Origin of the sequence: Nocardioides sp. QY071 (assembly GCF_029961765.1) — a bacterium.
Lineage (GTDB): Bacteria > Actinomycetota > Actinomycetes > Propionibacteriales > Nocardioidaceae > Nocardioides.
On record NZ_CP124681.1, the window covers coordinates 4,700,521 to 4,929,469 of the forward strand.

A 228,949-nucleotide genomic window follows, 5' to 3' on the forward strand; every position below is an offset into this window, starting at 1 on the left:
CGATGCCGGCGACCTGGGCCCTCAGGGCGAGCACCTCCATGCCGGCGAAGAACGCCGCGCCTGCCACCACGAGGTGCGGCCGCCAGCCGCCGAGGAACGCCAGCGCGATCACCAGCCAGCCGCGGCCGGCGACCATGCCCTCGGTGTAGAGGCCGGTGTAGACCATCGGCAGGTACGCGCCGGCCATGCCGACGAGGCCGGAGCCGACGACGGTGGACCAGGTCCGGGCCCAGGTGACGTTGATGCCGAGGCTGTCGGCGGCCTTCGGGTTCTCGCCGATCGAGCGGAACGCGAGACCGCTGCGGGTGCGGTACATGAACCAGTAGATCGCCGCCGAGATGAGGAAGGCGGCATAGACGACCAGGTCGTGGTCGAACAGCACCTCCCCCACGAACGGGATGTCCGAGAGCAGTGGGATCGGCTTGTCCTGCAGGGTCGGGATCAGCGGCGGCTCGAGGGTGACGCCGATGACCTCGCGGTAGAGGAGACCGGCGGCGCCCAGTGCGGCGAAGTAGAGCGCGAGGCCGACGACGAACTGGTCGAGCCGCAGCTGCGTGGTCATGTAGGCCAGCACCAGGCCGAAGACGCCGGCGATCGCGAACGCCGCCGCCATGCCGACGGTGTTGCTGCCGACCTTGAAGCTGACCAGGAAGCCGACCGCCGCGCCGAGGACCATGAGGCCCTCCTGCGAGACGTTGAAGACGCCTGCCCGGCCGCTGAGGACGGTGCCCTGCGCCGCGAGCAGGAAGGGCACCATCGCCGGGATCATCAGCGTCAGGAACTCGGTGATCTCACCCATGTCAGTGCCTCCTGAGCTTCGCGCGGGCGATGTCGGACAGGAGCAGGAAGAGCAGGATCAGCGCCTCGATGATGAGCACCATCTCGACGGGCACCTGCGCGGTGCGCTGCATCGAGCCCGCGCCGACCTCGAGCACCGCGATGCCGAAGGCGATGAACGGCAGCGCGAGCATGCTGCCGCGCGCCATCAGGCCGACGATGATGCCGAGGATCAGGAAGTTCGACTGCATCCCCTCCAGCATCTTGCCGTGCACGCCGGCCACCTCGATCGCGCCGGCCAGGCCGGCGACGGCGCCACCGACCACGAGGCCCGCACCCGCGAGCCGCGAGGTCCGGATGCCGTGCACCTGGGCGGCCCGCAGGTTGGCGCCGACCGCGCGCATCTCGAAGCCGGTCGACGTACGCCGCATGAACACGGCGATCACGACGACGAGGACCACGGTCAGCAGGACACCCGCGTGCATGGGCGGCGCCTGGCCGATGCCGGGCAGCAGGGCGCCGTCACCTACCGGGGTGGTGGCCGGGTGCCCGGCACCGCGGTCGGGCCAGACATGGCTGGCGACGTAGTCGATCAGCTGGAACGAGATGAAGTTCAGCACGACGGTGCTGAGGATCTCGTTGACCTGGAACTTCGTCATCAAGAAGGCGGCGATCCCGGCCCAGACCGCGCCGGAGAGCGCACCCGCGACCAGGACGCACGGCAGCAGCACGACCATCGGGAGGTCGGACCACAGGATGCCGAGGGCCACGCCGCCGGTCGCGCCGACCAGGAGCTGGCCCTCGGCACCGATGTTGAACTTGCCGGTGGCCAGCGGGATCGCGAAGGCGTAGGCGCACAGCAGGACCGGCACCCACTTGTGCAGGGTCTCGATGGTGCCGAACCGCGTGTTGAAGCTGGTGGTGAGCACCGACTCGAACGCGGCGAACGGGTCTCGGCCGATGGCGGCGATGACCAGGCCGCCGACGACGAAGGCGAGGACCACGGAGACGACGTACGGCACCACCAGCCAGAGCGCCTCGGCGAGCCGGGACGGCCGCCTCGAGGCGCCGTCCGGCGGGGCGGACGGTGGGGCGGTGAGGGTGTCAGACACGGGCTTCTCCCAGTCCAGTCATGCTGCGGCCGACCTCGTAGGCGTCGACCGACCCGTGCTGCCACTCCCCCGCGCGCGACCCCTGGTAGAGCGCGATCACCCGGTCGGACAGGGCGATCACCTCGTCGAGGTCCTCCGAGAAGAGGAGGACGGCGCAGCCGGCCGCGGTGGCCTTCCGCACCTGCTGGTACACGAATCGCGTCGAGCCGATGTCGAGGCCGCGGGTCGGGTTGTGCAGGATCAGCATCCGAGGCTGCCGGGCGAAGGCCCGGGCCAGGATGACCCGCTGGATGTTGCCGCCGGACAGGTCGCCGACCAGCGTGCCCGGGCCGTTGGCGCGCACCGAGAACTCGGCGATGGCATCCACGGCCCGCTGCTTCGCGGCACCCCAGTCGATCAGCCCGCGCTTGCGGACCTGGGCGCTGCGCTGCGAGCCGAGCACCAGGTTCTCCGTGATGCTCGCGGTCGGCAGGATGCCGTCGCGGTGCCGGTCCTCCGGCACGTAGGCGACGCCGTGGCCCAGCCATGCCGCGGTCGGCAGCCCGACCATGGCGCGGCCGGTGACCTCGACGCTGCCCGAGCGCACCGGGCGTACGCCGGCCAACGCCTCGGCGAGCTCGACCTGGCCGTTCCCGGCGACACCGGCGATGCCGACGATCTCGCCCTCACGCAGCTCCAGCTCGAAGCCGCGGACCAGCTCGTGGCCCTGGTCGTTGGCGACGACAAGGTCGCGGACGGCGACCGCGGTCGTCGTACCGACGGCGGACAGGTCCACCTCGACCTGGGTCGCATCGACCGCCCCGAGCGCCGCGTCGACCGCGGCGCCGGAGTCGGTCGTGCTGCCGACCATCTTCTCGGCAAGGTGCTCGGCGTCGGTGTCCGCGCGCTCGATCGTCTCGACCCGGCGGCCGTCACGCATCACCGTCATCCGGTCGCAGACGCTGAGCGTCTCGCGGATCTTGTGGGTGATGAGCACGACGCTCATGCCGTCGTCGACCATCGCCCGCATCGAGCCGAACAGGTCGTCGACCTCCTGCGGGGTGAGGTTGGTCGTCGGCTCGTCGAGGATGAGCAGCTTCGCCCCGCGGTAGAGCGCCTTGAGGATCTCCACCCGCTGGCGTACGCCGACCGGCAGGTCCTCGACGACGGCATCGGGGTCGACGGTGAGCCCGAACCGGTCGCTGAGCTCGCGGATCCGCGCCTTCGCGTCGGACAGGTCGAGCCGCAACGGGCCGGGGACGTCGGTGCCGAGCACGATGTTCTCGGTGACGGTGTAGTTGTCGACCTGGAGGAACGTCTGGTGGACCATGCCGACCCCGGCGGCGATGGCGTCCTTCGGCGAGCCGATGCTGACCGGCCGGCCGTCGAGGAGCACCTCGCCGGCGTTGGGCCGGTAGAGCCCGTAGAGGACGTTCATCAGAGTGGTCTTGCCGGCGCCGTTGCCGCCGAGCAGGCCGTGGACCTCGTTGCGCCCGACCACCAGGTCGACGGCGTCGAGCGCCGTCACCGGGCCGAAGGTCTTGACGATCCCCCGCATCTCCAGACGCGGGTCCTCCATGGTCACTTCACCTCGGACTGGTCGAGCGCGACCTCGATCGAGCCGTCGGAGATGCCGGCGACGGCCTTCTCGACCTCGGCCTTCACCTCGGCGGGCACGTTGTCGCCCACGTCGACGCTGGCGCCCTGGCCGAACCCGATGACGTAGTGGCCCTTGGTGGTGCCCTTGTCGATGTCGGCGAGGATCTCGGTCAACGGGTGCACGAAGTCGTAGAGGACGGTGGCGGCGTAGTGCTCGGGACCGTTCTGCGACTTGTCGGTGTACTTGACGGTCACCCAGGCCGAGCCGGGGTCGGTGTCGTTGACGGCCTTGAACGCCCCGACCACACCGAGGTTGAGCGAGGTGACGACGACGTCCGCGCCGCCGGAGATGAGCTGGCTGGTGAGCTGCTGCGCCTTGACCGTGTCGTTGAAGTCGCCGCTCCACACGGGGGTCAGCTCCACGTCCTTGCCGCTGTCGCCGATCGCCTGCTCGACGGCGTGGACCTCGGAGTAGGAGAACGGCAGGCTGAGACCGCCGAGGTAGCCGACCTTGCCGGACTTGGTGAGGTTCGTCGCGAGCACGCCGAGCGGGTAGAAGACGGTGTGGAAGTTGCGGTCGATGACCCAGACGTTCTCCGGCTGGCCCTCGGGCTCACCGTCGAACTCGCCGATGAAGCGGACGTCCGGGTTCTGCTTCGCGATCTTCGAGGTGGCCTCGTAGAACTGCGAGCCGTGCGTCCAGATCACGTTGAAGCCGTCGGCGACGTACTCCTGCAGGACGCGCTCGATGTCGGGCACCGCGACGCTCTCGGAGTACGACACCTCGGCGCCGTCCTTCTCGGCCGCCTTGAGCGCCTCGAGGCCGAGGGCGTTGTAGTCGGCGTCCGTGGTCGGGCCGGAGAAGATCGCGGCGATCCTCACCTTTCCGTCGCCGGAGCCGCCGCCGTCGCCGCCTCCACAGCCGGCCGCGACCAGCAGGACGGCCGTCAGGGCCGCCAGAAGTCGAATGAGTCCGCGCATGGTGCCACCTCTTCAGAGTCCCGGTGCCCGACCGTCCTGGGGCCCGCCCCGAGGCGGATGTGTCGGGCGCCACTTTCGGGAGATCTTGGTGGCGGGTGGTAAGGGACAGCACCGGCGAGAGTTGCCCTACGGGCGGCCGGCTCTTGGTAAAGACCTGACCGGGTCGACGGGGATCGCGACGCCCTAGGGTCGGGGAGGTTGGGGCCATACCGCCAGCACGGGCCGACCACGACTCGACCCGTGCCGGCGGCAGCTCGGCTGCGGATCAGCTCATCCGCAGGTAGGCGTCGGCGACCCGTGGGTCGTCTGCGAGGTCGGCGGCCGCACCCGAGAGGGTGATCCGGCCGGTCTCCATGACGTACGCCGTGGTGGCGTACTCCAAGGCCAGAAGGGCGCTCTGCTCCGCCAACAGGATCGCCGTGCCGGCCCGGTTGAGCTGGGCGAACACCTCGAAGAGCTCCTCCACGACCATCGGAGCGAGACCGAGGGAGATCTCGTCGGCGACGAGCAGCTCGGGCTCGCTGATCAGCGCCCGAGCCAGTGCGAGCATCTGCTGCTCTCCCCCGGAGAGCGTGCCGGCGAGCTGGTTTCGACGTTCACGGAGCCGCTCGAACGTGGCGTACTGGAGGTCCAGCGAGTCGGCCTGCGCACGCCCCGAGGGGCGCCAGGCAGTCACCAGGTTCTCCTCGACGGTGAGCGCCGGGAACACCCGGCGCCCCTCCGGCACGTAGGCCACCCGGTGCCGGACCCGCGCGTGCACCGGCAGGGCGCCGAGGTCGACGTCGCGCAGCCGCAGACTGCCGCCGGTGAGCGGCAGCAACCCCATCACCGCCTGCATCAACGTCGACTTCCCGGCTCCGTTGGAGCCGAGCACGACCACGAACTCCCCCGTCTCCACTCCGAGACTGACGCCGTGCAGGACGGTGCTCCGCCCATATCCGGCACTCACGTCCTCGATGGTCAGCAGGCTCATCGTTCGCCCTCGGTTCCTGTCGAATGCTTGGTGACGCCCCCGGCCCGGGAACGCTTGGTTCCGAGGTAGGCGTCGATGACGGCCTGATTCCGCCGGATCGCATCCGGGTCGCCCACTGCCAGCAACCGGCCGCGGTTGAGAACGACGGCCCGGTCCGAGAGCGACAGGGCGAGCCCGACGTAGTGCTCGACCAGGAGCACGGCCACCCCCCTGTCTCGGATCTTCCCGAGAAGCTCGGCCAGCGGAGTGAGCCCGTCCGAGCCGACTCCGGCGGCCGGCTCGTCGAGGAGCACCAGCCGAGGATCGTCACCCAGCGCCCGGGCGATCTCCATCCGGCGCAGGTCGCCGGGGCTGATCTCCCCCGCCTGGCGGTGTGCGACCGTCGTGAGACCGGCGAGCTCGAGGAGCTCGTCGACCCGGTCCTGCAGCGCCCGGTCCCGGCCCCGCGGCCGCAGGCTGCTCAGCACGCCGCGCAGCCGGTGACCGCCAGCACCGAGCAGCACATTGTCCCGCACTGTCAGCGAGCCGACCGGCCGCGCGACCTGGAAGCTGCGACCCACCCCACGGGCGTGGACCAGGTCCGGGCGGAAGCGGCGCACCGGCTCCCCGTCGAAGAGCACGTCCCCCGACGTCGGCTTCTGCACCCCGGAGATCACGTTGAAGAGAGTCGACTTCCCGGCACCGTTGGGACCGATCACCGAGACGAACTCCCCCGGCCGGACCGAGAAGGACACGTCGTCCAGCGCCTGGAGCCCGCCGAAGCGAACGCCGATCCCCCGGACCTCGGCCAGCGGTACGGCTTGGCTGCCCGCAGTCATCGGGCCACCTCCTTCGTGGTCGACAACGCAGGACGGGCACGACCGAGGACCCGAGCCGCAGCCCTGGCCAGCCAGCTGGCGTCTCCGACGAGTCCCTGCGGCTGGAACCGCAGGACCAGGACGAGGAAGACGCCGTAGATGAGGTTGCGGTAGTCCGACGCGAACCTGAAGAGCTCAGGGATCAGCGTGAGGAGCACCGCGCCGACGATGGCTCCTCGGATCGTGCCCATGCCGCCGATGATGAGCATGGACAGCAGCAGCACCGACTGGCTGAAGCCGAACGTCTCGGGAGTGATGCTGCTGATGAAGAATGCGTACACGGCACCCACCACCCCCGCCAGCAGTGAGCTGAGAGCAAAGGCGGACGCCTTGAACAGGGCGACCGGTGCCCCGAGCGAGGCCGCCACGAGCTCGTCCTCGCGGATCGCCATCAACATCCCGCCGTACCAGCTGTCACGCACCACCTTCGCGACGACCACGACCAGGCCGAGCAGGGCCAGTGAGAGCACCAGGAAGTGGTCGTTGGTGAACGCGGTGCCGCCGATCATGGGCAGCGGCAGGCCGTAGATGCCGGTCGCACCACCGAAGAAGTCGACGCTCTTAAACAGCGCGACGACCACGAAGTTCAAGCCGACGGTCGTGATCGCGAAGAAGTCCTCGCGCAACCGCAGGCTGATCGCCCCCAGGACGGCGCCGGCCAGACCCGAGACCAACGCGGCCACGGGCAACACCGACCAGAAGGACATGCCGTGCTCGACGGAGAGGACGGCGGCGAAGTACGCGCCCAGCCCGAAGAACGCGCTCTGTGCGAGGTTCGGCTGGCCGGCGTACCCGGCGGTCAGGTTGAGGCTCACCACCACGCTCGCCATCAAGATCGCGGTCACGGCCACGACGATCGCGTAGGTCATGCCTTCACCACCCGGGAGGGGATCAGGCCCTGCGGCCGGATCAGGAGCATCGCGATGAGGGCGACGAACGCGATGGCGTCGCGCGGGAGCGCGAAGCCGAACGACGCGACTACCCAGGACTCGACCAGGCCGATCAGGAGTGCGGCGACGATCGTGCCGAGCGGGCTGCCGAGACCGCCGAGGATGATGATCGCCAGCATCTTGTAGGCAGGGATGTCACCCAGCGTGGGGTACACCGCGTCGTACTTCACCGAGAGCAGGGCACCCGCGAGGGCCGACAGGAGATAGCCGATCGCGAAGACGGCAGCGATCACCCGCGGGCTGTTGACGCCGACCGCCCCGGCCACCTTCCTGTCCTGCGCGACGGCCTGCCACAGCACGCCGCTGCGCGTCCGGGTCAGCACGTACCACGTCGCGCCGATGACTCCGAACGTCACTGCGAGGACCAGGAGGTCGATGCCCTCGAGGCGCACGCCGCCGAGCTCGGCGTCGGGCAGAGGGAGGTCGACGTGGGCGCTGCGCTGGGACGGCCCGAACACGAGGCGGAACAGCTCGGTCGCCACGATGTAGAGACCGATGCCCGTCACGAGGGTGACGATCGGTCCGCGATCCAGGATCGGCAGGTAGATCCAGCGTTGGATCACCCATCCGAGCGCGGCGCCGGCGGCGAGCCCGGCAAGGACGCCCAGGAGCGGGCTGCCGGCGCGCTCGGCGAGGACGAGGACGAGGTAGCCGCCGAGAGTGAGGGACGCGGCGTTCGCGATGTCGAGCACGCGCAGCAACCCGTAGACCAGGCACGGCCCCAGCGCGACCAGGGCGTACAGGGACCCGATGACGAGTCCGTCGACTGTGGTTTCCATCAGCAGCTCACGGAGTGATGACGGCCGTGTCGGTGACCTCGCCGACCGAGACCAGCGTGGCGCCGTCGAACTGAAGGATCTGGACGGGCTTGACCACCTGGCGTCCGTCGGTGAACTTCGCCAGCGTTCCGGTCGCTCCCTGGTGGTCAGACGTGCCGAGCAGGCCCTTCTGGATGTCGCCCGCACTGGTCCCCGTCGCGTCGGCGGCGTCGAGGATCAACTTCACGGCGTCGTACGACGAGGCGGCCACCATGTCCGCCGGGAAGTCGTTCTCCTTCGCGAAGTCCTCCAGGAAGGACCTGGTCGCGGGAGCCTCGGCGTCGCGGTTGAGGTTCGTGGTGATCTTGGCGCCGTCCGCGAGGTCACCGATCGACTCGAGGAAGCCCGCCGAGTCGATGCCCTCGGTGCTCAGCACAGGGAGACCCACGCCTGACTTCCGCAGGGCGCGGAAGAACTGGGTGCCCTCGGCGACGTACTGGACGAGGTAGATGCCGTCCGCGCCCGCGCCGACGGCGCGACGGATGATCGTGTCGAAGTCCTTCTCGCCGAACTCGTTCTTGTCCACGGAGACGACGTCCACCCCGCTCTCCTTCGCCTGGTCGCTGAAGCCGTCGACGAGCGCGTTGCCGAAGTCGTTGTCGATCGCGATGATCGCGGGCTTCCTCACTCCGTCCTCGGCGAACTGGACGGCTCCAGCGCGGCCCTGGACCTCGCCGTCGTAGTCCTGCTGGAAGATGAAGTCACCGGTCTCCGGGATGCCCGGGTTCACGGCGTACGCGGAGACGAGGGGAATCCTGTTGCGCTGGAAGATGGTCGCTCCGGCGAGGGTCTGGGGACTGTACGAGCCGCTGACGGCCGCGACGACCCGGTCCTGGGAAACGAGCTTGGTCGCGATCACGGCGCCCTGCTTGGGATCGCTCGCGTCGTCGTAGGTGACCAGCTCGACCTTCTTGCCATCGACGCCACCGTCCGCGTTCGCCTGGGCGACAGCCAGCCTCGCACCCGCCAGGGCGCTGCGTCCGTCCGCCGACCCGAACCCGGACTCGGGGGCGAAGAAGCCGATCTTGAGGGTGTCGCTGCTGGACTCACCTCCTGAGCAGGCGGTCGTCGCGGCCAGCAGGCCGACGAGCGTGCCGGCCATCAGAGAGCGGATTCGCATGCGTACTCCTTGTTGTTCGAGGTCGCTGACGACCAGGGGTGGAGGGGCGTCTCGGGCGACGCCCCGGACGATCGAGGCTCACCGCCGCGACCGCCGTTCTCATTCAGTGGGGATCACCTGGGGCGACCCCACGCAGCGCAACTGCCTGGCGGACCGTCCGGCACAATGCGGCCATGCCCGTGGTGCTGCGCGACCTGCTCGACGAGCCGAGCCTCAAGGTCAGGGCGGTGGTGCTGCCCGAGGGCGCCGCCGAGCAGCCGATCAGCTGGGGCTCGACCACGGAGCTCCCTGACCCAGTGCCCTTCCTGCGCGGCCAGGAGCTGGTGATGACCACGGCGCTGCTCGACCGCACCATGGACGAGTGGCGTGACCTGGCCACCCGCCTGGCGGCAGTACCGGTCGCCGCCGTCTGCCTGGGGATCGGGTTGGTCCACGATCAGCCGCCTGCTGAGCTGCTCACAGCGGCGCGAGACGCCGGGCTGACCCTGCTGGTCTCGCCCGTGGAGGTGCCGTTCATCGCGATCAGCCACTGGCTCGCCGACCAGATCTACGCGGAGACCTACGCCGCCGTGCAGACCAACCTCCAGGTGCAGGACCGCCTGGTGCGGGAGCTGCTCTCGCGTCGAGGCGTCGATGGCATGCTGAGCGAGCTGCGTCGACAGCTCGGCCTGGACGCCGTCGTGCTGGCCGAGCCCGGCGGTCACGTCCTCCACCGCTCGCCCCGCAACTCGCGCTGGAAGCCCTCCTCCTCGGCCGCCGCCGGGACGCGGGGATCCGCATCCGCCGAAGTGGTCGTCGACGACATCCCCGTCGCGGTGCTGCACACGGAGCCGACTCCGGCCTACGAGGGCGTGCTGCCCTTCGCGGCCACCGTGCTGGGCCTCGAGCTCGCCAGGGAGCAGGCCTTTCTCACGGGTCGTCGCGAGCTGCTCGGCCAGGTCCTCGAGGACGTCCTGCACGGCCTGGTCTCCGACCACGCCGCCCGCAACCGGCTGCGCCGGCTGAACGTCCAGGCGGACGCTCTCCAGACGATGGTCGTGGCGGTGCTGGACGAGACTCCCGAACGTCTGCGTCGGGTGCCGTGGGAGCTGAGGTCGGTCCTCGCCCGCGAGGGCGATCCCCTCCCCACGGCCCTGCTGGATGATGCGGTCGCGGTCGTCGTGCCCGAGGGGGTCGACGCCGGTCAGGTCGCCGAGGGACTGCATGCCCAGCTGCGCGAGGCACGACACCGTCCGGCGGTGGGCCTGGGATCGGCCCGCCGTGGAGTGGCCGGTCTGCGCCTCGGCTACTACGAGGCCCGCCAAGCCGCTGTGCCCGACGGCGTCGGCAGGTCCGCTCCGCTGTCGCTCACCGGCCTGCTCCTCGGAAACCTCGACCTGCCGCTCGCCGAGCTCGGCCACGAGGTCCTCGGACCGCTCCTCGAGCGCGAGGACCCGGGCGACAACCACCTGCTCCTCACGCTGCGCAGCTTCCTCGACCACGACTGCGTGCCCAGCGCGACCGCCGCGGCGATGGTCATCCACCGCAACACGCTGCGCTACCGGCTGGAGCAGATCGAGCAACTCCTCGGCCGCGATCTCGACCGGCTGACCGATCGCATGGAGCTCGCCCTCGCACTCGCCGCCCTCGACGCCGCCGGGGACCGCGGCAGGACCGAGGGTCCGCCGGCCTGAGTGGGTGATCATGCGAGGAGGTGGCGGGCCATGACCACCCGCTGGATCTGGTTGGTGCCCTCGTAGATCTGGGTGATCTTGGCGTCGCGCATCATCCGCTCCACCGGGAAGTCGCGGGTGTACCCGTAGCCACCGAGCAGCTGGACGGCGTCCGTGGTCACGGCCATGGCGGTGTCCGACGCGAGGCACTTGGCCGCCGCGCCGAAGAAGGTGAGGTCGTCACTTCCCGCCTCGCTGCGGGCCGCGGCGGCGTACACCATCTGGCGTGCCGCCTCCACGCGCATCCCCATGTCGGCGACCATGAACTGGATCCCCTGGAATTCGGCGATGGCCTGCCCGAACTGCCGACGCTCCTTCACGTAGGTGACAGCAGCATCCAACGCCCCCTGGGCGATGCCCACCGCCTCGGCACCGATCGAGACCCGGGTGTGGTCGAGGGTCCCGAGCGCCACCCGCATCCCGCGGCCACGCTCGCCGATCAGCCGGTCCAGCGGGATCCGGCAGTCCTCGAAATAGACCTCCCGCGTCACCGATCCCTTGAGGCCCATCTTCCGCTCGGGTTCGCCGTAGGAGATGCCGCCGTCGTCGGCATGCACCAGGAAGGCGGACAGCGACCGCGATGCATGCCCCGGATCGGTGACCGCGAAGACCACGATGTAGCGGGCGATCCCGGCCGACGTGATCCAGGTCTTGACGCCGTTGAGCACCCAGGAGTCACCCTCCAGCCGGGCCGATGTCCGCATCGCGGCGACATCGCTGCCCGCCTCGCGCTCGCTGATCGCGTAGGCCATCAGTGCCTCGCCCGAGGCGACCTCGGGCAGGTAGCGCCGGCGCTGCTCCTCACTGCCGTACTTCAGCAGCGGGACCACCCCCAGCTTGTTGGAGGTGATGATCGCGCAACTGGAGGCGCAGGCCCGGGCGACCTCCTCGACCGTGATGGCCGACGCGATCGCGTCGACACCGTCTCCTCCGTACTGCTCGGGGATCCCGGGGGCATGCAGACCGGCCGCGACCAGGACGTCGTAGCTCTCCTTGGGGAAGACCGCTTCCTCGTCGACCGCGGCGGCGCGGGGGGCCAGCTTCTCGGTGCTGACGCGGCGGGCGGCGGCGCGGAGCTCGTGGTGGACGTCATCGAGGAGGTACATGGGTTCGCTTTCGACGGGGATCGTTGCGGCACTATTCAGGCCGAGGTGACCCGGCTCACGCAATGTGCAAACGCCCTATGGCGGCGACGATGATTAGGCACTTGCACGTGGTCCTCCGAGACACGGCGTCCCTACGGTTGCCGCGCTCGGGACGGTCGCAGGGATCGGCCCGAAGCCCCTGATCGACCGAGGAGGACGACGATGCCGCTGCTGACCGACGTGAAGGTGCTCGACCTGAGCCGGGTGCTGGCCGGCCCCTACTGCACCGCGATGTTGGGAGATCTGGGTGCCGACATCGTCAAGGTCGAGGCGCATCAGGGCGACGACGCCCGCCACCTCGGCCCGTTCCGCGACGGCGAGAGCGTCTACTTCGCCCAGCTCAACCACGGAAAGCGCAGCATCGCGCTGGACCTCAAGGACCCCGACGACCATGCCACCCTGCTGGACCTGGTTCGTGCCGCCGACGTCCTGGTCGAGAACTTCCGGCCGGGCGTGACCGCCCGCCTCGGCATCGACCACGCCAGCTTGAACGCGATCAACCCACGGCTCGTCTACGCCAGCATCTCCGGGTTCGGGCAGGATGGCCCGCTCGCCCATGCCCCGGCGTACGACCTGGTGGTCCAGGCCATGTCGGGCCTGATGGCAGGCACCGGAACGGTCGAGGGCGGGCCGACGCGGGTGGGCGAGTCCGTCGGCGACGTCATCGCCGGCCTGTACGCCGCCTGGGGCGTCACCGCCGCGCTCTTCGAGCGAGAGCGGACCGGCATCGGCCGCCACGTCGACATCGCGATGTTCGACTCTCTGGTCTCCCTCCAGGTCACCGCGATGAGCATCTTGACGGCGACCGGGGCGCTGCCGGGGCGGGTGGGCAACCGGCACCCGGTCTCCGCGCCCTTCGACACCTACCCGACCAACGACGGGCTCGTCGCGATCGCGGTGGCCAACGACAGCGTGTTCGCTCGGTTCTGTGCGCTCGTCGGACATCCCGAGGCCGCGAACGACCCCCGCTTCGGGGACGACTCCTCACGTACCGCGCACCGCGTCGACATCGAGGCCCTCGCGACGTGCTGGTCGACAGCACGTACGACGGCCGAGGCGGTAGCGGCCGCCGAGGAGGTCGGTGTGCCGGCAGCGCCGATCTGGGACCTGGCCCAGGCCCTCGCCAGCGAGCAGGCCACCCATCGTGGCCTGGTGGAGCATTTCGACCACCCGATCCTCGGACGCACTCCGTTCCTGACCCAGCCACTGCGCTTCCCCGGCTCCGTCCCGCGGGTTCCCGGAGCCCGTACCAGCCCGGCCCTGGGAGGCGATCGCGACACGGTCCTCATGGACTGGCTCAGCCGGGCTCCCGTGCAGGCCGGGCAGCCTCAGGCCTGACGCGCCTCTGCCAGCACCGCGTCCCGGTCCTCCCGGAGCACGAATCCGGCGGCGATGGCAGCCTCCGTCGCGCTCTCGTACGCCGACAGGTACGCCTCGTGTGTCGCCCACAGCCGCGCGCCGGCTCCCGCGGGCAGCGGGAGGGTGCGGCCGAACAGGCCACAGATGACCGACGCATCGGGACCGGCGTCGCCGGAGACGACATCGGCGGGTGCGTCGACGACGGGCGTGCGGATGCCGCCGCGGACGATGCCGAGGTCGTCGCGGACGAAGGCGCCGCCGACGATCTCCAGCGGCGGCGCGGAGGGGGCGGCAGGGCCGCCGCGAGCCCAGGCCTCGAGGTGGCGGAGCGCGGCGCGGGCGACGTACGCGTGCTGGCCGCGGTTGACCGGGTCGGGGCGGCCGAGGAAGGCCTCGAACTCGCCGATCTGGAACAGGTCGGCGTGGGCGGCGCCGGCGACCTCCCACACGCGCAGCAGGGGCCCGTCGGGCTGGCGGGCCGGCAGGTAGTTGATCCGGCCGAGCAGGTCGCCCTCGGCCTCGAGCACGAGGACCGGTACGTCGAGGTCGTCGCGGACCGGCGTCGGCTCGCCGGCGGCACGCGCGGCGAGGAGGTCGATGCCGCGGCCGGGCTCGCCGAGCGGGGCGGCGACGTCGCCGCGGCTGTGGACCAGGAAGCCGTCGAAGAAGCGCTCGGTCGGGTGGACGTGGTTGAGATAGGTCGTCAGCGCGTACGCCGACTGCGACTGACCGATCGCGAGAACCCGCTCCGCCCCGGTCAGCTCGGCCGCGGCCCGGGCGACGTCGGTGAAGATGCCGTAGGCGTAGGCGTCCCCGGGGTGGTGCAGGTCGCCGTACCGGACCGGGTCGACGGCCTTGAGACCCTGCAGTGCCGCGCCCTCGACCGTGACGGTCGCGGCGCCGTTCTCGACGCCGTTGCGCTGGGCGGAGACGCCGGCCCAGGCATGACCCTGACGGACCAGCTCCTCGGCGAGGTAGGTCCAGTCGGGGGCGGCGTCGGCGCCGCTGCTCACGTTGAGCCACTCGACGACGAGGGTCCCGCTGGCCGGCGCCGTCACCGGACGCCGTACGACGACCCGGGTCGTGTACGGCGCCTCTCCGTGTGCGGCGTCGACCGCCCGGGCGGTGCCGCTGGCGGCGTACTCCTCCTCGGACCAGCCCAGGGCAGCGAGGTCGGGGCCGGGGCGGGCGGCGCTCAGCGCGATGCCGTTGCCGCCGGTCAACGGGGTCAGGGTGGGGGCGGGCACGGACGCATCATGCCGCGTAGGGTGCGCCCGTGCTGCTGTCCTTCGAGATCGCCGCCCGCCACCGCCCGATCACCCTGGTGGCGGCCGAGGGCCTCCCCCTCCGCGCCCCCTTCGGCGCAGTCGAGGCGGCGGTGTCCGGGGACGGCGCGGCCGGGCTGGCGCTGGAGGGGGCCGACGGGACGCGGCTGGCGGTGCGCCTTGAGGACGGCCGGGCCTCGCTGCTGGTCCGGATCGGCGGCGCCGAGCACGCGCTGCGCAGCCGGCGGTTCGGTCGCGTCTCCTCACCCCCCACCCGGCTGGGCCTGACCCTGACCGGCAGCCACCTCGCGGTGCTGACCCACGAGGACGGCGCCTGGGTCGCGCGTGGGCGCATCGACCTGCGCGAGATCGGCGGCCCCGACACCCGCGACCCGGACTGGCTGGCCGGGCTCACCCACGACGCCACGGGGGCGGGCGAGGTGCGCGCCGGGAGCTTCGGGCAGCTCGGGCTGCGCGACATCCGGGTGGTGTCGCACGCCGACGGGTCGCCGTACCGGATCGGCTCGGAGGTGCTGCTGACCGCCACCAGCGCCGGGCCGGGATTCTTCGACACCGCGCACACCTCGGTCTGGTCGCTGTCCCGGTCCGGTGGGATCAGCTGGCGCAGCGACCTGTTCTTCGAGCGTCCCGACCGACCGGGGGTGTACGGCGACCACGCCACCCACCTGGTCCGCGACGGCGATCGCTGGCTGGTCGCCACCAGCACCTGGTCGGACTTCCCGGCGCGCAAGGCGGACCGGGTCCCGGGCGCGCTCGGTGTCACCCTGGCCGAGTCGGCCGAGGACCTCACCCGCGGGCAGCACGTGCTGCCCACCCGGCGCCTGGACCTGCCCACCGACGGCCCCACGGTCGGGACCTGGGACCCGCACCTGGCGCGGACCCCGGACGGCGGGTGGCTGGTCGGCTTCGTCAGCGCGCGCAGGTTCTTCGACTTCCACCCGCTGCTCGCCGCCGGCCCGTCGCTCGACCACCTCGCCCTGCGGGGCGCGGCGACCGACCGCCGGGCGACCGAGGGCACTACCCTGCTCCGCGTCGGCGAGGACTGGAGGGTCCTGGCCAGCGACGGAAGGGACAACCGCCGGGCGGTCCGTGGCCGCTACCCGGTCTTCGACACGACGATGACCGAGATCGGCGCCCTGAGCGCGCCGTACCCCACCAACATCCCGTGGCCGAGCGTCCTGCCGCCCGACCCGGACGTGCCGGGCGACGAGTGGCGGCTGGTGACGTTCGACGGGCGCCGCTCAGGTGGCCGGCTCGCCGGCTACGGCACCCACGGAGACGTGGTGGTCATGCGACAGGCCGCGCCGGCGTGACCCGATCCGCGTCAACCCACGTCGTCGGTCATCGCGGGAAGCGATGGCGACGGAGCGCAGGGAGCGAGGAACGAGCGACCGGAGCGGAGGAGCCGAGTCTTTCCGCGAGCCGACCGTGTTGCCGCCACGCGGACGTGACGACCACGGACCTCGACTGCGGCGCGGCAGCGCGGCGCGAGGAACGAGCGACGCGCTCGCGCCATTCAGCTCAGTCGCGGCGGTCGGCGTAGTCCGACCACTTGTCGAGCACCTCGGGCTCCACCTCGTCGGCGCTGGACGATGCGGGCTCTCCATGGAGCTCCGCCGCCAGCGCCGAGAGGTCAGTCTCGTGAGTGCGGTACTTCAGGTCGCGAGCGACCTTGGTCTGCTTGGCTTTCGCACGGCCGCGGCCCATAGGGTCCAGCCCCCTCGCACACTTGGCCGGTAGCCCTCCGGGCCCCGGACTGCTGAATACGTAGTCTCGTGGGTCCAACGGTACATGGCCGGTGGGTGTTCCCGCACGCTGGGAGCCTCATCCGCACGCGTGGCGCGCGCGGATGAGGCGCAGGTCACCAAGCGGGGTGCTGACCGACCAGCGTCACGCTGCCGTCGCCGGCCACGACCTCGCCCGCGACCCAGGCCTGGACGCCGTGCTCCCCGAGCGTGGCGATCGCCGCGTCGACCTCTGCGGCCGGGGTGAGGGAGACCATGCCGACGCCGCAGTTGAGGGTCGCTTCGAGGCTTGCCTGGTCGACACCGCCCGCCGTGCGGACGACGTCGAAGATCGGCTGCGGGGTCCAGCTCGCGCGGTCGAGCGTGGCGCTGAGGTGAGCGGGCATGACGCGGGCCAGGTTGTTGGCCAGTCCGCCACCGGTGATGTGGGCCATCGCGTGCGTGCCGGTCGCGTCGGCGAGCGCGAGGCAGGCCTTCGCGTAGATCTTCGTCGGCACGAGAAGCTCCTCGCCGAGCGTCGAGCCGAGCTCGTCGACCTGACGGTCGAGCTCCCAGCCGAGCTCGGTGAAGAAGACGTGCCGGGCCAGGGAGTAGCCGTTGGAGTGGAGTCCGGAGGCCTTCATCGCGATGACGACGTCGCCCTCCGCGACCTTCTCGGCGCCGAGCAGGCGGTGCGCGTCGACGACACCGGTGGTGGCGCCGGCGACGTCGTACTCGTCGGGGGCGAGCAGGCCGGGGTGCTCGGCGGTCTCACCGCCGACGAGCGCGCAGCCCGCCTCGGTGCACGCCTCGGCGATGCCCTTGACGATCGCGGCGATCCGCTCGGGCACGACCTTGCCGGTGGCGATGTAGTCGGTCATGAACAACGGCTCGGCACCGCAGACCACGAGGTCGTCGACGACCATGCCGACGAGGTCGAAGCCGATCGTGTCGTGCTTGTCCATCTTCCGCGCGATGTCGACCTTGGTACCGACGCCGTCGGTGGAGGTCGCGAGCAGCGGACGCTCGTACTTCTTCAGTGCCGAGGCGTCGAAGAGGCCGGCGAAGCCGCCCAGGCCACCCAGCACCTCGGGACGGCGGGACTTCGCGACCCACTCCTTCATCAGGTCGACGGCGCGGTCCGCGGCCTCGATGTCGACACCGGCACGGGCGTAGGCCCCGGTTGCATTGTCAGCCACGGTTCTCCTCGATCACGGATTGTTGAAAACAGGGAGGGCCTCGCCGTGGGTGCTCGGCGTGAGCGTGGCCTCGAGGAGGTGCTTGCCGAGCAGGCTCTCGTCGGGGAGCTCGATCGGGTAGTCGCCGGTGAAGCAGGCGGTGCACAGGGTGCTCTGCGGCTGGCCGGTCGCCTGGACCATGCCCTCGAGCGAGATGTAGCCGAGGCTGTCGGCGCCGACGCTGGCCGCGATCTCGTCGACGTCGAGGCCGTTGGCGATCAGCTCGGCACGGGTCGCGAAGTCGATGCCGTAGAAGCACGGCCACTTCACCGGCGGGGAGGAGATCCGGACGTGGACCTCGAGCGCGCCGGCCTCGCGGAGCATCCGGACCTGGGCGCGTTGGGTGTTTCCGCGCACGATCGAGTCGTCGACCACGACGATCCGCTTGCCGCGGATCATGTGCTCGAGCGCGTTGAGCTTGAGCCGGATGCCGAGCTGGCGCAGGGTCTGCGAGGGCTGGATGAAGGTGCGGCCGACGTAGGCGTTCTTGACGAAGCCCTGGCCGAACGGGATGCCGCTCTCCAGCGCGTAGCCGGACGCGGCAGGGGTGCCGGACTCGGGGACCGGGATGACCAGGTCGGCCTCGACCGGGAACTCGCGCGCGAGCTGGCGGCCCATCTCGACCCGCGCCTCGTGCACGCTGCGGTTGGCGATGGTGGCGTCGGGACGGGCGAGGTAGACGTACTCGAACACGCAGCCCTTGCGGCGCGGCTCGGCGAACTTGTGGGAGCGCAGACCGTCCTCGTCGATGACGATCAGCTCGCCCGGCTCGACCTCCCGCACGACGCTCGCGCCGGTGGTCGCCAGGGCGGCGTCCTCGCTCGCGACGACCCAACCCCGCTCGAGGCGGCCCAGCACGAGCGGCCGGATGCCCTCGGGGTCGCGGGCGGCGTACAGCGTGTTCTCGTTCATGAACACGAACGAGAACGCGCCCTCGACCTGCGGCAGCAGCTCCAGCGCGCGAGCCTCCAGCGACTGGTCGGGGTGGTGCGCGAGGAGCGCGGTCACCAGGCTCGTGTCGTTGGTGGACGACTCGAGGTTGTGGGCGTGGATGTCGAGCTCGCCGTCCTCGCTCGGCAGCGCCTGGACCATCTCCGCGAGGTGCGCGGTGTTGATCAGGTTGCCGTTGTGGCCGAGCGCGATCGAGCCGTCCTCGGTGGGCCGGAAGGTCGGCTGCGCGTTCTGCCACGTGCTCGCGCCCGTGGTCGAGTAGCGACAGTGACCGACCGCGAGGTGGCCCGCGAACGACTCGAGGGTGTTCTCGTCGAAGACCTGGGAGACGAGGCCCATGTCCTTGTAGACGAGGATCTGCCGACCGTTGCTGACCGAGATGCCCGCGGACTCCTGCCCGCGGTGCTGCAGCGAGTAGAGGCCGAAGTACGTCAGCTTCGCGACGTCCTCACCCGGGGCCCATACACCGAAGACTCCGCACACGTTGCGCAAGCCTACCGGCCGGGGCGCGGATCGCTCAGTTCGCGACGATGCTCCGAGACGTGCGCTGCACCACCGCCGTCGCGACCTGTGCCGCCTGCCCCCGGATCTCGGGGATCGCGGTCGACTCCCACAGCGTGCCCTTGCGCGGCGGGCCGACCACGAACAGCCCGTCGACGACCCGGCCGTCGGCCCCGAGGACGGCTCCGTCGACGGTGGCGTCGATGCCGAGCGCGAGGGGATCGGGGGTCACGGTGCCGCGGGCGACGAGGGCGCGCAGGAGCGGGTCGGAGCTGTGGCGTACGTCGGGCAGCGGGCCGGTGCAGTTGACGACCGCGTCGACGTCGACCGGTGCGTGGCCGGGTGCGGTGGTGACCCGGCAGCGCTCGCCGAGGTCCTCCACGGCGTGCAGGCTGCCGGCGTGGACGGCCAGCCGGTCGTCGTACCGGTAGGACTGGAGGCGCAGCGCGACCTCGGGCGCCATCCGGTGCCGGCGCACCTCCCAGTCCCGGGCGTGGACGTCGAGGAAGCGGCGGCGCTCGGCTACCGGAAGGCGGCGCCACAGCTCTTGGGTGAGCGGACGCAGGCCGTCGACGACCGCACGCCAGCCGACCCCGCGCTCGGCGGCGGCGCGGCACTCGTCGGCGAGCGCCGCGGCGATGCCGTCGGCGGTGACGGCGTCGTCGGGGACCTTGGTGACCCAGGCGGTGTGGGCCTGGCCGACGTGCGGCTTGGGCAGCAGCCCGTTGCGGCTGACGAGCGTGACGTGGCGCGCCGGGCCGTCCTCGAGCAGTGTGATGGTCGTGTCGATGCCGGTCAGCCCGGTGCCGACGACGACCACGCGGGCGTCGGCGGGGAGGGCGCGCAGCCGCGCCAGCTCCCAGGGGTTGGCGACATGCCAGGGCGCATCGGGCAGAGCCGCCCCGCCCGCGGTGGCGAGCGGACGGGGCGGCTGGTTCCCGTGGCACAGCACGACGGCGTCGGCGTGCGCGGCGGACCGCTCGGTGACGACCTCGAAGCCGGCGCCGGTGGGGACGACGTCGAGGACCCGGCCGGCGCGGATCCGGAGCCGGTCGTCGGCGACGTCGGCCAGCCGGTCCTGGAGGTAGATCGCGTAGTCGGCGCGCGGCAGGAAGCCCTGCGGGTCGCTGCTGCGACCGGTACGCAGCGCCCAGTCGAGCAGGTCCGAGGGCGCGTCGGGGAAGGCACTCATGTGCCGGGCGCGGACGTTGAGCAGGTGGCGCCGGTCGTTGGTGCCGTAGGCGACGCCCCGGCCGACGATGCCGCTGGCCTCGTGGATGACGACCTCGAGGCCCGGGTCGTCGGATCGCACCAGCAGGTTGATGGCGGTGAGGACCCCGCTCGCGCCACCGCCGATCACCGCCACCCGGGTCCGCGTGCGGGGGGACGTCGGGGTGGCCGTCGGGATGCTCGTCGCCGTCATGCGAGTGAGTCTAGCGAATCACTGCACTTAAGCCAGTTCGAGTTGCCCCGCCCTCACCGTTGAGTTGCCGCATCCTCACCGTTGAGTTGCCGCATCCTCACCGTTGAGTTGCCGCATCCTCACCGTTGAGTTGCCGATTCCTGCGCCGGCGGCCGATCGAAGTGGCAACTCGGACGTGAGGATGCGGCAACTCAACGGTGAGTCAGGGGCAACTCGACGCGAGGTCAGGCGCCGAGGTTGCGCAGCAGCAGCGCCTCGGCGAGCAGCACCTTCTCGAACTCGGCGAGGTGCAGTCCCTCGTTGGGGCCGTGGGCGCGGGTGTCGGGGTCCTCGACGCCGGTCACCAGCACGGAGGCCTGCGGGAAGGACTCGAGGAACTCCGCGATGAACGGGATCGAGCCGCCGACGCCCATGTCGACCGGGGCGGTGCCGTCCCAGGCCTCGGTGAACGCGGCCCGCGCGGCGTCGTACGCCGGACCGGTGACCTCGAGCGCGATCGGCTCGCCGGTGTCGACGACGTCGATGGTGAGCTGCGCGCCCCACGGGACGTGCTTCTCGAGGTGGGCGCGCAGGCAGGCGAGGGCGTTCTCGGAGGTCTCGCCGGGCGCCGTGCGCAGCGCGAGGCGGGCGCGGGCCGACGGGATGAGGGTGTTGGACGAGCCGTCGACCTTGGGGGCGTCGAGGCCGATGACCGACAGCGCGGGCTTGGTCCACAGCCGCTCGACGGCCGGGCCGGAGCCGATCCACTCGACGCCCTCGGCGACCCCGGACTCGGCGAGGAGCCGCTCCTCGGGGTACTCGACGTCAGCGGCGGGCCCGGAGTGCAGGCCCGCGACAGCGACGTTGCCGGCGTCGTCGTGGAGGCTCGCGATCAGCCGCGACAGGGTGATCAGGGCATCGGGGACCAGGCCGCCCCACATGCCCTGGTGGACGGCGTGGCTGAGGGTACGGACCTCGACGTTGACGCGGACCAGGCCGCGCAGGCTGGTGGTGAGCGCCGGGACGCCGATGTCCCAGTTGCCGGAGTCGGCGATCACGATGACGTCGGAGCGCAGCTCCTCGACGTACTTCTGCAGCAGCTGCGGGAGGGTCGCGCTGGCGACCTCCTCCTCGCCCTCGATGAACAGCCGGACGGTGACCGGCAGGTCGTCGCCGAGCATCCGCAGCGCGGCGACGTGGGTGAGGATGCCGGCCTTGTCGTCGGCGGCGCCGCGGCCGTAGAGCCGGCCGTCGCGCTCGGTAGGCTCCCACGGCGGGGAGTCCCACTCGGCGTGGTCGTTCTCGGGCTGCACGTCGTGGTGGGCGTAGAGGAGCACCGTGGGCGCACCCTCGGGCCCCTTCTTCTCCCCGATGATGGCGGGCGGGGCGCCGTCGAAGGCGCGCACGATCCGCACGTCGACGCCCTCCGCGGCGAACAGGTCAGCAGTGGCCTGGGCGCTCACCTCGACCTGGTCGAGGCGGGCGGGGTCGGCGCTGACGGACTGGATGCGGACGAGGGCCTCGAGGTCCGATCGGACACCCGGGAGGATCTCGGCGAGGCGCGTACGCAGGTCGGTGGTGGAGACGGGTCCGGTCATGCCCGCCAATCTATGGGGCAGCATCGAGGCATGGCACCTTCTCGGACCCTCACGGCCATGACCACCGCGGCGACCCTCGTCCTCGCCCTCGCCGCGTGCGGCGGCGGCGACAACGGCGACGACAGCGACGACGAGCGCGGCAACGGCGGTACGCCGGCCGAGCCCGTGCAGTTCCGCCGCGTCCTCGAGCAGACGACCGACGCCTGCCCCGGCCCGGCGGTGCAGCCGGGCCCGGCGGTGCAGCCGGACCCGGCGGCGGAGGCGATCGCCTGCGACGACGAGGGCACCGCCCACCGGCTGGCGGCGGCCGAGATCGTCGGCGGCGTCGAGGACGCCGAGGCTGCGATGAGCCCCGACGGCGGCGGCTGGACGGTTGCCGTCGAGCTCGACGACGAGGCGACAACGACCTTCGAGGCCATCACCCGCGAGCTGGTCGGGACCCAGCAGCAGGTGGCGATCGTGACCGGCGGGCGGATCGTCACCGCGCCCGTCATCCAGTCCGCGATCACCGACGGCAAGGTGCAGATCGCCGGCGACCTGACCCGCGACGAGGCGGACTCGCTGGCCGACGCCCTGGAGGGCTGAGACCTACCCCAGCGGCAGGTAGGGCGTCAGGTCGGTCCGCTCCCCGCTGGCCTGCACCCGCACACTCTCGACGGCGTCGGTCCACGCGAGCCGGCCCGTCGCGAGCGCGATCCAGGTGGCGGCGTCGGTCTCGATGACGGCGGGCGGGGTGCCGCGGGTGTGCCGCACGCCCTCGATCACCTGCACGGCGGCGTACGGCGGCACCCGGACCTCGACCGAGCGGCCCGGGGCGAGGGTCTCGAGCAGGGCGAGGAAGTGCTTGGTGAGCAGCCGCAGGTCGGCGCGCTGCGCCGTACCCGCATCGAGGCGGGCCAGGGCCGCGGCGACCTCGGCGGCAGGGGCGGGCTTGAGCCGGGCGGGCATGTCAGAGGTCCTCGGGGTAGGGCTGGATGAGCTGGAGCACCGAGTAGGTCTCGCGCCCCTCGCCGGGACCGTGCTCGCGGCCGGCCTCGCGCCGGCGCTCGACGACCTCGATGAGCTCGTCCATCAGCTCGCGGGCCTCGTCGGGACTGAGCAGGAGCGACCACTCCGAGACGCTACGGCCCGGCTGCTCGGCGTCGTCGGCGACGGCGAAGGCGCGCTCGACGAGGTGCTGGCCGTGGGCGACGGCGTTGCGCCGGAAGACGGCGTACGCCGCACGGCCACCCGGCTGGGCGAGCATGTCGGCGGTGCGGAACCGGATCCCGTCGGGGTCGACCAGCCGCCAGACCCGGTCGCGGCGGTCGCGCGCGGCGTCGGGGTCATCCTCGACCAGGCCGTACTTCGCCAGCTGGCGCAGGTGGAAGCTGGCCTGGTTGGCCGGGATGTCGAGGACCCGGGCGATGTCGGCGGCGCGCATCGAGCCCGCCGCGGAGAGCTCGTGGAGCACCCGGTTGCGGGTGGGGTGCGCGATCGCGCGGAGGATCCGCGGGTCGTCGTACATCACCATGGCACCACCCTACCGACATCCGCAGGACTCATTGCGCAATATGTATTGCGCAACATATGGTGCGGGAATGTCGTCCTACCGCTCGCTGGCGCGCAACCACGACTTCACCGCGCTCTGGATCGCGGCGACCGTCTCCGAGCTCGGCACCCGCATCACGACCTTCGCGCTGCCTCTGGTGGCCTATGCGCTCAGCGGGTCGGCACTGTGGGCCGCGGCGGCCGAGGCGGCGTACCTGCTCGGCATGGTGGTGATGCTGCTGCCCGCGGGCGTGCTCGCCGACCGGTACCACCGGCTGCGCCTGATGCGCCTCTCCCTCGGCGCCGGCGTCGTCCTGCACGCCTCACTGGTCGCCGCGGGCGTGGCCGGCCGGCTCGCCCTCCCCCACCTGCTCGCCGTCGCCGTCGCCAGCGGCCTGGTCGCGGGGCTGTTCCTCCCGGCCGAGAACTCCGCGATCCGCCGGGTCGTCAACCGCGTGGAGCTGCCCACCGCGCTCAGCCAGCAACAGGCGCGCCAGCACATCGCGAGCCTGCTCGGCGGTCCCCTCGGCGGCGCGCTGTACGGCGTCGCGCGGTGGGCGCCGTTCGCCGCGGACGCCGTCACCTACGCGCTGAGCTGGGTGCTGCTCGGCCGGGTCCGCACCGACCTCTCCCCCGAGCCGCGGACCGCCGCCCCGGGCGTCCCCGGCCGCCCGCTGCGGGACCTCGGCGAGGGCCTGCGGTTCCTGTGGGGCCACCGGTTCCTGCGGATCGTGCTGTGCTGGTCGCCGGCGGCCAACCTGGTGGTCAACGCGCTCTTCTTCGTCGCACTGCTGCGCCTGGTCGAGGCCGGCTTCCCGGCCTGGCAGATCGGGCTGGCGGAGACCGCGATCGGCACCTTCGGCATCCTCGGCGCGCTCGCCGCGCCGGTCCTCATCGAGCGGTGCGCGACCGGCGCACTCGTGGTGGTCGTGGCGTGGAGCTTCGTGCCGCTCGCCGTACCCCTCGCGCTGTGGAACCACCCGTGGTCGCTCGCCCTCGCCTCCTCGGCCGGCATGCTCCTCAACCCGGCCGGCAACGCGGCCCTCGGCTCGTACCGCCTCGCGATCACGCCGCCCGACCTGGTCGGGCGGATGCAGGCGTCGATGCAGGCGGTGTCGATGCTGACCATCCCGCTCGCCCCCGCGCTGGCCGGCGCGCTGCTCACCCTGCTCGGCGGCCGGGACGCCGTGCTCGCCCTCGGCGCGCTGACCGCTGCCGTCGCGCTCGTGCCCACCTTGTCGCGGTCGGTCCGTGCGGTGCCGCGGCCCTCGCGGTGGACACCGCTCACCCCTCCGGATCGGAGTCCCGCACACGCCGCGTGACCGCGACCACCACAATGGGGCCCATGCTCCTTCGTCGCAGCTCCACGGGCCTGCTCGGTCTGCTCCTGCTCGCGCCCGTCCTCGCTGCGTGCGGGGGCGACAGCGGGATCGAGGTCGGCGACGTGGTGGCCGCTGCGGACGACGCCCAGTTCTCCGGACAGGGCGTCGAGTCCGTCGTGGCCCTGCCGGTGGGGCGCCTCGAGGTGACCGCGGGCAGGCCGGTCACGGAGATCTCGGCAGCAGACACCCGCCAGGTCGCGAAGGTCGTGGCCCCGGAGGGCAGTGCGTTCGTGCCGATCACCTGGCAGTACGACGCCGCCACCTTCGGCGCACTGTCCGGCTACCTCACGACCGATGCGAGCCCGGTGATCGACCTGGTGGCCGACGGGGCGTCGTACCGGATCCCGGCCCCGGAGCTCACGGGCGAGGGCTCCAGCTCGTTCTACGTGCTGGTGTCCGGCACCGGCGCCGACCCGAAGCTCGACGTCGACTTCGACGGCGTCACCCAGAAGGTCGACCTGGCCAGCGGCGAGGTCGAGGAGGGCCGAGCGGCCCCGCTCTACGACATCACCAAGCCCCGCGCGAAGCGCTTCCCGTGCTCACCGGAGGTCGAGTTCGGGCGGACGACGCCGCGCGCGCCGGAGTTCACCTGCACCGTGACCCGCCCGGTCGACCTTCCGTACGCCGGCGACGCCTGGGCGGCGGAGGGCCACAGCTGGCGGGTGGTGACCGTGCGGACCACGCTCGGCCGCTGGACCGAGGTCGCCGACGACCTCAAGTCAGGTGCGGTCTACTACGCCGACAACGTCGAGAGCAGCTACCGGCTCGGCGACGTCGAGGCCGCTCACGTGATCCGGAACTCGACCAACACCGCCTGCCCGGACCTGACCAACAGCGGCGCCTGCACCACCGAGTTCAAGGTCGTCTTCGACGTCGAGGGCAAGCCTTCGCGGGCGCTGGCGATCGAGCAGGACTTCGACCTGCGCCTGGCCACCGTCTTCGGCGGCAGCGAGGCGACGGACACCCTGGACCTGAAGGTCAACGCCACGGCGCGCCTGAAGTAGGCGCGCCCGGTCGATTCGGCTCAGCCCAGCGCGGTGGGCAGCGTCGCGCTCCACGCGTCGCGCAGCTCGCCGAGCGCCACCTCGAACTGCCCCTCGACCGCGAGCACGTCGCCACCGGTGGTGCCGAGCTCGGTCAGGGGGACGTCGTGGCGCGCGCACAGCGCACGCAGCTCGTCGAGGTCGCCGGCGGCGACGGTGACGACCGCGCGGGCGGCCGACTCGGCGTACAGGCCGACGAAGGCGTCGCCCTCGAGCTCGACCCGCGCGCCGATCCCGCTGACCATCGCCGCCTCGGCGAGGGCCTGGGCCAGGCCGCCGTCAGAGAGGTCGTGGGCGCTGGTCGCGATGCCGACGAGGTCCTTGAGCAGGCGGGCGAGGTTGCGCTCAGCACGCAGGTCGACCTGCGGCGGCAGGCCGCCGAGGTGGCCGTGGGCGACGTTGGCCCACTCCGAGCCGGACAGCTCCTCGCGGGTGGTGCCGAGCAGCACGATCCGCTCGTCGGCGGCCTGGAAGGACGAGGGGGTACGACGACGCACGTCCTCGATCACGCCGAGCACGGCGACGACGGGGGTCGGCAGGATCGCGGTCTCGCCGGTCTGGTTGTAGAGGCTGACATTGCCGCCGGTGACCGGGATGCCGAGCTCGAGGCAGGCGTCCTTCAGGCCTCGGCAGGCCTCGGCGAACTGCCACATCACGGCCGGGTCCTCGGGCGAGCCGAAGTTGAGGCAGTCGGAGACCGCCAGCGGCAGCGCGCCGCCGGTGGCGACGTTGCGGTAGGCCTCGGCGAGCGCGAGCTGGGCGCCGGCGTACGGGTCGAGCTTGGCGAAGCGGCCGTTGCAGTCGGTGGAGATCGACACCCCGAGGTGGGTCTCCTCGTCGACGCGGACCATGCCGGAGTCGGCCGGCTGCGCGAGGACGGTGTTGCCCTGGACGTAGCGGTCGTACTGGTCGGTGATCCACGACTTGTCGCACAGGTTGGGGCTGGCGACCAGCTGGAGCAGGGTGGCGCGCAGCTCGTCGCCGGTGGTGGGCCGGGCGAGCTTCTCGGCACCGTCGGCCTGCAGCGCGTCCTGCCACTCCGGGCGGGCGAACGGGCGCTCGTAGACGGGGCCGTCGTGCGCGACGGTCCGCGGGGGCACGTCGACCACGGTCTCGCCGTGCCAGTCGATGACCAGGCGGCCGGTCTCGGTGACCTCGCCGATGACCGAGGCCTCGACGTCCCACTTGGTGGTGATCGCCAGGAAGGCGGCGATGTCGCCGGGCTCGACGACCGCCATCATCCGCTCCTGGCTCTCGCTCATGAGGATCTCCTCGGGCGAGAGGGTCGAGTCGCGCAGCGGCACCTTGTCGAGGTGGACGTGCATGCCGCCGTCGCCGGCGGACGCCAGCTCGGAGGTCGCGCAGGACAGGCCCGCGCCGCCGAGGTCCTGGATGCCGGCGACGACGCCGGCCCGGAACAGCTCCAGCGTGCACTCGATGAGCAGCTTCTCCATGAACGGGTCGCCGACCTGGACGCTCGGGCGCTTGGCCGGGCCGTCGGCGTCGAAGGTCTCGGAGGCGAGCACCGAGACACCGCCGATGCCGTCGCCACCGGTGCGGGCGCCGTACAGGACGACGAGGTTGCCCTCTCCGGACGCCTTGGCGAGGTGGAGGTCCTCGTGGCGCAGCACCCCGATGCATCCCGCGTTGACGAGCGGGTTGCCGAGGTAGGTCTCGTCGAAGACGGCCTCGCCGCCGATGTTGGGCAGGCCCAGGCAGTTGCCGTAGCCGCCGACGCCCGCGACGATCCCGGGCAGCACGCGGTGGGTGTCGTCGGCGTCGAGCGGGCCGAAGCGCAGCGGGTCCACGACCGCGACCGGACGCGCACCCATCGCGATGATGTCGCGGACGATGCCGCCGACACCGGTCGCGGCACCCTGGTAGGGCTCGACGTACGACGGGTGGTTGTGGCTCTCGACCTTGAAGCTGACCGCGTAGCCCTGGCCGATGTCGATGACGCCGGCGTTCTCGCCGATGCCCGCGAGCATCGGGCCGATCGGGGTCTCCTGCGGGATCTCGCCGAACTGCTTGAGGTGCACCTTGGAGGACTTGTAGGAGCAGTGCTCGCTCCACATGACCGAGTACATCGCCAGCTCCGCGCCGGTGGGGCGACGGCCCAGGATCTCGCGGATCCGCTCGTACTCGTCGGCCTTCAGGCCGAGCTCGGACCAGGGCTGCTCCCGGTCGGGGTCACCGGCCGCCACGGCCACGGTGTCGAGTGCGGAACGTACGGGTGCGGAAGCGGTGTCGGCCACGGCCCCAAGGGTATCCGTGACCGGGCCGATCACCTGCTTCGGCTCAGCCCCGACCCATCGGTGGGTGGCGTCGCGAGCGTCATCGCAGGGGTGCGATCGCAAGGCGCAGGTGCGAAGTAGTGCTCGTCCGCCCATCGAGCACCTGCAACGCAGCGAGCGCGCCGCTGCGGTGGCGCGCAGCAGCCAGCCACCGATGGGTCGGGGCTCAGCCCCGTGGGACGGCGGCGACCTCGTCACCGGGCCGCAGGTCGAGGCTGTCGAACACCCGCCGGGCGGCCTCCCGGGTGTCGGCATAGATGGTCACGGAGTACGGCGCGCCTTCGTCGGCGTACCAGACCGCGAGCTTGGTCTCCCAGGTCTCGCCCTCGGCCTTGGTCAGCTCGACCCACGCCGCGTTCACGTCGTCGCGCAGGTCGGTGACGGGAGTGAGGGTCTGCCGGCGGTAGTTGGCGTCCATCGCGTCCCAGTCGGTCCACTGCGTGTAGTGCACCGACGAGGTCGCGTCGTGGCACCAGCGCGCGCGGACCCGGATCGGCTTCGGCTCGGCGACGACCTTGCAGACGGCGGCGCTCGGGAAGGCGGTGACGAGCGCATCGGGGACCGCACCGGCACGAGCGACGACCTCGTCGCCCGAGGGCAGGTCGATGGCGTCGAGCACGTCGAGCACCTCCTGCTCGCTGTCCGCGCAGACGGTGATCGAGTACGGCGCCGTGCGGTCGGCGTACCAGACGGCGAGCTTGCGCCGGCAGTGGTCGCGGTCGACCTCGGCCAGCTCCACCCAGGCTGCCTTCACGTCGGGACGGTAGGAGTGGTCCCGCTCGATCCGGTCCCGGTAGTTGGCGTCCATGGCGTCCCAGGTGCGCCACTGGGCGTAGTACACCGACGACGTGTCGTCGAGGCACCACCGCGCCTGCACCCGGGCCGACTTGGGATCGGGCACCACCCCGCAGTCGGCCGCCCGGGGGAAGACGGCGAGCAGCGGGTCGTCCTCCGGCTCGGCGCCATCGGTCGACGGGTCGCTCGCGCGCGCCGGCGGGGCCGGGTCCGAGCCGTCGAGGGCCCAGACGATCGCGCCCGCGACCAGGGCGAGCGTCGCGACGAGGCCGATCAGGCCGGCGAGGAGCGGGGTACGCCGCGACCGGCGCCCGGCCGGGAGCGGCGGCGGGGGCGGGGCGATCAGGGTGTGCTCGACGGGACCGAGCGGGATCGCGTCGAGCGCGGCGACCAGCTCGGCCGTCGTACCGAACCGGTCGGCGGGGTCCTTGGCCAGCGCGACGGTGAGCACCTCGTTGAGCGCCCGCGCCTCCCTCGAGGTGGCCGGCAGCTGCGGGATCGGGCCCTGGAGGTGACCGAGCAGGACCTGCCCGGTCATCCCCTCGTACGGCGCCCGCGCGGTCAGTGCCGCCCAGAGCAGGCAGCCGAGCGCGTAGATGTCGGAGGCGACGCTGGCGTCCGAGCCCTGGTGCCGCTCGGGTGCCATGTAGCCGGGCGTCCCCACCGCACCGGTGGTGGCGAGCTGCTCGAGGTCGGCGACCGCGGCGATGCCGAAGTCGCAGAGCACCGGCCGGATCCGCCCGTCGGGGAGCCGGGCGACGAGCACGTTGGACGGCTTGATGTCGCGGTGCAGGATCCCGACGTCGTGAGCCGCGCCGAGCCCGACGGCCAGGTCGCGGACCAGCGCGACGGCGTCGGCGGCCGGCAGCGCACCCCGCCCGCGCAGCAGTTGGTTGAGGTCGCCGCCGGCCACCAGCTCGGTCGCGATGAAGAGGGCGCCCTCCTCCTCGCCCGCGTCGAAGACGCGGACGACGTACGGCGAGTCCAGCCGTGCGAGGGCCTTCGCCTCACGCAGGAACCGCGCCCGGTATCCGGCGTCGTCGACGAGGTGCGGGGCGAGCACCTTGAGCGCGACGGGCCGGTCCAGGTCGCGATGGACGGCGGCCAGCACGACGCCCATGCCGCCTCGTCCGAGGTGCCCGGTCACGTCGTACCGACCGAACGAATCACCCGGTTGCAGCGGCACTCCGCCACCGTAGACGAACTACAACTCTGTAGTTCATCCGAAGCCCTGTTACTCGTGTGAATCTTGTGGTTATCGTGACTCGGCCTTTACCTGCCGACCCCTCTTCCCCTGGAGTCCGAGATGCCTTCCCGGCCCGTTCGTCCGTCCCACCGCCGCTTCCACCTCCCCCTGCTGGGCACCGGTGCCGGCGTCCTGCTGGTCCTGCTCGCGCTGGTGCTCTCCCCGCTGAGCGGCACGCCCACGGCGAGCAGCACCGACGCGCCGGTGGACCTGGCGGCGAAGTCCACGAACCCGCCGACGCCGGGCAACTTCACCGGCCTGGGCTTCGACCAGTGCGAGACCCAGTCGCAGGCCAAGATGGACACCTGGCTGGCGCACTCGCCGTTCCGGGCCGTCGGCGTCTACATCTCCGGGGCCTCGCGGTTCTGCCGCGAGCAGAAGAAGCTGACCCCGACCTGGGTGTCGACCCAGCTGGCCAAGGGCTGGCAGATCCTGGCGATCACGCTCGGCCCGCAGTCGAGCTGCGTCGGCCGGTTCCCGCGCTACGGCGCCACGATCGACCCGACGATCATCAACGACACGACGAACGGGTACGCCGCCGCGCGCGCCCAGGGCTCCGCGGAGGCCGACAGCGCCGTGGCCGCGGCGACCGCGCTGGGCATCGTGCCGGGCAGCACGCTCTGGTACGACCTCGAGGGCTGGAGCCTGAGCAAGGCCAACGCGGGGTGCACCGAGCCGGCGCTGGCGTTCCTCAGCGCCTGGACCACGCGGGTGCGGCAGCTCGGCTACCTCTCGGGCGTCTACTCCAGCGCCGGATCCGGTATCAAGATCCTCGACCAGGCCCGCATCCAGGGCCGCGCGGACGTCGTCCTGCCCGACCGGATCTGGATCGCGCGCTGGGACGGCGTCGCGAACACCTCGACCAGCTACATCGCCGAGGACGGCTGGCGTCCCGGCGGCCGGGTGAAGCAGTACCAGGGCGGCCACAACGAGACCTGGGGCGGCGTGACGATCAACATCGACCGCAACTGGCTCGAGCTCGGCGCCACGACGGTGCCCGGCTACGGCTGCGGCGGCATCAAGGTGAGCCTGAAGACCTACAAGAAGGTCGCGCCGCGCAAGGCCAAGCCGCGCCAGGTCCGCGCCCTGAAGTGCCTGCTGCAGCAGAAGGGCCACTACCCGGGCAAGATGTCGAAGAAGTACAACAAGTTGTTGCGCGCCGGCATCCACGCCTGGCAGGGACAGGCCGGGCAGAAGGTCAAGGACAGCTGGACCAAGAAGAACTGGGCGTCGCTGCTCGGGAGCTGAGCCGCGCCGCTTGTAACTAAGTGTTACGTACCCGACCACCCGGGCGTTGTGGCTGCTACCCGGGCGCTGTTGCACCGGAATTCGGCGCGTAACACTTAGTTACAAGCCGATCAGCCGCCGAAGCCGACCTGCGGGTCGAGCCCGGTCCGCATCCGCCAGCCCAGGAGCGCGATCCCGAGGCCGGTGCGGTGGTCGGGCTCGTCGAGAGAGACGCCGAGCAGCCGCTCGATCCGGGACAGCCGGTCGTAGAGCGACTGCCGGCGGATCCCCAGCAGGTCTGCGGTCCGGGCCTTGGAGAGCGAGCAGGCGAGGTAGGCGTCGAGCGTGCGCAGCAGCTCGCTTCGGTGCTCCCGGTCGTGGTCGACGAGCGGCCCGATCTGCTCGCGGACGAACGCCCGCATCACCGCCGGGTCGACGGCCGAGGTGACCAGCCGGTGGGCGGCCACGTCGCGCTCCATCACGACGCCGTCACGCCGGCCGTAGCGCCGCGCGGTGCGCAGCACCTGCCGGGCGCGACCGACGGCCGCGGCGAGGTCGCCGGCGTCGGCGACCGGCGTCGTCGCGGCGACCAGCACCCGGCCCGGGAGCCGGTCGGCCAGCCGCTCCCGCGCGGCCTCCAGCTCGTCGCGGACCTGGGCCGGCACCGGCCGCCGGCCGCCGCGGTGCACGACCACGACATGCCCGCCGCTGATGCCGACCAGCACCGCCGGGTCGCCCCGCTCCTCCTCGTGGAACACCGCCTCGGTGGCGGCCACCGCGTCCGTCAGCGGTACGGCGGCATCCACCTCGACCGCCGCCACGACCAGGTGGCGTCCCTCCTGCGGCGGCCAGCCGAGCGCGGTCAGCCGGTGCAGCACGTCGGCTCGGGAGACCACCACGCCGGCGACCAGGTCGGAGACCAGCGACTGCGCGGGCCCGGGCCGGTGCCCGGCCCCGCTCCCCCGCCCCACCTCGAGCGCCACGGCGTGCGCCGCGACCTCGGCCAGCCGCAGCCGGTCCTGGCTCTCCTCGCCGAGCAGGCGCAGCGCGCCGAGCGGGCCGGACGGCCCGCGGACCGGGGTCGAGACGCCGGCCTCGTCCGACACCGACGCGATCCGGCTCCGCTCGACGGTCTGGCCGTCGGGGTCGCGCAGCTCGACGCCGCAGCCCGCGAGCCGGGACACCTCGTCGAGCAGGGCACGCAGCCCGCGGCCCTCGATCACCACCTGGGTCAGCGCCCGCCAACCGGCGTCCCCGGCGTCCCCGCCCGAGGCGACCCGGCGTCGCACGAGCAGCTCGTGGAAGTCCTCGACCATCCGCTCGAACGGCACCATCGTCGGGAACGCCAGCAGCGCCAGGTCGCGCCGGCGCGCGGCGGCCAGGATCGGCTCGGGCACCGTGAAGAAGGTCCGGCCCAGCTCCAGCGCGAGGGCCGCGACGCCCGCGTCGGCCAGCTGGTCGACGTACGACGCCAGGTGGTCGGCCGTGCGCCCGTGCAATCCCAGACCGGTGGTCAGCAGCACCTCGCCGCCCGCGAGCAGCGCCCCCATCTCGAAGACCTCCGAGGAGTGCACCCAGCGGACCTGGACCCGCTCGGCGTCGCCGACGAGCACCTCGGTGTTGGCAGCCCGGAACGACGGCAGGGCCAGCACCTCGGCGAGAGTTGCCCCCATCAGGACGTTCCGTCCGCAGAATCGACACTCACACCAGACAGTATGTCCCTTGTCGGCCTCCGGCGCGCGTGGTGATGTGAGCCCCGACACACCGTCCCCACCCCGACGCGGAGGCACCCATGAGCACCGACGACGACCGCAGGTTCCTCGACCTGGCGATCGAGCAGGCCCGGATCGGCTGGGAGGAGGGCGGCATCCCGATCGGCGCCGCGCTCGTCCACGAGGGCGAGGTGCTCGCCGTCGGCCGCAACCGCCGGGTCCAGCTCGGCTCCGCGATCCGGCACGGCGAGACCGACTGCATCGAGAACGCCGGCCGGCTGCCCGCCAAGATCTACCGGGCGAGCACCCTCTACACCACGCTGTCCCCCTGCTTCATGTGCGCGGGCACCTCGGTGCTCTACGACATCCCGCGGATCGTGGTCGGCGAGAACCACAGCTTCCAGGCCTCCGAGGAGTGGCTGCGCTCGCGCGGCGTCGTGGTCGACGTGCTCGACGACCCGACCTGCCTGGAGCTGATGGCCACGATGATGCGGGAGAAGCCCGACCTGTGGGCCGAGGACATCGGGGAGGAGGCATGACGCTGTCCGACAACACGGTCCAGCCCGCCGCCGGGAGCGCGCAGGCCGTCGTCGACCCCGACTACCCGGTCACCCCGGTCCCCGCCCACGCCCGCAAGTCGTTCCTCTCGCTGGCGGTGGTGCTGCTCGGGTTCACCGTCTTCACCCCGACCATGCTGGCCGGCGCGCAACTCGGCTCGGCGTTCGCTCTCGGCGAGCTGGTCCGGGTGATCCTGCTCGGCTCGCTGGTCCTCGGCACCTACGTCGCGCTGCTCGGCTGGATCGGCGCCAACACCGGCCTGACCACCGTCGTGATGGCCCGCTACGTGCTCGGTCACCGCGGCAGCAAGCTCGGCTCGATCCTGCTCGGTGGCACGCAGATCGGCTGGTACGGCGTCGTCATCGGCACCATCGGCGACCTCACCGCGCAGGCGTTCTCCTGGGAGTCCGACCTCGCCAAGGCCGCGGTGATGATCGTGACCAGCGTGCTCATGTGCCTGACCGCCTGCTACGGCTACCGCGGCATGTACTGGGTCTCGGCCATCTCCACCCCACTCATCCTGATCCTCGCCTTCTGGGTGCTCTTCCGCTCCCTCGACGAGGTCGGCGGCTGGTCCGGGCTGGCCGACGTCCAGCCCAACGGCTCGATGACCATGGCCGTCGCGATCACCACCGTGGTCGGCACCTTCGTCTCGGCGGGCACCCAGGCACCCAACTGGACCCGGTTCGCCCGCAGCGGCAGCCAGGCGCTGGTCGCCTGCGTGATCGGCTTCCTGATCGGCAACGGCCTGATGATCTTCTTCGGGGCGACCGGCGCGATGACCTTCGGCCAGGGCGACTTCGTGCTCGTGCTCTACGACCTCGGCCTGGTCACCTGGGGCCTGGTGCTGCTGTTCGGCAACCTGTGGAAGTCGAACGCGGACACGGCGTACGCCTTCGGGGTCGCGGGAGCCGAGCTGTTCGAGAAGCCCAAGAAGACGCCGTTCGTGATCGGCGGCTCGGTGATCGGCACCGTGCTCGCGCTGGCCGGCGTGCAGAACCACCTGGTCGACTACCTGGTCCTGCTCGGCGTCTTCATCCCGCCGCTCGGCGGCGTGGTGATCGGCGACTACCTCGCCCGCTGGCGCCGCGGCGGGATGCCCGAGGGCGAGCGCCTGCCCGCCCTCAATGTCCCCAACCTCGCGGTCTACGCGCTCGCCAGCAGCATCGCGTGGATCGCCAAGGAGACCGAGTTCGGCGTGCCACCTGTCATCGGCGTCGTGCTGGCCGCGTGCGGCTCGTACGCCGTCGGGCGCGCCGGGCTCAACCGCCGGCTCAGCTGAGTCGGCACCGCACCCCATACGAATTGGTCGCGAAACTCCTGAATCCGCAGCCAGAACGTATGGGGTGCGGAACACAGCCGCCCGAGGACGGGTCAGGCGAAGGCGGTCTCGACGAGCGAGGTGAAGAAGCCGAGCCCGTCGAGGCCGCTGCCGGTGAGCTCCTCGACCGCGTGCTCGGGGTGCGGCATCAGGCCCACGACGTTGCCGCGCGCGTTGGTGACGCCGGCGATGTCGTCGAGGGAGCCGTTGGGGTTGACCTCGAGGTAGCGCGCCACGACCTGGCCCTCGCCCTCGATCCGGGCGAGGGTCTCGGCGTCGGCGACGAAGCCGCCCTCGCCGTTCTTGAGCACGATCCGGATCTCCTGGCCCTGCTCGTAGGCCGAGGTCCAGGCGGTGCGGTTGTTCTCGATGCGGAGCAGCTGGTCGCGGCACACGAACTTGCGGTGGTCGTTGCGGATCAGCGCGCCGGGCAGCAGGTGGGACTCGCAGAGGATCTGGAAGCCGTTGCAGATGCCGAGCACCGGCATGCCGGCGGCGGCCGCCTCGACGACCTTGCCCATCGCCGGGGCGAACCGGGAGATGGCGCCGCAGCGCAGGTAGTCGCCGTACGAGAAGCCACCCGGGAGGATGACCGCGTCGACGCCCTTGAGGTCAGCGTCCCCGTGCCAGAGGGCAACGGCCTCGTTGCCGCCGATCCGGACCGCGCGCTGCGCGTCGACGTCGTCGAGGGAGCCCGGGAAGGTGACGACGCCGATCCTCACTGCTCGACGCTCACGGTGTAGTTCTCGATGACCGGGTTCGAGAGCAGCGTCTCCGCCATCTTCTCGACCTCGGCGAGCACGGCGTCGGTGACGTCGCCCTCGAGCTCGATCTCGAACCGCTTGCCCTGGCGGACGTCGGTGACGCCGGTGAAGCCCAGCCGGGGCAGTGCGCCCTGGACGGCCTTCCCCTGGGGGTCGAGGATCTCGGGCTTCGGCATGACAGCAACGACGACTCGGGCCACGGCCCGCAGTCTAGTGCCGCCGGGCGCTGGGACCGATTCGCGGTCGCCGTCGCGGACACGGCCGGCCGGCCGCCCGATCAGCCGCGGCGCCACACGCTCGGCGCGACGCCGTGCTTGCGCTTGAAGGCGCGGCTGAAGGCCTCCTCCGACTCGTAGCCGACCCGTCGGGCGATCACGGCGACGCCGAGGTGGGTGGTGGCCAGCAGGTCCTGGGCGACGTGCATCCGCCAGGTCGTCAGATAGCGGATCGGGGGCATCCCGAGGACGCTGCGGAAGCGGTGGTCGAGCAGAGACGCGGAGACCCGGCAGGCGCTGGCGAGCTCGCGGACCGTCCAGTGCTCCTCCGGGGCCCGGTGGATCGCCGCCACCGCCGGGGCGACCACCGGGTCGCGCAGCGCCCGCACGAAGCCTCGGTCGGCGGCCGGCGCGCTCGCGAGGTGCAACCGGAGCACCTCGAGCAGGAGCAGCCGGACCAGCTCGCGGGGCGTCTCGGCGTGGCCCGGGTCGACCAGGCCGGTGCGCTGGAGCGCGTAGTCGACGCTGGCCCGGACCCACTGGGCGGCAGCCCCCTCGAGGCGTACGACGAGCACAGGAGGCAGCGCCCGCAGCGCCGGGTCGAACAGCGGGTCCTCGCAGGTGATGTAGCCGCACACGATGTGCGTGAGCTCGCCGCCCTCGCCGTGCTCGATGAACGGCATCCGGGTCCACGGCGGCTGCGGCACCAGGCCGCCGACCTCGACCACGACCGCGTCCCGGGTGCCGCCCATCCGGTGGCGGTCGCCGTACGGCAGCACGATGACGTCGCCGGCCTCGGCCCAGTGCCGCTCGTCGCCGACCTCGATCCAGCAGCGCCCGGCGTCGACCAGGTGGAAGGGGACGATCCGGCGCGCCTCGGGGGCCAGGAGGGCGCCCAGGTCGGCGTTGGGGACCGACCGGAACGCCCAGGCCTCGGTGTAGTGCGCGCGCAGGAAGATCGCGCCGCCGACCTGCAGGCCGTCCAGGGCGGTCCCGAGTGCGTCCGTGGGTTCTTGGTCAGGTAGTTCGGGGGCACGGTCATGGTCCACGGGCGACCGAGCCACGAGCCTGATTGTGGCAGACATCCACCGAGCGAAGGAACGAGACGATGGCACTCTTCATGGACGTGCACGACACCCTGCCCGACGGCGCCACCGCGGCCGATGTCGCGGGTGCCCACGCCGAGGACCTGCGGGTGCAGGCCCAGTACGGCGTGGAGTACAAGAGCTACTGGGTCGACGAGACGGCCGGCAAGGTCTTCTGCCTCGTCGAGGCCCCCGACGCGGAGACCGCCGCCCGGGTGCACCGCGAGGCCCACGGCCTGCTCGCCGACCACATCTACGAGGTCACCGAGGGCAGGTGAGCCTGGAATCACCAGGCCGAGCCGCGCGCCGGGCAGACTGGGGCCATGAGCAACCCCACTCCCGGCGCGTTCTCGCGCTCCCTGCTGGCGCTCGAGTTCCCCCAGTCGCTGGCCGTGTACGACGACTACGCGACCGCGCAGCGCACCGTCGACTTCCTCTCCGACGAGGGATTCCCCGTGCAGAACTGCATGATCGTCGGCACCGACCTCAAGCAGGTCGAGCGGATCACCGGCCGGCTCACCAGCGGCCGCGTGGCCGCCGGCGGTGCGATGAGCGGACTGTGGTTCGGGCTGTTCGTCGGCGTCCTGTTCAGCTTCTTCGGCACGGGCGACACGTGGGCGATCATCTTGTCCACGACGCTGATGGGCATCGCGTTCGGCGTCATCTTCGCCCTGGCCGGGTACGCCGTGACCCGCGGCCAGCGTGACTTCTCCTCGGTCAGCTCCGTGGTCGCCACCCGCTACGAGGTGCTGGTCGAGCACAAGGTGGCCGCGCAGGCCCGCGAGCTGCTCGCCAAGCTGCCGGGGGCGCTGCCGAACCCGTTCGCCTGAGCCGCGGGTTCGGCCCGCGGCCGCCGGGGTAGGAGGCGTCCCATGCTCCGGGCCCCTCGTCGTACCGCCGCGTCCGTCGCCGCCGTCCTGCTGGCCCTGACGGCGGCCGCCTGCGACACGGCCGACGAGCCGGCCGGCAGGTCCGGCGGTAGTGCCGGTCCCCGGCCCGCCGAGCTCAGCGTCGACTGGACCCGACCCGTCAGCGCGCTCAACGCCCGCGTGACGCCGACGGCCGACGGGTACGTCGTGGCCGGCTCCGGGGTGACCGCACTCGGCAAGGACGGATCGGTCCGCTGGACTCAGGACGTGGACGCCAAGTGCGCGGCGAGTGAGCCTAACGCGGCCGGCGACGTCGCCGTCACCCACGGCAGGAAGTGCCAGACGGTGTCCCTCGTCGACGGGGTCACCGGCGAGCTGCGCTGGACGGTCCGGATCCCGCTGGTGTCGAAGCGGTACGACAGCGGCGGGATGGCGCTGGGGCTCGGGGAGCGGGCGCTCACCCTGGTCCAGTTCTGCGGCCAGGTCACGCGGCTCGCGGTCGCGGACGGGAGCCGGCTCGGCGTCATCGCGCCGCACGACCGCAAGTGCGCGAACGAGGCGGATTCCGACGGCCGCACGCTCGCGGTCTGGCACGACCCGGTCGACGCGAGCACGCCCGACGACCACGGCACCGGCTGGATCCCGCAGACCGACGGCGAGGGCGCCTTCGCCCTCTACGACGTCGACTCCGGCAAGCAGCTGTGGCACCGGGCGGCCGGGCGCCGTGGCGGGGACCTGCGGCCGGGTGCGGTGGTCAGCTCCGACCCCCTCGTCCTCGCCCTCACCGAGCGCGGCCACACCACGCTGCGGCGGTTCACCCGGGACGACCCCACCCCCGGTGTGGCGATCGGCCGGCAGCTCGACGCGTACGCGGGCAGTGCGTTCACCGCGCTCGGCGTGGCCGGCGACGTGCTCGTCGGCAGTACGACGTCCCCCGGCGACGTCCGGTCCGGAGCGCGGCTGTACGCCTTCGACCTGGCGACCGGCGAGCAGCTGTGGAGCAGGCAGGTCCAGGAGCCGGGCACGAACCTGCTCGTCCGGACCGTGGCCGGCGTGGACGCCGACGGCGTCGTGGTCGCCACGTCCGACGCGCAGCGCCGGTCCGGCGACGACGAGGGCCGGACCTGGCTGCACCGCTGGGACCTGCGCACCGGTGAGGACAGCGGCGTGATGGGCGTCGTCCCGCAGCCGTCGTCCGCCCTCGCCCTCGACGGCGACGCCGTGCTGCTCGGCACCGCCGACGAGATCCGCCGGGTCACCCTGCCGGACGCCGATCCCGAGGTGACCGCGCCCCAGGCCGAGCCGGCCTGGCAGGACGGCGATGTCCGCGATGTCGCAGACTGCCTCGCGGTCAGCGACCGGTCCCTCCACCTGCTCGCGCTCGACGCGAGCCGCGACCTCCCGGCCCCGATCGACTGCCACTGGTCGGAGACCGCCGAGCCGTCGTACTCCAGCCGGGACCTGTGGGTCGACGTGACCGTCGCCCGGCCCACGCCCGCCGCCGGAGACCAGGAGGCGCGGACCGCGACCGAGGCCGCCGAGGAGGTCGTCCGGCAGCTGGTCGCCGAGGCGCCGGGGCGCACCGGCAACCGGGTCGAGCTCGAGCTCGCCCCGGCCCGGCCGGTCGACGGCCTGGGCGACGAGGCATGGGCCGTCTCGGCCGCCGACCTCAGCGGGTCGATCGGCGCCGACACGGCCGGCTACCTCGTGGTGCGGGTGCGCAACGTGGTGGTCGTGGCGCAGTACGCCGGCGGCTTCGACGTCGGCTACCGACACGCCGCACCGCCGCCCTTGGGACAGGTGGAGGACGGGCTGCTGCTGGTCGCGCGAGAAGCGCTGGCGTCGTACGGGCTCGACCTCGGCGCCGACCCGGCCCGGCCGGCGGACGGCGACCGTGCCGCCGCACCGGACGTGTGCGCACTGCTCGACCGCGACGCGCGGGGTGCGGGACTCCTCGAGAAGACCGTCATCACGCGCAGCGGCGTGAACCCGCGGGTCTCCTCCTGCGCCTGGACCGAGGCCGGCGACGAGGCCGACGACCTCACCGCGCACGCGTACGCCGTCGACGGCTCGCGCTTCTCCGGCGCCGACGCCACGGCGACCGCCGCGGCGATCCACGCCGCGAGCGTGTACGACGCCCGTCGGGTGAAGGGCCTCGGCGACCGTGCGGACCTGCTGGCCAGCGACGCGACCGTGGCCGAGGACGGCTACGCCAACAGCCGGCGCGAGCTGTGGCTGCGCAAGGGCAACCTGCTCGTCAACATCGACTACAGCCGCTGGGGGGCGGGGCTGGGCCGGAGCACCGAGGACACGGTGCTCCGGCTCGCCCGTAAGGTGCTGCGGGCTGGCTAGGGCGGGGCTAGGGCGGGGCTAGGACAGCTCGCGCTTGAGGATCTTGCCGGTGGCGGTCATCGGCAGGCTCTCGACGACCTCGACGATGCGCGGGTACTTGTAGGCCGCCATCTGCTCCTTGCCCCAGGCCACGATCTCCTCAGGCGTGGCGCTGGCGCCCGGCTTGAGGATGACGAACGCCTTGATCTCCTCGCCGTGGCTCTCGTGCGGGACACCGATCACGGCGGCCAGGGAGACGGCCGGGTGGGTGAGGAGGACCTCCTCGATCTCGCGCGGGTACACGTTGAAGCCGCCGCGGATGATCATGTCCTTGGAACGGTCGACGATGTAGTACCAGCCGTCGGCGTCCTTGCGGCCGAGGTCGCCGGAGCGGAACCAGCCGTCCTCGCTGATCGCCTCGGCGGTGGCATCGGGCCGCTTGTAGTAGCCCTTCATGATGTTGTGGCCCTTGATGGCGATCTCCCCAACAGCAGAGGTGCCGTCGGGGTCCTTGCCTGCATCGATTTCGTCCCAGGACTCCGGCTCCAGCAGCTTCATCTCGACGCCGGGGATCGGCGTACCGATGGAGCCGACCCGGACCGGCGAGCCGAGCCGCGAGAAGCTCGCGACGGGCGAGGTCTCGGAGAGGCCGTAGCCCTCGAGGATGACCACGCCGAAGCGCTCCTCGAACTGGTGGTGCACCTCGACCGGGAGGGCCGCGCCACCGGCGACCGCGACCCGCAGGTTCTCGGCGAGGGCCTTGACGTCGACGGTCTCGTCGAGGGCGTTGAGCAGGCCCCAGTACATCGTCGGGACGCCGGCGAAGAAGGAGACCTTCTCCTTGAGCATCAGCGCGATCGCCGGCGCCGCCTCGAAGCGCGGCAGCATCACGACCGTGCCGCCGAAGGCGAAGGCGCCGTTCTGGATGACGGTCTGGCCGAACGAGTGGAACAGTGGCAGCACGCACAAGAAGGTGTCGGGGTTGGCCGGGTCGGCGCCGAACAGGTCCTTGCCTGCGAGCGCGTTGTCGCGCATGTTGCGGTGCCGCAGCTCGGCGCCCTTGGGCTGGCCGGTGGTGCCGGAGGTGTAGAGGATCACGGCGGTGTCGTCGTCGGAGACGTCGACAGTGTCGAACGTCGGCGGCTGGCCGGCGAGGGCCTGGCCGAAGGTCTCGGTGCCCTCGATCGGCGAGGGGGCCGTCGGGTCGGCGGTGATGACGAAGAAGTGCTCGCAGCCGTCGGCGGCCTGGAAGCCGGCGTACCCCTCCTCGCCGATGGCCAGGTCGGGGGTGCCCTGGAAGGCGAAGTAGGCCTTCGCGTCGGAGTCGCCCAGGTGGTAGGCGACCTCGCGGCCCTTGAGCAGCACGTTGAGCGGTACGACGCTCGCGCCGGCCTTGAGGATGCCGTAGTAGATGATCGTGAAGTAGGGCAGGTTCGGGCAGCTCAACGCCACCTTGTCGCCCGGCTTGATGCCCCGCGAGACGAGGAGGTTGGCGACCTGGTTGGCGGCGCCGTTGACCTGGGGGTACGACAGCCGGGTGTCCCCGAAGACGATGGCCGTGCGGTCGGGATAGGACTGGGCGCTGTTCTCGAGGAACTCGGCGAGGTTCGTCATGCGGCACAACCTACTTGCCGGTCGTGACGGCGGTCACTGGTCGCGGGACCAATCCGTCCGGAACGGGCTTGTGCCCGGGACCAACCTGCCCGGGCGGGCGGGTCGGGTCAGAACCTCTCGCCGGTCAGCCGCTCGTAGGCCTCGATGTAGCGGCTGCGGGTGCGCTCGACGACCTCGGCGGGCAGCGGCGGCGGCGCCTCGCCGGACGCCTTGTCCCAGCCGCTCTCGGGCGAGAGGGCCCAGTTGCGCACGATCTGCTTGTCGTACGACGCCTGCGCGCGGCCGGGCTGCCAGTCGTCGGCCGGCCAGTACCGCGACGAGTCGGGGGTGAGCACCTCGTCGGCGAGCACGATGGTGCCCTCGCCGCCCGGCGCGACGCCGAACTCGAACTTGGTGTCGGCGAGGATGATGCCCTGCTCGCGGGCGATCTCCTCGGCGCGGCCGTAGACCCGCAGGGTCAGCTCGCGCAGCGCCTCGGCCGCCTCGGCGCCGACGGTGGCGGCCACGGCGTCGTACGAGACGTTCTCGTCGTGGTCGCCGAGCTCGGCCTTCGTGGCCGGGGTGAAGATCGGCTCGGGCAGGCGGCTGCCGTCCTCGAGGCCGGCGGGCAGGGCGATGCCGCAGACCTCGCCGGTGGCGCGGTAGTCGAGCAGGCCGGAGCCGGTGAGGTAGCCGCGCGCGACGCACTCGACGGGGAACATGTCGAGCCGCTCGCAGATCACCGCCCGGCCGCGGACGGCGTCGGGGACGTCGGTCGAGACGACGTGGTTGGGGACCAGCGGGGCGAGCTGGTCGAACCACCACGACGACATCCGGGTGAGGATCTCGCCCTTGTCGGGGATCGTCGTCTCCAGCACGAAGTCGAAGATCGAGAGCCGGTCGCTGGCGACCATCAGCAGCTTGCCGGCGTACGGGCCCTCGGTGAGCTCGTAGAGGTCGCGGACCTTCCCGGAGTGCAGGTGGCGGGTGCCGGGGAGCGCCGGCGCGGGCGGGATGTTCGCGAGCGTCACGCGCCACAGACTACGGCGCCGGGACCCCGTCGATCGCGGGGCCACCCGCACTCCCGCCGCCCGGGCACCCGATCCCGTCGAAGCGGCCGTCGAGCAGCTCCTGGTCGCGCGCCGTCGGGGCACCGGCGACCACGATGTCGGCGTACTGCCAGATCGCGTCGGACCAGCCGCCCTCGTCGGCGATGTCCTCGAGGGCGGGCCAGTCGTGCGCGGTGGCCAGCGCCTGCTGCGCCTGCTCGACGGCCGCGGCCCGGTGACCCGAGCGGGCACTCTCGAACCAGTCGATCCACGCGCAGGTGACCGCCGCGGTGACGTCGGCGACGACCTCGTAGTGGGTCAGACCGGTGCTGAGGATGTCGGCCCGGCTCAACGTCGAGGGCAGCGGGATGCCGGTCAGCGCCTCGTCGATCGCGGCGGCCCGCTCGTCGTCGAGGATCGCCTCGTCGGGCAGGTGCTGCTGGAGCTGGTCGTGCCCGACCAGCTCGAGCTGCGCGAGGACCGCGCGGAAGGCGGTCTCGTCCATGCCGGAGCCACGGACCTCGAGCGAGAACCTGCCCTCGACGGGGCGGATGACGGTGTGGTCGCGCTTGCCGTAGGCCCACATCAACGAGCGCTTGCCGAGCAGGTCGACGTCGACCGGGGTGCCGATGTCGTTGCGGTCGACGACATAGGCGTCGTAGAGCTTCGCGGGGCGCCACATGATCTCGAGGGTGCTGTCGTCCGTGGCGTGCTCGTAGTCGAGCTCGCCCCCGCTCTTCGGGTCGTCGGTGACATAGGTGACCGACCAGCCGGGGGCGGTGAGGACGGCGAGCTCGCCGGGACCGGCGCCCGGCCCGTCGGCGAGGGGTACCGGCCCAGTGGCCTGCGGATCGCGCTGCAGGCCCAGCCATGCGACGCCACCGACCACGGCCAGGACGGCAGCCGCGGCGGCGAGGACGGGCAGGACACGGCGATGGCGGCGTACGGGTGCGGGCTCGGTGGTCTCGACAGGGGCGAGGGACATGATCTCCTCCAGCAGCTCGGCACGACCCTCGCGGATGGGCAGGCCGGCGACGCCGGCGTCGGTGATCGGGCGGTTCATCGCGGGCCCTCCTTCCGGATCGTGGTGGCGGGTTCTGCAGGGAGATGTCCGGGGGCCGGCGGATCGTTGCCGAGCAGCTCCCGAAGACGTGAGCGGGCCCGCGACAGCCGGGGCCGTACGACGCTCGCCGGGACGCCGAGCACGTCGGCGATCTCGCGCGGCTCGAGGCCCTCCCACAGGTGCAGCTGGAGGACCTCCTCGTCGCGGGCGCTGAGCCGCCTCATCGCGGCGGTGACGTCGGCGCGGTGGACCACCTCGTCGGCGAGGTCGGCCACGGCATGGGCGAGCTGGCGGCGCAGCCGGTCGCCGAGCGCGGCCCGGCGGCCCTCACCGCGGCGGTGGTTGGCGAGGGTGCGGCGGGCGACGCCGTACAGCCAGGGGCGGGCGGCGTCGCCCCGTGGCACGTGGCCCAGCCGCCGCCATGCGACCAGGAAGGTGTCGGCCGTGACGTCGGCGGCGTCCTCCGGCCGGTCGGTGCGGCGCAGGGCGAAGCCGAGCACGGCGTCGAAGTGCGCGTCGTACAGGCGGCGGAAGTCGTCCTCTCCCATACTCCTCTCCTGTCCGGCAGCAGGACGATCGTTGCACCGCTGGAAACTCGGGGGTCCTGCTCCGCGCCGGAACCACGGATGGCAGAGTGTCGCCATGACGGAGTCCGCGCAGCCGCTCATCGACAGCTCGTCCTTCGCCCCCGGCCAGGTGATCTGGGAGGACGAGGTCTGGATCCTCGCCCGCCACGACGCCGGTGCCCGGCTCGGCCTGACCCTGCACCACCGCGAGCCCGAGGCCTTCGGCCAGCTCTCCGACGACCACGCCTCGCAGCTCGGCCGGATCGGCAACCGCCTGATCCGGATCATCGAGCACCTGCCCGAGGCCGGGAAGGTCGGCCTGGCGCGTACGTCGGGCGACCACGTCCAGCTGGCCTTCGAGGCCGAGGGTGTGCCCGAGACCCGCCTGCACGACATCGCGGTGAAGCTCGCCAACTGGGGCGGCGACGCCCGCGCTTGAGCCTCGATCCGTGGATGGCTCGCCTACTGCGCGGCACCCATCCACGGATCAAGGCTGAGGCGCATCTCGAGCCAGGCTCACCAAAACCGTCACCGACCCGGCGTCCCGACACTAGGGTTCCTCCGAAAGGGGGAGACGCCGATGACGGGACCCGTCCTCCTCGCGCGTCCCCGGCTGCACGAGCGGCTGGACCAGGAGGACCCGCGGATCGTCGTCCTCTCGGCGCCCAGCGGGTCGGGGAAGACCAGCCTGGTGCGGTGCTGGGTCGCGACCCGCGACCCCGGCACTGTCGTCTGGGTCACCCTCGACACCGACCACGTACGCCGCGCCACCTTCTGGCAGCTGGTGCTGACCACCGCCGGCCGGCTGGGCGTGCTGCCGTCCGACGAGGCCGCCGGGCTGGTCGGGGACGTCGAGCGGACCGGTGACCTGGCCGAGCTCGTCGCCGGCGCGCTGACCGGGCGCGGTCCCCTCGTCCTGGTCGTCGACGCCCACGAGCGGCTGCGCGACGACACCGGTCCCGTCGACGCGGACCTGCAGCGCCTGGTCCGGCTGGTCCCCGAGCTCCGGGTGGTCGTCACGACCCGCACCGGCACCGGGCTCGGCAACCCCGGCCGCACCCTGCGCGGCGACGTGGAGCTGCTCGCCGCGAGCGACCTCGCGTTCACCGTCGAGGAGACCCGCGAGCTGCTCGCCGCCTTCGGCGAGCCCGGGCTCGCCGAGCAGGCCGGCGAGCTGCACGCCGCGACCGGAGGCTTCCCGCTGGCCGTACGCGCCGGCATGCTCTCGCTGGCGCGGACCGGCACGGACCCCGACACCCCGGACTGGCAGTCGCTGGTCGCGGAGGACCTGCGCGTCCAGCTCGGCGACGGAGCGGCGTACGAGCTGGTCCTGGCGACCTGCCTGCCGCCGTACTTCGACGCCGACCTCGCGGTCGAGCTGACCGGCTCGGGCGACGTCAAGGGCGTGCTGGCCGAGCTCGAGTGGAACGGATTCGGCCGCTGGATCCCGTTCGCGCCGGGTCGCCAGGTGTTCCAGTACGTCGAGTCGCTGCGCAATGCCATGCTCGCCGACGCCGCCCGCCGGCCCGCCGCCCAGCAGGCCCGCGCCGCGCGGGTCACCGCCACCTGGCTGCGCCGCCACGGCCTCTTCGAGGCGGCCTTCGAGGTCGCCGTCGCCGCCCGTCAGTACGACGTCGTCGGGCGGGTCTACGCGGACCTGGTCGTCAGCAACCCCGAGACGATCACCACCAGCCGCTTCGACCGGCAGCTCGCGACGGTGCCCCGGCGGGCGCTGACGCAGTACCCGGCGCTGGCGCTCGGCCGCGGCCTGGCCTGCCACCGCGACCCCGCGCTGCACGGCGCGGCCGCGGAGTACTTCCGGATCCCGGCCTCGTGGGTCGGTCCCCCGCCGCCCGACATGACTCCGGGCGAGGTGCTCATGGTGCACACCGCCAAGGTCGCCAGCCTGCGGGTGCTGGGTCGTTTCGACGACTCGGGACGTGCCGCGCAGCACGCGCTGGCCCACTTCGACACCATCCCCGACGGGGAGCAGCACCACGTCGCCGACCTCGGCGCCGCGACGCTGCGCCACCTCGCCTACTCCTTGTTCCAGGACGGTCAGGTCGACGCCGCGCGCAGCGCGGTGAACCGGGCGATCACGATGAGCACCCGACCCGAGTCGCTCAACCACACGGCGGTCTACGCGGTCGGCCTCGACGCGCTCGACGGTCGCTGTGCCGAGGCTCGTTCGGCCCAGCAGCACGTCGATCCCGCGGCCTGGCGCCCCGGGCAGACGCACACCTACGTCAACGCGCTGGGCCGGATCGGTCAGGCCTGCCTGCTCCTCGACGACTTCGAGCTGACCGCATCCGTCGCGGAGTACGACGACTGCCCGTTCGCCGTGGCCTCCGAGTTCTGGCCCTTCGTCACGTGGACGCTGATGCATGCCCGGCTCGGCCTGGGCCACGCCGCCACCGAGGCGCACAGGGTCGAGGCGGCCCTGGACCGCACCCCGGCGCCGCCGGGCTCCGCGGACAGCCTGGGCGCCGCCGCCGTCCGTGCTGCCCTGGCCGTGCTGTGGCTGGCCGGCGGCAACCGCACCAAGGCCGGCCCACTGCTCCGCACCCGCACGAGGTACGCCGGACAGCTGGCCCCCGCGCAGCTGCTGGCCCGGCTGCTGGCCGGCGAGGCGGCCGATGCGGTCGCCGTGCTCCCCCGCCTGGAGAGCCGGCCGGGCCACACGACCCGGTCCCGCGCCGCGCTGCTCACCCTGGGCGCGGCCGCCGCGATGCGCTGCGAGCGTCCCGACACGGCGGCGGCCCTGCTGGACCGGGTCCTCGCGATGGTCGGGCCGACCGCCGCCCGGGCCCACCTCATGTACCTCCCGGCGCCCGACCTCGCCGCGCTGCGCGGGCTGGCCCAGACGCAGGGCGACGTGGCGCTGAGCGGCTACCTCGGTGGAGCGGTCCCCGACTGCATCGCCGGCGGGACCGTCAGCATCTCGCTCACCCCGCAGGAGCGGCTCGTCGTCGCGGCCTTCGCGCACCACCCGACCCGCGCGGCCGTCGCGACCGCCCTGCACGTCTCGGAGAACACGGTGAAGACCCACCTGCAGCGGATCTACCGCAAGCTCGGGGTCAACTCCCGCGACGGGGTCATCGAGAAGGCGATCGAGCTGGACCTGCTAGGGCCCCGAACCTGAAGTCCGGTGCGTAAGTCCGCGCTCCAGGTGCGTGCAGCGCAAGGCGGGGTCGCGTGGTCAGACTGGGCGTCTTTCGAGCGATCCCAACGCAGCGATGTGCGTGCCTGGGGCGCGGAGTTATGTGGCGGACTTCAGGCTCGGGGCACTAGGGCGCGGCCGGTGATTCTCGGCGGATGCCCGGGCCGTCCAGTGCGTGCGATGGCAAGGCGCCGGTGCGCGGACGGACTGGGCGTCCTTCAAGCATCGGCAACGCCACCAGCGTGCGTGCTGGGCGGTCCGGGCGCCGCCATGGGATCACCGGGCGCGCCCTTCGGCTCGAGGTTGAGCGGGGCCGCCCGGGCCGTGACGCCCAGCACCACCGCGGCCACCAGGCCGGAGGCCGCGCAGATCGACCAGACCGCGTAGTAGCCGCCGAGGCTGCCCCCGTCGACCCGGATCGCCCCGGAGCCGGCGAGGCAGATCGCGAACACCGACGAGGCGATGCCGCCGCCGACGGTCTTCGCGGCGTTGGTGAGCCCGGTGGCCGAGCCGACCCGGCCCGGCGGGGCGACGGCGGCCGCGGCGGCGGGGATCGCGGCGACCAGGCCTCCGGTGCCGAGCCCGATCACGGCCATCACTCCCCAGGCCGCGCCGGGGCTGGCGTGGAAGGGCAGCCACGCGGCGTACCCGGCGGCGTACACGACACAGCCGAGCGCCATCGCGCCCCGGGCCCCGAGGCGTCGGCTCACCGGGCCGAGGGTCAGCGCGCCGATGGCCAGACAGGCCACGTAGAACGCGATCCGGACCGAGCCCTGGGCCGCGGTCAGGCCGAAGCCGTAGCCGTGCACGTCCGGGTCGCTGCGGAAGTACGTCGAGAGCGGGACCTGCGCGCCGAGCAGGGACATCCCCACCAGGAAGGCCGTGGCCTGGACGCTCCACTGCGCCGGCTCCCGGAGCAGCCGGACGTCGATCATCGGGTCGGGGTGGCGTGCCTCGTAGCGCCACCAGGGCACGAGCAGGACCACGCCGATCGCGACGAGGAGCCAGGCGGGGAGCGAGGTGGGGCCGTCGAGCCGGATCGCGACCAGGCCGCCGAGCACGGAGAGCATGGCGAGCGCCATCAGGCCCAGGCCGCCCCAGTCGAACCGGCCGCCCGGCAGCCCGGGGATCTCCTCGAGCAGCGCGAGCAGCGGCAGGCAGAGCGTGACGACGACCGCCGGCAGCACCAGCATCGTGGTCAGGGAGACCCGGTCGGCGAGCTGGCCGGCGAGCACGGCGGCGACGATGACCGAGAGCTCGAGGGTCGCGACCAGGATCGCCGCGGCCCGCCGGGTGAGCCGGCCCTGGTCGGGCCGGCCGGCCGTGCGCCGGTGCATGACGGCGACCTCGATGGGCAGCCAGACGACGTAGGTGCCCTGCAGGGTCCAGGCGACCAGCATCGCCGGGAAGCTGGGTGCGAACGCGATGCCCCAGGTCGCGAGCGCCGTCACGGCGGTCGCGACCAGCAGCACCCGGCGGTGACCGACCAGGTCGCCCAGCCGGGCCAGCGGCGGCACGACCAGCGCCGAGAACACCAGCTGGGCGGCCTCGAGCCAGTTGAGGTCCGCGTACCGGACGTCGAGGTCGTGGGCGATGTCCACCATCACCGGTCCGTAGTAGCCCTGGATCACGCCGCTGGCGACCTCGACGGCGGCCAGCAGCGCGATCACCGCGAGGAGCGGGTGACTCGACGGGCGACATCCGCGACGGAGCATTGTCACGCGGGCAATGGTGGGGGTTCGCTGGACCCGCCGGCGCACGGGGTCCGTACCGCGGACGACCGGGGGCCGGCAGGGCCGGCGTCGCGGGTGGGGCGACGACGCCGGTGAAACCGGTACGGCCCGGACGGACCACATCCCCCCAGGTCCGTCCGGGTCCCACCTCCTGAGTCCTCCTCCTGAGTCCCCCTCCTGAGTCCTCCTCCTGCGCCCTCCTCCTGCGCCGTCGGCCCGCCTGCGGGATGATGGGAACCGGCGTCGTCAGCCGTCGACTCGGGTCGAGGAGGAGCCATGACCGGTGGTGGTCCCGTGCTCCTCGCGCGCGCTCGCCTGCACACCCTCCTCGACGAGCCGGAGCCGCGGCTGAGCGTGCTCGCGGCGCCGAGCGGCTTCGGCAAGACCAGCCTGGCCCGGGCCTGGGTCGAGACCCTCACCGGCACCGACGTCGTGTGGGTGACCCTCGAGAACGAGCTCACGTCGCGCTCGGCGTTCTGGCAGACGGTGCTGGCCGGCGCCGGACGGGTCGGGGTGACGGGCCCTACGACGCCCGCCCCGGCCCTGCAGGCCGAGATCGAGTCCAGCGCCGACCCGGGCGCCGTGATCGCCCGCGGCCTGCGGGCCAGTGCCCGTCCCCTCCTCGTCGTCGACGCCTACGAGAAGGTCCGCTCCGCGGCTGCCCAGGTGGAGGCCGACCTGCTGCAGCTGCTCCGGCTGGTCCCGCAGCTGCGAGTGGTCGTCACGACCCGGACCTCCGGCGGCCTCGCCAGCCCCGCCCGCACCCTGCGCGGCGAGGTGCGGCTGCTGACCGAGGACGACCTCGCGTTCACCCTCGCCGAGACCCGCGACCTGCTCGCCGCGTTCGGCGCTCCCGGGTCCGACGACGGCGCCGCGCGGCTCCACGAGGCGACCCACGGCTACCCGCTCGCGCTGCGGGCGGCGATGCTCACGCGCGAGCCGGCCCGGCCGGTCGTCGGTCGCCGCGAGCCCGGCTGGCAGGCACTGGTCGCCGAGGACCTGCGCGGACAGCTCGAGGGCGGCGCGGCCTACGCCTTCGTGCTCGCGACCAGCGTGCCGCCGTACCTCGACGCCGACCTCGCCCTGGAGCTGTCCGACGCGGTGTCCGGCCCGGCGGAGGTCAAGGAGATGCTCGACGACCTCGAGTGGAACGGCTTCGGCCGCTGGATCCCCTTCGCGCCCGGCCACCAGGTGTTCCAGTACGTCGAGTCGCTGCGCGAGGCGATGCTCGCCGAGGCGCGGCAGCGGCCTCAGGCCGAGCAGGCGCGCGCCGCCGAGCGCAGCGCTACCTGGCTCTACCGCCACGGCAGCCACGAGGCCGCCCTCGAGATGGCGGTGGGTGCAGGGCTGTTCAGCATCGCCGCGCGGGTCTACGCCGCCGCCGTCGCGACGACCCAGGACGCCCATTCCGCCAGCCTCGTCGACCGGCACCTGGCCGCCGTACCGAGCCGGGCGCTCACCCAGTTCCCCGCCCTCGCCTTCGGCCGTGGGTTGGCCTGCTTCCGCGACCCGGCCCTGCGCGGCGCCGCCGCCGACTACTTCGCGATCTCGGCGCGCTGGGACGGTCCGCGCTTCCCCGACCCGACGCCGGGCGAGTACCTGCTGGGGTACGTCGCGAAGGTCGTCAGCCTCCGCCTCCTCGGCCGCATCGAGGAGTCCGGTCGGGCGGCCGCGGAGGCCCTCGCCTTCTTCCGCCGGGTGAGCGAGGAGGAGCCCGAGCGACTCGCCGTCCTCGGCCCGATGGCGCTGCGCCACCTCGCCTACTCCCAGTTCCTGGCCGGCGACCCCGAGGGCGCGCGGGACACCACCTCCCGTGCGGTGGCGATGGCGACGGCGCCGACGGTCCGCAACCACACGGCGGTGTACGCCGTCGGCCTGCCCGCGTTCGAGGGACGGGCCCATCAGGCTCGGGCCGCTCGCAGCCTGGTCGACGCCGAGGCGTGGCGGCCCGGCGAGGACCGGTCCTGGGCCAACGCCCTGGGCCGGATTGGCGAGGCGGTGCTGCTGCTCGACGCCTTCGACTTCGCGGGCGCCGCGGGCTCCTACGACGACTGCGCCTTCCGCGACACCACGGAGTTCTGGCCACTGATGACCTGGACGCTGCTGCACGCCCACGTCGGCCTCGGGTCGGCCGCGGCCGAGGCCCGGCGGGTGGAGGAGCAGCTGCGGCGGGCGCCGGTGCCGCCGGTGATGCGCGACAGCGTCGCCGCGGCCGCCGTCCGCGCCGCCCTGGCGACCGCCTGGCTCGCCGCCGGCAACCACACCCGGGCGACCGGCGTGCTCCATGCCCCGTCGCGGTACGCCGGCCAGCTGGCACCCGCCACCGCGCTCGCCAGCCTCTGCGCGGGCGACGCCGACGCTGTGCTGGCGGCGCTGCCCACCCTGGAGACCCGCCCCGGCCACACCACCCGGTCCCGTGCCGCGCTGCTCACCGTCGGCGCCGCCGCGGCCGCCCGCACCGGACAGGAGGAGGCCGCCGCGGCCCTGCTGCAGCGGGTGCTCGCCCAGGTCGGGGTCGACGGCGCCCGGCTGCACCTGGCCCACCTGCCCGCCGAGGACCTGGCCGGGCTGCGACGTACCGCCGACGAGCGGGGCACCGACGACGTGCGCGCCCATCTCGCCGGCTCCGTGCCCGCGTGCGTCGTCGCCGCGCCGACCGTCCTCGCCCTCACCCGGCAGGAGCGCACCGTGCTGGTCGCCCTCGCCCAGCACGCCACCCGCAGCGACCTGGCTGCCGCGCTGCACCTGTCGGAGAACACCGTGAAGACCCACCTGCAGCGGATCTACCGCAAGCTCGGCGCGCGCTCGCGCAAGGCGGTCATCGAGCGGGCGATCGAGCTCGACCTGCTGTAGCCACGCCGCAGATTGGGTGACATTCGGGGCGATGTGGACTCCGCGGCGTTGCCCGACGGTGGTGCGGGGGCGTTCGGTGGACTCGCCCGCAGTGCTCGGCCTGCGGCGTCCCCGATCGGAGTCCCCACCATGCCTTCTCGCCGCCGCCCGGCGATGGCCCTCGCCTTCGGCGCGGCCACCCTGCTCCTGCTGACCGGCATCGCCCCCGCGGTGGCCGACGACCCCGCGGTCCCCACGGACGGGCCGTCCGCGACGGCCGCCGAGGCCACTGCGGAGCCCACACCCGAGGCGACTCCCGAGACCACGCCCGACGCGGTTCCCACGCCCGAGGCGGCGCCGGAGCCGACGCCCGCGCCGGAGTCCGCGCCGACCCCCTCGCCGACGCCCGACCCGACGCCCGACCCGAAGCCCGCCGAGGGCCGGGCGGAGCCCGCAGCCCCCGCGGCGGTCGACCCGACGGGCATCTCCCTCACCCCGTCCCCGGCCGAGCTCGCAGCCGGCGACCAGGTCGGGTTCACCGTGTGGGCGGTCGACGACAGCGGGCAGCACCTGCACGACGTCAGCGCCGAGGCCGAGCTCGAGTTCGTCGGCGGTGCAGGGACCTGCACCGCGACGATCTGCACCACGACGACCGCCGGCTACTTCGTGATCAAGGCGACCTGGGGCGGCTTCACCAGCATCACCGGACTGCAGGTCTCGCCGGGCGAGCCGGCGGGGATCGCGCTGACCCCGGCGGCCACCACGATCGGGACCGGCCGGCTCACGACCCTGTCCGCGATGCTGTCCGACCGCCACGGCAACCCGATCTCGCCCGCCGACCTCGTCGACTTCAGCGCGGACACCGGGCTCACCTGCGACGACGACGCCAGCACCACGACGTGCACGTCGACGACGCCGGGCAACTACACCGTCACCGCCGCGCTGCGCAGCGACCCGACCCGGACCGCCTCCGCCACGATCACGGTCGAGGAGAGCACCGAGGTGCTGACCGCGCTCGACGTCGATGCCCCGGCCAGCATCGTCGCGGGCGAGACCCTGACGCTGGTCGCCCGCGCGCAGACCGCCGGGAGCACCGTCGTCGACGTCACCGACCGGGCCACCTTCACCGTCGTCCGGCTCACCGAGACCGGCGCGGCCGACGGGTCGGGCCGGGTGCCGTGCCCGGGCGGCTCGTGCATCCTGACCGCCGCGGGGAGGTACTCCGTCTTCGCCACCCTGGACGACCTGGTGATGAACGAGCCGGTGCGCGTCGAGGTGGTGCCCGCCGCCCCGGTCGGCCTCATCCTCAGCCCCGCCACGGCCGCCGTGACGGTCGGCGCCTCGCAAGCCTTCGAGGCGGCGACCGTCGACACCTTCGGCAACCACGGGCCCGCCGCCGGTGCGACGTACGACATCGACGCACCGGGGACCTGCACCGCGAACGCCTGCACCTCGGCCACGCCCGGCACCTACACCGTCACCGCCGCGCTCGACGGTTGGACCGCGACCGCGACCCTGCAGGTGCACGCCGACGCCCACCCGAGCGAGGGCATCGCCAGGATCGAGGTGGCCGCGACCGCGCCCAGCGTCGAGGCCGGCACACCGGCCACCTTCGTGGTCCACGCCTACGACGCCGAGGACCGGCCGATCGGCACGGTCACCGACGACGCGACCCTCGAGATCGCCGGAGCGGGCAGCTGGACGACGCCGGCCGGCGAGCGGACCCTGGCATGCAGCGCCGACACCTGCACCTCCACCGTCGCCGGCGAGCACACCGTCACCGCCCATCTCGGCGACCTCAGCGCCACCACCACGATGATCGTGGTCCCCGGGCCGCTGGCCCGGAGCGGCCTGGGCCCGAGCAACGCGGTCATCCGTGCCGGTGAGACGCAGGACTTCGTCGCCGGCATCATGGACCGGTACGGCAACATCGCCGAGGCGACCCCGACGCCGTACGCCATCGACCTGGAGGCCAGCGCCGGCGCCAGCTGCACCGGCCAGACCTGTGGCTCGACCAGGCCCGGCGTCTACGTGATCCGGGTGCGCGCGGTCGACGGCACCGACATCGAGGCCGGGCCGAGCTGGCTGTTCGTCGGGATCCTGACCGTGATCCCGGGCCTGCCCCACCACCTCGGGATCGAGCCGCCGAGCACGACCGTCCCGGTCGGTACGCCGGTCGACCTGACCGCGACCGTCTACGACGAGTACGACAACCCGATCGACGACGTCACGGCCGAGACCACCTTCGTCGCCCCGGCCGGTGCGACCTGCGCGGCCAACCGGTGCTCGAGCACCGTCGCGGCGTCGTACGACGTCACGGGAAGCCGCGACGGCCTCTCGGACGTGGCCAGCCTGCGGTTCACGCCCGGCCCGGTCGACCGGGTGGTGCTCTCCCCGAGGACCGCGACCGTGACCGCGGGCCAGACCCAGGCGTTCCGGGCCGCGGGCGTCGACGCCTACGACAACGAGGTCGGCGACGTCACCGACGCCACCACGTTCACGGTGACGGCGCCCGGCTCGTGCACGGCGAACCGGTGCGGCTCCGCGCAGGCCGGCGAGCTGACCGTGACCGGCTCTTACGTCGTGCCGACGCCGCGACGGTGCTCGTGCACCGGCCTGTTCGCCGTGCTCGCCGCACCCGGCGACACCGTCATCGCGACGGCGACGCTGAGCGTCACCGCCGCCCCGGGGAGCGGCCCGGGCACGGGTGACCCGGGTGCCGGCGTACCGCAGGCGGGTGGCGGTGCCGGCGGCGGGAACGGCGGTGGCGCTGACGGTGGTCAGGATGGTCAGGACGGCGGGCAGGGTGCCGGTGCCGGGGACGCCGGTGCCCTGCCCGCGACCGGGTCGGCGGTGGCCGGATGGCAGGGCGTGCTCGGCCTCCTGCTGCTCGCCGGCGGGTTGCTCTGCGCCCGCGGCGGACGCACCCGGCGCCGTGCGTAGGCTCGAGGCATGTCCGTCGTGAAGATCAACGCCATCCAGGTCCCGCCGAACGCCGGCCCCGAGCTGGAGAAGCGGTTCGCCGCCCGCGCCGGCGCGGTCGAGGGCTCCCCTGGCTTCCTGGGCTTCCAGCTGCTCCGGCCCACCGCCGGCGAGGACCGCTACTTCGTCGTCACCCACTGGGCCGACGAGGAGTCGTTCGCCGCGTGGCGCGACGGCGATGCCCGCGCCGCGCACGCGACGCCGGAGGGCGAGGCCCCGCGCAAGCCGGTCTCGACCGGCGCCAGCCTGCTGGAGTTCGAGGTCGTGCTGGACGTCAAGCCTGCCTGAGGCGGTCCGCCGCACGACGCAGGTCGGCCACCACGGCCGGCCGGGCGCCGGCGGTGAGCAGTCTCCCCAGGCCCAGGCCCCGCACGGCGAAGTCCGCGCTCACCGTGCAGCCCCCGTCACCGGTGGCGGTGAAGCGCAGCTCGAGCCGGGCCCGGAACGGGCCGAGCTCGCCCTCCTCGACCCAGCGGTACGGCGGCTCGGCGAGCGTCGTCCGCATGCGGGGGCGCACGCCCGGGACCACGGTGACGTCGGTCCACGCGGTGCCCTGTCGTCGTACGTCAGCGACGGCGCGCAGCGAGGATTGCCACTGCGGCCGGTTGCGCGGGTCCTCGAGGTAGGCGAAGGCCCGGTCCGCGGGGACCGGGAAGGCGACCTCCACCGAGGTCAGAGGATCGCGCCCGGGTGGTAGTCGGCGGCGCCGGGGTGCGCGGCGACGACGGCCGCGACCTGGCGACAGACCTCCTGGGTCTGCGCGACCGCGGCACCGGTGAACGTGATCGGCTCGGCGACCAGCGACTGCAGCTGCTCCTCGGTGAGGCCGAGGCGCTCGTCGGCGGCGAGCTTGGCGAAGACGTCGTTCTCGGCCTGGCCCTGGCGCATCGCGAGGGCGGTGCCGACCGCGGCCTCCTTGATCGCCTCGTGCGCGCTCTCGCGGCCGACGCCGTTGCGGACCGCGGCCATCAGCACCTTGGTGGTGGCGAGGTAGGGCAGGTAGCGGTCGAGCTCGCGCTGGATGACCGCCGGGAAGGCGCCGAACTCGTCGAGCACGGTGAGGAAGGTCTGGAACAGGCCGTCGACGGCGAAGAAGGCGTCGGGCAGCGCGACGCGTCGTACGACGGAGCACGAGACGTCGCCCTCGTTCCACTGGTCGCCGGCGAGCTCGCCGACCATGGACAGGTAGCCGCGGGTCACGACGGCGAGGCCATTGACCCGCTCGCAGGAGCGGGTGTTCATCTTGTGGGGCATCGCGGACGAGCCGACCTGGCCCTCCTTGAAGCCCTCGGTCACGATCTCGTTGCCGGCCATCAGGCGGATCGTGGTGGCGAGGTTGGATGGGGCCGCGGTCAGCTGGACCAGCGCGGAGAGCACGTCGAAGTCGAGGGAGCGCGGGTAGACCTGCCCGACACTGGTGAGCACCCGGTCGAACCCGAGGTGCTGCGCGACCCGCTTCTCGAGGTCGGCGAGCTTGTCGGCGTCGCCGCCGAGCAGGTCGAGCATGTCCTGCGCGGTGCCCATCGGACCCTTGATGCCACGCAGCGGGTAGCGGCCGAGGAGGTCCTCGATCCGCTCCACCGCGATCATCAGCTCGTCGGCGACGGTGGCGAACCGCTTGCCGAGGGTGGTGGCCTGCGCCGCGACGTTGTGGCTGCGACCGGCCATGACCGTGGCCTCGTGCTCGGCGGCGAGCCGGCCGAGGCGGGCCAGGGTGGCGACCGCACGCTCGACCAGCAGCTCGAGGGACTGCTTGACCTGCAGCTGCTCGACGTTCTCGGTCAGGTCGCGGCTGGTCATGCCCTTGTGGATGTGCTCGTGCCCGGCGAGGGCCGCGAACTCCTCGATCCGCGCCTTCACGTCGTGGCGGGTGACCCGCTCGCGGGCCGCGATGCTCGCCAGGTCGACCGCGTCCGCACCCTGGTCGGCGACCTTCTCGTAGGCCTCGACGACGCCGTCGGGTACGTCGATCCCCAGGTCCTTCTGCGCCTTGAGGACGGCGATCCACAGCTGCCGCTCGAGGACGATCTTGTGCTCGGGCGACCAGATGGCGGTCAGGTCGGCGGCGGCGTAGCGGGTGGCGAGGACGTTCGGGACGGTCACGGGTGGTGATTCTCCCACGGTTGGCCCGGCCCGCCGTACTCCACGAGCGTCAGCGGACGGGACGCACCAGGACCAGCTCGCCGTCCTCGTTGCTCCCGCGCACCCCGGTGAATCCGGCCTTGGCCGCCACCCGCAGGCTCGCGGCGTTGTCGGGCGCGATCGAGGCCCGCACCCGCACGCCCGCCGCGTCGGCGCGGGCGAGCAGCGCGCCGAGCGCCTCGGTCGCCAGTCCGTACCCACGCGCCTCGGCCACCAGCCCGTAGCCCACCTCGACCTCGGGCACCTCGTCGTCGGCCGGCTGGGGCGGACCGAAGAACCCGATCGAGCCGATCACCACGCCCTGCTTGAGCGACACGATCGACCGCGGACCCCACGGGTCGCCGTCGTGCCACAGGGTGGCGGCGCCGCGGTCGTCCTCGCGGGGGAACTCCGGGTGCCAGCCCGGCAGCCGCTCGCCGGAGCGGATCGCGGTCACGGTCGGCTCGTCCCACAGCACCAGCTGCAGGCGGTCGGTACGCACGCCGGCGGGCTGAACAGGCTCAGTCATCGAGGGCCACCGCCCGGCCGTCGTAGGCGGCCAGCTGCTGGGCCACCGCCGCGAGGTCGACCCGCCAGACATCCTCCGGCCCCGGCGGCAGGATGTCGTCCCAGTCGACGACGAACGAGCCCCTGACCGCCGGCAGGCCGGCGGTGCGCGCGAGCAGCCAGACATGCAGGTGCTCGGCCCCGTCGCCGACGCGCTGCACGTGGCAGCGGGCGATGTGCTCCAGGCCCTCCACGATGCGAGCGATCCGGGTCGCCAGGACGCCGAGCTCCCCCGCCATCGCATCGTCGAGGTCGGGCAGGTCCAGGTGCGCCCACGGCTCGAGCATCAGCACGAGCGGCAGCCCGCTGCGCTCGGGGAGATGCTTGAGCCGCCACCGATCATTGGTCCAGATGACGCCGTCGGAACCGGCGTCGCAGATCCGGCAGTCCACTCCGCCGGCGCCGGCGCGCTCGCCCTCGGCACCGGGTGGCGCAAGCGGCTTGGGGGCCAGCACCCCGTCGACCACCTCCCACGGGAAGACGTCCCACGCGGCGACGTCGGGGAGGGGGACCCGGCCGTGCTCGTCGGCAGCGGCCATCACGCGGGCATGGACCTGTTCGGCGGACTCAGCCATGGCGCCACTTTGCCAGCGCCGGACGCGGCGTGCAGCGGCGCCCCACAGGGGGCCTCAATCCCCCAGCATCCGCTGCCACCACACCACGTCGATCCACCGGTCGAACTTCCGGCCGACCTCGCGCAGCACCCCCTGCCGCTCGAACCCGCACGCCCGGTGCAGGCCCTCGCTGGCGTCGTTGGGCAGCGCGATGCAGGCCAGCGCGGTGCGTACGCCGCCCGCGCGCATCCGGGCGAGCAGGTCGTCGTACAGCAGGCGCCCGAGGCCCTGGCCCGCCGCCCCCGGCGCGACGTAGACGGTCACCTCGCGGGTGCGGTCGTAGGCGCCGCGCTCGCGGTAGGGGCCGGAGTAGGCGAAGCCGACCACCTCCCCGTCGACGTCCGCGACGAGGAAGTGGTCGCCCGGATGGGTGGACGCGAGCTTCCCCTCCCATACCGAGCGCGCGGGAGGCGTGGTGTCGAACGTGGCGTGGCCGGTGCGGACCTCGTGGCCGTAGATCGCCGCGACTGCGTCGAGGTCGGCGTCGCCGGCCCGCCGGACGGTGGTCACGAGTCCTCGGCCCGGCTGAGGGACGCGCCCTCGACGACACCGAGGGGCTCGGCCGCGATGTCGGTACGCCGCTGCATGCCCGGGAAGGAGACGAGGTCGGCGGCGGCGTAGGCGCGGGAGCGGGCGTCGGCGACGTCGTACCCGACCGCGCGCACCGCGAGCACCCGGCCGCCCGCGGTGACCAGGCGGTCGCCGTCCCCGTCGTCGACCAAGGCGGTCCCGGCGTGGATGACGTCGACGTCGGCGACCCCGTTGGCGCGACCGACGCCCGTGATGACGTCGCCCTTCGACGAGGACTCGGGGTAGCCGGCCGAGGCGAGCACGACGGTGACCGAGGCGCCGTCGCGGAACCGCGGGGCCTCCACGTCCGCCAGCCGCCCCTCGGCCGCGGCCAGGAGCAGCGAGCCGAGCGGCGACTCGAGCAGCGCGAGGACCGGCTGCACGTCCGGGTCGCCGAAGCGGCAGTTGAACTCGATGACCCGCGGGCCTGCGGCGGTGAGCGCGAGGCCGACGTACAGGCAGCCGACGAACGGCGCGCCGCGGCGGGCCATCTCGTCGAGGGTGGGCTGGACGACGGTGTCGACGACGGTTCCGGCCAGGTCGGCGGGCGCCCACGGCAGTGGGGAGTAGGAGCCCATGCCGCCCGTGTTGGGGCCGCGGCCGCCGTCGAAGATCCGCTTGAAGTCCTGCGCCGGCTGCAGCGGCCGGGTGGTGGTGCCGTCGCAGACCGCGAACAGCGACACCTCGGGCCCGTCGAGGAACTCCTCGACCACGACCCGGCCACAACCCGCCGCGTGGGCCAGCGCCTCGGCGCGGTCGAGGGTCACCACGACGCCCTTGCCGGCGGCGAGCGCGTCGTCCTTGACGACGTACGGCGCCCCGAACTCGTCGAGCGCCGCGGCGACCTCCTCGGGCGTGGTGCAGGTGCGCGACCCGGCGGTCGGCACGCCGGCGGCGGCCATCACCTCCTTGGAGAACGCCTTGGAGCCCTCGAGCTGAGCGGCGGCCCGCGACGGCCCGAAGACCGCGATCCCCGCCTCGCGTACGGCGTCCGCGACGCCCGCCACCAGCGGCGCCTCCGGCCCGACGACGACGAGGTCGGCGCCGAGCGAGCGGGCCAGGGCGGCGACGGCCGCACCGTCCATCGGGTCGACGTCGTGGAGCGTCGCGAAGGCGCCGATGCCGGGGTTGCCGGGGGCGGCGTGCACCTCGCCCACGCCGGGGTCGCGGGAGAGGGCGAGAGCCAGGGCGTGCTCGCGGCCGCCGGTGCCGATGACGAGGGTCTTCACGGACGCCGATCCTAGTGGGGGTCGGCGCCCGACCCGGCTCGGGCAGACTGTGCCCACAGACGGCTCGGGACGCGTGGAGGTTGGTCGGATGCAGGCACCGCAGGTCGGGGAGGTCCTCGGGCGCTACCGGATCGAGCGCGAGGTCGGCCGCGGCGGCATGGGCGTGGTCCTCGCCGCGACGGACACCCGCCTCGGCCGGACGGTCGCGCTCAAGGTGATCACCGGGCCCCACACCGCCGACCCGCAGTTCCGCCAGCGGTTCGAGGACGAGGCCGCGATGCTGGCCCGCATCGACTCGCCGTTCGTGGTCCGCCTGCTCGACCACGACAGCCAGGGGCCGAGCCCCTACCTCGTCACGCAGTACGTCGACGGGACCGACCTGGCCCGCCACGTCCGCAGTCTCGGGCCGCTGCCCGCGCGGGACGCGCTGGCGCTGTGCGCCCAGGTCGCGCGCGGGCTCGGCGCGGCGCACCGCGCCGGCATCGTGCACCGCGACCTCAAGCTCAGCAACATCCTGGTGCGCGACATCGGTACGCCGGAGCAGCACGCCTACGTCTGCGACTTCGGCATCGCGCGCGGGGACGGGCTCCCCCGCCGTACCGCCGCGGGGGTCGTCGTCGGGAGCTGGACGAATCTCGCCCCCGAGCGGACCGAGGGCACGCCCGCCACCCCGGCCAGCGACATCTACGCCCTCGGCTGCGTGCTGTGGACCTGCCTGACCGGCACGCCGCCGTACTCCGGCAGCGAGGGTGAGGTCGCGCTCGCCCACGCGCAGGCACCGGTGCCGCAGCTGCCCGGGGCCGACGCCTTCACGGCCCGCCTCAACGCCCTGCTGGCCCGGATGCTCGCCAAGCACCCGGCCGCCCGGCCCGCTGACGCGGGCGAGGTGCGCGACGAGCTCGAGCGGCTGGTCGCCGCGGCGCCGCTGTCGCCGTCGGCGGCCGCCCGGCCCACCATCGAGCGCCCCCTGCCCGCACCGCCCGCGCCGCCCGCCGCGCCGCCCCCTCCGCCCTCGCTCCCCCCGCTCCCCGACCCTCTCTTCCGGCGCCGGCGCCGTTGGCCCTGGGCGGTCGCGGCCCTCGCCGTCGTCGTCGTGGCCGCGGGCGCCACCGGCACCGGCCTGGCCCTCCGCGACGACGAGGACCCACCGGCCCGGGCCGCCGCCGACGGCGACGCCGTGACCGGCGATCTCGACGGCGACGGGTTCGGCGACCTCGCGGTCCTCGAGCTGTCTCCACCGGACACCAGTGACTTCGACCAGCCGCCCGGCCACCTCGAGCCGCACACCCGCTGGCGACTGCTGTCCGACGGCGGCAGCTTCGGCGAGCGGACCGAGGCGTCGGCCCCCGCGCCGACCTCGTGGCCCAACGGCGTCGGCACCCTCACCCATGCCGACGTCGACGGTGACGGGCGGGCGGACCAGGTCTGGACGACGATCGACGAGGACGACCAGGCCGTCGTCGACGTGATCCCGGCGGAGGGCGACCCGTGGCACGCCAGCTGGTCCGGAGAGGGCTGGTCCAACCAGGGGCGTCCGCTGGTGGTCGACCTGAGCCAGGACGGCCGGCCCGACCTGGTCTACCTCAACGAGTTCCACGAGGACGACGAGCTGGTGATCGACGTCGCGGTGGCGAAGGGCGACGGCTTCGCGGAGCCGAAGCCCTGGCTGAAGGCACCCGGCTACGCCTCCACCGAGCTCTACCTGCGCGCCGGCGACGTGGACGGCGAGGGCCACGACGACATCGTCATGCAGGTCACCCGCAGCGGCAGCGCCGCCATCCTCCTCCAGACCCTCACCTCGGACGGCAAGGCCCTGCGTCGCGAGGGCACCGAGCAGCGGCTCGACGTGACCGGCTACACCCGCGGGATCATGCTCATCACCGACATCGACGGCGACGACGCCGACGAGCTGGTGCTCGCGGGCCGGCACGGTCTCGCCGCCCGCAGGCTCACCGAAGGCGTGCTCGCCGAGTCCACCCCGCTGTGGACCACTACCCCCGACCAGTACCGCGACTGGCGGTTCCGGTCGCGGGACTACCAGAACACCTACTGGGTCTCGCGCCTGTGGCAGGCCGCGGACGTCGACGGCGACGGCGACAGCGACCTCGTCAACCTGTTCCCCCAGCCGGACGGGTTCGCGCTCGAGGTCTACCGCAGCGAGGGCGGCGCCCTGGCGGCACCGGTCACGTGGGGCACGATCCCGTGCGGCCCGGCCGGGTCCGACGGGGAGCGGTGCCTCGACAATCCGCAGACCATCGAGGTCGTGCACTGATGACCGGTACGCCGCACCCCGGCGCGACCCTCGGCCGCTACCGGATCGACCGCGAGCTCGGCCGCGGCGGCATGGGCATCGTCTTCGCCGCGACCGACCTGCGCCTGGGCCGCACCGTCGCGCTCAAGGTGATCACCGGGCCCTACGCCGCCGACGCGGCCTTCCTGCACCGCTTCCACGCCGAGGCGACCGTGCTCTCGTCGCTCGCCTCACCCCACGTCATCGACATCCACGACCACGACGAGATCGACGGCACCCCGTTCATCGTGACGCAGTACGTCGACGGGCCGGACCTCGCGCAGTGGCTGGCCGTGCGCGGCGCGCTGCCCGCCGACGAGGCGCTGCGGCTGTGCGCCCAGGTCGCGCGCGGCCTGAGCGACGCCCACCGCGCCGGGGTGATCCACCGCGACGTGAAGCCGGCCAACGTGCTGCTGCGCGACCCGGGCACGCCCGACGAGCACGTCTACCTGTGCGACTTCGGCATCGCCCGCGGCGACACCGGCGGGTACACCGCCACCGGTGCGATCACTGGCACCTGGGCCTATCTCGCGCCGGAGCGCACCCGCGGTGACGCGGCGACGGTCCGCACCGACCTGTACGCCCTCGGCTGCGTGCTGTGGGCATGCCTGACCGGCGCGCCGCCGTACAACGGGTCCGACGTGCAGATCGCGATCGCCCACACCCAGGCCCCGGTCCGCCAGCTCCCCGCGACCAGCCCGTTCGCCGTCGAGCTCAACGCGTTGCTCGCGCGGCTGATGGCCAAGGACCCGCAGGACCGGCCCGCCGACGCGGCCACCGCCCGCGCCGAGATCGAGCACCTCGCGGCCGGCGCGCCCTCCGCGGTGCTCGCGCCGCCTCCCCCACCTGCGACGGCCGCCCCGAGCGCGGGGCCCACGACGGCACCGACCCAGGCCCCGCCACCGCCTCCGCCGGCAGCCCCGACCCCGCCGGCACGGCGGCGACGCTGGCCGGTCGCGGTCGCCGCGGTCACCGCCCTGGCGGTGGCCGGCGGCGGCCTGGCGGCCTGGCGGGTGCTGCGCGACGAGGCCGACGCCGAGCCGGGCCCCGCTGCCAGGACGGCGACCGTGCAGGGCGACGTCGACGGCGACGGGTACGGCGACGTGGTCGTGCACGAGCCGAAGGGCGACGGCGCCAGCGGGGTGGTGTGGACCGTCCACTCCAACGGCGGCACCTTCCTGTCGCCCGAGTCGATGCCGGCCGAGCCGGGTGAGCCGCACCTGGCCGACATCGACGGCGACGGCACCGCGGAGCAGGCGTGGGTCTACCGCGCCGACGCCGAGGACGACATCCACCTGCGGACCGTCGGGAGCGACGGCCGGATCGACCAGGCGACGATCAGCCTCCCCGAGGAGATGGCCGGACTCACCGGCTCGAAGTACTTCGCGGACGTCGACGGCGACGGCGACGACGACCTGGTGGTCGACGGCAACACGGACGCGGGGCCGGTCATCGCGGTCGCGCTGTCCGACGACGGCTTCGGCGAGCTGACCCGCTGGCACGACGGCCTCGGCGCCGACTCCTCGGTGGCCGCGTTCGGGGACTTCGACGACGACGGCGACGACGACGCGGCGATGGTGCTGCTCACCGAGGGAGCGCCCGACGCCGAGCACCTCACCCGCAACCTGGTCCTGCTGCGTGCCGACGACGACCACTTCACCGACGGCCCGCCGGTCGCGCTGCCGCCGCTGACCTGGAACGACGCCGCCTGGCTCGCCGGCGACGTGGACGGGAAGGGCGCCGACGAGCTGGTCGCCGTGCAGGGCGTCGGAGGTCAGGCCGGCGTCGCGACGCTCGACGGCGACGCCTTCACGCAGCTACAGACCGCGTGGGCCGGCAACGTGAGCGCGGAGGACTGGAACAAGCGGATCGCCGAGGGGCCCGCCCTCCCGCCGCACCGCTACCTGCTCTCCGACGTCGACGGCGACGACGACGCGGACCTGGTGCGGTTCGAGGGCGACTACGGCGACCGGCTCGGGGTCCTGGTCAACGGCGACGGACGGTTCGCCGACCCGGTCGACTGGGTGGACCTGCCCTGCCGCTTCTGCGAGGAGCTCCCCCAGATGGTCGACTGACGTCCCGTGTCTCCCGTGGGGCACACTGGCCCGCGTCTGACCACTCGACTCGGGAGAGAGACCTCATGCGCGTGCCCAACGTCGGCGAGCAGCTCGGCCGCTACCAGCTCGACCGCGTGCTCGGCCGCGGCGGGATGGGCGTGGTGTTCGCGGCGACCGACCCGCGGCTGCAGCGCACCGTCGCGCTCAAGGTGATCACCGGCACCCTGGCCTCCTCCCACGAGTTCCGCCAGCGCTTCCAGGCCGAGGCCGCGGCCCTGGCCCGGCTCGACTCTCCCCACGTGATCGCGATCCACGACCACGACGAGGTCGACGGGACGCCGTACATCGTCACGCAGTACGTCGACGGACGCGACCTGTGGAGCTGGTTGCGTGAGCACGGCCCGATGCCGGCGCGGCAGGCGCTCGGGCTGTGTGCCCAGCTCGCCCGCGGCCTGGCCGACGCGCACCGGGTCGGGGTGGTGCACCGCGACGTGAAGCCGTCGAACGTGCTGATCCGCGATCCCGGCACCCCCGAGCAGCACGCCTACCTGTGCGACTTCGGCATCGCCCGTGCCGAGGGGATCGAGGGGCCCGCGCCGACGGCCGCGGGCTCGGTCGCCGGCACCTGGACCTACCTGTCCCCCGAGCGCGCGGAGGGCCTGCCCGCGACGCCGTCGAGCGACGTCTACGCCCTCGGCTGCGTGCTGTGGGCCTGCCTGACGGGGCACGAGCCCTACCAGGGCAGCGACGTGCAGGTCGCGCTCGCCCACCAGCAGGCACCGATCCCCCGCCTGGCCGGGGACTCCGCGTTCACCGCCGACCTCAACGCCGTGATCGGCAGGGCGCTGGCCAAGGACCCGGCCCAGCGCTACCCGGACGCCACGTCCTTCCGCGAGGACCTCGAGCGTCTCGCCGTCGTCGCCCCGCCCGACGCCCAGGAGGCTCCGCCGTCCCCGACCGACACCGGCGCCACCGGGACCACCGTGCGGCCCGCGGCGCCCGCCGTACGACGCCGGTCGCGGCGGCCGCTCGCCGTCGCCGTCGCCGGCGTCGTGGCCCTGGCGCTCGTCGCCGGCGGCGCCGCGTGGCTGGTCGGCCGCGACGACGCCCCGGCCGCGGAGGGCAAGGCGGACGAACCGGCTCCGGTGATCGCGGGCGACGTCACCGGCGACGGATACGGCGACGTGCTCATCCACCAGACCCGCTTCGAGTCGCTCAACCCGCTCTCGGTCTTCACCGTGGCCTCGACCGGGATGCGGTTCGGCTCGCCGCAGCGGGCCGGCGCGCAGGTCGGCTACCCGTTCTTCGCCGACGTCGACGGCGACCGGGCCCGCGACGTCGTCTGGCTCGACGAGGACGACGACCGGATGGCGATCACCGTCGTACCCGGCGACGGTGAGACGTGGTCGACCGAGCTCGACCTCGACCCCGCCTTCGACATCAAGCCCTACAGCGCGACGGCCGGCGACCTCGACGGCGACGGCCGCGACGACCTGGTCCTCTACGGCGACGAGACCGACGAGCGGGACGGGCTGTACGTCGCCCTGGCCCGGGACCGAGGGTTCGCCGCCCCCGAGCAGTGGTACTCCTCCGACCTCTCCAGCAGCCTTCCCCGGGTCGGCGACTTCGACGGGGACGGGAAGGTCGAGGTCATCTGCTTCGGCGAGAACCCCGCGGGCGACGACACGGTGCGCCTGCTGCGTCCCGAGGACGGCCGGTTCGTCATGGTCGCCGAGAAGGTCCTCGGCGGCGCCGGTGTCGCGCCGCTGCTGGCCGAGTGGCTCGTCGGCGACGTCGACGGCGACGGCACCGACGAGCTCGTGGCCCCCAACGCGACCGGCCGCGTCATCTTCGTCTACGAGATCGCCGACGACGCCTTCCAGCCCCGCACCCGCTGGCACGCGACCCCTGTCCCCCGGGAGCAGGCGCGCAAGAACGCATGGGACAGCGGCGTCGCCGGGAGCGCGCTCAGCGACGTCGACGGCGACGGCGACGACGACCTCGTCGAGCTGCGCTACACCGCCAACGACAACGGCCCCGACGACCCGCTCGTCCTGTGGGTGATGCTGTCCGACGGGGCGTCGTTCGGTGACGCCCAGGAGTGGGGTGGGCTGGACTGCTCGCCCGAGTGCGAGGACGGGTTCGACCTCGTCGACTGAGCCCGGGCGTGCCGGCGTGCCGGGCGTCAGGACCGCGGGATCTGCGGCTGGGTCGGCAGGTCGATGACGAACGCCGGGCGGCCGGACCCGTCGTCGAGGTAGCTCGCCTCGCCTCCGTGGAGGCGCGCGATCTCGCGCACGAGGTAGAGCCCGAGCCCGGTCCCGGCGGTCGGGCCGGCGTGGGCGAACCGCTCGAAGAGGCGGTCCACCAGCCGGGGCTGGACGCCGGAACCCGCGTCGCTGACGACGATCCTGATCCCGCGCTCCGCCCGCTCCCCCGACACGGCGACCGGCGGGCGCCCGTGGCGCAGGGCGTTCTCGAGCAGGTTGTCGAGTGCCTGCCCGAGCCGCAGGGGGTCCGCGACGAGCTCGACGTCCTGGTCGACCCGCACCTGGATGCGGGCGGCGGCGCCGTGGGCGGCGCGGACCCGGTCGGCCGACGTGGTCAGGACATGGCGCAGCGACATCGGCTCCGGGGACAGGGCCAGCGCCTCGGTCTGCACGTCCGAGGCCGTGCCGAGGTCCGAGATCAGCCGTTGCAGCCGCAGCGCGCTCGAGGCCATCGCCTCGAGCAGCTTGCGGCGCTCCTGCGGGTCGAGGTCGCCGTCGTCGCGCAGCATCCCGACCGCACCCTCGATCACGGCCGCGGGCGTGCGCAGCTCGTGGGCGGTCACCGTCAGCAGGTGGGCCTGCTGCTCGAGCGCCCGGCGTCGCTCCTCCTCGTGAGCCCGCTGCTCGCTCTGGTCACGGGTGACCTTGGCGAACCCGCGGTGCCGACCGGCGTCGTCGTACACCGCCGTGATGACGACGCGGGCCCAGAAGGTGCTCCCGTCGCGTCGGACCCGCCAGCCCTCCTCGGCATACACCCCGTCGCGCAGTGCCATCTCCAGGTTGTGCTCGGGATGGCGGGAGAGCCGGTCGCCCTCGGGATAGAAGACCCGGAAGTGCTGGCCGACGATCTCCTCTGCCGGGTAGCCCTTGATGTACGCCGCGCCGGCGTTCCAGCTCGCGACCCGGCCGTCGGGATCGAGCATGAAGATGGCGTAGTCCTTGACCGCGGTGACGAGCAGGCGGAAGTCCTCCTCGCTGCGCCGCAGCGCGAGCTCGGTCGTGACGTCCTGGACCTGCGCGAAGACGTAGAGCGCGTCGCCGCGGGAGTCGCGGACCGGAGTCAGCGTGAGCCGAGCGGTGCGGACGTGCTCGGTCCCGATGGGGTGGTCGAACGAGACGACCGACTCCCCGCTGTCGGTGACGCGGGCCAGGGCGTCGTCCAGCTGGTCGCCGTGCTCACGGGTCAGGACGCCGTAGTCGAGGCCGACCAGGTCCTGCGCGGGCCGGCCGACCATCTCGACGAGTGCGCGGTTGGCCCGGACGATGCTGCCGTTGAGGGTCATCGTCGCCATCCCGATGGTGGCCTGGTCGAAGACCTCCCGGTAGCGCTCGAGGTGCTCGTCGAGCACGCGCTGGGCCTGCGGCGCCGGGTCGTCGAGTCGCGCGAGGCGCAGCGGGCGGCCGCGGGGACCGGACGGGACCGGCGGCGCCAGCGGGTCGGCGACGTGGCTCCACAGGCGGTCCACGAGGACGTCGAGCGGCGCCGACTTCTCGACGAAGTCCGTGGCCCCCAGCTCTCGCGCGCGGTCGGCGAGCCCGGCGGCCCCGAACCCGGTGTACATGACGACCTTGCTCTCCGGCGAGACCGCCAGCACCAGCGGCAGGCACTCCAGGCCGTCGAGCACCGGCATCGAGGTGTCGAGCAGCACGAGGTCGGGCTGGTGCTCGTGCGCCAGCATCAGCGCCGCGCCGCCGTCACCGCCCTCGCCCACCACGTCGAACAGGCCCGACGCCCGGAGCCGCGCGCCCACGACGGCGCGCAACTCCGGTGAGTCGTCAACGATCAGCACCCTCGCCTGTTGCGCCACCCCACACCCTCACGTCCCCTGGGTCCCCACGTCCGACGTGAGGTGCCCCGGAAAGGGGATCCCATACCCCCCCCCCCCCCGGGGGGGAGAGATGTCAGCGCAGGGCGTGCCGGACGACCGCCTGCTCGCGCTCGGGACCGACGCCGACGACCGAGATCCTCGCCCCGGAGCGCTCCTCGACGAACTCGACGTACGCCTGCGCCGCCTTGGGCAGGTCCTCGAACGACCGGCACCCGGAGATGTCCTCGGTCCAGCCGGGGAGGTTCTCGTAGATCGGCACGGCGTGGTGGAAGTCGGTCTGGTTGACCGGCATCTCGTCGTGGCGCACCCCGTCGACGTCGTAGGCGACGCAGACAGGGAGCTCGGCCAGGCCGGTGAGGGTGTCGAGCTTGGTGAGCACGAAGTCGGTGACGCCGTTGACCCGCGCGGCGTAGCGGGTGATCACGGTGTCCATCCAGCCGCAACGGCGCGGGCGGCCGGTGGTGGTGCCGTACTCCCAACCGGCCTTGCGCAGGAACTCGCCGTTGTCGTCGTGCAGCTCGGTCGGGAAGGGGCCCTCGCCGACGCGCGTGGTGTAGGCCTTCGCGATGGCGATCACCTGGTCGATCCGGGTCGGCGGGATGCCGGTGCCGGTGCAGGCGCCGGCCGAGACCGCGCTGCTGGAGGTCACGAACGGGTAGGTGCCGTGGTCGACGTCGAGCAGGGTGGCCTGGCCGGCCTCCATCAGCACCACGTCGCCCCGGTCGAGCGCGTCGTTGAGCAGCAGCCCCGTGTCGCAGACGTACGGCGCCAGCCGCTCCGCGTGCGCCAACAGGCCCTCGACGGTCTGCTCGACCGAGGGGGCGCGGCGGTTGTAGATCTTGGTGAGGATCTGGCCCTTGAGCTCGAGGGCGCCCTCGACCTTCTGGGTGAGGATCTTCTCGTCGAACAGGTCCTGGACCCGGATGCCGATCCGGTTCATCTTGTCGGCGTACGTCGGGCCGATGCCGCGGCCCGTCGTACCGATCCGGCGGGAGCCGAGGAAGCGCTCGGTGACCTTGTCGATGGTCCGGTTGTAGTCGGCGATGACGTGCGCGTTGGCGCTGAGCTTGAGCTTGCTCGTGTCGACGCCGCGGCCCTCGAGGCCGTCGATCTCCTGGAACAGCACGTCGATGTCGACGACGACACCGTTGCCGATGACCGGCGTGCAGCCGGGCGTGAGGATGCCGCTGGGCAGCAGATGGAGGGCGTACTTCTCGTCACCGATGACGACCGTGTGGCCGGCGTTGTTGCCGCCGTTGAACTTCACGACGTAGTCGACCTGGCTGCCGAGGTGGTCGGTCGCCTTGCCCTTGCCCTCGTCGCCCCACTGGGCTCCGACGATCACGATTGCAGGCATCTTGGTTGCTCCTTCGCACGGACGGAGTCCCTCCGTCCCGGCGTACCGGGTCGGCTGCTCAACGCACCACTTGTTCTCTTGCTGGTGTCGGACAAGCGAGAAGCCCCGGCAAGGACCGGGGCTCTTGCGGCGTCACGTTACCAAAACGCGACCCAAGACCGGCTTTCGGCAGTGCCGGTCTAGTCCGGTCGCACCACGGCGCGCCGACGATCGGTCCGGATGTCCGGGTGGTGGTGCCGGGCCTGCGCGATCACCGGATCCGCACGCTCCTCCCCGCTTACCGTCGAACTCCGACCGTCCTCACCTGTCTCGGATGCCCCATGAACGTCGTCCACTGGATGCAGCCCCGCAGCCACCGCGCCGCCGCCCGTTCCGTCTCGACGCTGTGCGCGGTCGGCGCCGGCGTGGCGGTCCTCACCGCGCCCCTGCAGCACGAGGACCTCGGCCGGTCCGGGATCGCGGTCGCGGGCGGTCTGGTGGCGCTGGTGATCGCGTTCAGCATCCTGGCGCGCCGGTTCGACGAGCGGCACCGCCTCGGCTGGGCGTTCGGGCCGCTGCTCGCCGTCGGGGCCCTGGCCGCGATCGACCTGCTGACCCACGACAGCGGCGTCTCGGCACAGGCCTTCTTCCTCTTCCCGGCGCTGTACGGCGCCTCCCAGCTGCGCCCGCCCGGCGCAGCCCTGCTGACCGCGGCGTCCGTGAGTGGCGAGCTGGTCGTCGTCCTCACCCAGCTGCCGGCGCGCGCGGCCGTCGTGGACGCCGTCTACGTGAGCGCCGCCCTCGTCACCTCCGCGGTCCTGCTGGCCGTGGCCAGCGAGCGGCACGCCCGCACGGTCGCCCAGCTCGAGCGGATGGCGGCGGTCGACCCGCTCACCGGCCTGTCGACGCGACGGGTGCTCGAGAAGGCCGCGGCGTCCGCACTGTCCGGCGCGCACAGCGACGCCGGCACCGCACTCGTCCTCATCGACGTCGACCACTACAAGGCGATCAACGACGGGCACGGCCACCCCGCGGGAGACGAGGTGCTGGTGCAGCTCGCCGGCCTGCTGCTCGAGCACAGCCGCCCGACCGATGTCGTGTGCCGCCTCGGCGGCGACGAGATCGCCGTGCTGCTCCCGGGATGTGGCCTCGACGCGGCCCTCGCCCGCGCCGAGGAGATCCTGGCCGCCGTACGCGACCGGACGTTCGTCGTCGGCGACGGCACCCAGCTCGACGTCTCGGTCAGCCTCGGCTGCGCCCACATGCCCACCCACGGCGACGACCTGCGGTCCCTGTACTCCGCCGCCGACGCCGCGCTCTACGAGGCCAAGCAGTCCGGTCGCGGGCGGGTCGGCACGACTGACGCCCTCACCGAAGGGCGCATCCCCTATGCTCAACTAGAACGTGTTCTAGATCTAGGAGCAGCCATGGGCGCCAGCCGCGAGACCATCCTCGAGACCATCCAGAAGTACGTCGACCTCGTCGCGACCGGCTCCTCGGCCGACGTCGTGGCGCTGTACGCCGACGGCGCCACCCTCGAGGACCCGGTCGGCTCCGACGTACTGACCACCCGCGAGCAGATCGCCTCGTTCTACGGCACCCTCGACGGCCTCGAGCAGTCCGGCCGCCTGCTGTTCGCCCGCGTCGCCGGCAACGAGGCGGCCTTCTCCTTCGAGCTGGCCACCAAGGCCGGCGACCAGACGTTCACCCTCGCCCCGATCGACGTGATGACCTTCGACGACGACGGCCGGATCACCAGCATGCGGGCGTTCTGGTCCGGCGAGGACATGGCCGTCAGCTGACTGTTCCGGCCTCGCCGACCCGGCACAAAGTGGTCCGGATCTTCCGCTGACCCGGCGCAGAGTGGCGCCGGAAACGCGCCGACCCGGCAGAAAGTGCCTCATGAGCAAGACACTTTCTGCCGGGTCGGCGGGATTTCAGAGCAGTTCGAGCCGGGTCGGCGGGCGTTAGGAGCCAGTTCGAGCCGGGTCGGCGAGGCGGGCGGCGATCTCCGCGACGACGGCCCGGGCGAGGGTCTCGGGGGTGTCACCGTCGGCCTCGGGGACGACGCCGTGGACGTCGCCGTCCGCGAGCAGGTCGAGCGCGCCGACCTTCTGCTGGGCGGCCATCTCGGCGGCCCGCGACGGCTCGCCGTGGACGATGACGCTCGCGCCCTCGGGCGGGAGTGGCGAGAGCCAACCGCGCTCGGTCGCGAGCACCGTCTTCGCGGGCAGCAGCGCGAGCGCGCCTCCGCCGCAGCCCTGGCCGAGGATCACCGAGACGGTCGGCACGGTCATGGTCACCAGCCCGGCGATGCAGCGGGCGATCTCGCCCGCCATCGCGCCCTCCTCGGCGTGCTGCGACAGCTCGGCGCCGGGGGTGTCGATCACGGTGACCAGCGGCAGCCGCAGCTCCTCGGCGAGCTCCATCGCCCGCCGGGCCTCGCGCAGCGCACCCGGCCCCATCGGGGTCGCCGGTGTCTGGCGGGAGCGGTCCTGGCCGACCAGGACGCACGGCTGGCCGTCGAGGCGGGTCAGCGCGATGAGCACCGAGTCGTCACGCTCGCCCTCGTCGGTGCCCTTGAGCCGCAGCGTGCTGGCGGCGCCGTACCTGATCAGGTCCCGTACGCCGACCCGCCCCGGCGCCCGGGTCGCCTCGATGTCCTCCCAGACCGGGTGGTCCAGGGTGGTGCCGCGGGTGACCGGATCGCGCCGGTCGAGCTCGGGCGACGACGGCGGGTCGACGAGCACGCCGAGGGCGTGGTCGACGAGCGCCGGGATGCTCTCCACGGGGATGACCGCGTCGATGACACCGTGGGCGGCGAGGTTCTCGGCCAGCTGGACGCCCTCGGGGAACGGGCGGCCGTTGAGCGCTTCGTAGACCTTCGGGCCGAGGAAGCCGACCAGAGCGCCCGGCTCGGCGACCGTGACATGCCCGAGCGAGCCCCACGACGCGTAGACGCCGCCCGTGGTGGGGTGGCGCAGGTGGACGAGGTACGGCAGGCCGGCGGCGCGGTGCTCCATCAGCGCCCGCGAGATCTCGACCATCTGCACGAACGCCCGGGTGCCCTCCTGCATCCGGGTGCCGCCCGACGACGTGCTCGCCAGCACCGGCAGGCCCTCCGCCGTCGCCCGGCGTACGGCGGCCGCGATCCGGGTCGCCGCCGCGACGCCGATCGAGCCGGCCAGGAAGCGGAACTCGTTGACCACGAACGCCACCGGCCGCCCGCGCACCGTGCCGCGGCCGGTCAGCACCGACTCGTCCGTCCCGGCCTTCTCCGCGGCGGCGCGCAGCTCGGCCCGGTAGTCCTCGCCGTGCCCGCTGATGTCGACCGGCGTGTCCCACGACTCGTAGGAGCCCTCGTCCAGGACGAGGTCGATCAGCTCGCGGGCGGTCCAGCGTCGGGGCGTGCTCATGACGCGGATACAACCACGGCCGCGCCCGGGGTACGTCGGCAAGTTCTGCCAATGCCTAGGGTGGGCGCGTGGCCACGAGACTGCTGCTGATCACCAACGGCGAGGCCGGTACGGCGGACCGGGAGGCCGTCGACGCCGCGCTCGCGGTGCTCCGGGAGGGCGCCGAGGTCGAGGTGGCCGCCACCTCCTCCGAGGATGAGCTCGACGACGTGCTGGAGGACGCGGGCGACCGCAGGATCGTGGTTGCCGGCGGGGACGGCAGCATCCACGCGGTGGTGCAGGCGCTGCACTCCCGCGGCGACCTGGCCGGCAGGGAGCTCGCCCTGGTCCCGCTCGGGACCGGCAACGACTTCGCCCGCACGCTCGGCCTGCCGCTCGAGCCCGAGGAGGCGGCGCGGGTGGTGCTGGCGGGCACCCCGCGGCCCACGGACCTGGTCGTCGACGAGGACGGCCAGGTGACCGTCAACAGCGTGCACCTCGGCGCCGGCGCGGAGGCGGGCAAGCGGGGTGCGCGGTGGAAGGAGCGGCTGGGCCGGGTGGGCTACCCGATCGGGGCGCTGCAGACCGCGATCAACCCGCCGAGCCTGCGGGTCCGGGTGGAGGTCGACGGCGAGGTGGTCGTCGACGTCGACCAGCCGGTGCTCATGGTGGCCGTCGGCAACGGCGCCTCGGTCGGCGGCGGCACCGAGCTCACCCCCGACGCCGAGCCGCACGACGGCGAGGTCGACGTGCTGATCGCGACGCCGCGCGGTCCTCTCGCACGGCTGGGCTACCTGGTCCGGCTCCCGTTCGCACGGCACGAGGAGCACCGCGACGTCCGGATCCTGCGGGGCCGCACGGTGCGGGTCAGCGGGACCGCGTTCGAGTGCAACAGCGACGGCGAGATCGACGGGCCGGTGCGGTCGCGGACGTGGCGGGTGCAGCCGGCGGCGTACGCGATGGTGGTCCCCCACCTCTAGCGCAATAGGCTTGGGCGCCGTGGCACGTGGACAGAGCAACCAGCAGCAGGACCCCGCCGACTGGGTGACCCGGACCGCCGACCTGGCGCTGCGGCACGCCGAGCAGGTCAACGGCGGCACCCTGCCCGACCTGGTCACCTGCGCGTCCGGGATCAGCCCGTCCGGGCCGATCCACCTCGGCAACCTGCGCGAGTTCCTCACCGTCCACTTCGTGGCCGAGGAGATCCGGCGCCGCGGCATCAACGTGCGCCACCTGCACAGCTGGGACGACTACGACCGGTTCCGCAAGGTGCCGGCCGGCATCGACACCGCCTGGAACGAGCACATCGGCCGCCCGCTGTCCGCCGTCCCCGACCCGACGGGCGAGTTCGCCAACTGGGGCGAGCGCTACAAGGCGCCCCTGCGTGCCGCGCTCGTCGAGATGGGCTGCGACATGGTCGAGGTCGACCAGACCGCGATGTACCGCTCCGGCGCCTACCGGGAGCAGGTGCTCACCGCGATCCGCAAGCGCGACGAGATCGAGGCCGTGATGGCGCGCTTCCGCACCAAGAAGGTCGAGAGCGGCGACGCCCCGGACGCCGATGAGGACGAGGGCCACGGCGCCAGCGAGGACCTCGCCCGGTTCCCCTACAAGCCGTACTGCCGCGGTTGCGGACGCGACACGGTCACCCTGACGTCCTACGACGACGAGACGACCGACCTCGCCTACACCTGCGACGTGTGCGGCGACTCCTACGTCACCAACGTCGCCACGCAGGACGAGGGCAAGCTGGTCTGGAAGGTCGACTGGCCGATGCGCTGGACCTTCGAGGGCGTGCACTTCGAGCCCGGCGGCGTCGACCACGCCTCGCCCGGTTCGTCGTACACCGTCGGCAAGGAGATCGTGGGCCCCATCTTCGGCGGCACCGCCCCGTCGTTCGTCGGCTACTCGTTCGTCGGCGTCGCCGGCATGCCGAAGATGTCGTCGTCCAAGGGCGGCGTGCCCACCGCGGCCGAGGCGCTGCGGATCCTCGAGGCGCCGATCCTGCGCTGGCTCTACGCGCGCCGGCAGCCCAAGCAGGCGTTCAACGTCGACTTCGGGCAGGAGGTGCTGCGCCTGTACGACGAGTGGGACGCCCTGACGAAGAAGGCCGCGATCCCGGAGAAGCGGGACGCCGCCGTGCTCGCCTGGGAGCGGGCCTCCGCGACGTCGACGGCGGGCACGCTGCCGACCCCGGCGGTCGTCGTACCGTTCCGGATGCTGTCGTCGGTCGCCGACGTCACCGCCGGCTCGCGGGAGATCACCGCGCGCACCGTCGGCGCCTCGGAGGCGGACCTCGAGCCGCGGCTGGCGAAGGCCGCCACCTGGATCACCGAGTACGTCGACCCGGAGGAGCGCACGACGGTCCGCGAGGCCGCCGACACCGACCGGCTGGCGTCGCTGTCGGAGCAGGAGGAGGCGTGGCTCGGGCTCCTGGTCAAGCGGCTCGCGGCCGCCTTCGACGCCGCCGACCAGGTCGACGGGCTCACCACGGTGATCTACGGCGTGCCCAAGATCGCCCGCGGGCTGACGCTCGACGACGCCCCGACCGACGAGGTCAAGGCCGACCAGAAGGCGTTCTTCAAGCTGCTCTACCACCTGCTCGTCGACGCCGAGCGTGGTCCGCGGCTGCCCACGCTGTTCGCCGCCCTGGGGCACGACAAGGTGCGCTCGCTGCTCGTTCCCTGAGGATTTCTCCGAAATCCGCGTGATGAACGCCGCCGGACCCCGTCCGGACTGGTGAACGTCTCGGACAAGGAGCTCTCATGCGAACCACGCCCATGACCCAGAAGCACCGCGCGACGGAGCCGGTGCCGGCGGCCGACCGCCCCGCCGCGACCCGCGCCCACCGGGGCTCGCGCGCCACGGACCTGCCGATCGCGGCCGCGCTCGGCCTGATCCTGTTGGTCGTCGCGGCCTGGTTGGCCGTGCGGGGCTGACGTGAAGCTCTGGCTGCCGTCGCTCGGCGCGGCGCTGAACGCGCTGGTCATCGCCCCGGTCCGGCGGCTCGTGCGTCACTGACGAGCCGCCGGCTGGGCTCAGGTCGGCTCAGCCCAGCAGCTCGTCGTACGCCGTCGGGCTGGAGTCGCGCAGGAACGCGGAGCAGCGCTCCCACTCGTCGGTCTCACCGATCGCGCGGGCGGCGAGGGCGAGGAGCCCGAGCGCGCGCAGGAAGCCGCGGTTCGGCTCGTGCTCCCACGGCACCGGCCCGTTGCCCTTCCAGCCGTTGCGGCGCAGCAGGTCGAGCGAGCGGTGGTAGCCGACGCGGGAGTAGGCGTAGACCGTCACGTCGTCGGCCCCGCCGTCGCGGGCCTGCTCGGCCAGGGTCGCCCAGGCGAGGGGCGACGACGGCAGGCGGCGTACGACGTCCGCGGGGGCCTTGCCCTCCGCGAGGAGCGCCTCGGCGGGGTCGACGGGCAGGTGGGTGGGCGGGGGGCCGGCCATCAGGTCGGCGCCGGGCGTGATGCTCATGGGCCCCATTCTGGCGCGGGCGGGAAGCAGTGTCGGCGTCCGGGTGTTGACTTGTCTTCGTGACCCAGAGTGCATCCACCTCCCCCGCGGCGAGCGCGCCCCCGGCGGCCGAGAGCAACCCGTGGCCGGCCCTGTGGGCCCTGGTCATCGGGTTCTTCATGATCCTGGTCGACCTGACGATCGTCACGGTCGCGACGCCGACGATCATCGAAGACCTCGACGCATCGGTCAACGACGTCGTGTGGGTCACCAGCGCCTACATGCTGGCGTACGCCGTCCCGGTGCTGATCACGGGACGCCTCGGTGACCGCTTCGGTTCGAAGTACCTCTACCTCGCCGGCCTCACGGTGTTCACGCTCGCCTCCCTGTGGTGCGGCCTGACCACGACGGTCGAGGCGCTGATCCTGGCCCGCGTCGTGCAGGGCTTCGGCGCCTCGATGATGACGCCGCAGACGATGGCGATCATCACCCGCATCTTCCCGCCGGCCAAGCGGGGCAGCGCGATGGCGGTCTGGGGGGCCACTGCCGGCGTGGCGATGGTGGTCGGCCCGATCCTGGGTGGCGTGCTCACCGACGGCCTGGGCTGGGAGTGGATCTTCTTCGTCAACATCCCGGTCGGCCTGGTCGCCTTCGTCATGGCCTGGCGCCTGGTCCCCGCCCTGCCCACCCACGCTCACAAGTTCGACTGGCTCGGCGTCGCCCTGTCGGGCGCGGCCATGTTCCTGCTCTGCTTCGGCATCCAGGAGGGCCACCAGATGGACTGGGCCGGCTGGATCATCGCCATGATCGCCGGTGGCCTCGCCCTGTTCGTCGCGTTCGTGCTGTGGCAGCGGTTCAACCGTGCTGAGCCGCTGGTGCCGCTCAGCCTGTTCAAGGACCGCAACTTCTCGGTGTCCAACGTCGCGATCATGTGCATGGGCTCGATCGGCGCGTCGTTCGGCTTCCCGCTGATGCTCTACGCCCAGGCCGTCCGCGGCAACTCCCCCACCCAGGCGGCGCTGCTGATGCTGCCGATGGCCGTGATGTCGATCTTCCTGGCCCAGCCCGTTGGCAAGCTCACCGACCGGATGCACCCTCGCCAGGTCCTCGGCTTCGGCTTCGCGGTCAGCCTGGTCGGCTTCCTGCTGCTGATGTGGCGCCTGGAGCCGGGCATCTCCGTGTGGGAGATCGCCGTGCCCATGGGCGTCATCGGCATCGGGAACGCCTTCATCTGGGCCCCCACCGCCGCCACTGCCAACCGCAACCTTCCGATCCAGCTGGCCGGCGCGGGCGCGGGCGTCTACAACGCCACCCGCCAGGTCGGCTCGGTGCTCGGCGCGGCCGCGATCGCCGTCCTCATGGACAGCCGCCTCGCCCACTACCTCCCCGGCGCCGCCGCCCACGGCGACGCCGGCGCCGCCCGGATCCCCGACCCGCACGTGGCCGAGCTGTTCAGCAAGGCGATGCAGCAGTCGCTGTGGCTGCCCGCGGTGATGTACGCCGTCGGCCTGGTCGCGGTGATGTTCTACGAGAAGCCGCGGCACGAGGGGTTCGGGCACTGAGCTCGGATTTCAGGCGGCCGCCAGTTTCACCGGCCGGCCGGTGAAACTGGCGCTGGGACGAGGAAGCTTCCTCGTCCCAGCGCCAGTTTTGTCGTCCAGGCTCCCGTCAGGAGAGCACGAACCCGAACAGCGGGCTGTCCGGCGGCACCTTCTCGACCCGCAGCCGCGACTCCTCCATCCTGGCCAGCAGCCCGGGGAGGTCGGCGGGCGACTGCATCTCGATGCCGACCAGGGCGGGCCCGGTCTCGCGGTTGTTGCGCTTGGTGTACTCGAAGAGCGTGATGTCGTCGTCGGGCCCCAGCACGTCGTCGAGGAAGCGCCGCAGGGCACCCGGCTCCTGCGGGAACTCGATGAGGAAGTAGTGCTTGAGGCCCTCGTGGACCAGGGCCCGCTCGACGATGTCGGCGTAGCGGGAGACGTCGTTGTTGCCGCCGGAGACGACCACGACGACCCGGCTGCCGGGGGCGAGCGCCTCCAAGCCCTCCCGGCCGGGAAGGCGGAGCGCCGCGGGCGCCAACGCGCCGGCGGGCTCGGCGATGATGCCGTCGACCTGGTAGAGGTCGAGCATCTCGACGCAGATCAGGCCCTCGGGCACGGCGACCGCGGACAGGTCGACCGAGGCGCGGGCGGAGGCGACGGCGCGGTAGGTGAGGTCACCGACGCGGCGTACGGCGGCACCGTCGACGAACGGGTCGACGGAGCCGAGCTCGACCGGGCCACCGGCGGCCAGGGCCGCGGCGAGGGAGGCGGCACCGGCGGGCTCGGCGGCGAGGACGCGTACACCGGGCAGCCGCTCGGCGAGGACGGTGAGGGAGCCGGCGATCAGGCCGGCGCCGCCGACCGGGAGCACGAGCGCGTCGGGCTGCCAGCCGAGCGCGGCGGACTGGGCGAGGATCTCGGCGGCGACCGTGCCCTGGCCGGCGATGATCCCGGGGTGGTCGAAGGCGGGGACGACGCTCGCGCCCGAGGCGGCGGCGAAGTCGGCGGCGGCGACGGCCGCGTCGTCGTACTGGTCGCCGGCGATGACGACCTCGACCTGGTCACCGCCGAGGGCGGCGACCCGGTCGCGCTTCTGCCGTGGGGTGGTGCGGGGCAGGAAGATCGTGGCGTGCACGCCGGCCCGGGCGCAAGCGAACGCGACGCCCTGGGCGTGGTTGCCGGCGCTCGCGCAGGTCACGCCCCGGGCCCGCTCCTCCTCGGAGAGCCCGGCGAGCACGGTGTAGGCGCCGCGGGCCTTGTAGGAGCGGACCGGGGTGAGGTCCTCGCGCTTGAGCCAGACGTCGTACCCGGTCAGTGCGGAGAGCCGGTCGGCCCGCTGCAGCGGGGTCGGCGGGATGACCGCGTCGAGCAGGCCGGCCGCCCGGTCGACGTCCGCCGCGGTGGGGAGCCCGGGGTCTCGTGACGGTCGCTGCGCGACCTCCTCGACCACCGGTGCCTCAGCCGACGGACTTGCCGGCCGAGCGCAGGTTCTCGGTGGCCTCGACGATGCGGGCGGCCATGCCGGCCTCGGCGGCCTTGCCCCAGGCACGCGGGTCGTAGGCCTTCTTGTCGCCGACCTCGCCGTCGACCTTCAGGACACCGTCGTAGTTGCGGAACATGTGGTCCGCGGCGGGCCGGGTGAAGGCGTACTGCGTGTCGGTGTCGATGTTCATCTTCACCACGCCGTAGTCGACCGCGGCGGCGATCTCCGCAGGCGTGGAGCCGGAGCCGCCGTGGAAGACGAGGTCGAAGGGCCGGGCACCGTCGGCGAGGCCGAGCTCGGCGACGACCGCGGCCTGCGCGTCGCGCAGGATCTCGGGACGCAGCTTGACGTTGCCGGGCTTGTAGACGCCGTGCACGTTGCCGAAGGTCAGGGCCGTCAGGTAGCGGCCCTTCTCGCCGATCCCGAGCGCCCGCACGGTGGCGAGGGCGTCCTCGGGGGTGGTGTAGAGCTTCTCGTCGATCGCACCGACGACGCCGTCCTCCTCACCACCGACGACGCCGACCTCGATCTCGAGGATCACGTTGGCCGCGGCGGCCTTCGCGAGCAGCTCCTCGGCGATCTGCAGGTTCTCGTCGAGCGGTACGGCGGACCCGTCCCACATGTGCGACTGGAACAGCGGCGCCTCGCCCCGGGCGACGCGCTCGGCCGAGATGGCGAGCAGCGGCCGGACGAAGCCGTCGAGCTTGTCCTTGGGGCAGTGGTCGGTGTGCAGCGCGATGTTGACCGGGTAGTTCTTGGCGACCTCGGCGGCGTACGCGGCGAAGGCGACCGACCCGGTGACCATGTCCTTGACGGACGGGCCGGAGAGGTACTCCGCGCCGCCGGTCGAGACCTGCAGGATGCCGTCGGAGCCGGCGTCGGCGAAGCCCTTGAGCGCCGCGTTGAGGGTCTGCGACGACGTGACGTTGATGGCCGGGAAGGCGAACGAGCCGGCCTTCGCGGCGTCGAGCATCTCGGCGTACTTCTCAGGGGTGGCGATGGGCATGCGATTGGCTCCTGCGCAGGGTGCGGTGACGTCCACCTCAACCTACCGTGACAACCGATCGCTGTCGGCGTGCGTATCCCTGCTTGAGTGAACCCCCCACCCCTGGAGGACCGATGCAGGACATCACCGACCGGCTCGGCGCCGAGCTGCGCACGCCCCCGCCACCGACCTTCGACGTCGCGGCGACGGTGGGCGCCGGACGGCGCGCCGTACGACGCCGGCGAATCGCGCGCGGCTCGGCTGCGCTTGCGCTGGCCTTGGTGATCGGCGGTGCCGGAGTGGCGGTGACGTCGCGGTTCGGGGGCACGCAGGTGGACGGGTCGGTCCAGGTCGCGGCTGGCGTCTCCGCCGAGGGGCTGGCCTCGACCGCGGGGCTCAACGACGACTTCCCGGCCGGCTACGACCCACAGGACGAGCACGACCTCCTGGTCCGCAACGGTTGGGAGGTGGTCGACCGGATCGACGGCCCGGTCGACGGGATGTTCGCGGGAGGCAGCGAACCGATCGCCGACTCCGTGGCGCTCGCGCTCCGCAAGGGCGGCGACATCACGTTCGTCCTGCTCTTCCGCTACTCCGCCCGCGGGGACGATCCCCGGGACCAGAGCGGTGGCGGCAACACCGAGACATCGGCCGACTCCGGCTACCACAACCTGTCCAGCTGGGTCGCCTACCAGCTGGCCGGGTTCACCGAGGCCGCGCAGTGAGGCGCGCCGAGCGCGAGGCGGCGTACGTCGAGTTCGCCACCGCCCGCCGCGACCAGCTGCGCCGGATCGCCTACGGCATGTGCGGCGACTGGCACCGTGCCGACGACCTGGTGCAGACCGCGCTGGTGCGCCTGTACGTCGCCTGGCCGCGGGTCGCGCGCCACGGGACCGAGGACGCCTACGTCCGCAGGATCCTGCTCAACGCGGCGATCGACGAGTCGCGGCGCTCCGTACGCCGCGAGGTGCCGACCGACACGCTGCCGGACATCGCGGCCTCACCAGGCATCGGCGTGGAGGAGCGCGACTCGCTCGTCGCCGCGCTCCAGACTCTGCCCGCCCAGCAACGGGCGGCGGTCCTGCTGCGGCACTGGCTGGGGCTGCCGGTCGCCGAGGTCGCCGCCGAGCTCGGCATCTCCGAGGGGACGGTCAAGAGCCACACGTCGCGCGGTCTGCACGCCCTGCGGGGGCGGCTCGAGGAGACCGAGCCCGCCTAGCCCCGCCAGGCCTCGTCGCTGCCGAGGTCGGCGTGCTGGCGCACCCAGGAGTGCATCGCGATCGCGGCGGCGGCCGAGGCGTTGATCGACCGAGTGGAGCCGAACTGGGCGATCGAGAAGGTGCCGTCGCAGGCCTCGCGGGCGCCGTCGGAGAGCCCGGGCCCCTCCTGACCGAAGAGGAAGCAGACCCGTTCGGGGATCTGCATCGTCTCGAGATGGGCGGAGCCGGGGAGGTTGTCGATGCCGAGCAGAGGTACGCCGGTCTCGGCGAGGTGGGCGTGCAGGTCGGCGACGGTCGGGTGGTGGCGCACGTGCTGGTAGCGGTCGGTGACCATGGCGCCGCGGCGGTTCCAGCGTCGGTTGCCGACGATGTGCACCTCGGCGGCGAGGAAGGCGTTGGCGGAGCGGACGATGGTGCCGATGTTGAAGTCGTGCTGCCAGTTCTCGATGGCGACGTGGAAGCCGTGGCGGCGGGTGTCGAGGTCGGCGACGATCGCCTCGACGGACCAGTACCGGTAGCGGTCGACGACATTGCGCCGGTCGCCGTCGCGGAGCAGCCTCTCGTCGTACACCTCGCTCCCGGGGCCCTCCGGCCACGCGCCCGGCCAGGGCCCGACCCCGACCTCGGGCGGCCCGTGGGGCATGGGGTCGTACGGCGCGCGCTCCTCCTCGTCCCTGGGCTCGTCCACGGATCGCACCCTAACGACCACCCCGTTGGGCAACGGCCGGTAGCGTGTCATCGTGAACTCGCTGGTGGCGACCCCGTTCGTCGTACCCATGCTGCTCGGCATCAAGTGGCTCGACCCGGAGTGGCTGCAGCACGAGTACGGCACCACCTTCATCTGGATCGCGATCGCCATCGTCTTCGTCGAGTGCGGCCTGTTCTTCCCGTTCCTGCCCGGCGACACGCTGCTGTTCGCGCTCGGCCTGTTCATCGCAGGCAGCAACAAGACGGGGTACTCCGTCGTCGGGATCTCCAACGAGCCGGTCGAGCTCGTCATCGCCTGTGTCCTGCTCGTGATCGCCGCGTTCGCCGGCAACGTCGCGGGCTACGAGATCGGCCGCAAGCTCGGGCCGCCGCTCTACGAGCGCGACGGCCGGATCCTGAAGAAGAAGTACTTCGACAACACCAGCGCCTTCTTCGACAAGCACGGCAACAAGGCGCTCGTCATCGGCCGGTTCGTGCCGTTCGTGCGCACCTACATCACCGTCGTCGCGGGCGTCACCCAGATGGAGCGGCGCCGCTTCTTCACCTGGAGCGCGATCGGCGCCGTGCTGTGGGTCGTCTCGATCACCCTGCTCGGCTACTTCCTCGGCGCCGCGATCCCGGCGCTCGGAGAGAACATCGACTACGTCACCCTCGCCATCCTCGCCTTCTCCGCCGTCCCGGTCGCCTGGGAGTGGTGGCGCCACAAGCGCCCCGCGGCCAGGCAGCGCAGGGAGATCGCCGCGGGCAGCGCTCCAGAGAGTTCAGTCGCCGAGGAGCGATGAGTTCATCGTGAGGTGACAGTCTTCCCGGCATCGCGTCCACAACGAGTGGACCACAACCCCGGGGAGCAGCCATGGCGATCAACCTCAACCCCTACATCAACTGGCGCGGCCAGGCCCGCGAGGCGATGGAGTTCTACCAGTCGGTTCTCGGCGGCGAGCTCAGCGTGATGACCTTCGCCGACATGGGCGGTACCGCGGCGAGCGTCGCCGAGGCCGAGGGCGAGAGCGACTGGGTCATGCACGCGGCCCTGTCGGTCTCCCCGTCGGTCCTGCTGATGGGCGCCGACCACCCCAAGCACGTGCCCGGCGAGCCGCAGACCCAGCAGGTCAGCATCAGCGGCCCCGCCGAGGACGGCGACACCCTCCGTGCGTGGTGGGCCGGCCTCTCCGACGGCGCCACCATCCACCAGCCGCTCGAGCAGGCGCCCTGGGGCGACAGCTTCGGGATGCTGAAGGACAAGTACGGCGTCGACTGGCTGATCAACATCGCTGCGTGATTTGGCCGTCGCTTCGCTCCGGCATGTCGCGCCGCCTGCCAGCGCCGTTTCTTCCTCCCCCGCTCGCTCGTTCCTCGCTCGCTCCTCCGTCCAGAAACGGCGGGCGGCGCGACGAGACCCAGCCGAATGTCGTGCGCGACCGCACGACATTCGGTTGAGTGCTCTCCGTCGGGCGCGCCGCGTGGTCTGGACTGAGCGGAGCGAGCGAGGAACGAGCGAGCGCAGCGAGGGAAGACCACGCGCAAGAGCGCGCTCGACATGCCGGAGCGAAGCGACGGCCAAACCAACACCGTGAGTCGGCCCCGAGACGCATCAACCCCGAGCCCCCACGGTGTCGGCTCCATCAACCATGATGGCCCCACCATGCCCCGCTGGAACTTCCAGGCCGTCGAGAAGGCCGCGCCGGACGCCTCGTCGCTGACGGCCGCGCGCAAGCTCGCGGTGCCGGGCCCGTGGTCGGAGACCGGCAGCACGGACACCCTCGTGTGGGGCAGGTGCCAGGGCAGCGGGAGGACGCCGTACCAGGTGTCGATCGACCTGGCCGGCCCGGCGTACCGGTGCAGCTGCCCGAGCCGGAAGTTCCCCTGCAAGCACGCGCTGGCGCTGCTGCTCCTGTGGGTCCGCTCGGACGGTGCGGTGGCCGATGCTGCCGAGCCGGCGGGATTCGCGGGCGACTGGGCGGCGACCCGGGCCGAGCGGGCGGCCGGCGCCGCGGCTGCGGAGGCCAGGCGACCCGTCGACCCCGAGGCCCGGGCGAGGCGGATCGCGGAGCGGCGGGCGACGATGTCGGCGGCGCTGGAGGACTTCGCGCAGTGGCTGGCCGACCTGGCCCGCAGCGGTACGGCGACCACCCGGCGCCAGCCGTGGACCTGGTGGGACACGACGGCCGCGCGGCTGGTGGACGGCCAGGTGCCGGGGCTGGCCGAGCGGCTGCGCGACATGGCGGCGGCGGTGGGCAGTCGGGAGGACTGGGCCGAGCACCTGCTGACCGAGGCCGGCCGGTGGTGGCTGGCCGTGCAGGCGTGGCGCCGGTGGGACGACCTGGCGCCGGAGACGCAGGGCGACCTGCGCTCCTACCTCGGCTGGTCGTGGGCCGCCGACGACCTCGCCGACGCCGAGCCGGCGGCGGGCTGGCAGGTGCTCGGCGCGCACCGCGACGAGACCGGGCGACTCAAGGAGCAGCGCACCTGGCTGCGCTCGGTCGCGACCGGCGAGCTGGTGCTGGTGCTCGACTTCGCGGGCGGCCCGCAGCCGCTGCCGATGCCCCAGCTCGACGGCAGCGTCGTCGACGTCGCCCTCGTCCGCTACCCCGGCTCGGCGCCGACCCGCGCCCGCTTCGCCGCCCCGCCCGCACCCCTCTCGCTCGGCACCCCGCTGCCGAGCGGCGGATCGCTCGCCGACGCCCGCGCGGCGCTCAGCGACCTGTGGCAGCGCAACCCGTGGGCCGTCCGGGTGCCGGCGGTGGTGCGGGGCCGCCTCGTGCCGCCGTACGACGGAGCGCCGGCCACCTTCGTCGACGAGTCCGGTGACACGGTCGACGTGCTCGGCCCGGACCCGTGGGACGCGCTGGCCGCGACGGGCGGCGCGGTGACCGACGTGTTCGGGGAGCTCGAGGAGCGGGGCCTGCGCCCGCTGAGCCTGGTCGGAGTGGACCGGTGAGTGCCCCGGGCTGGTGGCAGCAGACCACGGTGGCCGCGCTGCTCGGCACCGAGCGCCGCGAGCCGCCGCCCCTCCCCCACGGCCTCGGCGTCGCCGCCCGCCCCGACAGCACGCCCGAGACCACGCTGCTCGACGCCGCCGCGCTCGGTGGCGCCCTGCTCCGTGCCCACCTCCCCGACCGACCTGCGGGCGACCTCCCCGAACCGGCCGCCCCCGACGCCACCCCGGTCGCGCCACCGGCCGCCGTCCAGCTGCTCGGCCTGCTCCTCGACCAGCCGCCGGTCGCCGCGCGGCTGCGCCCGCTCGCGCTGGAGCACTGGCTCGGCGTCGCCGCCGATCGCGGCGTCCGGGTCCCGGCCCGCACCCTGCCGCGGCTGCTCGCCCTGGCCACCCAGCAGTCCGACCTGCGCGCCGCCACCCGACCGGTCGTCGGTGAGCGCGGCCGCTGGCTCGCCGGGCTGCGCTCCGACTGGCGTTGGGTCCTCGAGCCGGAGCCCGCGGCCGCCGCACCCACTCCCGTGCCGGCCGACGACCTCGACCGGCTCGAGGCGGCGCTCGACCACCGCTCCGCCAAGGTACGGCGCGAGGCGCTCGCGCTGCTCGACGCGGCTCCGGACTCGGCGCGGGCCGCCCGGATGGCCGCGCGCCTGCGCCCCCTCCTGACGTCGACCGGCCGGCTGCGGCGCGGTCTCGAGGTCGCACTGCCGACCGAGCCCGACGCCGCGGGCGTGCGCGACGGGCTGACCACCACCCGCGGCGGCTCGCAGCGCGAGCGGTGGCTGGAGCTGATCAGCGCCGGGGCGCCGCTGTCGGTGTGGACCGACGCGACCGGCAAGGACGCCGCCCACACCTGGCCGCTGATCACCCAGCCCGCCGCGCGGGCCGGCGTGCTGCGGGCGGTCCGGGCCCGGGCCGACCTCACCTGGGCCAGTGCGGCCGTGGCCGACAGCCCCGACCTGCTGGCGTACCTGCCCACCGCCGAGCAGGACGCGGCCGCGCTCCACCTGCTGCGGGCCACGAAGGCCGCCGCCGGCGTCGCGTCGGTGGTCCGCCACGTCCCGCCGCCGTGGAGCCCCGGCCTCAGCGCCGCCGTCGTCGACGTCCTGCGCCACACCGCCCCGGCCGGCGGCTCGGCCTCCCTCGCGCTGCCGAGCCTCGCGGCCGGCCTGCACCCGTCGGTCCGGCCCGCGGTCTCCGCGTGGGCCCGCGCCGAGCACCGGTGGGGCTCGCTGCCCGCCGACCTCGACCAGTACCTCTCCTTCCTGCCCGCGATCACGGAGGCCTTCCGATGACCCTCACCGAACCCACCGGCACCGACCCGACCGGCGTGCTGCGCCAGCACGCCGAGGACGAGTACGCCCACGAGCTCGCCGCGCTGGCCGCAGCCGACGACCGGCCGCGGCCGCCGCAGTGGCGGCTCTCGCCGTGGGCGGTGACGACGTACCTCCTCGGCGGGCGGCTCGACGACGGCACCGAGATCAGCGCGAAATACGTCGGCGCGCGGCGCCTGATGGAGATCGCCGTCGCCTCCCTGGCGACCGACCGCGCGCTGCTGCTGCTCGGCGTGCCCGGCACCGCCAAGTCGTGGGTCAGCGAGCACCTCGCCGCCGCGATCAGCGGCAGCTCGACGCTGGTCGTGCAGGGCACCGCCGGCACCCCGGAGGAGTCCCTGCGGTTCGGCTGGAACTACGCACGCCTGCTCGCCGAGGGCCCCTCCCGCGAGGCGCTCGTGCCTAGCCCGGTGATGCGGGCGATGGAGGCCGGCGCGCTGGTCCGGGTCGAGGAGCTGACCCGGATCCCGGCCGACGTGCAGGACGCGCTGATCTCGATCCTGTCGGAGAAGACGCTGCCGGTCCCCGAGCTCGACGACGAGGTGCAGGCCCGGCGCGGGTTCAACGTGATCGCCACCGCCAACAACCGCGACAAGGGCGTTAACGAGCTCTCCTCCGCGCTCAAGCGCCGGTTCAACACCCTCGTGCTGCCACTGCCCGACAGCCTCGGCGAGGAGGTCGAGATCGTCCGCACCCGGGTGGCCTCGATCGGCCGCGGCCTGGAGCTGCCCGACGAGCTCGCGGCGACCCCGGAGATCGAGCGCGTGGTGACCATCTTCCGCGAGCTGCGCGGCGGGATGACGCTCAACCAGCGCACCACCGTGAAGTCCCCGTCGAGCACGCTGTCCACCGCCGAGGCGATCTCGGTGATGACCAATGGCGTCGCGCTCGCCGCCCACTTCGGCGACGGCGTGGTCCGCGCCGACGACCTGGCCGCCAGCATCACCGGCGCGGTGGTCAAGGACCCGGTGCAGGACTCGATCGTGTGGCAGGAGTACCTCGAGACCGTCGTCAAGGACCGCCCCGAGTGGGCCGACCTCTACCGCGCCTGTCGGGAGCTGACCTGACTCCCCGGGGCGACAGCAGGGTCGAGGTCCTCGGCGTGCGCCACCACGGCCCGGGCTCGGCGCGCTCGGTCGCCGGCGCGCTCGAGGAGCTCGCCGCGGACGCCGTCGTGATCGAGGGCCCGCCGGAGCTCGACGCCCTGGTCCCGTACGTCGGCGCCGGGCTCGTGCCGCCCGTGGCCGGCCTGGCCTACGCGAGCGCCGAGCCGTGGCGGGCCGCGTTCTACCCGATGGCGGCCTTCTCGCCGGAGTGGGTGGCGCTGACGTGGGCGGTCGAGCGCGGCGTACCCGTCCGGTTCGCCGACCTGCCCGCCGCGCACTCCCTCGCTCCGAGCGACGAGGACGAGGCGGCGGCGGAGGGACGCACCGACCCGATCGCCCTGCTCGCCACCGCCGCCGGGTACGACGACCCCGAGCGCTGGTGGGAGGACGCCGTCGAGCACCGCGCCGAGTCCTCGCTGGCCCGTTTCGCGCTGCTGCGCGAGGCGATGAGCGAGGCTCGCGCCGCCGGCCCGGTGGGCGAGGACAACCTGCGCCGCGAGGCGGCGATGCGCAGGGTGCTGCGCGCGACGGTCAAGGAGGGCCACCAGCGGATCGCGGTGGTGTGCGGCGCCTTCCACGCGCCGGTCCTGGAGCCCGCGACCTTCCCCTCCCAGGCCGCCGACAACAAACTGCTGGCCGGGTTGTCGAAGGTGAGGGTGACCGCGACCTGGGCGCCGTGGACCGCGGGCCGGCTGGCCTACGCGAGCGGGTACGGCGCCGGGGTCACCTCGCCCGGCTGGTACCAGCACCTGTTCGCCTGCTGGGCCGAGGACCGCCCCGGCGACGTCGTCCCGGGCTGGCTGACCCGCGTGGCGCGGGCGCTGCGCGACGACGGCCTCGACGCGGCCCCCGCGACGGTGGTCGAGGCGGTGCGGATGGCGGAGGCGCTGGCCGCCGTACGCGGTCGCCCGTCGGCCGGTCTCGACGAGCTGATGGACGCCAGCCAGACCGTGCTGTGCGGCGGCTCGGCAGTCCCGCTCGGGCTCGTGCAACGGCGACTGGTGATCGGCGAGGAGCTCGGGCAGGTGCCTGACGCAGTCCCCCTCGTGCCGCTCGCCGAGGACCTCGCCCGCACCCAGCGCCGGCTCCGGCTCAAGCCGTCGCCGACGCCCACGACGGTCACCCTCGACCTGCGCAAGGAGGCCCAGCTCGAGCGCTCCCGGCTGCTGCACCGGCTCGCCCTCCTCGGCATCCCGTGGGGCACCCCCGGCGAGGCCGGCCGCACCACCGGCACCTTCAAGGAGGCCTGGGACCTCGAGTGGCAGCCCGAGTTCGCCGTCTCGCTGGTCGAGGCCGGCCTGCTCGGCACCACCGTCCTCGGCGCCGCGGAGACCCGGGTCCGGGAGGCCGCTGCCGCCGCGACGGACCTGGCCACGCTCGGCCGGCTGGTCGAGTCCGCCCTCGTCGCGGACCTGCCGCGCGCCCTCGCCACCGTGGTCGACGCGCTCGCCGCCGCCACCGCCCACCAGCACGACACCCGCGCCCTGCTCGACGCGGTCGAGCCGCTGGCCCGCACCCAGCGCTACGGCGACGTCCGCCGCGCCGACCTGGGCCGGGTCCGCGAGGTGCTCGACACCGTCGTGGTCCGCGCGGCGGTCGAGCTGCGGGCAGCCTGCACCGGCCTGGACGACGACGCGGCCGACGCGCTGCGCGCCTCGATCGACAGCGCCCAGCGTGGGATCGCGCTGGTCGGCATCGGGGCGGCCCGGTGGCGCGAGGCGCTGGCCGGCGTGGCCGCCGACGACCGGGTCCACGGCTCGGTCGCGGGCCGGGTCAACCGGATCCTGCTCGACGGCGGGCACCTCGCGGCCGACCGCGCCGCCGAGCGGCTCAGCCGCCAGCTCTCCGTCGGCGCCTCCCCGGTACACGCGGCCGCCTGGCTCGACGGCTTCCTCGAGGGCGAGTCCGTGCTCCTGCTGCACGACCCGACCCTGCTCGCGATGGTGGACGAGTGGGTCGGCCGGGTCGACGAGTCCGTCTTCGACGACCTGCTGCCGCTGCTGCGTCGTACCTTCGCCCGCTTCCCGCCCGCCGAGCGCCGCCAGGTCGCCACCCGGGTCCACAACCTCGACCACGACCACACCGACTCCGTCCCCGACCTCGACCTGGTCGCCGGCCGCGACGCCGCCCGGCGGGTCGCGGCCCTCCTCGGCCTGGAGGTGGCCCGATGACCGAGACGCCAGAGTCCCGCGACCGGCTCACCCGGTGGCGCCTGGTCCTCGGCGGCGGCGAGGCCGACCCCGACGACGTCCATCTCTCGGCCGCGGACCTGGTCCGCGACCGCGCCCTGTCCCAGCTCTACGACGGCGCCGGCTCCGGCTCCGGTCGCCCGGGCGGTCCGCGTCGCGGCGGGCTCGGACGCTCGGCGCCCGGCGTGAACCGGTGGCTCGGCGACATCCGCACCTACTTCCCGTCCTCGGTGGTGCAGGTGATGCAGGCCGACGCGATGGACCGGCTCGGCCTCCACGAGCTGCTGCTCGAGCCCGAGACGATGGCCGCGGTGCAGCCCGACCTCAACCTGGTCACCACCCTGGTCGGCCTCAACCGGGTGATCCCCGAGCACAGCCGCACCACTGCCCGCGCGGTCGTGCGGGCGGTCACCGACCAGCTCGAGGAGCGGCTGCGCAGCAAGACCGTCCAGGCGGTCTCCGGGGCCGTGGACCGGGCCTCCCGCACCCGGCGTCCGCGACACCACGAGATCGACTGGCGCCGCACCATCGCCGCCAATCTCAAGCACTACCTGCCCGAGCACGGCACCGTCGTACCCGAGCGGCTCCACGGCCACGCCCGCCGCAACCGCCAGACCGAGCGCCACATCATCTTGTGCATCGACCAGTCCGGCTCGATGGCGGAGTCGGTCGTCCACTCCAGCGTCTTCGGCGCCGTCCTCGCCTCACTGCGCACCGTGTCGACGCGGCTGGTCGCCTTCGACACCGAGGTCGCCGACCTCACCGACGAGATCGACGACCCGGTCGACGTGCTCTTCGGCGTCCAGCTCGGCGGCGGCACCGACATCAACCGCGCCCTGGCCTACTGCCAGTCACTGATCGAGCGGCCCGAGGAGACCGTGCTGGTACTGATCAGCGACCTCTACGAGGGCGGCATCGCCGAGGAGATGCTGCGCCGCGCCAACGCGATCACGTCCTCGGGCGCGGTCATGGTCGCGCTGCTGGCGCTGAGCGACTCGGGAGCCCCGTCGTACGACGCCACGCATGCCGCCGCGCTGGCCGCGATCGGCGTGCCCGCCTTCGCGTGCACGCCCGACCAGTTCCCCGACCTGATGGCCGCGGCGATCGAGAAGCGGGACCTCGCGCAGTGGGCAGCGGCCAACGACATCGTGGTCGCGAGCGCGGTCCCCGACGACAACTAGCCGTCAGGCGTGGGCCGCGGCGCGAGCCTCGTCGAGCTCGGCCTTGGTCAGCACCGCACGGACCTCGAGCGCGACGTCGGCGAGGGGGTTCTCGCCGGCCGGGCTGCGGTCGATCGCGCACACGACCGTCTCGACGACCGCGCCACCCTCGCGCAGCGCGTTGGTCGCGTCGCGGACCGCACCGCCGGTGGTGATGACGTCCTCGATCAGCACGACCTTGCGGCCGTCGAACGACGGACCCTCGGCGAGCTTGGCGGTGCCGTACTCCTTGGCCTTCTTGCGCACGAAGACCACCGGGATGCCCATCAGCTGGCTGACCGCGGTGGCGATCGGGATGCCGCCCATCTCCAGCGCGCCGAGCAGGTCGATCTCCTCCGGCAGCAGCTGGGCGACCTCGCGCGCGACGCGGGCGAGCAGGATCGGGTCGGCCTCGAAGAGGTACTTGTCGAAGTACTCGTTGCTGACCTGGCCCGACCGGAGCACGAACTCGCCGGTGAGGCGGCAGGTGGCGTCGATGTCGGCGGCGAGGGCGGTGTCCGTGGTCGTCACGCTCGTAGGTTATCTAGGGAACCGCTGATCCATGGCGCCGTCGCGAGCGTCGCGAGGCGCGTGCGATGGCCAGGCGCAGGCGCGAAGGCATGCTGGGCGCACGTCGAGCGTCTGCAACGCAGCCAGCGTGCGTGCGTCGCGGCGCGTAGCAGGCGGGATGGATCAGCGGTTCCCTATCGTCGTCCCCATGTCTCCTGCTGCCCGACGCGTCGCCGGGATGGGTACGACCATCTTCGCCGAGATGTCCGCGCTCGCCGTCCGGACCGGCGCCGTCAACCTCGGCCAGGGATTCCCCGACACCGACGGCCCGCCGGTCATCCTCGACGCGGCCGTCGCGGCGCTGCGGGGCGGAGCGAACCAGTACGCGCCCGGCCCCGGCGTCCCCGCTCTGCGGCAGGCGATCGCGCGCCACCAGCAGCGCCGCTACGGCATCGAGCTCGACCCGGACCGCGAGGTCGTGGTGACCACCGGCTGCACCGAGGCGATCGCCGGCGCGCTGCTCGGGCTGGTCGACCCGGGCGACGAGGTGGTCGTGCTCGAGCCCTACTACGACTCCTACACGGCGATGATCGACTTCGCCGGCGGCGTACGACGGCCGGTCACCCTGCGCGCACCGGACTTCCGGCTCGACCCGGCCGAGCTCGAGGCGGCGGTCAGCGACCGGACCAAGCTGATCCTGCTCAACACCCCGCACAACCCGACCGGCCGGGTGCTCGACGCCGACGAGCTGGCCGCCGTGGCCCGGGTCGCGACCGCGCACGACGTGCTGGTGGTGACCGACGAGGTCTACGAGCACCTCACCTTCGACGGCCGCCCGCACGTGCCGATCTCGACCCTGCCCGGCATGGCCGAGCGCACGCTCACCCTGTCCAGCGCCGGGAAGTCCTGGTCGGTGACCGGGTGGAAGGTCGGCTGGGCGAGCGGCCCGGCCGAGCTGGTCGCGGCCCTGACCGCGGCCAAGCAGTGGCTGACCTTCACCTCCGGCGCGCCACTGCAGCCGGCCGTGGCGGCCGCCCTGGACGCGGGCGACGACTTCCCCGCCGGCCTCGCCCGCGACCTGCAGGCCCAGCGGGACCAGCTGGTCGCCGGGCTGCGGGCGGCGGGCCTGACGACGTACGTGCCCGAGGGCACCTACTTCGCCACCACCGACGTGAGCGGGCTCGGCTGGGCCAGTGGCGGGGACTTCTGCCGCGCCCTGCCCGAGCGGGCCGGCGTCGTGGCGATCCCCTCGGAGGTCTTCTACGACGACCCGGACGCGCCCGGGAGCGGCCGCCACCTGGTGCGGTGGGCGTTCTGCAAGAGGCCGGAGGTCATCGCCGAGGCGGTACGCCGGCTCGGCGCGGCCGACCTGAGCGCGTGAGGCTCAGCGCCCGACGTACCAGCGACTGACCTCGGGCCGCAGCAGGAGACTGGTCGTCCCGGCGAGCGCCGCGACCAGGATCACGAGCGGCCAGGCGCCGAGCGCGAGGAACAGCGCGAGCGCGGCGCCGGCGGCGGCGCCGATGGCGAGCACGATCCGCGCCCAGTTCTGGCCGACGAATGCGAGCGCGGCGAGCACGATCGCGCCCAGGGCGCAGGCGGTGACGCCCGCCATGAGCACGTAGATGCCGGCGACCAGGTCCTGCTCGGTGACCTGCGAGCTGTCCAGCCAGGACGGCTGGTCCTTCATCACCTCGGCGAACAGCTTCTCGCTGTTGGCCGACACGTAGGCGACCATGCCGGCCACGAGCAGCACGATCGCCACCGCGACCACACAGGTGATCGCGCACGCCGCCACCAGCGCCGGCGGGCGGGCGCCGACCACGGGGCCGGTGGCCGGCGGCGCGTCGCCGGTGACCGGGCCGGCCAGGGGTCCAGGCAGGTGGCCCGGCTGGCCGGGCTGGCTCGGCTGGCCCGGCTGGCCCGGCTGGTCGAACCGGGACGGCGGCGCGGGTCGCGTCGCGGACCGGATCGCGGCCAACCGGGCGGCCTGGCGCTCCTCGAGGCGTTGCATCCAGGGCCGGCCGGCGTACCAGTCCCGGGTGGGCTGCAGCCACAGCAGGGCGATGCCGGCGAGCACCATCGGCGCCAGGAAGCCCGCGGTGGCGAGGCCGCCGACGAACAGCAGCGGCGCCAGGGCGGTCAGCGCGAGCCGGGCACTCGCCGAGCGCTTGAAGACCTGGACGCCGAGGATGGCCGACGCCGTCGCCGCCCCGGCGCCGACCATGCACAGCACCCGGATGACCGTCGCCAGTCCGTCGGCGTCGAGCCCGAGGTCGGCCGTCATCGGCTCGGTGAGGACCTTCTGCAGCTCCTCCTGCACCGCGAGGGTGTGGAGGGTGGAGATCCGCTGCCACGCGGCGAGGACGACGAACACGGACCCGCCGATGATCAGCGCGCCCGCCAGCGTCGCCTGTCCCGGCCGGGGCTGCTGCTCGCTCATGGGCTCCATTCCACCAGACCACCCCACACGTCACATGGGATGGGCAGTTCATGCACCTGTCAGGCGTTGCAACCCCTGACAAGTGCATGAATCCCCGGCTGACCGGCTCTCCTGACTCATGTGTGGGTGGTGCGGCCGGGGAGTTGTGGGCGGTGTGTGCCTAGGCTGAGCATCGCGAGCGCGATGAGTGGTCGGGGCGTGTGGAACCCGAACGCGATGCGGGTCAGGAGTCGGATCTTGGTGTTCACCGACTCGACCAGAGCGTTGGTCAGACGGTGAGTGAGAGTCGCTTCGACGCGGGCAGCAATGGCTTCGATCCGTGTGGCGAGGTGGGCGAACTCCTCGATCCCGCTGGCGCGTGCCCAGGCCAGCCACTCTCGGAAGGCGTCGATGGCGTCGGGGCCGTGCATGCGGAACAGGGCGCGTAGGCCCTCCTTGAGCCGGTAGGCCTCCCACAGTCGGGGGTGGGTGGCCGCGATCCAGGCCAGCCGTTGCTGTTGGCGGTCGGTGAGGTCCTCTGGGTTTCTCCACAGGGCGTAGCGGGCCTCACGCAGCTGGCGGGCCGCGCCGGTGGAGTCGCGGCGCTGTCGGCCCTGTTCGCGACCGTTCTTGCGGGTCGCGCCGGCGGCGCGGGCTTCGCGCCACGCGGCGGCACGAACGGTGCCCAGGGCGTCGTTGGCCCATTTCACGACATGGAACGGGTCGGCACACTGCACGGCTTGGGGGCAGCGTTCGGTGACGACCTCGCCGATCCACGAGGCCGAGTCGGCCGAGACATGAGTGATCTGGACGCTGCGTTCGGGACCGAGGTCGTCGAAGAAGCGGCGCAGCGTGGCACGGTCACGGCCGGGTTCGGCCCACACCAGGTGTCCGGTGTCGTGGTCGACGACGACGGTCAGATAGAGCTGTCCGCGGCGGTAGGAGACCTCGTCGATCCCGATCCGCCGCAACCCATCGAGCCGGGCGCCTGTCGGCCCGCCGGTGGTGGTGTCGATCTGTTGCCAAACTCGGTCCAGGATCGATCCCACGCTGCGCCACGCGATGCGCATCAGTTCGCTGACCGCGGACTTCGAGGTCCGCACCGCCAGCCACGCTGCCTGGGCGTCGAAGGTGTGGGTGTGTCCCGCGCCATGGACCGCCCAGGGCACATGAGCCACATTCACGCCGTGCTCGCGGCACTGGACCCGGGGTGCGTCAGCTTCTAGGAAGGTCATCGTGGCGCCGTGGTCCAGGGTGCGCCAGCGGCGTCGTCCTGCCCCGGCGTCGTAGCCGGGGCAGGGCCGCCGACAGTGGCCACATCGGCCGCGTTGGCGGGCCATCGGCCGTACGTCGATGACCAGCACGCCACCGTCAAGGCGAGCGTTCTCGATCGCGGTGTGTTCCAGCCCCAACAGGCCACGGAATAGGCTGACGAGTGCCACGCCGTTCTCCTGACGCTCCGGTTTCGTTTCTCGACAACTCGAAACCTAGACAGGGAGCGGCGTGTGCTCGTTCAGGCCACGCAGCAACCACCCACGGATACGTCAGGAGAGCCGGCTGACCGGGGATTCATGCACCTGCGCGACTCAGCCGGCGAGCACCAGCCCGTCCTCACCCCGGTCGACCGTGACCGACCCACCGTCGGTGACCTCGCCACCGATGAGCAGCCGGGCGAGCGGGTCGCCGATGGCGGTCTGGATCAGGCGGCGCAGCGGCCGGGCGCCGTACGCCGGGTCGTAGCCGGTCTCGGCCAGCCAGGCGCGTGCCTCGGGCGTGACCGACAGCGTGATCCGGCGGGCGGACAGGCGCGCCTCCAGCGAGCGGAGCAGCAGCTCCACGATCTGTGCCAGGTCCTCGCGGGACAGCGCGTCGAAGGTGACGATCTCGTCGAGCCGGTTGAGGAACTCCGGCTTGAACGAGGCCCGCACCACGGCCATCACCGACTCCTGCCTGGCCTCCGGCGACAGCGAGGGGTCGACCAGGAACTGCGAGCCCAGGTTGGAGGTGAGGATCAGGATCGTGTTGCGGAAGTCGACCGTGCGGCCCTGGCCGTCGGTCAGCCGACCGTCGTCGAGCACCTGCAGCAGGATGTCGAAGACCTCGGGGTGGGCCTTCTCGACCTCGTCGAGCAGGACGACGGAGTACGGACGCCGGCGCACCGCCTCGGTGAGCTGGCCACCCTCGTCGTACCCGACGTAGCCCGGAGGGGCACCGACGAGCCGCGCGACCGAGTGCTTCTCGGCGTACTCGCTCATGTCGATGCGCACGATCGCCCGGTCGTCGTCGAACAGGAAGTCCGCCAGCGACTTGGCCAGCTCGGTCTTGCCGACACCGGTCGGGCCGAGGAACAGGAACGAGCCGGTCGGGCGGTTCGGGTCGGAGATGCCGGCCCGCGCCCGGCGTACGGCGTCGCTGACGGCACGCACCGCATCGGCCTGGCCGATCAGGCGGGCACCGATGACCTGCTCCATGTCGAGCAGCTTGGCGGTCTCGCCCTGCAGCAGCCGCCCGGTGGGGATGCCGGTCCAGGCCTCGACGACCTCGGCGACCTGGGTCGCCCCGACCTCCTCACCGACGAGCTTCTCGCCCATCGGCTCGGCGTCCTCGGCCGCCTCGACGGCCTTGATCTGCTGCTCCAGCGCGGGGATCTGGCCGTAGAGGATGGCGCTCGCGCCACCGAGGTCGCCCTCGCGCTGCAACCGCTCCGCCTCGACCCGGAGCTGGTCGAGCTGGCGGCGCAGCACGCCCTCGCCCTCGAGCTCGGCCTTCTCCCGCTCCCAGCGTGCCTCGAGCCCGCGCAGCTCCTCCTCCTTGTCGGCGAGGTCGCCACGCAGCGCCTCGAGCCGCTCGACCGAGGCGTCGTCGCTCTCCTTGGCGAGTGCGAACTCCTCCATCTTGAGCCGGTCGACCTGGCGGCGCAGCTGGTCGATCTCCTCCGGGGAGGACTCGATCTCCATCCGCAACCGGGACGCCGCCTCGTCGACGAGGTCGATCGCCTTGTCGGGCAGCTGCCGGCCGGAGATGTAGCGGTCGGACAGGGTCGCGGCCGCCACCAGCGCGGCGTCGGTGATCCGGACGCCGTGGTGGGCCTCGTACTTCTCCTGGATGCCGCGCAGGATCTGGATGGTGTCCTCGACCGAGGGCTCACCCACGAAGACCTGCTGGAACCGGCGCTCCAGCGCGGGGTCCTTCTCGATCGACTCGCGGTACTCGTCGAGGGTGGTCGCGCCGATCATGTGCAGCTCACCGCGCGCGAGCATCGGCTTGAGCATGTTGCCGGCGTCCATCTGGCTGTCGCCGCCGGCGCCCGCGCCGACGACGGTGTGCAGCTCGTCGATGAAGGTGATGACCTGGCCCTCGGACTGCTTGATCTCGTCGAGGACCGCCTTGAGCCGCTCCTCGAACTCGCCGCGGTACTTCGCGCCGGCGACCATGCCCATCAGGTCGAGCGAGAGCACCCGCTTGCCCTTGAGCGAGTCGGGGACGTCGCCGGCGACCACGCGCTGGGCGAGGCCCTCCACGACGGCGGTCTTGCCGACGCCGGGCTCGCCGATGAGCACCGGGTTGTTCTTCGTACGGCGCGACAGCACCTGCACCACGCGTCGGATCTCCTGGTCCCGGCCGATGACCGGGTCCAGCTTGCCCTCCTCGGCGGCGGCAGTGAGGTCGACGGAGTACTTCTCCAGCGCCTCGTACGTCGCCTCGGCGTCCTGCGAGGTCACCCGGCGGTTGCCGCGCACGGCGGTCAGCGACTCGCGCAGGGCGTCGGCACTCAGGCCCGCGTCGCCCAGCACCTGCTGGGCCGAGGACTCGACGGTGGCGAGCGCGATGAGCAGGTGCTCGGTCGCGACGTACTCGTCCTTCATCGACCGTGCAAGGTCCAGCGCGGACGCCAGGACCCGGGTCAGGGCGGCCGACCCGGACGGCTGCTGGACGGTGGCGCCGCTGGCGCGCGGCAGCCCGTCGCGGGCCGCGGAGGCGGCGTGGACCAACCCCGAGACGTCGACGCCGGCCTTGGCGACGAGGTGGGCGGCGGTCCCGTCCTCCTGCAGCAGCAGGGCGACGAGCAGGTGGATCGGCTCGACGGTGGTGTTGCCCGCCGTGGTCGCGGCGAGCTGGGCGGCCTCGATCGCCTCGCGGCTGCGCGTGGTGAACTTGTCGGCCCCGAATTGGCTCATGCAGTGCTCCTCGAGAGTGTCTGGGTTCCATCTTGGCCGGAATACTCCGACCGGTCATCAGGTCCAACGTCCCGAAAGTTGAGTCTGTTCCGCTCAACTTTGTGCGAACCATGGTGTCCCCCGTCACCTCGTGGGTGGGCACGGGCGCACGTGGTCGACCCAGTGCGAGCGGGCTGCCGTCGACGACGCGAGGAGCGGGCCAGCGAGGGACGTGGTGGGCGGACAGGTCTCGGGCTCATCCACCCACCACGAGTCACGGCGAGTCGTCGCGGTCGGCCCGGGCCGTCCTCCTGTTCCCCGGAGCAGGAACGCGACCCCACATCGCGCTGGCCTCAGGGCCGACCGCGCCGAGAACAACGTGACACGCCCGGCGTCCTCGAAAGCGATTGTTTCGGTCCCGAGTCCGAGTGAAACGCAGCGGGAGGGCGGCGTCGGAGGCACGATACCGAGGTGGCTCGGCACACCGACGAGATCGACGACCCCACCCCGCTGGCCGGGGCGCGGATCGACGTCGCCGCGCGCATCGGCTGGCTGCTGAGGACCAGCCGGGTCTCCGCCGGGGTGCCGCTGCGGGAGTTCGCGGCGCGCAGCGGGGGCGGGCTCTCGCCCGCGACGCTCTCGCGCGTCGAGACCACGGGCCGGCGCAGCGGGTCGGTGGTCGCGGCGTACGAGCGTGCCCTCGGGCTGCCCCACGGCCACCTGCGCGCGCCGGTCGACGTGCTGTGCCGGACCTTCGCCTACGCGCCCGCGGACACCGACCCCTACGTCCCGGAGCCGACCCTGGCCGGGTTCACGACCGCGGTCGACACCGTGCAGTCCACCGACCCGAGTGCGCAGGACTGGCTGCGCTTCGCCGAGTACCACGTGCTCACGTCGTTCGGGATGCCCGCGCACACGATCCGCCCGCTCGTCGTACGCCTGGCCGACGAGGTGGGCCGGGCCGCCGGCACGGCCTACCAGCTGAGGTACGAGGCGCTGAGCAAGCTGCGCTGCAGCCCGTACGCCGACGTGGTCGGCCAGGTGATCCGGGAGGCGGTCGAGCGGCCCGGCATGCAGCGCGCCGCCGACCTGCTCAGCGCGATCACCGAGCTCCCCACCCCTGAGCTGGTCACCTGGTGCGGCGAGCTGCTGTCCGACGAGTCGTGGATCATCGCGCGGGCCGGGTGCCTGGGCATCCAGAACATGCGCAGCGTCGGCGGGCTGCGGCGTACCGACTGGCTCCCGCTGGTGCCGGTCTACGCCGCCGCGTGCGACGCCGCCGTCGGCGACGCGCTGCGCCAGCCGATCCTCAGCGCCACCCTGGCGGGCTGCCCGCCGGAGTTCCGCGCCGAGGTCAGGGCCCGGCTCACCGAGGACCTGGTCGAGCCGCGCCGCGCGGCCGCGTGGACCCGGACCCGGCGCAACCACCACTACTCGTACGCCGCCGCGCTCGCCGCCGAGGTCGCCGACGGCCACGGGGGCGAGGCGATGCTGGCCCGGCTGCTGTTCGAGGTGCTCTACGACTTCCGGGCGACACACGTGACGACCTCGTCGTTCCTCCTGGTCGCCTCGCCCTTCGCCGACCGTGTGCGCGAGCTGATCTGCCGCTCCGCCCTGGACGGACCGGACGAGACCACACGGCACGGCGCGGCCTTCGCGTTCGCCAACCTGATGATCCCGTTCGACTCGGCCGACCCGGCGCCGTGGCTGGCGTCCGACGACCTGGTCCTGCGCGGTGCCGGGCTGAGCATCTGCGGCTTCGCGGGCGTACCGCTCGAGCGCGGGCTGCTCCGCGAGCTGGTGCAGCGCGAGGACCAGGTCGGCTACGAGGCGATGTTCGCGGCCGGGATGTCGCAGCAGCCGGAGCTGGCCGACCTCGCGGCCGACCCCCAGCTCCCCGACGCCGCCCGTGCGGCCGCGGCGTGGTGGCAGAAGGCGGGCGGGCGGATCATCCGCTGACCTGCCGGCCTACCGCGTCACTGTCCGTCGATCTCCGGCGGCGCCTCGTGCTCGGGCAGGTCGGAGCTGGACGCGACGGCCTCGTCGACCAGCGCCAGCTTGCAGAACTCCTCGCCGAACGGGGTGAGGTGGATGCTGCGGCGCACGACCTTGGCGAACTTCACCGAGTGCAGCGCTGCGAGCACGTCGGGCTGCGCCTCGAGCACCTGGTACTCCATGTGGTCGTGCACCGGCTCCCGGGAGAACCAGACCAGGCCCAGCCGGAACAGGTTGTTGAGGTACGACGGCACCTGCTCCAGGTAGCGCAGGCCGGCCCGCGGGCCGACCATGTTGAGGCCGGGGGCGACCAGCTGGCTGCTGACCATGCCGATCGGCCCGCCCGTGCGGACGTCGACCGACGGCTGCGGCCCCTTGCTGAGCAGCATGACCAGGATCCGGGCCTCGTCGGGGGCGAGCTCGTCGAGGATCCGGTCGAACGCCGGGTGCCGGTCGTCGGTGCTCCACACGTCGCGGGAGCGCTCCAGCAGGTCCTTGCCGCGGTCGCGCAGCGACTGGGGCCGCGACGCGACCACCTGGCCGTCGACGACGGGGGAAGCGATCACCTCGCGCGGACGGTCTGCGGTGCCACCCAGCGTCTCGCCGGCCCGCATCAGGGCGGTGGCCACGGGCACCCCGCCGGACACCTGCTTGGCGACCTCGCCGAGCGCGCCGACGTACGACCCGACGTCACGGATCAACGACGCCGCCTCGTCCCTGCTGGTGACCGCGCGTCCGACCCGCATCCAGTTGCGGGTGGTGGTGCGCAGGCCCCAGCCGGCGGTGTGCAGCGCTGCCGACCCGGCGACGCGCGCCAGGCCCGGCAGCGACTCGGCCACCGCGGGCCCGGTCAGCGCGGGCAGCCGCGGCAGGCCGTCCTGGTCGAGGTCCTCAGTCATCTCAGCCTTCCGGTGCTCGAGCGGATCACGACGGCGGGAAGCCGGGGATCCAGCCCCAATTGAAGATCCCGAGGTGGATGAACCCGCCGGCGGCACCCATGATCGCGCCGTGGGCGTAGAGCATCCACTCGTCCTCCTTGATCGCCGAGCGCATCATCTCGACGAAGTCCTTGGGCGGGAGCTCCTTGGTGCGCCGGGCGATCAGCACCTGGATCTTCTCCGACTGCTGCCGACTGAAGCCCGGGTCGCGGAACGGCGTGATCGTGCGACCGACCGCCTCCTGGGCGAAGGAGTCCTTGATGCTGTCGTAGCGCCGCCCGCCCATGGCGACGTTGACCGCGCCGCGCAGCGGGCCGGCGGCCTTGTCGATCGCGGGCCGCATGGCGGTGGCGATCATCTGGCGGGTGCGGTCGCCGCGGGGGCCGTCCATCAGGAAGTCGCCGATCCGCTCGAGCGTGATCACGTCGTCGGCGATGATCCGGGCGTAGACCTCGGCGCACTCGTCCTGGCGGCGCAGGAAAAGGCCCTGCACCTTGATGCCGAGGATCCGCCTCTCCTCCGGCGGGTCGAAGATCAGCCACATGCCGAGCAGGTTCGTGGTCCAGCCGACGACGATCCCGAGCAGCGGCAGCAGCCACCAGATGTGCCAGGTCTGGTCGATGATCGCGACCGGGATGCCCAGCAGGAAGCCGAAGATGAAGCCGAAGGCGACCATCAGGTTGAGCTCGCGCTGGCCGACGTCCTTGAAGACCTTGACTACCAGCTCGGGGTTCTTCCGGAAGTGGTCGATGACCATGATCTTCGGGTCGAGGAGCTGGTTGATGTGGACGCCGATCTCGTCGGTGATCGTCTTGACGACGCCGGGCAGCTGGGCCTGGACGCGGTCGATGACGGCCTGGCGCACCGGGCGGGGCAGGTCGCGCCACAGCCGCGGGTGCTCGCGCATCATGACGTCGTCGACGAGGTCGGGGAGGTCGGGGCGGAACACCGCGACGATGTGCTCGGCGATCTGGTCGGGCTCGAGCTGGGCGTAGAACTCGGCCGGGGTGCCGAGCTTGGCGATCACCTTGTCGACCGCGATGCTGCCCATCTTGGCGGCGCGGGCGGGGACGATGCCCTGCCAGCCGAAGCCGCCGTCCATCCAGCCGGGGACCTCCTGGAGCTTGCGCGGCAGGACGCCGGCCACCTCCTTGAGCCCGGGGATCCGGAAGCCGTAGAAGTTGATCGGCTTGAACAGCATCCACAGGCCCGACCAGTTGATCAGCCAGCCGATGATGCCCGTGAAGAACGGGATCGACACGAAGGCGAACCAGTCGACGTGGTCGGCCCAGTCCCTGAGCCCGTCCAGCACTGCGTCCACGCGTACCTCTCGTCCTTGTCGGTCCCGGCCGTGCCCCCATGCACCGGCAATGGACCCGACGGGTGGAGGTTAACGCCTGTTGTGGTAACCGGCACAGGGATCTCAGGTCACGGTGTCGCAGGAACTGCCGAGACAGGCGTGGACGAACGCCCGGCCGAACGGGGTCAGCTCCAGGCGGCGGCGTACGACGTGCGCTCGGCGGGCGGTGCGCGCGGCCGTGAGCACGGCCGGCTGGGCCTCGACCACCTGGTAGCGGGTCAGGTCGGCGACCGGCTCGTCCGTGTCGGCGACCAGGCCCAGCCGGCGCAGGTTGGTCAGGTGCAGCGGCAGGCGCTCGGGGCGTCGTACTCCCGCGCGGGCGCCGACCAGGCTCAGTCCACGCGCCAGCACGGCGGGCGCGAGGCGGCCGGCGAGGCCGCCGAGGTGGACGTCCACCGTGGGCTCGGGCCCCGAGGTGTGCAGGAACCACAGCAGCCGGGCCTCGTCGGGCGCGAGCTGGTCGAGGACCCGAGCGAAGGCGGGGTGGTCGTCCGGCGGGGCGGCCACGTCGCGGGAGCGGGCGAGGAGGGCCCGGCCGCGGGCAGCAAGGCGGTCGCGGCCGTCCCGGCTCATCCGCCGACGCCGAACAGCCACAGGTGCACGAAGCCGCCGGCGGCACCCATGAGCGCGCCGTGCGCGTAGAGCAGCCACTCGTCCTCCTTGATGGCCGCGCGCATCATCTCGACGAAGTCCCGCGGCGGCAGCTCGCGGCAGCGGTCGGCGACGAGCGTGCGGATCCGGACCGACTGCCGGGCGCTGAAGTCGGAGTCGCGCAGCGGGACCAGGGTCAGGTCGGCGGCCTCCAGCGCGACGGTACGGCGGATCGTGTCGAAGCGACGTGGCCCGACGGCGGCGCGCACGGCCGGGGCGAACGGGCCCAGGGCCAGGTCGATGGCGGGGTGCAACGCGTCGGCGATGACCTGGCGGGTCCGGTCGCCGGCGGGCCCGTCGAGGAGGTGCTCGCCGATCCGCTCGAGGGTGATCACGTCGGCGGCGATGTGCCGGGCATAGACGTCGGCCGCCTCCCACTGGCGGCGCGCGAACAGGCCCTGGACGCGCAACGGCCCGATCCGGCGGGCCTCCGGCGGCTCGAAGATCAGCCACATGCCCAGCAGGTTGGTCGCCCAGCCGACCGCGACGCCCAGCAGTGGCAGCAGCCACCACTGGTGGAGCACGTGGTCGAGGACGGCGACCGGGATGCCCAGCAGGAATCCGAAGACGAACCCGAAGACCACCATCATCCGCAGCTCGCGCGCACCGAAGTCGCGGAAGATCCGGACCACGACCTCCGGGTGCCGCTCGAAGTGGTCGATGACCATCACCTTCGGGTCGAGCAGCTGGTCGATGTGCTCGCCGATCTCGGTCGTGACCCGGCCGACGACCTGCGGCAGCTGGGCCTGGACCCGGTCGATCACGCCGGTACGGATCCCGCGCGGCAGTCGCTCCCACAGCTGCGGGTGCTCGCGCCACATGATCTCGTCCACGAGGAGGGGCACGTCCGAGCGGAAGGTCTCGACGATGTGTGCGGCGATCGCGTCCGGCTCGAGCTGCTCGTAGAAGTCGCGCGGGGTGCCGATCCGGGCGATCGCCTTGTCGACGGCGATGCTGCCCATCTTCGCGGCCCGGGCGGGCACGATGCCCTGCCAGCCGATGCCGCCGCGCAGCAGGCCGGGCACCTCCTGGAGCCGCCGCGGCAGGGCGCCCGCGACCCGCGCCAGTCCGGGCACGCGGACGCCGTGGAAGTGGATCGGCGCGAACAGCATCCACAGGCCCGACCAGTTGATCAGCCAGCCGATGAGCGCGGTGAACACGGGGATCGACCAGAAGCCGATGCCGCCGAGATCGTCCAGACCGTCCAAGAACATGGGTGTCCCGCCTTCGTCCCACCCGTGCCGGCGTCCCATGTGCCGCCGTACGGGTCCCTCTCTCCCGGGCCGGGACACTAGACCACCGCCACCCCCCTTGGCGAGGGTTCCTGTGACATTCAGTCGCAGAAAGGTCGCAGACGGGCCCGAGCGCTACTTCTCGACCGGGACCAGCCGGGCCCGGTCGGGCAGCCGGCCGAGCCCGCCGACCGGCTGCAGTCGGAGAACGATCCGGGCCGTCACCTGGGCCTCCTTCACGAAGCCGAAGGTCCGCGAGTCGTCGGAGCCGCCCCAGTTGTCACCGACGACCCAGTAGGACCCGTCGGGGACCGTGACCCACGCCGCCGGCCGGCCGCCGGGCAGCGACGTACCGTCCTCCGCGCAGCAGGCCGCGACCTTCGCGCCGACTCGTCCGGCCCAGGTCGGGTTGTCGACGGCGTAGGTCGCGTCCTCGTCCTTCGGCCGCACCAGCACGACCGGCGGGTCCTGGTCGGCACGGACCTTGATCCGGTCGCCGGGAAGGCCGATCACCCGCTTCACGACAGGGATCTCGCGATCGCCGAGCGTGCTCTCGACGATGTCGAAGCGATGGATCTCGCCCTTGCCGAACGGGTCGACCAGGAGCCGGTCGCCGGTCGAGAGGGTCGGCTCCATGCTGCTCCCGGACACCTTCACCGAGAACGCGAGAGCCGCGATGACGACGAGCATCACCGCGAAGAAGACGACCAGTGCGGCGATGCCGAGGGCGGTGCGCAGCCAGGGTCCGGAGTCGGCGCGGTGGGTCACGGCGCGCAACCGTACGTCATCCACCGTCCGTCGGCACCGGTCGAGAAGAGCTGAGAAGAAATCTGTTACTGGGTGTCGCGCACACCCGGAGATGTGTGTCACACTCCGTCACGCTTGGCCTAGAGGCATGGGGATGCGGCCAGCGTTCCACCGCCGGTTCGGGAGGGATCGGCGGGTGCCTTTTGGAGGGAAAGTTGAAGAAGGTCGAAGGAATGGGCCGCACCCGCTTGGGTCGGTTCGCAGCCGTCACGGTGCCGGCGACCCTGCTCACCGCAGGGCTCGGCGTCGCGATGCTGCAGGGAATGGTCGGCGCCGTGCTGTCGTCGGCCGACGGTTTCACGCTCAACAGTGACAGGATCACCAGTGACGGACTCAAGGCGCGCACCGGCGCGGCCAACGTCGCCGGTGGCAACCAGGCCACGATCTACGCGGAGACCGGTGCGAACACCAACGCGAGCGGCATCGAGGTCATCACGCCCGACGTGACGATCCCGCTGCTCAACCTGCCGGCGCACCTCGAGGTGACCTCCACGGACACCACGATCGCGCTGGGATCGGTCGGGCTGAACGCCAAGACCCTGACCACGCCCAACGGCGCCACGCTCGGCACCACCACCATCGGTGTCGCGCAGTCGGAGGCAGGATTCGCCAACACCGCGACGGACAGCGGGTACGTCGCCGACGCCTTCGCGCTGACGAGCTCCTCGGCAGACCTGCCGAACGTCAACGCCAAGGCCTACGCGATCACGCTGGAGAGCCTCGCGCTCGACAACCTGTCGCTCTCGGTCGCGCTCGGGAACTGATCCCGGCCTGACCTCCGACGGCGGGCAGGGCCCGTTCGCCGTCGACCCGGCACTCCCTCGTGGGGCGCGCGGCCGCGCGCCCCACGAGGTTCGACCATCTCCTCGTTGGGATCTCGCATGACTGACACCACCGTCCCCACCCCGGCGACCGCGGTCCGCACCTCGCGGCCGGCCGCCCTGTGGCAGGGCTTCGCCCGCTTCCGCCGTACCCGCCCGTTCTGGGGCGCCGTCATCCTCGCCCTCGGCGCGTACTTCATCGCCCGGCCGCTGCTCGGCGGCACCTTCGCCTTCTACACGACCGTCGGCATCCGCAGCATCACGCCGCTGCTGCTGGCCGGCGGCATGGCCGCCGCAGCCGGCATCGCCGTGGTGCTGCCCGCGCAGCGTCACTTCCCCGCGCTCGTCGCGATGATGCTCGCCGTCGCCTCGCTGCCGCTGGCCAACCTCGGCGGCTGGCTGGTCGGCATGGTCCTCGGCATCACCGGCGCCGGGCTGGTCTTCTCGTGGACGCCGTTCTCGGAGAAGCAGCTCGACCGGTTCGCCGCGAAGGACGCGGCGCGCGCCGAGAGACGCGCTGCCCGGCGGGCGGCCCGATGACCGACGTACGACTCGGCACCCGCCGGCGGGCGCTGGTGCCGCTCGCCGGCGGGCTGGTCGCGCTCGTGGCCATGTTCCAGCTGGTGAGCAGCAACGTGCTCGCGGTGAACTTCACGACCGCCAACCAGGAGTTCAAGCTCTACTCGAACTACCTGCAAGGCGCGCAGGCCGCCGGCTTCCTGGCCACCAACGACACCTCGTCGGGCCAGGACAACGGCGTCGCCGAGCTCGGCATCCGCTCCGCGAAGCTGGCCGGCCTCTGCGCGATCGCCTACGAGACCGTGCCCGTCGTCGGGGAGGTCTCGCTGATGATCCTCGCCGGGGTGCCGGTGAAGAGCTCGTTCGCCAACGGCAGCAACACCACCACCGACGGCGCCGGCAACGCACTGACCTTCGACGGCAACGGCCTACTGACCGGCGGCAACCACATCACCGCCAGCAACCTGTTCGTGAACTCCCGCTCGCTCAGCGGCTTCGGCAACCTGATCAGCGGCATGAACCTCGGCCAGAGCGCCGACACCGTCGACGACACCGCAGGCATCGCCTGGCCCGGCGGGCAGACCCCGCCCGACGCCGGCGACTTCGGCCTCACCGTGGACCGCCTCAACGTCGGCGGCCTCGGCGGCGACACCTACGGCATCAACCTGCAAGGAGCGATCACCTTGCCGAACCTCAAGATCAAGGTCGTGCCCGGCCACAAGACGCAGGCCGACTGCCCTACCCAGGCGGCCGGCTGATGAGCGCCCCGACGACGCAGGTACGGCGCCGGCTCGGCGCCGCGCGTAGGGCGTTGCGCGGGTTCCGGCGTACCCGTCCGTTCTGGGGCGGGCTGTGGTGCATCCTCGCCGGGGCCTGGATCATCCGTGCGATGTTCTTCTCGTTCCTGCTGGCGGTGAGCGGCGGGTGGAGCTACTCGGCCGGCTACATCCTCGGCGGTGGGCTGGTGCTGTTCGGGCTGGTGGCATGGTTCGCCCCGCACTACCGGGGACTCGTGGGCCTGCTCGCGGTCGGGCTGGCGCTGGCGGCGTTCGTCGCCGCCAACCTCGGCGGCTACCTCGTCGGCTCGGTGCTCGGCATCCTCGGCGGCTCGATGGTGTGGGCCTGGGGCGAGAAGGCGCCGCGGCGGGCGCGCGGCGGCCGGCGCCGGGCCGTCCCCGCCTCGTGAGGCCGGTGCGGGGAACGCTGTCGCTCGCCCGACAGCGGTCGCTGGTGCTGGGTGCGGTGCTGGCGCTGGCAGCGGCATGCGTGCTGCTCCCCCGTGCCGGGGACCGGGCGCTCGGCCAGGCGCAGAGCAGCGCCTACCAGCCGTTCGCGTGCGACCAGCCAGGCAGCAGCAACCCGCAGCAGCGCCGCCAGGACGTCCAGCTCGACAACGGCGCCGGCGACTTCAACGCGACCGGGCGGATGTACCCGTGCCTGGCCGGCGTGCGCTGGCACCTGCAGTCCGGGAACGTCGCGACCTCCAGCCCCGACGCCGGGATCGGGCAGATCCGCACGGCGTACGGCCGGAAGTTCCCCAACACCGTCTACTACGCGGCGGCGGGCTCGCGCACGGACCTCTACCAGGTCGCGTTCAGCGGGCTGCAGTTCTGCACCGACGACAACACGCCCGTCGGCGCCTGCCCCGCGAGCGGCACCACCGACATCCAGCTGTACGCCGACAGCGGGGACGCGCCGCAGCCGAAGCCCGCGGCGCCGTACCGCCTCACCATCGACCCCGACCAGGCGATCACCATCGGCGGCGCCGGGGTGTGGACCGAGGTGCTGGCGACGGCGAGCAGCTCGTTCACAGTGCCGATCGCGCAGCTGCCGACCGCCACCCACCTGGCCTGCGGCCTGGTCGGAGGTACGGCGCGCGGCGGCTTCCTCGGCATCGGCGGCACCTGTGAGCTGAGCGCCGAGGACTTCGCCGGCGACCTCGCGCAGTGGCTCGGCGGCGGCTCCAACTACACGCTGCTCGGCGTGAACCTGGACTTCTACTACCTGGTCACGCACCGGCAGAACCCGAGCGACCCCTACACGCAGGTCCCGGTCGACGGCTCCGGCAACCCGCTCAACTCGATCCAGCTGCCCAACACGACGATCTCGGTGGGTTGATGCCGGAGACGAGGAACGGGACCCGGTGGGGCCGGGCGGCGGGTGCGGCCGGCGCCGCGCTGGCGACCCTCGGCGCGCTGGCGACGCTGACCTGGCAGCAGGTGCTCGGCTTCGACGCGACCGTCGTCATCCAGGGCGGCGAGGCGACCTTCTCGTCGTCGCGGATCACCGCCGACGACGCGGCCTTCGGGATGGCGCCGGTGCGGCTGGGCAACGGCACCTGGAAGAACCTGCTGCGCGCAGGCTTCGCCCGGGCCGGCATGGACGGGCTGTGCGTCTCGAAGACCGAGTCGGTCGGGCCGCTCAAGTACACCCTCAAGCTGACCTCCGGCGACGGCACCTCCGCGCTGGAGATCGGCGCGGCCGACGCCGGCTTCGACGTCACCACCCTGCGCGGCACCGGCATCAACCTGCAGGGCAGCACCCAGATCGGTCAGGCCAGCACCGACCTGACCACGGCACCGGGCGCGGCGCCGTACGTCGCCAACCCCTTCGGTGTCCCGTCGACGTACGACGGCGGCTTCTTCGGGCCCGGCACCGGACCGCAGGTCTATGGCGCCACCGGCAACGGCGGACACGTCAACGGCCAGGGCTACACCGGCATCGACGCCACCCGCGGCGCGCTCACCGGTGTCTACGGGCAGCTGTGGCAGGCCCAGGTGAGCGGCAACATCACGCTGCCCAACCTCAAGATCCAGGTGCTGGCGTTCAAGGACGACACCGGCTTCAACGCCAACGGCACGCTCAACGCCACGCCCGACGGCATCGACGACCGCTCCTGCTGGTCGGAGGCCAGGCAAGGCACCTTCCCCCGCTGACCCGGCGCGAAGTGGCACCTGCATTCCGCCGACCCGGCGCGAAGTTGCACCTGATTTATGCCGACCCGGCGCGAAGTGACTCGAGAAATGCGCCGACCCGGCAGAAGGTGCAGCCGGATCGAGAGATCCGGAGACACTTTCTGCCGGGTCGACGGACGAGCGAGACCACTTTCTGCCGGGTCAGCGGAAATCAGGAGCCACTTCACGCCGGGTCGGCGTGAATCCCGGGGCAGTTGGAGCCGGGTCAGGGATTGCGACGCCACACGACGACGGACTGGCCGACGGCGGAGGCGGGGAGAGCGGGCAGGTTGCTGCGAGGTACGACGGGTCGCGCGGCCGCCGCCTGGCGCAGTGCCTCGCGGGTCGCCTCGAGCTCGGCGACCAGCTCGGCGTTGCGGGCGCGCAGGGCGGTGACGGCGACCTCGAGGTCGAGGATCCGCTTGACGCCCTCGATGCCGATGCCGGAAGCGGTGAGCTGCGCGATCTCGCGCAGCCGCTCGATGTCGCGGTAGGAGTACCGCCGACCGCCGCCCCCCGTGCGGCCGGGCGTGATCAGCCCGACGCGCTCGTAGGTCCGCAGCGTCTGCGGGTGCAGGCCGCTGAGCTGGGCCGCCACGCTGATGACGTAGACGGCCTCCTCCTCACCCGGAGGGCCCTGCGGCGGTCGGGCGGCCATCAGCTCGCGTCCTGGAACAGCCCGGACCGCAGCCCGGAGTCGTCGGTCGCGGCGGCGTACGCCTCCAGCGCCTCCTTGGCCTCGGCACCGAGGTTGCTCGGCACCTGGACCTCGACCGTGGCCAGCAGGTCGCCCCGCGTGCCGTCGGCCTTGGCGGCCCCCTTGCCGCGCACCCGGAAGGTGCGCCCGTTGGGGGTGCCGGCGGGGACCTTGAGGGTCACCGGGCTGCCGCCGAGCGTGGGGATCTTGATCTCCGCGCCGAGGGCGAGCTCGGTGAACGACACGGGTACGTCGACGGTGAGGTGCTCGCCCTTGCGACCGAACACCCGGTGACCGGTGACCTTGACGGTGACGTAGAGGTCGCCGGCAGGGCCGCCGTTCTCGCCCGCGCCGCCCTTGCCGCGCAGCCGGATCCGCTGGCCGTCCTTGACCCCGGCGGGGATCTTGGCCTGGATGGTCCGGGTGGCCCGGCCCTGGCCGGTACCGTGACAGGTGGGGCACGGGTCGTCGTAGACGAGCTGGCGTCCGCCGCACGTCGGGCAGGTCTCGTTCATCGAGAACCCGCCGCCGACCGAGGCCGTGACGACACCGGCGCCGTCGCACGTCGAGCAGACGTGCGGCTGCGTGCCGGGCTTGCCGCCCGTGCCGTGACAGGTCGCGCAGGCACCGTCGGAGCTGACCCGCAGCGACACCGTGGCGCCCTCGAGCGCCTCGGTGAAGCCGATGGTCGCGGCCGTCTCCAGGTCGGCACCGCGGGTGGCCCGCGGCGCGCGCGACCGGGTCCGGCCGCCGCCACCGAACAGGTCGCCGAACAGGTCGCCGAAGCCACCACCGCCACCACCCGCACGGTCGCGGAGCAGGTCCTCCACGTTGACGCTGCCGCCGAAGCCACCACCGAAGCCGCCGGCACCGCCGCCGAAGCCGGCCCCGGCGGGGAAACCACCGCGGCCGAACATCTCGCGGGCCTGGTCGTACTTCTTGCGCTTGTCGGCGTCACCGATGACGTCGTACGCCTCGGCCACCGCCTTGAACTTGTCGTGCTTGACGGTGTCGTCGGGGTGCGAGTCGGGGTGGTTGGCGCGCGCGAGCTTGCGGTAGGCCTTCTTGATCTCGTCCTGCGACGCGGTCTTCGCGACCCCGAGCTCCTTGTAGAAGTCCTTGGTCGCCCAGTCGGACCGGATCCCGTCGTCACTCATCGCACACCTCCCTCCTCGTCGTTGCTGTCGTGTCTGTCATCAAGCGGGGTCGACCACCAGCACCTGCGCTGCGCGGACCACCCGGTCACCGATCTTGTAGCCGGCCTTCGCGATCACCTTGCAGGTGGTCACCTCGACCTCGGCGTCGGTGCCGATGTGCGAGAGGGCCTCGTGGACGGTGGGGTCGAACGCGTCGCCGACCTCGCCGAACTTCACCAGGCCCAGCCCGGCGACCACGCGCTCGAGCTGCTCGGCCGTGGCCTTGAAGCCACCCTCGAGCGGCTCGTGCTCACGGGCCCGGTCGATGGTGTCGAGTACGTCGATGATGGGCGTGAGCGCGGCGTACGTCGCGTTCTCGCGCAGCAGCTCGCGGTCGCGCTCGACGCGGCGCTTGTAGTTGAGGAACTCCGCCTGCAGGCGCTGCAGGTCGAGGGTCCGCTCCTCGAGCTCCATCTTCGTGACGGTCAGCTCGTCGGCCCCGGCCCCGGCCCCGGCCTCGACCCCGGGCGCTTCGGGGCTCTCGGCCGCCCCGGCCACCTCGGGCTCGTCGCCCTCGGGCGAGGGAGCCGGGTCTCGAGACGGTTGCTGCGCAACCTCCTCGACCTCCGGACGCGACTCCCCCTCCTCCGGGTTGAGGTTCTCCTCGGTCACTTGGTGTCGCCCTCGGTGTCCTCGTCGACGATCTCGGCCTCGACGACGTCGTCGTCCGACTCACCGGTCGCGCCGGTGGTGCCGCCCGCGGCGGCGGAGTCGGCCTCGGCGGCGGCGTACATCGCGGCACCCATCTTCTGGCTGGACTCACCCAGCTTGGAGATGGCGGCGGTCAGGTCCTCGGAGCTGGACTCGGCGTTCTCGAGGACGCCCTTGAGCGCCTCGACGTCGGTGGTCACCTCGGCCTTGACGTCGTCGGGGATCTTGTCGCCGTTGTCGGCCAGGAACTTCTCGGTCGTGTAGACGAGCTGCTCGCCCTGGTTGCGGACCTCGACGGCCTCGCGACGCTTGGCGTCCTCCTCGGCGTACTGCTCGGCCTCCTTGACCATGCGGTCGATGTCGTCCTTGGACAGCGCGCTGCCACCGGAGATCGTCATCGACTGCTCACGACCGGACGCCTGGTCCTTGGCGGAGACGTGGACGATGCCGTTGGCGTCGATGTCGAAGGTGACCTCGATCTTCGGCACGCCGCGCGGGGCCGGCGGGAGGCCGGTCAGCTCGAAGTTGCCGAGGCCCTGGTTCTGCGACCAGATCGCGCGCTCGCCCTGGGCGACCTTGATCTCGACCGACGGCTGGTTGTCGTCGGCGGTCGTGAAGATCTCGGACCGCTTGGTCGGGATGGTGGTGTTCCGCTCGATGAGGGTGGTGAAGACGCCGCCCTTGGTCTCGATGCCGAGGCTCAGCGGGGTGACGTCGAGGAGCAGGACGTCCTTGACCTCACCGGCGAGGACACCGGCCTGCAGGGCGGCGCCGACGGCGACGACCTCGTCCGGGTTGACGCCCTTGTTGGGCTCCTTGCCGCCGAGCATCTCCTTGACCAGCTCGGTGACCGCGGGCATGCGGGTCGAGCCGCCGACGAGGACCACGTGGTCGATCGCGGAGAGCTCGACGCCGCCGTCCTTGAGGACGTTCTGGAACGGCGCCTTGGTGCGCTCGAGCAGGTCGGCCGTCAGCCGCTGGAACTCCGAGCGGGTGAGCCGCTCCTCGAAGTGCAGCGGGCCGTTCTCCCCGTGGGTGATGTAGGGCAGGTGGATCGTGGTGTCGCTCGAGGAGGACAGCTCGATCTTCGCCTTCTCCGCGGCCTCCTGGAGGCGCTGCGCGGCGATCTTGTCGGCGGACAGGTCGACGCCGTTGGCGTCCTTGAACTTCTTGACCATCCACTCGACGATCGCGTTGTCCCAGTCGTCGCCACCGAGGTGGTTGTCGCCGCTGGTGGCCTTGACCTCGACGACGCCCTCACCGATCTCGAGCAGGGACACGTCGAACGTGCCGCCACCGAGGTCGTAGACGAGGATCGTCTGGTCGTCACCCTTGTCGAGGCCGTACGCCAGCGCGGCCGCGGTGGGCTCGTTGACGATGCGGTCGACCTTGAGGCCCGCGATCTCGCCGGCCTCCTTGGTGGCCTGGCGCTGCGCGTCGGAGAAGTACGCCGGGACCGTGATCACCGCGTTGGTGACGGTCTCGCCGAGGTAGGCCTCGGCGTCGCGCTTGAGCTTCTGCAGGATGAACGCCGAGATCTGCTGCGGCGTGAAGTCCTTGTCCACCGGGTCGCCGATGTGCTGGGTCCAGTCGGTGCCCATGTGGCGCTTGACCGACCGGATGGTGCGGTCCACGTTGGTGACCGCCTGGCGCTTCGCGACCTCACCGACGAGCACCTCACCGCTCTTCGCGAAGGCGACGACGGACGGCGTGGTCCGTGCTCCCTCCGCGTTGGCGATGACCGTGGGCTCGCCGCCCTCGAGGACCGCGACGACGCTGTTCGTCGTACCGAGGTCGATGCCGACCGCTCGTGCCATGTGTGCTTCTCCTTGTGCGTGCAGATGTGGATTCAAGTTAGTTGAGCCGGATGGACTCAAGTCTGACATAGGCTCCAACGGCGGGGTACCGGGGGTTGTTCCCGCCCGGTCGAACATCTTTTCCGGGGTCACTCCAGCCCCCGTGGGGACAGACAGGGCTCGTCGCGTCCCGACGCTTGTAACTACGTGTTACAGCACGGAATTCGTGGCACGTGCGCCCGGGTAGTTGTCGTAACACCCGGGTAGTCGACCTCCGGGCGTGGCGCACCTCAACGATTGGCCTTCCAGAGGGACACGGACGACCGGAGGCACGTGCGCACCGCCCGCCGGCAACTACCTCGGCGCCATGACACCCACCCGGGCGTTATTGCACCCGAATTCGTGACGTAACACGTAGTTACAAGTCCGGTGAACCGGCGAACAGGCTCAGCCGACGGTGACGCTGATCTCGTTGCTGACGGTGCCGCTGTCGCGGTCGACCACGCGGAACCGGTTGACGCCGCTGACGCCGGTGAAGATGTAGCTGGAGAAGGTGCCGTTGGTGACGCCGACGCTGGCCGGGAAGTCGGCCCAGTCGCCGTTCTCGAAGCGCTGGACGAACAGGATCGCGCCCTCGCCGCCGGGGTAGACGCCGCTGAAGTAGATCCGCTCGCCGCTGGCGACGGTGGTCGCGAGGGCCTGCAGCGAGATCTGGCCGGCGGCCGGGGTCTCACTGGTCAGCTCGGTGGTCGGCTCGTCCTCGGGGACCTGGGCGCCGCTGTCGCCCGCCGCGGGCTCGTCGGTGTCCTGGGTGTGCAGGGTGACCAGCGGGCCCGTGGCCTCGTCGGTCTCCACCGGCGTGGGCAGGTACATCGACTGGTGCACCGTGGAGCGCGCGGAGGAGTCACCGTTGTCACCGCCGAGTCCGAGCACCTTGGTGCCGACGAGGGCGACCAGGGCCAGGACCAGGCCGACGCCCAGGGCGACCGCCACCAGCGCCACCACCCCGTTGACCACGGGACGTTCGGCAGGAGGCTGCTGCTGGTCGCTCACCCGCCCATTGTCCAGACGGGCCGAAGAAATCAGAAACCGCGCGTCCAGACGACCTGCTCGTGCAGGCGGCGTGAGCGCCAGCCGTCCGCCGTACGGACGAAGGTGTGGCGGTAGAGACCGCCGACCTCGACCACCCGTTCCCCGCCCTTGCCGTCACCGATGCGCATCGGGTTGTGGAAGTACGCCGCGACGGCGGCCTCGTCGCCGTCGTCGGCGAACTGGTAGGAGATCTGGCCGAGCATGTGGATCCGGTGCGTCGAGAAGCCCGGCAGCGCCTCGGCGAGCCACGCCTTGACCACCGGGAAGGCGTCGGCGACGCCGCCGCTCTCGGTGTAGTCGATCTGCGCGTCGGGGGTGAAGACCGTGTCGAGCCGGTCGAAGTCGCCCTCGTCGACGGCGAGGGTGTAGCGGGTGATCGCGTCGGCGATCTCGGCGCGGTCGATCAGCTGCTGGACGTCCACGTCTGTCGTTCTCCTCGGTTGTCTCAGCGGGGCTCGAGGACGACGACCGGGATCTCCCGGTCGGTCCAGGCCTGGTAGTTGTCGAAGTCGGCGTACAGGTCGACCAGGCGCGGCCACAGCGCGGCGCGCTCCTCGGGCCCGGCGACCCGGGCGCGCACGGCCCGGCTGCGCTCACCGGGCACGGCGACGGTGGTGTCGGGGCTCGCCACCAGGTTGTGCAGCCACTGCGGGTTCTTCGGCAGTCCGCCCTGGGAGGCGACGATCACCAGGTCCGCGCCGTCGGCGAGGTACAGCAGTGGCGTGGTGAACCGGGCGCCGCTCCTGCGGCCAACGTGGTCGAGCAGGAGCACCGGGACCGGCTTCTTCCAGCCGGCGCCGATCCGCCAGGTCGCACCGACCCGGCCGTTGGTGAGCCGGTAGATGGCAACGTTCGCCTTGGCGCCGTACTTGATGATCTTGGCGACGATCGGCTTGTCGAGGCCGTCGGGCTTCGGCTTGGTGGTTGCCATGGGACTCACTCTGGCAGAAATCTAGAACGCGTTCTACAGTTCGAGACGTTCGCTCGTTCCTCGCGAACTCCTCACTGACCGGACGGAATCCGATGCGCTTCTCCTTCGCCGAGGGCATGACCCAGGCCGACTACTACGCCCCGCTCGCTCAGGCCTGCGAGGCCGCCGGCTACACGTCGATGACCATCGCGGACAGCCTGATCTACCCGCAGGAGTCGGACTCGAAGTACCCCTACACCGACACCGGGGACCGCGAGTTCCTGCTCGGCAAGGAGTTCATCGAGACCTTCATCCTGTGCGCGACCCTGTTCGCGGTGACCGAGAAGCTCCGGCTGACGCCGTTCGTGCTCAAGCTCCCGATCCGCCCGCCGGTGCTGGTGGCCAAGCAGGCCTCGTCGCTGGCCTTCCTGTCGAAGAACCGCCTCGGCCTCGGCGTCGGCCTGTCCCCGTGGCCCGAGGACTTCGCCGCGCTCGGCGTCCCGTGGGAGAGGCGCGGCAAGCGGATGGACGAGTGCATGGACATCCTGCGCGGCCTCACCCAGCCCGGCGACGAGCCGACCTTCTTCGGCTACCAGGGCGAGTTCTTCGACATCGAGCCGCTCCAGCAGTGCCCCGCCCCGACCGAGAGGATCCCGCTGCTCGTCGGCGGCCACTCGGACGCGGCCCTGCGCCGCGCCGTACGCAAGGGCGACGGATGGATGCACGCGGGGGGCGACGGCGAGGAGCTCGATCGGCTGCTCACCCGGCTCGCGGAGATCCGCGCGGAGGAGGGCGACACCCGCGACGACTTCGAGGTGCACGTGATCTCGTACGACGCCTACACGCTCGACGGCATCAAGCGCCTCGAGGACAAGGGCGTCACCGACTGCATCGTCGGCTTCCGGGTGCCCTACATCAAGGGCCCCGACACCGAGCCCCTCGAGACCAAGATCAAGCACCTCGAGCAGTACGCCGAGAACATCATCGCGAAGGCGAACGCCTGATGACGGGCTCGTCCGCCGCGCTCGGGCTGACCGCTCCCCTGCAGGCGGCGATCGCCGAGGCCGAGGAGCTGATCGCGAACGCGCCGTTCATCAGGACCGAGGCCGACCGGCTCGAGGGCTACGACTACCTGGCCGGCCGGATCCGGATGGCGATGCAGACCGCGTTCGACTACGACCTCGAGCAGCCGGTCTTCATCAACCCGACCCACCAGTTCTCGCGACAGGGCCTCGACAACCCGGACGCGGTCTACTTCAACGCCTACCTGCGCGAGGGGGTCTCCTACGTCGTACGCGGTCGGCGCGGCACGTCGGCCGACCTGTCCTTCCAGGTGATGGGCGGCAGCTACAGCGCCGACTCGGCCGCCACCTCGCTGATGGCCTTCGACGACCGCGAGCTCGACGTCGCCGAGGACGGGTCGTTCGAGTTCACCTATGTCGCCGAGCCGGGCGCGAAGACGCTGATCGTCCGCGAGGTCTTCAACGACTGGGACACCGAGGTCCGCGGCACGCTCACCATCGAGCGGGTCGACACCATCGGGCAGGCGCGCCGGCCGCTGAGCGAGGCGACGCTGCGCAAGAAGTACGAGGTGGCCGCGCGGTCGCTGACCAGCTCGATCCAGACCTGGTTCGCCTTCCCTCACTTCTTCCAGTACAAGGAGCCGGTCAACACCCTGACCGTCCCCGCCTCCACCCCCGGCGGCCTGTCGTCGCAGTTCTCCTCGATCGGTCACTACGAGCTGGCCGAGGACGAGGCGATGATCGTGTCGGTCCCGCGCTGCGACGACTGCACCTACCAGGCGATCCAGGTCGGCTCGGACTGGTACGCCTCGACCGACTACGAGACGCACCAGACCTCGCTCACCAAGGCCCAGGCATCGTCGGACCCAGACGGCGTGATGCGGTTCGTGATCTCCGAGCGCCCGCCCGGCCCCGACGGCGCCCCGATCGCCAACTGGCTCGAGACCACCGGTCACCGCACCGGCCCGATCATGCTGCGCTGGCAGCAGCTCACCCGTGCGCTCTCGGCCGAGGACGGGCCGGCGGTCGAGATCGTGCCGGTCACCGAGGTGGCCAAGCACCTTCCCGGGCTGGTCGGGTTGTCCGGCGAGGAGTACGGCGAGCGGATCGCCGCGCGGCAGCGGGCGGTGGCGCGACGGATGATCTCCTGACGATCCCCTCGTCCCACCCGGCGTTCGGGTCGCGATCGGTGCCGACCTGCGACCCGGACGCCGGGTACGACGTCCCGGGGCCCGGCGAGGGTCAGGCGGGGATCCAGTCGAAGACGTCCGGGTTCGGGCCCTGACGGCCGGCCTCGCCCTTGTCGAGGGCGGCGAGCGCGGCGACCTCGTCGTCGGTGAGCGCGAAGTCGAAGACCTCGAAGTTCTCGGCCAGGCGTGCCTTGTTGAGCGACTTCGGGAACACGATGTCGCCGCGGTCGAGCGCCCAGCGCAGGAGTACCTGCGCGGGCGTCTTGCCGTGGCGCTCGGCGAGCGCGGTCACGGCGGGGTCGGTCAGCTCGCCGCCGCCCTGCCCGAGCGGGGACCAGGCCTGGACGTGCGCGCCGTGGCCGGTGGTCGCGGCACGGACCGCGTCGTTGGCGAAGTAGGGGTGCGCCTCGACCTGGTTGACGGCCGGCACGACCCCGGTGGCCGCGACGATCCGGTCGAGGTGGTCGGGCTGGAAGTTGGAGACACCGACCGAGGTGGTCAGGCCGGCCTCGCGGAGCTCCAGCAGCGCCTCCCAGGTGGAGACGAAGTCTCCGTCGTACCGGGTCGGCAGTGGCCAGTGGATCAGGAAGAGGTCGACCTTCTCGAGGCCGAGCTTGTCGAGGGAGACCTTCAGCGAGTCCTTGGCGGCGCCGGGCTCGTGACGGTTGTTGTTGAGCTTGGTCGTGACGTACAGGTCTTCGCGGGCGAGACCGGAGGCGGCGATCGCGGCGCCGACGCCCTCCTCGTTGCCGTACATCTGGGCGGTGTCGACGTGGCGGTAGCCGAGCTCGAGGGCGTCGGACACGACGCGCTCGGTGTCGGCCAGCGGCACCTGCCACACGCCGAGGCCGAACTGCGGGATGGTGGTCTGGTCGTTGAGGTCGATCCGGGGAGTGCTCACCTCCGTTCCAACGGCGTCACCGCGCGGCTATTCCGCGTACCCCGGGGCCGTGCGCGAAATGAGCCCTTCCGCAAAACTGAAACACGTTCTAGTGTGTCCGCCATGGTGGATCTCCTGACGGACAAGGTCATCGTGCTCTCCGGCGTCGGGCCGGGCCTGGGTCGCTCGCTCGGCGAGGAGGCCGCGAAGATGGGCGCCGACCTGGTGCTCGCGAGCCGGACCCCCAAGCGCCTGGAGAAGATGGCGGAGACCGTCCGCTCCCACGGTCGCCGCGCGCTCGTCGTACCGACCGACATCACCGACGAGGACCAGCGCAAGGCACTGGTCGAGGCGGCGCTCGACGAGTTCGGCAAGGTCGACTGCCTGATCAACAACGCCTTCGGCATCCCGCCGATGGACCCGATCAGCACCCTGGACCTCGACGGCCTGCGCAGCGCCAACGAGACCAACGTCTTCGCGCCGCTGCGGTTGACCTCGTTGTTCGCCGACGCCCTCGCCCGTTCCGATGATCCAGCCGAGGACAAGACCGGCGGCTCGGTGATCATGGTCAACTCGTGCGTGATCTACAGCAGCCAGCCGGAGTATTCCGGCTACAAGCTGTCGAAGGGCACCCTCGAGCACCTCGCCCAGTCGCTGGCCACCGAGCTCGGCCCGCGTGGCATCCGGGTCAACAGCGTGGCGCCGTCGTACATCTACGAGGACGTCAACAAGGCCTACTTCGACTGGATCGCGCAGGAGTCGGGTCGCACCCACGAGGACGTGTACGCCGAGAAGGCGGCGCCCACCGACCTGAAGCGGCTCGCCACCCCCGACGAGGTCGCCCGCGCCGCCCTCTTCCTCGCCTCCGACCTGGCCTCGGCCGTCACCGGCCAGATGCTCAACGTCGACTGCGGGGAATTCCATGCCTGAGCCCCGCCAGCGCGCGGACGTCGGCACGTTCGAGGACATCTGCGACGCCGCGACCCGCACCACCGGCCTCACCGACTTCGGCTTCGCCGACGCGCCCGGGCACGAGGAGGCGTTCCGGGTGCTGGTCGAGGACCTGGGGTCCGCCGAGGCGGGCCTGACCGGGGTCGGCAACTACTTCATGCGCTCGCAGGTCAAGAGCTCCCTCGTGGCCCGCCTGCTCACCCAGGCGCGGTTCACCGAGTTCCCCCAGCACGCGGAGGTCGCCATCGAGCGGCCGATCTTCGTGCTCGGCCTCCCCCGGACCGGTACGACGGCCCTGAGCCGGCTGCTCTGCGCGGACCCGGCGAACCAGGGCCTCGAGATGTGGCTGACCGAGTTCCCCCAGCCCCGCCCGCCGCGGGAGACGTGGGAGGACGACCCGATCTTCAACGCGATGCAGGCGGCGTTCCGCGAGCACCACATCACCAACCCGGAGTTCATGGGCATCCACTACTCCGACGCCACCGAGCCCGAGGAGTGCTGGCGCGTGCTGCGCCAGACCGGAAAGTCGCTCGGCTTCGAGTCGCTGGCCCACGTGCCGGCGTACTCCCGCTGGCTGGCGACCCAGTCGTGGACCGACGCCTACGAGCGCCACCGCCAGAACCTGCAGCTGATCGGGCTCAACGACCGGGACCGGCGCTGGGTGCTCAAGAACCCCTCGCACCTGATCGCGCTCGACGCACTGCTCGAGGTCTACCCCGACGCGCTGGTCGTGATGACCCAGCGCGACCCGGTCACCTCGGTCGCCTCCGCGTGCTCGCTGTCCGCCGAGGCGACCGACGGCCACTCGACGACCTTCGTCGGCGAGACCCTCGGCCGTGACCAGCTCGGGCACCTCACCCGGCAGTGGGACGCGTTCTGGCAGGCGCGCGAGAAGGCCGACGAGCGCCAGTTCTTCGACGTCGACTACCGCGGCTTCGTGCAGGACCCGGTCGGCACCGTCGGCGCGATCTACGACGCCTTCGGCCTCACCTGGAGCCAGGCTGCACAGGACGCCGTCCGCAGGCTCGACGAGGAGTCGCGCAGCGGCCCCCGCCGCCCCGCGCACCAGTACGACCTCGCGGACTACGGCATCACGGAGGACGAGGTAAGGGAGTCGTTCGCCCGCTGAGCGTCACGTCACCCGGCCACCTTGCACAGGCAGAACGGGTGGCCGGCCGGGTCGAGGAACACCCGGAAGCTCGTGCCGGGCTGGTGCGGGTGCTTGGTCGCGCCGAGCGCGAGGGTCGCCGTCTCGGCCACGTCGAGTTCGTCGACGTCGACGTCGAGGTGCACCTGCTGCGGAACGTCCTGACCCGGCCAGTCGGGAGCGCGGTAGTCGTCGACCCGCTGCAGCTGGATCGAGCGGTCGCCGGACCAGACCGCGCCCCACGAGCCGTCGTCCTCCACGTTGGACTCCCAGCCGAGGAGCGCGGCGTAGAAGTCGGCGAGGACCCGCGGGTCGGGGCAGTCGATGACGAACTGGGGATTGCGTGCGATGGCCATGGAACGACGCTAGGCGCTACCTCCGACACGCTCCTGTCCACAGGCCCGGACCACCCACGTTTGTCCACAGCCGCGCGGCGCCGAGGCTGCCGGCATGACCTACACCGTCGACCCCGCCGCGCTGCGCCGGGCGGCCCGTCGCCTCGAGGACGACGCGGGTGAGCTGTGCGCGCGTCGTACCGCCGTCGTCGCGCCCGACGCCGGCGCGCTCACGACGTCGGTCCGGCTCGCGCTGACCGCCTGCACCGACAACACGAGCGAGGTCGAGGCGGCGTTCACGGCCAACGCCGACGGCCTGAGGTACGTCGCCCGCACCGCCGGGGACACCGACACCCTCGTCGGTGAGCACCTGCTCGAGCTGGGGTGGCCGCTGTGGAGCTCCTGACCCGGGTGCCGGGCGCGCCGGAGTCCTGCACCGAGGCCGCCCGGGCGCTGCGACGGCTCGGCCACGCGCTGGCCGGCGCCGACCATCTCGTCCGCCAGCACGCCCGGTTCCCCGCCGACGACTTCGCCGGCGACGGTGCCGACGACTTCCGCCAGGCCTGCGCCGCCCTCGGCGGCGAGCTCGCCGGGTTCCGGCCCGGCGTCGACGGGCTCGCCCTCGCCCTGCGTCGGTATGCCGACCGCCTGGCCGGGGTGCAGACGGTGATGCGTCGCGTACGACGCACCGCCCGCGGCCACGACCTCGTGGTCGACGGTGGCGCCGTGCGGCTCCCACCCGGTCCGAACCGCGAGCAGCGGCGCACCTTCCGCACCCTCGTGCCGATCGTCGCCGCGGCGTGGGTGGTGCTCGCGCACGCGGAGGAGGACCTGCGCGCCGCGGTCGACGTCGTCGACCCCTCGATCCGGCGCAACCCGCTCGTCGCGGCGTACCCGACGACCGCCGCACCGCCCACCGTCGACCCGACCGCCCCGCTGCCCATCGACTGGCCACCCGGCGACCCCGCGTGGCCGCCCGACCATCCCTCGTCCTGTCCCGACATCGCGCCCACCGGAGGTGGAACCGTGCACCACACCCCTGCCGTCTCGCTCGCCGTCCCGCGTCGCTGGGCGACCTTCGACGACCCCGCCCCGGGCGTCTCGCTGGTCGCGCAGGCGCCGGCCGCCGCCCCGTCCGGCTTCACGCCCGAGCTGGCCCTGCACACCGGGCCGGTCGACGGCGGGTCGTCGCTCACCGACTGGCGGCACGAGGCGATGTCGACGCTCGCGAGCCAGCTCGACGCGCTCGAGATCGAGGACTCCGACGTGGTCGACCTCGACGGCGAGCCGGTCGCCTACACCCGGTTCTCCCACCGGATCGGCGACGCCGACGTGTTGTGCGACCAGTGGGCCTGGCTGCACGACGGCGTCGGCGTCACCCTGACCGGGTCCGTCGGACGCGCCGAGTACGCCGACTACTGCGACCTGTTCGAGGACGTCGCCGCGACGGTGGAGATCAAGGACGGGGTCAGCGCGCCCGGACCCGGATCCGCGCGCCCCGCCGGGGCACGCTGGTGATGTTGCGGACCTTGGGCACGTCGGTGCCGACCGCGGTGACGTCGTACCGGCGGAACACCTCGCGCAGCACCTCGACGCCCTCCATCAGTGAGAAGCCCGCGCCGATGCAGCGACGTACGCCGCCCCCGAACGGGATCCACACGTTCAGAGCGGGCACGTCGTCGCCGAGGAAGCGCTCGGGCCGGAACACGTCCGGGTCCGCGAAGTTCGACTCCTGCTGGTGGCTCATGATGATCGAGGGGCCCACGGTGGTGCCGGCAGGCAGGTCCCAGCCGCCGACGGTGGCGGGCGCCATCAGGGTGCGCACGACCATCGGGATGATCGGGTGCAGCCGCATCGACTCCTTGAGGACCGCCTCGAGCCACGCGTCGTCGCCCTCGTCGACGGCCCGCTGGGTGCGGGCGAGCAGGTCGGGGCTGCGGCCGACCTCGACCAGCGCCCACGACAGTGCGGAGGCGGTGGTCTCGTGACCGGCCAGCAGCAGCGTCACCAGCTGGTCGCGCAGCTCGGTGTCGTCCAGCCCGCCCTCTTCGGCGTCCCCCGCCGCCAGCAGCCGGGACAGCACGTCGGACCGCTCGTCGAGGTCGTGGGCCGCGCGGCGCTCGCGGATCTCGGCGTACATCAGCCGGTCCAGCTCGACCTGGTTGTCGACCGTACGACGCCACGGGCCGAGCTTCTGCAGCCGCGGGTAGGCCCAGCCGAGCAGGATCGCCGGGTGGATCTCGACGGTGTGGTTGACCGCCGGCCGCAGCTTCGCGAGCCGCGCCTCGTCGGTGACGCCGAAGACGACGCGGAGGATGACCTCGAGGGTCAGCGAGTTCATCCGCTCCAGGGCCCGGAACGGCTCGTCCTCGCTCCAGGTGTCGACCTCGGCGGCGGCGACCTCGGCGACCAGGCCGCGGTAGCCGCGCAGCGCGTGGCCGAGGAAGGCCGGCATCAACAGCTTGCGGGCGCGGTGGTGCTCGCCTCCGTCCTGGAGCAGCAAGGAGTGCTCACCCATGATCGGGCCGAGGATCGCGTTGCCCTTCCCCGCGTGGAAGACCTCAGGGTCGGCGGCGAAGATCTCCTTGGTGACCTCGGGCCGGGTGAACAGCACGAGCGGTCGGTTCCCGGGGATCAGGTTGACCGTGTACGCGTCGCCGTACTTCCGGTGCAGCCAGGGGTGGAACTGGTGGCGGAACCTCATCAGCGCGACGGTCTGCAGGAAGGCCGGCCAGCGCGGCCCGGGCGGGAGCCGGTCCGGCCGCACCGGCGGCAGGTTCCGGCCGCCCAGCACGGTGCTGTGCCGGAACCGCCGCATGGTGAGCTCGCGGGTGTCTCCATCGAGCGCCGCGCGCTCCGCCTCCATGGTCATGCGAGGGACGCTACGCCGCGGACCGGCGGCCGGCCTCCGCCCACGGTAGGACTTCTACGGCAGGAGACCGTCGCGGCGCGCGATCGCGGCCGCCTCGGTGCGGCCGGCCGCGCCGAGCTTGCCGAGGATGTTGGAGACGTGGACGCTGACCGTCTTGGTGCTGATGAACAGCTGCTTGCCGATCTCGCCGTTGGACCGACCCTCGGCGACGAGCGCCAGGATCTCCAGCTCCCGCGCGGTCAGCGCGGCCCCGCCGGAGTGGCTGGTCGCGGCGGTGCTCCGCGCGGTGCCCGCCTCGGCGGCGAGGTCGGCGACCAGGAGGGGCGCGCGTAGCCGGTCGGCGAGAGCGCGCGCCTGGTCGGCCTCGTCGCGAGCGCGGGCGGTGTCGCCGGCGAGCCGCAGGATCTGGGCGTACGCCGCCCGCACCCGGAGCAGCTCGGGCACGTTCCCGACCTTCAGGGTCGAGTCGAGCGCGGCCTCCCACGCGGCGAGGAGCTCGTCGCGGCGGGCACCCTCGGCACCCTCGCCGCCGCTCAGCCACTGCACGCGGCGGTGCTCGGCGATCAGCCGGTCGGTCCACATCCGGCCCTCGGGTCCCCAGGGGCCGCTGCGCTCGCGGATCGCAGCGAGGACCGCCTCGCCGTCGGCGAGCAGCGTGTCGGCCCGGGCCGCCAGCACCCGCCGCTCGGCGGCACTGGCCCGCGGCATGGCGCGGGCGATGCCGGCCAGGACGCCGGCGGCGAGCCGGATCCGGCCGCCGAAGTACTCGCCCCAGATCCGCCCGAGCACCTCGACCACGTGGTCGTAGACCGCGATCGCCGCCGCCGCGTCGCCACGATCGCCGTGGAGCTCGATCTCGGCGCCGGAGCTGTAGACGGCGACGCCGCCCTCGTCCTCCCAGAGCGGGCGCAGGGCGAGGAGCCGGTCGAGGACGTCCTCGCCGCGGGCGGCCAGGACCGAGAGCCGGGCCGGCTCGATGATGCCGCGCGGGATCGGCGGACCGCTGAGCCCGTCGACGCCCTCGACCAGCGCGAGCACGTCGTCCCAGTCGCCGAGGAGGTAGCTGATCCGGGTGAGCTGCCAGCGCGACTCGATGCTGAACGGCGCCCAGACCAGGCCGGCCTGCTCGCCGAGCGCCATGGCGGAGCGGAACCAGCGCGCGGACTGCTCCCAGTCGCCGGAGTCCTGGTAGGAGCGGCCGAGCAGCCAGCGGCCGCGGATCTCGGCCTGGAAGGCGCCGGCCCGGACCGCGCTGTCGACGGCGGACTCGAGCGCCCCGCGCAGGGCGTCCTGCTCCGACCCGGCGGCAGCCTTGACCCGCAGCCCGCTGAGCGTGGTGACGATGTCGGAGGCGAGCTCGGGCAGAGCCAGCCGCTCGGCGAGCGCGAGCGCCTCGGTCGCGAACGCCTCGGCCGCCTCCTGCTCCTCGGGCCGGTAGGCACCGAGGATCCGGGCGTGGTTGGCGAGCACCTTGGCCCGCAACGGGCTCTCGCCCTCGGGGGCCAGGGCCAGCGCGTGCGCCGAGACCTCGACCGGGTCGAGCTCGGTCTCGGTCATCGCCAGCACCTCGGCCTGGGCGTTGAGCAGCCGGGAGCGGTCGACATCGGGCGCGTCGGCCGGCAGCTGCGCCAGGCGGGCGGTGACCAGCTGCCCGGCCCGGACCGCGTTGCCGCCGGTGATCAGCGCGGTGGCGGCGCGGACGACCAGCTTGGCGTGGTCGACCTCGAGCCGGGCCACCCGCTCGGGATCCTCGAGCAGCTCCAGCGCCTGCTGGTAGTGGTCGGCCGCCTCGTCGGGGCCACCGACCGCCATCGCCTCGTCGCCGGCCTCGATGCTGGCGGTGACCGCCCGGTCGAGGTCGTTGGCCCGGCGGGCGTGGCGGGCCAGCTCGGCCGACGTACCGCCGGCGGCACCGCTGGAGAGTGCGGACACGTAGCGGGCGTGCAGCCGGACCCGCTCCCCGGGCAGCAGGTCGTCGTAGATCGCCTCGCCGAGCAGTGCGTGGCGGAAGGAGTAGAGATGTCCGCCCACCTCGAGGACGTTCATCTCGACCGCCTGGCGGATGCCGGAGTCGAGCCGGTCGACCGGTACGTCGGCGGTCGCGGCGAGCAGGTCGTGGGTGACCCGGCGCCCGGCGACGCTGGCGACGCGGACGACGTGGCGGGCCTCCTCTGAGAGGCGGTCTAGCCGGACCAGCAGCAGGTCGGCCAGGTCGCCGGGAACGTCGCCGTCGGCGCACGAACCCGACGCGACGAGCTCCTCGACGAAGAAGGCGTTGCCCTCGGCCCGCTCGACGATCCGGGCCACCGAGCGCTCGTCGAGGCCGGCCGGCGCGAGCTCGCCGACCAGCGCCCGCACCGCCTCTGCCGGCAGCGGGCCCAGGCCGAGCCGCCCGACCTGCGGCAGCCGGGTCCACTCCGCGACCTGGCGGCGCAGCGGGTGGCGGCGGTGCAGGTCGTCGGAGCGGTACGACGCCACGATGGCCACCGGCCGCGCGAAGGCCCGGGTGAACAGGAACCCGAGCATGTCGCGCGTCGACTGGTCGGCCCAATGGAGGTCCTCGACCACCAGCAGCACCGGCGCCTCGGTGGCCGCCGCCTCGAGCAGCGCGTGCACGGCCACGAGGGTGTCGCCACGGTCTGCGCCGCGGCTGCGCTCGTCGGTGGACTCGTCGCCGACCACGCGCGTGCGCCGCCCCGGCTGGAGCCGGGTCAGCGCCGGGTGGACGGCGGCGACCGCCTCGACCAGCTCGGGGTGGCTGGCGTCGAGCCGGCCGAGCACCTCGCTGAAGGGCAGGTAGGGCAGCGCACTGTCGCCGAAGTCGAGACAGTGACCGGCCAGCACCTGCCAACCGGTGTCGAGTGCGTGGTCGCGCAGCGAGCGCAGCAGCCGGGTCTTGCCGACGCCGGCGTCGCCGGACAGCAGCACCGCACGCCGCGACGTCCCGGCCTCGGCGGCGCTGACGGCGTCGTCGAGGACCGCGATCGCCTCGGCGAGCTCGGTGTCACGCCCGACCATGGTCAGGCTGCTGTGTGCGGCCACGGGCACCATCATGGCGTCCGCCACCGACAAGGTGGACAACTGCTGTCGACCTGTCAGCGCGTGTGGCGCTCCACGCTGGGGTCGGTGGCGGCGAGGCGCCGCAGCCAGGAGGTGCGGCTGCGCCCCGCCCGGCTGGCGGCCATCCCGCGGGCCGCCTGCTGGCGGCGGTACTCGTTCTCTGCGTTGAGGTAGTAGTTGCTGCTCATGACGTAGAGACTCGTCGTCTGAGGTAGTCCCCCACATCGGACACGTTCCCTATGTTCGGGTCCTGCCCTACCTCAGGTACGGGGCCGGGCACCTCAGCGCCCACTCCCCCGAACCGTTCGATCGAACGGTTCGGGGGAGTTCTGCGGCGTGAAGTCCCTCGAACCGTTCGATCGAACGATCCGAGGGACCCACCACGCCCACCCCTAGGCTGGCCCCGTGGAGTTCGCCGAGGTGGTACGACGACGCCGGATGACGCGCGCCTACACCTCCGCCCCGGTCGAGGCGGCCGTGCTCGAACGGGCGCTCGACCACGCCACCCGCGCGCCGAGCGCCGGCTTCTCACAGGGGTGGGCGTTCGTCGTACTGGACACCCCGGAGACGGTCCGCGGGTTCTGGGAGGCGCAGGCCGACACCTCGGCACCGGACCGCTGGCTGGCCGGGATGATGAGCGCGCCGGTGGTCGTCGTGCCGTGCAGCCGCCGAGATGCCTACCTCGACCGCTACGCAGAGCCCGACAAGCACCGCGCCGGCCTGGGCGAGCACGACGCGGGTCGCTGGGCGATGCCCTACTGGCACCTCGACACCGCGATGGCCGCCCTGCTGCTGCTCCAGTCGGTGACCGACGCCGGCCTCGGCGCCTGCTTCTTCGGGCTGGTGCCCGGCCGGGTCGACGCCGTCAAGGACGCACTCGGCCTGGTCGACACCGACGACGCGGAGGCGCCACACCCGATCGGCGCTATCACGATCGGCCACCCGGCCCCCCGCAGCACGGGCGCGCAGGGCTCGGCGAGCCGGCGCCGTCGTACGCCGTGGCGCGAGGTCGCCCATCGTGGCCGCTGGGGTGCGGGCTGGCTGGGGCAGGACGCCTGATGCGGCCGAGCCCGGTGGTGACCCACCTGACGACCGCCGACCTGCGCCAGCGCGAGCCGGTGCTGCCGCGGATCGCCCACCTGCTTCGGCCCTATCGGGGCAAGATCATGCTCGTCCTGGTCGCGGTCCTGGCCGCCGCGGCGCTGCAGGCGATGGTGCCGTTCCTGACCCGTGCGGTCTTCGACGACGCCCTGTTCCCGCTCGACGGCGGCGGCCCCCGCCTGCACCTGCTGGCCTGGCTGATCGCGGGCATGTGCGCGATCCCGATCGTGGCGGCGCTGATCGGGATCGTGCAGATGTGGCTGACCTCGACCGTCGGGAACTCCGCGATGGCCGACCTGCGTGGCGACCTCTTCGAGCACCTGCAGAAGATGGAGCTGGCGTTCTTCACCGCCACCAAGACCGGCGCGATCCAGTCCCGGCTGGCCAACGACGTCGCCGGGGTGCGGACGGTGCTCACCGACACCGCGACCACGATCGTGCAGAACTCGGTCACCGTGACGGCGGCGTTCGTGTCGATGATCGTGCTGTCGTGGCAGCTGACCCTGCTCACGCTGTTCCTGATGCCGCTGTTCGTGGGCCTGCAGTTCCGGGTCGGCCGCGCGCGGCAGCGGCTGGCTCGGCGCACCCAGGAGTCGCTCTCCGAGATGACCGCCATCACCGAGGAGGCCCTGTCGGTGAGCGGGATCCTGCTCGCCAAGGTGTTCAACCGGGCCGAGTCGGAGGTGGAGCGCTACCGCGAGGCGAACCGCAGGCAGACCCGGCTGCAGGTCGAGCAGGCGATGACCGGGCGCACCTTCTTCGCGATGGTGCAGACCTTCTTCGCGATCACGCCCGCACTGATCTACCTGGTCGCCGGCTGGATCATCACCGGCAACGTCCCCGTCGGTGCCGACACGATCACCGCCGGCACCCTGGTCGCGTTCACGACGCTGCAGAGCCGGCTGCAGATGCCGTTGCTGCAGCTGATGCGGGTCACGCTCGACGTACAGACCTCGATGGCGCTGTTCCGCCGGATCTTCGAGTACCTCGACCTCGAGCCCGCGATCACCGAGCGGCCCGGCGCGACCGTGCTCGACCCCGACAGGCTGCAGGGCCGGGTCGAGCTGCGCGGCGTCCGGTTCCGCTACCCCGAGCCGCGCTCGCTGTCGGGCGCCGTCGACCGCGACCGGTTCGGCGAGACGGGCGTGCGGATCGAGGACGACGAGGAGCGGCCCGTCGGCTCGGCGTGGGCGCTCGACGACGTCTCCCTGGTGGTCGAGCCCGGTCAGCTCGCCGCGATCGTCGGCCCCTCCGGCAGCGGCAAGACGACGGCGACGTACCTGGTCCCCCGCTTCTACGACGTCACCGAGGGTGCCGTCCTCATCGACGGGTACGACGTCCGCGACCTCACCCTCTCCTCGCTCGCCGACGCGGTGGGGATGGTCACCCAGGAGCCGTATCTCTTCCACGGCACGATCCGCGACAACATCGCCTACGCCCGCCCCGGCGCGAGCTCGGAGGAGATCGTGCGGGCGGCGCGCGACGCCAACATCCACGACCGGATCATGAGCTTCCCCGAGGGCTACGAGACGATCACCGGCGAGCGCGGCTACCGACTCTCCGGCGGCGAGAAGCAGCGCCTCGCGATCGCCCGGGTGCTGCTCAAGGACCCGCGGATCCTGATCCTCGACGAGGCCACCTCCGCCCTCGACAACGAGACCGAGCGGCTGGTCCAGGAGGCGCTCGAACGGGCCACCCGCTCCCGCACCACCATCGCGATCGCCCACCGGCTCTCCACGATCCGATCCGCCGACGTCATCTTCGGGCTCGAGGACGGGCACCTGGTCGAGCAGGGCTCCCACGACGACCTGCTGCTGGCCGGTGGCCTCTACAAGCGGCTGTACGACGAGCAGTTCTCCCGCGTCCCCGCCGGCACGCCCTGGTGCGACCCGCGCCGCGCCGACGTCCCGTTGTGACGTTGTGACGCTGTGACGCTGCGGTGTGTCTGCGGTTCAACTACCGAATTCGTCATGCCTCCGCCCGATCGGCGACGAATTCGGTAGTTGAACCGCAACCATCACGGCTCGACCAGCCCCGCCCGGATCGCATACCGCGTCAGCTGGGTCCGGTCGGTCATGCCGAGCCGGGCCAGGATGTGCGAGCGGTGCTTCTCTACGGTCTTGACGCTGATCGACAGGATCGCCGCGATCTCCCGCGACGAGCGCCCCTCGGCGATCAGCTTGAGCACCTCGTCCTCGCGCGGGGTCAGCACGGTCGCGGGCACCCGCTCTCCACGCGCCAGCCGATCGAGGTAGTCGCGCACCAGCGCCCCCATCGCGCCGGGATAGACGAACGCCTCGCCCCGGACGGCGGCCCGGCACGCGGAGACCAGGTCCTCGTCGACGACCGACTTCAGCACGTACCCCGAGGCGCCGAGCTTGAGTGCGGAGAAGAAGTACTGCTCGTTGTCGTGCATCGACAGCATCAGGACCCGCGGTGGCGTACGACGCCGCGCGATCTCGCGCGCCGCCTGCAGCCCGGTCATCGTGGGCATCGCGATGTCCAGCACCACGAGGTCGACCTCGACCTCCCGCAGCAGCGCGATCACCTCCGCGCCGTCCGAGGCCTCGGCGACCACCTCGATGTCGGGCTGCTGCTCGAGGATCAGCCGCACGCCGTGCCGGACGAGGGCGTGGTCGTCGGCGAGCAGGACCCGGATCATCCGGCACCCACCCGGTCCACCACCGGGACCCGCAGCCGCACCGTCGTCCCCCGGGTCGAGGAGTCGACCGACAGCGTGCCGCCGACCAGCGCGGAGCGGTCGCGCATGCCCTGGATGCCCGTCCCCCACACCGCGCCGTCGAGCCCGGAGCCGTCGTCGGCCACCTCCAGCACGAGGTGGGGACCGACCCGCAGCAGCGACAGGTCGACCCGGGTGGCGCCGGCGTGCCGGACGACATTGGTCAGCGCCTCCTGCGCGACCCGGTAGACGACGACCTCGGTGTCGCGGCCGAGGGTGGGCATCCCCGGCGCGAAGGTACGGCGAACGACCGGCCCGCCGAGCGCTGCGACGTCGGTCGCCAGCGCGGCCAGCGCGGGCTGCAGGCCGAGGTCCTCGAGGACTCCGGGGCGCAGCTCGCGCGCCACCCGGCGTACGTCGTCGAGGCCGGTGCGCGCACTCTCCCGCAGCAGCGCGAGCTCGGAGCGCAGCTCGGGCGGCACCCGGTCCTCGAGCTGCTTGAGCCCGAGCAGCACCACGGTGAGGTCCTGGCCGACCTGGTCGTGGAGCTCGCGCGCGATCCGGTGCCGCTCGGCCTCCTGGGCGGCGATCGCCTGCGCGTCGCTGGCGCGGCGCTCGCCCTCCAGCCGGTCGAGCATCGCGTGGTAGCTGCGCACCAGCTGGGCGCCCGGCCCGTCGCCCGACGTACGGACCTCGAGCCGGCGGCCCTCCCCTCCCAGCCGGACGGTCGCCATCTCGCGGATCACCCGGTCCACCGGTGCGAGCGCGGCCCGCAACAGCACGCCGGTCAGCACGAGCACCAGGCCGGTCCCGACGACGAGCACGACCGCCTCCGAGACCAGCACCCGCCGCGAGACGCTCGCCGGGGACAGCATCAGCACCACCGCGCCCGCGCACAGCACGGCTGCGTTGATCAGGCACACCTTCCAGTACAGGGACGAGTTCGCGAGCCGCACTCCCCCACCCTCGCCCACGCGGCCGCATCAGGAAATGGGGGCTGGCCCCCATACCGCGGCCGGCACCAGGCGACTTGGCTGGAGACATGCCGCCGATGCTGGTCGTCCCCCTCACCGTCCGCAGCCGCACGGCGGACGGCGCGGACATCCGCCTGCTCCTCGAGGCCGACGTCGACGCCGCCGGCCGGGCCTCCGCGGCCGAGCTGGAGCGGGTGGCGTTCGCGATCGTCGTACCCGCCGTCGAGGAGGCGGTACGACGCCGCGAGCTCGCCGCGCTCGCCGCCGACCCGACCGCCGGGTTGGACCACATCGGCGGCGCCCTGCTGCGCGTCCGGGTGGTCGCCGTCGAGCACCTCATCGTCTCCCCGTCCGCCGACCCGGACGGGAGCCGGCCGCATGGGCGCGGCTGAGCTGGAGCTCGCCGTCGCGGTCGGCATGCTCGCCGCGGCGATCGGGTTCGCGATCGGCCTGGCGATCGGGCGCGGCCGGCAGCCGCGGTGGGCGGAGAAGGGCAGCCTGGTGCACAAGGTGTCGATCGGGTTCGCGACCCTCGACCGGCTCGACGCCGTGCTCCTGCGCTTCGAGGTCGAGCCCGAGTCGCACCTCGCGGGCGTCGAGGTCGACGAGCTCCGGCTCCCAGCCGGCGCGGCGGTCGCGCTGATCACCCGGGGTCGTGACGTGCTGGTGCCGGGCGGGCGCACCGTGCTGCGCACCGGCGACCAGGTGCTCGCCGTGACCGCCCGGGACCGGCAGGTCGAGGTCGAGGACCGGCTGCTCGCGGTGAGCAGGTACGGGCGCCTGGCCGGGTGGTACGCCGCCCTCGAGCCGGCCAGGTGGGGCGCGGCGTGATCCTCACGTCCGCCGCCCTGTCCGTCTTCATCGTCGCCTACGCCCTCATCGCCACCGAGCGGGTGCACCGGGTCGCGGCCGCGCTGGGCGGCGTCGCCGCGATGGCGGTGATCGGGCTGGTGGACGCGCAGTCGGCCTTCTTCGACCACGAGACCGGCATCGACTGGAACGTCATCTTCCTGCTGTTCGGGATGATGGTGATCGTCGGCGTGCTCAAGCAGACCGGGCTGTTCGAGTTCCTCGCGCTGTGGGCCGCGCTGCGCTCCGGCGGGCACCCCTACCGGCTGCTCGTGCTGCTCGTCCTGATCAGCGCCACCGTCGCCCCGATCCTCGACAACGTCACGTGCGTGCTGCTGGTCGCGCCGGTCACGATCTCGGTGTGCCGCCAGCTGGGACTGCCCTCGGCGCCGTACCTCATCTCACTGATCCTCGCCTCCAACATCGGAGGTACGGCGACCCTCATCGGCGACCCGCCCAACATCATCATCGGCAGCCGGGCCGGCCTCAGCTTCGACGACTTCCTCGTCCACTCGCTGCCGCTGACCGTGATCCTGTTGGTGCTCTTCGTGGTGATGGCCCGCTGGCTGTTCCGGCGCTCGTTCGGCGAGCCCGTTGACGTGACCGACGTGCTCGGCGACCTGCGTCCGCGCGACGCGATCACCAACCAGCGGATGCTCGTGCGGTGCCTGGTCGTGCTCGGCCTGGTGATGGTCGCGTTCAGCCTGCACACCGTGCTGCACCTCGCCCCGTCACTGGTCGCGATGCTCGGCGCGGGCGCGACCGTGCTGGTCTCGCGCACCGAGCCCGAGGAGTTCCTCGAGGAGGTCGAGTGGGGCACCCTCGCCTTCTTCATGGCGCTGTTCGTGCTGGTCGGCTCGCTGGTCCAGGTCGGTGTCATCGGCCGCATCAGCGAGCTCGCGGCCGAGGCGATGGGCGAGCGCGAGCTGCTCGCCGCGACCGCGCTGCTGTTCGGCTCCGGGGTCGTCGGCGCCTTCGTCGACAACATCCCGTACACGACCGCGACCGTGCCGATCGTCGAGGAGATGGTGTCCGCCACCGGGTCGTCCGGTGCGGACAGCCCGCTGTGGTGGGCCTTCGTCTTCGGCGCCGACCTCGGCGGCAACGCCACCGCCGTCGCCGCCGGCGCCAACGTGGTCGTGCTCGGCATCGCGGCCAAGTCGGGCGAGCCGATCAGCTTCTGGCAGTTCACGCGGTACGGCGTCGTGGTCACCCTGATGACGCTGGTCGTCGCCTGGCTCTACGTCTACCTGCGCTACTTCGCGTGGGCCTGATCTCGACTATCCCAGTCCGAGGATCCGCACGCACTCCAGTGCGACGTACAGCTCGGCCGCGTCGACGGGCCGGGCGAGGTCGCGTCCGGTGATCTCCTCGAGTCGGCGGATCCGGTAGCGCACGGTGTTGCGGTGCACGTGCAGCTCACGGGCCGCGGTCGAGGTCGAGCCGCCTGCGGCGAGCCAGGCGCGGGCGGTCGCGAAGACGACCTCCCGGTCGTCCTCGGGCAGCGCCAGCACGGGAGCGAGCACCGCGTCGACGAGGACCCGGGCCTGGTCCGGACTCCCCGCCAGCAGTACGGCGAGCGGGTCGGCGCCGAACCGGCCGACGACCGTCGCGCCGGGCGAGACGGCGGCACAGGCCACACGGGCCTGGCGTCGCGCCTCCTGGATGTCGTCGAGCCGGCCGACGACGCTGCTGACCCCGACCCGGCCGCGGGCGAGACCGGCGAGCAGGTCGACCAGGTGCTCGGCGCCGAACCCGAACCGCAGCGCGACCACGCCCTCCTGGTGGTCGTGGTCGAGCCGCCAGGCCGAGCGGACGTTGGCGCGTCGCAGCGCCCGCTCCACGTCGGGCAGTCCCTCGGCGCCGGGCGTCGGCGACTCGGCCGACACCACGACGTACTCCGTGGCCCGGCCCAGGTCGAGCATGCCGGCCGTCTCGCCGACGTACGCCGTCGCGTCGGCGTCGCCGTCGAGCAGGGAGCCGACGAGCACGGAGCGCATCTGTCCGTCGCGGCGGGCACGGTCGGCCATCGCCCGGCGGTAGGCGTCGGTGACGTCGGCGGCGAGCTGGTCGCTGACCGCCCAGATGTCGGCGGCGGCGAGCAGGAGCAGGTCGCGGTCCTCGGGGTCGGCGCGCTCGACGAGCACCTCCCAGATGAACCGGGAGCCGACCCGGAACGCCTGCAGCACCATCGCGTACGGGACGCCCTGCTCGGCGCGGGTGGTGCCGGTCTCGGTGGGTGTCTCGGTCGGCGTCACCTCGCCGGCGAGGTTGCCGAGGATGTAGCGGGCGTTGACCGTGCAGGACACGACCAGCTCGTTGTGGCTCACGACGTCACCGGTGTCGTAGACGGGGATCTCGGCCCGGATCCGCTCGGCCATCGCGGCGCCGAGCTGGTCGCACTCCGGCAGCAGCCGCGCACTGAGCTTGCGTACCTCGGCGTTCACGTCCGGTCCACTCACGGGACCGACACTAGGCCCTCTCCCGGCCGCGCGTTGTGCACGCGCACACACGATCCCCGTGAATCTCGGTGCCCACGGCCGAAGCCACGGACCCACTCCCGAGACGACAGTTGAGCCATGAGCTCCTCGACCACCACCCGCCTGGCCGACGCCGCCGCTCCCCTCGACGTACTCCTGGTCGACGCCGCCCTCGGCCCGGTCCGCCGCTTCCTGCCCGACATGTCCACCGCCCGGTGGGCCGTCTCCCTCGCCCGCCGTCCGCGGAAGACCGCCCGCCGCCTCGGCGCCCTGGCCGGCGAGACCGCCAAGGTCGTCGTCGGTACGTCGGACGTCACCCCCACGCGCGGCGACCGCCGGTTCACCGACCCGGGCTGGACCGAGAACCCGCTGCTGCGCCGCCTGGTGCAGGTCTACCTCGCGAGCGGGCGCACCGTCGACCAGCTCGTCGAGGACGCCGACCTCGACCCGCGCGACCGCAAGCGGGTCCGGTTCATGGTGGAGAACCTGGTCGAGGCGCTGGCGCCGAGCAACGTGCCGCTGGTCAACCCCGCCTCCGCGAAGGCGGTCATCGACACCGCCGGGCTGAGCCTGGTCCGCGGCGGCACGCAGCTGGTCAAGGACCTCGCCTCCTCGCCGCGGGTGCCCGAGATGGTCGACACCTCCGGCTTCGTCCTGGGCGAGAACATCGCCGCGACACCGGGAGCAGTGGTGTTCCGCAACGAGGTCCTGGAGCTGATCCAGTACGTGCCGCAGTGCGACGAGGTGCACGAGGTGCCGGTGATGATCGTGCCGCCGACGATCAACAAGTTCTACGCGATCGACCTGTCACCGGGCCGCAGCCTGGTCGAGTTCAGCACGCAGAACAACCGCCAGATGTTCGTCATCTCGTGGCGCAACCCGGACACCCGGCACTCCGGCTGGAACTTCGACACGTACGTCGGCTCGATCCTCGAGGCGCTCGACGCGGTCGAGGAGATCACCGGCAGCGCGCAGACGGTGCTCGCGGGCATCTGCTCCGGCGGCATCCTCGCGAGCATCACCGCGGCGTACCTCGCCGGCATCGGCCGTCAGGACCGCCTCGCGGGCCTCGTGCTCGCGGTGACCGTGATCGACAACCACGACGCCGGCACCGTCGGCGCGCTCAGCGACCCGCGGATGGCCACACTGGCCAAGGCCCGCTCGGCCCAGAAGGGCTTCCTCGACGGGCGGTCACTGGCCGAGGTGTTCGCGTGGCTGCGGCCCAGCGACCTGATCTGGAACTACTGGGTCAACAACTACCTGCTCGGCAAGAGGCCCCCGGCGTTCGACATCCTGTTCTGGAACGCCGACACGACCCGGATGTCCGCGGGCCTGCACGCCGACTTCGTCGACATGGCGGTCGAGAACCAGCTCACCCGGGCCGGCGCCCTCACCGTGCTGGGGCAGCCCATCGACCTCGGCAAGGTCACCGTCGACAGCTACATCGTCGCGGGCATCGCCGACCACATCACGCCGTGGGAGAACTGCTACCGGACCACCCAGCTCCTCGGTGGGAGGACCCGGTTCATCCTGTCCACCAGCGGCCACATCGCCGCACTGGTGAACCCGCCGGGCAACCCGAAGGCGACCTTCCACACCAACGACGAGCACGGCCCCGACGCGAAGGCGTGGCTGACCGGCGCCGAGACCCACCAGGGCTCGTGGTGGAACGACGTCGCGCAGTGGCTGGACGAGCGGTGCGGCGAGCTCAAGCCCGCCCCCGAGGAGATGGGCTCGACCCGGCTGCAGCCGCTGGCCGAGGCCCCCGGCACCTACGTCTTCGACAAGTGAGGTCACCCGCCTTGGAGCTGCGCCAGCTCACCGTCCTCGGCCACGAGATCCGGGCCGCCGTACGCCCCGGCACCGAGCCCGGCCCACCCCTGCTGCTGTGCAACGGCATCGGCGCCAGCCTCGACCTGCTCCAGCCGTTCGTCGACGCGCTCGACCCCCGCATCGGGGTCGTGCGCTTCGACGTACCCGGCGTCGGCGGGTCCCCCAACCCCAAGCTGCCCTACAACTTCGCGTTGCTCACGCTCGGTGTCGGCGCGATGATGCGGCAGCTCGGGTTCGAGCAGTACGACGTCCTCGGCATCTCCTGGGGCGGCGGACTCGCCCAGCAGATCGCCTTCCAGCAGCCCCGCCGCTGCCGGCGCCTGGTCCTGGTCAGCACCGCCACCGGCTCGCTGATGGTCCCGGCCCCGCCCGCGGTGCTGCGCAAGATGGTCACGCCGCAGCGCTACCGCGACGCCGACTACGCCGTCCAGGTCGCCGCCGAGCTGTACGGGGGTCAGATGCGCGACCGCCCCGACGACGTACGCCGCCTCATGCACGCGCACTCCCGGGTCGGCTCGCGCCGCGGCTACCTGCTCCAGCTACTCGCCGGCGCCGGCTGGTCCAGCCTGCCCGGCCTGCCGTTCATCCGGCAGCCCACGCTGATCCTCGCCGGCGACGACGACCCGATCATCCCGCTGGTCAACGCACGGATCATGCGCGCGCTGCTGCCGGACGCGCGGCTGCACGTCTACCCGGACGGGCATCTCGGCCTGGTCACCAGCGCGGACACGCTGGCGCCGCTGGTCGCGGACTTCCTGCGGCCTGCCTGAATGCCCGCCTGACTCAGGAGCGGGGTACGACGTGCGCGTCCGGCCCCGGGAAGGCGAGCGACTCGTGCCCGTCCTCCCATCGGACGAGGTACGGCGGCCCGCCGTCCTGTCCCCGCACCTCGAGCACCTCCGCCTCGCGCCGGTGCGTCGAGTCGGTGTGCGCCTCCACGACCAGGCGATCTCCCACGCTCGCGTGCATGTCTCCACCATCCTCCGCACTCGGCGGGGCGGCAAGGGGGGCGGGGCACACTGGAGTCGTGGACGAGGAGGGCAAGGCGCGCAAGGCCCGGATCGAGCAGCAGCAGACCTGGGTCGACCTCCAGGTGCGCCAGGCCATGGAGCGCGGCGACTTCGACGACCTCCCCGGCGCCGGGAAGCCGATCCCCGACCTCGGCGCCACCCACGATCCCGACTGGTGGGTCAAGCGCCTGGTCGAGCGCGAGCACATCACCGTGCTCCCGCCCGCCCTCCAGCTCCGCAAGGACGACGCCGAGCTCGAGGCCGCCCTCGACCGGCTCGGCTCGGAGCGCGAGGCGCGCACCTTCGTCGAGGACTTCAACGCCCGCGTCCTGCGCGCCCGCTACACCCCGGTCGACGGACCGCCGCTGATCACGATGCCGCGCGACGTCGACGAGACGCTCGCCGGCTGGCACGAGCGGCGCGCCGCCCGCCGGCGTACGTCGCCCGCGGCCCCGGCACCGGAGCGCCGGCGTCGCTGGTGGCGGCGCTGAGCTCAGCGCCGCTCCCGGTCCTGCTCACAGCCTTCCTTGCCGTACTGCTTCCACTGCGCCTTCGAGCAGCTGTCCTCCAGCCGCAGCGAGACCTCGGCCATGCCGACCGGCACCAGCGCCGTCAGCAGCACCGCCACCACGGCCAGGGGTGTGCGGCGGACCAGCCAGAACGACAGGGCGGCGAGGGCGCCCACGGCGATGACGCCCATCACCACGATCCAGTAGGTCTCCGAGACTCCCGAGTCGCCGCAGACCAGCCGACCCTGCAGGGAGCGGGGCGCCGCCATGGTGCCCTCGTCGTCGTACCACGGGCAGCGCTCGTCGAGGCGGTCGAAGTAGGTCGCCACCCAGCCGAGCAGGATCCCCAGGGCGGTCGCGTGCAGCAGCACGACCACCAGCACCGTGCTCCACCACGCCCGGCCACGCCCGGCACCGCCATCTCGCGAGACATCCGTCATACCCGGACAGGGTGACTCGCCGGTAGGTTGTCGAAACGTGAGCCACAAGAGTGCCAAGGACTTCTTCCGCCCGCTGGCCGTCGGGGCCCCGCTCCCCCTCCGCGAGATCCCCGCCCGCCCGAGTCGCGCGATCCACTTCTTCGATCCCAGCAACGAGAAGATGGCCGCGAAGATCCCCGCGATGGTCGGCACGGTCGACGTACTGCTGGGCAACCTCGAGGACGCCATCAAGGCCGACAACAAGGTCGCCGCGCGCGAGGGCCTGGTCAGGATCGCGCAGGACACCGACTTCGGCCCGACGCAGCTGTGGACGCGCATCAACGCCCTCGACAGCCCCTGGGTGCTCGACGACCTCACCACGCTGGTCCCCGCGATCGGCGAGAAGCTCGACGTGATCATGGTCCCGAAGGTGCAGGGCGCCGAGGACATCCACTACGTCGACCGGATCCTGGCCCAGCTCGAGGCCAAGGCCGGCATCACCAGGCCGATCCTGATCCACGCGATCCTCGAGACCGCGCGCGGCGTGGCCAACGTCGAGGAGATCTGCGGCGCCTCGCCGCGCATGCAGGGTCTCTCGCTCGGTCCGGCCGACCTCGCGGCGGACCGCAAGATGAAGACCACCCGCGTCGGCGGCGGCCACCCCGGCTACCTCGTGCGGGAGGACGCGCCGCGCGACGCCGACGGCGCCTACCAGTACGACGCCGACCGGTTCCGCTTCCAGCAGGACCTGTGGCACTACACGATGGCCAAGATGGTCGACGCCTGCGCGACCCACGGGATCTACCCGTACTGGGGCCCGTTCGGCGACATCAAGGACACCGTCGCCTGCGAGGACCAGTTCCGCAACGCCTTCCTGCTCGGCTGCGTCGGCGCCTGGTCGCTGCACCCGGTCCAGATCGAGATCGCCAACCGGGTCTTCTCCCCCAGCGTCGAGGACATCGCCCACGCCCGCCGCGTGGTCGCCGCCATGGGCGACGGCACCGGCGCGGTCATGATCGACGGCAAGATGGAGGACGACGCCTCCCTCAAGCAGTGCCTGGTCCTCGTCGAGCTGGCCGAGGAGCTGGCCGCGATCGACCCCGTCCTCAAGGCCCAGTACGACGCGATCGAGGTGACCGCCTGATGTCCGAGTTCAAGCCCCTGCGCTCCGTCCTCTACATGCCCAGCTCCAACGAGCGGGCGCTGGAGAAGGCGAAGACGCTGCCCGCCGACGCGATCATCTTCGACCTCGAGGACGCCGTCGCCCCGGACGCCAAGCCGGAGGCCCGCAACGCCGCCGCGGCCGCCGTCCGGTCCGGTGAGTACGGCGAGCGCCACCTCATCATCCGGGTCAACGGCATCGGCACCGAGTGGCACGCCGACGACATCCGCGCCGCCGCGGAGGCCGGCCCCGACGTCGTCCTGGTCCCCAAGGTGAACTCCGCCGAGGAGGTCCTCGAGCTCGTCGACGCCCTCGCCGCGGCCGGCGCGCCCGAGCGGACGAAGCTGTGGGCGATGGTCGAGACCCCGATCGGCATGCTCAACGCGCTCTCGATCGCCACCGCGTCCGAGCGCCTCACCGGCTTCGTGATGGGCACCAACGACCTCGTCAAGGAGCTGTACGCCGAGCACGTGCCCGGCCGCGCCCCCGTGATCACCGGCCTCGGCCTGGCCCTGCTCGCCGCCCGCGCCGCCGGCATCGTGATCATCGACGGCGTCTACAACGACGTGAAGAACACCGACGGCTTCCTCGCCGAGGTCGAGCAGGGCCGCCAGATGGGCTTCGACGGCAAGACCCTGATCCACCCCGGCCAGGTCGAGGGCGCCAACACCGGCTTCGCCCCGAGCGAGCAGGCCGTCGAGGACGCCCGCGGCCTGATCCAGGCCTGGGAGGACAACAAGGGCGCCGGCGTCGTCACCTACAACGGCAAGATGGTCGAGAGCCTCCACGTCGAGTCCGCCGAGCGCACGCTCGCGATCCACGAGGCGATCCGGGCCCTCCAGGCCTGACCCGGCTCGAACTGGCTCCGAGTTCCCGCCGACCCGGCTCGAACTGGCTCCGAGTTCCCGCCGACCCGGCTCGAACTGGCCCGCTGAACACGTCGACCCGGCTCGAACTGGCCCGCTGAACACGTCGACCCGGCTCGAACGGTCCTGCTGAACACGCCGACCCGGCAGAAAGTGCCCGATCACGGACCACTTTCTGCCGGGTCGCTGTCTTTTCCGGACCACTATCTGCCGGGTCGGCGTCTTTTCGGGACCACTTTCTGCCGGGTCGGCGAGGCGCGAGGATCAGCCCAGCGCGTCGATCAGCAGGTCGGTGACGACCGACTGCTCCCGGGCGTACGGGTGGTACTCCAGCCCGGCCTGCGCGGGGATCACCCCGGCGACCCAGGGATCGGTGGCGCAGATGTCGTGCCCGTCGGTGGCGGCCCAGACATCGACGTACGTCGCGCCCGCCTGCTCGGCCGCCGCGGCGAGGCCGTCGTTGACCCGGCTGACGAACTCGCGGGCGTAGGGGTAGTCGCCGCGCGCGAGCGGCAGCAGGTCGCAGGTGCCGCGCTCCGGGAAGGCCGCGGGGTAGCCGACCACGACGATCCGCGCCTTCGGCGCCCGCTCCCGGATCGCCGCGAGCGCCTCGCCCATCCGGGTGGGGAGCTTGGCGAGCTGACGCTCCACCTTCGCGCGGAAGGACGCGCCCTCCTCGGTGCACGGCGCCCCGCCACGGTCCTTGACCGCCTTGCCGACGCAGGTCGTCACCAGCTCGGAGAAGACCTTGCCGTCGTTGCCGCCCATGCCGATCGTGACCAGGTCGGTCGATCGGCTCAGCGCGTCGAGCTGAGGCGGCACCGGGTCGCCGTTGGGCGGCGTCTGCGACTGCGTCAGGTCGGCTGTCGTCGCGCCGCCGCAGGTGACGTCGGTGAGCTCCAGGTCGAGCCGCGCGGCCAGCAGGTGCGGGTAGTTGCCCCGGGTCTGCTCACAGCCGATCGCACCCGTGGTCGGCGCCAGCCGCGGCCCCGCGGAGTAGGAGTCCCCCAGGGCGACGTACGACGACCCGCTCGGCACCGCGGAGGAGCGGTCGAGCTTCGACTCCGGCAGGTCCGAGCACGCGGCGAGCAGGACGGCGGCCACGACCAGCACCGAGGCGGCACGCCTCATCTGCTCACCTCCTCGACCCCGAGAGCAATGGTCAGGGCAAGGACGGTATCGGGGTCCTCCAACCGGTCGCCGAACAGGTCCCGCACCTGTGTCATCCGGTACCGGATCGTCTGCGGGTGCACGAACAGGGCGGCCGCCACGTCGTCGCGCCGCCCCTGGTGCAGCAGCCACGCGCGCAGGGTCTCGCGCAGCTTCGCGGCTGCGGCCGGGCGCAGCTCGTCGAGCGGCGCGAGGACGCCGGCGCGCAGGTCGGCCAGCGCCTGCGGGTCGGCGGTCAGCACCAGCCGCGGGAGGTGTCGCTCGGTGTCGCCGGTGAGGCCGAGCGCCCGGGCGCGGACGGCGCGGTCATAGGACTCGCGTACGTCGACCCACGGGCGCGCCGGCCCGACCAGCGCGTCGCGGTCGCCGACCGCCCGGAGCAGGGTCGCCCGCCGCCGGTCGTGGGCGTCGGGGACCATCAGCAGGGCCGCGCCGTCGAGGTCGGGCAGGTCGGTGGTCAGCAGGGTGCCGCGGCGCAGCACCTGGAGCAGCGACCCGGCCTGCGACTCCGCCACCAGCACAGCGGTCAGCGTGGCCGGGGGCGTCCACTCGGCCCGCTCGGCCGAGGCGAGCACGGTCGCCTCGGGCGCGCCGGTCAGCAGGTGCCGGGCGAGCCGCTCGACCATCCGCTGCCGGATCCGGCCCTCGCTGGCCGACTCGTCGCGGTGCCCGGCGACGCTCGCCGCGGACAGCTCGTCGATGTAGGCGAAGACCAGCTCGGCGAAGGAGGCCATCGTCGCCGGGTCGATGCCCTGCTCGACCGCCTTGGTCGACAGATGCCGCCAGGACACCCGCGCCCCGATCCGGTACGCCGACAGCAGCGCGTCCGCCGTACGCCCGCTGCGGACCTCGCCGCGCCCCAGCTGGTAGGCGCCGTCGACCGCCGAGGAGCGCGGCGCCAGCGCGTCCGGCCCCCGGGAGTCGCTGATGAGGGAGAGGAAGCCGCCGAGGGCGACCTGGACCGCGCCGCGGATGGTCTCGCCCATCGGCCCGCTGAACGCGTCCTCGTAGGGCGGGACCTCGCGGATGATCTGGTCGACGACGTCGTCGGCGACCCGGGCGAGCTCGCCGCGCAGCGCGACGACCGTCTCGGGCGGGAGCAGAACGCTCTCGCCGGCCCGGGGCCTGCGCAACACACGACGGGGCATCGGCACCTTCTTCATTCCCTGCGAACAAAACAACCGAGCAGATTCACCGGCTGTGGTCATGAGTTTAGCGCTCCCGACTGGGACTCTAGTGATGTGAGTACGACGACCGCCGCCCCCGACGCGACCGCCCGCACCGGACGCCTCCGCACCGGCTTCCGCTCGCTCCTCGACGCCGCGGTGACCCCGCTCAGCGTCGACGACCTCCTCGACCACTTCGCCCCACTGCGCCCCGGCGCCGCGGCCGGCCTCCAGGGCCGGATCGTCTCGGTCGCCAAGGAGACCGAGGACGCCGCGACCCTGGTGATCAAGCCCGGCCGGGACTGGGCCGGTCACATCCCCGGCCAGTACGTCCGGGTCGGCGTCGACGTCGACGGCATCCGCCTGTGGCGCACCTACTCGCTGACCCACGGCCCACGCCGGGACGGCCACATCTCGATCACCGTCAAGGCGATCCCCGACGGCGCCGTGTCGCAGTACCTCGTGCGCGAGGCCCGCGCCGGCCAGATGATCCAGCTCGCGCAGGCCGAGGGCGACTTCGTCCTCACCCCGCCCGCCGCCGGCCGCACCCAGAAGCTGCTGCTGGTCACCGCCGGCTCCGGCATCACCCCGGTCATCGGGATGCTGCGCAACCTCTACTCCCGCGACGAGGCACAGGCCCGCGCGGCGTACGACATCGTGCTCGTGCACTCCGCGATGAAGCGTGACGAGGTCATCTTCGGCGCCGAGCTGCGCGCCCACGCCGAGGCCGGCCGGCTGCGGCTGATCGAGCGGCACACCGACACCGACGGCCTGCTCACCACCGACGACCTCGAGGCCGAGGTCCCCGACCTGGCCGAGCGCACGGCGTACGCCTGCGGTCCGGCGGGCCTACTCGACAGCCTCGAGGCGTTCTACGACGACCGCCGGCTCACGCTGCACACCGAGCGGTTCCGCCCGACCGTCGTCGACGTCGACGCCGAAGGAGGCACGCTCACCTTCGCCGGCAGCGCCGCCACGACCGTGGAGACCGACGGCTCCGTCCCGATCCTCGACGCCGCCGAATCGGCCGGCGTCCTGATGCCGAGCGGCTGCCGGATGGGCATCTGCATGGGCTGCGTGCTGCCCATGAAGTCCGGTGCCGTGCGCGACCTGCGCACCGGCGAGCTCACCGTCGCCGTCCCCGGGGAGACCCACCCCGACGGCGTGAAGATCCAGACCTGCATCAGCGCCGCCGCCGGCGACTGCACCCTCGACCACTGAGACCCCCTGAGACCACTGACTCCCACCCCCTGAAGGAGCCATCCCCATGACGACCGTCACCAACAAGGCCGACAACCCCATCGCCCACCTCTCCCCCGAGGACATCGAGGCGCTCGGCGCCGAGCTCGACGCCATCCGCGCTGAGGTGCTCGAGGCGCGCGGCGAGGAGGACGCGGCGTACATCCGCAAGATGGTCGACCTGCAGCGCAAGCTGGAGCTCGCCTCCCGCGCCACCCTGCTGGTCAGCATCTTCCCGCCGGCCTGGGTCGCGGGCACGGTGGGCCTGAGCGTCGCCAAGATCCTCGAGAACATGGAGATCGGCCACAACGTCATGCACGGCCAGTGGGACTGGATGCGTGACCCGAAGATCCACTCGACCACCTGGGAGTGGGACAACGCCTCGACCGCCGACGGCTGGAAGCACTCCCACAACGAGATCCACCACACCTACACGAACATCGTCGGCAAGGACAACGACCTCGGCTACGGCATCATGCGCGTCGACGAGGAGCAGCGCTGGTACCCGCTCTACCTCGCGCAGCCGCTGTGGAACTTCATCAACGCGTGCTTCTTCGAGTACGGCATCGCGGCCTACGACCTCGAGCTGGGCCGCAACCTGCGCACGCCGAAGGAGAAGCGCAGCGAGGAGTTCAAGCGCAACCTCTCCAAGACGCTGAAGAAGATCCGCAAGCAGGCGACCAAGGACTACGTCGTCAACCCGGCGCTCGCGCTGCCGACGGGCTCCTTCCTCCCCGCGCTGGCCGCGAACTTCACCGCCAACGTGGTGCGCAACCTGTGGTCGCACTCGGTCATCATGTGCGGTCACTTCCCGGAGGGCGTCGAGACCTTCGAGCTGAAGTCGATCCCGGAGAAGGAGACCCGGGGCGAGTGGTACCTGCGCCAGATGCTCGGCTCCGCCAACATCTCCGGCTCGAAGCTGATGCACATCATGACCGGCAACCTCTCGCACCAGATCGAGCACCACCTCTTCCCCGACCTGCCGAGCAGCCGGTACGCCGAGGTCGCGCCGAAGGTGCAGGCCGTCTTCGCCAAGTACGGCCTCAACTACCACTCGGCGCCGCTGCCGCAGCAGGTCTACAGCGCCTGGCACCGCGTGGTCCGGCTGTCCTTCCCCAACGGCTGGCTGGCGACGGCCAACGCGAAGAACCTGCCCTCGCAGCTCAAGCTCCTCTACGCCATGACGACGGCCGACAAGCGCAAGCGCCGGGTCATGCAGCGCCTGCTCGAGAGCGCGGCCGCCAAGAAGGAGATGGTCAAGGCCGCCTGACCTCCGGCGTTCGCCAGGGCGTTTCGGACGGAGTCCCTCCGGGCAACGTCCGGGCGCCCTGTCGTCGTCCTGGAGGAGTGCCCGTGCTCTCGTGGTCACCCTCGCGACGCGCCCTCGTCGGCGTCCTCGCCGTCGTGCTGCTGGTCGGAGTTGCGGGCGTCGCCCTCGCCGGCCGTCGAGGGACCGAGGCGCAGGCCCGGGAGACCGCGGAGCGGTACCTCCGGGTGCTCGCCGACGAGAGCGCGGACCCCAGCGAGCTCGACGAGCTGCTCGCACCGACCGACGCGGACGAGTGGGCGCTGGCCGGCGCCCTCCTCGCCGAGGCGAGCTCGCGGATCAGCGACGTGACCCTCGGCGACTCCCGCGAGGTCTCGACGGCACGCTCCACCGTCCCGAGCGACCTGGTCTTCGACGGGTTCGAGGAGTTCGAGGTCCGCTACCACCTCGCCGGCGAGCACCACCGCGCGACGATCACCCTGGGCCGATCCCGCGGAGGATCCGGTGGCGAGGCCTCCCGCTGGCTGGTCGTGACGCCGCTGGCCGGGTCGGTCGACTGGAACGGCGCGACGTGGCTCTCGACCCCGCTCGACGTCACCGTCGGCGACGTCCCCGTCACGGTTCCCGGGCGGACGACGTACGAGCCCGCCGGCCTCCGGCTGCACCCCGCGGTCTATCCGGCACGCGGCGGCATCGCCCCCTGGTTCGCCTCGCCGCCGGAGCAGGTCGTCGTCGTGGCCGGCTCGGCGGTCTCGCCTGCGCCCGCACTCCGGCCGGCCGCGACCGAGGAGGGCCTCGCCGCGCTCACCCAGGCGGCCCTGGCGGCGTTCGACCGCTGCGAGGACGGCACGGCGTACTGCCCGATCGCCGACCTCGTCTACCCAGCGGGCGACGACCGGCTCCCCGAGGGCTGGTGGCACGGGTTCACGACCACGCCCACCGTCACGGTGGACGGTACGACGGTCCGCCTGGCCGACGGCGCGTTCCGGTATCTGTCGCCGTCCGGGCCGCGGACGGTGCGCTTCACCGGATCAACGCAGGTGACGATCGATCCGGACCGGCGGCCCGCGGTCGCCGACCGCTGGCGCATCGAGCGGCAGCCCTGACTCCCCCTCGATGTTACCTGCGGGTAGCATCGAGGTCATGAGCACCCACGTCAGCTGCACGATCACCGACGGCATCGCCCACGTCCGGCTGGACCGTCCCGACAAGCTCAACGCACTGACCCTCGACATCCTCGACGACCTGGTCGCCACCGCGCACGCCCTGCGCCGCGACAAGACGCTGCGCGCCGTCGTGATCAGCGGCGAGGGCGACGCGTTCTGCGCCGGCCTCGACTTCGCGTCCGTGCTCCGCAACCCGGCCGGCGTCGCGAAGGCGTTCGTCCCGCGGCCGCTGCGTGGCACCAACACCTTCCAGGAGGCCCCATGGGCCTTCCGCCGGATCCCTGTCCCCGTGATCGCGGCGGTCCACGGCCACTGCCTCGGTGGCGGCCTGCAGATCGCGCTCGCCGCCGACTTCCGCATCGCCACCCCCGACTCGCGCTGGTCGGTGCTCGAGGGCAAGTGGGGCCTGATCCCCGACATGTCCGGCATCCAGGCCCTCAAGGAGCTCGTCGGCATCGACCAGGCCAAGCTGCTCACCATGACCGCCGAGGTCTTCGACGGCTCCCGCGCCAGGGACCTCGGCCTGGTCACCCGCCTCGACAACGACCCGCTCGCCGGCGCCCTGCGCCTGGCCGACGAGCTGTCGCAGAAGTCCCCCGACGCGCTCGCCGCCGCCAAGCGGCTCTTCAACGACACCTGGAGCGCCTCGCCGCGTCGTACCTTCGCCCGCGAGCGGCTCGAGCAGGCCTACCTGCTCGCGGCCCGCAACACGAAGGCCGCCCGCGAGGCCGCGTTCAAGAAGGCGGACGCGGTCTACGGGCCGCGCGGGCGCTGACCCGGTCGGGTCACCTCCTGGTCCGTCGGGACCACTCCGGTTCGGGCCCGAACGGCCGATGAGTCCGGCACGCCGGTCGGGTCATCCTGATCGGAGACCCGATCGGAGAGGAGGGCAGCCATGGCCCGCACCGAACACCTCAGCCACGACCTGCCCTGCCTGGCCTGCGGCCACGCCGCACACACCTTCCTCGCCTGCAGCGACACCTGTGACTGCGCACCGACCGTGATGCCCGGCTCCGCTGCCTTCGCCGCCGCCTGACACGCTTCGGGCCGTGGTCATCGAACGCGCGGACGTCCTGCTCACCCTCGCTGCGACGTACGGCGTCCTCAGCCTGGTCGCACTCGTCCTCTACCGCGCCGACAAGCGCGCCGCCCAGGACGGCGAGTGGCGTACCCGCGAGTCGACGCTCCACCTCGTCGCCCTCCTCGGCGGCTGGCCCGGCGCGCTCGCCGGCCGCCGGCTGTTCCGCCACAAGACCCGCAAGCAGCCGTTCGTCACGGTGCTGTGGCTCACCGTCGTCACCAACGTGGCCGGTGCCGCCACCCTGCTGCTCGCTGCACCGGTCGACCTCGGCGCCCTCGTCGGCTGACCGCTCACCGGGACCGCGGAGCTTTCTGCAAGATTTCCGCGCCCACCGTGTCGTATCAGGGCGACCCGCTTCGTCGTCCTAGTAGAAGCAGGCGAGACCACGAAGGAGACACGGCCATGTGGAACACCACGAACACCCAGCCCCAGCACCTCAGCCACGACCTGCCGTGCCCCGCGTGCGGCCATGCCGTGCACACCTTCCTTGCGTGCAGCGACAGCTGCGACTGCGCGCCGACGGTGATGCCCGGCTCGCTGCCGCTGGCCGCCTGAAGACCGGTCAGCGCGCCGGCGCACCCCGACGGCGACGGCACGGCAGCACGACCACCACGGCGTGCCAGGCCGCCGCAGCCGAGACCAGCCAGGCCGCGGGGACCACCACGGCCGATCCGGCCGCTCGCCATCCGTGCCGTCGCCCCACCAACACCGACGCGGTGCCGACGGCGACTGCCAGGCCGCCCAGCAGGCCGACGACGCCGACGGCTCCCACGCGAACACCGACCTCGCCCATGGCACCCGCTCGAGCGGCGAAGACCGAGGCACCGACCAGTGCCACCGGGTAGGTCAGCTGGAGCACCGGAGCCGCGAAACCCACCAACGTCGCCGCGATGGCGGGCAGTGGCTCAGCGGCCTCCGGGGCCCGGACGCCCCCCCTTGCCCTGGCCACGGCGGCATCGAGTGAGCTGACCGCCAGGACGACCTGCCTGCGGAAGGTGGCCCGCAGGCCGCGCGCCCGCCGGTGGTGGGTCGAGGAATGCAGAAGGCCGGTCGGGAGGGACTGCACGCCGATCCACTCGGGTCCGGCGCCGGCGGTCACCGCGGACCACCCCCCGAGCCGGCGGAGAACGCGCGTGTTGAAGTGGCTCGAGGTCAGCTCCGGGCGGTGGTCGGCGGTGTCGCGCTGGACGGGCTGGGCCCGGTTCAGGCCGAGCGAGGACTCGACCCGGTCGACAGCGCTGGCGAGCGAGTCCGGCCGGACCCACGTGTGGCATTCGACGTCGAGCCTCATGAGCGCCGGGTGAGTACGCCGCGCGCCCAAGCAAGCAGCAAGGTCGGACTCGAACTCCGCGACCGCCCTCCTGAGCTGGTCGGGTTCCGGCACGTCGTCGGGGTCGTACGCGACGACGTACCTCCCTCTGGCGAAGGCCAGTCCCTCGTCGTAGGCGCGGGTCCGGTCCACGGCGATCTCCACCGGCAGGTGGACCACCCGCACCCAGTCCGGCGGCGCGGCGCGGCGTACGGCGTCCAGGGCTTCGTCGGGCACCAGCAGCACAGCGTCCAGGCGCGAGCGCGGGTAGTCCAGACCCGCCAGGGTGGCGATCGCGCGCTCGATCGCCGCGACCCCCTCGGGAACGGCGACGAGGACCGTGTACACGGGGAGCAGCAGGTCGTCGGCTCCAGGTAGGTCCGCATCGGGCCAGCCCTCGTCCCGCCCCTGCCCCTCGGGCTCCACCTTGCTCGTCGCGAGGCGGACCGCAGCAAGGCTCTGCCCCAGCACGCCACCGGCGAAGAGCACGCCCGCGGACGCCAGGACGGCACTCAGCAGATCTTCCGTAGCGATGGACGCCAGGGCGACCAGATAGAGGAGCGCGACCGCGATCAGGCCGGTGATGGCACAGGGGCGCAGGCGCAACCCCGGGCCGCGGTCGAGGCCGGACGCCGGGCGGTCCCGGCGCCGACGTACCTCGAGGACGACATGGTCGAGGTCACGGCGAGTGCAGGCGACAAGATCGACGTGCGTCCCGGGGAACTGCTCCTCGATCTCGAGGAGCAGGTCCGGGCCTGGCTGGACGGTGGTCGCGACCACGACCCCGCGGTCGGTGACCTCGCAGGGCAGCCACCCGAGCTCCAGGCACAGGTCGACGTCGGTCGTGGCCAGGACGGCCGGATCGGGCGGGTCCTGGTCGAGGTCCCGCCAAGCGATGCCCCACTGCTCGGCGAGGCTGCCGTGCAGCTCCTGTCGGTTGAGTGCACCCGCGTCGAGGAGCAGCTGGCCGAGGTAGCCGCCTTCCTCGCGCTGCCGCCGGAGGGCTGCTGTCAACTCGTCCGGATGGACGACCCCGCGCGCGACCAGCCGGTTGCCGATCCGGTTCATCCACGGCCCTCTCCGTGCGTCCCGGACCGCAGCTCCCACGGGCCGCCCCTCCCGGCGGCCAGCTCCTCGAGCCAGTCAACCATCGCGCGGGGTCGTCCGAAGAGGAATCCCTGCAACAGCTCGAATCCCAGGGCCGCCAGCTCCTCTGCCTGGCGCTCCGTCTCGACACCCTCGGCGATGGTGACGACGCCGAGTCCCGCCGCCATGGCCTGCACGCCGGCACTGACTGCTCGGGCACGGGCGCTGGTCGTGATCTCGCTGACGAAGCCCTTATCCAGCTTGAGGACGTCCACCGGAAGCTCCACAAGCTGCGTCAGCGCGCTGTAGCCCGTTCCGAAGTCGTCGACCGCCACCCGGACTCCGCGGGCGCGCAACGCGTGCAGGTCGCGCAGCAGCGACCCGTTCACGGCGACCAGTCGGGTCTCGGTGATCTCGAGGACCAGGAGCTCGGCAGGCATCCCGGTCTCGACGAGGGTCTGCTCGACGTCCTCCCGCAGCCCCGGTCGCGCCAGCTCCCGCGCGCTGATGTTGACGTGCACCGCCAGGCGGTGCCCGCGTGCGAGCAGCTCTGCGGCGTCGTCACACGCCTGCCGCAGCACGAAGCCACCGACGCTGTGGATGAGCTCGCTCGACTCGAGCACGTCCAGGAATGTCTTCGGGGAGAGCGTGCCCCGCTCCGGGTGCTCCCAGCGCAGCAGCGCCTCGAGGGCGACGACTCGTCGGGTTCCCGCGTCGACGACGGGCTGGTAGTGCACGCGCAGCTCGCCGTTGCGTTGGGCCTCACCGAGGCGGTCGAGCACCTGGGCCGATCGCTCGAGCTCGGCCTCGAGGTTCGGACGGTAGACCTCGAACCTCGCGCGACCGCGGTCCTTGGCGGTGTACAGCGCGGTGTCGGCGCGCCGCAGCACGACCCGCGGGTCGTCGTCGCCGTCGGCGAAGGCGACTCCCACGCTCACCGTGGGGGTGAGCTGCCAGGGTCCGGCCTGCACCGGCGCTGCCATCACCTGCTGGATGCGCGCGGCGAGCCCGAGCCCGTCGGCGGTGGTCTGCAGACGGGGGCACAGGACGACGAACTCGTCGCCGCCGATACGAGCCACGGTGTCGTGCGGACGCACCACCCCCGAGAGGCGCCGCGCGATCTCCCGCAGGAGCTCGTCGCCCACGTCATGACCGTGGCGATCGTTGACCTCCTTGAAGTGGTCGACGTCGACGTACAGGATGCCCACCACCGACCCGCTCCGCCCCGCTTCGCTGAGCGCGATCTCCAACCGGTCCGCCCACAGGACCCGGTTCGGCAGCCCGGTCAGCTCGTCGTGAAGGGCCATCGTCGCCAACCGTTCCTCCGCCTCCTTCTGCACCGTCACGTCGATCATCTGCAGATTGAGCTCTGGACGTGCCGGGAGGCCGGTCGACCCGACGGCGGACAGCGCCGCGTCCACCCATCCCGCGCCCCACCCATCGGCGAGCTGCAGCTCGCCGCGCCAGCCGGTCTGCGAACCTGAGGTGAGATCGCCGATCCCCGAGCCGAGCAGTGCCGCCGACGCCGGGGTCAACCAGCCGCAGGGGTCCGTCCCGACCAGCTCTGCGCGCGTCCGGCCGGTCAGCGCCATCATCGCCCCGTTCACGTCCAGGACCTCGGGAGCCGTCGACACGGTGGACACCACGTGCGCGTTGGCAACCAGCGCCGCGTCCATGTGGGCCCGCAGGCGGTCGCGGTCAAGACGGCTCGTGACGAGCGCCGCCGACCGCTCCTGGAGGGCGAGCGACACGACGGCCCCGACCAGGGCGAGGACGAGGATGAGTGCCTGGGCCTCGAGGATGCGCGGCGCCACCCGCGGGATGAGCGAGAACGGCCCTTCGCCGGCCCGCGTGGTGAGGACGACGAGGACGCCTTGCGCACCCGCGACGACGCTGGTCACGGCTGGCCCGCACCGCAGCGCCACCGCGACCGTGGGAGGGATCAGCATGAAGGCGACCGGCCACGGCACCAGGACCACAGCGAGCGACACCGCGAGGACCGCGAGCACGAGGAGGACCGAGCCCGCTCGGTGGACGCGACTGCCGACGAGCCGGAGCTGGGGCACGGCCAGGAGTGCGGAGGCGACCACGAAGGTGCTGATGCCGTTGCGCACACCGATCAAGCCGATCCCGTCCCAGACCTCGGTGCCGAACCGCGTCGCCGCGACCAGGCCGCCCAGGACTGCACTGACGACCGCGCTCGCTGCCGACGCGCTGAGCAGGGCCGCGACATCGCCGAGCGAGCTCATCGCACGCGCGGTGCGCCATCCGACCAGCCGGCCGAGCACCGCCACACCGACCAGGCCATGGGCGACGTTGACGCCCGCGAAGAGCCAGGAGCCGACCGGTTCCACGCCGGTCACCCAGTTGACCGTCCCGGTGACCGCGGCGAGTACCGCGGCCGCGACGAGCCGGCGATGCCCGGTGCCGGCGCGCAGGAACCACACCACCGACACCCCCGCGGCCGGCCACACCAGGGCGAGCTCGGTGTCCACCCTGCTGAGCCGTCCGACCACCATGGCGCCGGCGTACAGCACCGCCCAGGCGATCGTCTCAGCGCTGAGCGCAAGGCGCGCGCGCAGCGCGGAGTCACCGGTCACCCGGCCAGCGTGCGGTCCGGTCGGGCCTTCCGCGAGGGCCGAAGGTCCCGTCCCTCAGTAAAGAAGCCGGTACGACGATCAGGCCTCCGCGCGCCGGCCCACCTCGGCCAGGAGCGCGTCGACATCGGTCTGGCTGTAGCCCTCGCGCATCCGGGTCGTGGCGAACGCCGCGGCCGCGATGAGCGGACGGACCGGCCGACCCGTGGACAGCGCATCGACCAGCCGGTCCAGGAAGTCGTCGACCTCGCGCATGTCGTAGCCGGTCACGAATCGCACCGGCTTGAACCGGGCCTCGCGGATCAACGCCGTCAGGCTGTCGGGCTGCCGGTCCGGGAAGTAGCGGTTCATGCCGTCGTCAATCACGGGTACCTCAGGTCCACCGTCTGCTCGCTGATCTCCCACAGCCGCCGTGCATTGCCCTCGTTGCGCGCCAACCGGCTGCGGCCGACGGTGCGGGGCCGGCCGGAGAGCTGGCGGAAGCCGCCGGGGCCGACGAAGGTGTTGCCGGGCAGGTCGGCGGTCGCGGCCATCAGCGAGGGCCAGGCGCCGGCCGCGGCGGTCTGGGAGACGGCCTTCACGCCGGCGTCGAGGATCGAGGCGATGCCACCGGAGGAGCGGCCGTACTGCCCGTTGGCGGCGAGGTGGGTGCCGGCGAAGCCGGGGTGGGCGGCGAGGGCGCGGACCGGCAGGTCGGCAGCGCGCAACCGGCGGTCCAGCTCGGCGGTGAAGTAGAGGTTGGCGAGCTTGGTCTGCCCGTAGACCCGCCACGTGCTGTAGCGGCCGGTCTGCTCGCGCGGCGGCCCGAGCGGTGCCTTTCCGGCGAAGGTGTGGAACAGCGAGGACACCGTCACCACGCGGCCGTCCTCGCTCTGCACGAGCTGCGGCAGCAGCAGTCCGGTGAGCAGGAAGGGCCCGAAGTGGTTGGTCGCCATCTGCAGCTCGAGGCCGTCGGCGGTGCGGGAGTACTTGGTGCCCATCACCCCGGCGTTGTTGACCAGTACGTCGATCGGCCCGACCTGCGCGACCGCGGCGGCCGCGGTGCGGACCGAGCTGAGGCTGGCCAGGTCGAGGTGCAGCGCCTCGAGCAGCGCCTCGGGGACCTCTCCCCGGATCGCGCCGACGGTCTCCTCGACCTTCGCGGGATTGCGGCCGGCGATGATCACCCGGGCTCCGCGACGGGCCAGCTCCAGGGCCGTGTGGTGGCCGAGCCCGCCGAGGGTCGGTCCGGTGACGACGACGGTGCGGCCGCTCTGGTCGGGCAGGTCGGCGATGGTCCACTCAGACATCGAGATCCCCTTACGGCGTCGTGGCGAGGCTGGCGACGATCCGCTCCCCCAGCTCCTGGTCGCCCGAGACGGTCACGGCCCCCGGCGCAGCGGTACGACGACCGCCGGCCAGCACGATGAAGCTCTCCCGGTCCATGGCGACCGTGACACTCGGCGCGTCCGGCAGGTCGGCCAGGCGCTGCGCGCGCCCGTCGTCGCCCACCAGCACGGCGACGGGTGCGCTGCCCTCGACGGCGAGGACGGCCGTCGTACCGGCGGGCGGGGCGACCCGCTTGCCGACGACGAAGCCGAACGCCTCCACGAGGTAGTCGGCGGTGTGCTGGGCGCCGGGGCTGTCGAGGCCGCCGGGACGGCCGACCGCGCGGCGGATGTCCTGCTCGTGCATCCACACGTCGAGCGGCCGGTTGCGCAGCAGGGTGCGGGTGTTCCAGCCGATCAGGCCGAAGATGCCGTCGGCCGGCGCGGCCGGGTCCTCGGGCGGCGCGGCGTTCAGCGTCGCGCGGCGGCTCGCGGTCGTCGTACGGATCTCCTCGATGATCGCGGCGGGCTCGCGATCGCGACGGGTGACGACGCCGATCTCGGTGAACTGGCCCATCGGGCCGGTGACGTGCGCCGGCTCGCCGATGTCGGCGGTCTCGTCGGGCCCACCGGCGAGGAGCGACTCGAGGTGCGCGGTGTGCGAGGCGACGGCCTTGACGTCCCAGCCTGCGAGGTCGGTCGGCGTGCTCCAGTCGTCGGGCTCGAGCTCCTCGAGCAGGGTGACGAAGTCACCCACCGCGCTCCACCAGTTCTCGACGTAGCCGGCCAGCAGCTCACGGTCGCTCATGCCGCCGAGCCTAGCGAGGCCGCGGTCAGTAGGGCGTGGGAACGCGCTGCGGGACGCCGGTGCGCGTGAGGTACTTCTTGACCGTCGGTACGCCGCCCGGGAAGGTCAGCCGCGCGGCGTACATCGCCCGGCGGCCGTACTTCTCCCCGCCGTTCCACGCCCAGTAGTTCACGCCCTTCGGCTTCGACGAGTGCAGGCGCACCCAGCCGTGGAAGTAGAGCGTGGTGCGGCCGCGGTGCCTGACGATGTCGCCGCCGGCCGGCCCGCACAGCCCCTGGGTGATGGTGCTGTCCAGCAGGACGTTGGGCACGGCGAGCGACCAGTCGGTCAGCGACGCGGACTGGCGCCAGGTCTCCAGGTAGGAGCAGCGGGCGAAGTCGCCCTCGGAGGCGAACAGGTAGTAGAGGCCGGCATGCCGCGCCAGGACGGGGTTCTCGATGACGTCCGCGGAGCGGACCAGCTCGACGCTCGGGTTGAGCGGGTCCTGCCCGGTGCGCACCCGACGGCCGTTCTTGCTCAGCGGCAGCAGCCGGATCGACGACGGCTTGCCGTCGGTCTTGTAGAGCAGGTAGTTCTGCTTGCCCTCGCGGTAGAGCGACGGGTCGATGATGCCGCGGCTGGGCAGGTCCGGCGTGGCGACCGGGTCCTGGGCGGTCGGCACCAGCGCCCGCGAGGGGCACACCAGCGGCCGCCCGCCGACCGGCTTGAACGCGTCGAGCGCCTTCTTGGCCACGGCGACGCCGATGCAGCGCCCGAAGTCGCCGAGCCCGGCGACCGGGACGGCGTAGTAGAGCAGCCACTTCCGGCCGACCTTGGCGATGTCCGCCGCCCAGATCCCACCCTCCGCGATCGCCCACTTCGGGCGGTGGGTGAGCACCGGCTGCTGGTAGCGCCACCGGTGGCCGGGGTCCTTGTACGCCCGGTTGATCTGCGGCCCGGTCGCGACCACGACCATCCGCTTGCCGACCATGGTCACGCTCGGGTCGCCGACGTTGCCGTTGAAGAACGGCTCGGGGTACTGCCGGTCGTCGGCCTGCGCCGGCGTACCGCACAGGGCGAGCACCAGCGCGGCGAGGACGGCGAGGCAGCAGGCGAGGCGGGGAGCGGTACGAGGCACCCGCAGACCATAGGCGACGTCGGGCCGCCGGCGTACGACGACGGCCGCCCCGGTGTCCCGGAGCGGCCGTCGGCGGTGACTCAGCGTGCGATCAGAACGCGGCCTCGTCGAGGTCCATCACGTCCAGGCCGGTGGCCTGGGCGATCTTGAGCTCGGCCGAGAGGCGCGGCAGGTTGAGCTGCGCGAACCACTGGGCCGCGGCGACCTTGCCCTCGTAGTAGGCCTGGTCGCTGCCGGCGCCGGCGTCGAGCTTGGCGAGCGCGACCTCGGCGCCGCGGAGCAGCAGCCAGGCGCAGACCACGTCACCGAGCGCCATCAGCAGGCGCGTGGTGTTGAGGCCCACCTTGTAGATGTTCTTGATCTCGTCCTGGGCGGACATGAGGTCGTTGATCATCAGGCCGACCATGGCCTCGGCGTCGGCGAGCGCGGTCGCGAGGAGCTCACGCTCGTTCTTGAGGCGGCCGTTGCCGGCCTCGGCCTCGATGAACGCCTTGATCTCGCCGGCGATGTGGCCCAGCGCCTTGCCCTGGTCCTTGACGATCTTGCGGAAGAAGAAGTCCTGGCCCTGGATCGCGGTGGTGCCCTCGTAGAGGGTGTCGATCTTGGCGTCGCGGACGTACTGCTCGATCGGGTACTCCTGCAGGAAGCCCGAACCGCCGAAGGTCTGCAGCGACTCGGTGCCGAGCAGGACCCACGAGCGCTCCGAGCCGTAGCCCTTGACGATCGGGAGCAGCAGGTCGTTGACGGCCTCGGCGAGCTCGTCGCGCTCACCGGCGGCCTTGGCGAGCTGGACCTTGTCCTGCCAGGTGGCGGTGAACACGACCAGCGAGCGCATCGCCTCGGCGAACGACTTCTGGGTCATCAGCGAGCGGCGTACGTCGGGGTGGTGGGTGATCGTCACCCGCGGCGCGGCCTTGTCGGCGGACTGGGTGAGGTCGGAGCCCTGCACCCGCTCCTTGGCGTAGTCGAGCGCGTTGAGGTAGCCGGTCGACAGGGTCGCGATGGCCTTGGTGCCGACCATCATGCGGGCGTTCTCGATGACGTCGAACATCTGGCGGATGCCGTCGTGCACCTCGCCGAGCAGCCAGCCCTGGGCGGGCTCGCCGCCGCCGACCTGCGGGTCGCCGAAGGTGAGCTCGCAGGTGTTGGACACCTTGATGCCCATCTTGTGCTCGACGTTGGTGACGTAGACGCCGTTGCGCTCGCCGGTCAGCTCGCCGGTCTGGTGGTCGAAGTGGTACTTCGGCACCAGGAACAGGCTCAGGCCCTTGGTGCCCGGGCCGCCCACGCCCTCGACGCCCTTCGGGCGGGCGAGGACCAGGTGCATGATGTTCTCCTGCAGGTCCGACTCGGCGCTGGTGATGAAGCGCTTGACGCCGGAGATGTTCCAGGAGCCGTCCTCGTTGGGCGTCGCGAAGGTCTTGCCGGCACCCACGTCGGAGCCCGCGTCGGGCTCGGTCAGCACCATGGTGGCGCCCCACAGGCGCTCGACCATGATCTCGGCGATGCGGATGTCACGGGCGACGCCGTTGGCGTTCTTGAAGACGACCGAGCCCATCGACGGGCCGGTGCAGTACATCCAGATGGGCGCGTGCGCGCCGAGCACCATCTCGCCGGACGCCCACACCAGCGACGGCGGCGCGGTGGTGCCGCCGATCTCCTCGGGCAGGCCCAGGCCCCAGAAGCCGGACTCCATCCAGGTGTCGTACGACTTCTTGAACGACGCCGGGACGGGCGCGGTGTTCGTCGTCGGGTCGAACACCGGCGGGTTCCGGTCGGAGTCGACGAACGACGCCGCCAGGTCCTCACGCGCGATGCGCTCGACCTCGGAGAGGATCTCGCGCGCGGTGTCGGCGTCCATCTCCTCGTAGAGGCCGGTGCCGAGGTACTCCTGCACGTTGAAGAGCTCGAAGAGGTTGAACTCGATGTCGCGCAGGTTGCTCTTGTAGTGGCTCACAGTTCCCACCGTTTCCAGTTTCCAGGGATTCACGGAGTGGCTTCGCGGTGCTCGTCATGAGCACTGCTACTCACCAGTAACTTCATGATACGGGGGGTGCTAGCTGCGGGCAAGCACCGGGTCGGCGTCCTGGCTCACACCCGACGGGCGCTATGTCGACTGAATCGATCGAGCAATCTGACACACTGGCCCCATGCGCGTCTCCGCCAAGTCCGACTACGCACTGCGGGCCCTGATCGCCATGGCGAGCAGGTCCGACGGGCGAGCCGTGAGCGCGGAGGAGCTCGGACGCCTCCAGGACATCCCCCACGGCTTCCTCCAGGCGATCCTCGCCGACCTGCGCCGCTCCGGCATCGTGATGTCCCAGCGCGGCCAGTCCGGCGGCTGGAGGATGGCCCGTGAGGCCACCACCGTCTCGGTCGCAGACGTGATCCGCGCCGTCGACGGCCCGCTCGTCTCCGTCTACGGCCTGCGCCCCGAGGCGGTCAACTACAACGAGGCCGCCGAGGTCCTCCAGCACGTCTGGATCGCCGCCCGTCGCGCCCTGCGCGAGGTCTTCGAGGACGTGTCCATCCAGCAGCTCGCGGACGGCCACCTCCCCGATGCGGTCACCAGCCGTACGGCGGACGACGACGCCTGGGCGCCGCACTGAGCCGTTTGGCTCGCTTCGCTCGCATGTCGCGCCGCCTTTTGGCGCCGTTTCTTCCTCCCCCGCTCGCTCGTTCCTCGCTCCCTCCTCCGTCCAGAAACGGCGGGCGGCGCGACGAGACTCACCGAACGTGATGCCTGAGCGCATCAGACGCGGCTGAAGTGCTTCTCGTCGGGCGCGCCGCGTTGCCTGGACGGAGCGCATCGAGCGCCAGCGAGCGCAGCGGAGGAAGGCAACGCGCAAAAGCGCGCCCGACATGCGCGAGCGAAGCGAGCGCCAAACCAACACCGCGAGTCGATCACGAGACGCACCAACTCCGAGACCTCACGCCGCGCTGCTCAACCTCCGCTTGAGCTTGCGCCGCTTGCGGTCCAGTTCCTCGAGCCGCACCTCCAGTGACGCATTGCGTCGAGCCAGCCGCTCGACCTCACGCAACGCCTCCGGGAGCGTCTGCAGCGTGGCGGACGCGCCGGGGAGCCGGTCGAGGCCGAGGGACGCCGTACCGAACCCGACGAGCCTGCCGAAGGCCTTCCAGACCTGGCCGGGCTCGAGGCCGTCGGTCTCGAGGACGTGGAGGCGCTCGGGCTTGCGGCAGGCGGTCTGCCACCGGGCGAGGGCGGCGGACTCGTCGTCGAGGCCCGTGGTGAGCACGACGTTGACCTGGTAGCCGGCGAGGGCGTCGACGAGGAGAGCGACCTGCTCGGCGGTGGCGGTCGCGAGGAGGGGCTGGCTGAACACGACGTCGCAGCGGGACTTGCGGGCGCGGCGCACCAGGCGCGTCCACTGGCCCTCGACGTCGGCGCGCTTGAGGCCCCAGTCCTTGTGGGAGCGGGTGATCTCGACGGCGGCACGGAAGCTCTCCGCGCTCGACCGGGCGAGGGAGGCGACGCCGAGCTCGACGAGTGCCGCATGGTGGTGGGCGAGGGCCGGCTCGACGACGTCACCCGCGCCGGGCATGCCCACGTGGATCCAGGCCTTCTGCTTCTTCGCCATGCTCGCACGGTGACAGGCCCCGGTGAGCGGCCCGTGAACCCGTGGTGACGCACAGCAGTCCCCCGGGCGGTTGTTGAGGAGGTTTGCGAGGGACGAGCAAACCGTCCTCCGGTTGTTGAGGAGGTTTGCGAGGGACGAGCAAACCGTCCTCCGGTTGTTGAGGAGGTTTGCGAGGGACGAGCAAACCGTCTCGAAACATAGAACACGTTCTATCTTCGCCCTACGATGGCCACATGATCACCTCCGACGCGATCGTGTGGAACGCCCCCAACGACCCGCACCCGGCCCGCGCCGCGTCGCAGCGGTCCTACTCCGCCGTGGCCAAGGGCGACCTGGCCGAGTGGCTGACGGTGTACGCCGAGGACGCGGTCCTCGAGGACCCGGTCGGGCCGTCGATGTTCGACCCCGAGGGCAAGGGGCACCACGGCCACGCCGGCATCTCCGCGTTCTGGGAGAAGGCGATCGCGCCGATCGACACCTTCGAGTTCCAGATCAACGACTCGTTCGCCAACCCGGGCAGCAACACCTGCGCCAACATCGGACGGATCAAGACATCCTTCGCGGACGGCTCGCACACGACGACCGACCTGATCATGGTGTACGTCGTCGACGACGACGGGCGGGTGAGGTCGATGAAGGCGTTCTGGGAGCCGGACCGCACGATGGCGAGCTTCACCTCCGCCTGACCCTCCGCCGACCCGTAAATGGGTGGCGCCGGTTCGTAGGGTGGATCGACGTGAGCCCCCTGACCGAGCAACAGATCCGCGCCTCCTTCGTGAACTGCTCGAAGGGCGAGGCGAAGCGGCTCAACGTCCCCCGCGACCTGCGCGACCAGCCGTGGGAGGACCTCGAGTTCCTCGGGTGGCGGGACCCGCAGTCGCGGGTGCGGGGGTACGTCGTGGCGGAGGTCGACGGGTCGCCGTACGGCATCGTGCTCCGCGCGACCGACGGCAGCGCCGGGGTGCCCCGCAAGAACCTGTGCGCGCTGTGCCTGACGCCGCACGGCTCCGGCGGCGTGGTGCTGATGGTCGCACCGCGCTCCGGCAAGGCCGGGCAGAACGGCGACTCCGTCGGCACCTACATCTGCGCCGACCTGCAGTGCTCGCTCTACGTCCGGGGCAAGAGGGTCAGCGACCAGGGCCGACTGCCCGAGTCGCTCACCGTCGAGCAGCAGGTCGAGCGGCTGACCGGCAACCTGGCCGCCTTCCTGCGCCGGGTCCGCGGCTGATCGCCCCGCTCACTCCGCGATCGCGTCAGCGACCCAGGTGACGAGCGGACGCAGCCGACGCCAGTCCTCGCGCACCCGGTCGAGTAGCTCGGCGGTGTGCACGAACGGCTCGAAGCCGTAGGAGCGCATGCCGAGCACGGTCTTCATCTTGAGCAGCTCGATGCGAGGGTGCTCCTTGTCGTAGCCGCGAGGCACGGTCTTGAGCCGCTCTCCCGCCACCTCGAACCCGCCGCGCTCGAGGTCGCGCAGGATCCGCTGCAGGACCTTGCCGGTCTTCTCCTCGGCCATCGCCTCGCGCAGGCGGGCGAGATGCGCCCCCGACGCCTCGTAGATCCCGCCGCCGACCCGGACACCGGGCGCCGCCACCTCGACGTACCAGCCCGTCGCCGGGCCGACGCCGACGAAGGCGCCCTGATGGGTCTTGTACGGCGTCTTGTCCTTCGCGAACCGCACGTCGCGGTAAGGCCGGAACACCTTCGCGGCGCCGAACTCCTGGCCCAACGCGTCGGTCAGGGCGACCATCGGCGCCTTCACGCTGTCGGTGTAGACGGCCTTGTTGGCCTCCCAGAAGGACTTCGTGTTGTCGACCTCGAGGTCGTCGTAGAAGTCGAGCGCCGCGACGGGAAAGCCGGTGAAGTCCACGTCAGGAGGGTACGACCGGCTCCTCGGTCGCCGCGCGCGGGACCGGCACGTTCCAGCGCAGCGCGTGCACCATCGCGACCACGATGCGCTTGTCGTCGAGCGGGTCCGCGGGGTCGTACCAGACCGTCGTCCGCTGGCCCTCGACGATCGGCGCGGCGGCGGGGATGGTGACTCGCTGGTGCACGAGGTACGACGTGCCGTCGGCCCCGGTGAACCGGAAGGTCGCGGTGGTGATCACGTTCGACGCCTCCTCGAAGTCGTCCGGGTCGAGCCCCGACTCGACGACGGTCGCCGGTACCGGTGTGCCCTCGGCGATCAGGCGCAGCTCGTCGTGCCAGCGCAGGCGCCGGCGGGTGGCGAGCAGCGAGCCGCCGAGCAGCGCGAGGACGCCGGCCGTCGCCAGCCCGGCGGCCGCGACGTCGTACCAACCGCCGGCGCCGAGCTCCCGCGTCGCGAGCACCACGCCGGGCGCGGAGCACAGGAGCAGCAGGCCGGCGCTGTGCCAGCTGCTCAGGGCGAGCGGGAAGCGGTCCATCATGAACAGCCAGCCGATGGCGCCGATCGCGGCGATGACCAGGCCGCCGATGGTGCCGGCTGCGGCGGCGTCCAGGGCGACGTACGCCGGCGGCGCGTCGTCGTTCGCGTCGATGATCGTCAGGCCCAGCCCGTAGCCGGCCCAGGCGCTGCCGGCCGCCATCAGCACGGCCGCGACGACCAGGCCGGTACGCCGCCGAGAGCGGGGGGTGAACCTGAACGGCGGGGGCTCCGAGTGCACCATGGACACATTCAACCCCGACCCGAGGAGTGACATGGCCAAGAAGCGCTGGACGGACCTCAGCCCCCGCACCCGGAAGGCGATCCTGGTCGGCAGCGCCGTCGACGGTGCGCTCAAGGCCGCCGCGCTCGCCGATCTCAGGGGACGCGACGAGAGCGAGGTCAACGGGTCGAAGCGGCGGTGGGCGCTCGCGCTGACGTTGGTGAACTCGGCCGGGGTGCTGCCGGTGGTCTACTTCTTCCGCGGGCGGCGCTCCGCCACGTGACACGCGCTGGAGCAGTGGAGCGGACGACGAGGTTCGAACTCGCGACATTCAGCTTGGGAAGCTGACGCTCTACCAACTGAGCTACGTCCGCAGGCCCCGGCGAACCGGAGCGATGAGGATGCTACCCGATGGGCAGGAAGGTGCTGCGCTTCGGCTCCACCCCGTCGCCCGACGAGCGGCCGGTGACGCGGCGCTGGACCCAGGGAGCGAGGTGGGTGCGGGCCCACGCGAGGTTGGCGGCGCGCTGCTGGCGGGCGCTGAGGACCGGGGCCGGGACGGGCGGGATCGGCTGCAGGTCGTGGGCGACACCGAGCGCGTCCAGGGCGGAGATGGCGATCATCTGATGGCCGACGGCGTTGAGGTGGAGGCGGTCCTCGTCCATCACCTCCGCGACCTTCCAGCCGCGCATCCGCCACATGTCGACCAGGGTCGCGTCGTGCTTCTCGGCGATCTCGCGGACCCACTCGTTGAAGATCGCGGTCCGGCCACGGATCATCTTGATGACCCCGTTGAGGCCGGGGTCGGCAATGGTGAACACCACGACGTGGGCGCCGCTGGCGGCGAGCCGGCCGATCGCCTCGTCGTACGTCGCCGCGAGGGCGTCGATGTCGACCTTGGGGCGGAGCACGTCGTTGCCACCGCCGTGGATGCTGACCAGGTCCGGGCCGAGCGCGATGGCGGCGTCGACCTGCTCGTCGATGATCGCGGGGAGCTTGCGGCCGCGGATGGCGAGGTTGGCGTACCCGAAGTCGACGCCGTCGCGGGCGGCCGCGGCCGCGAGCGCCTCGGCGGTGCGGTCGGCCCATCCGCGCAGGCCGTTGGGGCGCGCCGGGTCGGGGTCACCGACCCCTTCGGTGAACGAGTCGCCGAGGGCGACGTAGGTGCGTAAGGTCATCTGAGCATTCTGCGCGCGTGATCGCCGCCACTCACAACCGGCACCGGCCGGTAGGGTGCGGGGCGTGCTGCTCAGCGACCGCGACATCACCGCCGAGATCGACGCCGGACGGATCGCCCTCGAACCCTATGACCCCGGGCTGATGCAGCCGTCGTCGGTGGACTTCCGCCTGGACCGGTTCTTCCGGGTCTTCGACAACCACAAGTACCCGTCGATCGACCCGGCCGCCGACCAGTCCGACCTGACCCGCATGGTCGAGCCCGAGGGCGACGAGCCGTTCATCCTGCACCCGGGCGAGTTCGTGCTCGGCTCGACGTACGAGGTCGTCACGCTGCCCGACGACATCGCCGCGCGGGTCGAGGGCAAGTCCTCGCTGGGCCGCCTCGGGTTGCTCACGCACGCGACCGCCGGCTTCGTCGACCCCGGCTTCTCCGGGCACGTGACGCTCGAGCTGGCCAATGTCGCGACGCTGCCGATCAAGCTCTACCCGGGGATGAAGATCGGCCAGTTCTGCTTCTTCCGGCTCTCCTCGCCGAGCGATCACCCCTACGGCTCGGAGAAGTACGGCTCGCGCTACCAGGGCCAGCGCGGCCCGACGCCGTCGCGCTCGTTCCAGAACTTCCACCGGACGCAGATCTGACTCGTCGGGCGCTTCCTGCACTTGTGGGTGTTGCAACACCCGACAAGTGCCGGAATCACCGGCCGACCGGGGATTCATGTAGTTAGGTTAGCCTGACCTCATGACCGTCGACCAGAACGAGTACGTCGCCGCCCTTCCCATGCTCCTCACCGAGGTCGAGGTCGTGCGCGCCGAACGGGTCTCGCCGTCGTTCGTGCGGGTCGAGCTCGGTGGCGCGGCGTTGGCCGAGCTGGGCCCGGACGGGCCCGTGCTGGACCAGCGGATCAAGCTGATCTTCCCCAACGCGGCCGGCGCGCTGCCGTCGTTCGCCGACGCGGACGAGTCCTGGTGGACCACCTGGATGCAGATCCCCGAGGACGAGCGTGGCTCCCTGCGCACCTACACGATCCGCGACCGGATCGGCGAGGGCGCCGACACGCGCCTGGTCGTCGACATCGTCGTCCACGAGGGCGACGCCCACGGCGAGAGCCCGCTCGACGGCGCCGGCAACCGCTGGGCGCTCCAGGCCGCGCCCGGGCAGCGGCTGGTCACCCTGGCGCCGCGCACGGGCCACGAGTTCGGCGGCATCGAGTGGTCCCCCGGTACGGCGACGCGCCTGCTGCTGGTCGGCGACGAGACCGCCGTACCGGCGATCCGGGGCGTGCTGCGCGACCTGCCGGCCGACGCGACCGGGGCGGCGTACCTCGAGGTGCCGGTCGACGCCGACATCCAGGACCTCGTCGCGCCCGTCGGGGTCGAGGTGACCTGGCTGCCGCGCAACGGCGGCCCACGCGGCGAGCGGCTGCACGCGGCGGTCCTCGACCACCTGACCGGCACCGCGCCCACCGAGGCCATCGTGGTGACCGACGACGAGATCGACCCCGACCTGTGGGAGACCCCGGTGCACTCCTCCTCGGGCGAGGAGGTCGGCACGGCGACGGCGGTCCCGGCAGGGGACACGCCGTACGCCGGGCTCTACGCGTGGATCGCCGGCGAGTCCAAGGTGGTGACCGGCCTGCGCCGCAAGCTGGTCAACGACCTCGGGCTCGACCGACGCCAGGTCGCCTTCATGGGCTACTGGCGCGAGGGTGTCTCCATGCGCTCCTGACCCGCCGACCCGGCGCGAAGTGGCTCGTGATTCGCGCCGACCCGGCGCGAAGTGGGTGGCGAATTGCGCCGACCCGGCGCGAAGTGGGTGGCGAATTGCGTCGACCCGGCAGAAGTACTGCCGGGTCGACGCGATTTCTGAGCCAGTTTCTGCCGGGTCGGCGGGAAGACCGGGCCACTTTCTGCCGGGTCGCGCTAGACGAGAGCCGCTTCGCGCTCGGCCACGATGGTCAGCGCGATGTCGACGATCATGTCCTCCTGGCCACCGACGAGACGGCGGCGGCCGCACTCCATCAGGATGTCGCGCACGTCGACGTCGTACTGCTCGGCGGCACGCTCGGCGTGGCGCAGGAACGAGGAGTAGACGCCGGCGTAGCCGAGGGTCAGCGTCTCGCGGTCGACCCGGACCGGGCGGTCCTGGAGCGGGCGGACGATGTCGTCGGCGGCGTCCTGCAGCTTGAACACGTCGCAGCCGTGCACGAAGCCCATCAGGTCGGCGACGGCGATGAACGGCTCGATCGGGCAGTTGCCGGCGCCCGCGCCGTGACCGGCGAGGGAGGCGTCGACGCGATAGACGCCGTTCTGTACGGCGACCACGGAGTTGGCGACCGACAGCGAGAGGTTCTCGTGGGCGTGGATGCCGATCTCGGTCCCCGGGTCCAGCACGCGGCGGTAGGCCTGCACGCGCGCGGCGACGTCGTCCATGGTGAGGCGGCCGCCGGAGTCGGTGACGTAGACGCAGTGGGCGCCGTACGACTCCATCAGCTTGGCCTGCTGGGCGAGCTGCTCGGGCTCGGCCATGTGGGACAGCATCAGGAAGCCGGAGACGTCCATGCCGAGCTCGCGCGCAGCCGCGATGTGCTGCGCGGAGACGTCGGCCTCGGTGCAGTGGGTCGCGATCCGGACCGAGCGGACGCCGAGGTCGTAGGCCCGCTGGAGCTCGTGGACGGTACCGACGCCGGGCAGCAGGAGGGTGGTCAGCCGGGCGTTCTTCAGCACCGACGCGGCGGCCTCGAGCCACTCCCAGTCGGTGTGCGAGCCGGGTCCGTAGTTGACCGAGCCGCCGGCGAGGCCGTCGCCGTGGGCGACCTCGAGCGCGTCCACGCCGGCCTCGTCGAGGGCGACGACGATCCGCTTCACGTCGGCGGGCGAGATCCGGTGCCGGATCGCGTGCATGCCGTCGCGCAGGGTGACGTCCTGGACGAAGATCTTGGTCTTCTCGGCGGGGGTGCTCACAGCGCGGCCTCCATGTCGTTGTTTCGAGCAGCAGCGATCCGCTCGGCGACCTGGAGGCCGGCCGAGGTCATGATGTCGAGGTTGCCGGCGTACGCCGGGAGGTAGTGGCCGGCACCGGTGACCTGGAGGAACACCGAGACCTGGTGGGTCGGGCGCTCCGCGCCGTCGACCAACAGCGTCTCGACCGGCTGGTCCGCCGGGATCTCGGCGATCTGGACCTTCTGGACCAGCTTGTAGCCGGGGACGTACGCCGCCACGTCGGCGACCATCTTCTCCACGCTCGCGCGGATCTCGTCATGAAGGGCCGGGTCGGGTGCGTGGACGAGCGCGAAGACGGTGTCGCGCATCATCAGCGGCGGCTCGGCCGGGTTGAGGATGATGACGGCCTTGCCGCGCTTGGCGCCGCCGACCTGGGCGATCGCCCCGGACGTGGTCTCGGTGAACTCGTCGATGTTGGCGCGGGTGCCCGGACCGGCGGACTTCGAGGAGATCGAGGCGACGATCTCGGCGTACTCCACGGGGACCACACGGGAGATCGCGGCCACGATCGGGATGGTGGCCTGCCCGCCGCAGGTGACCATGTTGAGGTTGGGCGCGTCGAGGTGCTCGTCGATGTTGACGGCCGGGATCACGAACGGGCCGATGGCAGCCGGGGTGAGGTCGATCATCCGCTTGCCGAGCGGGCGCAGCAGCGCGTCGTTGTGAAGGTGCGCCTTGGCCGAGGTGGCGTCGAAGACGATCTCGATGTCGTCGAAGCCGGGCAGGGCCATCAGGCCCTCGACGCCCTCGTGGGTGGTCGCGACGCCCAGGTCGCGGGCCCGGGCGAGGCCGTCGGAGTCGGGGTCGATGCCGACGAGCGCCCCCATCTCGACGTGCTGCGCGGTCTGCAGGATCTTGATCATCAGGTCGGTTCCGATGTTGCCGGAGCCGATGATGGCCACCTTGGTCTTGCTCATGAGTCCTCCTTGGTGCTGAAGCTGATGGCGACGGAGCCGAGTCCGTCGATGGTGAGCTCGACGTCGGCGCCGGGGGCGGCGGGACGCATCGGGCCGAGCGCGCCGGAGAGCACGACCTGGCCCGCGCGCAACGGGTCGCCGAGGTCGCGGGCCTGTCGGGCCAGCCACTGCAGCGCGACGAGCGGGTCGCCGAGGGAGGCGGCGCCGGTGCCGACCGAGTCGTCCTGGCCGCTGACGGTCATCGCCATGGCGGCGTCCTTCGGCGAGAAGTCGTCGAGAGTACGGCGCTCGGTGCCGAGCACGTAGCCGCCGGCCGAGGCGTTGTCGGCGACGGTGTCAGCGAAGCTGATGTCCCAGTTGTCGATCCGGCTGTCGCACACCTCGATCGCGGCGACGGCGTAGTCGACGGCGGCCGCGACCTGGTCGAGGTCGAGGTCGCCCTCGGCGAGGTCGGCGCCCAGGACGAACGCGATCTCGCCCTCGACCTTCGGCTGCAGCAGCCCGCTGATGTCGATCGGCGCGGAGGCGTCGTACTCCATGTCGTCGAAGAGCACGCCCAGGTCGGGGGTGTCGACGCCCAGCTGCTTCTGGACGGCCTCGGAGGTCGCGCCGATCTTGCGGCCGACGACCGTGGCGCCGGCGTCGAGGCGGTGCGCGTTGAGCTGCTGCTGCACGGCGTACGCGAGGTTGATGTCGCGGTCGCCGATCAGGTCGCGGATCGGGGCACAGGGCTGGTTGTCGACCAGCGCGGTGTGCAGGCGCTCGGCGGCAGCCGTGACGGCAGTGTCGAGGTCGAGAGCTTCGGTCATGGTGCTCACTCTCGTGCCTGGCGTCGTCGCCCACCATGGGCACGTTCCACTCACCGGTACGCTGTGCGAGTGGCGGACGCGCAGGACCTGGACACCGTCCTGGGCAAGGCGGTCGCGCTGCTGCGCGCCTTCGGCCCCGAGGACCGGCTGCTCCCCCTCGCCGAGCTGGTCCGACGCACCGGCCTCCCGAAGGGCACCGCGCACCGGGTCGCCGCCGACCTGGTGCACCACCGGCTGCTGGAGAAGACCGAGCACGGCTACCGGCTGGCCGGCGGGCTGTTCGAGCTCGGCATGCGGGCGGCCACCGAGCGCACCCTGCTCGAGGTCGCGATGCCGTTCCTGCAGGACCTCTACGAGCGCACCCACGAGACCGTCCACCTCGGGGTCCGCGACGGCACCGAGGTCGTCTACGTCGCCAAGATCGGCGGGCACCGCCAGGCCCGCAGCCCCTCACGGACCGGCGGCCGGATGCCGATGCACTGCACCGCCATCGGCAAGGTGTTGCTCGCGCACGCCGAGCCGTCCGTGCGGGCGGCGGTGCTGGCGGGGCCGCTCGCCCGTCGTACGCCGCACACGGTGGTGGCACCGGGCCTGCTCGAGCAGCAGCTGGAGCGGGCTCTGGAGAACGGGCTGGCCTTCGAGCGCGAGGAGTCGACGCCGGGCCTGCTGTGCGTGGCGGCGCCGGTGCTCGACACCGACGGGGCGAGCGCACTGGCCGCGATCAGCGTGACCGGCCCGGTCGGCCGGTTCCGGCCGGAGGCGCACCAGAACGCGGTCCGGGCGGCGGCCACGGCCCTCGCGAGCACCCTGGCCCGCCGCCCGGGCGGGTTGTAGGCGGTTTGGAGGAGTCAGGGTGGCCGGCGCGGCGTCGGCTCCCACCGCTGTAACACGTTGTCCACCCGACTGGTCGGCGGTTGTCAGCACGACACGCCGACGACACGCCGAGCCTGGTGCGGAGAACCGTCAGGTAGTCGGGTGGACAACGTGTTACAGCCCGACCAGCCCGACCAGCGCGGACCGGCGGATGAGCCGGTCAGCGCACCGCCATGGTCAGCACCGACGGGTACTGCGGGCCGGTGTGCACGGTGACCGGCACCAGCTGGCCGACCAGGTCGGTGAGCGGCGACAACAGGTGCGGTACGTCGAACGCCTGGACCGCGATCCGCAGCCGGTGCCCCTTCGCGATCACCGCGCCGGTCGGGAAGATCTCGACGTCGACCGGCGCGATCTCGCCGGCAGGCAGGTTGGCCTTCGCCTCGCGGGTGAACGGGTGGTACGGCTGGAGCAGCTGGCCGTCGAGGTAGCGCGAGCGGCTCTCGTCGAGCTTGCGGTGCGCGATGGTCTGCCAGCCTCCGCTGATCCGGGTGACCGTTCCGTCAGGTGCGACGTCCTCCACCGCGACCGACAGCATCCCGTCGCCGGTCGGCGTCGAGACGTAGAGCCGCGCGTTGAGCGGACCCTGGAAGCGCACGTCGGCGTCCTGCGGCGCGGTGTCGAAGGTGACCCCGCCGAGGTCGTTGAGCGCGTTGTTCGTGAAGCAGGGCAGGTCCGCGAGCAGCACGTTCGGCACCCCGGCGGTCCACTGGTTGGCCGAGCGGGTGCACAGGCCGGTGACCGGGATCGGCGGGACGACGGCGGACCCGGCGCTCGCCGTACCCGTGGTCAGGACGCCGGCCCTGCCGCCGACCGCGGCGTCGCCGGACAGGGCATAGCTGCGGGCGGAGAGGTCGTCGTCGAGCCACTTCGCCTTGCGCACCCACGAGCCGGAGCCCTGCTCGTAGTAGGTCAGCGGCGCGATCTGGTCGAGCTGGCCGTCCATGCCGTTGATGTACTGGTCGAACCAGCGCAGCTGCAGCTCCGCGAGCGAGCCGTAGCCCGCCTTGCCGACCTCGGCGCCGGACGAACCCTGCAGGTGGTCCCACGGACCGACGATGAGCTTGGTCGGGACGCCGCGCTGCTGGAGCCGCTCGAACACGAGCGGCGTGCCGCGCTGGAACAGGTCGAACTCGCCGCCGACGAGGAACGTCGGGACGGTGACGTTGTCGAGGACCTCGATCGGTGAGCGCTCGCGGTAGAACGGGCCGTCGTAGGCCGGGTCGCCGCCGAGCACCGCCTGGACGGCGAGCGGCAGGGTGAAGCCGAGCCCGCCCATCAGGTGGTCGAGCGCCATCTTGAAGCCGGCCTGCGGCTCCTGGAGGCCGTACGCCGGCGGGATCACCCCGGTCGCGGTGACCAGTCCGAGCCACAGCGGGATGAACCCGACGTCGATCTGGCCGCCGGAGGCGACGACGTCGCGGTAGACGTCGGCCGCCGGGACCTGCGGGAAGATCGCCTTGAGTCCCCGGGGCTTCTGGGCGGCGGCGAAGAGCTGCGAGATGCCCATGTACGACGCGCCGGTCATGCCGACCTTGCCGTTGCTCCACGGCTGGGAGGCCGCCCACTCGACGATCGCCCCGGCGTCCTTGCCCTCGCGGGCGCTGAACGCGGCCCACTGGCCCTGCGAACCGCCGGTGCCGCGGGCGTCGACGGTGAGCTGGGCGTAGCCGCGCGCGACCAGGTAGCCAGGGTCGGCCCCGGCGAGGGTGGCACCCGCACCGGCGGAGAGGACCGTCTTGTTGTAGGCGGTGATGGTGACGATGACCGGGAGTGGCGTGGTGACCGGCTTGCCGTCGGCGCCGGCCGGGCGTTGCAGGTCGCCGCGCAGGATCACGCCGTCGTCCATGGTGATCGGGATGTCGCGGGTGGTGACGCTGGCGTCGTACTGCGCCGGGCGCGGGGTCCACGGGGTGGCTGCGGGGGCGGTGCCGGTGCTGCCGGCAGGGCTGCCGGGCGTGCCGGTGGGGGTGCTCGTCGTCGCCGGAGCGGGCGCCGCGTGCTTGGCCTTGGCGCACTTCCTCTTGTGCTTCTTGGCCTTCCTCTTGCACTTCTTCGGCTTCTGGGCGACCGGCACGCTCGCCCCCGCCTGCTGGACCGAGACGGCGGTGCGGGCCGCGGTCGCGCCCGCGCCGACGGCGTCACCGCCGAGCGGGAGCACGAAGGCGGCGGCGAGGCCGGTGCTGAGCAGCGCGGCCACCAGGCGGCGGCGCAGGGCGTTGTCGTTCATGGGTGGTCCCCTCCCGTGGCGTACTCACGGGTAACGAGGCACCTGTGGTCCCGGTCACGCAGTCGCCCGGGCCGGGCCGGCTCAGGGCTGGTCGGGCATGTTCGTCCAGCCCTTGCCGTCGCGGCGGCGGAACCAGCCGGACGCGGCGAGGGTGCCGCCGTCGACGGGGACGGTGTGGCCGGTGACGAACCGGGCGGCGTCGCTGGTCAGGAAGTCGACGACGCCCGCGTGGTCGTCGGCCTCGGCGAACCGGCCGAGCGGGAGCCACAGCGGCACCAGCGCCTCGTCGCGTCCGCGCAGCATCGCCGCGCGCGAGGTCTGGGCGGTGTCGGTGAGGTCGGGGGCGATCGCGTTGACCCGCACGCCGCGCGGCCCGAGCTCCACGGCCATGCTCTTGGTGAAGGCGGAGACGCCGGCCTTGAAGGCGGAGTACGGCGCGCTGGCCGGGATGCCTCGGTAGGCCTCGACCGTCGAGACGTTGACGATCGAGGAGCCGGCCACCAGGTGCGGCAGCACGGCGTACGTCATCGTGAGGACGTGGCGCAGGTTGACCTCGTAGAGCCGCTGCCACTGCTCGGGCGTGCTGTGCGCGAAGTCGCGCGAGGCCGGGCGGAAGTCGCCGACGTTGTTGACCAGGACGTCGATCGCGCTGCTGATCCCGGCCGCCGTGGTCACGACGGTGGTGGCGACGTCGTCATCGGTGATGTCGCCGGGGACGACGGTGCAGGCGCCGCCGTCCTCGCGGATGCCGGTGGCCGCGGCCGCGGCGGCCTCCGGGTCGATGTCGTTGAGGACGACGTGGTCACCGCGGGCCGCGAGGGCGCGCGAGATCGCTCCGCCGATGCCGCCCGCTCCCCCGGTGACGATGCTGACCCGGTGTTCCATGCTCTCTCCGATCACTGAGGTTCTGGCAGGATCGCGGCGTGATGCCCGAGCCCGCTCCGGCCCGCCGGATGCGGGTGCGGGAGGACCCCGCCGTACGACGGCAGGCGATCCTCGACAGCGCCGCGACCCTGTTCGCGCGGCGCGGGTACGCCGACACGACGGTGCGGCACATCGCGGACGAGGCCGAGATCCAGTCGGGCAGCCTGTATCACTACTTCGCCTCCAAGGACGCGCTCCTCGAGGCGGTGCTGCGGGAGTTCCTGGCCGACCTGGCGGCGGCGACCGAGGCGATCGTCCGCGCGGACGCACCGCCGCGGCAGCGGGTCGGCGACCTGGTCCGGCACGCCCTCGGCCTGATCGCCGAGCGGCCGGCCTGGGTGCTGACCTACCAGAACGAGTTCCTCCGGCTGGTCGACCAGCCGGGCTTCGACTTCGTGGCCGAGCAGAGCGCGGCGATCGAGGCCGGGTGGGTGCGCGCGCTGACCGAGAGTGCCGACGCCGGGGACTTCGCGGTCGACGTACCGGTGGACGTGCGGTACCGCCTGGTGCGCGACGCGACCTGGACCGCGGTGCGCTGGTACCGCGCCGGCTCGGCGAGCGATGCGGACACGCTGGCCGAGCAGTACCTCGCGGTCTTCTACGGCACGCACTAGACCCGGGGCGGGAGCGCGTCGACCGCGGCCACCATGGTGCGCAGGGTCTCCGCGATGTCGCCACGGTGGTAGCCGAGGAGCGCCTGCTCCGTCGCGTCGGGCTCGTAGCGCAGCGTCACGCCCTTGCCGGCCACCAGGAAGTCGTCGGGCAGGAAGGCATGGTCCTCGTCGCAGACCGCGACGGTGCGCTCGGCGCCGGCGGCGTCGAACAGGGCCTGGAAGTAACCCTGGAAGGTGAGGTTCTCGTCGCCGATGAGGTACGCACGGCCGGACTCGCCGTGCTCGACGGCACCCGCCACGGCGGCGGCGACGGCGTGCACCGACATGTAGTTGGTGCCACCGTGGGGCGCGCAGTCCGGCACCCGGTCGGCCATCGCGCCGCGGGCCCAGCGGACCATCTTGGCGAAGGCGTGCAGGGCGCGGCCGGGGGCGACGCCGACCACGTTCGGCGGGTTGACCGCGCACACGGCGAAGTCGTCGGTGGCCAGCGCGAGGACGCCCGCCTCGGCGTCGGCGCGGGCCTTGACGTAGGCGTTGGTGGCGACCAGGTCGGGCAGCACCTGGTGGTAGTAGCTGCCGACCAGCACCGCCCGCCGTACGCCGGCCTCCCGGGCCTCCGCGAAGAAGGCCGGCAGGCTCGCGGTCTGCACGTCCTGCCAGGTCTCGGCCGAGGCGTGCACGCCGACGTGGCGGATGTCCTGGGCGGCGGCGAAGACGATCGCGTCGACGCCCCGGAGGCGGTCGGCCCAGCCCGGCCGGGTGTAGTCGCCCTCGACCCAGTCGAACGCGGCCGCGGGCGAGCCCTCCTCGGGTTGATTGCGGCCGGCGACCGCGACGTCGTACCCACGACGGGCGAGCTCGGCCGCCACCGTCGAACCGATCAGGCCGGTGCCACCGACCACCAGGACCCGCTGTGCGACGCTCATGCTCTCCCTCGTCCCTATCTAACGCTTGTTCGATAAGGATAGAGGGCGACGGCGCGCCGTCAACCGGGCGGTCCGTCAGGCGGGAACCAGCGTGATGTCGCCGGACACGGTGGTGGCGCGCAGCTCGACATGGTCGGCGCCGGGCTCGGGCTGACCGACCGGCGCCAGGGTCGAGCTGACCCGGCCGGAGACGGTGGTGAGGTCGGTCCAGACCGGCGTACCTGCGGGGATCCCGACGTGCACCCGGGTCGAGGCGCCCTTGACGAGGATCCGGCCGCGGCGCGCCGTACGCACGACGACGTCGCCCGACCCGGTCTTGCTGGTGAGGTCGGCGGTGCTCTCGCCGACCTCGAGGTCGCCGGAGCCGGTCTTGACGACGGCGGTGCCGAGGGCCTGCCCGAGGCAGACGTCGCCGGAGCCGGTGGAGACCGAGGCGGCGCGGGCGACACGGCCCAGGTCGACCGCACCGGAGCCGGTGCGGACCCGGACGTCGCCGTCGACCTCGGCGACGCTGACGTCGCCCGAGCCGGTGTCGACGACGACGGTCGTGGCCTGGTCGAGGACGACCGTGCCGGAGCCGCTCTTGACCCGGGCGGTCATCAGCCGTCCGCTGGCAGTGATGCCCGCGCTGCCGCTGCGGGCGACCAGGTCGCTGTCGAGCGGGACGACGACCTCGATGTCGAGCTCGTCGGCACGGCCGAAGATGCCGTTGCGCGGCTTCGGGGCGTGGACGCCGATGCGGCGGCCGTCCTGGGTCACCCGCACCTCGGCCGCGCGGGCACCGGCCACGGCGACCTCGGTGGTGTCCTGCTCGGCGACCCGGACGACGATCCGGCCGCGGCCGTTCTCGACGTGCAGGCGGACCGGGCCCGGGGTCTCGAGGACCTGGCGGAGGGGTTCGTGGTCGTTCATGGGCTTCTCCTGTCTGGAGGCTGGTCAGAGCCAGCCGGTGAGGCGTCGGTTGGCGCCGGGCTTGCCCGCGGACGGCGGGCCGAACGGGAAGTCGTGTCCGAACGGGACGCTGGACAGGTCGACGTCGACGTGGAGCGCCCTGTCGCTGGTGGCTCCGCGGATCAGGCTGACCAGCCAGGTGTTGAGCGACTGTCCGGCGCGGGCGGCCGCCTCGTCAGCGCGGGCCTTGAGCGACTCGGGCAGTCGCAGGCTGACACGCGCCTGCCCCTCGTCCTCGGTGGGCACCTCGGCCGGCACCGGCCCGGTCACCTGCTGCGGCAGCATCGCCTGGTCCGGCTCGGGCGCCGTCACGACGAAGTCGAGGTCGCGCCCGTCGAGCCGCACGTCGACGCCACCGCTCGGCATCGCCGCCGTGATCTCGGCCGCCGCCTGGCTGATCGCCTCCATCACCGCGAGCCGGACCGCCGGGTCCAGCGCGTAGCCCAGCCGCTCGGCGACCTCCCGCGCCTGCTCCCCCGCGCTCTCGGCAGCAGCGAGGAGGTCGCGACGGAGGCTGTCGACGTACGGCGTGATGTCCATGGACGCCACTATGACATCACGTTGACGCCATTTTCAAGCCATCGTGACGTCATTCCCGCCGACCCGGCGCCAAGTGGCTCCTAAATCGCGCCGACCCGGCAGAAAGTGTCTCGGCGCGCGAGACACTTTCTGCCGGGTCGGCGGGAGATCGGCGCCAGTTCGAGCCGGGTCGGCGATCAGGTGAGACCGAGGAGCTCGGTGGACCTCTCCCGCATCTCCACCTTGCGGACCTTGCCGGTGACGGTCATCGGGAACTCGTCGACCAGCAGCACGTAGCGCGGGATCTTGTAGTGGGCGAGCTTCCCGCTCGCGAACGCGCGCACCCCGTCGGCGTCGAGCGGATCGGCGCCGGGGCGCAGCCGGAGCCAGGCGCACAGCTCCTCGCCGTACTTCTCGTCGGGGACGCCGACGACCTGGACGTCCTCGACGTCGGGGTGGGTGTAGAGGAACTCCTCGATCTCGCGCGGGTAGATGTTCTCGCCGCCGCGGATGACCATGTCCTTGATCCGGCCGACGATGTTGGCGTACCCGTCCTCGCGCATCACGGCCAGGTCCCCGGTGTGCATCCAGCCCTCGGCGTCGATCGCCTCGGCGGTCTTGGCGTCGCCCTCCTCCTGGCCCAGTGGCCAGTAGCCGAGCATCACGGAGTACCCGCGGGTGCAGAACTCGCCCGGAGTGCCGCGCGGCACCGTCTCGCCCGTGACCGGGTCGACGATGCGGATCTCGACGTGCGGCGCGGCCCGGCCGATGGTCGACGTACGACGGTCGAGGTCGTCGTCCGCGCGGGTCTGGCAGCTGACCGGGCTGGTCTCGGTCATGCCGTACGCGATGGAGACCTCGGCCATGTGCATGTCGTGGATGCATCGCTTCATCACCTCGACCGGGCAGATCGAGCCGGCCATGATGCCGGTGCGCAGGGTGGCGAGGTCGTAGGCACCGAAGTCGGGGGCGTTCTGCATGGCGATGAACATGGTCGGTACGCCGTAGACCGCCGTGCAGCGCTCGTCCTGGACCGCCCGCAGCGTGATCGCCGGGTCGAAGCCGGGCGCCGGGATGACCATGGTGGCGCCGTGGGTGACGCAGCCGAGGTTGGCCATCACCATGCCGAAGCAGTGGTAGAAGGGCACCGGGATGCACAGCCGGTCCTGCTCGCTGAACCCGATCAGCTCGGTGACGAAGTAGCCGTTGTTGAGGATGTTGCGGTGGCTGAGCGTGGCGCCCTTCGGGAAGCCGGTGGTGCCGCTCGTGTACTGGATGTTGATCGGGTCGTCGGGCCGCAGCCCGGCCTGGCGCTCGGCGAGCACGTCCTCGGGGAGGTCCCGGCCGGCGTCGACGAGCCGTTGCCAGTCGTCGCTGTCGACGTACAGCGTCTGCTCGAGGCCGGGCACCTCGCCCGCGGCGACGACCTCCTCGACCATGCCCTTGTAGTCGCTGGTCTTGAAGCTGGTCGCGGCCAGCAGGAGACGCAGCCCGGACTGGTTGACGGCGTAGGCGAACTCATGGGTGCGGTACGACGGGTTGACGTTGACCAGGATCGCGCCCGCCTTCGCGGCGGCGAACTGGACGATCGTCCACTCGGCGCAGTTCGGCGCCCACATCCCGACCCGGTCGCCCTTCGCGATCCCGAGCCCGATCAGCCCGCGGGCCGCCTCGTTGACCGCGTCGTCGAACGCACGCCAGGTCCACCGGCGCCCGCTCGCGACCTCGACCAGCGCCTCGCGGTCGGGCCACCTGGCGACGGTGCGCTCGAGGTTGGCCCCGATCGTCTCGTCGAGGAGGGGCGTGGTGGTCTCGCCGGCGGCGTACGACAGGTCCGTCATGCCCCCATGGTGACGCTCCGGTGACCGCGATCACACCCCTCGAAGGAAGGTAGGTGCTGGTGCATGAATCCCCGGCCGACCGGGGATTCATGCACTTGTCGGGGGTTGCAACGCCTGACAAGTACAGGAAAGCCCCATCCGCCGTGACGGATGGGGCTCCTGGGATCCGACTCAGAGGTCGAAGAGGGACTCCGCGGCGTTGATGTCGACGTCCGTGCGCGGCTGGTGGGCCTCGCCGGAGTACGACGCCGGGGCGGCCGGGGCCGCGGGAGCGGCCGGGGCGGGGGCCGCCTCGACCTCCGCCTCGGGCTCCGGCGCGGTCTCCGGCTCCGGCTCGGGCTCGGGCTCGGTCTCCGGCTCCGGCTCGGGCTCCGGCTCGGGCTCCGGGGCGGCGGCCGGCGCGGGCGCCGGGGTGGCCGGGGCCGCGGGAGCAGCCGGGGCGGCGATGTCGAACAGCGAGCCCATGGAGTTGATGTCGACGTCCGTGGCCGGCGCGCTCGCGGGGGCGGCGGGCGTCGGGGTGGGCGCGGGCGCCTCCTCGACGACGGCAGCCTCCTCGGCACGGGCCTCGGCCTCGACCGGCGCCTGCTCGACGACCGGCGCCGGGGCGGGGGCCGTCGGGGCGGACGCCTCGGGCGCGGCGATGTCGAACAGCGAGCCACCGGACCCGAGGTCGGCTGTCGGGGCCGCCTCGGCCTTCGGAGCCTCTGCCTTCGGGGCCTCGGCCTTCGGAGCCTCTGCCTTCGGGGCTTCGGGCGCGGGCGCCGGGGTGTCGAAGAGCGAGCCCCCCTCGTCGAACAGGGAGCCGCCGCCCGCGGGCGTGGCCGACTTCTCCTCCGCCGGAGCCGCCGGCGTCGCCGGAGTGGGAGCCGAAGCGGGCGTGTCGAACAGCGATCCCGGGCTGTCGAAGAGCGAGCCGCCGTCGGCCGGGGCCGCCTCGGCCTCGGGAGCCGCCGGAGCCGCCGGAGCCGCCGGAGCCGCCGGAGCAGCAGCGGGGGTGTCGAACATGGAGCCCGGGTCGTCGAACATCGACGAGCCACCCGACGCCTTGGCCGCGGGGCCGACGTCCTCGGTCGCGACGACGGTGTCCTCGGTGATCGTGACGTCGCCGGCCTCCGGCTCGGCCTTGGTCTCGACCGGCTGGGCGGCCTTGGCCGCAGCCGGCTTCGCCGTCACCTGGGCACCCTCACCGGGCAGCAGCTTGGTGGCCTGCTCGCCCTTGACCGAGGCGAGCAGCATCTGCGCGACGTCGAGGACCTCGACCTCCTCGCGTGCCTCGCCGTCGGCCTGCATCTTGGTCAGGCCGTCGGAGAGCATCACGCGGCAGAAGGGGCAGCCGACGGCGACCTGGTCGGCGCCGGTGCCGACGGCCTCGGCGGTGCGGTTCAGGTTGATCCGCTCACCGATGGTCTCCTCCATCCACATGCGGGCGCCACCGGCGCCGCAGCAGAAGGACCGCTCGGCCGAGCGCTCCATCTCGGCGAACTCGGCGCCCGGGAGGATCTGCAGCAGGTCGCGCGGGGGCGTGTAGACCTGGTTGTGGCGACCGAGGAAGCACGGGTCGTGGTAGGTGATCTTGCGGTTGTGCGCCCCGGCACCGGAGGCGACCGGAGTCAGCTTGCCCTCGCGCACGAGGCGGTTGAGCAGCTGGGTGTGGTGGATGACCTCGAGCTCGAGACCGAGCTGGCGGTACTCGTTCTTGAGGGTGTTCATGCAGTGCGGGCAGGTCGAGACGACCTTCTTCGCCTTGGCGTCGTTGAGCGTCTCGATGTTCTGCTGGGCCAGGCCCTGGAACACGAACTCGTTGCCGGCGCGGCGCGCGGAGTCACCGGTGCAGGTCTCGCCGTTGCCGAGTACGCCGAACGAGACGCCGGCGAGGTCGAGCAGCTCGGCGACGGCCCGGGTGGTCTTCTTGGCGCGGTCCTCGTAGGCACCGGCGCAGCCGACCCAGAACAGCCAGTCGACGGACTCGAGGTCCTCGATCTGGTCACCGACGACCTTGACCTCGAAGGGCAGGTCCTTGGCCCAGTCCAGGCGTGCCGTGGGCGACATGTTCCACGGGTTGCCCTTGTTCTCCAGGCCCTTGAACAGGCCGTTGAGCTCGGAGGGGAAGTTCGACTCGACGAGCACCTGGTAGCGGCGCATGTCGACGAAGTGGTCGACGTGCTCGATGTCGACGGGGCACTGCTGGACGCAGGCACCGCAGTTGGTGCAGGCCCACAGCGCGTCCTCGTCGATGACGAAGTCACCGCCCTCGGGGTTGTAGAACCACTCCCCCTCGCCGGCGGAGCCCACCAGCGCCTTCTCGGCGGCACCCTCGACACCGCCCGCGGCGGCGTACGCGTGCTCGCGCATCGCCATCATCATCAGCTTGGGCGAGAGCGGCTTCTCGGTGTTCCAGGCGGGGCACTGCGACTGGCAGCGACCGCACTCGGTGCAGGTCGTGAAGTCGAGGATGTCCTTCCAGGAGAAGTCCCAGATGGAGCCGACGCCGAGGACGGCGTCCTCGTCGAGGTCGTCGACGTCGTCGAGCGTGATCGCCTTGCCGCCCGAGGTCAGCGGCTTGACCGCGCCGAGCGCCGTACGACCGCTCTCCTCGCGCTTGAACCAGATGTTGAACCAGGCGGTGAAGCGGTGCCAGGCCACACCCATGGTGAGGTTCGAGGAGATCACGATCAGCCAGATCATCGCGGAGGTGATCTTCACCATCGCGATGAAGAAGATGATGTTCTCGAGCGTCCCGATCGACTCGTGGCCGGTGGGGTAGAGGTTGCCGAAGAACTGCGACACCGGGAAGTGGAAGCCATCGGCGTGCTCGGCCGCCTCGCCGCCGTGCGCCTTGGCCAGGTTGTACTCGGCGCCGCGGATGAAGAGGATCGCGGAGCTCTCCAGCAGGACCATCGCCTCGACGAAGTAGGCCTGCCACATCGTCGACCCGAAGAAGCGGCTCTTGCGGCCGAGCTGCGAGGGCTTGTGGGTGAGCCGGTAGATGATCAGCGGGATGATCGCCAGCGACCCGAGCAGGCCGAGGACCTCGGCCACCCACTCGTAGAGGAAGAACTTGCCGAGGACCGGGATCGTCCACTCGGGGTCGAACAGCTGCGGGAACGCCGCGGCGACGGCGGTCGAGAGCGCGATGAAGGCCGCGAACGCGAACCAGTGCAGGATGCCGACCCAGGTCCACTGCAGCATGCGCGTGTGGAGGACCGTCTCCTTCAGCATCGTCAGCGTGCGGCCGGCCGGGTTGCCGGTGCGCCCGGGCGCCGGCTGGCCGCGCTTGATCACGCCGAGCATCGCGACGACGGCACGCGCGGTCAGTACGACGGCGACGGCCGAGACGGCCAGGGAGACGACGATCGCAACGATCTGCATGGTGTCCAACAGCTCCTCATCCGGCAGGGAGTCAAGGGGCGCGCACAGGAGTGCGCGCGACGAGCCTAGTGCCGGACGACGGACCCCGCCGCGATAGGCAAGCCTTACCCACGTGCGCTGGCGCCGCGGGCACAGCGGATACTACCGGCAGGTAACTTCGTTGCGCCGTGAGCATCGCCTCACCGGCGGTACTTGACCTTCTTCACCGTTCCGTCGGCCCTGAGCTTCACGACGACGGTCACCTTGACCAGCTTCTTGGTCGTCGTGCCGTCCTTCCTGATCTTCTTCGCCTTGGCGCAGAACGTGAACCTGTTGTCGAGGCGCAGGTAGGGCTGCCCGACCTTCGCGATCACCCGGTCGGTCGTGAAGTGCTTGCGGACCATCCGCTTGCCGAGCCTCTTCGCCTTCGCCAGCGACATCCGCAGGTTCGGGTTGCGGCACGAGTCGGGACGTACGCCGTACGCGCGCTCCCACATCTGCAGGTAGGCCTCGGCGCCGCGGGCCATGTCGTCGACGATCTTCGCGCCGTCGCCGGGATGCTGGGCGTCGGCGACCTGGCGCAGGTCCTCGACCCAGTCGGGATAGAGGCCGTACTGCGCGACCCCGTCGGTGTTGATGTCCCACACCCGCTGGCCGGCACGCTGCTTGTCGATCGTCACGCCGCCGAGGCCGGTGAACGGGTAGCGGACCGGGTTGGGCACGTCGGCCCCGCGCGGGTTGCCCTGCGCGCCGAGACCGTTGATGTCGGCGCCGAACCCGAAGCCGAAGTAGTAGCGCGAGTCCGCCCAGCCGAGGTGGCGGCGCCACTTGGCGACGAACCCGGTCGAGTCGCCGGCGTACGGCGTGATGAAGCCGCCGGAGCGGTAGATGCGCGGGTAGGTGTCGGGCGTCGACCACGAGTGGCTCGAGATGACGCCGGCGTAGCGCAGGTCCTCGATGACGTCCATCGACGCGGCGCGCGCCCTGACCGAGAGGTGGTCGGGGTCGAAGACCATCCTGCGCTTCGCGAGGCCCTCGATCGTGTGCACGCCGAGATCGGTCAGGCCGCGCTTGTTGCAGTGGGCGGGCTGCGGGTAGAGCGGCAGCGCCGGGAGCAGGCCGAGCACCTTGCCGAGCGCGCCGAAGAGCGCGTCCTGCTGGCCGGCGGTGATGTCGGGGATGGTGATCTGCGCGTTGTCGGAGGACTCGCCGTCGGCCGGCTCGCAGTGCTCCATCGCCCAGAAGGTGCCGGTCTCGAGGAAGTTGGCGGCGTTGACGAGCGGCCCGATGGCACCGGCGTCGCCGGCGACACCGGCGAGGGCGTTGTCGAACTTGTTGACCAGCTCCATCTGGCGTACGCCGAGAGCCTGCATCTCGTCGAGGTTGGCGTCGATCTCCTGCGGCGTGCACGCCGGGAAGTCGCGGCCGAGGACGGTCTTGTAGGTGCAGCCGAACGGGATGGACGTCTCGATGCCCATGACGACCGCCATCTTGCCGGCGTTGATGACGCGGCGGGCCTCGAAGGGGTCCCTCACGATCCGGTAGAAGCCCTTGCCGGGACCGCCGAACTGCGCGTCGATGTAGTCCTGCATCGTGTGCATGTCCTTGGCCTGCAGCCGGATCGAGGTCATGTCGTCGCAGGAGTTCTTCTTCAGCGGGTAGAGCTGGCAGAGCTTGTTGTTCTCGACGAGCAGGTTGACGAACAGCCGCTCACCGCCTCGCCACGCCCGCTCCAGCCAGCGGTAGTAGGTGCCCTCGTGGGTCAGCGACTCGGGCGCCGGCCAGTCCTTGAAGGTCGGCCAGCCGACCGGGTCGTGGGACGGCTTGCCGGAGAGCACCGACTCGAGCAGCGCGCCCTTGCCGCCGGTGATCTTGTGATCGGCGCAGTCGTCGAGGGCGTACGGCGCGCCGTACTCGTGCCACGGACGGCCACAGTGCACCTTGCCGCCGAGGAACTCGAAGGCCATGCCGTGGGTGTGGGCGTCGACGAACCCGCGGACCTCCTGGTAGGGCTTCGCCCCGCCGAAGGGCTCGCCGGAGACGTTGACGTCGGCCTCGGGGTACTCCGGGCAGCCGCCGGCCAGCGCGACCTGGAAGGTGGTGCCGGACGCGCCGCTGGTGAGGGTGCCGCCCTGCGCCACGAGGGCGCCGGCGCCGTCGATCTGGAAGGTGAAGGCGCCGTTGCCGCCGGTGACGGTCCAGTCGGCCTGCGGGCTCGGCTTGGCGGCGAGGGCCACCGAGCCGTTGCCGTTGCGGGTCAGCTCGCCGGTCGGGGTGTGCAGCAGGTAGCCGCCGAGACGGGTCGCCTTGAAGTAGTAGGGGCCGAAGGCCGTGCCACCGGCAGTGAGGGTGTAGCAGCCCCCGGCCATCGCATAGCGGTCGGCGGGCACGGCCGAGCGGGCCGGGTAGGCCGCGGTCGGGACCAGGCGGGGCTCGGGGAGCGCGCGCTCGGTGTCGACGTAGGACGCCGCGGCCCTGCGCTCACGCGCCGTCGTCGGGTCGACGACGTCCTCACCGACGGCGAGGCCGCGGGCGACCTCGTTCTTGGTGCGCGGGTCGTTGTGGTCGTGGGGCGGGAGCAGGGCGTCGTCGTGCGGGACGCCGAGGTCGGACTTCTGCTGCTCGGCGGCGGAGGCGAGCGACGTCGTACCGTCGCCGGAGCCCGATGCCGGTACGGCGAGCGCGACGCCGACCACGGACAGCGCGACGAGCGCGGCGAGTCCGACCCGCTGCCACCCCTGGGGGCGTGCGACCTGTGCCTCGTCCACCACTTCACCTCCCCGCTCCGGGGCACGCCACAGTGACCCCGATCACTCCTCCAACGACGAGCCGCGGTCGAGGTGACGGGAAAGATGAATGGCTGTCAGATTTCATGGAGCGGCATGATGCGTCCATGACCCGGAGCGCTGGTCTCGTCGCCGCGGCCGCGTGCTGCCTCGCACTCGCCGCCTGCGCCGGCCAGTCCATCGGCGGCGGCGCCGTTCCCCAGCGGTCATCGGGCGCGCCGACCAGCTCGCCGAGCAACACGGCGCCCGCCGGCGACCTCGCGATCGCCCGCAACGACACCCGGGCGGACTCGGTCTACCCCGAGTTCGGCGACCCGCTGGTCGATGCCCTGCACTACGACCTCGACCTGACCTGGGCCCCCGACGGCGACCGCCTCACCGCGCGCGAGACGCTCACCTTCCGCGCGACCGGCGACGCGCCGCGGATCCCCCTCGACTTCAACGAGCAGCTCACGATCTCGTCCGCCACCGTCGACGGCGCCCCTGCCGAGGTCAGCGTCGAGGGAAACGACCTCACGGTCGCGCACGCCGTGGTCGCGGACCGCCAGTACGTGCTGGTGCTGGAGTACTCCGGCTCCCCCGTGTCGGCACCCGCCCCCAGCCAGCGCGCCGACTTCTCCCAGGGTGTCGGCTGGACCACCACGGCCGAGCACGAGACCTCGACGCTGCAGGAGCCGTACGGCGCGTTCACCTGGTACGCCGTCAACGACCAGCCCTCCGACAAGGCGCTCTACGACTTCACCCTGACCGCACCGGCGCCGATGTCCGGGGTCGCTAACGGTGTGCTCGCCTCCTCGACCACCGAGGGCGGGCGCAGCGTCAACACCTGGCACCTCGCGGAGCCGGCGTCGTCGTACCTCGTCACGGTGGCGTTCGGCGACTACCAGCACACGGACCTGGCCTCGGCGAGCGGCGTACCGATCCAGGTGTGGGCCGACGCCGACGGCGACCCGCTGCCCGGCGACACCGCGAAGACGCCCGCCGCGATCGACTGGCTGGAGAACCTGCTCGGGCCCTACCCCTTCGACAGCTTCGGCGTGCTCGTCGTCGACAACGAGAGCGGCATGGAGACCCAGACCATGATCACGCTGGGCGACTCGACGTACAGCCTCTCGGAGGCGGTGCTGGTCCACGAGGCCGCGCATCACTGGTACGGCGACACGGTCACCCCCGCGGACTGGTCGGACGTGTGGATGAACGAGGGCATGGCGATGTACCTGCAGGGCATGTGGGAGGCCGAGCAGGAGGGCACCACGATGCTGAGCAAGACCGACGACTGGGCCGTCTTCGAGTCCGACCTGCGCGCCGAGTCCGGCCCACCCGGCGCGTTCAACCCGACCCGGTTCGGCGACGGCAACATCTACTACGGCCCTGCGCTGATGTGGCAGGAGCTGCGGGAGCGGATCGGGGACAAGAGGTTCTTCGAGGTGCTGCGCGAGTGGCCCGCCCGGGAGGCCAACGGCACCTCCGACCGGCGCGAGTACGTCGACTGGATCGAGCAGACGACAGGCGAGGAGCTCTCGGACTTCTTCGACGACTGGCTGCTCGACGAGAACACGCCGGAACGCGACTGACCATGGGCTCGGCTCACCTTCGCCCGCGGGCCGCCCGCGCCTGTCGCCTCGTGTTGCTGAGCACCCTCGGCGCCGTCTCCCTCACCGGGTGCGGGTCGGTCGGGTCCGAGCGCGAGCTCACCGAGCACCTCGAGTCGATCGACGGCGTGGCCGATGTCCACCTGTTCCACCCGGATGCCGGCGACGACCTCGAGGAGGCGCTGACCGTCACGATCGCCGACGACATCGGGACCGACGATCTCACCGAGGTCATCGAGTACGCGCTCGGCGGCCTGGAGGATCTCTACGGCCGCGGCTACGGCGGAGGCGACATCGAGCTCCAGATCGAGAACGCCCCCGGGCGTCAGGAGCTGGAGCTGAGGACCGCGGACCACGACGAGCCCCGCAGGCTCGCCGAGCTCTATGTCTCGACGCGCGAGGACGGGACGCCGGACCTGGACTGGACGATGAGCGGTGACGGCACGGTGGTCGGGCACGACTGAGGAGGGCACACCCCCGGCCCCTTCCCAAGAACTGGAACGCGTTCTACTCTCCCGGGATGCGCATGCTCCGCGTGGCGGCCGAGGTGTTCGCCGCTGCCCTCGCCCTGTCCCTCGGCGCCCTGCCCTCCGCCCCGGCCCACGCCGACACCGCACTGCCGGGGCTGCCGGGGCTGCCGGCCCTGCCGACCATCCCCGGCCTGCCGATCCCGTCCCTGCCGACCGACCTGCTGGTGCCGCGCTTCACCGGCGCCCCGGCCACCGCACAGCCGCTGGAGGCACCCCCGATCCCACAGAACCCGTACCTCGCACCCAACGGGCGCAGCAGCATGCACAACGACCCCTACAGCTCCGACGCGTACGCCGTGTCCGGGCCGCTGGGGCGCGACCTGCAGGTGCGCACCGCGTCGTACGGCATCCGGGAGTGCGCCACGATGGCGTTCGACTCGCACGACCGGCTCGTCGGGCTGTGCGGCGGGCTCGAGGGCTTCACCCTGATGGTGATCGACCCGGTCACGCTGCGGGCGATCTCGCAGCTCCAGCTCTCGCAGCGCGACCTGGCCTCGGGCGCGAACCCGCTGACCGACATCTGCGGCGGCACCTACTTCTTCCTCGACGGCCAGGACCGCGCGTACGCCACCACGACCGACGCCTCGATCGCCGAGGTGAGGGTCAACGCCGACGGGAGCCTCACCCGCGGCCGGACCTGGCCGCTCGCCGCGCAGCTCGGCGCCGACGACTGCCTCGTCGCGACCGGTGTCGACTGGGCCGGACGGGTCTGGTGGTTCAGCCAGCAGGGCACCGTCGGCACCCTCGATCGCGGCACCGGTGCGGTGAGGGCGCTCGAGCTGCCGGAGGGCGAGGGGATCTTCAACTCCGTCTCCACCGACGAGACCGGCGGCGTCTACTTCGTCTCGACCCACCGGTCCTACCGCCTCGACGCGGCCGCCGACGGCACCCCGCAGGTCACCTGGTCGATCCCCTACGACCGCGGCAGCGTGAAGAAGCCCGGCATGCTGTCGCAGGGCTCCGGCACCTCGCCGACCCTCATCGGCGAGCGGTGGATCGCGATCGCCGACAACGCCGAGCCACAGAGCCATGTCATCGTCTACGACCGGCGCAAGGGCGTCACCGACCGCGAGCACTGCTCGATCCCCGTACTGGCCTCGGGCGCGAGCACCACCGAGAACAGCCTGGTCGCGGCCGGCGAGTCGCTGATCATCGAGAACAACTACGGGTACGCCGGCGTGCAGTCCACGCTGCTCGGCAAGACCACGACGCCCGGCGTCTCGCGGGTGATGATCGACCCCGACGGCTGCCACGTCGCCTGGACCAACCCGACCAGCGCGCCGACGTCGGTGCCGAAGGCCTCGCTCGGCAACGGGCTCGTCTACGTCTACTCCAAGCCCAAGGGCAACCTCCTCGATCCCTGGTACGTCACCGCCATCGACATCCGCACCGGCGAGACCCGCTGGAGCCGGCTGACCGGCACGGGCATCCAGTGGAACAACCACTACGCGTCGATCTACCTCGGCCCCGACGGCGCGCTGTACGTCGCCACGATCGTCGGGCTGATCCGGCTCACCGACGGCTGACGGACCGCGCCGGGCTCAGGTGGGCGCCTCCCCTGCCGATAGGAGCGGTCCAGCACTCTGCGGCAGATCGGAGGCGGCCATGGTGGTCGACGTCGCTGCGCCCGACAGCTTCACCGAGGCGGCCCGCCGCGTCGTCGGGTACCTCGCGCGGCGTACGCCCCTGACGAACTGGTCGGTGTCGCGGGTGGCCGGTGGCGAGCAGGTGCACGTCCACGTGCACGGCCACGGCCTGATCGGCACCGGTGACCGGGTGCGGTGGGACGACACGTTCTGCCGGCAGATGACGCTCGGCGCGGCGCACGTCGTCCCGGACTCGACCCGCGACGCGTCGTACGCCGGGCTGCCGGACTCGCCCGCCGTGCGGGCCTACGTCGGGTACCCGATCCGCGACGACCGCGGCGACCTCTTCGGCGTGCTGTGCGGGGTCGGGGACAGCCCGCTCCCGGATCCCGTCGCGGTCGACGACGACCTGGTCGAGATGCTCAGCCACCTGCTGTCCAGCCATCTCGCCACCGCCCGCGCAGCGGACCGTGGCCGGCGCGCCGCCCTGGTCGCGACCGCGCTCGCCGAGACCGATGCGTTGACCGGCCTGATGAACCGGCGCGGCTGGGACGGCCTGGTCGCGGACGCCCAGGAGCGCGTCGACGCCTTCGCGGACCCGGTGGCCGTCGCCGTACTCGACGTCGACGGACTCAAGCACGTCAACGACACCGCGGGCCACGAGGCCGGCGACGAGCTGCTGCGCCGGGCGGCCGACGCCCTGCGCTACGCGGCGACCGACCGTGACCGGGTGGCGCGCTACGGCGGCGACGAGTTCGCCGTACTGTCGAACGACGTGCCCGTCGCCGATCTGCCGGCCCACTACGCTCGGTTCGTGCACGCCCTGCGCCGGCACGGCGTCGAGGCCTCGCTGGGCCACGCGTTCACGGGACCGGGCGAGCGCACGGTCCGTGAGGCGTTCCGGCAGGCCGACGCGGCGATGTACGCCGTCAAGCGGGCCCGTCGCGCGGGTTGACGCTCCACAGGCAGCTCGCGGCGGCGGTGAGGACGACATCGACGGGGACGTCCTCGAGGCGGCCGGGGCGGTGGGCCGCGGCGAGGGCGCGGGCGGTGCAGCGCGCGGTCGCCGGGTCGAGGCCGGCGTCGCGCTCGAGCGCGCGGGCGAAGGCCGCGACGGTGTCGGGCCTCGGCCCGGGGCCGGGCGCCAGGGACATCGCCAGGACGGCCACGAGCGCCAGCGTGGCGGCGACGCCGGCCGCGACCCACCAGCGGCGCGCCCCTCGCTCGCCAAGGCGCCCGTCACGCACCATTCCGCGCAGTACGTCGCGCACGGCCGCCGCGGTCGCGGGCGGCTCGGCGAGCACCCGCGCGAGCGCCGGGCCGGGAGCCTTTGCGAGGACGTCACGCAGCAGCCGGAGCAGCTCACGGACGTCGTCGGCTGCCGCGTCACCGCGCGCGGGCGCGGCGATCCCGAAGTCCGCGAGGTAGGCGACGGTGTGGGTGCCCCGCCGGTGGAGCAGCACGTTGGCCGCCTTGACGTCGCGGTGCACCAGGCCCGCGCGATGGGCCTCGGCGAGCCCGTCGGCCACCTGGACGACGAGATCGACCGCCTCCGGCTCGGACAGGGCACCGTGCCGGCGCAGCGCTGCTGCGAGGTCGCCGTCGGGCACAAGCTGGCTGGCGAGGTAGAGCCGGCCGTCGATCTCGCCGTGGGCGAAGACCCGCACGACGTGGGGCGAGTCGAGCGACGCCTGGGCCCGGGCCTCCCGCACGAACCGCTCCCGGAAGTCCGGGTCGTCGGCGAGCTCGGGAACGATCAGCTTGAGCGCGACGTGGCGCCCGAGCGCGGTGTCGACCGCCTCGTGGACGGTGCCCATGCCGCCGCGCCCCAGCAGACGCACGATCCGGTAGGGACCGAGCGTCGTGGGAGGGTCGCGTCGCAGCATGCCGACGTTCTACCGGGCGGGTCCGGCACTGGCGAGCGCTCGTCCACAGCCCCGCCCCGCCCGTTGAGTTGCCGCCTTCTCCCCGTTGAGTTGCCGCCTCTGCGCAACTCAACGGTGAGTCTGCGGCAACTGAACGGGGAGTTTGCGGCAACTCAACGGGGAGTTTGCGGCAACTCAACGGGTTAGAACAGCAGGGCTGTGGCGGGGTCGCTGACCAGGTCGGCCACGTCGGCGAGGAACTGCGAGCCGGTGGCACCGTCGATGTGGCGGTGGTCGAAGGACAGCGAGAGCGTCATCACCTGGCGCGGCACGACCTGGTCGCCGACGACCCACGGCTGCGGCTTGATCGCGCCGAGGCACAGGATCGCGGACTCGCCGGGGTTGATGATCGGCGTACCACCGTCGACGCCGAAGACGCCCACGTTGGTGATCGTGAACGAGCCGCCGGCCATGTCGGCGGGCTGGGTGCGACCCTCGCGGGCGGTGGCGGTCAGCTCCTCGAGGGCCCGGGCGAGCTCGACGAGGGTGAGCTCGTGGGCGTCCTTGACGTTCGGGACGACCAGGCCGCGCGGGGTGGCGGCGGCGATGCCGAGGTTGACGTAGTGCTTGACCACGACCTCCTGGGCGGCCTCGTCCCAGGTCGAGTTGACCAACGGGGTACGACGCATCGCGAGCAGGCAGGCACGCGCCACCACGAGCAGCGGGCTGACCTTGGTGTCCGCGAACTCGCGGCGCTCGCGCAGCCGCGCGACCAGGTCGACCGTCGCGGTCGCGTCGATGGTGACCCACTCGGTGACGTGGGGGGCGGTCGAGGCGGAGGCGACCATCGCGGCGGCCATGTTCTTGCGCACCCCCTTGATCGGCTCACGGGTCTCGCGGCCGGCGGGGTCGACGGCCACCGGGGCCGGGGCGGTGGGCGCGGCCGAGCCGGCGGCGGCGAGCACGTCCTCCTTGCTGACCGTGCCCTTCGGCCCGGTCGGTACGAGGGCGGTCAGGTCGACGCCGAGGTCGCGGGCCAGGCGCCGCACGAGCGGCTTCGCGAGGGCCCGGAGCGGACGTGCGGGCTCATCGACCGGCCCGGGCACGACGACGGCCGGGACCTCGTCGGGCGTGGCCTTGCGCGCGCGCCGCTTGAGGGCACGCTGCTTGGGGCCGTAGCCGACGAGGGTGGCGTTGCCGGCCGGTGGGACGTTGGTGTCGATGACCTCCGCCGCCGGGGCGGGGACCTCGGGAGCGGCCTCAGGAGCGGCCGCGGGCGCCGCGCCGGGCTCGCCGACCCGGATGATCGGCGTACCGACCTCGACGGTGTCGCCCTCGGCGACGAGCAGCGCCAGCACGTGGCCGGCGTACGGCGAGGGCAGCTCGACGATCGACTTGGCGGTCTCGATCTCGACGACGATGTCGTTGACGGCGACGACGTCGCCCTCCTTGACCCGCCAGGCCACGATCTCGGCCTCGGTGAGGCCCTCGCCGACATCGGGGAGCTTGAACTCGTTCACAGCCATGGCAGGAGACTCCTCAGAACCCGAAGGTCCGGTCGACGGCGTCGAGGATCCGGTCGAGGTCGGGCAGGAAGGCCTCCTCGATCCGGGCGGGCGGGTAGGGGGTGTCGAAGCCGCCGACGCGCAGCACGGGGGCCTCGAGCGAGTGGAAGCACTCCTCGGTGACCCGCGCGGCGATCTCGGCACCGACACCGAGGGTCAGGTGGGCCTCGTGGACCACGACCAGGCGTCCGGTACGACGGACCGACTCGTGCACGGGCACGAGATCGAGCGGCGAGAGGGTGCGCAGGTCGATGACCTCCAGCGAGCGGCCCTCCTCGGCCGCGACGGTCGCGGCGTCCAGGCAGGTGGAGACCGTCGGCCCGTAGGCGACGAGCGTCGCGTCGGAGCCGGGGCGCACCACCCGCGACTGCCACAGCGGCGCTGCCGGCGCGGACTCGTCGACGTCGGCCTTGGCCGAGTGGTAGAGCCGTTTGGGCTCGAGGAAGATCACGGGGTCGTCGGCGTGGATCGCCTGCTGGATCATCACGTAGGCGTCGGCCGGGTTGGAGCAGGCGACGACCTTGAGGCCGGGGGTGTGCACGAACTGCGCCTCGGGCGACTCGCTGTGGTGCTCGACCGCGCCGATGCCGCCGCCGAACGGGATCCGGATGACCATCGGGATCCGGACCCGGCCCCGGCTGCGGAAGTGGAACCGGGCGACCTGGCACACGATCTGGTCGTAGGCGGGGTAGACGAAGCCGTCGAACTGGATCTCGACCACCGGCCGGTAGCCCCGCATCGCCAGGCCGACGGCGGTGCCGACGATGCCGGACTCGGCCAGCGGGGTGTCGATCACCCGGGCGTCGCCGAAGTCCTTCTGCAGCCCGTCGGTGATCCGGAAGACGCCGCCGAGGGTGCCGACGTCCTCGCCCATGATGACGACCTTGTCGTCGTCCTCCATCGCCTTGCGCAGGCCGGCGTTGAGCGCCTTGGCCAAGGTCATCGTGGTCATGACGGCACCTCCTCGAACGAGGCGGCGTGCGCGTCGAACTCCGCCTGCTGGGCCGCCAGCTCGGCCGTCTTCTCCGCGTGGACCAGGTCCCACAGCTCGTGGGGCGAGGGATCCGGGAGGGCGTGGCACTCGCGCCGCATCCGCTCGCCGAGCGCGTCGGCCTCGGCCGCGAGCTCGGACAGGAACGCGTCGTCGGCCATGCCGTTGCGGCGCAGATAGACCTCGAGGCGGGCGATCGGGTCCTTGAGCTTCCAGTGCTCGACGTCGTCGCTGAGCCGGTAGCGGGTGGGATCGTCGGTGGTGGTGTGGGCGCCCATCCGGTACGTGTAGGCCTCGATCAGGATCGGGCCCTGGCCCTCACGCGCCCGCTGCAGGGCAGCCTTCGTGACGGCGTACGTCGCGAGCACGTCGTTGCCGTCGACGCGGATGCCGGGGAAGCCGAAGCCGTGGGAGCGGCGGTAGAGCGGGATCCGGGACTGGCGCTCGAAGGGCTCCGAGATCGCCCACTGGTTGTTCTGGCAGAAGAACACGACCGGAGCGTTGAAGGAGGCCGCGAAGACGAACGCCTCGTTGACGTCGCCCTGGGAGGTGGCGCCGTCGCCGAAGTGGGCGACCACGGCGGTGTCGCGAGCCGGGTCGCCGGTGCCGACCAGGCCGTCGCGCTGGACACCCATGGCGTACCCGGTCGCGTGCAGGGTCTGCGCGCCGATCACGATCGTGTAGAGGGCGAAGTTGTGGGCCGCCGGGTCCCAGCCGCCCTGGTCGACGCCGCGGAACAGGCCGAGCAGCCGGACCGGGTCGACCCCCCGGCACCACGCGACGCCGTGCTCGCGGTAGGTCGGGAAGACGAAGTCCTGCGGCGCGAGCGCACGACCGGCGCCGATCTGGGCTGCCTCCTGGCCGAGCAGCTGGGCCCACAGGCCGAGCTCGCCGTGGCGCTGCAGCGCGGTCGCCTCGGTGTCCAGGCGCCGGACCAGGGTCATGTCGCGGTAGAAGCCGCGCAGCTCCTCGGCGCTGAACTCGACGTCGAAGCCCGGGTGGTGGACCCGCTCCCCCTCGGGGGTGAGCAGCTGGACGAGCTCAGGATCGGGGGTGCGTTCGGGGGCCGGTCCGAAGACGGGGTCGGTCATTCGCCACTCCTTGCATCCGCCGCCTGCGGGATCGCCGCGGCACGGGTCTGGTCGGTCCGTGGTCCGGGTCCGGCACAGGGGTGGCGTGACGTGATCCGGAGCACACCGTCACTCGCCACGATACTTCGTCCCCATGATCGGATCGCGAACCCGACGCCGGCCGGCGTCGGGGGCGACGCGCGGGTCCTGTCCCGGCGTCCTGTCCCCCCAGGGCGGTACGACGACACGGGGAGCCGCGTCGTCGTACCGGCGCATCACTTCTCGGTGTAGCTGTAGCCGCTCACGAGCCATTCGCCCGAGCTGCCGTCGAGCGCCCAGTGCGACACCAGGGTCTTGCCGGTGTTGGGCGCGTAGACGTCGCCGTCGAGCGCGGCGATGTCGCCCACGATCGTGGGGTCCTCGAAGGTGTACTCGGCGTTGGACATCTCGAGGTTTCCGGCGACCGCCTTGCAGCCGTCCTGGTCGGTGAACTCGGAGGCGAAGTAGTCCGGCGTCGTCAGACCCTCCACCGCGAGGCAGTTGCCCTCGAGCAGCGAGTCGAGGAAGGCCCGCGCCGTGATCGACGGGTCGTCGGTGGGCGCGTCGCCCAGGTCGGACGAGTCGGACTCGGTCGGCTCGTCGGTCGGCTCGTCCGTGGGCTCGTCGGTCGGCTCGTCGGTCGGCTCGTCGGTCGCGCCCTTGGTCGTGGACGTGTCGTCCTTGGCGGCCGGCTTGTCGTCGTCACCGTTGAACACGGTGAAGGCGAGCACCGCCACGACACCGAGGACGAGGACCACCACCCCGGCGACGACCGCGATGATCAGGCCCTTCTTGCCGCCCCCACCGGTCGGGGGCGCCGGGAATCCGGGGCCACCGGGGCCACCGGGACCGCCTGGTCCACCGGGGTAGCCGCCGCCCGGGTAGCTCGGTTGGGGGTAGCCGGGCTGGGGGTAGCCCGGCTGCTGGGGCTGCTGGTAGCCGGGCGCCGCGGGCTGCGGCGGCTGGGGCGGGTAGCCCGGCTGCGGCGGCTGGCCGGGAGCGCCGTACGGCGGCACGGGGGCGCCGCCGGCCGGCGGCGCCATCTGGGTCGGAGGCTGCTCGCCGGGCTGCCCAGGTGGGGGGAACTGGTCGCTCACGCGCGTGAGCCTAGTGCCCCGAGGGCTCCGGGAGAGGCGATTCGTCCCGGCGGCGCGGCCACAGGGTGACGAGCAGCAGGACCAGCCCGACGGGCGCCGCCAGGAGGAAGCCCCGCGCGTACGGCTCCAGCGAGCCGACCACCGCGTCCAGCAGGGCCCCGGCGAGCTCACGGCGCTCCACCTCGACCCGGTCGAGAGCGGCGTCGCGCAGCGGTTCCGCGGCGAGCAGCAGCCCCACCGCCGCGAGGGCGACGCCGAGCAGGCCGAGCCCGAGGGCACGGACCTCGGCCCGCCAGCCGCGCGCGACGACCAGGGCGATCACGATGAGGCCGATCCAGACGAACGGCAGCAGTCGGCTGACCCCGTCGACGGCACGGTACGCCGGGCCAGCCTCGGCGACCTTCGACTCCCGCTCCACGGGGACCCGGAGCTCGACGTCGGGCAGCAGCCCGACCGGGATGCCGCGGTCCTCGAGGCGCCCCAGCACCTGGTCGACCAGGGGTCCGGCATCGACGGTGATCGAGCCGTCGGCGGGCGCCTCGGGATCCTCGAGCACCGCGAGCACCTGGTCGTGCACGTCGCCGTTGGCCCGGCGCCAGAACGCCGGGAACTCCGGGCTCTCCACGACCGTGGTGGCCGCCTCGTCGGCCCACTCCCGCACGGCCGAGGGCAGCCCGAAGGGGATGTGCTCCTGCAGCGACTGAACCGCCCCGTCCGCGGCCGCCTCGGCGAGCACCTGACGCACGGCCGGGTCGTGGGCGAGACCGGCGACCGTGTCGACGTACTCGCTGCGGTCGTCGACCCGCGCGGTCAGCCAGGTCCCGGCGATCGCGAAGGGGGCGACCAGGGTCGCCAGGAGGACCGTGACGGTCGCGGTGAGGGAGCGCATCGGGCCGGTCGACTCAGGAGTTCGCGTCCTGGACCTTCCAGTCGCCGTCCTCCTTGACGAGCTTCATCGTGAGGGTCCGCTCGTCGGTCTTCTCGCCGTCGAGCGCTTCGTCGAGGAACTTGTCGTCGGCGGTGTACTCGGCCGTCTGCTTCACCTCGACCGTCGCCTCGTCGCCGTCCTCGTCGACGTCCTTGACCTCGTACTCGTAGTCGAAGTTGTCATTGGCCTCGTCGAGCGAGAGTCCGTACTCGTCCTCGAACTGGTCGCTCGTCTTCTCCTCCTCCTTCGCCGACTCGTCTGCGAACTCGTCGCAGTCGTCGGCGTCGGCCGCCTCGAGCAGGGAGTCCCGCTCGTCCTCGGCCGTCAGCTCGCACCACGCCCCGTAGTCACGCTCGCCGCGCGCCTTGAGGTAGTCCGTCGCCACGTCCTCGGGGCTGCCGCCGCCGGTCACCTTCACCAGCACGACGACGAGGATGACGAGCAGGACGAGCGCCGCGGCGCCGGCACCGAGGAGGAGACCGAGCTTCTTGCCACCACCACCGCCGCCGCTCGGCGGGGCCCAGCCGGGCTGGGCGAAATGCTGGCCGAACTGCTGGGGCTGGCCGAACTGCTGCGGCTGCTGGCCGTAGGGCTGCTGCGCGTAGTGCTGGGCCGGCGGCTGCTGGGGCTGCGCGGGCTGCTGGAACTGCGGCTGCGCGGGCGGCTGCTGGGGCTGCTGCTGCGGAGGCCGGGGGGCGATGACGGTGGCGTCGGCGGCCGGCCCGGCGGACGGCGACTGGGTGTGCTCGGTCCACTGGGTGCCGTCCCACCAGCGCTGCCCGCCCTGGCCGTCGGGGTACCAACCGGCGGGGACGGTGGGCTGGTTCGGGTCGGACATCGCACTCTCCTGGGCGGGCGGGCAGGTCGGCGGGCATCATGCCACGCCGCCGCGGGCTTCAACCCCACCGCGGTCCCGGAGTCAGCCCGCGTCGACGCCCGCGACCCGCCAGTCGCCGTCGACCTCGACCAGCTCGACGGTGCCGCGGTCGTGCGGCCCGGAGCCCTGCCAGATCGCGTCGAACCCGTCCTGGTCGTCGCCGTGGTAGCGCAGCTCGACGTCGTAGCTCACCCGGGCCCGCCCGTCCCCCTGGCTGAACGGCTCGACGGTGACGACCACGTCGGTGTCGCCACGGTACGGCGCGAGGGCCGACGACTCGGCCGTCGCGGCAGCGGCCTCGGCGTAGGCCGCGCAGTCGGCGTACGGCTCACCCTCGTAGAGGTACGTGCGCCACTGCTCGGTGGCCAGCGCACACTCGGTGCGCCAGGCGCCCTCCCAGCTCGCGCGGAGGTAGTCCTCCGCGACGTCCTCGGGCCCCGGGCCGCGCAACAGCACCACGAGCGAGGCCACCGCAGCCACCACCACGACGAGCGCAGCCGCCGCGATGGCGGTACGCCGTCCCGGGCGGCGCACCCGGCTCAGTTGGTCGTGGTGATGATCGCGACCACCACCACGACCAGCACCAGCACGATCGCGGTCAGCAGTCCGACCGTGAAGCCGATGGTCCGCTTCGTCGTCGCCGGTGGTGGTGGGAGGGCCGGACCGCCGTACGCGGCGGGCGCGCCGCCGAGGTAGGCCGGAGGCGGCGGGCCGGTGGGCGGGCCGGTGGGCGGCGGCGGAGGAGCACCGTACGGCGGCTGGCTCATGCGGTCAGACTAGTCAGGATCGGGCCGTCGCGGGGCGGGTCAGCCCGCGTCGCTGATCTTCCAGCGGCCGCCCTCGCGGGCCAGCTCGAAGTCTGACTTCTGGGTCGAGCCGTAGATCGTGATCTCGACCGGCACGGTCGCCGTACCGGCGGCGTCGTCGACGGTGGCGTCGCCGACCTTCCACTTCACCGAGTCGCCCAGCTCGGTCGGGATCTGCGCGGCGTCACAGCTGCCCTCGTCGTCGAGGTACGTCGTGGTGACCAGGTCCTCCGCGGTCGCGCAGTCGCCGGCGAACGCGGAGTCGAGGAACGCCTCGACCACGGCGGCCGGCTCGTCCGGTACGGCGTCGGCGCTGCTCGAGCCGGTGGCGGACGGGCGGGCCGTGTCGATCGGGACGGTGACACTCGCGGTCGGCGCGTCGGTCCCCTCGGCGCCGGGGTCGTCGGACTCCGAGCTCCGCGAGACGTCGTACGACGCGACCAGCCACTCGCCGTCGACCTTCTCGAGCAGGAAGGTGTACGTCGAGCTGCCGTACTGGCTGGTGAAGTCGGCGGGCACGCTCGCCGTGGATCCGTCGATGCTGGCGTCGTGGACCTCGGACTCGACGTCCTCGGTGGCGAGCAGCTGGAAGGCCTCGTCCTCGCAGGGCTCGGCCGCCTTGGCCTCCTCGGTCAGCAGCTTCTCCGCGGCGGCGCAGTCGCCGTCCTCGGCGGCGTCGACCAGCTTCTCGACGACGTCCTCGGGCGCTCCGGCGGCGCTGTCGCCGCCGCGGTCCTCGCCGTCGCTGTCGTCATCACCGGTGAGGGCGACGATCAGGCCGACGACGACACCGACGAGCAGGACCACGCCGACGACACCGAGCGCGATCCACAGGCCCTTGCCCTTGCCCTGGCCGCCCGGGGGAGGCGGTCCGGGCATGCCCGGCGGCGGGAACGGCGGCGGACCCGACGGTGGACCAGGCGGCTGACCAGGCGGCGGACCCGACGGCGGACCCGACGGCGGGGGACCCGGCGGCGGGGGGAAGGGGGGCTGCTGGCTCATGAGGGGTTCACCTGCTCCAGGTAGTCCGAGAACCACGACTCCAGGTCGGCGGGGTCGGTGGGGAAGGGCGGGATGTCGTCGGGGATACCCGACGGGACACCACTTGGAACCTTGGTCGGCAGGTCCGGGACGCTCGGAGCGCCGCTCGGCAGCTCGGGCAGGCTCTCGGTCGGCAGGTCGCTCGGGAAGTCCGACGGGTCGATCGTCGGGAGGTCGAGGCTGGCCTTCGTGCCGGGCGCGCCGGGCGTCGTACTGCTGCTGGTGTTGCCGCCGGCGGGATCCGCGTCGCCGTCGTCGCGGCCGACGAGCAGGAACGCGGCGACCGCCACGACCGCGATGGCCAGTAGGACGCCGCCGACGGCGACGGCCGCCCGCAGGCCGCGGCCGCCGCCCACCTCGAGGGACGGGCCGTCGGTCGGGAGCTCGGAGGGCACGGCCTCACCCTAGACGAGGAAGGCTTGCAGAATGGGTGCATGGCCGGACCGTCCACGCCACCGAAGAGCCCGTTCACCCTGCTGAGCGTCGAGAACGAGTCGACGGTCTCCCGGGTCGCCGCGGAGGTGCGGCGGGCGATCTTCGAGGGCGACCTGGAGAGCGGTACGCCGCTGCGCGAGATCGCTCTCGCCGAGTCGCTCGGGGTCTCGAGACCGACGGTCCGCGAGGCGCTGACGGTACTGGTGGCCGAGGGGCTGGCGACCCGGGAGCCGCACCGTGGGGTCATGGTCGCCACACCGCGGGCCGAGTCGGTGCGCGACGTGTGCCGGGCGCGGTGGGTGCTCGAGGGCGCGGGCGTGCTGGCATGGCCGGCCGCGGACGCCGTACGACGGGCCCGGGTGCGCACCACCCTCGACGCCTACACGGCGGCGGTGCGCAGCGGCGAGGCGTCGTACGAGGAGCTCAACGAGCGCCACCTCGCCTTCCACGTCTCGCTCGTCGAGCTGACCGGGAGCGCGCGGCTGGTGCAGATGGCCGAGGCGCTGATGGACGAGCTCCGACTGGCGCTGGCGCAGGTCGAGCGGATCAACCGCAACGCGCACGACGAGGCCGGCTCCCACGAAGGGCTGGTCGCGCTGCTGGAGGCGGACCGGATCGACGGACCGGACGGGGCGCACGCATTCTTGCGCAAGCACATCGACGACGCCGAGATCGAGATCGTCGAGGCGCTCGGCCTGGAATGACAGACTGGCGGCATGCTGGCCTTCCTGTCCCGTTGGGCGATCACGACCGCCGCGCTCGCCGTGGCCGCGCAGCTGATCGACGGCATCTGGTTCAAGGGCGCGACCGAGGGGCGCGCCGAGTTCGACGACAAGATCCTGCCGCTGGTGCTGGTCGCGCTGATCTCGTGCGCGGTGACGGCGCTGGTGAAGCCGCTGCTCACCTTCTTGTCGATCCCCTTCATCCTGCTGACGCTGGGCCTGTTCCTCATCGTGCTCAACGCGCTGCTGCTGCGGTTCACCGCGTGGCTGGCCGACCTGGTCGACATCGGGTTCCACGTCGACGGGTTCTGGCCGGCGGTGTGGGGCTCGATCATCATCAGCATCACCACGTGGTTCCTCGACGCGATCCTCGGCTTCGGCGACTGATGACGGCTGCTCCCCCGCCCCGCACCCCGGGGCACTACCGCGTCGCGCTGGTCTGCCTCGGCAACATCTGCCGCTCCCCGATGGCCGACGTGGTCCTGGCCGCGCGCGTCGCCGACGCCGGCCTCGACGACCGGGTCGAGGTGGTCAGCGCCGGCACCGGCACCTGGCACGTCGGCGAGGCGATGGACCGCCGGGCCGCGGCCCTGCTCACGACCGAGGGGTACGACGCCAGCCGGCACCGGGCCCAGCAGGTGCTCGCGTCCTGGCTGGACGAGCAGGACCTGGTCCTCGCCATGGACCGCGACAACCTGCGCGACCTGCGCGCACTCGGTGAGGCCGACCCCGACCGCGTGCGGCTGTTCCGCGACTTCGACCCGGTGGAGCCGGGCGGGGAGGTCCCCGACCCGTTCTTCGGTGGCGACGACGGGTTCGGCACCGTGCTCGCCATGGTGGAGCGGACCTCGGCCGCTCTCGTGACCGCGGTGGCCGGCGTACTCGCCTGAACTGGTCCTACTCACCGGTCACCCCTACATTTACTAGGACGTCCTAGTAAATGAGCGAGGGGTACCTGATGACGAGCATCGAGCGTGTGGGAGTGGTCGGCGGCGGCCTGATGGGATCCGGCATCGCGGAGGTCAACGCCCGCGCCGGCAAGGACGTCATCGTCGTCGAGTCCACCCCTGACGCGGTCGAGGCCGCCCGCCATCGCCTCGAGACCTCCCTCAAGCGCGCCGAGAGCCGCGGCAAGATCGAGTCCGCCGCCGCCGTGCTCGACCGGATCCGCGTCGTCGACGACCTCGCCGCCCTCGCCGACCGCGACATCGTCGTCGAGGCCATCGTCGAGGACGAGCAGGCCAAGACCGACCTCTTCCGCCGCCTCGACGAGATCGTGACCAGCCCCGACGCGATCCTCGCGTCCAACACCTCCTCGATCCCGATCATGAAGCTGGCCGTCGCCACGAAGCGCCCCACGCACGTGCTGGGCGTGCACTTCTTCAACCCGGTCCCCGTCCTCAAGCTGGTCGAACTGGTCCCGTCCCTGATGACCGACGCCGACACCACCGAGCGCGCCCGCGCGTACGTCCAGGACGACCTCGGCAAGACCGCCATCGACTGCCAGGACCGCGCCGGCTTCGTCGTCAACGCGCTGCTGATCCCGTTCATCCTGTCCGCGATCCGCATGTACGAGTCCGGCTTCGCCTCCGCCGAGGACATCGACCACGGTCTCGTCCTCGGCGCCGCCCACCCCCAAGGCCCCCTCGCGCTCGCCGACCTGATCGGCCTCGACACGGTCAAGGCCGTCGCCGAGTCGCTCTACGAGGAGTTCAAGGAGCCGCTGTACGCCGCCCCGCCGCTGCTCGCCCGCATGGTGGAGGCACGCCTGCTGGGCCGCAAGACCGGGCGGGGCTTCTACACCTACGCCTGAGACGACCGAGTTGGGTGGGCGAGAGTGACCTCAGGGTCACCCTCACCCACCCAACTCGTGTGTTCAGCCCTTCAGGTCCGGGAAGTCGTCGTCGCGGAACTCACCCGAGGGCCGAGCCCCCTCGACCTCGTTCTCCCGCTGCCGCAGCTCGACCCGCCGGATCTTGCCGGAGATGGTCTTGGGCAGCTCGTAGAACTCCAGGCGCCGCACCCGCAGGAACGGGGCGAGGTGCTCGCGCGCGTAGCGCAGGACCGACTCCGCCGTCTCCGCGGTCGGCTCGAAGCCGGGCACCAGCGCGACGTACGCCTTGGGCACCGCCAGCCGCACCGGGTCGGGCGCGGGCACGACGGCGGCCTCGGCCACCGCCGGGTGCTCGATCAGCACGCTCTCGAGCTCGAACGGGCTGATCTTGTAGTCCGAGGCCTTGAACACGTCGTCGGTGCGGCCTACGTAGGTGATGTAGCCGTCCTCGTCACGCGCCGCGACGTCGCCGGTGTGGTAGAAGCCGCCGGCCATCGCCTCGGCGTTCTTCGCCGGATCGCCCTGGTAGCCGGTCATCAGGCTCAGCGGTGAGGACGCGAGGTCGAGGCAGAGCTCGCCCTCGCCGACGCCGTCGACCACGGTGCCCTCCAGGGGGTCGACCAGCACCACCGGTACGCCGGGCAGCGGGCGGCCCATCGAGCCGGCCTTCACCGGCTGGCCCGGGGTGTTCGCGATCGCGGCGGTCATCTCGGTCTGGCCGAAGCCGTCGCGGATGGTGCGGCCCCAGTGCTTCTCGACCTGGCTGATCACCTCGGGGTTCAACGGCTCGCCCGCGGCGATCGCCTCACGCAGCACGCCGGGACCCCCGGACAGGTCGGCGTTGATCAGCATCCGCCACACCGTCGGCGGCGCGCAGAAGGTCGTCACCCCCTCCGCGCGGAGCTGGCCCAGCAGGGCAGCCGCGTCGAAGCGGGCGTAGTTGTAGACGAACACCGTCGCCTCGGCCAGCCACGGTGCGAAGAAGTTCGACCACGCGTGCTTCGCCCACCCGGGGCTCGAGATGTTGAGGTGCACGTCGCCGGGCTGCAGGCCCAGCCAGTACATCGTCGACAGGTGCCCCACCGGGTAGGACACATGGGTGTGCTCGACCAGCTTGGGCCGTGAGGTGGTGCCCGAGGTGAAGTACAGGAGCAGCCGGTCGGTGCTCGCGTTGCCGGGGTGCGGGACCGGCTCGGCGGGACGCACGTACGCCGCGGCGTACGACACCCAGCCCTCGGCAGGACCGACCGCGATCCGCACGTACGACCCCGGGACCTCGTCGAACTTCCCCGCGTCGGCCGCATTGCAGATGACGGCCCGCGCGTCGCCGCGCCCCAGCCGGTCGACCAGCTCGGCCGGCCCGACCGCCGTGGTGGTCGGCATGATCACCGCGCCGAGCCGGACGAGCGCGAGCATCGACTCCCACAGCTCGACCTGGTTGCCGAGCATGACCACGACACTGTCGCCGCGTCCGATCCCCTGCTCGGCCAGCAGCGCGGCCACCTGCTCGGAGCGGGTGACCAGCTCGCCGAAGGTGTACGACGCCCGCCGGCCGTCCTCCTCGACGATCACCAGCCCGGGCTGGTCGCTGCCCCGCGCATAGGAGTCGAACCAGTCGTGCACGAAGTTGAACCTCGGCCCGACGTCGGGCCACTCGAACCGGGCCACCGCCCCCGCGTGATCGGCGCGGAGGTCGCGCAGCAGGTCCCGGGCGGTACGCAGGGCGGTGCTCATGGTGCCCACTCTGCCCAGCCGCCGCGCGCGGCGACACCCTCGAACGGAGGGTCGACACGGCGCACCGATACCCCAGATTTCGGTGATGTTCGCGCTACCGGCCCCGATGGACGATGCCCTGACGTCGAGCGAAGGGGACGACCATGGGCATTCCGGGCTCAGGTGTGGCACGGGCACTGGCAGGAGGGCTCGTCGCGACGAGCCTCGTCGCGGCGGCACCCGCCACGGCCGCACCACCGGCCAGGGCCGTGGCCTGCGCGCCGGCCGCGAACATCCAGGCGATCATCGACGACTCCGGCTCGATGTCGGGCACCGATCCGGACCGGCTGCGGGTCCAGGCGATGAACCTGCTCATCGATGCCCTGGCCCCCTCACGGATCCTCGGCGCGACCGAGTTCGGGTCGGTCGAGGACAACGTCTTCGCGCCGGCGGCCGTCGGGCCGAGCGCGGCGACGATGAAGGCGTCGCTCGACGCGCTGGTCCAGGCTGACAACGGCGGCACGGACTACAACCTCGCCTTCGACTCGGCGCGCGCTGTCAACCCCGGCGCCACGGTCCGGATCTTCCTGACCGACGGGGGCCACAACAGCGGCGACTACCTCAACGCCCACCTCAACCCCGCACCGCAGGCCCAGACGCCGACGTACGTCATCGGCTTCAGCCCCGGCCTCGCCGCGGCCGAGGACCAGGCCCGGCTGCAGCAGATCGCGGCCGAGACCGGCGGTCAGTACTTCGCCCTCCCGGACGCGCAGGCCCTGCAGCCGGTGATGAACGAGATCCAGACCCGCCTGACCTGCCAGTCGCCGCCGAAGACCTTCGTCGACACCATCGCGGCGGGTGGGGCGACCCACCACGGCGTGAAGATCAAGCGGAAGTCGCGGTCCGCGCAGCTGACGCTGACCTGGACCAGCCCGCTCGACGCGTTCAAGATCAAGAAGGTCAAGATCAAGCGCCACGGCCGGGTCGTCGCGACCAAGGGCCACCCGCTCAAGATCAGGACCAAGCGGGGCGCGACCTACCTGGTGATCAAGGTGACCAAGCTGGTCCCGGGCAAGCTGACCTTCGTCGTCAAGAACACCGCGGCCGGCTCAGGATCGCCGCAGGTCACCGTGACCACCCAGGTGAGCCAGAGCAGGTCGAAGAAGTAGGTCAGTCCGCGAAGTCGCCGGAGGCCTGGCGGACCTGGCGGAGCAGGTCGTAGGCATCGGCCTGCTGGTCGCCGCTGAGGCCGGTCACCGCGAAGTCGATCGCGGTGACCGCCTTGGTCGCCCTGCGCACGGTCGTGCGGCCCTCGGGCGTGAGCCGGGCGAGGGTACGACGGCGGTCGGCCTCGTCGGGCACCCGGACGACGTACCCCTGGGCCTCGAGGCGGTCGATCGCGCTGGTGACCGAGGTGGGGTGGACCATCAGCCGCTCGCCGATCTTGCTCAGCGGCAGCGCGCCGTGCCGGCTGAACAGCAGCAGCACGAGCACCTCGTAGCGGGAGAAGGTCAGCCCGAACGGCTTCAGCGCGGCGTCGAGCGCCCCGATCATCAGCTGCTGGACCCGCATCACCGAGGTGGCCAGCCGCATCGCGGTCGCGTCGCCGAAGTGCTCCTCCCAGAGGTCGCCGGCGCGGTCGATCGGGTCGAACGGCAGGCGGGCGTCGGGCACGACCCAGACCTTAGGCCATCCGGGGACTTTTCCAGATTACTTGGACGTCCTACTATCGGAGATCCAAGGAGTTTGGAGGATCGATGCCCGAGCACACCCTGCACGTCCCGCAGCACCCCGTCCGCCTGGTGACGGCGTCCAGCCTGTTCGACGGCCACGACGCCTCGATCAACATCATGCGGCGGATCTTCCAGAGCCAGGGCTGCGAGGTGATCCACCTCGGGCACAACCGCTCGGTGGCCGAGGTCGTCGAGGCCGCGATCGAGGAGGACGTGCAGGGCATCGCGGTGTCGTCGTACCAGGGCGGCCACGTGGAGTACTTCGAGTACCTCACCCAGCTGCTCCGTGAGCGCGGCGCCGGCCACATCAAGGTCGTCGGCGGCGGTGGCGGCGTCATCGTCCACGACGAGATCAACCGGCTGCGCGAGTCCGGCGTCACCATCTTCTCCCCCGAGGACGGCCAGCGGCTCGGCCTGCCCGGCATGGTCAACACCGTCGTCGAGGCCTGCGACACCGACCTGTGGGAGACCGGCAGCGTCACCGCCGAGCAGGTCCTCAGCGGCGACCGTGCGGCGCTGGCGCGCGCCATCACCGGCGCCGAGCTCGGCAAGCTCGACGGCGCGCTGCTCGAGCAGCTCTCCACGGCGGCGGCCGCCCACGCCGCCCCCGTCCTCGGCATCACCGGCACCGGTGGCTCCGGCAAGTCCAGCCTCACCGACGAGCTCGTACGACGCCTGCGGGTCGACCAGCAGGACAAGGTCCGCGCCGCCGTGCTCGCCGTCGACCCGACCCGGCGCAAGGGCGGCGGCGCGCTGCTCGGCGACCGGATCCGGATGAACAGCCTCGACCTGACCGGGCACGGCCTGGACCGCAACCAGGTCTACTTCCGCAGCCTCGCCACCCGCGGCGCGCACGAGGTGCCCGAGCACCTCGACGACGTGCTCACCGTGATCAAGGCCGCCGGCTTCGACCTCGTCGTCGTCGAGACCCCCGGCATCGGCCAGGGCGACGCGGCGATCGTGCCGTTCGTCGACACCTCGCTCTACGTCATGACGCCGGAGTTCGGCGCCGCGTCGCAGCTGGAGAAGATCGACATGCTCGACTTCGCCGACGCGGTCGCGATCAACAAGTTCGAGCGCCGCGGCGCCGAGGACGCGCTGCGCGACGTGGGCCGCCAGATGGTCCGCAACCGCGAGGCGTTCGGCAAGCAGCCCGCCGACATGCCCGTCTTCGGCACCTCGGCCGCCACCTTCGACGACGACGGCGTCACCGCGCTCTACCAGTTCCTGCGCGGCCTGCTCGCCGGACGGGGCCTCGCCGCCGGCGAGGGCCTGCTCGCGCCGGTCGAGGGCAAGACGTCGACCCGGATCCAGACTGTGCTGCCCGCCGACCGGGTCCGCTACCTCGCCGAGATCGCCGAGACCGTGCGCAGCTACCACGCCGACACCGAGGTGCTCGTCGAGAAGGCCCGCCGTGCGCAGCGCTTCGCCGCGGTCGCCGAGGAGCTCGCCGAGATCGAGGACCTCGCCGCCGCCGCGGCCCGGGCCAACGACGACCTGCCGCTCGACGTACGCGACCAGCTGGCCGCCTGGCCGGGTGTCGTCGCGCAGTACGACGAGGACACCGCCGCCAAGGGCCGCGAGTCGCTCTCCGGCAACCGGGTGCCGCGGGTCGCCGTACCCCGCTTCGCCGACCACGGCGAGCTGGTCCGCTACTGGCGCCGCGAGAACCTCCCGGGCCACTTCCCCTTCACCGCGGGCGTCTTCCCGTTCAAGCGCGCCGACGAGGACCCGGCCCGCATGTTCGCGGGCGAGGGCGACCCGTTCCGCACCAACAAGCGGTTCCGGATGCTCTCCGAGGGCCAGCCGGCGACCCGCCTGTCGACCGCCTTCGACTCGGTCACGCTCTACGGCCGCGACCCCGACGAGCGCCCCGACATCTACGGCAAGGTCGGCACGTCCGGCGTCTCCGTCGCGACGCTCGAGGACATGAAGGCGCTCTACGACGGCTTCGACCTGCTCTCCCCCACGACGTCGGTCTCGATGACGATCAACGGCCCCGCCCCGACGGTGCTGGCGTTCTACCTCAACACCGCGATGGACCAGGCCCGCGAGCGCGGCATCGACCCGTACGAGGCGATCAAGTCGATCCGCGGCACGGTCCAGGCCGACATCCTCAAGGAGGATCAGGGCCAGAACACCTGCCTGTTCTCCACGGAGTTCTCGCTGCGCTGCATGGCCGACATCCAGGAGTGGTTCATCCAGCAGCAGGTCCGCAACTTCTACTCGGTCTCCATCTCCGGCTACCACATCGCCGAGGCCGGGGCGAACCCGATCAGCCAGCTCGCGTTCACCCTCGCCAACGGCTTCACGTACGTCGAGTCGTACCTCGCCCGCGGCATGGACATCGACGACTTCGCGCCCAACCTGTCGTTCTTCTTCTCCAACGGCATGGACCCCGAGTACACCGTGATCGGCCGGGTCGCCCGCCGGATCTGGGCCGTCGCCATGCGCGACCGCTACGGCGCCAACGAGCGCTCGCAGAAGCTGAAGTACCACGTCCAGACGTCCGGTCGCTCCCTGCACGCGCAGGAGATGGACTTCAACGACATCCGCACCACGCTGCAGGCGCTGATCGCGATCTACGACAACGCGAACTCGCTGCACACCAACGCCTACGACGAGGCAGTCACCACCCCGTCGACCGAGTCGGTGCGTCGCGCGCTGGCGATCCAGCTGATCATCAACCGCGAGTGGGGCCTGGCCTCCAACGAGAACCCGCTCCAGGGCTCGTACGTCGTCGACGAGCTCACCGACCTCGTCGAGTCCGCCGTGCTCGCCGAGTTCGACCGGATCTCCGAGCGCGGCGGTGTCCTCGGCGCGATGGAGACCGGCTACCAGCGCGGCCGGATCCAGGACGAGTCGATGCTCTACGAGCACCGCAAGCACGACGGCACGCTCCCGATCATCGGCGTCAACACCTTCCGGGCGCCGGAGAGCGGCGACGGGACGCCCGACGAGATCGAGCTGGCCCGCGCGACCACGGAGGAGAAGGAGTCGCAGCTGGTGCGGCTGCGCGACTTCCAGGCCCGCCACGCCGACGACGCCACCGCGGCCATCGCCCGGCTCAAGGAGGCGGCCACGAGCGGCGAGAACGTCTTCGCCGTCCTCATGGACGCCGCCCGGGTGTGCTCGCTGGGCCAGGTCACGGAGGCATTCTTCGAGGTCGGCGGGCAGTACCGCAGGAACGTCTGAGGCCCGCCGGTCTGCGACGAAGGAGCAGGCCGGCGTCGGCCGAAGAGGTCGAGGAGAGCCGACGAGCTCGCGCAGCGAAGCAAGCGAGGTCGTGGCACGTCACGAGACCAGGTGAGGTGCTGCCGGGGCTGTCCGTGGACGGTCGGCGAGAGTACGGCCAGGGGTCTCGTGACGGTCGCTGAGCGACCTCCTCGACCTCCGACGAACTTTTTCCGCAGTCGATGTCGAAGGCGGCGTCGGTCGTTCGACGTAGGTTCGAATCACTCACCTACGAGAGAAGAAGGACTGATCGAGATGCCGCGTTTCATGGGACTCGTGCGAATGGAAGAGGGACAGGGCAACCCGCCGCAGGCGCTGTTCGACGCGATGGACGCCTACATCGGGGAGCAGGCGCAGAAGGGCCACTTCCTCGACGGTGGCGGGCTGTTCGGGCTCGAGGACGCCGTGAACTTCGTGGTGCGCACCGGCGAGGTCACCCGGGTCGACGGCCCGTATGCCGAGGCCCGGGAGGCCGTGGGCGGCTGGGCGCTGCTGCAGTACGACACCCTCGAGGAGGCGATCGCCAACCAGGAGGAGTTCGCCGACCTGCACGCCAAGCACTGGCCGGACTGCAAGATGGTCGCCACCCTGCGCCAGATCTCCGACGAGGCGCCCGAGGCCGCCGACGCCTGAGCGCCAGCCGCTCACCGGCACCGCCATGCGGCCGGCCCTAGGGGCGCGTCGCGCCACTAGGCTGGCCGCATGGCCGACGCCACCACCGCCGACACCATCACCGCCACCTGGCGGCAGGAGTCTGCGCGGCTGGTCGGCGCGCTCGCCCGGATGACCCGCGACGTCGACCTGGCCGAGGACCTCGCCCAGGACGCGCTGGTCGCCGCCCTCGAGCAGTGGCCGGCGGTCGGCGTACCCGACAATCCCGGCGCCTGGCTGATGACGACCGCCAAGCGCCGCGGCATCGACCACATCCGGCGCGCCGAGACGCTGCGTCGCAAGACCCAGGAGCTCGGCCACGCGGCACAGGAGGTGAGCCCGATGCCTGACCTGGAGTCGCAGGTGGACCACATCGAGGACGACGTCCTGCGCCTGGTGTTCCTGTGCTGCCACCCCGCGCTGACGCCCGAGTCGCGCGCCGCGCTCACGCTGCGTCTGGTCGGCGGCCTCACCACCGACGAGATCGCCCGCGGCTTCCTCGTGCCGAGCACCACGATGGGCCAGCGGATCTCGCGGGCCAAGAAGACCCTCGCCGAGGCCGGCGCCGAGCTCGAGCTGCCCACCGGCGCCGAGCGCACGCAGCGGCTCGACGACGTGATGGCGGTGGTCTACCTCGTCTTCACGGAGGGGTACGTCGCCACGGCGGGCGACGACTGGACCCGGCCCGACCTCGTGGCGGAGGCGATCCGGCTGGCCCGGCTGTTGGCGGAGCAGGCGCCCGAGGAGCCCGAGGTCCACGGCCTGCAGGCTCTGCTCGAGCTGCAGGGCTCCCGGCTCCCGGCCCGCACCGATGCCGACGGCGCTCCGGTCCTGCTCGACGACCAGGACCGCACCCGCTGGGACGAGCTCCTGATCCGCCGTGGCCTGGCCGCGCTGCGCCGGGCCGAGGAGATCGCCGCGCGCGGGGTCCCGGTGGGCCGCTACTACCTGCAGGCCGCGATCGCCGCCGAGCACGCGAAGGCCGGCACCGCCGCGGCGACCGACTGGCCCCGCATCGCCCGCCTCTACGACGTCCTGGCGGCCGCCGCCCCAGGCCCGGTCGTCGAGGTCAACCGCGCCGTGGCTCACGGCAGGGCGGCCGGCCCGGACGCCGGCCTCGTCGTCCTGGCGGCGCTCCCGGACGACGCACTGCGCGACTCCCCGCTCCTGCCGAGCGTGCGCGGCGACCTGCTCGAGCGGGCCGGCCGGCACGCCGAGGCGGCCGAGGAGTTCGACGAGGCGGCCCGTCGTACCCGCAACGGCGACGAGCGGAGCCTGCTGGAGCGCCGCGCGGCGCACGCCCGAAGCACCGGCTGAAGCCGGCCGGTCCCGCCCGGTGGAAGTCGCCGGCCGGGACCCGGCGCGCGGCTGAGACCATCGCGGCGTGCCGTCCGCCACCACGACCGAGGGAACTCGCGTCCAGTTCGCGACCCTCGCCGCCGTCACCGTGCTGACCGGCATCGTGAGCAGCCTCGGCGCCCCGCTGGTGCCGACCGTCGCGAGGGAGCAGGACGTCTCCCTCGCGACGGCGCAGTGGATGCTCACCGCGACCCTGCTCGCCGGCGCGGTCGTGACCCCCGTCCTCGGCCGGCTGGCCACGGGCCGGCTGCGCCGGCCGGTGCTGCTGGCGGGCCTGGTCGCGGTGCTGTGCGGCGCGCTGCTGACCGCGCTCCCGCTCGGGATCGGCACGATGATCGCCGGCCGGACGCTGCAGGGCGTGGGGATGGCGCTGGCGCCGCTGGCGTTCGCGGTCGCCCGCGACCTGTGGTCCGGTCAGGAGCTGCTCGCGAAGCTGGCCGCCCTGTCCGTGGCGTCGGTCAGCAGCGCCGGCCTCGGCTACCCGGCGTCCGCGCTGGTGGCCGAGCACTTCGGCATCGGCGGCGCCTATGTCTTCGGGTCGATCCTGATCGGCGCCACGACGCTCCTCGCGTTCCGTCACCTCCCCGCCTCCCGCGACGGCGAGCCGCAGCCGATCGACGTCGTCGGCGCGCTGCTGCTGTGCACCGGCACGCTCGGCTTCCTGCTCGCGGTCAGCCAGGGCGAGCGCTGGGGATGGGCCGAGCTCCCGACCCTGGCAACCGGCCTCGGCGGGGTCGTCCTGCTCGTCGCATGGATCCGCTGGAGCATCATCGCTCCCCGCCGCGGACGGCCCGTCCTCGTCGACCTCCACCTCGCCGTGCGTCCCGGCGTCCGCGCTCCCAACCTGGTCACCGTCGCCGTCGGGGTCAGCCTCTACGGCCTCTTCACCCTGGTCGTGGTGCTGGTCCAGGCCGACGGCAGCCACGGCTTCGGGCTGCACGCCGGCCTCGCCGCGAGCGGCCTGGTGCTGGTGCCGTACGCCATCGCCGGGATCGTCTCCAACCGGATCGCCCTGCTCGCGGCCCGCCGCATCGGCACCCGGCCACTGCTGCCCGCCGGCTGCCTCGTCTTCGGCACGGCGCTGGTCATGCTGACCTGCTGGCACGACACCCTCGGCCAGGCGCTGCTGGCGATGGCCGTCGGCGGTCTCGGCGGCGGCCTCACGTTCTCGTCGATGGCGATCCTGATCGTGCCCAACGTCGACACCGCGGAGACGGGCAGCGCGATGGCCTTCAACCAGCTGCTTCGCTACCTCGGCTTCTCCGTCGGCTCGGCACTGGCCGTCGCCCTGCTGCAGGTGTACGGCGGCGACGCGGCCGCGTTCCGCGCGACCGGCCTGACCATGGCCGCGATCTGCGTGGTCGCCGGCGCGCTCGCGAGCCTGGACCGGGGCGCTACCGCCCGCGCAACGTGACGGACGGCGCCACGCCGTACCGCTCCCGGTAGGAGGCGGCGAAGCGGCCGAGGTGCGCGAACCCCCAGCGGGTCGCGACCTCCGAGACGCTGTCGACACCGCCCGCGAGCAGGTCGGCGTGCACCCGCTCGAGCCGGATCGCGAGCAGCTGCTGGGTCGGCGTACGTCCGAGGTAGCGCTGGAAGCCCTGTTGGAGCCGGCGGATCCCGACCCCGGAGGCGGTGGCGAGCTCGGCGGCGGTCCAGTCGCGGGCCGGGTCGGCCTCCATCGCCTCGACGACGCGGGACACGATCCGCGGCCGGATCGTGCCGCAGCCGGGCTCCTCGGGGAAGCAGGCGGCGACGAAGGCCGCGGTCAGCGTGCCGGCGAGACGGCGGCCCACCCGCTCGTCGCGGACCAGGACCGGGTTGCGCAGCGCCTCGGTGCCGATCGAGCCGAGCAGGCCGATCCAGGCTCGGCCGCCGTCGGTGCGCAGGTCGACCTGGGCGGGCAGCCGGTCGGTGGTGAGGCCGACGAGTGCGGTCACCTCCTCGGCGAGGTAGGCGCGCTCGACCCGCATCCCGACGATCGAGCAGTCGGCGGACCACCGGGTCATCCGGGTGTGCTCGTCGGGCGGGCAGACCGTCGCCTGGCCGTCGAGGGACAGCACGTGGTGGCCGCCGACGTTGGCCTCGAGCACCCCGCTGCGCGGCACGTTGACCGCCCACGCGCCGGGGTGGTCGGACTCGACGGCGACCTCCGAGCCCCAGCCGATCCGGGCCAGGCGGACCGGACCGAGGTCGACGGCACGCAGGTCGGCCGGACCGGCGGGGGTCCGCTTGATCGCCAGGTCGTGGGGGAAGTAGGCCCGCGCGACGGCGTCGGAGAAGTCGCCCAGCTCGTGGGACGACGCGGTCAGGGTTCCGGTCACGCGGCTCACCCCCTTCTCGGTGACGCCCATCACAGTACCGCCGCCGCGTTGTCCGGAAAACGCACCCGATCCACCCCGCTGCGCATTGCGGACAGTCCCTTCGCGGAGCGGATCGCAGCGTCCGTCGTACCGGCCTAGCGTCCCCGTCCACCGACCTGGTCCCCAGGTCGCGAACGACGAGGAGGAGCCATGGACCCGCGCACGCTGCGCTCGACCTTCGGTCGCTTCGCGACCGGCGTCACCGTCATCACCTGCCGCACCCCCGACGGCGCCCACCACGGCGCGACCGTCACCGCCTTCACGCCGATCTCCCTGGACCCGCCGCTGGTCCAGGTGGCGCTGACCCGTACGTCGAGGGCCGCGGCGTACCTCGACGGCGCGTCCTTCGCCGTCAACGTGCTCGCCGCCGACCAGGTCGACGTGGCGATGCACTTCGCGGGGCGCCCGAGCGCGGACCCGCTGCCCTGGTGCGACGGGTCGGTCGCGCCCTCCCTGCGCGGCACCGCGGCCACCATCACCTGCCGCGCGCACCGCACCGACGACGGCGGCGACCACCTGCTGTTCCTCGGCGAGGTGGTCGACGTCGTCAGCACCGACCGTCGTCCGCTGCTCTTCCACGACAGCGCCTTCCACCAGATGGGCCGCCGCTCGTCCGACGTCGTCTGGCTCGGCTGCCAGGACGACCCCCACACCAGCTGGTTCGGCGCGCTCGTGCCGGCCGACACCCACTACTGAGGAGAACCCCGAGATGACCGACACCCTCGCCCCCGAGACCAGCCCCGCCCAGGACGACGGCCCGCCGACCGTCAACCCCGCCGCCGACTCCCCCGCCAACAAGCAGACCAACTTCGCCTCGCGTCCGATGACCGGCGACGAGTACGTCGAGAGCCTGCGTGACGGCCGGGAGATCTACCTGAACGGCGAGCGGGTGAAGGACGTGACGACGCACGCGGCCTTCCGCAACCCGATCCGGATGACCGCCCGCCTGTACGACGCCCTCCACACCGGTCCGCACGTCGACGAGCTCACCGTCCCCACCGACACCGGCAACGGCGGGGTGACGATGCCGTTCTTCAAGACCCCGACCTCGTCGGCCGACCTGCTCAAGGAGCGCGACGCGATCGCGCGCTGGGCGAAGATGACGTGGGGCTGGATGGGTCGCAGCCCCGACTACAAGGCGTCCTTCCTCGGCACGCTGCACGCCAACAAGGAGCTCTACGCGCCCTTCGAGGCCAACGCCGAGCGGTGGTACCGCGAGTCGCAGGAGAAGGTCCTGTACTGGAACCACGCGATCATCAACCCGCCGGTCGACCGCAACCTGCCGCCCGACGAGGTCGGCGACGTCTACATGAAGGTCGAGAAGGAGACCGACGCCGGCCTGGTCGTGTCGGGCGCGAAGGTCGTCGCGACCGGCTCGGCGATCACCAACTACAACTTCATCGCCCACTACGGCCTGCCCATCCGCAAGAAGCAGTTCGCGCTGATCTGCACCGTCCCGATGGACGCGCCGGGCGTGAAGCTCATCTGCCGCACGTCGTACACCCAGCAGGCCGCCCAGAACGGCACGCCGTTCGACTACCCGCTGTCGAGCCGGATGGACGAGAACGACACCATCTTCGTGTTCGACAAGGTGCTGGTGCCCTGGGAGAACGTCTTCATGTACGGCGACGTCGACCGGATCAACGCGTTCTTCCCGCAGTCCGGCTTCCTGCCCCGGTTCACCTTCCAGGGCTGCACCCGGCTCGCGGTCAAGCTCGACTTCATCGCCGGCCTGCTGATCAAGGCCCTCGAGACCACCGGCTCCGGCGACTTCCGCGGCGTACAGACCCGGGTCGGCGAGGTCATCGGCTGGCGCAACCTGTTCTGGTCGCTCACCGAGTCGATGGCCCGCGACCCCGAGCCGTGGGTGGGCGACGCGGTCATCCCGAAGCTGGAGTACGGCCTGACCTACCGGATGTTCATGATCCACGGCTACCCGCGGGTCAAGGAGATCATCGAGCAGGACGTCGCCTCCGGCCTGATCTACCTGCCCTCGGGCGCCGCCGACTTCAAGTCCGCCGAGGTCCGCCCGTACCTCGACAAGTACGTCCGCGGCTCCAACGGCATCACCGCCGTCGACCGGGTCAAGGTGATGAAGGCGCTGTGGGACTCGATCGGCACCGAGTTCGGCGGCCGCCACGAGCTGTACGAGCGCAACTACTCCGGCAACCACGAGAACGTGAAGGCCGAGCTGCTCTTCGCCGCCCAGAACCGCGGCATCGTCGACCAGATGAAGGGCTTCGCCGACGAGTTCCTCGCGGAGTACGACCTCGACGGCTGGACGGTCCCCGACCTGTTCTGACCGACCCGGCTCGAAACTGCTCCGGATCCCCGCCGACCCGGCGCGAAAGTGCTCCGGATCCCCGCCGACCCGGCGCGAAAGTGCTCCGGATCCCCGCCGACCCGGCGCGAACTTCGCGCCGGGTCGGCGTCGTTTCGGCGCACTCTTCTGCCGGGTCGGCGCGAGTCCAGCGCAACTTTCTGCCGGGTCGGCGGAAGACAGGCGCACTTCCGGGCCGGGTCAGCGGCGGGCGGCGGAGGGCGCCTCGCCGTAGCGGCGGCGGTACGCCGCGGCGAACCGGCTGGCGCTGGAGAAGCCCCAGCGGGCGGCGACGTCGCTGACCATCGGCGCCGGCTCGGCAGCGAGGTCGGCGCGGGCTCGGCGCAGCCGGATCTCGAGGAGGTACGCCGACGGGGTGCAGCCCAGCCACTGCTGGAAGGCCTCCTGCAGCCGGCGCACGCTCGTGCCGGCCAGGGCCGCCATCTCGGCGGCGGTCCAGGCCCGGGCGGGGTCGTCGTGCAGCCCCTCGACGACGCGTCGCACGTGCCACGGGCGGGCCGGCGGCCCGGCCCCGTCACCGGAGCGGCACAGGTCGACCAGGCCGGCGACCAGCGCGCCCGCGAGCTGCTGGCGCACCAGGTCGCTGTCGGCGAACAGGTGGGGGTCGTGCAGGTTCGTCGCGAGGCTGGCCACCAGCTGGCGCCACGCCCGGCCGCGGCCCTCGTCGAGCCGCAGCTGGTCCGGCAACAGCTCTCGTACGCCGATCCGGTCGGTGCCGAGCAGCCGCTCGGCCTCCACCTCGAACCAGGCGCTGTCGAACTTCACGCCCAGCACCGTGCAGGTCGCGTCCCAGTGACTGATCAGTGACGGGGAGTCGGCCCGGAAGACGGTGCCCTGCCCGGCGACCGAGGTGACCGCGCCGAGACGGCCCCGGCTCTCGAGGTGTCCGGTGATCGGCAGGTTGACCTCGTAGGCGCCGGGGTAGTCGCAGTCGATCGCGACGTCGGCACCCCAGCCGACCTGGCCGATCATGACCGGCCCCAGGTCGAGGGTGCGTAGCGTCAGCCGCGGCTCGTGGACTCCGCCGACGAGCCGGAGCTCGTGGGGGAAGTAGGCCTCCGCGACGACCCGGGACGCACTCCCCCAGTCACGCGGCGACCGGCCCCGGACCCGCTCGGACACGCTGTGCAATCTACCTGAGACACAGGTCACAAATCGCCCGCGCGATCGGTGCCGGGACCGCGCGATCCGTGTCGCCGCCGTACGCCGGTCGGCCTACCTTCGTCGCACTTCCGCAGCACCAGCACCCTCCCGAGGAGCACCCGATGACCGCCGTTCAGCAGCCGACCACGCCGGACCTCTCCTGGCTGGAGTCGGTCTCGATGTCCCAGCTCGAGCGCAACCCCTACCCGACGTACGAGAGGCTGCGCCGCGAGGCCCCGCTGGCCTTCGTCCCCGTCCTGGGCTCGTACGTCGCCTCGACCGCCGAGATCTGCCGCGAGGTCGCCACCAGCCCCCACTTCGAGGCCGTGATCACGCCCGCCGGCGGCCGCACCTTCGGCCACCCGGCGATCATCGGCGTCAACGGTGACATCCACGCCGACCTGCGCGGCATGGTCGAGCCGCAGCTGCAGCCGGTCGAGGTGGACCGCTGGGTCGACGACCTGGTCCGCCCGATCGCCCGCCGCTACCTCGAGGCCTTCGAGGACGCCGGGCGCGCCGAGCTGGTGGGCGAGTACTGCGAGCCGGTCAGCGTGCGCTCGCTCGGCGACCTCCTCGGCCTGCAGTCGGTCTCCTCCGACCAGCTGCGCGACTGGTTCCACAAGCTGAGCCGCTCGTTCACCAACGCCGGCGTCGACGAGAACGGCGAGTTCCTCGACCCCGAGGGCTTCCGCGAGGGCGACGAGGCGAAGGCGGAGATCCGCGCGACCGTCGACCCGCTGATCGACCGGTGGATCGCCGAGCCCGCGGAGACCGCCATCTCGCACTGGCTGCACGACGGGATGCCGCCCGGCCAGACCCGCGAGCGCGAGTACGTCTACCCCACGATCTACGTCTACCTGCTCGGCGCCATGCAGGAGCCGGGCCACGGCCTGGCCTCCACCCTGGTCGGTCTGTTCAGCCGCCCCGAGCAGCTCGAGGAGGTCGTCGACGACCCGACGCTGATCCCGCGCGCGATCTCGGAGGGAATGCGCTGGACCTCACCGATCTGGTCGGCCACGGCGCGGATCTCCACCCGCGAGGTCACCGTCGCGGGCGTCGACCTGCCGGCCGGGACGCCCGTGATCCTGTCGTACGGCGCCGCCAACCACGACACCGGCAGGTACGACGCCCCGACCAAGTTCGACCTGCACCGTCCACCGCTGCCGCACCTCGCGTTCGGTGCCGGCAACCACGCCTGCGCGGGCATCTACTACGCCAACCAGGTGATGCGGATCGCGATGGAGGAGCTGCTCGAGGCGATCCCGAACCTGGAGCGCGACACGTCCGAGGACGTCGAGTTCTGGGGTTGGGGCTTCCGCGGCCCGACCTCGCTGCACTGCACCTGGGAGGTGTGAGGTGACGATCACCGTCGGCGAGCGCCGGGTGGAGGGCGCCGCCGACCAGACGGTCCTCGAGGCGCTGCTGCGCGCCGGGGTGTGGATGCCGAACTCCTGCAACCAGGGCACCTGCGGCACCTGCAAGCTGCAGGTGGTGTCCGGCGAGGTCGACCACCGCGACTCCCCGCTCGACACCCTCACCGCGGACGAGCGGGAGGCAGGGCTGGCGCTGGCCTGCCAGGCCCGCCCCTGCGGCGACACCGAGGTGGCGCTGCGCGGCGCGGACACCGGCCGGACCACGCACCCGCTTCGGGACCTGACCGCCACCGTGACCGCCGTCGAGGACATCGCCCGCGACACCCGCCGGATCCTGCTCGGGCTCGACGAGCCGCTGGCCTTCAGCGCCGGACAGTACGTCGAGCTGGTGGTCCCCGGCAGCGGCGAGCGCCGTCAGTACTCGCTGGCCAACACGGCCGAGGAGGACAAGGTCCTCGAGCTCCACGTACGCCGGGTGCCGGACGGGATCGCCAGCGACCGCTGGCTCTTCGGCTCCGTCGCCGTCGGCGACCGGGTCGAGGCGATCGGCCCGCTGGGCGACTTCCACGTGCCCGGCCCGGAGGCCGACGAGGGCGAGCCGATGGTGCTGATCGGCGGCGGGACCGGGCTGGCGCCCCTGGTCGGCATCGTCCGTACGGCGCTCGCACGCCACCCCCAGCGCGAGGTGGTGCTCTACCACGGGGTCCGTGGCAGCGCCGACCTCTACGACCTGGCCCGGTTCGAGGAGCTCGCGGCCGCCCACCCGGGCTTCCGGTTCGTCCCCGTCCTGTCCGACGAGCCCGACGACGCCCGCACGTCGTACCGCGGCGGCTTCCCGACCGACGTCTTCGTCGACGACGTGGCCAGCGCCCGCGGCTGGTCCGGCTGGCTGTGCGGTCCTCCGCCGATGGTCGAGGCCGGTGTGCGAGCGTTCAAGCGGCGCCGGATGGCCCCGCGCCTGATCCACCGCGAGAAGTTCACCCCCGCCGACAGCGCCCAGGAGGCCTGAGATGCCCACCTTGACCGTGCTCTACGGAACCCCGAGCGACCCCGAGGCCTTCCGCCGCCACTACGAGGAGGTCCACGTCCCGCTCGCGCGAGCGCTGCCGGGAGCCACCGCGCTGCGGTACTCGCTCGCCGTCGAGACCCTGGCCGGCGACGTGCCGGTATTCGCCAGCTTCCACGCGGAGTTCCCGAACAGGGAGGCGCTGGACGCGGCGCTCGCCTCGCCCGAGGGCCAGGCGGCTCAGGCCGACGTGCCGGCGTTCGCCAGCGGCGGGGTGACCATCCTGGTCGAGGGCGACTGAGGTCGCGCCGGGCTGAGCACGGCATTCACGACACCCGCCGCGACGACCACGAGGGCGGCAAGGATCGGCATGAACACCGCGGCCGAGGTGCCGAACCGGTCGGCCAGGTTGCCGGTGACGGCCGAGGCGAGCGACTGGCCGACGATGACGGCGGAGCCGAGGATCGTCATCACCGTCGCGGAACGGCCGGCCGGGCTGCGCAGGGCGCCGAGGCTGTACTGGGTCACCATCGTCGGGCCGATGCCGCAGCCGATGAGCAGCAGCACCGCGCACATCGCCGCGACCGACGAGACCAACGGCAGCAGCGCGGCGCCGGCGAGCATCGTCGTACCGAAGACGAGCCAGCGGGCGCGCAGCGAGAACGCGGCGGGGAACAGGGCCACGCCGAGAGCCAGGATCGCGGAGCCGATGCCCATCACGCCGTACACCAGGCCGGCGGACTCCGCTCCGCCGTGCTCGGCCATGAACGAGGTCAGCGAGGTCAGCATCGAGCCGAAGAACAGCCCGACGCCGAAGATTCCCGCGACCACGGCCAGCAGCGCGGGCCGGGCGATCTCGCGGGCCGGTGCGGGCGGGGCGGCCTGCTCGTCGGCACCGGCTGCGGCGAGCGCCGAGGGGTGCAGCGCGAAGGCGGTCACGAACACCAGCGTGAGCAGGGCCGCGCCGGCGACCGGCGCCCACGGGTCGAGCGTCGTACCGAGCAGGCCGACCACGAACGGACCGACGATGAACACGATCTCGTCGGCGGCCGACTCGTAGGCCATGGTCGCGTCGAAGGTGCGCGAACGACGACCGGGCGCGATCCGGGCGCCGATGATCTGGACCAGGCGGCTGCGCGACATCGGCGCGATCTGCGGGGCGCTGGCGCCGACGACGTACGCCACCGCGAGAACGGCCGCGGCGGGCAGCGGGCTGTAGACCACCCAGGCCATCAGGCCGAGCGCCGTCGTCGACACGACACCGCTGGCCAGCAGCACCCGGCGCTGGCCGAACCGGTCGGCGGCCGCGCCGAGCAGTGGCCCGACGGTCGCGGCGCCGAGGCCTACCACCGCGGAGTTGAGCCCGCCGAAGGCGAGCGAGTCGCGACCGGCGACGACCAGCGTCAGCACGCCGACGACCATCATCGCGTAGGGCAGGCGCGCGACGAGCGCGATCGGGAAGTACGACGCTCCGGCGGCCCGCACCAGCGTCGGGGAGTGATCAGGCATGTCCTTCGTCCAAGGGGTCGGGTGCCGCCTTGGACCGCCGGTCGAGCCGGCGCGAGGTAGATACACGCAGTGGATCTGGTGCTCCCATGGTACGACCGCGTGTCTGGCGCCGCCCAATCATCGGCCGGGTTCAGTAGGGCATGGCCGCCGGCGCCGTGCCGTCGCGAGCGTCACGTCCGGCCGATCTGGCAAGGCGGGGGCGCGACGGCATGCTGGGCGCACGTCGAGCGTCCCCAACGCAGCCAGATCGAGTCGGACGTGGCGCGTAGCAGGCGCGGGGCCGACGGCCATGCCCTAGGGTCCGGGGCATGAGCACGCAGCCGACGTATGACCAGCTCGCCACCCTTCCGGCCTTCGCGGTCCAGCCGGTCCCCAGCGCGTTCGAGGACAGCAACGGCTTCCTCAACGTGCGCCACTACCTCGGCATCGGCAGCGAGGGCCTCGACGAGTCGCTCTACGACATCGGGATCCCGTTCAACTGGCCCGTGCTCAGCGGCTTCGCGTGCCTCTCGGCGGAGCACCACCTGACCTACCTGCACGAGCTGAGGACCGGCGACCAGATGTCGGTCCGGGTGCGCCTGCTCGGGCGCTCCGAGCGGGCCGCCCACGCTCTGGTGTTCGTGCTCGACGACACCAACCAGCGGGTGGCGTGCGTGTTCGAGGAGATCTTCCTCTGCGTCGAGATCGCCGATCGCCGCACCGCCCCCTGGCCGGCCGACATCGCCGCGGGCCTCGACAAGCGGGTCGCCGAGCACGCCGGCATCGAGTGGGAGCCGGTGACTTCGGGGTGTCTCGAGCTGCGTTAGTTCGGCGCTCGCTCCGCTCGCGCATGTCGCGCCGCTCGGCCTCACCCGACCCGCATCGGTAGTCTCCGTTCCGTGAGCGACCTGCCCGTCCTGACGGCCGAGGAGCAGCGCGTGCTGGGGAGCCTCCTGGAGAAGGAGGTGACGGTCCCGGCGTCGTACCCGATGACCGTGGGCGCCGTCCGCACCGCCTGCAACCAGCAGAGCAGCCGCGAGCCCGTCGTGGAGTACGACGACGAGCTCGTGCACCGCACGCTGCGCGAGCTCAAGCAGCGCGATCTGGTCGCGGTCACGTGGGACGACCGCGGCCGGCGCACCCTGAAGTACCTCCAGCGGCTCGCGGTGCTGCTCGACCTCGCCGAGGACGAACGAGCCCTGATCACCGTCCTGCTGCTGCGCGGGCCTCAGCCCCCGGGCGCCCTGCGGACGCGCACCGAGCGGCTGCACGCCTTCCCCGACCGCGACGCCGTCGAGGCGTGCCTGCAGCAGCTGGCCGCGCGCGAGACCCCGCTGGTCCAGGCGCTGCCGAGGCAGCCACGTGAGCAGGACGCTCGCTGGATCCACCTCCTCGGGCCCGCCGACCACCCGTCCGGCGCGTCCGGCGCATCCGGCGGGTCCGGTCCCGGCGGTACGGCCGCCGCGGCCGTCGACCGCGACGCGGTCCTCGCCGGCGGCGCCGAGGCCAGGGACGCGAAGGTGCGGGCGGCCTACGCCGCCGTTGCGACGGCGTACGCCGATGCCTTGGCCGACGAGCTCGACGCCCTTCCCTTCGAGCGCTGGCTGCTCGACCGGGTCGCCGCGCACGCCGGCACCGACCCGGTCGTCGAGGTCGGGTGCGGACCCGGGCACGTCACGGCGTACCTCGCCGAGGCCGGCGCCGACGCGACCGGGCTCGACCTGACGCCGGAGATGGTGACGCAGGCGCGCGAGCGCTACCCGGACGGGGTCTACGATGTCGGCGACCTGCGCACCCTGATGCGCCCGGTCAACGGCTCTGGATGGGCGGCCGTCCTGGGCTGGTACTCCCTGATCCACCTCGCTGCCTCCGAGCTGCCCGCGGCGCTCGACGCCCTGACCCGGCCGCTGAGCCCTGGCGGGCTCCTGGTGCTCGCCCTCCACGCCGGCGCGGAGGTGCGCCACCACGACACCTGGTTCGACCAGGCGGTCGACCTCGACGTGGTCCTCCACGAGCCGGCCGATGTCGTCACGCTCGTCGAGAAGGCCGGGCTCGTCGGCGTCGAGTGGTACCGGCGCGGGCCGGTGCTCGCTCGCGGCGAGACCACCGAGCGGCTGTACGTGGTGGCCCGCAAGCCCCGTTGAGGGACTGCTCCAGCTACTCCTGCTCGGAGAGGACCCGGATGCTGGGCAGCTGCGCGAGCCCGTTGACGACCACCGAGAAGACGAGCAGGGCGACCGCCCAGTCCTCGTGACCGGCGTCCCACAGTGCCAGGCAGGCGAGCCCGAACACGACGACCTTGGCCAGCGGGCGGACCAGCGGGCCGCCGTACGGCGCCTTCGGCGAGGCCAGGAGGAACCAGACGGTCATCGCCAGCAGGGGCAGCAGCCACACGAGCAGCCACCGCGGGCTGCGGTCCCAGCCCCAGACCCCGAACGCCGCCACCGCGAGCAGCTCGTCGACGAAGACCAGGGCCAGGACCGACCACCCGAAGATCGCGTTCACGCGCCGATCATGGCGCGTGATGGCGACTACTTCCAGACCCGCACCCAGTCGACGGCGGTCGTCGCCGAGGTGGGCGTCTGGTCGGTGATGGCGTTCCAGCCGCCGCCGAAGACCTGGGTGAGGACGACGTAGAACGGCTGGTCGAACGGCTGCGGCGCCACCAACGGCGCGGCCGGCGTCCAGGAGTGGGTGAAGCAGACCCGGTCGTCGTAGAGGAAGCGCATCGAGGTCGGCGTCCACTCGACGGCGTAGCGGTGGAACTGGGTGCCGGCGCTCGGCATCGGACAGTTGTAGCCGGTGCTCTTCCAGGGGTCCTCACCGGCGTAGTGGACCGACGGGTAGACGTTCTCGGCGCCGCCGCTGAACCACTCCGCGACGTCGATCTCGCCGGAGTTCGGCCAGGCGCCATAGGTGAACTTCTGGGGGTAGAGCCACAGCGCGGAGTGGATGCCCTGGATGGCTGTGTCCGGCAGCTTCGCGCGGAACTCGAAGCGGCCGTACGTCTGCGCGAACAGGCCCCAGGTGGCGATCGTCGCGGCGGTGCGGTCCGTCGTGTAGTCGCCGTACGGGCTGTGACACACGAAGGGCTCGGCCTCCTTGCGCGAGGTCAGGAAGACCTGGCCGGAGCCCACGCTCACGTTGTCGGGGTCGTCGACATAGCAGCCGCTCTGACCGGCGTGGAACCCGCTCAGCGAGGTGTCCTGGACCACCCACTTCGACCGGTCGAGGGCGGTGCCGCTGAAGTCGTCCTCGAAGGTGCACGTGTAGCGCCCGCCGCCGGGCCTGGCCGGCCGTTCGCCGCCGCAGGCGCCCTTGCTGAGCGCCGACACACCGGCCGCGGGTGCCGCAGCGGTGGGGCCGGCGGTCACCGGGGCGAGTGCGGCGACGGCGGCAGTCGCCGCGCCGAGGGCACACAGAAGTCGGAATCGGAGCATGGTGGACCTTTCTCTCCCCCCAGTGCGATCCGGTCAGCCCCATCGGGCTGCCCATGTTCGAGCCGGATCGCGAAGATCGAGCCGATCCTTGCGTATAGAACCTGTTACTGGCTAGGGGCGAGGGTCCGATCGGGGTGGCCCGAAGGAGCCATCACCGGTCCGCCGCCTGGTCAGCACGGACTACGGTGAGCCCGTGATCAGGCCCCTCGTCGACGATCTCGGCGCTCCGGTGCCACTCCCCGGTCCCGCGCGCCGGGTCGTCTCCCTCGTGCCCTCGATCACCGAGGCGATCGCCACCGACGCGGCCGAGCGGCTGGTCGGCGCGACCGACTGGTGCACCCACCCCGCGGACCTCGCCGTCACCCGGGTACGCGGCACCAAGAACCCCGACCTCGCCGCGATCCGCGCCCTCGCCCCGGACCTGGTGGTGGCGAACCAGGAGGAGAACCGCGAGCTCGACGTACGCCGCCTGCGCGAGGCCGGCGTGGCCGTGTGGGTCACCGCGATCGAGACGGTGCCGCAGGCGCTCGCCTCCCTGGCCCGGTTGTACGGCGAAGCCCTCGGGCTCGCTGCTCCTGCGTGGCTGACCCGCGCCGGAGAGCTCTGGTCCGACCCGCCCCTTACAGCGCGCGGGCGGGTCGCGGTCCCCGTGTGGCGCGACCCGTGGATGGTCGTCGGCCCGCGGACCTACACCAGCGACCTGCTGGCCCGGCTCGGCTGGCGCAACGCGTACGACGCCGGGGGCACCGGCGCCGACCGCTACCCCAAGGTCGACCTGGCCGACCTCGACCGCGATGACCTCGACCTGATCCTGCTGCCCGACGAGCCCTATGTGTTCACGCACGACGACGGGCCCGAGGCGTTCACCCGGGTCCCGACGCGGCTGGTGTCGGGGCGGCTGCTGACCTGGTACGGGCCGGCGATGGTCGAGGCGCACGAGACTCTGTCAGGCTGAGCGCGTGCGGATCCTGCTGCTGGTCCTCGTCCTGGTCGTGGTCGGGTGCGTCGCCCTGCCGCTGAGCGCCCTCGTCCTCGACGGCACCGACACCGGGGAGAACCTGATCGTGCCGGCGCAGGTACTCGTGACCGCCGCGGTCGGCGCGGCCATCGGCCGCCTCCTGCTCGGCCCCTCGGCACAGCGGCCGGCGCTCACCGGCGCCGGGCTCGGCATCCTGGGCGCGCTGGTCGGGGTCGCCGTGTTCTTCCTTCTGCTGAACGGCTCCGACGGCGCCTGACCATCAGCGCACTGTCGCGCGGCTCACAGGCCCGGTCACCAACTCGTAACCGTCGCGCGGCCGACCCGAAACCTGCGGCCCACAGGCTGGATCCATGACCAAGACGACCTCTCCTGAGACCCAGATCGCAGGGCGTCACCTCGAGCCCGTCGAGGACCTCGACGCCGTGGACCGCTCACTCGCCCGCCGCGCCGCCCTGCGCGACCGCCATGCCCACGGACTCTCGCGCCTGATGGACGAGCGCACCGACCTGCGCGGAGTGCACCCACTCGCCGACTTCGTCGACGACGCCATCCGCTGGTCGGCCTGACCGGCGCTCCTCGACCGCCTTCCCCGGACCGCCGGGCGGCTCCTCACGCAGGAGCCGCCCGGCGGTGTTCGTCAGGGACCTCGGGGACGTCAGCGGCGCCGGCGCGCCGTACCGAACATGCCGCGGGCGATCTCGGCGGCCGCGGTGCGCATGAACTGCTTGAACGCCGAGGACTTCACGACGTCCTTGACGATCTCGCCGGCCGCGTTGCCGTCGTCCTTCTTCGCCTTCGGGGCGGCCTTCTCCTTCGCGTCGGCCTTGTCGGCCTTCTCGCCGGCCTCCGCCTTCGCGCCCTCCTCGAGCTTCTTGGCGAGCATCTCGCGGGCCGACTCGCGGTCGACGACCTCGGCGTACTTCGCCTGACGGGGGCTGGCCTTGACCGTGGCCTCCATCGACGCAGCAGCGCTGGGCGCCATCAGCGACTCGGGCGCGCGCAGCCGGGTCCAGGCGACCGGCGTCGGTGCACCCTTCTCGCCCATCACGGTCACGATCGCCTCGCCGATGCCGAGGGTCGTGATCACCTCGCCGAGGTCGTCGTACGCGCTCTTGGGATAGGTGTTGACGGTCGCCTTGAGCGCCTTCGCGTCGTTGGGGGTGTGAGCGCGCAGCTGGTGCTGGATCCGGGATCCGAGCTGGGCCAGCACGTCGTCGGGTACGTCGGTCGGGCTCTGCGTCACGAAGAAGACGCCGACGCCCTTGGACCGGATCAGCCGCACGGTCTGGGCGATCGACTCCAGGAACGGCTTGGACGCGTCCTTGAACAGCAGGTGCGCCTCGTCGAAGAAGAAGACCAGCTTGGGCTGGTCGACGTCGCCGACCTCGGGCAGGTCGTGGAACAGGTCGGCCAGCAGCCACATCAGGAAGGTGGAGAAGATCGCCGGCCGGTCCTGCAGGTTCGGCAGCTCGACCAGGTTGACCAGGCCGCGTCCGTCGGACGCCTGCTGGAGCAGGTCGGCGGAGTCGAACTCCGGCTCGCCGAAGAACGCCTCGGCGCCCTGGTCGGCGAACGCGATCAGCTCGCGCAGGATCACGCCCGCGGTCGCCGACGACAGGCCGCCGAGGTCCTTGAGGTCGGGCTTGCCCTCGTCGCTGGTGAGGTGCTGGACGACGGCGCGCAGGTCCTGCAGGTCGAGCAGCGGCAGGCCCTGCTTGTCGGCGTAGTGGAACACCAGGCCGAGGCTGGACTCCTGGGTGTCGTTGAGGCCGAGCACCCGGCTGAGCAGGATCGGGCCGAAGGACGACACGGTCACCCGGATCGGGATGCCGATGCCCTGCCCGCCGAGCGCGTAGTACTCCACCGGGAAGGCCGTCGCCTTCCAGTCCTGCCCCACCGACCTGGTGCGGGCGAGGAGCTTGTCGCTGGACTCACCGGCGGTGGCGATGCCGGAGAGGTCGCCCTTGATGTCGGCCGCGAAGACGGGTACGCCGGCAGCGGAGAGCTGCTCGGCCATCAGCTGGAGGGTCTTGGTCTTGCCGGTACCCGTCGCACCGGCCACCAGGCCGTGCCGGTTGAGCATCGCCAGCGGGATCCGGATGGTGCTGCCGGAGAGCTGGTCGGGGCCGGTCATCAGGCCGCCGAGCTCGAGCGCGGGACCCTCGAAGGCGTACCCGGGGGCGATCGCCTCCTCGATCGGGCTCTTCGCGGCGGGTGCGGGGGCTGCGGGTGCCTCGGGGGCTGCGGTGTCAGGTGCTGCGTCGGGAGTGGGCGTCTGCTCCTGCGTCATGCCGGAACTCTAGGCCGAACACGCCGTCGCAGTCAGGCGCGGCCTGGCCCCGTAGACTCCGAAGCCGTGATCTTCAAGCGTGTGGGGGTCGGGCGTCCCTACCCCGACCACGGCCTCACCTCCAAGGGGTGGGCCGCCGTGCCCCCGCGCCAGGTCCGCCTCGACCAGCTGGTCACGACCAAGGACACGCTGCAGCTCTCGTCGCTGCTCGACGAGGACTCCACCTTCTTCGGCGATCTCTTCGCCCACGTCGTGCTGTGGCGCGGCGACTACTACCTCGAGGACGGGCTGCACCGCGCGCTGCGGGCCGCCCTGCAGCAGCGCAACGTGCTCCACGCGCGCGTGATCCGGATGGAGGGCTGAGCGCCCGATGAATGGTCTCGACGTCAAGGCGGGCAGCCGCTCGGCGGTGACCCTGGGGGCGCTGGCAGTGGTCTTCGTCGCCAGCGCGGCGTGGGGCTGGGCCAAGGTGACCCAGCCGTTCCCCGAGAAGGTCGAGGCCGCGCCCTGCACCTCCACCCTGATCCCCAAGGGCGACGACCTCGCGCCGCCCCAGGTGATGGTCACCGTGCTCAACGGCGGCGGGCCCAACGGCCTGGCGGGCACGACCATGGACAAGCTGGTCGGCTTCGGCTTCGCCAAGGGCGACACCGGCAACGCCCCCGACACCGACGGCACGGTGGCCGCGCAGGTGTGGTCGGACGACCCCGGCGACCCCGCGGCGATCCTGCTGGCGTCGTACCTCGGCAGCGACGTCGACATCGTCGACCAGCCGTCCGGCTACCCCGGCGTGACGATCGTGGTCGGCAAGCGGTTCAAGGGCGTCGTCGAGGGGCACCCGACGGTGACCGCGCGCAAGGACGCCTACGTCTGCACGCCGCCGCTCAGCAGCCAGCCCGAGGACCCCAGCTGATCAGTCCCCGAGCCACTGCGCGAGCCGGCCACCCTGGCTGACCTGGCGCAGCCGGTTCTCGGTGGCCTCGCGCAGCTTGCGGGGGGTGACGACGATGAGGTCGTCGCCGTGGCGCAGGACGGTACGACGCTCGGGCACCATGGTGCGCCCCTCGCGCACGACCATCGACACGTTGGCGCCCACCGGCAGCCGCAGCTCGCCGACCTCGACGCCGTGCAGCTTCGAGACCGGGCTGATCGTGATCTGGAGCAGGTCCGCGGCGACCCGGTCGAGCGGCGCCGCCTCGACCTCGATGCCGCGCGGCTCCGAGCGGCGGGCGACCCGCAGCAGCCGGGCGGTCAGCGGCAGCGACGGCGCGGTGATGAGGGTGTCGAGGACGACGAGCACGAAGACGATGTCGAAGAGCCGGGTGGCCCCGTCGACCCCCTCGGCGAGCGGGATCGTGGCCAGGACGATGGGGACCGCGCCGCGCAGCCCGGCCCAGGAGATGAAGCCGAGCTCGGCCCACCTCATCGGCCGTACGACGGCACTCACCACGACCGAGAGCGGCCGCGCCACGAAGGTCAGGATGCTGCCCGCGACGACGGCCATCCCGATGACCTCCCAGGTCAGCCGGGCCGGCGAGAGCAGCAGGCCGAGCATGACGAACAGCCCGATCTGGGCCAACCAGGCCAGGCCCTCCACGAACGAGCGGGTGGCGACGCGGTGCGGCAGCTCGGCGTTGCCGAGGACGAGCGCGGCCACGTAGACCGCGGCGAACCCGCTGGCGTGCACGGCCGCGGCGCCGCCGTACCCGATCAGGGTCAGGCAGAGCACCGCGATCGGGTAGAGGCCGGACGACGGCAGGGCCGCGCGGCGCATCACCCAGGCGCCGCCGAAGCCGGCCGCGAGGCCGAACGCGACGCCGGCGACGAGCTCGTAGACGACGATGCCGGTGGTGCCGAGCAGGCCGTGCTCGCCGACCGCGCCGGACGAGACGAGGGTGACCAGGACGACGGTCGGGGCGTCGTTGAGGCCGGACTCGGCCTCCAGCGTGCCGGTGATCCGCTTCGGCAGGGGCACGACGCGCAGCACCGAGAAGACGGCCGCGGCGTCGGTCGGCGAGCAGACCGCGCCGAGCAGGATCGACAGCTGCCACGACAGCCCGAGCAGGAAGTGCGCGCCGACGGCGACGATGGCGATCGACACGAGCACGCCGAGCGTCGCCAGGGACAGACCCATCCGCATCGCCGGGCGGGCGTCGCGCCAGCTCGTGGTGAGACCACCCTCGGCGAGGATGACGGCGAGGGCGCCGAACCCGATCGCGTGGGCGACCTGCGCGTCGCTGAAGTTGATGCCGAGTCCCGCGTCGCCCAGGGCGACGCCCATGAGCAGGTAGACCAGGAGGCTGGGGAGCCCGATCCCCGACGACATCCGCACTGCCAGCACGGCCAGGAACGTGACCCCGGCGCCGATCAGCAGGAACGTGTCGAGCTGGTGGACGTCGAAGGTCAAGAGTCACTCGGCTTTCGTCGGGTGGCGGAGGCCTAGTCTATCGGTAGAACATGTTCTAGATTTCAGCCGTGGCATCTGCAACCC

The 228,949-nt window shown here is 72.3% G+C and carries 211 protein-coding genes and 1 tRNA gene (2 of these 212 running past the window's edge); 99 read left to right on the plus strand and 113 right to left on the minus strand.

Going from position 1 to position 228,949, the window contains the following annotated elements:
- From QI633_RS22745 to QI633_RS22785, 9 genes are all read right to left on the minus strand, one after another.
- Positions 1–799 carry the 5' portion of an ABC transporter permease gene (locus tag QI633_RS22745; protein WP_222117733.1) on the minus strand. It extends 134 nt beyond the left edge of the window, so 799 of the gene's 933 nt are visible here — the first part of the coding sequence; the start codon lies at positions 797–799; the stop codon falls past the left edge of the window.
- Position 800: 1 nt separating this feature from the next.
- Positions 801–1,889, minus strand: coding sequence for an ABC transporter permease (locus tag QI633_RS22750; RefSeq protein WP_282427155.1), 1,089 nt, complete (start codon positions 1,887–1,889; stop codon positions 801–803).
- Positions 1,882–3,447 carry an ABC transporter ATP-binding protein gene (locus QI633_RS22755; RefSeq protein ID WP_282427156.1) on the minus strand — a complete coding sequence of 522 codons (1,566 nt, stop codon included), beginning with the start codon at positions 3,445–3,447 and terminating at the stop codon, positions 1,882–1,884. Before QI633_RS22755 ends, QI633_RS22750 begins: the two co-directional genes overlap by 8 nt.
- Positions 3,448–3,449: 2 nt before the next feature.
- A complete protein-coding gene (locus QI633_RS22760) occupies positions 3,450–4,448 on the minus strand; it encodes a BMP family protein (protein ID WP_141797240.1) in 999 nt (332 codons plus the stop codon).
- A 265-nt stretch (positions 4,449–4,713) separates the two neighbouring features.
- On the minus strand, positions 4,714–5,421 hold the full coding sequence (locus QI633_RS22765; protein ID WP_282427157.1) for an ABC transporter ATP-binding protein: 708 nt from the start codon (positions 5,419–5,421) through the stop codon (positions 4,714–4,716).
- Positions 5,418–6,239, minus strand: a complete 822-nt coding sequence (locus QI633_RS22770; protein ID WP_141797238.1) for an ABC transporter ATP-binding protein — start codon at positions 6,237–6,239, stop codon at positions 5,418–5,420. Before QI633_RS22770 ends, QI633_RS22765 begins: the two co-directional genes overlap by 4 nt.
- Positions 6,236–7,147, minus strand: coding sequence for a branched-chain amino acid ABC transporter permease (locus QI633_RS22775; RefSeq protein ID WP_141797237.1), 912 nt, complete (start codon positions 7,145–7,147; stop codon positions 6,236–6,238). Before QI633_RS22775 ends, QI633_RS22770 begins: the two co-directional genes overlap by 4 nt.
- The gene (locus tag QI633_RS22780) at positions 7,144–8,007 is read right to left on the minus strand and encodes a branched-chain amino acid ABC transporter permease (protein ID WP_141797236.1); all 864 of its coding nucleotides are present in this window, start codon (positions 8,005–8,007) and stop codon (positions 7,144–7,146) included. Before QI633_RS22780 ends, QI633_RS22775 begins: the two co-directional genes overlap by 4 nt.
- A 7-nt stretch (positions 8,008–8,014) precedes the next feature.
- Positions 8,015–9,166, minus strand: a complete 1,152-nt coding sequence (locus QI633_RS22785; RefSeq protein ID WP_282427158.1) for an ABC transporter substrate-binding protein — start codon at positions 9,164–9,166, stop codon at positions 8,015–8,017.
- Positions 9,167–9,339: 173 nt separating this feature from the next.
- Here QI633_RS22785 and QI633_RS22790 point away from each other — a divergent pair, with 173 nt between their 5' ends.
- Complete coding sequence (locus tag QI633_RS22790; RefSeq protein ID WP_141797234.1) at positions 9,340–10,839, plus strand: PucR family transcriptional regulator; 1,500 nt, start codon at positions 9,340–9,342, stop codon at positions 10,837–10,839.
- Positions 10,840–10,847: 8 nt separating this feature from the next.
- Here QI633_RS22790 and QI633_RS22795 read toward each other — a convergent pair whose 3' ends face one another.
- The gene (locus tag QI633_RS22795; protein WP_141797233.1) at positions 10,848–11,984 is read right to left on the minus strand and encodes an acyl-CoA dehydrogenase family protein; all 1,137 of its coding nucleotides are present in this window, start codon (positions 11,982–11,984) and stop codon (positions 10,848–10,850) included.
- Between the two features lie 201 nt (positions 11,985–12,185).
- Between QI633_RS22795 and QI633_RS22800 the strand changes: the two genes are divergently transcribed.
- Positions 12,186–13,361: a CoA transferase gene (locus QI633_RS22800; RefSeq protein WP_282427159.1), complete on the plus strand. Its 1,176-nt coding sequence runs from the start codon at positions 12,186–12,188 to the stop codon at positions 13,359–13,361.
- On the opposite strand, the gene QI633_RS22805 is transcribed toward QI633_RS22800, so the two are convergent.
- On the minus strand, positions 13,352–14,629 hold the full coding sequence (locus tag QI633_RS22805; RefSeq protein ID WP_282427160.1) for an alpha/beta hydrolase domain-containing protein: 1,278 nt from the start codon (positions 14,627–14,629) through the stop codon (positions 13,352–13,354). The two genes, QI633_RS22800 and QI633_RS22805, sit on opposite strands and share 10 nt — an antisense overlap.
- 29 nt (positions 14,630–14,658) lie before the next feature.
- On the opposite strand from QI633_RS22805, the gene QI633_RS22810 reads away from it, so the two are divergent.
- Positions 14,659–15,981: a hypothetical protein gene (locus QI633_RS22810; RefSeq protein ID WP_282427161.1), complete on the plus strand. Its 1,323-nt coding sequence runs from the start codon at positions 14,659–14,661 to the stop codon at positions 15,979–15,981.
- Between the two features lie 208 nt (positions 15,982–16,189).
- On the opposite strand, the gene QI633_RS22815 is transcribed toward QI633_RS22810, so the two are convergent.
- The 5 genes from QI633_RS22815 to QI633_RS22835 all read right to left on the minus strand — a co-directional run bounded on the left by QI633_RS22815 (position 16,190) and on the right by QI633_RS22835 (position 22,082).
- Positions 16,190–16,375 (minus strand): DUF3073 domain-containing protein, encoded by a 186-nt coding sequence (locus QI633_RS22815; protein ID WP_141797229.1) that lies wholly within the window; start codon positions 16,373–16,375, stop codon positions 16,190–16,192.
- 154 nt (positions 16,376–16,529) lie between these two features.
- Positions 16,530–17,591, minus strand: a complete 1,062-nt coding sequence (gene purM, locus QI633_RS22820) for a phosphoribosylformylglycinamidine cyclo-ligase (RefSeq protein ID WP_282427162.1) — start codon at positions 17,589–17,591, stop codon at positions 16,530–16,532.
- 12 nt (positions 17,592–17,603) lie between these two features.
- Complete coding sequence (gene purF, locus QI633_RS22825; RefSeq protein ID WP_141797227.1) at positions 17,604–19,073, minus strand: amidophosphoribosyltransferase; 1,470 nt, start codon at positions 19,071–19,073, stop codon at positions 17,604–17,606.
- Positions 19,074–19,098: 25 nt separating this feature from the next.
- Positions 19,099–20,505 carry an FAD/NAD(P)-binding protein gene (locus QI633_RS22830; protein WP_282427163.1) on the minus strand — a complete coding sequence of 469 codons (1,407 nt, stop codon included), beginning with the start codon at positions 20,503–20,505 and terminating at the stop codon, positions 19,099–19,101.
- Between the two features lie 224 nt (positions 20,506–20,729).
- A complete protein-coding gene (locus QI633_RS22835) occupies positions 20,730–22,082 on the minus strand; it encodes a dipeptidase (protein ID WP_282427164.1) in 1,353 nt (450 codons plus the stop codon).
- Between the two features lie 57 nt (positions 22,083–22,139).
- On the opposite strand from QI633_RS22835, the gene QI633_RS22840 reads away from it, so the two are divergent.
- The gene (locus tag QI633_RS22840) at positions 22,140–22,667 is read left to right on the plus strand and encodes a hypothetical protein (RefSeq protein ID WP_282427165.1); all 528 of its coding nucleotides are present in this window, start codon (positions 22,140–22,142) and stop codon (positions 22,665–22,667) included.
- A 3-nt stretch (positions 22,668–22,670) separates the two neighbouring features.
- Here QI633_RS22840 and QI633_RS22845 read toward each other — a convergent pair whose 3' ends face one another.
- Positions 22,671–23,030 (minus strand): sterol carrier family protein, encoded by a 360-nt coding sequence (locus QI633_RS22845; RefSeq protein ID WP_282427166.1) that lies wholly within the window; start codon positions 23,028–23,030, stop codon positions 22,671–22,673.
- A 1-nt stretch (position 23,031) separates the two neighbouring features.
- Entirely contained in the window at positions 23,032–23,595 is a 564-nt protein-coding gene (locus QI633_RS22850; RefSeq protein ID WP_141797223.1) for a helix-turn-helix domain-containing protein, read from the minus strand.
- 67 nt (positions 23,596–23,662) lie between these two features.
- Here QI633_RS22850 and QI633_RS22855 point away from each other — a divergent pair, with 67 nt between their 5' ends.
- Both QI633_RS22855 and QI633_RS22860 read left to right on the plus strand, forming a co-directional pair.
- Positions 23,663–24,934 carry an MFS transporter gene (locus QI633_RS22855; RefSeq protein ID WP_282427167.1) on the plus strand — a complete coding sequence of 424 codons (1,272 nt, stop codon included), beginning with the start codon at positions 23,663–23,665 and terminating at the stop codon, positions 24,932–24,934.
- Between the two features lie 23 nt (positions 24,935–24,957).
- Positions 24,958–25,998, plus strand: a complete 1,041-nt coding sequence (locus tag QI633_RS22860; RefSeq protein WP_282427168.1) for a hypothetical protein — start codon at positions 24,958–24,960, stop codon at positions 25,996–25,998.
- A 20-nt stretch (positions 25,999–26,018) separates the two neighbouring features.
- Here the strand turns inward: QI633_RS22860 and purL are convergent, their stop codons facing one another.
- Both purL and QI633_RS22870 read right to left on the minus strand, forming a co-directional pair.
- Entirely contained in the window at positions 26,019–28,292 is a 2,274-nt protein-coding gene (purL, locus tag QI633_RS22865) for a phosphoribosylformylglycinamidine synthase subunit PurL (RefSeq protein ID WP_282427169.1), read from the minus strand.
- A gap of 205 nt (positions 28,293–28,497) precedes the next feature.
- Complete coding sequence (locus QI633_RS22870; RefSeq protein ID WP_349016701.1) at positions 28,498–30,312, minus strand: serine/threonine-protein kinase; 1,815 nt, start codon at positions 30,310–30,312, stop codon at positions 28,498–28,500.
- Positions 30,313–30,432: 120 nt separating this feature from the next.
- Between QI633_RS22870 and QI633_RS22875 the strand changes: the two genes are divergently transcribed.
- Positions 30,433–31,620, plus strand: a complete 1,188-nt coding sequence (locus QI633_RS22875) for a glycoside hydrolase domain-containing protein (protein ID WP_282427170.1) — start codon at positions 30,433–30,435, stop codon at positions 31,618–31,620.
- Between the two features lie 110 nt (positions 31,621–31,730).
- On the opposite strand, the gene QI633_RS22880 is transcribed toward QI633_RS22875, so the two are convergent.
- Positions 31,731–33,272 (minus strand): PucR family transcriptional regulator, encoded by a 1,542-nt coding sequence (locus QI633_RS22880; protein WP_282427171.1) that lies wholly within the window; start codon positions 33,270–33,272, stop codon positions 31,731–31,733.
- 119 nt (positions 33,273–33,391) lie between these two features.
- Between QI633_RS22880 and QI633_RS22885 the strand changes: the two genes are divergently transcribed.
- Both QI633_RS22885 and codB read left to right on the plus strand, forming a co-directional pair.
- Entirely contained in the window at positions 33,392–33,850 is a 459-nt protein-coding gene (locus tag QI633_RS22885) for a nucleoside deaminase (RefSeq protein ID WP_282427172.1), read from the plus strand.
- Positions 33,847–35,151: a cytosine permease gene (gene codB / locus QI633_RS22890; RefSeq protein ID WP_282427173.1), complete on the plus strand. Its 1,305-nt coding sequence runs from the start codon at positions 33,847–33,849 to the stop codon at positions 35,149–35,151. The genes QI633_RS22885 and codB overlap by 4 nt, the downstream gene beginning before the upstream one ends.
- A gap of 92 nt (positions 35,152–35,243) precedes the next feature.
- Here the strand turns inward: codB and purQ are convergent, their stop codons facing one another.
- The 3 genes from purQ to QI633_RS22905 all read right to left on the minus strand — a co-directional run bounded on the left by purQ (position 35,244) and on the right by QI633_RS22905 (position 37,233).
- A complete protein-coding gene (purQ, locus tag QI633_RS22895) occupies positions 35,244–35,912 on the minus strand; it encodes a phosphoribosylformylglycinamidine synthase subunit PurQ (RefSeq protein ID WP_282427174.1) in 669 nt (222 codons plus the stop codon).
- Entirely contained in the window at positions 35,909–36,154 is a 246-nt protein-coding gene (gene purS, locus QI633_RS22900; RefSeq protein WP_179727946.1) for a phosphoribosylformylglycinamidine synthase subunit PurS, read from the minus strand. The genes purQ and purS overlap by 4 nt, the downstream gene beginning before the upstream one ends.
- Before the next feature lie 77 nt (positions 36,155–36,231).
- Complete coding sequence (locus QI633_RS22905) at positions 36,232–37,233, minus strand: AraC family transcriptional regulator (protein ID WP_282427175.1); 1,002 nt, start codon at positions 37,231–37,233, stop codon at positions 36,232–36,234.
- Between the two features lie 44 nt (positions 37,234–37,277).
- Between QI633_RS22905 and QI633_RS22910 the strand changes: the two genes are divergently transcribed.
- From QI633_RS22910 to QI633_RS22920, 3 genes are read left to right on the plus strand one after another with little or no spacing between them, the layout of a single operon-like run.
- Complete coding sequence (locus QI633_RS22910) at positions 37,278–37,532, plus strand: DUF4242 domain-containing protein (protein ID WP_141797211.1); 255 nt, start codon at positions 37,278–37,280, stop codon at positions 37,530–37,532.
- 45 nt (positions 37,533–37,577) lie between these two features.
- Positions 37,578–38,084 carry a general stress protein gene (locus QI633_RS22915; RefSeq protein ID WP_141797210.1) on the plus strand — a complete coding sequence of 169 codons (507 nt, stop codon included), beginning with the start codon at positions 37,578–37,580 and terminating at the stop codon, positions 38,082–38,084.
- A 42-nt stretch (positions 38,085–38,126) separates the two neighbouring features.
- On the plus strand, positions 38,127–40,475 hold the full coding sequence (locus tag QI633_RS22920; protein WP_282427176.1) for a PQQ-binding-like beta-propeller repeat protein: 2,349 nt from the start codon (positions 38,127–38,129) through the stop codon (positions 40,473–40,475).
- Positions 40,476–40,493: 18 nt separating this feature from the next.
- Here QI633_RS22920 and QI633_RS22925 read toward each other — a convergent pair whose 3' ends face one another.
- From QI633_RS22925 to QI633_RS22940, 4 genes are all read right to left on the minus strand, one after another.
- Positions 40,494–42,068: a long-chain fatty acid--CoA ligase gene (locus QI633_RS22925; protein ID WP_282427177.1), complete on the minus strand. Its 1,575-nt coding sequence runs from the start codon at positions 42,066–42,068 to the stop codon at positions 40,494–40,496.
- 107 nt (positions 42,069–42,175) lie between these two features.
- Positions 42,176–43,078, minus strand: a complete 903-nt coding sequence (locus QI633_RS22930; protein WP_141797207.1) for a phosphoribosylaminoimidazolesuccinocarboxamide synthase — start codon at positions 43,076–43,078, stop codon at positions 42,176–42,178.
- A 10-nt stretch (positions 43,079–43,088) separates the two neighbouring features.
- Positions 43,089–44,159 carry a hypothetical protein gene (locus QI633_RS22935; RefSeq protein WP_282427178.1) on the minus strand — a complete coding sequence of 357 codons (1,071 nt, stop codon included), beginning with the start codon at positions 44,157–44,159 and terminating at the stop codon, positions 43,089–43,091.
- Positions 44,156–44,707, minus strand: coding sequence for a sigma-70 family RNA polymerase sigma factor (locus QI633_RS22940; RefSeq protein WP_282427179.1), 552 nt, complete (start codon positions 44,705–44,707; stop codon positions 44,156–44,158). The genes QI633_RS22935 and QI633_RS22940 overlap by 4 nt, the downstream gene beginning before the upstream one ends.
- A 94-nt stretch (positions 44,708–44,801) precedes the next feature.
- Between QI633_RS22940 and QI633_RS22945 the strand changes: the two genes are divergently transcribed.
- Together QI633_RS22945 and QI633_RS22950 are read left to right on the plus strand one after the other, a co-directional pair.
- The gene (locus QI633_RS22945; protein WP_282427180.1) at positions 44,802–45,164 is read left to right on the plus strand and encodes a hypothetical protein; all 363 of its coding nucleotides are present in this window, start codon (positions 44,802–44,804) and stop codon (positions 45,162–45,164) included.
- Between the two features lie 141 nt (positions 45,165–45,305).
- Positions 45,306–47,867, plus strand: a complete 2,562-nt coding sequence (locus tag QI633_RS22950) for a LuxR C-terminal-related transcriptional regulator (protein WP_282427181.1) — start codon at positions 45,306–45,308, stop codon at positions 47,865–47,867.
- Positions 47,868–48,103: 236 nt separating this feature from the next.
- Here QI633_RS22950 and QI633_RS22955 read toward each other — a convergent pair whose 3' ends face one another.
- The gene (locus tag QI633_RS22955) at positions 48,104–49,600 is read right to left on the minus strand and encodes an MFS transporter (protein WP_282429322.1); all 1,497 of its coding nucleotides are present in this window, start codon (positions 49,598–49,600) and stop codon (positions 48,104–48,106) included.
- A 294-nt stretch (positions 49,601–49,894) separates the two neighbouring features.
- On the opposite strand from QI633_RS22955, the gene QI633_RS22960 reads away from it, so the two are divergent.
- The 3 genes from QI633_RS22960 (at position 49,895) to QI633_RS22970 (ending at position 55,720) form a co-directional block, all read left to right on the plus strand.
- On the plus strand, positions 49,895–52,471 hold the full coding sequence (locus QI633_RS22960) for a LuxR C-terminal-related transcriptional regulator (protein ID WP_282427182.1): 2,577 nt from the start codon (positions 49,895–49,897) through the stop codon (positions 52,469–52,471).
- Between the two features lie 129 nt (positions 52,472–52,600).
- The gene (locus QI633_RS22965; RefSeq protein WP_282427183.1) at positions 52,601–55,393 is read left to right on the plus strand and encodes a hypothetical protein; all 2,793 of its coding nucleotides are present in this window, start codon (positions 52,601–52,603) and stop codon (positions 55,391–55,393) included.
- A gap of 9 nt (positions 55,394–55,402) precedes the next feature.
- Positions 55,403–55,720, plus strand: a complete 318-nt coding sequence (locus tag QI633_RS22970; protein WP_141797200.1) for an antibiotic biosynthesis monooxygenase — start codon at positions 55,403–55,405, stop codon at positions 55,718–55,720.
- On the opposite strand, the gene QI633_RS22975 is transcribed toward QI633_RS22970, so the two are convergent.
- From QI633_RS22975 to purD, 6 genes are read right to left on the minus strand one after another with little or no spacing between them, the layout of a single operon-like run.
- A complete protein-coding gene (locus QI633_RS22975) occupies positions 55,707–56,099 on the minus strand; it encodes an SRPBCC family protein (RefSeq protein ID WP_282427184.1) in 393 nt (130 codons plus the stop codon). The two genes, QI633_RS22970 and QI633_RS22975, sit on opposite strands and share 14 nt — an antisense overlap.
- Positions 56,100–56,104: 5 nt before the next feature.
- On the minus strand, positions 56,105–57,535 hold the full coding sequence (gene purB, locus QI633_RS22980; RefSeq protein WP_282427185.1) for an adenylosuccinate lyase: 1,431 nt from the start codon (positions 57,533–57,535) through the stop codon (positions 56,105–56,107).
- Positions 57,536–57,584: 49 nt separating this feature from the next.
- Entirely contained in the window at positions 57,585–58,082 is a 498-nt protein-coding gene (locus QI633_RS22985) for a GNAT family N-acetyltransferase (protein WP_282427186.1), read from the minus strand.
- The gene (locus QI633_RS22990) at positions 58,075–58,695 is read right to left on the minus strand and encodes a hypothetical protein (protein ID WP_141797197.1); all 621 of its coding nucleotides are present in this window, start codon (positions 58,693–58,695) and stop codon (positions 58,075–58,077) included. Before QI633_RS22990 ends, QI633_RS22985 begins: the two co-directional genes overlap by 8 nt.
- 54 nt (positions 58,696–58,749) lie before the next feature.
- Positions 58,750–59,244 carry a GNAT family N-acetyltransferase gene (locus QI633_RS22995; RefSeq protein WP_141797196.1) on the minus strand — a complete coding sequence of 165 codons (495 nt, stop codon included), beginning with the start codon at positions 59,242–59,244 and terminating at the stop codon, positions 58,750–58,752.
- The gene (gene purD, locus QI633_RS23000; RefSeq protein WP_141797195.1) at positions 59,241–60,533 is read right to left on the minus strand and encodes a phosphoribosylamine--glycine ligase; all 1,293 of its coding nucleotides are present in this window, start codon (positions 60,531–60,533) and stop codon (positions 59,241–59,243) included. Before purD ends, QI633_RS22995 begins: the two co-directional genes overlap by 4 nt.
- Positions 60,534–60,621: 88 nt before the next feature.
- Here purD and QI633_RS23005 point away from each other — a divergent pair, with 88 nt between their 5' ends.
- From QI633_RS23005 to QI633_RS23015, 3 genes are all read left to right on the plus strand, one after another.
- Positions 60,622–62,805, plus strand: coding sequence for a serine/threonine-protein kinase (locus QI633_RS23005; protein WP_282427187.1), 2,184 nt, complete (start codon positions 60,622–60,624; stop codon positions 62,803–62,805).
- Positions 62,805–64,898: a serine/threonine-protein kinase gene (locus QI633_RS23010; RefSeq protein ID WP_282427188.1), complete on the plus strand. Its 2,094-nt coding sequence runs from the start codon at positions 62,805–62,807 to the stop codon at positions 64,896–64,898. The genes QI633_RS23005 and QI633_RS23010 overlap by 1 nt, the downstream gene beginning before the upstream one ends.
- A gap of 65 nt (positions 64,899–64,963) precedes the next feature.
- Positions 64,964–67,039 (plus strand): protein kinase, encoded by a 2,076-nt coding sequence (locus QI633_RS23015; RefSeq protein WP_282427189.1) that lies wholly within the window; start codon positions 64,964–64,966, stop codon positions 67,037–67,039.
- A 26-nt stretch (positions 67,040–67,065) separates the two neighbouring features.
- Here the strand turns inward: QI633_RS23015 and QI633_RS23020 are convergent, their stop codons facing one another.
- Together QI633_RS23020 and QI633_RS23025 are read right to left on the minus strand one after the other, a co-directional pair.
- Positions 67,066–68,940 (minus strand): PAS domain S-box protein, encoded by a 1,875-nt coding sequence (locus QI633_RS23020; protein ID WP_260805766.1) that lies wholly within the window; start codon positions 68,938–68,940, stop codon positions 67,066–67,068.
- A 112-nt stretch (positions 68,941–69,052) separates the two neighbouring features.
- Positions 69,053–70,336: an adenylosuccinate synthase gene (locus QI633_RS23025; RefSeq protein ID WP_141797190.1), complete on the minus strand. Its 1,284-nt coding sequence runs from the start codon at positions 70,334–70,336 to the stop codon at positions 69,053–69,055.
- A 320-nt stretch (positions 70,337–70,656) separates the two neighbouring features.
- Between QI633_RS23025 and QI633_RS23030 the strand changes: the two genes are divergently transcribed.
- Positions 70,657–72,117: a diguanylate cyclase gene (locus QI633_RS23030; RefSeq protein WP_282427190.1), complete on the plus strand. Its 1,461-nt coding sequence runs from the start codon at positions 70,657–70,659 to the stop codon at positions 72,115–72,117.
- A 165-nt stretch (positions 72,118–72,282) separates the two neighbouring features.
- On the opposite strand, the gene QI633_RS23035 is transcribed toward QI633_RS23030, so the two are convergent.
- Complete coding sequence (locus tag QI633_RS23035; RefSeq protein WP_282427191.1) at positions 72,283–73,731, minus strand: carboxyl transferase domain-containing protein; 1,449 nt, start codon at positions 73,729–73,731, stop codon at positions 72,283–72,285.
- Between the two features lie 68 nt (positions 73,732–73,799).
- Between QI633_RS23035 and QI633_RS23040 the strand changes: the two genes are divergently transcribed.
- The 3 genes from QI633_RS23040 to QI633_RS23050 all read left to right on the plus strand — a co-directional run bounded on the left by QI633_RS23040 (position 73,800) and on the right by QI633_RS23050 (position 76,649).
- On the plus strand, positions 73,800–74,690 hold the full coding sequence (locus QI633_RS23040; RefSeq protein WP_260805765.1) for a diacylglycerol kinase family protein: 891 nt from the start codon (positions 73,800–73,802) through the stop codon (positions 74,688–74,690).
- Positions 74,691–74,709: 19 nt separating this feature from the next.
- The gene (gene lysS / locus QI633_RS23045; RefSeq protein WP_141797186.1) at positions 74,710–76,398 is read left to right on the plus strand and encodes a lysine--tRNA ligase; all 1,689 of its coding nucleotides are present in this window, start codon (positions 74,710–74,712) and stop codon (positions 76,396–76,398) included.
- 77 nt (positions 76,399–76,475) lie between these two features.
- Positions 76,476–76,649 carry a hypothetical protein gene (locus QI633_RS23050; protein ID WP_160158166.1) on the plus strand — a complete coding sequence of 58 codons (174 nt, stop codon included), beginning with the start codon at positions 76,476–76,478 and terminating at the stop codon, positions 76,647–76,649.
- Between the two features lie 109 nt (positions 76,650–76,758).
- On the opposite strand, the gene QI633_RS23055 is transcribed toward QI633_RS23050, so the two are convergent.
- Entirely contained in the window at positions 76,759–77,181 is a 423-nt protein-coding gene (locus tag QI633_RS23055; RefSeq protein ID WP_141797185.1) for a DUF3151 domain-containing protein, read from the minus strand.
- A gap of 59 nt (positions 77,182–77,240) precedes the next feature.
- On the opposite strand from QI633_RS23055, the gene QI633_RS23060 reads away from it, so the two are divergent.
- Positions 77,241–78,722, plus strand: coding sequence for a DHA2 family efflux MFS transporter permease subunit (locus QI633_RS23060; RefSeq protein ID WP_282427192.1), 1,482 nt, complete (start codon positions 77,241–77,243; stop codon positions 78,720–78,722).
- A 106-nt stretch (positions 78,723–78,828) separates the two neighbouring features.
- Here the strand turns inward: QI633_RS23060 and ilvA are convergent, their stop codons facing one another.
- Positions 78,829–80,151: a threonine ammonia-lyase IlvA gene (ilvA, locus tag QI633_RS23065; protein ID WP_141797183.1), complete on the minus strand. Its 1,323-nt coding sequence runs from the start codon at positions 80,149–80,151 to the stop codon at positions 78,829–78,831.
- Positions 80,152–80,158: 7 nt separating this feature from the next.
- Entirely contained in the window at positions 80,159–81,190 is a 1,032-nt protein-coding gene (fbaA, locus tag QI633_RS23070) for a class II fructose-bisphosphate aldolase (RefSeq protein ID WP_282427193.1), read from the minus strand.
- A gap of 113 nt (positions 81,191–81,303) precedes the next feature.
- Between fbaA and QI633_RS23075 the strand changes: the two genes are divergently transcribed.
- Complete coding sequence (locus QI633_RS23075; protein WP_282427194.1) at positions 81,304–81,894, plus strand: hypothetical protein; 591 nt, start codon at positions 81,304–81,306, stop codon at positions 81,892–81,894.
- On the plus strand, positions 81,891–82,388 hold the full coding sequence (locus QI633_RS23080) for a SigE family RNA polymerase sigma factor (protein ID WP_141797180.1): 498 nt from the start codon (positions 81,891–81,893) through the stop codon (positions 82,386–82,388). Before QI633_RS23075 ends, QI633_RS23080 begins: the two co-directional genes overlap by 4 nt.
- Here the strand turns inward: QI633_RS23080 and QI633_RS23085 are convergent.
- Positions 82,385–83,032, minus strand: coding sequence for a TrmH family RNA methyltransferase (locus QI633_RS23085; RefSeq protein ID WP_141800869.1), 648 nt, complete (start codon positions 83,030–83,032; stop codon positions 82,385–82,387). The genes QI633_RS23080 and QI633_RS23085 overlap by 4 nt on opposite strands.
- Positions 83,033–83,129: 97 nt before the next feature.
- Between QI633_RS23085 and QI633_RS23090 the strand changes: the two genes are divergently transcribed.
- From QI633_RS23090 to QI633_RS23120, 7 genes are all read left to right on the plus strand, one after another.
- On the plus strand, positions 83,130–83,879 hold the full coding sequence (locus tag QI633_RS23090) for a VTT domain-containing protein (protein WP_260805764.1): 750 nt from the start codon (positions 83,130–83,132) through the stop codon (positions 83,877–83,879).
- A 71-nt stretch (positions 83,880–83,950) separates the two neighbouring features.
- On the plus strand, positions 83,951–84,376 hold the full coding sequence (locus tag QI633_RS23095) for a VOC family protein (protein WP_141797179.1): 426 nt from the start codon (positions 83,951–83,953) through the stop codon (positions 84,374–84,376).
- A 363-nt stretch (positions 84,377–84,739) separates the two neighbouring features.
- Positions 84,740–86,035, plus strand: coding sequence for an SWIM zinc finger family protein (locus QI633_RS23100; RefSeq protein ID WP_282427195.1), 1,296 nt, complete (start codon positions 84,740–84,742; stop codon positions 86,033–86,035).
- Positions 86,032–87,327 (plus strand): DUF5691 domain-containing protein, encoded by a 1,296-nt coding sequence (locus QI633_RS23105; protein ID WP_282427196.1) that lies wholly within the window; start codon positions 86,032–86,034, stop codon positions 87,325–87,327. The genes QI633_RS23100 and QI633_RS23105 overlap by 4 nt, the downstream gene beginning before the upstream one ends.
- A complete protein-coding gene (locus QI633_RS23110; protein ID WP_282427197.1) occupies positions 87,324–88,433 on the plus strand; it encodes an AAA family ATPase in 1,110 nt (369 codons plus the stop codon). The genes QI633_RS23105 and QI633_RS23110 overlap by 4 nt, the downstream gene beginning before the upstream one ends.
- 35 nt (positions 88,434–88,468) lie before the next feature.
- Complete coding sequence (locus QI633_RS23115; protein WP_282427198.1) at positions 88,469–90,643, plus strand: DUF5682 family protein; 2,175 nt, start codon at positions 88,469–88,471, stop codon at positions 90,641–90,643.
- Entirely contained in the window at positions 90,640–91,842 is a 1,203-nt protein-coding gene (locus tag QI633_RS23120) for a VWA domain-containing protein (protein WP_141797174.1), read from the plus strand. The genes QI633_RS23115 and QI633_RS23120 overlap by 4 nt, the downstream gene beginning before the upstream one ends.
- 3 nt (positions 91,843–91,845) lie before the next feature.
- Here QI633_RS23120 and pyrE read toward each other — a convergent pair whose 3' ends face one another.
- Entirely contained in the window at positions 91,846–92,391 is a 546-nt protein-coding gene (gene pyrE, locus QI633_RS23125; RefSeq protein ID WP_222117729.1) for an orotate phosphoribosyltransferase, read from the minus strand.
- Between the two features lie 187 nt (positions 92,392–92,578).
- Between pyrE and QI633_RS23130 the strand changes: the two genes are divergently transcribed.
- Entirely contained in the window at positions 92,579–93,751 is a 1,173-nt protein-coding gene (locus tag QI633_RS23130; RefSeq protein ID WP_282427199.1) for a pyridoxal phosphate-dependent aminotransferase, read from the plus strand.
- Positions 93,752–93,754: 3 nt separating this feature from the next.
- On the opposite strand, the gene QI633_RS23135 is transcribed toward QI633_RS23130, so the two are convergent.
- The 3 genes from QI633_RS23135 to clpB all read right to left on the minus strand — a co-directional run bounded on the left by QI633_RS23135 (position 93,755) and on the right by clpB (position 98,970).
- Positions 93,755–94,813, minus strand: a complete 1,059-nt coding sequence (locus QI633_RS23135) for a hypothetical protein (RefSeq protein WP_282427200.1) — start codon at positions 94,811–94,813, stop codon at positions 93,755–93,757.
- 116 nt (positions 94,814–94,929) lie between these two features.
- A complete protein-coding gene (locus QI633_RS23140) occupies positions 94,930–96,234 on the minus strand; it encodes an ISL3 family transposase (protein ID WP_282426486.1) in 1,305 nt (434 codons plus the stop codon).
- A gap of 144 nt (positions 96,235–96,378) precedes the next feature.
- A complete protein-coding gene (clpB, locus tag QI633_RS23145; RefSeq protein WP_141797171.1) occupies positions 96,379–98,970 on the minus strand; it encodes an ATP-dependent chaperone ClpB in 2,592 nt (863 codons plus the stop codon).
- 450 nt (positions 98,971–99,420) lie between these two features.
- Between clpB and QI633_RS23150 the strand changes: the two genes are divergently transcribed.
- Complete coding sequence (locus QI633_RS23150; RefSeq protein WP_141797170.1) at positions 99,421–100,908, plus strand: helix-turn-helix transcriptional regulator; 1,488 nt, start codon at positions 99,421–99,423, stop codon at positions 100,906–100,908.
- Between the two features lie 17 nt (positions 100,909–100,925).
- Here QI633_RS23150 and QI633_RS23155 read toward each other — a convergent pair whose 3' ends face one another.
- The 5 genes from QI633_RS23155 to lepB form a co-directional block, all read right to left on the minus strand.
- Positions 100,926–101,843, minus strand: a complete 918-nt coding sequence (locus QI633_RS23155) for an Abi-alpha family protein (protein WP_222117728.1) — start codon at positions 101,841–101,843, stop codon at positions 100,926–100,928.
- Between the two features lie 25 nt (positions 101,844–101,868).
- Positions 101,869–103,203, minus strand: coding sequence for a hypothetical protein (locus tag QI633_RS23160; protein ID WP_260805763.1), 1,335 nt, complete (start codon positions 103,201–103,203; stop codon positions 101,869–101,871).
- A gap of 102 nt (positions 103,204–103,305) precedes the next feature.
- A complete protein-coding gene (locus QI633_RS23165) occupies positions 103,306–103,815 on the minus strand; it encodes an Abi-alpha family protein (protein WP_282427201.1) in 510 nt (169 codons plus the stop codon).
- Complete coding sequence (locus tag QI633_RS23170; protein WP_282427202.1) at positions 103,812–105,107, minus strand: hypothetical protein; 1,296 nt, start codon at positions 105,105–105,107, stop codon at positions 103,812–103,814. The genes QI633_RS23165 and QI633_RS23170 overlap by 4 nt, the downstream gene beginning before the upstream one ends.
- Before the next feature lie 153 nt (positions 105,108–105,260).
- Positions 105,261–105,893 (minus strand): signal peptidase I, encoded by a 633-nt coding sequence (lepB, locus tag QI633_RS23175; RefSeq protein WP_282427203.1) that lies wholly within the window; start codon positions 105,891–105,893, stop codon positions 105,261–105,263.
- 212 nt (positions 105,894–106,105) lie between these two features.
- Here lepB and QI633_RS23180 point away from each other — a divergent pair, with 212 nt between their 5' ends.
- The 6 genes from QI633_RS23180 to QI633_RS23205 all read left to right on the plus strand — a co-directional run bounded on the left by QI633_RS23180 (position 106,106) and on the right by QI633_RS23205 (position 110,208).
- The gene (locus tag QI633_RS23180; RefSeq protein WP_141797166.1) at positions 106,106–106,696 is read left to right on the plus strand and encodes a DUF6230 family protein; all 591 of its coding nucleotides are present in this window, start codon (positions 106,106–106,108) and stop codon (positions 106,694–106,696) included.
- A 117-nt stretch (positions 106,697–106,813) separates the two neighbouring features.
- Entirely contained in the window at positions 106,814–107,293 is a 480-nt protein-coding gene (locus tag QI633_RS23185) for a DUF6114 domain-containing protein (protein WP_282427204.1), read from the plus strand.
- Positions 107,290–108,030, plus strand: coding sequence for a DUF6230 family protein (locus QI633_RS23190; RefSeq protein ID WP_141797164.1), 741 nt, complete (start codon positions 107,290–107,292; stop codon positions 108,028–108,030). The genes QI633_RS23185 and QI633_RS23190 overlap by 4 nt, the downstream gene beginning before the upstream one ends.
- Positions 108,030–108,458, plus strand: a complete 429-nt coding sequence (locus QI633_RS23195; protein ID WP_282427205.1) for a DUF6114 domain-containing protein — start codon at positions 108,030–108,032, stop codon at positions 108,456–108,458. The genes QI633_RS23190 and QI633_RS23195 overlap by 1 nt, the downstream gene beginning before the upstream one ends.
- Before the next feature lie 5 nt (positions 108,459–108,463).
- Complete coding sequence (locus QI633_RS23200; protein ID WP_282427206.1) at positions 108,464–109,390, plus strand: hypothetical protein; 927 nt, start codon at positions 108,464–108,466, stop codon at positions 109,388–109,390.
- Positions 109,390–110,208 (plus strand): DUF6230 family protein, encoded by an 819-nt coding sequence (locus QI633_RS23205; protein ID WP_141797161.1) that lies wholly within the window; start codon positions 109,390–109,392, stop codon positions 110,206–110,208. The genes QI633_RS23200 and QI633_RS23205 overlap by 1 nt, the downstream gene beginning before the upstream one ends.
- A gap of 244 nt (positions 110,209–110,452) precedes the next feature.
- Here QI633_RS23205 and QI633_RS23210 read toward each other — a convergent pair whose 3' ends face one another.
- From QI633_RS23210 to QI633_RS23240, 7 genes are all read right to left on the minus strand, one after another.
- Positions 110,453–110,884, minus strand: a complete 432-nt coding sequence (locus QI633_RS23210) for a MerR family transcriptional regulator (protein WP_141797160.1) — start codon at positions 110,882–110,884, stop codon at positions 110,453–110,455.
- Positions 110,884–112,080, minus strand: a complete 1,197-nt coding sequence (gene dnaJ, locus QI633_RS23215; RefSeq protein WP_141797159.1) for a molecular chaperone DnaJ — start codon at positions 112,078–112,080, stop codon at positions 110,884–110,886. Before dnaJ ends, QI633_RS23210 begins: the two co-directional genes overlap by 1 nt.
- 39 nt (positions 112,081–112,119) lie before the next feature.
- Positions 112,120–112,731 (minus strand): nucleotide exchange factor GrpE, encoded by a 612-nt coding sequence (gene grpE / locus QI633_RS23220; protein WP_141797158.1) that lies wholly within the window; start codon positions 112,729–112,731, stop codon positions 112,120–112,122.
- Positions 112,728–114,587 carry a molecular chaperone DnaK gene (gene dnaK / locus QI633_RS23225; protein WP_141797157.1) on the minus strand — a complete coding sequence of 620 codons (1,860 nt, stop codon included), beginning with the start codon at positions 114,585–114,587 and terminating at the stop codon, positions 112,728–112,730. Before dnaK ends, grpE begins: the two co-directional genes overlap by 4 nt.
- Positions 114,588–115,013: 426 nt before the next feature.
- A complete protein-coding gene (locus tag QI633_RS23230) occupies positions 115,014–115,619 on the minus strand; it encodes a hypothetical protein (protein ID WP_141797156.1) in 606 nt (201 codons plus the stop codon).
- Between the two features lie 29 nt (positions 115,620–115,648).
- A complete protein-coding gene (locus QI633_RS23235) occupies positions 115,649–116,080 on the minus strand; it encodes a nuclear transport factor 2 family protein (protein WP_282427207.1) in 432 nt (143 codons plus the stop codon).
- A gap of 23 nt (positions 116,081–116,103) precedes the next feature.
- Positions 116,104–116,589, minus strand: coding sequence for a nitroreductase family deazaflavin-dependent oxidoreductase (locus tag QI633_RS23240; RefSeq protein WP_141797154.1), 486 nt, complete (start codon positions 116,587–116,589; stop codon positions 116,104–116,106).
- 92 nt (positions 116,590–116,681) lie between these two features.
- Between QI633_RS23240 and QI633_RS23245 the strand changes: the two genes are divergently transcribed.
- Positions 116,682–117,572, plus strand: a complete 891-nt coding sequence (locus QI633_RS23245; protein WP_141797153.1) for a TIGR03619 family F420-dependent LLM class oxidoreductase — start codon at positions 116,682–116,684, stop codon at positions 117,570–117,572.
- Positions 117,572–118,741, plus strand: a complete 1,170-nt coding sequence (locus tag QI633_RS23250; protein WP_282427208.1) for a hypothetical protein — start codon at positions 117,572–117,574, stop codon at positions 118,739–118,741. Before QI633_RS23245 ends, QI633_RS23250 begins: the two co-directional genes overlap by 1 nt.
- A gap of 91 nt (positions 118,742–118,832) precedes the next feature.
- On the opposite strand, the gene QI633_RS23255 is transcribed toward QI633_RS23250, so the two are convergent.
- Complete coding sequence (locus QI633_RS23255; protein WP_141797151.1) at positions 118,833–119,681, minus strand: aldo/keto reductase; 849 nt, start codon at positions 119,679–119,681, stop codon at positions 118,833–118,835.
- A 102-nt stretch (positions 119,682–119,783) separates the two neighbouring features.
- Between QI633_RS23255 and QI633_RS23260 the strand changes: the two genes are divergently transcribed.
- Positions 119,784–120,590: an SDR family oxidoreductase gene (locus QI633_RS23260; RefSeq protein ID WP_174245182.1), complete on the plus strand. Its 807-nt coding sequence runs from the start codon at positions 119,784–119,786 to the stop codon at positions 120,588–120,590.
- Positions 120,583–121,740, plus strand: coding sequence for a sulfotransferase (locus QI633_RS23265; protein WP_282427209.1), 1,158 nt, complete (start codon positions 120,583–120,585; stop codon positions 121,738–121,740). Before QI633_RS23260 ends, QI633_RS23265 begins: the two co-directional genes overlap by 8 nt.
- 8 nt (positions 121,741–121,748) lie before the next feature.
- Here the strand turns inward: QI633_RS23265 and QI633_RS23270 are convergent, their stop codons facing one another.
- Complete coding sequence (locus tag QI633_RS23270; RefSeq protein WP_141797148.1) at positions 121,749–122,114, minus strand: VOC family protein; 366 nt, start codon at positions 122,112–122,114, stop codon at positions 121,749–121,751.
- 94 nt (positions 122,115–122,208) lie between these two features.
- Between QI633_RS23270 and QI633_RS23275 the strand changes: the two genes are divergently transcribed.
- Both QI633_RS23275 and QI633_RS23280 read left to right on the plus strand, forming a co-directional pair.
- Positions 122,209–122,499: a hypothetical protein gene (locus QI633_RS23275; protein ID WP_282427210.1), complete on the plus strand. Its 291-nt coding sequence runs from the start codon at positions 122,209–122,211 to the stop codon at positions 122,497–122,499.
- Positions 122,487–123,611, plus strand: coding sequence for a hypothetical protein (locus QI633_RS23280; RefSeq protein WP_282427211.1), 1,125 nt, complete (start codon positions 122,487–122,489; stop codon positions 123,609–123,611). Before QI633_RS23275 ends, QI633_RS23280 begins: the two co-directional genes overlap by 13 nt.
- On the opposite strand, the gene QI633_RS23285 is transcribed toward QI633_RS23280, so the two are convergent.
- Genes QI633_RS23285 through QI633_RS23295 form a run of 3 tightly spaced genes read right to left on the minus strand, consistent with a single transcriptional unit; the run spans position 123,562 to position 128,213 of the window.
- Positions 123,562–124,965, minus strand: a complete 1,404-nt coding sequence (locus QI633_RS23285; RefSeq protein WP_260805762.1) for a cytochrome P450 — start codon at positions 124,963–124,965, stop codon at positions 123,562–123,564. The genes QI633_RS23280 and QI633_RS23285 overlap by 50 nt on opposite strands.
- Positions 124,966–125,019: 54 nt before the next feature.
- On the minus strand, positions 125,020–128,007 hold the full coding sequence (locus QI633_RS23290; protein ID WP_160158165.1) for a helix-turn-helix transcriptional regulator: 2,988 nt from the start codon (positions 128,005–128,007) through the stop codon (positions 125,020–125,022).
- A gap of 53 nt (positions 128,008–128,060) precedes the next feature.
- A complete protein-coding gene (locus QI633_RS23295) occupies positions 128,061–128,213 on the minus strand; it encodes a hypothetical protein (RefSeq protein WP_160158164.1) in 153 nt (50 codons plus the stop codon).
- Between the two features lie 217 nt (positions 128,214–128,430).
- Between QI633_RS23295 and QI633_RS23300 the strand changes: the two genes are divergently transcribed.
- Positions 128,431–129,084, plus strand: a complete 654-nt coding sequence (locus tag QI633_RS23300) for a nitroreductase family protein (RefSeq protein ID WP_282427212.1) — start codon at positions 128,431–128,433, stop codon at positions 129,082–129,084.
- On the plus strand, positions 129,084–131,042 hold the full coding sequence (locus QI633_RS23305) for an ABC transporter ATP-binding protein (RefSeq protein ID WP_282427213.1): 1,959 nt from the start codon (positions 129,084–129,086) through the stop codon (positions 131,040–131,042). The genes QI633_RS23300 and QI633_RS23305 overlap by 1 nt, the downstream gene beginning before the upstream one ends.
- A 101-nt stretch (positions 131,043–131,143) precedes the next feature.
- On the opposite strand, the gene QI633_RS23310 is transcribed toward QI633_RS23305, so the two are convergent.
- The gene (locus QI633_RS23310; RefSeq protein WP_282427214.1) at positions 131,144–131,788 is read right to left on the minus strand and encodes a response regulator transcription factor; all 645 of its coding nucleotides are present in this window, start codon (positions 131,786–131,788) and stop codon (positions 131,144–131,146) included.
- Positions 131,785–132,762: a sensor histidine kinase gene (locus tag QI633_RS23315; RefSeq protein WP_282427215.1), complete on the minus strand. Its 978-nt coding sequence runs from the start codon at positions 132,760–132,762 to the stop codon at positions 131,785–131,787. The genes QI633_RS23310 and QI633_RS23315 overlap by 4 nt, the downstream gene beginning before the upstream one ends.
- A gap of 86 nt (positions 132,763–132,848) precedes the next feature.
- On the opposite strand from QI633_RS23315, the gene QI633_RS23320 reads away from it, so the two are divergent.
- The 3 genes from QI633_RS23320 to QI633_RS23330 are packed head-to-tail and all read left to right on the plus strand — an operon-like array spanning position 132,849 to position 134,903.
- Complete coding sequence (locus QI633_RS23320) at positions 132,849–133,172, plus strand: hypothetical protein (protein ID WP_141797140.1); 324 nt, start codon at positions 132,849–132,851, stop codon at positions 133,170–133,172.
- The gene (locus QI633_RS23325; RefSeq protein ID WP_282427216.1) at positions 133,159–133,611 is read left to right on the plus strand and encodes a TrkA C-terminal domain-containing protein; all 453 of its coding nucleotides are present in this window, start codon (positions 133,159–133,161) and stop codon (positions 133,609–133,611) included. Before QI633_RS23320 ends, QI633_RS23325 begins: the two co-directional genes overlap by 14 nt.
- Positions 133,608–134,903 (plus strand): ArsB/NhaD family transporter, encoded by a 1,296-nt coding sequence (locus QI633_RS23330; RefSeq protein ID WP_349016702.1) that lies wholly within the window; start codon positions 133,608–133,610, stop codon positions 134,901–134,903. Before QI633_RS23325 ends, QI633_RS23330 begins: the two co-directional genes overlap by 4 nt.
- Positions 134,904–134,909: 6 nt before the next feature.
- On the opposite strand, the gene QI633_RS23335 is transcribed toward QI633_RS23330, so the two are convergent.
- Positions 134,910–136,091 carry a helix-turn-helix domain-containing protein gene (locus tag QI633_RS23335; RefSeq protein ID WP_282427217.1) on the minus strand — a complete coding sequence of 394 codons (1,182 nt, stop codon included), beginning with the start codon at positions 136,089–136,091 and terminating at the stop codon, positions 134,910–134,912.
- Positions 136,092–136,208: 117 nt separating this feature from the next.
- On the opposite strand from QI633_RS23335, the gene QI633_RS23340 reads away from it, so the two are divergent.
- Together QI633_RS23340 and phaZ are read left to right on the plus strand one after the other, a co-directional pair.
- A complete protein-coding gene (locus tag QI633_RS23340; RefSeq protein WP_282427218.1) occupies positions 136,209–137,900 on the plus strand; it encodes an alpha/beta fold hydrolase in 1,692 nt (563 codons plus the stop codon).
- An 11-nt stretch (positions 137,901–137,911) separates the two neighbouring features.
- On the plus strand, positions 137,912–138,712 hold the full coding sequence (gene phaZ / locus QI633_RS23345) for a poly(3-hydroxyalkanoate) depolymerase (protein ID WP_222117726.1): 801 nt from the start codon (positions 137,912–137,914) through the stop codon (positions 138,710–138,712).
- Positions 138,713–138,725: 13 nt separating this feature from the next.
- Here the strand turns inward: phaZ and QI633_RS23350 are convergent, their stop codons facing one another.
- On the minus strand, positions 138,726–138,911 hold the full coding sequence (locus QI633_RS23350) for a DUF1918 domain-containing protein (RefSeq protein WP_141797136.1): 186 nt from the start codon (positions 138,909–138,911) through the stop codon (positions 138,726–138,728).
- A gap of 58 nt (positions 138,912–138,969) precedes the next feature.
- Between QI633_RS23350 and QI633_RS23355 the strand changes: the two genes are divergently transcribed.
- Positions 138,970–139,443 (plus strand): DUF1992 domain-containing protein, encoded by a 474-nt coding sequence (locus QI633_RS23355; RefSeq protein WP_282427219.1) that lies wholly within the window; start codon positions 138,970–138,972, stop codon positions 139,441–139,443.
- 2 nt (positions 139,444–139,445) lie between these two features.
- Here the strand turns inward: QI633_RS23355 and QI633_RS23360 are convergent, their stop codons facing one another.
- A complete protein-coding gene (locus tag QI633_RS23360; protein ID WP_282427220.1) occupies positions 139,446–139,901 on the minus strand; it encodes a hypothetical protein in 456 nt (151 codons plus the stop codon).
- 37 nt (positions 139,902–139,938) lie between these two features.
- Here QI633_RS23360 and QI633_RS23365 point away from each other — a divergent pair, with 37 nt between their 5' ends.
- Positions 139,939–141,024, plus strand: coding sequence for a CoA ester lyase (locus QI633_RS23365; protein WP_141797133.1), 1,086 nt, complete (start codon positions 139,939–139,941; stop codon positions 141,022–141,024).
- A complete protein-coding gene (locus QI633_RS23370; protein WP_282427221.1) occupies positions 141,024–141,890 on the plus strand; it encodes a CoA ester lyase in 867 nt (288 codons plus the stop codon). The genes QI633_RS23365 and QI633_RS23370 overlap by 1 nt, the downstream gene beginning before the upstream one ends.
- A 282-nt stretch (positions 141,891–142,172) precedes the next feature.
- On the opposite strand, the gene QI633_RS23375 is transcribed toward QI633_RS23370, so the two are convergent.
- Both QI633_RS23375 and QI633_RS23380 read right to left on the minus strand, forming a co-directional pair.
- On the minus strand, positions 142,173–143,039 hold the full coding sequence (locus tag QI633_RS23375; protein WP_282427222.1) for an SGNH/GDSL hydrolase family protein: 867 nt from the start codon (positions 143,037–143,039) through the stop codon (positions 142,173–142,175).
- Positions 143,036–144,226: a helix-turn-helix domain-containing protein gene (locus QI633_RS23380; protein WP_141797130.1), complete on the minus strand. Its 1,191-nt coding sequence runs from the start codon at positions 144,224–144,226 to the stop codon at positions 143,036–143,038. Before QI633_RS23380 ends, QI633_RS23375 begins: the two co-directional genes overlap by 4 nt.
- A gap of 93 nt (positions 144,227–144,319) precedes the next feature.
- Between QI633_RS23380 and QI633_RS23385 the strand changes: the two genes are divergently transcribed.
- The 7 genes from QI633_RS23385 (at position 144,320) to QI633_RS23415 (ending at position 149,552) form a co-directional block, all read left to right on the plus strand.
- Entirely contained in the window at positions 144,320–145,465 is a 1,146-nt protein-coding gene (locus tag QI633_RS23385; RefSeq protein ID WP_141797129.1) for a ferredoxin reductase, read from the plus strand.
- Between the two features lie 46 nt (positions 145,466–145,511).
- Positions 145,512–146,753, plus strand: a complete 1,242-nt coding sequence (locus tag QI633_RS23390; protein WP_282427223.1) for an acyl-CoA desaturase — start codon at positions 145,512–145,514, stop codon at positions 146,751–146,753.
- Between the two features lie 83 nt (positions 146,754–146,836).
- Complete coding sequence (locus QI633_RS23395; protein ID WP_282427224.1) at positions 146,837–147,856, plus strand: hypothetical protein; 1,020 nt, start codon at positions 146,837–146,839, stop codon at positions 147,854–147,856.
- Positions 147,857–147,893: 37 nt separating this feature from the next.
- Complete coding sequence (locus tag QI633_RS23400) at positions 147,894–148,691, plus strand: crotonase/enoyl-CoA hydratase family protein (RefSeq protein WP_141797126.1); 798 nt, start codon at positions 147,894–147,896, stop codon at positions 148,689–148,691.
- A 120-nt stretch (positions 148,692–148,811) separates the two neighbouring features.
- On the plus strand, positions 148,812–148,952 hold the full coding sequence (locus QI633_RS23405; protein ID WP_174245181.1) for a hypothetical protein: 141 nt from the start codon (positions 148,812–148,814) through the stop codon (positions 148,950–148,952).
- Positions 148,953–148,965: 13 nt separating this feature from the next.
- Positions 148,966–149,283 (plus strand): DUF1294 domain-containing protein, encoded by a 318-nt coding sequence (locus QI633_RS23410; RefSeq protein ID WP_222117725.1) that lies wholly within the window; start codon positions 148,966–148,968, stop codon positions 149,281–149,283.
- Positions 149,284–149,399: 116 nt separating this feature from the next.
- Entirely contained in the window at positions 149,400–149,552 is a 153-nt protein-coding gene (locus QI633_RS23415; protein WP_174245180.1) for a hypothetical protein, read from the plus strand.
- A 7-nt stretch (positions 149,553–149,559) separates the two neighbouring features.
- On the opposite strand, the gene QI633_RS23420 is transcribed toward QI633_RS23415, so the two are convergent.
- The 7 genes from QI633_RS23420 to QI633_RS23450 all read right to left on the minus strand — a co-directional run bounded on the left by QI633_RS23420 (position 149,560) and on the right by QI633_RS23450 (position 159,178).
- Positions 149,560–151,374 carry a glycosyltransferase gene (locus tag QI633_RS23420; protein ID WP_282427225.1) on the minus strand — a complete coding sequence of 605 codons (1,815 nt, stop codon included), beginning with the start codon at positions 151,372–151,374 and terminating at the stop codon, positions 149,560–149,562.
- Positions 151,371–153,992 carry an EAL domain-containing protein gene (locus tag QI633_RS23425; RefSeq protein WP_282427226.1) on the minus strand — a complete coding sequence of 874 codons (2,622 nt, stop codon included), beginning with the start codon at positions 153,990–153,992 and terminating at the stop codon, positions 151,371–151,373. Before QI633_RS23425 ends, QI633_RS23420 begins: the two co-directional genes overlap by 4 nt.
- Positions 153,993–154,070: 78 nt before the next feature.
- Positions 154,071–154,340 (minus strand): DivIVA domain-containing protein, encoded by a 270-nt coding sequence (locus tag QI633_RS23430; RefSeq protein ID WP_282427227.1) that lies wholly within the window; start codon positions 154,338–154,340, stop codon positions 154,071–154,073.
- 11 nt (positions 154,341–154,351) lie between these two features.
- On the minus strand, positions 154,352–155,278 hold the full coding sequence (locus QI633_RS23435) for an oxidoreductase (RefSeq protein ID WP_282427228.1): 927 nt from the start codon (positions 155,276–155,278) through the stop codon (positions 154,352–154,354).
- A gap of 10 nt (positions 155,279–155,288) precedes the next feature.
- Positions 155,289–156,104, minus strand: a complete 816-nt coding sequence (locus QI633_RS23440; protein WP_282427229.1) for a maleylpyruvate isomerase family mycothiol-dependent enzyme — start codon at positions 156,102–156,104, stop codon at positions 155,289–155,291.
- 25 nt (positions 156,105–156,129) lie between these two features.
- On the minus strand, positions 156,130–157,221 hold the full coding sequence (locus QI633_RS23445; protein ID WP_282427230.1) for a family 43 glycosylhydrolase: 1,092 nt from the start codon (positions 157,219–157,221) through the stop codon (positions 156,130–156,132).
- A gap of 91 nt (positions 157,222–157,312) precedes the next feature.
- Positions 157,313–159,178 carry an acyl-CoA dehydrogenase gene (locus QI633_RS23450; protein WP_141800861.1) on the minus strand — a complete coding sequence of 622 codons (1,866 nt, stop codon included), beginning with the start codon at positions 159,176–159,178 and terminating at the stop codon, positions 157,313–157,315.
- 193 nt (positions 159,179–159,371) lie between these two features.
- On the opposite strand from QI633_RS23450, the gene QI633_RS23455 reads away from it, so the two are divergent.
- A complete protein-coding gene (locus QI633_RS23455; RefSeq protein ID WP_141797118.1) occupies positions 159,372–159,830 on the plus strand; it encodes an Rrf2 family transcriptional regulator in 459 nt (152 codons plus the stop codon).
- Between the two features lie 321 nt (positions 159,831–160,151).
- On the opposite strand, the gene QI633_RS23460 is transcribed toward QI633_RS23455, so the two are convergent.
- Positions 160,152–160,820, minus strand: coding sequence for a hypothetical protein (locus QI633_RS23460; RefSeq protein WP_282427231.1), 669 nt, complete (start codon positions 160,818–160,820; stop codon positions 160,152–160,154).
- Between the two features lie 233 nt (positions 160,821–161,053).
- On the opposite strand from QI633_RS23460, the gene QI633_RS23465 reads away from it, so the two are divergent.
- Both QI633_RS23465 and QI633_RS23470 read left to right on the plus strand, forming a co-directional pair.
- The gene (locus QI633_RS23465; protein ID WP_141797116.1) at positions 161,054–161,506 is read left to right on the plus strand and encodes a nuclear transport factor 2 family protein; all 453 of its coding nucleotides are present in this window, start codon (positions 161,054–161,056) and stop codon (positions 161,504–161,506) included.
- Positions 161,507–161,556: 50 nt separating this feature from the next.
- A complete protein-coding gene (locus QI633_RS23470) occupies positions 161,557–162,048 on the plus strand; it encodes an FBP domain-containing protein (RefSeq protein WP_141797115.1) in 492 nt (163 codons plus the stop codon).
- A 9-nt stretch (positions 162,049–162,057) separates the two neighbouring features.
- On the opposite strand, the gene QI633_RS23475 is transcribed toward QI633_RS23470, so the two are convergent.
- Together QI633_RS23475 and QI633_RS23480 are read right to left on the minus strand one after the other, a co-directional pair.
- Positions 162,058–162,690, minus strand: coding sequence for a DUF2461 domain-containing protein (locus QI633_RS23475; RefSeq protein WP_141797114.1), 633 nt, complete (start codon positions 162,688–162,690; stop codon positions 162,058–162,060).
- Between the two features lies 1 nt (position 162,691).
- A complete protein-coding gene (locus QI633_RS23480) occupies positions 162,692–163,468 on the minus strand; it encodes a DUF3592 domain-containing protein (RefSeq protein WP_282427232.1) in 777 nt (258 codons plus the stop codon).
- Between the two features lie 31 nt (positions 163,469–163,499).
- Between QI633_RS23480 and QI633_RS23485 the strand changes: the two genes are divergently transcribed.
- Positions 163,500–163,730, plus strand: coding sequence for a DUF5652 family protein (locus QI633_RS23485; protein WP_282427233.1), 231 nt, complete (start codon positions 163,500–163,502; stop codon positions 163,728–163,730).
- Between the two features lie 15 nt (positions 163,731–163,745).
- Here QI633_RS23485 and QI633_RS23490 read toward each other — a convergent pair.
- A tRNA-Gly gene (locus QI633_RS23490) sits at positions 163,746–163,821 on the minus strand.
- Between the two features lie 30 nt (positions 163,822–163,851).
- A complete protein-coding gene (locus QI633_RS23495; RefSeq protein ID WP_282427234.1) occupies positions 163,852–164,625 on the minus strand; it encodes an SGNH/GDSL hydrolase family protein in 774 nt (257 codons plus the stop codon).
- Between the two features lie 64 nt (positions 164,626–164,689).
- Here QI633_RS23495 and dcd point away from each other — a divergent pair, with 64 nt between their 5' ends.
- Together dcd and QI633_RS23505 are read left to right on the plus strand one after the other, a co-directional pair.
- Positions 164,690–165,265: a dCTP deaminase gene (gene dcd / locus QI633_RS23500; protein WP_282427235.1), complete on the plus strand. Its 576-nt coding sequence runs from the start codon at positions 164,690–164,692 to the stop codon at positions 165,263–165,265.
- 100 nt (positions 165,266–165,365) lie between these two features.
- Positions 165,366–166,352, plus strand: coding sequence for a siderophore-interacting protein (locus QI633_RS23505; protein ID WP_260805757.1), 987 nt, complete (start codon positions 165,366–165,368; stop codon positions 166,350–166,352).
- Positions 166,353–166,546: 194 nt separating this feature from the next.
- Here the strand turns inward: QI633_RS23505 and dmpG are convergent, their stop codons facing one another.
- From dmpG to QI633_RS23520, 3 genes are read right to left on the minus strand one after another with little or no spacing between them, the layout of a single operon-like run.
- Positions 166,547–167,587: a 4-hydroxy-2-oxovalerate aldolase gene (dmpG, locus tag QI633_RS23510; RefSeq protein ID WP_282427236.1), complete on the minus strand. Its 1,041-nt coding sequence runs from the start codon at positions 167,585–167,587 to the stop codon at positions 166,547–166,549.
- A complete protein-coding gene (locus QI633_RS23515; RefSeq protein ID WP_282427237.1) occupies positions 167,584–168,543 on the minus strand; it encodes an acetaldehyde dehydrogenase (acetylating) in 960 nt (319 codons plus the stop codon). Before QI633_RS23515 ends, dmpG begins: the two co-directional genes overlap by 4 nt.
- Entirely contained in the window at positions 168,540–169,352 is an 813-nt protein-coding gene (locus QI633_RS23520; RefSeq protein ID WP_282427238.1) for a fumarylacetoacetate hydrolase family protein, read from the minus strand. The genes QI633_RS23515 and QI633_RS23520 overlap by 4 nt, the downstream gene beginning before the upstream one ends.
- Before the next feature lie 69 nt (positions 169,353–169,421).
- Here QI633_RS23520 and QI633_RS23525 point away from each other — a divergent pair, with 69 nt between their 5' ends.
- A complete protein-coding gene (locus QI633_RS23525) occupies positions 169,422–170,186 on the plus strand; it encodes an IclR family transcriptional regulator (protein WP_282427239.1) in 765 nt (254 codons plus the stop codon).
- A 199-nt stretch (positions 170,187–170,385) separates the two neighbouring features.
- On the opposite strand, the gene QI633_RS23530 is transcribed toward QI633_RS23525, so the two are convergent.
- Together QI633_RS23530 and QI633_RS23535 are read right to left on the minus strand one after the other, a co-directional pair.
- Complete coding sequence (locus QI633_RS23530) at positions 170,386–172,455, minus strand: CocE/NonD family hydrolase (RefSeq protein ID WP_282427240.1); 2,070 nt, start codon at positions 172,453–172,455, stop codon at positions 170,386–170,388.
- An 81-nt stretch (positions 172,456–172,536) separates the two neighbouring features.
- Positions 172,537–173,340: an SDR family oxidoreductase gene (locus QI633_RS23535; RefSeq protein WP_282427241.1), complete on the minus strand. Its 804-nt coding sequence runs from the start codon at positions 173,338–173,340 to the stop codon at positions 172,537–172,539.
- A gap of 41 nt (positions 173,341–173,381) precedes the next feature.
- Here QI633_RS23535 and QI633_RS23540 point away from each other — a divergent pair, with 41 nt between their 5' ends.
- Positions 173,382–173,993 carry a TetR/AcrR family transcriptional regulator gene (locus QI633_RS23540; RefSeq protein ID WP_282429324.1) on the plus strand — a complete coding sequence of 204 codons (612 nt, stop codon included), beginning with the start codon at positions 173,382–173,384 and terminating at the stop codon, positions 173,991–173,993.
- Here the strand turns inward: QI633_RS23540 and QI633_RS23545 are convergent.
- The 6 genes from QI633_RS23545 to QI633_RS23570 form a co-directional block, all read right to left on the minus strand.
- Positions 173,990–174,919 (minus strand): NAD-dependent epimerase/dehydratase family protein, encoded by a 930-nt coding sequence (locus QI633_RS23545; RefSeq protein WP_282427242.1) that lies wholly within the window; start codon positions 174,917–174,919, stop codon positions 173,990–173,992. The genes QI633_RS23540 and QI633_RS23545 overlap by 4 nt on opposite strands.
- 75 nt (positions 174,920–174,994) lie before the next feature.
- Positions 174,995–175,831 (minus strand): DUF4097 family beta strand repeat-containing protein, encoded by an 837-nt coding sequence (locus tag QI633_RS23550; protein ID WP_141797100.1) that lies wholly within the window; start codon positions 175,829–175,831, stop codon positions 174,995–174,997.
- A 24-nt stretch (positions 175,832–175,855) separates the two neighbouring features.
- A complete protein-coding gene (locus tag QI633_RS23555; protein ID WP_141797099.1) occupies positions 175,856–176,410 on the minus strand; it encodes a toxin-antitoxin system HicB family antitoxin in 555 nt (184 codons plus the stop codon).
- A gap of 176 nt (positions 176,411–176,586) precedes the next feature.
- Positions 176,587–178,230 (minus strand): AMP-binding protein, encoded by a 1,644-nt coding sequence (locus QI633_RS23560; protein ID WP_141797098.1) that lies wholly within the window; start codon positions 178,228–178,230, stop codon positions 176,587–176,589.
- A gap of 171 nt (positions 178,231–178,401) precedes the next feature.
- Positions 178,402–181,602 carry a (Fe-S)-binding protein gene (locus QI633_RS23565; protein WP_282427243.1) on the minus strand — a complete coding sequence of 1,067 codons (3,201 nt, stop codon included), beginning with the start codon at positions 181,600–181,602 and terminating at the stop codon, positions 178,402–178,404.
- A 179-nt stretch (positions 181,603–181,781) separates the two neighbouring features.
- Entirely contained in the window at positions 181,782–184,349 is a 2,568-nt protein-coding gene (locus QI633_RS23570) for a hypothetical protein (RefSeq protein WP_141797096.1), read from the minus strand.
- Between the two features lie 125 nt (positions 184,350–184,474).
- On the opposite strand from QI633_RS23570, the gene QI633_RS23575 reads away from it, so the two are divergent.
- From QI633_RS23575 to QI633_RS23590, 4 genes are all read left to right on the plus strand, one after another.
- Positions 184,475–185,941, plus strand: coding sequence for a M1 family metallopeptidase (locus tag QI633_RS23575; RefSeq protein ID WP_282427244.1), 1,467 nt, complete (start codon positions 184,475–184,477; stop codon positions 185,939–185,941).
- A gap of 50 nt (positions 185,942–185,991) precedes the next feature.
- Positions 185,992–186,423, plus strand: a complete 432-nt coding sequence (locus QI633_RS23580) for a hypothetical protein (RefSeq protein WP_141797094.1) — start codon at positions 185,992–185,994, stop codon at positions 186,421–186,423.
- A gap of 56 nt (positions 186,424–186,479) precedes the next feature.
- Positions 186,480–188,015 (plus strand): hypothetical protein, encoded by a 1,536-nt coding sequence (locus QI633_RS23585; protein WP_282427245.1) that lies wholly within the window; start codon positions 186,480–186,482, stop codon positions 188,013–188,015.
- A 79-nt stretch (positions 188,016–188,094) separates the two neighbouring features.
- Complete coding sequence (locus tag QI633_RS23590; RefSeq protein ID WP_282427246.1) at positions 188,095–189,030, plus strand: sensor domain-containing diguanylate cyclase; 936 nt, start codon at positions 188,095–188,097, stop codon at positions 189,028–189,030.
- On the opposite strand, the gene QI633_RS23595 is transcribed toward QI633_RS23590, so the two are convergent.
- From QI633_RS23595 to QI633_RS23645, 11 genes are all read right to left on the minus strand, one after another.
- The gene (locus QI633_RS23595; RefSeq protein ID WP_282427247.1) at positions 189,005–189,961 is read right to left on the minus strand and encodes a serine/threonine-protein kinase; all 957 of its coding nucleotides are present in this window, start codon (positions 189,959–189,961) and stop codon (positions 189,005–189,007) included. The genes QI633_RS23590 and QI633_RS23595 overlap by 26 nt on opposite strands.
- A 182-nt stretch (positions 189,962–190,143) precedes the next feature.
- A complete protein-coding gene (locus QI633_RS23600) occupies positions 190,144–191,466 on the minus strand; it encodes a dihydrolipoamide acetyltransferase family protein (protein ID WP_141797090.1) in 1,323 nt (440 codons plus the stop codon).
- Positions 191,467–191,479: 13 nt separating this feature from the next.
- Entirely contained in the window at positions 191,480–192,457 is a 978-nt protein-coding gene (locus QI633_RS23605) for an alpha-ketoacid dehydrogenase subunit beta (protein WP_282427248.1), read from the minus strand.
- A complete protein-coding gene (gene pdhA / locus QI633_RS23610) occupies positions 192,454–193,587 on the minus strand; it encodes a pyruvate dehydrogenase (acetyl-transferring) E1 component subunit alpha (protein WP_141797088.1) in 1,134 nt (377 codons plus the stop codon). The genes QI633_RS23605 and pdhA overlap by 4 nt, the downstream gene beginning before the upstream one ends.
- 254 nt (positions 193,588–193,841) lie before the next feature.
- On the minus strand, positions 193,842–194,702 hold the full coding sequence (locus QI633_RS23615) for a PT domain-containing protein (RefSeq protein ID WP_282427249.1): 861 nt from the start codon (positions 194,700–194,702) through the stop codon (positions 193,842–193,844).
- Between the two features lie 10 nt (positions 194,703–194,712).
- On the minus strand, positions 194,713–195,591 hold the full coding sequence (locus QI633_RS23620; RefSeq protein WP_141797086.1) for a hypothetical protein: 879 nt from the start codon (positions 195,589–195,591) through the stop codon (positions 194,713–194,715).
- A gap of 13 nt (positions 195,592–195,604) precedes the next feature.
- On the minus strand, positions 195,605–196,468 hold the full coding sequence (locus QI633_RS23625; protein WP_186348220.1) for a DUF2510 domain-containing protein: 864 nt from the start codon (positions 196,466–196,468) through the stop codon (positions 195,605–195,607).
- A gap of 81 nt (positions 196,469–196,549) precedes the next feature.
- The gene (locus QI633_RS23630; protein ID WP_282427250.1) at positions 196,550–197,041 is read right to left on the minus strand and encodes a hypothetical protein; all 492 of its coding nucleotides are present in this window, start codon (positions 197,039–197,041) and stop codon (positions 196,550–196,552) included.
- A gap of 5 nt (positions 197,042–197,046) precedes the next feature.
- A complete protein-coding gene (locus QI633_RS23635; protein WP_141797084.1) occupies positions 197,047–197,274 on the minus strand; it encodes a hypothetical protein in 228 nt (75 codons plus the stop codon).
- Between the two features lie 39 nt (positions 197,275–197,313).
- Positions 197,314–198,192: a hypothetical protein gene (locus QI633_RS23640; RefSeq protein ID WP_282427251.1), complete on the minus strand. Its 879-nt coding sequence runs from the start codon at positions 198,190–198,192 to the stop codon at positions 197,314–197,316.
- 119 nt (positions 198,193–198,311) lie between these two features.
- Entirely contained in the window at positions 198,312–198,749 is a 438-nt protein-coding gene (locus QI633_RS23645) for a hypothetical protein (RefSeq protein ID WP_186348219.1), read from the minus strand.
- 39 nt (positions 198,750–198,788) lie between these two features.
- Between QI633_RS23645 and QI633_RS23650 the strand changes: the two genes are divergently transcribed.
- Genes QI633_RS23650 through QI633_RS23665 form a run of 4 tightly spaced genes read left to right on the plus strand, consistent with a single transcriptional unit; the run spans position 198,789 to position 201,324 of the window.
- Entirely contained in the window at positions 198,789–199,493 is a 705-nt protein-coding gene (locus QI633_RS23650; protein WP_141797082.1) for a GntR family transcriptional regulator, read from the plus strand.
- Between the two features lie 12 nt (positions 199,494–199,505).
- On the plus strand, positions 199,506–199,898 hold the full coding sequence (locus QI633_RS23655; RefSeq protein WP_141797081.1) for a phage holin family protein: 393 nt from the start codon (positions 199,506–199,508) through the stop codon (positions 199,896–199,898).
- Positions 199,898–200,401: a low molecular weight protein-tyrosine-phosphatase gene (locus tag QI633_RS23660; RefSeq protein WP_141800858.1), complete on the plus strand. Its 504-nt coding sequence runs from the start codon at positions 199,898–199,900 to the stop codon at positions 200,399–200,401. Before QI633_RS23655 ends, QI633_RS23660 begins: the two co-directional genes overlap by 1 nt.
- Positions 200,402–200,451: 50 nt before the next feature.
- Positions 200,452–201,324 (plus strand): 3-hydroxybutyryl-CoA dehydrogenase, encoded by an 873-nt coding sequence (locus QI633_RS23665; protein WP_282427252.1) that lies wholly within the window; start codon positions 200,452–200,454, stop codon positions 201,322–201,324.
- Between the two features lie 63 nt (positions 201,325–201,387).
- Here the strand turns inward: QI633_RS23665 and QI633_RS23670 are convergent, their stop codons facing one another.
- Complete coding sequence (locus QI633_RS23670; protein WP_282427253.1) at positions 201,388–203,079, minus strand: AMP-binding protein; 1,692 nt, start codon at positions 203,077–203,079, stop codon at positions 201,388–201,390.
- Positions 203,080–203,222: 143 nt separating this feature from the next.
- Between QI633_RS23670 and QI633_RS23675 the strand changes: the two genes are divergently transcribed.
- The gene (locus QI633_RS23675; protein WP_282427254.1) at positions 203,223–204,227 is read left to right on the plus strand and encodes a vWA domain-containing protein; all 1,005 of its coding nucleotides are present in this window, start codon (positions 203,223–203,225) and stop codon (positions 204,225–204,227) included.
- Position 204,228: 1 nt separating this feature from the next.
- Here the strand turns inward: QI633_RS23675 and QI633_RS23680 are convergent, their stop codons facing one another.
- Positions 204,229–204,732: a MarR family transcriptional regulator gene (locus tag QI633_RS23680; RefSeq protein ID WP_260805749.1), complete on the minus strand. Its 504-nt coding sequence runs from the start codon at positions 204,730–204,732 to the stop codon at positions 204,229–204,231.
- An 83-nt stretch (positions 204,733–204,815) separates the two neighbouring features.
- Between QI633_RS23680 and icmF the strand changes: the two genes are divergently transcribed.
- The 4 genes from icmF (at position 204,816) to QI633_RS23700 (ending at position 211,449) form a co-directional block, all read left to right on the plus strand.
- A complete protein-coding gene (icmF, locus tag QI633_RS23685; RefSeq protein WP_282427255.1) occupies positions 204,816–207,986 on the plus strand; it encodes a fused isobutyryl-CoA mutase/GTPase IcmF in 3,171 nt (1,056 codons plus the stop codon).
- A 306-nt stretch (positions 207,987–208,292) separates the two neighbouring features.
- On the plus strand, positions 208,293–208,658 hold the full coding sequence (locus tag QI633_RS23690; protein WP_260805748.1) for a YciI family protein: 366 nt from the start codon (positions 208,293–208,295) through the stop codon (positions 208,656–208,658).
- 69 nt (positions 208,659–208,727) lie between these two features.
- The gene (locus QI633_RS23695; RefSeq protein WP_141797075.1) at positions 208,728–209,993 is read left to right on the plus strand and encodes a sigma-70 family RNA polymerase sigma factor; all 1,266 of its coding nucleotides are present in this window, start codon (positions 208,728–208,730) and stop codon (positions 209,991–209,993) included.
- Between the two features lie 67 nt (positions 209,994–210,060).
- Complete coding sequence (locus QI633_RS23700) at positions 210,061–211,449, plus strand: MFS transporter (protein WP_141797074.1); 1,389 nt, start codon at positions 210,061–210,063, stop codon at positions 211,447–211,449.
- Here the strand turns inward: QI633_RS23700 and QI633_RS23705 are convergent.
- Complete coding sequence (locus QI633_RS23705) at positions 211,430–212,359, minus strand: AraC family transcriptional regulator (protein WP_260805747.1); 930 nt, start codon at positions 212,357–212,359, stop codon at positions 211,430–211,432. The genes QI633_RS23700 and QI633_RS23705 overlap by 20 nt on opposite strands.
- A 189-nt stretch (positions 212,360–212,548) precedes the next feature.
- Between QI633_RS23705 and QI633_RS23710 the strand changes: the two genes are divergently transcribed.
- Positions 212,549–213,094 carry a flavin reductase family protein gene (locus QI633_RS23710; RefSeq protein WP_141797072.1) on the plus strand — a complete coding sequence of 182 codons (546 nt, stop codon included), beginning with the start codon at positions 212,549–212,551 and terminating at the stop codon, positions 213,092–213,094.
- A 13-nt stretch (positions 213,095–213,107) separates the two neighbouring features.
- The gene (locus tag QI633_RS23715) at positions 213,108–214,700 is read left to right on the plus strand and encodes a 4-hydroxyphenylacetate 3-hydroxylase N-terminal domain-containing protein (protein WP_282427256.1); all 1,593 of its coding nucleotides are present in this window, start codon (positions 213,108–213,110) and stop codon (positions 214,698–214,700) included.
- Positions 214,701–214,919: 219 nt separating this feature from the next.
- On the opposite strand, the gene QI633_RS23720 is transcribed toward QI633_RS23715, so the two are convergent.
- Positions 214,920–215,861, minus strand: coding sequence for an AraC family transcriptional regulator (locus QI633_RS23720; protein ID WP_222117724.1), 942 nt, complete (start codon positions 215,859–215,861; stop codon positions 214,920–214,922).
- Positions 215,862–216,004: 143 nt separating this feature from the next.
- On the opposite strand from QI633_RS23720, the gene QI633_RS23725 reads away from it, so the two are divergent.
- From QI633_RS23725 to QI633_RS23735, 3 genes are read left to right on the plus strand one after another with little or no spacing between them, the layout of a single operon-like run.
- Positions 216,005–217,237, plus strand: coding sequence for a cytochrome P450 (locus QI633_RS23725; RefSeq protein WP_282427257.1), 1,233 nt, complete (start codon positions 216,005–216,007; stop codon positions 217,235–217,237).
- A gap of 1 nt (position 217,238) precedes the next feature.
- Entirely contained in the window at positions 217,239–218,264 is a 1,026-nt protein-coding gene (locus QI633_RS23730) for a 2Fe-2S iron-sulfur cluster-binding protein (protein WP_282427258.1), read from the plus strand.
- Between the two features lies 1 nt (position 218,265).
- Entirely contained in the window at positions 218,266–218,562 is a 297-nt protein-coding gene (locus QI633_RS23735; protein WP_282427259.1) for an EthD family reductase, read from the plus strand.
- Here QI633_RS23735 and QI633_RS23740 read toward each other — a convergent pair.
- A complete protein-coding gene (locus tag QI633_RS23740) occupies positions 218,502–219,770 on the minus strand; it encodes an MFS transporter (protein WP_282427260.1) in 1,269 nt (422 codons plus the stop codon). The two genes, QI633_RS23735 and QI633_RS23740, sit on opposite strands and share 61 nt — an antisense overlap.
- A gap of 308 nt (positions 219,771–220,078) precedes the next feature.
- Between QI633_RS23740 and QI633_RS23745 the strand changes: the two genes are divergently transcribed.
- Together QI633_RS23745 and QI633_RS23750 are read left to right on the plus strand one after the other, a co-directional pair.
- Positions 220,079–220,576, plus strand: a complete 498-nt coding sequence (locus QI633_RS23745) for a thioesterase family protein (protein ID WP_141797066.1) — start codon at positions 220,079–220,081, stop codon at positions 220,574–220,576.
- A gap of 72 nt (positions 220,577–220,648) precedes the next feature.
- On the plus strand, positions 220,649–221,893 hold the full coding sequence (locus tag QI633_RS23750) for a DUF480 domain-containing protein (RefSeq protein WP_282427261.1): 1,245 nt from the start codon (positions 220,649–220,651) through the stop codon (positions 221,891–221,893).
- 13 nt (positions 221,894–221,906) lie between these two features.
- On the opposite strand, the gene QI633_RS23755 is transcribed toward QI633_RS23750, so the two are convergent.
- Together QI633_RS23755 and QI633_RS23760 are read right to left on the minus strand one after the other, a co-directional pair.
- Positions 221,907–222,254, minus strand: a complete 348-nt coding sequence (locus tag QI633_RS23755) for a YrdB family protein (protein ID WP_160158160.1) — start codon at positions 222,252–222,254, stop codon at positions 221,907–221,909.
- A 26-nt stretch (positions 222,255–222,280) separates the two neighbouring features.
- Positions 222,281–223,189, minus strand: a complete 909-nt coding sequence (locus QI633_RS23760; RefSeq protein ID WP_282427262.1) for a glycoside hydrolase family 16 protein — start codon at positions 223,187–223,189, stop codon at positions 222,281–222,283.
- A 193-nt stretch (positions 223,190–223,382) separates the two neighbouring features.
- On the opposite strand from QI633_RS23760, the gene QI633_RS23765 reads away from it, so the two are divergent.
- The 3 genes from QI633_RS23765 (at position 223,383) to QI633_RS23775 (ending at position 224,734) form a co-directional block, all read left to right on the plus strand.
- Positions 223,383–224,144 (plus strand): helical backbone metal receptor, encoded by a 762-nt coding sequence (locus QI633_RS23765; RefSeq protein WP_313901089.1) that lies wholly within the window; start codon positions 223,383–223,385, stop codon positions 224,142–224,144.
- A gap of 4 nt (positions 224,145–224,148) precedes the next feature.
- Entirely contained in the window at positions 224,149–224,424 is a 276-nt protein-coding gene (locus QI633_RS23770) for a hypothetical protein (RefSeq protein WP_282427263.1), read from the plus strand.
- A 94-nt stretch (positions 224,425–224,518) separates the two neighbouring features.
- Complete coding sequence (locus QI633_RS23775; protein ID WP_260805745.1) at positions 224,519–224,734, plus strand: hypothetical protein; 216 nt, start codon at positions 224,519–224,521, stop codon at positions 224,732–224,734.
- Between the two features lie 89 nt (positions 224,735–224,823).
- Here QI633_RS23775 and QI633_RS23780 read toward each other — a convergent pair whose 3' ends face one another.
- Positions 224,824–226,458 carry a helicase HerA-like domain-containing protein gene (locus tag QI633_RS23780; protein WP_282427264.1) on the minus strand — a complete coding sequence of 545 codons (1,635 nt, stop codon included), beginning with the start codon at positions 226,456–226,458 and terminating at the stop codon, positions 224,824–224,826.
- A 66-nt stretch (positions 226,459–226,524) separates the two neighbouring features.
- Here QI633_RS23780 and QI633_RS23785 point away from each other — a divergent pair, with 66 nt between their 5' ends.
- Positions 226,525–226,821, plus strand: coding sequence for a type II toxin-antitoxin system VapB family antitoxin (locus QI633_RS23785; RefSeq protein ID WP_141797060.1), 297 nt, complete (start codon positions 226,525–226,527; stop codon positions 226,819–226,821).
- A 7-nt stretch (positions 226,822–226,828) separates the two neighbouring features.
- Positions 226,829–227,371, plus strand: coding sequence for a LytR C-terminal domain-containing protein (locus QI633_RS23790; RefSeq protein ID WP_141797059.1), 543 nt, complete (start codon positions 226,829–226,831; stop codon positions 227,369–227,371).
- Here the strand turns inward: QI633_RS23790 and QI633_RS23795 are convergent, their stop codons facing one another.
- Positions 227,372–228,865, minus strand: coding sequence for a potassium/proton antiporter (locus tag QI633_RS23795; RefSeq protein WP_141797058.1), 1,494 nt, complete (start codon positions 228,863–228,865; stop codon positions 227,372–227,374). It lies immediately after the preceding gene.
- Positions 228,866–228,933: 68 nt separating this feature from the next.
- On the opposite strand from QI633_RS23795, the gene QI633_RS23800 reads away from it, so the two are divergent.
- Positions 228,934–228,949, plus strand: the 5' end (the start) of a protein-coding gene (locus QI633_RS23800) for an FAD-binding protein (protein WP_282427265.1). 1,469 nt of this gene lie beyond the right edge of the window; the window shows 16 of its 1,485 coding nt (coding positions 1–16); it begins with the start codon at positions 228,934–228,936; its stop codon lies beyond the right edge, outside the window.

Bases quoted from the DNA above. Each gene is read 5' to 3' on its own strand.
- QI633_RS23420 (WP_282427225.1), bottom strand. From the start codon at position 151,374: ATGAACCGGATCGGCAACCGGCTGGTCGCGCGCGGGGTCGTCCATCCG.
- QI633_RS23075 (WP_282427194.1), top strand. From the start codon at position 81,304: ATGCAGGACATCACCGACCGGCTCGGCGCCGAGCTGCGCACGCCCCCG.
- QI633_RS23270 (WP_141797148.1), bottom strand. From the start codon at position 122,114: ATGGCCATCGCACGCAATCCCCAGTTCGTCATCGACTGCCCCGACCCG.
- QI633_RS23210 (WP_141797160.1), bottom strand. From the start codon at position 110,884: ATGGCCGCCCGACCGCCGCAGGGCCCTCCGGGTGAGGAGGAGGCCGTC.
- QI633_RS23375 (WP_282427222.1), bottom strand. From the start codon at position 143,039: ATGAGGCGTGCCGCCTCGGTGCTGGTCGTGGCCGCCGTCCTGCTCGCC.
- QI633_RS23340 (WP_282427218.1), top strand. From the start codon at position 136,209: ATGAGCTCCTCGACCACCACCCGCCTGGCCGACGCCGCCGCTCCCCTC.
- QI633_RS23275 (WP_282427210.1), top strand. From the start codon at position 122,209: ATGACCTACACCGTCGACCCCGCCGCGCTGCGCCGGGCGGCCCGTCGC.
- QI633_RS22960 (WP_282427182.1), top strand. From the start codon at position 49,895: ATGACCGGTGGTGGTCCCGTGCTCCTCGCGCGCGCTCGCCTGCACACC.
- QI633_RS23320 (WP_141797140.1), top strand. From the start codon at position 132,849: ATGCCGCCGATGCTGGTCGTCCCCCTCACCGTCCGCAGCCGCACGGCG.
- QI633_RS23240 (WP_141797154.1), bottom strand. From the start codon at position 116,589: ATGGCAACCACCAAGCCGAAGCCCGACGGCCTCGACAAGCCGATCGTC.
- QI633_RS22785 (WP_282427158.1), bottom strand. From the start codon at position 9,166: ATGCGAATCCGCTCTCTGATGGCCGGCACGCTCGTCGGCCTGCTGGCC.
- QI633_RS22920 (WP_282427176.1), top strand. From the start codon at position 38,127: ATGCTCCGGGCCCCTCGTCGTACCGCCGCGTCCGTCGCCGCCGTCCTG.
- fbaA (WP_282427193.1), bottom strand. From the start codon at position 81,190: ATGCCCATCGCCACCCCTGAGAAGTACGCCGAGATGCTCGACGCCGCG.
- QI633_RS23780 (WP_282427264.1), bottom strand. From the start codon at position 226,458: ATGACGCAGGAGCAGACGCCCACTCCCGACGCAGCACCTGACACCGCA.
- QI633_RS23590 (WP_282427246.1), top strand. From the start codon at position 188,095: ATGGTGGTCGACGTCGCTGCGCCCGACAGCTTCACCGAGGCGGCCCGC.
- QI633_RS23310 (WP_282427214.1), bottom strand. From the start codon at position 131,788: ATGATCCGGGTCCTGCTCGCCGACGACCACGCCCTCGTCCGGCACGGC.
- QI633_RS23370 (WP_282427221.1), top strand. From the start codon at position 141,024: ATGTCCGAGTTCAAGCCCCTGCGCTCCGTCCTCTACATGCCCAGCTCC.
- QI633_RS23015 (WP_282427189.1), top strand. From the start codon at position 64,964: ATGCGCGTGCCCAACGTCGGCGAGCAGCTCGGCCGCTACCAGCTCGAC.
- QI633_RS22845 (WP_282427166.1), bottom strand. From the start codon at position 23,030: ATGCCCGCCCGGCTCAAGCCCGCCCCTGCCGCCGAGGTCGCCGCGGCC.
- QI633_RS22885 (WP_282427172.1), top strand. From the start codon at position 33,392: ATGAGCACCGACGACGACCGCAGGTTCCTCGACCTGGCGATCGAGCAG.
- QI633_RS23260 (WP_174245182.1), top strand. From the start codon at position 119,784: ATGGTGGATCTCCTGACGGACAAGGTCATCGTGCTCTCCGGCGTCGGG.
- QI633_RS23605 (WP_282427248.1), bottom strand. From the start codon at position 192,457: ATGACCACGATGACCTTGGCCAAGGCGCTCAACGCCGGCCTGCGCAAG.
- QI633_RS23640 (WP_282427251.1), bottom strand. From the start codon at position 198,192: ATGCCCGGACCGCCTCCCCCGGGCGGCCAGGGCAAGGGCAAGGGCCTG.
- dnaK (WP_141797157.1), bottom strand. From the start codon at position 114,587: ATGGCACGAGCGGTCGGCATCGACCTCGGTACGACGAACAGCGTCGTC.
- QI633_RS23025 (WP_141797190.1), bottom strand. From the start codon at position 70,336: ATGCCTGCAATCGTGATCGTCGGAGCCCAGTGGGGCGACGAGGGCAAG.
- QI633_RS23745 (WP_141797066.1), top strand. From the start codon at position 220,079: ATGAGCACGCAGCCGACGTATGACCAGCTCGCCACCCTTCCGGCCTTC.
- QI633_RS22815 (WP_141797229.1), bottom strand. From the start codon at position 16,375: ATGGGCCGCGGCCGTGCGAAAGCCAAGCAGACCAAGGTCGCTCGCGAC.
- QI633_RS23710 (WP_141797072.1), top strand. From the start codon at position 212,549: ATGGACCCGCGCACGCTGCGCTCGACCTTCGGTCGCTTCGCGACCGGC.
- QI633_RS23430 (WP_282427227.1), bottom strand. From the start codon at position 154,340: ATGAACCGCTACTTCCCGGACCGGCAGCCCGACAGCCTGACGGCGTTG.
- QI633_RS23205 (WP_141797161.1), top strand. From the start codon at position 109,390: ATGCCGGAGACGAGGAACGGGACCCGGTGGGGCCGGGCGGCGGGTGCG.
- QI633_RS22925 (WP_282427177.1), bottom strand. From the start codon at position 42,068: ATGACGAACCTCGCCGAGTTCCTCGAGAACAGCGCCCAGTCCTATCCC.
- QI633_RS23350 (WP_141797136.1), bottom strand. From the start codon at position 138,911: ATGCACGCGAGCGTGGGAGATCGCCTGGTCGTGGAGGCGCACACCGAC.
- QI633_RS23185 (WP_282427204.1), top strand. From the start codon at position 106,814: ATGACTGACACCACCGTCCCCACCCCGGCGACCGCGGTCCGCACCTCG.
- QI633_RS23400 (WP_141797126.1), top strand. From the start codon at position 147,894: ATGAGCACCCACGTCAGCTGCACGATCACCGACGGCATCGCCCACGTC.
- QI633_RS23735 (WP_282427259.1), top strand. From the start codon at position 218,266: ATGCCCACCTTGACCGTGCTCTACGGAACCCCGAGCGACCCCGAGGCC.
- QI633_RS23440 (WP_282427229.1), bottom strand. From the start codon at position 156,104: ATGAGCGACCGTGAGCTGCTGGCCGGCTACGTCGAGAACTGGTGGAGC.
- QI633_RS23325 (WP_282427216.1), top strand. From the start codon at position 133,159: ATGGGCGCGGCTGAGCTGGAGCTCGCCGTCGCGGTCGGCATGCTCGCC.
- QI633_RS22755 (WP_282427156.1), bottom strand. From the start codon at position 3,447: ATGGAGGACCCGCGTCTGGAGATGCGGGGGATCGTCAAGACCTTCGGC.
- QI633_RS23380 (WP_141797130.1), bottom strand. From the start codon at position 144,226: ATGCCCCGTCGTGTGTTGCGCAGGCCCCGGGCCGGCGAGAGCGTTCTG.
- QI633_RS22860 (WP_282427168.1), top strand. From the start codon at position 24,958: ATGCTCCTTCGTCGCAGCTCCACGGGCCTGCTCGGTCTGCTCCTGCTC.
- QI633_RS23305 (WP_282427213.1), top strand. From the start codon at position 129,084: ATGCGGCCGAGCCCGGTGGTGACCCACCTGACGACCGCCGACCTGCGC.
- QI633_RS23165 (WP_282427201.1), bottom strand. From the start codon at position 103,815: ATGAGCCGGGACGGCCGCGACCGCCTTGCTGCCCGCGGCCGGGCCCTC.
- QI633_RS22965 (WP_282427183.1), top strand. From the start codon at position 52,601: ATGCCTTCTCGCCGCCGCCCGGCGATGGCCCTCGCCTTCGGCGCGGCC.
- QI633_RS23120 (WP_141797174.1), top strand. From the start codon at position 90,640: ATGACCGAGACGCCAGAGTCCCGCGACCGGCTCACCCGGTGGCGCCTG.
- QI633_RS23595 (WP_282427247.1), bottom strand. From the start codon at position 189,961: ATGCTGCGACGCGACCCTCCCACGACGCTCGGTCCCTACCGGATCGTG.
- QI633_RS23250 (WP_282427208.1), top strand. From the start codon at position 117,572: ATGACGGGCTCGTCCGCCGCGCTCGGGCTGACCGCTCCCCTGCAGGCG.
- QI633_RS22835 (WP_282427164.1), bottom strand. From the start codon at position 22,082: ATGACCGGACCCGTCTCCACCACCGACCTGCGTACGCGCCTCGCCGAG.
- QI633_RS22775 (WP_141797237.1), bottom strand. From the start codon at position 7,147: ATGACCTACGCGATCGTCGTGGCCGTGACCGCGATCTTGATGGCGAGC.
- QI633_RS23655 (WP_141797081.1), top strand. From the start codon at position 199,506: ATGCTGGCCTTCCTGTCCCGTTGGGCGATCACGACCGCCGCGCTCGCC.
- QI633_RS22790 (WP_141797234.1), top strand. From the start codon at position 9,340: ATGCCCGTGGTGCTGCGCGACCTGCTCGACGAGCCGAGCCTCAAGGTC.
- QI633_RS23415 (WP_174245180.1), top strand. From the start codon at position 149,400: ATGTGGAACACCACGAACACCCAGCCCCAGCACCTCAGCCACGACCTG.
- QI633_RS23715 (WP_282427256.1), top strand. From the start codon at position 213,108: ATGACCGACACCCTCGCCCCCGAGACCAGCCCCGCCCAGGACGACGGC.
- QI633_RS22830 (WP_282427163.1), bottom strand. From the start codon at position 20,505: ATGACGGCGACGAGCATCCCGACGGCCACCCCGACGTCCCCCCGCACG.
- QI633_RS23665 (WP_282427252.1), top strand. From the start codon at position 200,452: ATGAGCGAGGGGTACCTGATGACGAGCATCGAGCGTGTGGGAGTGGTC.
- QI633_RS23695 (WP_141797075.1), top strand. From the start codon at position 208,728: ATGGCCGACGCCACCACCGCCGACACCATCACCGCCACCTGGCGGCAG.
- QI633_RS23170 (WP_282427202.1), bottom strand. From the start codon at position 105,107: ATGTTCTTGGACGGTCTGGACGATCTCGGCGGCATCGGCTTCTGGTCG.
- QI633_RS23135 (WP_282427200.1), bottom strand. From the start codon at position 94,813: ATGAGCGAGCAGCAGCCCCGGCCGGGACAGGCGACGCTGGCGGGCGCG.
- QI633_RS23095 (WP_141797179.1), top strand. From the start codon at position 83,951: ATGGCGATCAACCTCAACCCCTACATCAACTGGCGCGGCCAGGCCCGC.
- dnaJ (WP_141797159.1), bottom strand. From the start codon at position 112,080: ATGAGTGACGACGGGATCCGGTCCGACTGGGCGACCAAGGACTTCTAC.
- QI633_RS22990 (WP_141797197.1), bottom strand. From the start codon at position 58,695: ATGGCTGAGTCCGCCGAACAGGTCCATGCCCGCGTGATGGCCGCTGCC.
- QI633_RS23030 (WP_282427190.1), top strand. From the start codon at position 70,657: ATGAACGTCGTCCACTGGATGCAGCCCCGCAGCCACCGCGCCGCCGCC.
- clpB (WP_141797171.1), bottom strand. From the start codon at position 98,970: ATGAGCCAATTCGGGGCCGACAAGTTCACCACGCGCAGCCGCGAGGCG.
- QI633_RS22800 (WP_282427159.1), top strand. From the start codon at position 12,186: ATGCCGCTGCTGACCGACGTGAAGGTGCTCGACCTGAGCCGGGTGCTG.
- QI633_RS23085 (WP_141800869.1), bottom strand. From the start codon at position 83,032: ATGCCCCACGGGCCGCCCGAGGTCGGGGTCGGGCCCTGGCCGGGCGCG.
- QI633_RS23760 (WP_282427262.1), bottom strand. From the start codon at position 223,189: ATGCTCCGATTCCGACTTCTGTGTGCCCTCGGCGCGGCGACTGCCGCC.
- QI633_RS23620 (WP_141797086.1), bottom strand. From the start codon at position 195,591: ATGCGCTCCCTCACCGCGACCGTCACGGTCCTCCTGGCGACCCTGGTC.
- QI633_RS23110 (WP_282427197.1), top strand. From the start codon at position 87,324: ATGACCCTCACCGAACCCACCGGCACCGACCCGACCGGCGTGCTGCGC.
- QI633_RS22875 (WP_282427170.1), top strand. From the start codon at position 30,433: ATGCCTTCCCGGCCCGTTCGTCCGTCCCACCGCCGCTTCCACCTCCCC.
- QI633_RS22880 (WP_282427171.1), bottom strand. From the start codon at position 33,272: ATGGGGGCAACTCTCGCCGAGGTGCTGGCCCTGCCGTCGTTCCGGGCT.
- QI633_RS23545 (WP_282427242.1), bottom strand. From the start codon at position 174,919: ATGAGCGTCGCACAGCGGGTCCTGGTGGTCGGTGGCACCGGCCTGATC.
- QI633_RS23555 (WP_141797099.1), bottom strand. From the start codon at position 176,410: ATGGACATCACGCCGTACGTCGACAGCCTCCGTCGCGACCTCCTCGCT.
- QI633_RS23650 (WP_141797082.1), top strand. From the start codon at position 198,789: ATGGCCGGACCGTCCACGCCACCGAAGAGCCCGTTCACCCTGCTGAGC.
- QI633_RS23600 (WP_141797090.1), bottom strand. From the start codon at position 191,466: ATGGCTGTGAACGAGTTCAAGCTCCCCGATGTCGGCGAGGGCCTCACC.
- QI633_RS23295 (WP_160158164.1), bottom strand. From the start codon at position 128,213: ATGAGCAGCAACTACTACCTCAACGCAGAGAACGAGTACCGCCGCCAG.
- QI633_RS22955 (WP_282429322.1), bottom strand. From the start codon at position 49,600: ATGCTCCGTCGCGGATGTCGCCCGTCGAGTCACCCGCTCCTCGCGGTG.
- QI633_RS22935 (WP_282427178.1), bottom strand. From the start codon at position 44,159: ATGAACCGCCCGATCACCGACGCCGGCGTCGCCGGCCTGCCCATCCGC.
- QI633_RS23565 (WP_282427243.1), bottom strand. From the start codon at position 181,602: ATGCAGATCGTTGCGATCGTCGTCTCCCTGGCCGTCTCGGCCGTCGCC.
- QI633_RS23585 (WP_282427245.1), top strand. From the start codon at position 186,480: ATGCGCATGCTCCGCGTGGCGGCCGAGGTGTTCGCCGCTGCCCTCGCC.
- QI633_RS23790 (WP_141797059.1), top strand. From the start codon at position 226,829: ATGAATGGTCTCGACGTCAAGGCGGGCAGCCGCTCGGCGGTGACCCTG.
- QI633_RS23725 (WP_282427257.1), top strand. From the start codon at position 216,005: ATGACCGCCGTTCAGCAGCCGACCACGCCGGACCTCTCCTGGCTGGAG.
- QI633_RS23405 (WP_174245181.1), top strand. From the start codon at position 148,812: ATGGCCCGCACCGAACACCTCAGCCACGACCTGCCCTGCCTGGCCTGC.
- QI633_RS23540 (WP_282429324.1), top strand. From the start codon at position 173,382: ATGCCCGAGCCCGCTCCGGCCCGCCGGATGCGGGTGCGGGAGGACCCC.
- QI633_RS22765 (WP_282427157.1), bottom strand. From the start codon at position 5,421: ATGAGCCTGCTGACCATCGAGGACGTGAGTGCCGGATATGGGCGGAGC.
- QI633_RS23155 (WP_222117728.1), bottom strand. From the start codon at position 101,843: ATGACTGAGGACCTCGACCAGGACGGCCTGCCGCGGCTGCCCGCGCTG.
- QI633_RS22940 (WP_282427179.1), bottom strand. From the start codon at position 44,707: ATGGGAGAGGACGACTTCCGCCGCCTGTACGACGCGCACTTCGACGCC.
- QI633_RS23775 (WP_260805745.1), top strand. From the start codon at position 224,519: ATGACCAAGACGACCTCTCCTGAGACCCAGATCGCAGGGCGTCACCTC.
- QI633_RS23690 (WP_260805748.1), top strand. From the start codon at position 208,293: ATGGGACTCGTGCGAATGGAAGAGGGACAGGGCAACCCGCCGCAGGCG.
- QI633_RS23485 (WP_282427233.1), top strand. From the start codon at position 163,500: ATGGCCAAGAAGCGCTGGACGGACCTCAGCCCCCGCACCCGGAAGGCG.
- QI633_RS23050 (WP_160158166.1), top strand. From the start codon at position 76,476: ATGCGAACCACGCCCATGACCCAGAAGCACCGCGCGACGGAGCCGGTG.
- icmF (WP_282427255.1), top strand. From the start codon at position 204,816: ATGCCCGAGCACACCCTGCACGTCCCGCAGCACCCCGTCCGCCTGGTG.
- QI633_RS23390 (WP_282427223.1), top strand. From the start codon at position 145,512: ATGACGACCGTCACCAACAAGGCCGACAACCCCATCGCCCACCTCTCC.
- QI633_RS23100 (WP_282427195.1), top strand. From the start codon at position 84,740: ATGCCCCGCTGGAACTTCCAGGCCGTCGAGAAGGCCGCGCCGGACGCC.
- QI633_RS23660 (WP_141800858.1), top strand. From the start codon at position 199,898: ATGACGGCTGCTCCCCCGCCCCGCACCCCGGGGCACTACCGCGTCGCG.
- QI633_RS23495 (WP_282427234.1), bottom strand. From the start codon at position 164,625: ATGACCTTACGCACCTACGTCGCCCTCGGCGACTCGTTCACCGAAGGG.
- QI633_RS22915 (WP_141797210.1), top strand. From the start codon at position 37,578: ATGAGCAACCCCACTCCCGGCGCGTTCTCGCGCTCCCTGCTGGCGCTC.
- QI633_RS23515 (WP_282427237.1), bottom strand. From the start codon at position 168,543: ATGAGCAAGACCAAGGTGGCCATCATCGGCTCCGGCAACATCGGAACC.
- QI633_RS23635 (WP_141797084.1), bottom strand. From the start codon at position 197,274: ATGAGCCAGCCGCCGTACGGTGCTCCTCCGCCGCCGCCCACCGGCCCG.
- QI633_RS23575 (WP_282427244.1), top strand. From the start codon at position 184,475: ATGACCCGGAGCGCTGGTCTCGTCGCCGCGGCCGCGTGCTGCCTCGCA.
- codB (WP_282427173.1), top strand. From the start codon at position 33,847: ATGACGCTGTCCGACAACACGGTCCAGCCCGCCGCCGGGAGCGCGCAG.
- QI633_RS23055 (WP_141797185.1), bottom strand. From the start codon at position 77,181: ATGAGCATCACGCCCGGCGCCGACCTGATGGCCGGCCCCCCGCCCACC.
- QI633_RS23670 (WP_282427253.1), bottom strand. From the start codon at position 203,079: ATGAGCACCGCCCTGCGTACCGCCCGGGACCTGCTGCGCGACCTCCGC.
- QI633_RS23480 (WP_282427232.1), bottom strand. From the start codon at position 163,468: ATGGTGCACTCGGAGCCCCCGCCGTTCAGGTTCACCCCCCGCTCTCGG.
- QI633_RS23035 (WP_282427191.1), bottom strand. From the start codon at position 73,731: ATGAGCACGCCCCGACGCTGGACCGCCCGCGAGCTGATCGACCTCGTC.
- QI633_RS23505 (WP_260805757.1), top strand. From the start codon at position 165,366: ATGACCGTCGACCAGAACGAGTACGTCGCCGCCCTTCCCATGCTCCTC.
- QI633_RS23195 (WP_282427205.1), top strand. From the start codon at position 108,030: ATGAGCGCCCCGACGACGCAGGTACGGCGCCGGCTCGGCGCCGCGCGT.
- QI633_RS23520 (WP_282427238.1), bottom strand. From the start codon at position 169,352: ATGACCGAAGCTCTCGACCTCGACACTGCCGTCACGGCTGCCGCCGAG.
- QI633_RS23010 (WP_282427188.1), top strand. From the start codon at position 62,805: ATGACCGGTACGCCGCACCCCGGCGCGACCCTCGGCCGCTACCGGATC.
- QI633_RS22840 (WP_282427165.1), top strand. From the start codon at position 22,140: ATGACCACCGCGGCGACCCTCGTCCTCGCCCTCGCCGCGTGCGGCGGC.
- QI633_RS23265 (WP_282427209.1), top strand. From the start codon at position 120,583: ATGCCTGAGCCCCGCCAGCGCGCGGACGTCGGCACGTTCGAGGACATC.
- QI633_RS23740 (WP_282427260.1), bottom strand. From the start codon at position 219,770: ATGCCTGATCACTCCCCGACGCTGGTGCGGGCCGCCGGAGCGTCGTAC.
- QI633_RS22910 (WP_141797211.1), top strand. From the start codon at position 37,278: ATGGCACTCTTCATGGACGTGCACGACACCCTGCCCGACGGCGCCACC.
- QI633_RS22945 (WP_282427180.1), top strand. From the start codon at position 44,802: ATGACGGAGTCCGCGCAGCCGCTCATCGACAGCTCGTCCTTCGCCCCC.
- QI633_RS23460 (WP_282427231.1), bottom strand. From the start codon at position 160,820: ATGGCGAAGAAGCAGAAGGCCTGGATCCACGTGGGCATGCCCGGCGCG.
- QI633_RS23455 (WP_141797118.1), top strand. From the start codon at position 159,372: ATGCGCGTCTCCGCCAAGTCCGACTACGCACTGCGGGCCCTGATCGCC.
- QI633_RS23550 (WP_141797100.1), bottom strand. From the start codon at position 175,831: ATGAACGACCACGAACCCCTCCGCCAGGTCCTCGAGACCCCGGGCCCG.
- QI633_RS23560 (WP_141797098.1), bottom strand. From the start codon at position 178,230: ATGACGGACCTGTCGTACGCCGCCGGCGAGACCACCACGCCCCTCCTC.
- QI633_RS22855 (WP_282427167.1), top strand. From the start codon at position 23,663: ATGTCGTCCTACCGCTCGCTGGCGCGCAACCACGACTTCACCGCGCTC.
- pdhA (WP_141797088.1), bottom strand. From the start codon at position 193,587: ATGACCGACCCCGTCTTCGGACCGGCCCCCGAACGCACCCCCGATCCT.
- QI633_RS22850 (WP_141797223.1), bottom strand. From the start codon at position 23,595: ATGGTGATGTACGACGACCCGCGGATCCTCCGCGCGATCGCGCACCCC.
- QI633_RS23360 (WP_282427220.1), bottom strand. From the start codon at position 139,901: ATGACGGATGTCTCGCGAGATGGCGGTGCCGGGCGTGGCCGGGCGTGG.
- QI633_RS23535 (WP_282427241.1), bottom strand. From the start codon at position 173,340: ATGGAACACCGGGTCAGCATCGTCACCGGGGGAGCGGGCGGCATCGGC.
- QI633_RS23245 (WP_141797153.1), top strand. From the start codon at position 116,682: ATGCGCTTCTCCTTCGCCGAGGGCATGACCCAGGCCGACTACTACGCC.
- QI633_RS22795 (WP_141797233.1), bottom strand. From the start codon at position 11,984: ATGTACCTCCTCGATGACGTCCACCACGAGCTCCGCGCCGCCGCCCGC.
- QI633_RS22760 (WP_141797240.1), bottom strand. From the start codon at position 4,448: ATGCGCGGACTCATTCGACTTCTGGCGGCCCTGACGGCCGTCCTGCTG.
- QI633_RS23005 (WP_282427187.1), top strand. From the start codon at position 60,622: ATGCAGGCACCGCAGGTCGGGGAGGTCCTCGGGCGCTACCGGATCGAG.
- QI633_RS22985 (WP_282427186.1), bottom strand. From the start codon at position 58,082: ATGACTGAGCCTGTTCAGCCCGCCGGCGTGCGTACCGACCGCCTGCAG.
- QI633_RS22780 (WP_141797236.1), bottom strand. From the start codon at position 8,007: ATGGAAACCACAGTCGACGGACTCGTCATCGGGTCCCTGTACGCCCTG.
- QI633_RS22770 (WP_141797238.1), bottom strand. From the start codon at position 6,239: ATGACTGCGGGCAGCCAAGCCGTACCGCTGGCCGAGGTCCGGGGGATC.
- QI633_RS23675 (WP_282427254.1), top strand. From the start codon at position 203,223: ATGGGCATTCCGGGCTCAGGTGTGGCACGGGCACTGGCAGGAGGGCTC.
- QI633_RS23465 (WP_141797116.1), top strand. From the start codon at position 161,054: ATGATCACCTCCGACGCGATCGTGTGGAACGCCCCCAACGACCCGCAC.
- QI633_RS22950 (WP_282427181.1), top strand. From the start codon at position 45,306: ATGACGGGACCCGTCCTCCTCGCGCGTCCCCGGCTGCACGAGCGGCTG.
- QI633_RS23435 (WP_282427228.1), bottom strand. From the start codon at position 155,278: ATGTCTGAGTGGACCATCGCCGACCTGCCCGACCAGAGCGGCCGCACC.
- QI633_RS23625 (WP_186348220.1), bottom strand. From the start codon at position 196,468: ATGTCCGACCCGAACCAGCCCACCGTCCCCGCCGGTTGGTACCCCGAC.
- QI633_RS23130 (WP_282427199.1), top strand. From the start codon at position 92,579: ATGTCTCCTGCTGCCCGACGCGTCGCCGGGATGGGTACGACCATCTTC.
- QI633_RS23530 (WP_282427240.1), bottom strand. From the start codon at position 172,455: ATGAACGACAACGCCCTGCGCCGCCGCCTGGTGGCCGCGCTGCTCAGC.
- QI633_RS23285 (WP_260805762.1), bottom strand. From the start codon at position 124,965: ATGACCATGGAGGCGGAGCGCGCGGCGCTCGATGGAGACACCCGCGAG.
- QI633_RS23190 (WP_141797164.1), top strand. From the start codon at position 107,290: ATGACCGACGTACGACTCGGCACCCGCCGGCGGGCGCTGGTGCCGCTC.
- QI633_RS23180 (WP_141797166.1), top strand. From the start codon at position 106,106: ATGGGCCGCACCCGCTTGGGTCGGTTCGCAGCCGTCACGGTGCCGGCG.
- QI633_RS22970 (WP_141797200.1), top strand. From the start codon at position 55,403: ATGTCCGTCGTGAAGATCAACGCCATCCAGGTCCCGCCGAACGCCGGC.